Annotated in this window: 181 protein-coding genes, 5 tRNA genes, 3 rRNA genes, 2 other RNA genes and 10 pseudogenes (1 of these 201 running past the window's edge); 107 read left to right on the top strand and 94 right to left on the bottom strand. The window is 56.4% G+C overall.

What is annotated here, in order from left to right; all coding sequences use genetic code 11:
- Window positions 1-357 precede the first annotated feature (357 nt).
- From DBV39_RS11990 to DBV39_RS11980, 3 genes are all read left to right on the top strand, one after another.
- A complete protein-coding gene (locus DBV39_RS11990) occupies window positions 358-645 on the top strand; it encodes a co-chaperone GroES (RefSeq protein ID WP_108621721.1) in 288 nt (95 codons plus the stop codon).
- A gap of 58 nt (window positions 646-703) precedes the next feature.
- Complete coding sequence (gene groL / locus DBV39_RS11985; RefSeq protein WP_108621720.1) at window positions 704-2,359, top strand: chaperonin GroEL; 1,656 nt, start codon at window positions 704-706, stop codon at window positions 2,357-2,359.
- Window positions 2,360-2,468: 109 nt separating this feature from the next.
- On the top strand, window positions 2,469-3,386 hold the full coding sequence (locus DBV39_RS11980) for an EamA family transporter (RefSeq protein WP_108621719.1): 918 nt from the start codon (window positions 2,469-2,471) through the stop codon (window positions 3,384-3,386).
- 70 nt (window positions 3,387-3,456) lie between these two features.
- Here the strand turns inward: DBV39_RS11980 and ybgF are convergent, their stop codons facing one another.
- The 8 genes from ybgF to DBV39_RS11940 form a co-directional block, all read right to left on the bottom strand.
- The gene (ybgF, locus tag DBV39_RS11975; RefSeq protein WP_108621718.1) at window positions 3,457-4,116 is read right to left on the bottom strand and encodes a tol-pal system protein YbgF; all 660 of its coding nucleotides are present in this window, start codon (window positions 4,114-4,116) and stop codon (window positions 3,457-3,459) included.
- Between the two features lie 38 nt (window positions 4,117-4,154).
- Window positions 4,155-4,646: a peptidoglycan-associated lipoprotein Pal gene (gene pal, locus DBV39_RS11970; protein WP_108621717.1), complete on the bottom strand. Its 492-nt coding sequence runs from the start codon at window positions 4,644-4,646 to the stop codon at window positions 4,155-4,157.
- Between the two features lie 17 nt (window positions 4,647-4,663).
- The gene (tolB, locus tag DBV39_RS11965; RefSeq protein WP_227870609.1) at window positions 4,664-5,947 is read right to left on the bottom strand and encodes a Tol-Pal system beta propeller repeat protein TolB; all 1,284 of its coding nucleotides are present in this window, start codon (window positions 5,945-5,947) and stop codon (window positions 4,664-4,666) included.
- A gap of 87 nt (window positions 5,948-6,034) precedes the next feature.
- Window positions 6,035-7,360, bottom strand: a complete 1,326-nt coding sequence (tolA, locus tag DBV39_RS11960) for a cell envelope integrity protein TolA (RefSeq protein WP_108621715.1) — start codon at window positions 7,358-7,360, stop codon at window positions 6,035-6,037.
- 137 nt (window positions 7,361-7,497) lie between these two features.
- Complete coding sequence (locus tag DBV39_RS11955) at window positions 7,498-7,950, bottom strand: ExbD/TolR family protein (protein ID WP_108621714.1); 453 nt, start codon at window positions 7,948-7,950, stop codon at window positions 7,498-7,500.
- Window positions 7,950-8,615: a protein TolQ gene (gene tolQ / locus DBV39_RS11950; RefSeq protein ID WP_108621713.1), complete on the bottom strand. Its 666-nt coding sequence runs from the start codon at window positions 8,613-8,615 to the stop codon at window positions 7,950-7,952. Before tolQ ends, DBV39_RS11955 begins: the two co-directional genes overlap by 1 nt.
- 3 nt (window positions 8,616-8,618) lie before the next feature.
- Window positions 8,619-9,074 (bottom strand): tol-pal system-associated acyl-CoA thioesterase, encoded by a 456-nt coding sequence (ybgC, locus tag DBV39_RS11945; RefSeq protein ID WP_108621712.1) that lies wholly within the window; start codon window positions 9,072-9,074, stop codon window positions 8,619-8,621.
- Window positions 9,075-10,811, bottom strand: a complete 1,737-nt coding sequence (locus DBV39_RS11940; RefSeq protein WP_108621711.1) for a proline--tRNA ligase — start codon at window positions 10,809-10,811, stop codon at window positions 9,075-9,077.
- 81 nt (window positions 10,812-10,892) lie between these two features.
- Here DBV39_RS11940 and DBV39_RS11935 point away from each other — a divergent pair, with 81 nt between their 5' ends.
- Entirely contained in the window at window positions 10,893-11,444 is a 552-nt protein-coding gene (locus tag DBV39_RS11935; RefSeq protein ID WP_108621710.1) for an RNA pyrophosphohydrolase, read from the top strand.
- Here DBV39_RS11935 and DBV39_RS11930 read toward each other — a convergent pair.
- Window positions 11,418-12,326, bottom strand: coding sequence for an NAD(P)-dependent oxidoreductase (locus DBV39_RS11930; RefSeq protein WP_108621709.1), 909 nt, complete (start codon window positions 12,324-12,326; stop codon window positions 11,418-11,420). The genes DBV39_RS11935 and DBV39_RS11930 overlap by 27 nt on opposite strands.
- A gap of 92 nt (window positions 12,327-12,418) precedes the next feature.
- Between DBV39_RS11930 and DBV39_RS11925 the strand changes: the two genes are divergently transcribed.
- The 4 genes from DBV39_RS11925 to DBV39_RS11910 all read left to right on the top strand — a co-directional run bounded on the left by DBV39_RS11925 (window position 12,419) and on the right by DBV39_RS11910 (window position 14,061).
- Entirely contained in the window at window positions 12,419-12,832 is a 414-nt protein-coding gene (locus tag DBV39_RS11925; protein WP_108621708.1) for a hypothetical protein, read from the top strand.
- Complete coding sequence (locus tag DBV39_RS11920) at window positions 12,832-13,122, top strand: cell division protein ZapA (protein ID WP_108621707.1); 291 nt, start codon at window positions 12,832-12,834, stop codon at window positions 13,120-13,122. The genes DBV39_RS11925 and DBV39_RS11920 overlap by 1 nt, the downstream gene beginning before the upstream one ends.
- 21 nt (window positions 13,123-13,143) lie before the next feature.
- A non-coding RNA gene (gene ssrS, locus DBV39_RS11915) (6S RNA) lies at window positions 13,144-13,329 on the top strand.
- A 21-nt stretch (window positions 13,330-13,350) separates the two neighbouring features.
- Window positions 13,351-14,061 (top strand): SIMPL domain-containing protein, encoded by a 711-nt coding sequence (locus DBV39_RS11910; RefSeq protein ID WP_108623250.1) that lies wholly within the window; start codon window positions 13,351-13,353, stop codon window positions 14,059-14,061.
- Here the strand turns inward: DBV39_RS11910 and lgt are convergent.
- A pseudogene (lgt, locus tag DBV39_RS11905) lies at window positions 14,030-14,820 on the bottom strand (prolipoprotein diacylglyceryl transferase). The gene DBV39_RS11910 and the pseudogene lgt sit on opposite strands and share 32 nt — an antisense overlap.
- A 92-nt stretch (window positions 14,821-14,912) precedes the next feature.
- On the opposite strand from lgt, the gene ilvD reads away from it, so the two are divergent.
- From ilvD to DBV39_RS11860, 9 genes are all read left to right on the top strand, one after another.
- Complete coding sequence (gene ilvD, locus DBV39_RS11900; protein ID WP_108621706.1) at window positions 14,913-16,601, top strand: dihydroxy-acid dehydratase; 1,689 nt, start codon at window positions 14,913-14,915, stop codon at window positions 16,599-16,601.
- Entirely contained in the window at window positions 16,585-16,947 is a 363-nt protein-coding gene (locus DBV39_RS11895; protein WP_108621705.1) for a c-type cytochrome, read from the top strand. The genes ilvD and DBV39_RS11895 overlap by 17 nt, the downstream gene beginning before the upstream one ends.
- A 27-nt stretch (window positions 16,948-16,974) precedes the next feature.
- Window positions 16,975-17,502, top strand: coding sequence for a peptide-methionine (S)-S-oxide reductase MsrA (msrA, locus tag DBV39_RS11890; RefSeq protein WP_108621704.1), 528 nt, complete (start codon window positions 16,975-16,977; stop codon window positions 17,500-17,502).
- A gap of 646 nt (window positions 17,503-18,148) precedes the next feature.
- A 16S ribosomal RNA gene (locus DBV39_RS11885) occupies window positions 18,149-19,679 on the top strand.
- A 128-nt stretch (window positions 19,680-19,807) separates the two neighbouring features.
- Window positions 19,808-19,884: transfer RNA gene (locus DBV39_RS11880), tRNA-Ile, on the top strand.
- A gap of 12 nt (window positions 19,885-19,896) precedes the next feature.
- Window positions 19,897-19,972: transfer RNA gene (locus tag DBV39_RS11875), tRNA-Ala, on the top strand.
- A 455-nt stretch (window positions 19,973-20,427) separates the two neighbouring features.
- Window positions 20,428-23,312: ribosomal RNA gene (locus tag DBV39_RS11870) — 23S ribosomal RNA — on the top strand.
- 174 nt (window positions 23,313-23,486) lie between these two features.
- Window positions 23,487-23,599, top strand: a 5S ribosomal RNA gene (gene rrf, locus DBV39_RS11865).
- The 16S, 23S and 5S rRNA genes sit together here with 2 tRNA genes alongside, the layout of an rRNA operon.
- A gap of 636 nt (window positions 23,600-24,235) precedes the next feature.
- Entirely contained in the window at window positions 24,236-24,598 is a 363-nt protein-coding gene (locus tag DBV39_RS11860; RefSeq protein WP_108621703.1) for a DUF4870 family protein, read from the top strand.
- Window positions 24,599-24,672: 74 nt separating this feature from the next.
- Here DBV39_RS11860 and DBV39_RS11855 read toward each other — a convergent pair whose 3' ends face one another.
- Window positions 24,673-24,945: an SWIB/MDM2 domain-containing protein gene (locus tag DBV39_RS11855; RefSeq protein WP_108621702.1), complete on the bottom strand. Its 273-nt coding sequence runs from the start codon at window positions 24,943-24,945 to the stop codon at window positions 24,673-24,675.
- A 156-nt stretch (window positions 24,946-25,101) separates the two neighbouring features.
- Between DBV39_RS11855 and DBV39_RS11850 the strand changes: the two genes are divergently transcribed.
- The gene (locus tag DBV39_RS11850) at window positions 25,102-26,289 is read left to right on the top strand and encodes a M20 aminoacylase family protein (protein WP_108621701.1); all 1,188 of its coding nucleotides are present in this window, start codon (window positions 25,102-25,104) and stop codon (window positions 26,287-26,289) included.
- Window positions 26,290-26,493: 204 nt separating this feature from the next.
- Entirely contained in the window at window positions 26,494-27,570 is a 1,077-nt protein-coding gene (pyrC, locus tag DBV39_RS11845; protein ID WP_108621700.1) for a dihydroorotase, read from the top strand.
- A gap of 7 nt (window positions 27,571-27,577) precedes the next feature.
- Here the strand turns inward: pyrC and DBV39_RS11840 are convergent, their stop codons facing one another.
- Window positions 27,578-29,404: an ATP-binding cassette domain-containing protein gene (locus tag DBV39_RS11840; protein WP_108621699.1), complete on the bottom strand. Its 1,827-nt coding sequence runs from the start codon at window positions 29,402-29,404 to the stop codon at window positions 27,578-27,580.
- 271 nt (window positions 29,405-29,675) lie between these two features.
- Here DBV39_RS11840 and rnpB point away from each other — a divergent pair.
- The 16 genes and pseudogenes from rnpB to lpxC all read left to right on the top strand — a co-directional run bounded on the left by rnpB (window position 29,676) and on the right by lpxC (window position 48,434).
- Window positions 29,676-30,087, top strand: an RNA gene (rnpB, locus tag DBV39_RS11835) — RNase P RNA component class A.
- A gap of 241 nt (window positions 30,088-30,328) precedes the next feature.
- A complete protein-coding gene (gene mraZ / locus DBV39_RS11830) occupies window positions 30,329-30,757 on the top strand; it encodes a division/cell wall cluster transcriptional repressor MraZ (RefSeq protein ID WP_108623249.1) in 429 nt (142 codons plus the stop codon).
- 33 nt (window positions 30,758-30,790) lie between these two features.
- Window positions 30,791-31,777 (top strand): 16S rRNA (cytosine(1402)-N(4))-methyltransferase RsmH, encoded by a 987-nt coding sequence (gene rsmH / locus DBV39_RS11825; protein WP_407669289.1) that lies wholly within the window; start codon window positions 30,791-30,793, stop codon window positions 31,775-31,777.
- Window positions 31,777-32,079, top strand: a complete 303-nt coding sequence (gene ftsL, locus DBV39_RS11820) for a cell division protein FtsL (RefSeq protein ID WP_108621697.1) — start codon at window positions 31,777-31,779, stop codon at window positions 32,077-32,079. The genes rsmH and ftsL overlap by 1 nt, the downstream gene beginning before the upstream one ends.
- Window positions 32,076-33,806 carry a peptidoglycan D,D-transpeptidase FtsI family protein gene (locus DBV39_RS11815; protein WP_108621696.1) on the top strand — a complete coding sequence of 577 codons (1,731 nt, stop codon included), beginning with the start codon at window positions 32,076-32,078 and terminating at the stop codon, window positions 33,804-33,806. Before ftsL ends, DBV39_RS11815 begins: the two co-directional genes overlap by 4 nt.
- Window positions 33,803-36,670 (top strand): bifunctional UDP-N-acetylmuramoyl-L-alanyl-D-glutamate--2,6-diaminopimelate ligase MurE/UDP-N-acetylmuramoyl-tripeptide--D-alanyl-D-alanine ligase MurF, encoded by a 2,868-nt coding sequence (murF, locus tag DBV39_RS11810; protein ID WP_108621695.1) that lies wholly within the window; start codon window positions 33,803-33,805, stop codon window positions 36,668-36,670. Before DBV39_RS11815 ends, murF begins: the two co-directional genes overlap by 4 nt.
- Entirely contained in the window at window positions 36,660-37,832 is a 1,173-nt protein-coding gene (gene mraY / locus DBV39_RS11805; RefSeq protein ID WP_108621694.1) for a phospho-N-acetylmuramoyl-pentapeptide-transferase, read from the top strand. The genes murF and mraY overlap by 11 nt, the downstream gene beginning before the upstream one ends.
- Entirely contained in the window at window positions 37,829-39,352 is a 1,524-nt protein-coding gene (murD, locus tag DBV39_RS11800) for a UDP-N-acetylmuramoyl-L-alanine--D-glutamate ligase (RefSeq protein WP_108621693.1), read from the top strand. Before mraY ends, murD begins: the two co-directional genes overlap by 4 nt.
- A pseudogene (gene ftsW, locus DBV39_RS11795) lies at window positions 39,349-40,533 on the top strand (putative lipid II flippase FtsW); the annotation flags it as partial. The gene murD and the pseudogene ftsW, both read left to right, overlap by 4 nt.
- A gap of 4 nt (window positions 40,534-40,537) precedes the next feature.
- Window positions 40,538-41,614, top strand: a complete 1,077-nt coding sequence (gene murG / locus DBV39_RS11790; RefSeq protein ID WP_108621692.1) for an undecaprenyldiphospho-muramoylpentapeptide beta-N-acetylglucosaminyltransferase — start codon at window positions 40,538-40,540, stop codon at window positions 41,612-41,614.
- Window positions 41,611-43,023, top strand: coding sequence for a UDP-N-acetylmuramate--L-alanine ligase (gene murC / locus DBV39_RS11785; RefSeq protein WP_108621691.1), 1,413 nt, complete (start codon window positions 41,611-41,613; stop codon window positions 43,021-43,023). The genes murG and murC overlap by 4 nt, the downstream gene beginning before the upstream one ends.
- A 5-nt stretch (window positions 43,024-43,028) precedes the next feature.
- Entirely contained in the window at window positions 43,029-43,997 is a 969-nt protein-coding gene (locus tag DBV39_RS11780; protein ID WP_108623248.1) for a D-alanine--D-alanine ligase, read from the top strand.
- 3 nt (window positions 43,998-44,000) lie between these two features.
- A complete protein-coding gene (locus DBV39_RS11775; protein ID WP_108621690.1) occupies window positions 44,001-44,807 on the top strand; it encodes a cell division protein FtsQ/DivIB in 807 nt (268 codons plus the stop codon).
- A gap of 4 nt (window positions 44,808-44,811) precedes the next feature.
- Entirely contained in the window at window positions 44,812-46,038 is a 1,227-nt protein-coding gene (ftsA, locus tag DBV39_RS11770) for a cell division protein FtsA (RefSeq protein ID WP_108621689.1), read from the top strand.
- 109 nt (window positions 46,039-46,147) lie between these two features.
- On the top strand, window positions 46,148-47,308 hold the full coding sequence (gene ftsZ, locus DBV39_RS11765; protein WP_108621688.1) for a cell division protein FtsZ: 1,161 nt from the start codon (window positions 46,148-46,150) through the stop codon (window positions 47,306-47,308).
- Between the two features lie 202 nt (window positions 47,309-47,510).
- Window positions 47,511-48,434, top strand: a complete 924-nt coding sequence (gene lpxC / locus DBV39_RS11760) for a UDP-3-O-acyl-N-acetylglucosamine deacetylase (protein WP_108621687.1) — start codon at window positions 47,511-47,513, stop codon at window positions 48,432-48,434.
- A 361-nt stretch (window positions 48,435-48,795) separates the two neighbouring features.
- Here the strand turns inward: lpxC and DBV39_RS11750 are convergent, their stop codons facing one another.
- A complete protein-coding gene (locus DBV39_RS11750) occupies window positions 48,796-49,257 on the bottom strand; it encodes a DciA family protein (RefSeq protein WP_108621685.1) in 462 nt (153 codons plus the stop codon).
- A 188-nt stretch (window positions 49,258-49,445) separates the two neighbouring features.
- Between DBV39_RS11750 and DBV39_RS11745 the strand changes: the two genes are divergently transcribed.
- The 4 genes from DBV39_RS11745 to DBV39_RS11730 all read left to right on the top strand — a co-directional run bounded on the left by DBV39_RS11745 (window position 49,446) and on the right by DBV39_RS11730 (window position 54,967).
- Window positions 49,446-49,952, top strand: a complete 507-nt coding sequence (locus DBV39_RS11745; RefSeq protein WP_227870608.1) for a M23 family metallopeptidase — start codon at window positions 49,446-49,448, stop codon at window positions 49,950-49,952.
- 71 nt (window positions 49,953-50,023) lie between these two features.
- Complete coding sequence (secA, locus tag DBV39_RS11740; protein ID WP_108621683.1) at window positions 50,024-52,789, top strand: preprotein translocase subunit SecA; 2,766 nt, start codon at window positions 50,024-50,026, stop codon at window positions 52,787-52,789.
- Between the two features lie 445 nt (window positions 52,790-53,234).
- The gene (locus DBV39_RS11735) at window positions 53,235-54,518 is read left to right on the top strand and encodes an ABC transporter substrate-binding protein (protein WP_108621682.1); all 1,284 of its coding nucleotides are present in this window, start codon (window positions 53,235-53,237) and stop codon (window positions 54,516-54,518) included.
- Window positions 54,512-54,967 (top strand): GGDEF domain-containing protein, encoded by a 456-nt coding sequence (locus DBV39_RS11730; RefSeq protein WP_108621681.1) that lies wholly within the window; start codon window positions 54,512-54,514, stop codon window positions 54,965-54,967. The genes DBV39_RS11735 and DBV39_RS11730 overlap by 7 nt, the downstream gene beginning before the upstream one ends.
- Window positions 54,968-55,128: 161 nt before the next feature.
- Here DBV39_RS11730 and DBV39_RS11725 read toward each other — a convergent pair whose 3' ends face one another.
- Window positions 55,129-55,860, bottom strand: coding sequence for an IclR family transcriptional regulator (locus DBV39_RS11725; protein ID WP_159078922.1), 732 nt, complete (start codon window positions 55,858-55,860; stop codon window positions 55,129-55,131).
- 217 nt (window positions 55,861-56,077) lie between these two features.
- Between DBV39_RS11725 and DBV39_RS11720 the strand changes: the two genes are divergently transcribed.
- The gene (locus tag DBV39_RS11720) at window positions 56,078-57,046 is read left to right on the top strand and encodes a Bug family tripartite tricarboxylate transporter substrate binding protein (protein WP_159078921.1); all 969 of its coding nucleotides are present in this window, start codon (window positions 56,078-56,080) and stop codon (window positions 57,044-57,046) included.
- Between the two features lie 119 nt (window positions 57,047-57,165).
- Here the strand turns inward: DBV39_RS11720 and DBV39_RS11715 are convergent, their stop codons facing one another.
- From DBV39_RS11715 to DBV39_RS11660, 12 genes and pseudogenes are all read right to left on the bottom strand, one after another.
- A complete protein-coding gene (locus DBV39_RS11715) occupies window positions 57,166-58,005 on the bottom strand; it encodes a carbohydrate ABC transporter permease (RefSeq protein ID WP_108621678.1) in 840 nt (279 codons plus the stop codon).
- Window positions 58,002-58,877, bottom strand: a complete 876-nt coding sequence (locus tag DBV39_RS11710) for a carbohydrate ABC transporter permease (RefSeq protein WP_108621677.1) — start codon at window positions 58,875-58,877, stop codon at window positions 58,002-58,004. Before DBV39_RS11710 ends, DBV39_RS11715 begins: the two co-directional genes overlap by 4 nt.
- 50 nt (window positions 58,878-58,927) lie before the next feature.
- On the bottom strand, window positions 58,928-60,208 hold the full coding sequence (locus DBV39_RS11705; RefSeq protein WP_108621676.1) for an ABC transporter substrate-binding protein: 1,281 nt from the start codon (window positions 60,206-60,208) through the stop codon (window positions 58,928-58,930).
- Complete coding sequence (locus tag DBV39_RS11700) at window positions 60,208-61,263, bottom strand: ABC transporter ATP-binding protein (protein WP_108621675.1); 1,056 nt, start codon at window positions 61,261-61,263, stop codon at window positions 60,208-60,210. Before DBV39_RS11700 ends, DBV39_RS11705 begins: the two co-directional genes overlap by 1 nt.
- Window positions 61,264-61,492: 229 nt before the next feature.
- Window positions 61,493-62,425 carry a branched-chain amino acid ABC transporter permease gene (locus DBV39_RS11695; RefSeq protein WP_108621674.1) on the bottom strand — a complete coding sequence of 311 codons (933 nt, stop codon included), beginning with the start codon at window positions 62,423-62,425 and terminating at the stop codon, window positions 61,493-61,495.
- 10 nt (window positions 62,426-62,435) lie between these two features.
- Entirely contained in the window at window positions 62,436-63,350 is a 915-nt protein-coding gene (locus tag DBV39_RS11690; RefSeq protein WP_108621673.1) for a branched-chain amino acid ABC transporter permease, read from the bottom strand.
- Between the two features lie 67 nt (window positions 63,351-63,417).
- Entirely contained in the window at window positions 63,418-64,632 is a 1,215-nt protein-coding gene (locus DBV39_RS11685) for an ABC transporter substrate-binding protein (RefSeq protein WP_193853025.1), read from the bottom strand.
- Between the two features lie 54 nt (window positions 64,633-64,686).
- Window positions 64,687-65,397: an ABC transporter ATP-binding protein gene (locus DBV39_RS11680; protein ID WP_108621672.1), complete on the bottom strand. Its 711-nt coding sequence runs from the start codon at window positions 65,395-65,397 to the stop codon at window positions 64,687-64,689.
- A 60-nt stretch (window positions 65,398-65,457) separates the two neighbouring features.
- Window positions 65,458-66,234, bottom strand: a complete 777-nt coding sequence (locus DBV39_RS11675) for an ABC transporter ATP-binding protein (protein ID WP_108621671.1) — start codon at window positions 66,232-66,234, stop codon at window positions 65,458-65,460.
- Window positions 66,235-66,373: 139 nt separating this feature from the next.
- Entirely contained in the window at window positions 66,374-67,150 is a 777-nt protein-coding gene (locus DBV39_RS11670) for an enoyl-CoA hydratase (protein ID WP_108621670.1), read from the bottom strand.
- Between the two features lie 31 nt (window positions 67,151-67,181).
- A pseudogene (locus tag DBV39_RS11665) lies at window positions 67,182-68,806 on the bottom strand (acyl-CoA synthetase).
- A 138-nt stretch (window positions 68,807-68,944) separates the two neighbouring features.
- The gene (locus DBV39_RS11660) at window positions 68,945-69,424 is read right to left on the bottom strand and encodes an acyl-CoA thioesterase (protein ID WP_108621669.1); all 480 of its coding nucleotides are present in this window, start codon (window positions 69,422-69,424) and stop codon (window positions 68,945-68,947) included.
- A 147-nt stretch (window positions 69,425-69,571) separates the two neighbouring features.
- Here DBV39_RS11660 and DBV39_RS11655 point away from each other — a divergent pair, with 147 nt between their 5' ends.
- Window positions 69,572-70,828 carry a PrpF domain-containing protein gene (locus tag DBV39_RS11655; RefSeq protein WP_227870607.1) on the top strand — a complete coding sequence of 419 codons (1,257 nt, stop codon included), beginning with the start codon at window positions 69,572-69,574 and terminating at the stop codon, window positions 70,826-70,828.
- A gap of 10 nt (window positions 70,829-70,838) precedes the next feature.
- Here DBV39_RS11655 and DBV39_RS11650 read toward each other — a convergent pair whose 3' ends face one another.
- The 3 genes from DBV39_RS11650 to DBV39_RS11640 all read right to left on the bottom strand — a co-directional run bounded on the left by DBV39_RS11650 (window position 70,839) and on the right by DBV39_RS11640 (window position 73,291).
- Complete coding sequence (locus DBV39_RS11650) at window positions 70,839-71,705, bottom strand: endonuclease/exonuclease/phosphatase family protein (RefSeq protein ID WP_108621668.1); 867 nt, start codon at window positions 71,703-71,705, stop codon at window positions 70,839-70,841.
- A 120-nt stretch (window positions 71,706-71,825) separates the two neighbouring features.
- A complete protein-coding gene (locus DBV39_RS11645; RefSeq protein ID WP_159078920.1) occupies window positions 71,826-72,479 on the bottom strand; it encodes a LysE family translocator in 654 nt (217 codons plus the stop codon).
- Entirely contained in the window at window positions 72,476-73,291 is an 816-nt protein-coding gene (locus tag DBV39_RS11640; RefSeq protein WP_227870606.1) for an HAD-IIB family hydrolase, read from the bottom strand. Before DBV39_RS11640 ends, DBV39_RS11645 begins: the two co-directional genes overlap by 4 nt.
- A gap of 193 nt (window positions 73,292-73,484) precedes the next feature.
- Between DBV39_RS11640 and DBV39_RS11635 the strand changes: the two genes are divergently transcribed.
- Window positions 73,485-74,258: an enoyl-ACP reductase FabI gene (locus DBV39_RS11635; protein ID WP_108621665.1), complete on the top strand. Its 774-nt coding sequence runs from the start codon at window positions 73,485-73,487 to the stop codon at window positions 74,256-74,258.
- Between the two features lie 96 nt (window positions 74,259-74,354).
- Here the strand turns inward: DBV39_RS11635 and DBV39_RS20645 are convergent.
- A pseudogene (locus DBV39_RS20645) lies at window positions 74,355-76,132 on the bottom strand (acyl-CoA dehydrogenase).
- Between DBV39_RS20645 and DBV39_RS19520 the strand changes: the two are divergent.
- Complete coding sequence (locus DBV39_RS19520) at window positions 76,131-76,274, top strand: hypothetical protein (protein ID WP_159078918.1); 144 nt, start codon at window positions 76,131-76,133, stop codon at window positions 76,272-76,274. The pseudogene DBV39_RS20645 and the gene DBV39_RS19520 sit on opposite strands and share 2 nt — an antisense overlap.
- 6 nt (window positions 76,275-76,280) lie before the next feature.
- Here DBV39_RS19520 and ppk2 read toward each other — a convergent pair whose 3' ends face one another.
- The 3 genes from ppk2 to DBV39_RS11610 form a co-directional block, all read right to left on the bottom strand.
- Complete coding sequence (ppk2, locus tag DBV39_RS11620) at window positions 76,281-77,195, bottom strand: polyphosphate kinase 2 (protein WP_108623245.1); 915 nt, start codon at window positions 77,193-77,195, stop codon at window positions 76,281-76,283.
- Window positions 77,196-77,341: 146 nt separating this feature from the next.
- Window positions 77,342-78,808 (bottom strand): magnesium transporter, encoded by a 1,467-nt coding sequence (gene mgtE, locus DBV39_RS11615; RefSeq protein WP_108621662.1) that lies wholly within the window; start codon window positions 78,806-78,808, stop codon window positions 77,342-77,344.
- 17 nt (window positions 78,809-78,825) lie between these two features.
- Entirely contained in the window at window positions 78,826-80,022 is a 1,197-nt protein-coding gene (locus tag DBV39_RS11610) for a M20 aminoacylase family protein (RefSeq protein ID WP_108621661.1), read from the bottom strand.
- 331 nt (window positions 80,023-80,353) lie between these two features.
- Here DBV39_RS11610 and DBV39_RS11605 point away from each other — a divergent pair, with 331 nt between their 5' ends.
- Window positions 80,354-82,024 (top strand): AMP-binding protein, encoded by a 1,671-nt coding sequence (locus DBV39_RS11605; protein WP_108621660.1) that lies wholly within the window; start codon window positions 80,354-80,356, stop codon window positions 82,022-82,024.
- Between the two features lie 6 nt (window positions 82,025-82,030).
- On the opposite strand, the gene DBV39_RS11600 is transcribed toward DBV39_RS11605, so the two are convergent.
- A complete protein-coding gene (locus tag DBV39_RS11600; RefSeq protein ID WP_108621659.1) occupies window positions 82,031-82,873 on the bottom strand; it encodes an inositol monophosphatase family protein in 843 nt (280 codons plus the stop codon).
- Window positions 82,874-83,019: 146 nt separating this feature from the next.
- On the opposite strand from DBV39_RS11600, the gene mnmC reads away from it, so the two are divergent.
- Complete coding sequence (gene mnmC, locus DBV39_RS11595; RefSeq protein ID WP_159078917.1) at window positions 83,020-84,675, top strand: FAD-dependent 5-carboxymethylaminomethyl-2-thiouridine(34) oxidoreductase MnmC; 1,656 nt, start codon at window positions 83,020-83,022, stop codon at window positions 84,673-84,675.
- Between the two features lie 108 nt (window positions 84,676-84,783).
- Entirely contained in the window at window positions 84,784-86,967 is a 2,184-nt protein-coding gene (locus DBV39_RS11590) for a glycoside hydrolase family 31 protein (RefSeq protein WP_108621657.1), read from the top strand.
- Between the two features lie 222 nt (window positions 86,968-87,189).
- Here DBV39_RS11590 and DBV39_RS11585 read toward each other — a convergent pair whose 3' ends face one another.
- The 7 genes from DBV39_RS11585 to ugpB all read right to left on the bottom strand — a co-directional run bounded on the left by DBV39_RS11585 (window position 87,190) and on the right by ugpB (window position 93,856).
- Entirely contained in the window at window positions 87,190-87,978 is a 789-nt protein-coding gene (locus tag DBV39_RS11585) for a class II aldolase/adducin family protein (RefSeq protein ID WP_108621656.1), read from the bottom strand.
- Window positions 87,979-88,114: 136 nt separating this feature from the next.
- Window positions 88,115-88,639, bottom strand: coding sequence for a class I SAM-dependent methyltransferase (locus tag DBV39_RS11580; protein WP_159078916.1), 525 nt, complete (start codon window positions 88,637-88,639; stop codon window positions 88,115-88,117).
- Window positions 88,640-88,898: 259 nt separating this feature from the next.
- Window positions 88,899-89,657, bottom strand: coding sequence for a glycerophosphodiester phosphodiesterase (gene ugpQ, locus DBV39_RS11575; protein ID WP_108623244.1), 759 nt, complete (start codon window positions 89,655-89,657; stop codon window positions 88,899-88,901).
- 19 nt (window positions 89,658-89,676) lie between these two features.
- The gene (locus DBV39_RS11570; RefSeq protein ID WP_108621654.1) at window positions 89,677-90,720 is read right to left on the bottom strand and encodes an ABC transporter ATP-binding protein; all 1,044 of its coding nucleotides are present in this window, start codon (window positions 90,718-90,720) and stop codon (window positions 89,677-89,679) included.
- Window positions 90,721-90,742: 22 nt separating this feature from the next.
- The gene (ugpE, locus tag DBV39_RS11565; protein ID WP_108621653.1) at window positions 90,743-91,585 is read right to left on the bottom strand and encodes a sn-glycerol-3-phosphate ABC transporter permease UgpE; all 843 of its coding nucleotides are present in this window, start codon (window positions 91,583-91,585) and stop codon (window positions 90,743-90,745) included.
- Window positions 91,586-91,593: 8 nt separating this feature from the next.
- Entirely contained in the window at window positions 91,594-92,481 is an 888-nt protein-coding gene (gene ugpA / locus DBV39_RS11560) for a sn-glycerol-3-phosphate ABC transporter permease UgpA (protein WP_108621652.1), read from the bottom strand.
- A 70-nt stretch (window positions 92,482-92,551) separates the two neighbouring features.
- A complete protein-coding gene (gene ugpB, locus DBV39_RS11555) occupies window positions 92,552-93,856 on the bottom strand; it encodes a sn-glycerol-3-phosphate ABC transporter substrate-binding protein UgpB (protein WP_407669189.1) in 1,305 nt (434 codons plus the stop codon).
- 285 nt (window positions 93,857-94,141) lie between these two features.
- On the opposite strand from ugpB, the gene DBV39_RS11550 reads away from it, so the two are divergent.
- From DBV39_RS11550 to DBV39_RS11520, 7 genes are read left to right on the top strand one after another with little or no spacing between them, the layout of a single operon-like run.
- Window positions 94,142-95,812, top strand: coding sequence for an ABC transporter substrate-binding protein (locus tag DBV39_RS11550; RefSeq protein WP_108621650.1), 1,671 nt, complete (start codon window positions 94,142-94,144; stop codon window positions 95,810-95,812).
- Window positions 95,809-96,900 carry an ABC transporter ATP-binding protein gene (locus tag DBV39_RS11545; protein WP_108621649.1) on the top strand — a complete coding sequence of 364 codons (1,092 nt, stop codon included), beginning with the start codon at window positions 95,809-95,811 and terminating at the stop codon, window positions 96,898-96,900. The genes DBV39_RS11550 and DBV39_RS11545 overlap by 4 nt, the downstream gene beginning before the upstream one ends.
- Window positions 96,897-97,862 (top strand): ABC transporter ATP-binding protein, encoded by a 966-nt coding sequence (locus tag DBV39_RS11540; RefSeq protein WP_108621648.1) that lies wholly within the window; start codon window positions 96,897-96,899, stop codon window positions 97,860-97,862. Before DBV39_RS11545 ends, DBV39_RS11540 begins: the two co-directional genes overlap by 4 nt.
- 14 nt (window positions 97,863-97,876) lie before the next feature.
- Window positions 97,877-98,809: an ABC transporter permease gene (locus DBV39_RS11535; RefSeq protein ID WP_108621647.1), complete on the top strand. Its 933-nt coding sequence runs from the start codon at window positions 97,877-97,879 to the stop codon at window positions 98,807-98,809.
- Window positions 98,806-99,723: an ABC transporter permease gene (locus DBV39_RS11530; RefSeq protein WP_227870605.1), complete on the top strand. Its 918-nt coding sequence runs from the start codon at window positions 98,806-98,808 to the stop codon at window positions 99,721-99,723. The genes DBV39_RS11535 and DBV39_RS11530 overlap by 4 nt, the downstream gene beginning before the upstream one ends.
- Window positions 99,724-99,732: 9 nt before the next feature.
- Window positions 99,733-101,271, top strand: a complete 1,539-nt coding sequence (pehA, locus tag DBV39_RS11525; protein ID WP_108621646.1) for a phosphoric/sulfuric ester hydrolase PehA — start codon at window positions 99,733-99,735, stop codon at window positions 101,269-101,271.
- Window positions 101,268-101,975, top strand: coding sequence for an HAD family hydrolase (locus DBV39_RS11520; RefSeq protein ID WP_227870604.1), 708 nt, complete (start codon window positions 101,268-101,270; stop codon window positions 101,973-101,975). Before pehA ends, DBV39_RS11520 begins: the two co-directional genes overlap by 4 nt.
- Before the next feature lie 126 nt (window positions 101,976-102,101).
- Here DBV39_RS11520 and DBV39_RS11515 read toward each other — a convergent pair whose 3' ends face one another.
- Complete coding sequence (locus DBV39_RS11515) at window positions 102,102-102,524, bottom strand: DUF3617 domain-containing protein (RefSeq protein ID WP_159078915.1); 423 nt, start codon at window positions 102,522-102,524, stop codon at window positions 102,102-102,104.
- A gap of 235 nt (window positions 102,525-102,759) precedes the next feature.
- Between DBV39_RS11515 and DBV39_RS11510 the strand changes: the two genes are divergently transcribed.
- Both DBV39_RS11510 and DBV39_RS11505 read left to right on the top strand, forming a co-directional pair.
- On the top strand, window positions 102,760-103,923 hold the full coding sequence (locus DBV39_RS11510; protein ID WP_108621643.1) for an NADH:flavin oxidoreductase/NADH oxidase: 1,164 nt from the start codon (window positions 102,760-102,762) through the stop codon (window positions 103,921-103,923).
- Window positions 103,924-104,092: 169 nt separating this feature from the next.
- Window positions 104,093-106,405, top strand: coding sequence for a molybdopterin-dependent oxidoreductase (locus DBV39_RS11505; protein ID WP_108621642.1), 2,313 nt, complete (start codon window positions 104,093-104,095; stop codon window positions 106,403-106,405).
- A 103-nt stretch (window positions 106,406-106,508) separates the two neighbouring features.
- Here DBV39_RS11505 and DBV39_RS11500 read toward each other — a convergent pair whose 3' ends face one another.
- The 12 genes from DBV39_RS11500 to DBV39_RS11445 all read right to left on the bottom strand — a co-directional run bounded on the left by DBV39_RS11500 (window position 106,509) and on the right by DBV39_RS11445 (window position 118,825).
- On the bottom strand, window positions 106,509-107,765 hold the full coding sequence (locus DBV39_RS11500; protein ID WP_108621641.1) for a hydantoinase/carbamoylase family amidase: 1,257 nt from the start codon (window positions 107,763-107,765) through the stop codon (window positions 106,509-106,511).
- Window positions 107,753-108,424, bottom strand: coding sequence for an orotate phosphoribosyltransferase (locus tag DBV39_RS11495; RefSeq protein WP_108621640.1), 672 nt, complete (start codon window positions 108,422-108,424; stop codon window positions 107,753-107,755). The genes DBV39_RS11500 and DBV39_RS11495 overlap by 13 nt, the downstream gene beginning before the upstream one ends.
- A 79-nt stretch (window positions 108,425-108,503) precedes the next feature.
- Entirely contained in the window at window positions 108,504-109,478 is a 975-nt protein-coding gene (locus DBV39_RS11490) for a M14 family metallopeptidase (protein WP_108621639.1), read from the bottom strand.
- Between the two features lie 41 nt (window positions 109,479-109,519).
- Window positions 109,520-110,527, bottom strand: a complete 1,008-nt coding sequence (locus DBV39_RS11485; protein ID WP_108621638.1) for an ABC transporter ATP-binding protein — start codon at window positions 110,525-110,527, stop codon at window positions 109,520-109,522.
- A gap of 6 nt (window positions 110,528-110,533) precedes the next feature.
- The gene (locus DBV39_RS11480; protein ID WP_108623242.1) at window positions 110,534-111,490 is read right to left on the bottom strand and encodes an ABC transporter ATP-binding protein; all 957 of its coding nucleotides are present in this window, start codon (window positions 111,488-111,490) and stop codon (window positions 110,534-110,536) included.
- A 44-nt stretch (window positions 111,491-111,534) separates the two neighbouring features.
- The gene (locus DBV39_RS11475) at window positions 111,535-112,455 is read right to left on the bottom strand and encodes an ABC transporter permease (protein WP_108621637.1); all 921 of its coding nucleotides are present in this window, start codon (window positions 112,453-112,455) and stop codon (window positions 111,535-111,537) included.
- Window positions 112,456-112,465: 10 nt separating this feature from the next.
- On the bottom strand, window positions 112,466-113,443 hold the full coding sequence (locus tag DBV39_RS11470; RefSeq protein WP_108621636.1) for an ABC transporter permease: 978 nt from the start codon (window positions 113,441-113,443) through the stop codon (window positions 112,466-112,468).
- Window positions 113,444-113,567: 124 nt separating this feature from the next.
- Window positions 113,568-115,151: an ABC transporter substrate-binding protein gene (locus DBV39_RS11465; RefSeq protein ID WP_193853024.1), complete on the bottom strand. Its 1,584-nt coding sequence runs from the start codon at window positions 115,149-115,151 to the stop codon at window positions 113,568-113,570.
- Between the two features lie 143 nt (window positions 115,152-115,294).
- Complete coding sequence (locus DBV39_RS11460) at window positions 115,295-116,512, bottom strand: M20 aminoacylase family protein (RefSeq protein ID WP_108621635.1); 1,218 nt, start codon at window positions 116,510-116,512, stop codon at window positions 115,295-115,297.
- A gap of 410 nt (window positions 116,513-116,922) precedes the next feature.
- Window positions 116,923-117,075, bottom strand: a complete 153-nt coding sequence (locus DBV39_RS11455) for a (2Fe-2S)-binding protein (protein ID WP_265416000.1) — start codon at window positions 117,073-117,075, stop codon at window positions 116,923-116,925.
- Window positions 117,076-117,226: 151 nt separating this feature from the next.
- Window positions 117,227-117,703 carry a bacterioferritin gene (gene bfr / locus DBV39_RS11450; RefSeq protein ID WP_108621633.1) on the bottom strand — a complete coding sequence of 159 codons (477 nt, stop codon included), beginning with the start codon at window positions 117,701-117,703 and terminating at the stop codon, window positions 117,227-117,229.
- A 297-nt stretch (window positions 117,704-118,000) separates the two neighbouring features.
- Entirely contained in the window at window positions 118,001-118,825 is an 825-nt protein-coding gene (locus tag DBV39_RS11445; RefSeq protein WP_108621632.1) for an alpha/beta fold hydrolase, read from the bottom strand.
- Between the two features lie 238 nt (window positions 118,826-119,063).
- On the opposite strand from DBV39_RS11445, the gene DBV39_RS11440 reads away from it, so the two are divergent.
- Both DBV39_RS11440 and DBV39_RS11435 read left to right on the top strand, forming a co-directional pair.
- A complete protein-coding gene (locus DBV39_RS11440; protein ID WP_108621631.1) occupies window positions 119,064-122,561 on the top strand; it encodes an indolepyruvate ferredoxin oxidoreductase family protein in 3,498 nt (1,165 codons plus the stop codon).
- A 98-nt stretch (window positions 122,562-122,659) separates the two neighbouring features.
- Window positions 122,660-123,586: an NAD(P)-dependent oxidoreductase gene (locus DBV39_RS11435; RefSeq protein WP_227870603.1), complete on the top strand. Its 927-nt coding sequence runs from the start codon at window positions 122,660-122,662 to the stop codon at window positions 123,584-123,586.
- 86 nt (window positions 123,587-123,672) lie between these two features.
- Here the strand turns inward: DBV39_RS11435 and DBV39_RS11430 are convergent, their stop codons facing one another.
- From DBV39_RS11430 to DBV39_RS11425, 3 genes and pseudogenes are all read right to left on the bottom strand, one after another.
- Complete coding sequence (locus DBV39_RS11430; protein ID WP_227870928.1) at window positions 123,673-125,298, bottom strand: GMC family oxidoreductase; 1,626 nt, start codon at window positions 125,296-125,298, stop codon at window positions 123,673-123,675.
- 573 nt (window positions 125,299-125,871) lie between these two features.
- Window positions 125,872-126,096 (bottom strand): annotated as a pseudogene (locus DBV39_RS20720) (shikimate dehydrogenase); the annotation flags it as partial.
- A gap of 148 nt (window positions 126,097-126,244) precedes the next feature.
- Window positions 126,245-126,829, bottom strand: a complete 585-nt coding sequence (locus tag DBV39_RS11425) for an IMPACT family protein (RefSeq protein ID WP_108621629.1) — start codon at window positions 126,827-126,829, stop codon at window positions 126,245-126,247.
- Window positions 126,830-127,217: 388 nt separating this feature from the next.
- Here DBV39_RS11425 and DBV39_RS11420 point away from each other — a divergent pair, with 388 nt between their 5' ends.
- Window positions 127,218-129,113: a potassium transporter Kup gene (locus DBV39_RS11420; protein WP_108621628.1), complete on the top strand. Its 1,896-nt coding sequence runs from the start codon at window positions 127,218-127,220 to the stop codon at window positions 129,111-129,113.
- A 111-nt stretch (window positions 129,114-129,224) separates the two neighbouring features.
- On the opposite strand, the gene DBV39_RS11415 is transcribed toward DBV39_RS11420, so the two are convergent.
- The 4 genes from DBV39_RS11415 to DBV39_RS11395 all read right to left on the bottom strand — a co-directional run bounded on the left by DBV39_RS11415 (window position 129,225) and on the right by DBV39_RS11395 (window position 135,056).
- A complete protein-coding gene (locus DBV39_RS11415) occupies window positions 129,225-132,398 on the bottom strand; it encodes a tetrathionate reductase subunit A (protein WP_108621627.1) in 3,174 nt (1,057 codons plus the stop codon).
- 25 nt (window positions 132,399-132,423) lie between these two features.
- Window positions 132,424-133,452 (bottom strand): NrfD/PsrC family molybdoenzyme membrane anchor subunit, encoded by a 1,029-nt coding sequence (gene nrfD / locus DBV39_RS11410; protein ID WP_108621626.1) that lies wholly within the window; start codon window positions 133,450-133,452, stop codon window positions 132,424-132,426.
- Window positions 133,453-133,473: 21 nt separating this feature from the next.
- The gene (gene dsrO / locus DBV39_RS11405; protein ID WP_108621625.1) at window positions 133,474-134,238 is read right to left on the bottom strand and encodes a sulfate reduction electron transfer complex DsrMKJOP subunit DsrO; all 765 of its coding nucleotides are present in this window, start codon (window positions 134,236-134,238) and stop codon (window positions 133,474-133,476) included.
- Between the two features lie 742 nt (window positions 134,239-134,980).
- Window positions 134,981-135,056: transfer RNA gene (locus tag DBV39_RS11395), tRNA-Lys, on the bottom strand.
- A gap of 369 nt (window positions 135,057-135,425) precedes the next feature.
- On the opposite strand from DBV39_RS11395, the gene DBV39_RS11390 reads away from it, so the two are divergent.
- The 9 genes and pseudogenes from DBV39_RS11390 (at window position 135,426) to DBV39_RS11355 (ending at window position 143,686) form a co-directional block, all read left to right on the top strand.
- Complete coding sequence (locus tag DBV39_RS11390; protein ID WP_159078914.1) at window positions 135,426-137,672, top strand: TonB-dependent hemoglobin/transferrin/lactoferrin family receptor; 2,247 nt, start codon at window positions 135,426-135,428, stop codon at window positions 137,670-137,672.
- A 21-nt stretch (window positions 137,673-137,693) separates the two neighbouring features.
- Window positions 137,694-138,773, top strand: a complete 1,080-nt coding sequence (locus DBV39_RS11385) for a hemin-degrading factor (protein WP_227870602.1) — start codon at window positions 137,694-137,696, stop codon at window positions 138,771-138,773.
- 8 nt (window positions 138,774-138,781) lie between these two features.
- On the top strand, window positions 138,782-139,051 hold the full coding sequence (locus DBV39_RS20005; protein WP_227870601.1) for a hypothetical protein: 270 nt from the start codon (window positions 138,782-138,784) through the stop codon (window positions 139,049-139,051).
- On the top strand, window positions 138,937-139,635 hold the full coding sequence (locus DBV39_RS11380) for a heme/hemin ABC transporter substrate-binding protein (RefSeq protein WP_227870926.1): 699 nt from the start codon (window positions 138,937-138,939) through the stop codon (window positions 139,633-139,635). Before DBV39_RS20005 ends, DBV39_RS11380 begins: the two co-directional genes overlap by 115 nt.
- Before the next feature lie 67 nt (window positions 139,636-139,702).
- The gene (locus DBV39_RS11375) at window positions 139,703-140,644 is read left to right on the top strand and encodes a FecCD family ABC transporter permease (protein ID WP_108623238.1); all 942 of its coding nucleotides are present in this window, start codon (window positions 139,703-139,705) and stop codon (window positions 140,642-140,644) included.
- Window positions 140,641-141,441, top strand: coding sequence for a heme ABC transporter ATP-binding protein (locus tag DBV39_RS11370; protein WP_227870600.1), 801 nt, complete (start codon window positions 140,641-140,643; stop codon window positions 141,439-141,441). Before DBV39_RS11375 ends, DBV39_RS11370 begins: the two co-directional genes overlap by 4 nt.
- Window positions 141,434-142,516, top strand: coding sequence for an energy transducer TonB (locus DBV39_RS11365; protein ID WP_108621620.1), 1,083 nt, complete (start codon window positions 141,434-141,436; stop codon window positions 142,514-142,516). Before DBV39_RS11370 ends, DBV39_RS11365 begins: the two co-directional genes overlap by 8 nt.
- Before the next feature lie 47 nt (window positions 142,517-142,563).
- Window positions 142,564-143,256 (top strand): annotated as a pseudogene (locus DBV39_RS11360) (MotA/TolQ/ExbB proton channel family protein); the annotation flags it as partial.
- Window position 143,257: 1 nt separating this feature from the next.
- Window positions 143,258-143,686, top strand: coding sequence for an ExbD/TolR family protein (locus DBV39_RS11355; protein WP_108621618.1), 429 nt, complete (start codon window positions 143,258-143,260; stop codon window positions 143,684-143,686).
- Between the two features lie 36 nt (window positions 143,687-143,722).
- Here DBV39_RS11355 and DBV39_RS11350 read toward each other — a convergent pair whose 3' ends face one another.
- Window positions 143,723-144,742 carry a histone deacetylase family protein gene (locus tag DBV39_RS11350; RefSeq protein ID WP_108621617.1) on the bottom strand — a complete coding sequence of 340 codons (1,020 nt, stop codon included), beginning with the start codon at window positions 144,740-144,742 and terminating at the stop codon, window positions 143,723-143,725.
- Between DBV39_RS11350 and DBV39_RS11345 the strand changes: the two genes are divergently transcribed.
- The 6 genes from DBV39_RS11345 to DBV39_RS11320 all read left to right on the top strand — a co-directional run bounded on the left by DBV39_RS11345 (window position 144,707) and on the right by DBV39_RS11320 (window position 149,775).
- Complete coding sequence (locus DBV39_RS11345; RefSeq protein WP_193853090.1) at window positions 144,707-145,003, top strand: hypothetical protein; 297 nt, start codon at window positions 144,707-144,709, stop codon at window positions 145,001-145,003. The genes DBV39_RS11350 and DBV39_RS11345 overlap by 36 nt on opposite strands.
- A gap of 195 nt (window positions 145,004-145,198) precedes the next feature.
- A complete protein-coding gene (locus DBV39_RS11340; protein ID WP_108621615.1) occupies window positions 145,199-146,371 on the top strand; it encodes an ABC transporter substrate-binding protein in 1,173 nt (390 codons plus the stop codon).
- Between the two features lie 11 nt (window positions 146,372-146,382).
- Window positions 146,383-147,312, top strand: coding sequence for a branched-chain amino acid ABC transporter permease (locus DBV39_RS11335; RefSeq protein ID WP_108621614.1), 930 nt, complete (start codon window positions 146,383-146,385; stop codon window positions 147,310-147,312).
- Window positions 147,313-147,323: 11 nt separating this feature from the next.
- The gene (locus DBV39_RS11330) at window positions 147,324-148,298 is read left to right on the top strand and encodes a branched-chain amino acid ABC transporter permease (protein ID WP_159078913.1); all 975 of its coding nucleotides are present in this window, start codon (window positions 147,324-147,326) and stop codon (window positions 148,296-148,298) included.
- Window positions 148,298-149,056 (top strand): ABC transporter ATP-binding protein, encoded by a 759-nt coding sequence (locus tag DBV39_RS11325; RefSeq protein ID WP_108621612.1) that lies wholly within the window; start codon window positions 148,298-148,300, stop codon window positions 149,054-149,056. Before DBV39_RS11330 ends, DBV39_RS11325 begins: the two co-directional genes overlap by 1 nt.
- Window positions 149,056-149,775, top strand: coding sequence for an ABC transporter ATP-binding protein (locus DBV39_RS11320; protein WP_108621611.1), 720 nt, complete (start codon window positions 149,056-149,058; stop codon window positions 149,773-149,775). The genes DBV39_RS11325 and DBV39_RS11320 overlap by 1 nt, the downstream gene beginning before the upstream one ends.
- Window positions 149,776-149,863: 88 nt before the next feature.
- On the opposite strand, the gene DBV39_RS11315 is transcribed toward DBV39_RS11320, so the two are convergent.
- The gene (locus DBV39_RS11315) at window positions 149,864-150,253 is read right to left on the bottom strand and encodes a thioredoxin family protein (RefSeq protein ID WP_108621610.1); all 390 of its coding nucleotides are present in this window, start codon (window positions 150,251-150,253) and stop codon (window positions 149,864-149,866) included.
- A gap of 159 nt (window positions 150,254-150,412) precedes the next feature.
- Between DBV39_RS11315 and DBV39_RS11310 the strand changes: the two genes are divergently transcribed.
- From DBV39_RS11310 to DBV39_RS11295, 4 genes are all read left to right on the top strand, one after another.
- Window positions 150,413-151,129: an EI24 domain-containing protein gene (locus DBV39_RS11310; protein ID WP_265415999.1), complete on the top strand. Its 717-nt coding sequence runs from the start codon at window positions 150,413-150,415 to the stop codon at window positions 151,127-151,129.
- A 3-nt stretch (window positions 151,130-151,132) separates the two neighbouring features.
- Window positions 151,133-151,969: a competence/damage-inducible protein A gene (locus tag DBV39_RS11305; RefSeq protein ID WP_108621608.1), complete on the top strand. Its 837-nt coding sequence runs from the start codon at window positions 151,133-151,135 to the stop codon at window positions 151,967-151,969.
- Between the two features lie 210 nt (window positions 151,970-152,179).
- Window positions 152,180-152,941 carry an IclR family transcriptional regulator gene (locus DBV39_RS11300; protein ID WP_227870925.1) on the top strand — a complete coding sequence of 254 codons (762 nt, stop codon included), beginning with the start codon at window positions 152,180-152,182 and terminating at the stop codon, window positions 152,939-152,941.
- A 100-nt stretch (window positions 152,942-153,041) separates the two neighbouring features.
- Window positions 153,042-153,632 (top strand): phasin family protein, encoded by a 591-nt coding sequence (locus DBV39_RS11295; RefSeq protein ID WP_108621606.1) that lies wholly within the window; start codon window positions 153,042-153,044, stop codon window positions 153,630-153,632.
- A gap of 213 nt (window positions 153,633-153,845) precedes the next feature.
- Here DBV39_RS11295 and DBV39_RS11290 read toward each other — a convergent pair whose 3' ends face one another.
- The 16 genes and pseudogenes from DBV39_RS11290 to DBV39_RS11220 all read right to left on the bottom strand — a co-directional run bounded on the left by DBV39_RS11290 (window position 153,846) and on the right by DBV39_RS11220 (window position 168,485).
- Window positions 153,846-154,895 (bottom strand): quinone-dependent dihydroorotate dehydrogenase, encoded by a 1,050-nt coding sequence (locus DBV39_RS11290; protein WP_108621605.1) that lies wholly within the window; start codon window positions 154,893-154,895, stop codon window positions 153,846-153,848.
- Window positions 154,892-155,629, bottom strand: coding sequence for an arginyltransferase (locus tag DBV39_RS11285; RefSeq protein WP_108621604.1), 738 nt, complete (start codon window positions 155,627-155,629; stop codon window positions 154,892-154,894). The genes DBV39_RS11290 and DBV39_RS11285 overlap by 4 nt, the downstream gene beginning before the upstream one ends.
- 30 nt (window positions 155,630-155,659) lie before the next feature.
- Window positions 155,660-156,459: pseudogene (gene aat / locus DBV39_RS11280) on the bottom strand (leucyl/phenylalanyl-tRNA--protein transferase).
- Window positions 156,460-156,485: 26 nt separating this feature from the next.
- Window positions 156,486-157,064 carry an NUDIX hydrolase gene (locus tag DBV39_RS11275; RefSeq protein ID WP_108621603.1) on the bottom strand — a complete coding sequence of 193 codons (579 nt, stop codon included), beginning with the start codon at window positions 157,062-157,064 and terminating at the stop codon, window positions 156,486-156,488.
- A gap of 117 nt (window positions 157,065-157,181) precedes the next feature.
- The gene (locus DBV39_RS11270) at window positions 157,182-157,796 is read right to left on the bottom strand and encodes a DUF2946 family protein (protein WP_108621602.1); all 615 of its coding nucleotides are present in this window, start codon (window positions 157,794-157,796) and stop codon (window positions 157,182-157,184) included.
- 1 nt (window position 157,797) lies between these two features.
- Complete coding sequence (locus tag DBV39_RS11265) at window positions 157,798-159,060, bottom strand: MFS transporter (protein ID WP_108621601.1); 1,263 nt, start codon at window positions 159,058-159,060, stop codon at window positions 157,798-157,800.
- 413 nt (window positions 159,061-159,473) lie between these two features.
- Window positions 159,474-159,547 (bottom strand) — tRNA-Cys (locus DBV39_RS11260).
- A gap of 267 nt (window positions 159,548-159,814) precedes the next feature.
- Window positions 159,815-160,105, bottom strand: a pseudogene (locus DBV39_RS11255) (IS110 family transposase); the annotation flags it as partial.
- The gene (locus tag DBV39_RS11250) at window positions 160,059-160,382 is read right to left on the bottom strand and encodes an MFS transporter (RefSeq protein WP_265415998.1); all 324 of its coding nucleotides are present in this window, start codon (window positions 160,380-160,382) and stop codon (window positions 160,059-160,061) included. The pseudogene DBV39_RS11255 and the gene DBV39_RS11250, both read right to left, overlap by 47 nt.
- Window positions 160,348-160,563, bottom strand: coding sequence for a hypothetical protein (locus tag DBV39_RS20000; RefSeq protein ID WP_227870956.1), 216 nt, complete (start codon window positions 160,561-160,563; stop codon window positions 160,348-160,350). The genes DBV39_RS11250 and DBV39_RS20000 overlap by 35 nt, the downstream gene beginning before the upstream one ends.
- Window positions 160,564-160,611: 48 nt before the next feature.
- Window positions 160,612-160,812 (bottom strand): hypothetical protein, encoded by a 201-nt coding sequence (locus tag DBV39_RS11245; protein ID WP_108621600.1) that lies wholly within the window; start codon window positions 160,810-160,812, stop codon window positions 160,612-160,614.
- Between the two features lie 44 nt (window positions 160,813-160,856).
- Entirely contained in the window at window positions 160,857-162,962 is a 2,106-nt protein-coding gene (locus DBV39_RS20450) for a TonB-dependent receptor (protein ID WP_322348713.1), read from the bottom strand.
- A 91-nt stretch (window positions 162,963-163,053) separates the two neighbouring features.
- Window positions 163,054-163,674, bottom strand: a complete 621-nt coding sequence (locus tag DBV39_RS11235) for a cation diffusion facilitator family transporter (protein ID WP_108621599.1) — start codon at window positions 163,672-163,674, stop codon at window positions 163,054-163,056.
- Window positions 163,671-165,452 (bottom strand): ABC transporter ATP-binding protein, encoded by a 1,782-nt coding sequence (locus DBV39_RS11230; RefSeq protein WP_108621598.1) that lies wholly within the window; start codon window positions 165,450-165,452, stop codon window positions 163,671-163,673. The genes DBV39_RS11235 and DBV39_RS11230 overlap by 4 nt, the downstream gene beginning before the upstream one ends.
- Window positions 165,449-167,218, bottom strand: a complete 1,770-nt coding sequence (locus DBV39_RS11225) for an ABC transporter ATP-binding protein (RefSeq protein ID WP_108621597.1) — start codon at window positions 167,216-167,218, stop codon at window positions 165,449-165,451. Before DBV39_RS11225 ends, DBV39_RS11230 begins: the two co-directional genes overlap by 4 nt.
- Window positions 167,208-168,485, bottom strand: a complete 1,278-nt coding sequence (locus DBV39_RS11220) for an MFS transporter (RefSeq protein ID WP_108621596.1) — start codon at window positions 168,483-168,485, stop codon at window positions 167,208-167,210. Before DBV39_RS11220 ends, DBV39_RS11225 begins: the two co-directional genes overlap by 11 nt.
- 191 nt (window positions 168,486-168,676) lie before the next feature.
- Here DBV39_RS11220 and DBV39_RS11215 point away from each other — a divergent pair, with 191 nt between their 5' ends.
- The 11 genes from DBV39_RS11215 (at window position 168,677) to DBV39_RS11175 (ending at window position 193,290) form a co-directional block, all read left to right on the top strand.
- Window positions 168,677-169,690 (top strand): helix-turn-helix transcriptional regulator, encoded by a 1,014-nt coding sequence (locus tag DBV39_RS11215; RefSeq protein ID WP_108621595.1) that lies wholly within the window; start codon window positions 168,677-168,679, stop codon window positions 169,688-169,690.
- Between the two features lie 492 nt (window positions 169,691-170,182).
- Window positions 170,183-170,638 carry a TolC family protein gene (locus tag DBV39_RS11210; RefSeq protein WP_159078912.1) on the top strand — a complete coding sequence of 152 codons (456 nt, stop codon included), beginning with the start codon at window positions 170,183-170,185 and terminating at the stop codon, window positions 170,636-170,638.
- Window positions 170,639-170,709: 71 nt separating this feature from the next.
- A complete protein-coding gene (locus tag DBV39_RS11205; RefSeq protein ID WP_108621593.1) occupies window positions 170,710-176,958 on the top strand; it encodes a non-ribosomal peptide synthetase in 6,249 nt (2,082 codons plus the stop codon).
- Window positions 176,955-182,213: a type I polyketide synthase gene (locus tag DBV39_RS19990; RefSeq protein ID WP_227870597.1), complete on the top strand. Its 5,259-nt coding sequence runs from the start codon at window positions 176,955-176,957 to the stop codon at window positions 182,211-182,213. Before DBV39_RS11205 ends, DBV39_RS19990 begins: the two co-directional genes overlap by 4 nt.
- Window positions 182,210-183,547: a condensation domain-containing protein gene (locus DBV39_RS20310; RefSeq protein ID WP_265415997.1), complete on the top strand. Its 1,338-nt coding sequence runs from the start codon at window positions 182,210-182,212 to the stop codon at window positions 183,545-183,547. Before DBV39_RS19990 ends, DBV39_RS20310 begins: the two co-directional genes overlap by 4 nt.
- Window positions 183,529-186,672 carry an alpha/beta fold hydrolase gene (locus DBV39_RS20305; protein WP_265415996.1) on the top strand — a complete coding sequence of 1,048 codons (3,144 nt, stop codon included), beginning with the start codon at window positions 183,529-183,531 and terminating at the stop codon, window positions 186,670-186,672. Before DBV39_RS20310 ends, DBV39_RS20305 begins: the two co-directional genes overlap by 19 nt.
- Window positions 186,669-187,802, top strand: a complete 1,134-nt coding sequence (locus DBV39_RS11195; RefSeq protein WP_108621592.1) for a Gfo/Idh/MocA family oxidoreductase — start codon at window positions 186,669-186,671, stop codon at window positions 187,800-187,802. The genes DBV39_RS20305 and DBV39_RS11195 overlap by 4 nt, the downstream gene beginning before the upstream one ends.
- Entirely contained in the window at window positions 187,795-188,580 is a 786-nt protein-coding gene (locus DBV39_RS11190; protein ID WP_227870596.1) for a thioesterase II family protein, read from the top strand. Before DBV39_RS11195 ends, DBV39_RS11190 begins: the two co-directional genes overlap by 8 nt.
- Window positions 188,581-188,591: 11 nt before the next feature.
- Window positions 188,592-191,531, top strand: coding sequence for a salicylate synthase (locus DBV39_RS11185; protein ID WP_108621591.1), 2,940 nt, complete (start codon window positions 188,592-188,594; stop codon window positions 191,529-191,531).
- 36 nt (window positions 191,532-191,567) lie between these two features.
- The gene (locus DBV39_RS11180; protein ID WP_108621590.1) at window positions 191,568-192,320 is read left to right on the top strand and encodes a 4'-phosphopantetheinyl transferase family protein; all 753 of its coding nucleotides are present in this window, start codon (window positions 191,568-191,570) and stop codon (window positions 192,318-192,320) included.
- A gap of 31 nt (window positions 192,321-192,351) precedes the next feature.
- Window positions 192,352-193,290: a LysR family transcriptional regulator gene (locus DBV39_RS11175; RefSeq protein WP_456093825.1), complete on the top strand. Its 939-nt coding sequence runs from the start codon at window positions 192,352-192,354 to the stop codon at window positions 193,288-193,290.
- Between the two features lie 30 nt (window positions 193,291-193,320).
- Here DBV39_RS11175 and DBV39_RS11170 read toward each other — a convergent pair.
- Window positions 193,321-194,418: pseudogene (locus tag DBV39_RS11170) on the bottom strand (tyrosine-type recombinase/integrase); the annotation flags it as partial.
- A 214-nt stretch (window positions 194,419-194,632) separates the two neighbouring features.
- A tRNA-Gly gene (locus DBV39_RS11165) sits at window positions 194,633-194,708 on the bottom strand.
- 134 nt (window positions 194,709-194,842) lie between these two features.
- On the opposite strand from DBV39_RS11165, the gene murB reads away from it, so the two are divergent.
- A complete protein-coding gene (gene murB / locus DBV39_RS11160; RefSeq protein ID WP_108621589.1) occupies window positions 194,843-195,874 on the top strand; it encodes a UDP-N-acetylmuramate dehydrogenase in 1,032 nt (343 codons plus the stop codon).
- A gap of 140 nt (window positions 195,875-196,014) precedes the next feature.
- Here murB and dapB read toward each other — a convergent pair whose 3' ends face one another.
- Both dapB and DBV39_RS11150 read right to left on the bottom strand, forming a co-directional pair.
- The gene (dapB, locus tag DBV39_RS11155) at window positions 196,015-196,809 is read right to left on the bottom strand and encodes a 4-hydroxy-tetrahydrodipicolinate reductase (RefSeq protein ID WP_108621588.1); all 795 of its coding nucleotides are present in this window, start codon (window positions 196,807-196,809) and stop codon (window positions 196,015-196,017) included.
- A gap of 28 nt (window positions 196,810-196,837) precedes the next feature.
- The gene (locus DBV39_RS11150) at window positions 196,838-197,404 is read right to left on the bottom strand and encodes an outer membrane protein assembly factor BamE (protein WP_227870595.1); all 567 of its coding nucleotides are present in this window, start codon (window positions 197,402-197,404) and stop codon (window positions 196,838-196,840) included.
- Between the two features lie 83 nt (window positions 197,405-197,487).
- On the opposite strand from DBV39_RS11150, the gene fur reads away from it, so the two are divergent.
- Window positions 197,488-197,919, top strand: coding sequence for a ferric iron uptake transcriptional regulator (gene fur / locus DBV39_RS11145; RefSeq protein ID WP_108621586.1), 432 nt, complete (start codon window positions 197,488-197,490; stop codon window positions 197,917-197,919).
- Window positions 197,920-197,994: 75 nt separating this feature from the next.
- Here fur and recN read toward each other — a convergent pair whose 3' ends face one another.
- Complete coding sequence (gene recN, locus DBV39_RS11140; RefSeq protein WP_108621585.1) at window positions 197,995-199,653, bottom strand: DNA repair protein RecN; 1,659 nt, start codon at window positions 199,651-199,653, stop codon at window positions 197,995-197,997.
- Window positions 199,654-199,655: 2 nt separating this feature from the next.
- Entirely contained in the window at window positions 199,656-200,555 is a 900-nt protein-coding gene (locus DBV39_RS11135) for an NAD kinase (protein ID WP_108621584.1), read from the bottom strand.
- A gap of 67 nt (window positions 200,556-200,622) precedes the next feature.
- Here DBV39_RS11135 and hrcA point away from each other — a divergent pair, with 67 nt between their 5' ends.
- The 5 genes from hrcA to dnaJ all read left to right on the top strand — a co-directional run bounded on the left by hrcA (window position 200,623) and on the right by dnaJ (window position 206,766).
- Window positions 200,623-201,639, top strand: coding sequence for a heat-inducible transcriptional repressor HrcA (gene hrcA / locus DBV39_RS11130; protein WP_108623235.1), 1,017 nt, complete (start codon window positions 200,623-200,625; stop codon window positions 201,637-201,639).
- A gap of 152 nt (window positions 201,640-201,791) precedes the next feature.
- Complete coding sequence (hemH, locus tag DBV39_RS11125; RefSeq protein WP_108623234.1) at window positions 201,792-202,811, top strand: ferrochelatase; 1,020 nt, start codon at window positions 201,792-201,794, stop codon at window positions 202,809-202,811.
- Between the two features lie 110 nt (window positions 202,812-202,921).
- Complete coding sequence (grpE, locus tag DBV39_RS11120; protein ID WP_108621583.1) at window positions 202,922-203,491, top strand: nucleotide exchange factor GrpE; 570 nt, start codon at window positions 202,922-202,924, stop codon at window positions 203,489-203,491.
- 146 nt (window positions 203,492-203,637) lie between these two features.
- Entirely contained in the window at window positions 203,638-205,560 is a 1,923-nt protein-coding gene (dnaK, locus tag DBV39_RS11115) for a molecular chaperone DnaK (protein ID WP_108621582.1), read from the top strand.
- 84 nt (window positions 205,561-205,644) lie between these two features.
- Window positions 205,645-206,766 (top strand): molecular chaperone DnaJ, encoded by a 1,122-nt coding sequence (gene dnaJ / locus DBV39_RS11110; RefSeq protein ID WP_108621581.1) that lies wholly within the window; start codon window positions 205,645-205,647, stop codon window positions 206,764-206,766.
- 535 nt (window positions 206,767-207,301) lie between these two features.
- Here the strand turns inward: dnaJ and DBV39_RS11105 are convergent.
- The 4 genes and pseudogenes from DBV39_RS11105 to DBV39_RS11090 form a co-directional block, all read right to left on the bottom strand.
- The gene (locus DBV39_RS11105) at window positions 207,302-210,070 is read right to left on the bottom strand and encodes a M16 family metallopeptidase (RefSeq protein WP_108621580.1); all 2,769 of its coding nucleotides are present in this window, start codon (window positions 210,068-210,070) and stop codon (window positions 207,302-207,304) included.
- 205 nt (window positions 210,071-210,275) lie between these two features.
- Window positions 210,276-211,444, bottom strand: a pseudogene (locus DBV39_RS11100) (vWA domain-containing protein).
- Window positions 211,434-212,042, bottom strand: a complete 609-nt coding sequence (locus DBV39_RS11095; protein ID WP_108621579.1) for a GNAT family N-acetyltransferase — start codon at window positions 212,040-212,042, stop codon at window positions 211,434-211,436. The pseudogene DBV39_RS11100 and the gene DBV39_RS11095 overlap by 11 nt, the downstream one beginning before the upstream one ends.
- On the bottom strand, window positions 212,039-212,920 hold the full coding sequence (locus DBV39_RS11090) for an AAA family ATPase (RefSeq protein ID WP_108621578.1): 882 nt from the start codon (window positions 212,918-212,920) through the stop codon (window positions 212,039-212,041). The genes DBV39_RS11095 and DBV39_RS11090 overlap by 4 nt, the downstream gene beginning before the upstream one ends.
- A gap of 148 nt (window positions 212,921-213,068) precedes the next feature.
- On the opposite strand from DBV39_RS11090, the gene DBV39_RS11085 reads away from it, so the two are divergent.
- Together DBV39_RS11085 and DBV39_RS11080 are read left to right on the top strand one after the other, a co-directional pair.
- Entirely contained in the window at window positions 213,069-213,437 is a 369-nt protein-coding gene (locus DBV39_RS11085; protein WP_227870594.1) for a c-type cytochrome, read from the top strand.
- 12 nt (window positions 213,438-213,449) lie between these two features.
- A complete protein-coding gene (locus DBV39_RS11080) occupies window positions 213,450-213,812 on the top strand; it encodes a c-type cytochrome (RefSeq protein WP_108621577.1) in 363 nt (120 codons plus the stop codon).
- Between the two features lie 129 nt (window positions 213,813-213,941).
- On the opposite strand, the gene DBV39_RS11075 is transcribed toward DBV39_RS11080, so the two are convergent.
- Window positions 213,942-214,364, bottom strand: a complete 423-nt coding sequence (locus DBV39_RS11075) for a DUF1841 family protein (protein ID WP_108621576.1) — start codon at window positions 214,362-214,364, stop codon at window positions 213,942-213,944.
- Between the two features lie 69 nt (window positions 214,365-214,433).
- Here DBV39_RS11075 and icd point away from each other — a divergent pair, with 69 nt between their 5' ends.
- The 3 genes from icd (at window position 214,434) to DBV39_RS11060 (ending at window position 218,652) form a co-directional block, all read left to right on the top strand.
- Window positions 214,434-215,690: an NADP-dependent isocitrate dehydrogenase gene (gene icd / locus DBV39_RS11070; protein WP_108621575.1), complete on the top strand. Its 1,257-nt coding sequence runs from the start codon at window positions 214,434-214,436 to the stop codon at window positions 215,688-215,690.
- 671 nt (window positions 215,691-216,361) lie between these two features.
- Window positions 216,362-216,598, top strand: a complete 237-nt coding sequence (locus DBV39_RS11065) for a sodium/substrate symporter small subunit (RefSeq protein ID WP_159078911.1) — start codon at window positions 216,362-216,364, stop codon at window positions 216,596-216,598.
- The gene (locus DBV39_RS11060; RefSeq protein ID WP_108621573.1) at window positions 216,595-218,652 is read left to right on the top strand and encodes a sodium:solute symporter family protein; all 2,058 of its coding nucleotides are present in this window, start codon (window positions 216,595-216,597) and stop codon (window positions 218,650-218,652) included. Before DBV39_RS11065 ends, DBV39_RS11060 begins: the two co-directional genes overlap by 4 nt.
- Here the strand turns inward: DBV39_RS11060 and DBV39_RS11055 are convergent.
- The gene (locus DBV39_RS11055) at window positions 218,617-219,150 is read right to left on the bottom strand and encodes a Smr/MutS family protein (RefSeq protein WP_159078910.1); all 534 of its coding nucleotides are present in this window, start codon (window positions 219,148-219,150) and stop codon (window positions 218,617-218,619) included. The two genes, DBV39_RS11060 and DBV39_RS11055, sit on opposite strands and share 36 nt — an antisense overlap.
- Window positions 219,151-219,193: 43 nt before the next feature.
- Window positions 219,194-220,153: a thioredoxin-disulfide reductase gene (gene trxB / locus DBV39_RS11050; protein WP_108621571.1), complete on the bottom strand. Its 960-nt coding sequence runs from the start codon at window positions 220,151-220,153 to the stop codon at window positions 219,194-219,196.
- 44 nt (window positions 220,154-220,197) lie between these two features.
- Here trxB and DBV39_RS11045 point away from each other — a divergent pair, with 44 nt between their 5' ends.
- The 7 genes from DBV39_RS11045 (at window position 220,198) to serS (ending at window position 228,834) form a co-directional block, all read left to right on the top strand.
- A complete protein-coding gene (locus DBV39_RS11045; RefSeq protein ID WP_407669185.1) occupies window positions 220,198-222,570 on the top strand; it encodes a DNA translocase FtsK in 2,373 nt (790 codons plus the stop codon).
- 16 nt (window positions 222,571-222,586) lie between these two features.
- Entirely contained in the window at window positions 222,587-223,207 is a 621-nt protein-coding gene (gene lolA, locus DBV39_RS11040; RefSeq protein ID WP_227870593.1) for an outer membrane lipoprotein chaperone LolA, read from the top strand.
- 64 nt (window positions 223,208-223,271) lie between these two features.
- Window positions 223,272-224,609 (top strand): replication-associated recombination protein A, encoded by a 1,338-nt coding sequence (locus tag DBV39_RS11035; protein WP_108621568.1) that lies wholly within the window; start codon window positions 223,272-223,274, stop codon window positions 224,607-224,609.
- Window positions 224,610-224,832: 223 nt separating this feature from the next.
- On the top strand, window positions 224,833-226,272 hold the full coding sequence (locus DBV39_RS11030; RefSeq protein ID WP_108621567.1) for a cytochrome ubiquinol oxidase subunit I: 1,440 nt from the start codon (window positions 224,833-224,835) through the stop codon (window positions 226,270-226,272).
- A complete protein-coding gene (cydB, locus tag DBV39_RS11025) occupies window positions 226,269-227,273 on the top strand; it encodes a cytochrome d ubiquinol oxidase subunit II (RefSeq protein WP_108621566.1) in 1,005 nt (334 codons plus the stop codon). Before DBV39_RS11030 ends, cydB begins: the two co-directional genes overlap by 4 nt.
- Window positions 227,257-227,448, top strand: a complete 192-nt coding sequence (locus DBV39_RS11020; RefSeq protein ID WP_227870592.1) for a DUF2474 family protein — start codon at window positions 227,257-227,259, stop codon at window positions 227,446-227,448. Before cydB ends, DBV39_RS11020 begins: the two co-directional genes overlap by 17 nt.
- Before the next feature lie 72 nt (window positions 227,449-227,520).
- Complete coding sequence (gene serS / locus DBV39_RS11015) at window positions 227,521-228,834, top strand: serine--tRNA ligase (protein WP_108621565.1); 1,314 nt, start codon at window positions 227,521-227,523, stop codon at window positions 228,832-228,834.
- Window positions 228,835-228,981: 147 nt separating this feature from the next.
- Here the strand turns inward: serS and DBV39_RS11010 are convergent, their stop codons facing one another.
- Together DBV39_RS11010 and glpK are read right to left on the bottom strand one after the other, a co-directional pair.
- Complete coding sequence (locus DBV39_RS11010; protein WP_108621564.1) at window positions 228,982-230,589, bottom strand: glycerol-3-phosphate dehydrogenase/oxidase; 1,608 nt, start codon at window positions 230,587-230,589, stop codon at window positions 228,982-228,984.
- Window positions 230,586-230,686 carry the final stretch of a glycerol kinase GlpK gene (gene glpK / locus DBV39_RS11005; RefSeq protein WP_108621563.1) on the bottom strand. It continues 1,417 nt past the right edge of the window, so only the last 101 of its 1,518 coding nucleotides appear in the window; its start codon lies off the right edge, out of view — the gene reads right to left on this strand; the stop codon is at window positions 230,586-230,588. The genes DBV39_RS11010 and glpK overlap by 4 nt, the downstream gene beginning before the upstream one ends.

Raw genomic sequence — 230,686 nt, 5'->3', positions numbered from 1 at the left:
CTTGCGCCTTGAACTCATTCCCGTGTCTTGCTGTGGGGGGGGTGAGTGCCGAGTAGGTAATGGGAGATTGCTGAATGAATCGTCCGATGCCAAGCGATTGTGACATGCTACGGAAACAGTAAGTTACGCTTCTCTGCGCAATTTCATGATGCCGATCGGATTTCAAGCTGCGATGAACGTGGGGTCAGATCTCACAATATAGGGTTAACCCTGATGATTTTTTTTTGCCCTTCATAAAAAACAGGCCTTGAAACCCGAGTATTCGCCCATATAATTAGCACTCGAAGCAGGTGAGTGCTAACAATCGCATTCCCTGAATGGTTTTTTCTATAACTTTCAATGTAACGGGAGTATTTCATGGCCCTGCGTCCTCTGCACGATCGTGTGATCGTCAAACGTCTGGACAACGAGCGTAAAACCGCCTCGGGTATCGTCATTCCTGAAAGCGCCGCTGAAAAGCCTGATCAAGGCGAAGTCATCGCTGTCGGTCCTGGCAAGCGCGGCGACGACGGCAACCCACAGGCTTTGGACGTCAAAGTTGGCGACAAAGTCCTGTTCGGAAAATATGCCGGTCAGTCAGTGAAAGTCGACGGTGAAGAAGTGCTCGTCATCCGCGAAGAAGAAATCCTGGCAGTGATCAGCTGATTTTCATCTGATCTGTCTGTAGAAATCTGATTTGAACTGAATACAAGAGGTATATCTCATGGCTGCAAAGCAAGTCTATTTTGGTGACGACGCACGCTCGCGTATCGTTCGCGGTGTCAACGTACTCGCCAATGCAGTGAAGGCCACCCTCGGCCCCAAAGGTCGTAACGTGGTGCTCGAGCGTTCTTTTGGTGCTCCTACTGTCACCAAGGATGGTGTATCGGTTGCCAAAGAAATCGAACTGAAGGACAAGTTCGAGAACATTGGTGCCCAGCTCGTCAAGGAAGTCGCTTCCAAGACATCCGACACGGCCGGTGACGGTACCACCACTGCAACCGTACTGGCTCAGTCCATCGTTGTAGAAGGTCTGAAGTACGTTGCCGCTGGCATCAATCCGATGGATCTCAAGCGTGGTATCGACAAAGCGGTTGCTGCAGCTGTTGGCGAACTGGCCAAGCTGTCCAAGCCTTGCACCACCACCAAGGAGATCGCTCAGGTTGGGTCTATCTCTGCCAACAGCGATCACTCGATCGGCAAGATCATCGCTGACGCGATGGACAAAGTCGGTAAAGAGGGCGTCATCACGGTCGAGGACGGCAAGTCGCTCGACAACGAACTTGATGTTGTTGAAGGTATGCAGTTTGACCGCGGCTACCTTTCCCCATACTTCATCAACAATGCAGAGAAGCAGGTTTCCGCTCTGGAAGATCCCTATGTTCTTATCTTTGACAAGAAGATCAGTAACATCCGTGATCTGCTGCCTATCCTTGAGCAGGTTGCCAAGTCCAGCCGTCCGCTGCTGATTATTGCGGAAGATGTTGAAGGCGAAGCCCTTGCAACGCTGGTTGTGAACAACATCCGTGGCATTCTGAAGACAACGGCTGTCAAAGCACCTGGTTTCGGCGATCGTCGCAAGGCCATGCTCGAAGACATCGCTATCCTGACTGGCGGTACCGTGATTTCCGAGGAAACCGGTCTGTCGCTTGAGAAAGCAACGCTCGAAGAGCTTGGTCAGGCCAAGCGCATTGAAGTCGGTAAAGAAAACACCACCATCATTGACGGTGCTGGTGACGCCAAGTCGATTGAAGCTCGTGTCAAACAGATTCGTGCTCAGATCGAGGAAGCAAGCTCCGACTACGACCGCGAGAAGCTGCAGGAGCGCGTTGCCAAGCTGGCAGGTGGTGTTGCTGTCATTCGCGTTGGTGCTGCAACTGAAGTCGAAATGAAAGAGAAGAAAGCTCGCGTTGAAGATGCCCTGCACGCAACTCGTGCTGCCGTGGAAGAAGGGATTGTTCCTGGCGGCGGCGTTGCACTGATCCGTGCTCGCTCAGCTGTTGAGAAAGTCAAGGGCGATAATGCTGATCAGGAAGCAGGTGTCCGTCTGGTTCTGCGTGCAGTTGAAGAGCCTCTGCGTACGATCGTATCGAACGCTGGTGATGAGCCGAGCGTTGTTGTGAACGCAGTTGCTGCCGGTAGCGGTAATTTTGGTTACAACGCAGCAACCGGTGAGTACGGTGATCTGGTTGATCAGGGCGTTCTTGATCCAACCAAAGTGACTCGTACCGCGCTGCAGAACGCTGCATCGGTTGCGAGCCTGTTGCTGACAACTGAAGTTGCAGTTTGCGAGATCGCTGAAGACAAGCCTGCCGCAATGCCTGGTGGCGATATGGGCGGTATGGGTGGTATGGGTGGTATGGGCGGTATGGGCTTCTAAGCTTTACCTCACATTTCTACCACTAAACAACCTCCGGCTGGCAACAGTCGGAGGTTGTTTTTTTTAATACACTTTTGCGCACGACAACTGACTTGGATGGAGCGTTTCTGTGGATGCTGATTGGACCTGGTTCTGGGTGCCTGCGACGATATTTGCTGCAGCGGCACAAGCGGGCAGGAATGCGATCCAGAAGAGTCTGACAGCGGAGCTTGGTACGCTGGGTGCGACTCAGGTTAGATTTCTTTTTGGGTTTCCATTTGCATGTCTGTTTTTTTTGGTGGCCTGGTCGTTCACTGATTTGAGTGCACCAAGTGTCAGTTGGACATTTGTACTCTTTACCGCTCTAGGTGCCCTGGCACAGATTGCTGCGACGGCTCTCATGCTTGCTGCCATGAAGTCCAGGGATTTTGTAGTTGTGACCGTCTGGACAAAAACCGAGCCTGTTCAGGTGGCCCTGTTCGGCGTGGTTGTTTTAAGCGATCCACTTGGTTTGGGAACAGCTATGTCGATCTTGCTTGCCACTCTCGGAGTCATCTGGATGGGCTACAAGCCGATGTCTCGATCCGCTGGCCAGCCTGTTGATATCAAGCCTGTCGCTTTTGGCTTGCTTGCTGCTGCCGCGTTTGCCGTTGCAGCGGTGGGTTTTCGGGGGGCCATTCTTTCATTACCAGAGGGTAATTTCTTCTTCAGAGCTTCCTGGACATTAGTGTGTGGACTGTTCATTCAGGCGACAGTCCTTGCAATATGGATGCGTGTAACGGATCCCGCCGCCTGGCGTAAATGTATTGGGGCGTGGAAGATATCGCTTGGGGGAGGGTTCCTCGGTGCGGCTGCATCCCAGGGGTGGTTTATTGGTTTCGCACTGACGACTGCAGCGAATGTACGGACACTTGGTTTGGTTGAGGTCTTTTTTGCCCAAATGCTCTCACGACGCTTGTTTGATGGGAGTACAAGCAGGCAGGAGAAAATTGGCATGGCCCTGATTATCCTGGGGGTTGCCGGATTGCTGTGGTTACAGCGTGGTTAGCGATGAAGAAAGAAGGCCGCACATCGTGCGGCCTTCTTGACGAACTAAAGAGGGACCTGACCAAGGGAACTTAAAACAATTCAAGTCGCTGTTTGGCGGTTTGGGCTGCTGCTGAGGAGCCATATTTGCTTACGATTTGTTGAAGCGTAGTCTTTGTTCCTGCGCGATCATTGAGTTCGAACTGGCTGCCAGCGACGACAAGGAGTGCGTCCGGAGCCCGTGCATGTTCCGGGTATTTAGCAACCATGTCTTGAAGTGTCTTGATTGAATTGCGAAAGTCCTTGCTGGCGTACTGGCTACTACCCAGGTAAAACATAGCAGTCGGTGCCAGCGTACTATTCGGATAAAGTGTCAAGAATGCCCGGAGAGATTCCGCTGCGTCTTTCACTCGACCTTGTCGGTATAAGTCAACCGCACCGTCAAATGCGTCCTGCTCTTCTACGCTGTTTGCGCGCTCCACAGGAGCGCCACCCTGAGTACTGGAGTAACCCGGTGGCTTGCCTCCAAGTTCTTCGACCATTGCGCGAAGACGGGAGATTTCGAGTTCAAGCAGATCAATACGCTCGGACATCTGGATATTGACCTGTTGCGTCGTCTCGGTAACAACACGCAATTGCTGTCGCAACTGGTTGATCGCTTGACGGGCTTCGTTGTCGGTAAAGGCCCAGACCGCTTGTGATGAAACAGCCGTCACCACAAACACTGCACCGCACGCCAGAAACCGCTTCATTCGAAATCTCCTGTTTTCATTTCAACTACGACAGATGCTTACTGACGCTCGTAAACAATATCAGCACGACGGTTTTCGGCGTGAGCCGCCTCAGTATTTGCCAGGTTCCTGGGCTTTTCTTTACCGAAGCTAATTGTCTCGATCTGGACGTCGTTTGCACCCATTAGCGTCATCATTCTGCGAACAGCCTCTGCTCTGCGATGACCTAATGCAAGGTTGTATTCCGAACCACCACGGATGTCAGTATTGCCCTCAATCAGAATGTTTTGCTTGGGGTTGCTGCTGAGATAACGAGCGTGATTTTCCACAGTAGGGCGGTACTGTTCTTCAACAGTGAAACTGTTGAATTCGAAATAGACTGATCGATCTTTTGCGAGCGGACTGCTCGGGTTGAAAGGATCCATCGTACCGCCACTTGACCCAGATGGCCCGGACCCTGCTCCAGGATCATCCAGTGAAACGGTACTACATGCCGCTAATCCCAAGCTGAGAGCAGCGGCAGTTAGGGAGAAAGCGAAGCGAGAGTTCATAATTAAGTCCTTTTGATTCAGGGCGTTTGGGTTGGGGGATCAGACTGTGAGACACCAAATGGGCCCCAAGTTGGTTCGCGAATCTCCCCATTGAGTACGGACAACGTCTGCCGCATACGGCCATCGCTGGATACCCCAGCTAACATGTTACGTCCTCCCTGCTTGGATGCATAGATAACCTGCTTGCCATTTGGGGCAAAGCTTGGTGATTGGTCATCAGGACCTAGCGTGAGCAGGGTTTCTGCTCCAGTTGCCAGGTCGATCGAGGCAATTCTGAAAGCGTTGCCTCGCTTGGTCACGACCAGAAGGTTTTTGCCATCTGGTGAAATCCTTGGTGAGATGTTGTAGTCACCGTTAAAGGTAACTCTGCGAGCCTCGCCGCCTGTCACAGGAATTTGATAGATCTGCGGGTTGCCCGAACGATCGCTGGTGAAGAAGATGCTTTGTCCATCTGGTGCGAAGACTGGCTCCGTGTCTATCAAGGGTGATCGGGTGAGGCGACGAAGGTTTGAGCCGTCATTGGCGTTAATGAGGTATATCTGGGACAGTCCGTCTCTGGTCAGAACGACCGCAAGCGTCTGGCCATCCGGAGACCAGGCTGGCGCTGAGTTGTTGCCTTTGAAGTTTGCAACAGGTACACGTCGGCCAGCAGCGAGATCATGAACGTAGACTACTGGCTTTCCAGACTCGAAACTTACGTAGGCGAGTTTGGACCCATCCGGCGACCATGAAGGGGAGATGATCGGATCACGCGAGCGCAGGGCGATTTGCGGATTCTGCCCGTCTGCGTCGGCAATCTGCAGTTCGTAAGTATTTCCTTGCTTGAACACATAAGCAATTCTGGTTGAAAAAACGCCGGGAACGCCGGTGATTTGCTCATAGATACGGTCTGCTATCTGATGGGCGATTCGTCTGAGCTCGCGATCTGACCCTGTGTATGCAGCACCGTCAAGATTGGTCTGGCTGGTCGTGTCTGCCAGACGGTACCGGACTTCGAAACGATCATCTGCGGTTTTACTTACGGAGCCATAGGCCACGTAGTCAGCACCTCGTGTGCGCCACTCGTCAAATGCAATTGTCGAGTCTGCGTTCAATTCCGTGCCTGTGGCATTGATGAGCCGGAACTGGCCTGACCGGGTGAGATCTGCCCGAATCACCTCGGCAATCAGGCGTCCCGACGGGTCCCCAGTAAAGTCCGCAACAGCGATGGGGTATTGCTGGGCTCCTGTACCGGAAATGTCGACACGTAACTGTGCGTGGACCGTTGAAACCAATGCCGCTGTGCTTATAAACAGAAACATCAGAAAATGAAAGAAACGCCTCATTAAAGGTGAAAGCCCTAAGTGATGCGAAGTGTGCTGGACCGCTAGCATGGAATGTCTCTCCGTTCAGTCGTACATCTGGTAATTGACGTCAATGTACGTCGGGTACCGACCGTTGGGTGGCTCAGGGAATGGTGAGCAACGGCGTATGCCGATCTCAACCGCTCTATCAAAACTGTTGTTGCCGGAACTACGGCGCAGGCTGACGCTCATTACATTGCCGTCGTTTCTTAACTGTACCCGATACTGCGCAACTGGGTTGCTTGAACCCGAGCGAGGAGGGGCAGGAAACGAAACATTCGGTCTAATGCACGCTCGGATCTGGCCAGCATAGGCCGCATCCGCTCCACCGCCGTCACGATTTTGGGCTGCAGTGCCTCCCGCAATACCAGTCGCACCCATTACGTCGCTGCGGAAAGCGTCACGCAACGCTTTCTCTTGCGCCGCCTTTTTGCGAGCCGCTTCCTGCCGAGCCTTTTCGGCTTGTTCCTTGGCAAGGCGCTCCTTCTCAAGTTTTGCCTTACGCTCTTTCTCCAGGCGCTCCTGCTCCAGCTTGGCCTGACGCTCTTTCTCGAGACGCTCCTGCTCCAGCTTGGCCTGACGTTCTTTCTCGAGTCGTTCCTGCTCCAGCTTGGCCTGACGCTCTTTCTCCAGGCGCTCCTGCTCCAGCTTGGCCTGACGTTCTTTCTCCAGGCGCTCCTGCTCAAGCTTGGCCTGACGCTCTTTCTCCAGGCGCTCTTGCTCCAGCTTGGCCTGACGTTCTTTCTCGAGTCGCTCCTGCTCTAGCTTGGCGAGACGCTCTTTCTCTAGGCGTTCCTGTTCCAGCTTGGCGAGACGCTCTTTCTCTAGGCGTTCCTGTTCCAGCTTGGCCTGACGCTCCTTCTCTAGGCGCTCCTGCTCCAGCTTGGCCTGACGCTCCTTCTCGAGGCGCTCTTGCTCTAGCTTGGCGAGACGCTCTTTCTCGAGTCGCTCCTGCTCAAGCTTGGCCTGACGCTCTTTCTCGAGTCGATCCTGTTCCAGCTTGGCGAGACGCTCTTTCTCCAGACGCTCCTCTTCTCGCTTACGCTCCTGTTCAAGTGCGATTTCAGCGTCGGAAGGTCCTGATTGTGCTGGCACTGCCGGCTCAGGCACAGGGGGCGGTTCAGGAGGGGGTGTCGGCTCTGGCTCTGGCTCTGGCTCCGGGGGCTCAGGCTCAGGAGCTGGCTCCTGTTGTTCGTCAACAGCGGTGGGCGGCTCTTGTTCAGGCTCAGATTGCTGCTCTGGTTCCTGTTGTTCACTGACTTCTTCAACCGGTGCTTCTTGTGGTTCGTCATCTCCATCCGGAGAGCGGGCGATCTGTTGCGTGTTCCCTTCAGTCCATAGCTCGACCGTGACTGGACCAGGCTTCTCCATTTGCCAGCTCCAACCTAGAATCAGGCCGGCTAACAAGGCTGCATGTAACCCTACTGCGAGTCCGAGCGCCTTCCCTATTGGCTCGTTTGGCCGATTTGACGATGATCTTGAGAAGATTCTTTGCAACTTGCGGGCCATTACTGTACGGGAGCCTGTGTGCTTTCGCTTTGACGCTGTTCGACAAGTAATCCAAGTCTTTCCACGCCGTTTGCCCGGAGACTGTCCATGAGGTTTACCACAGACTCGTATGGTACTTTGCCGTGAGCGGCGATGACGACAGGCTGGTCAGGGGCTCCGGCGTTCAGAATGGTCTGGGCCAGGCTGTCTCTGGCAACTGGCTGGAACTCCGAACCAGCTTCTCTTACACGCCATGCGACCTGACCGTCTTGACCAATCTGGACCTCTATGGGGGTCGCCGGCACAGATGCCGCCCTACCAACGCTTGGAAGATCGATTACCCCGGGGGTGATCATCGGCGCGGTGACCATGAAGATCACGAGCAGGACCAGCATCACGTCGATATAAGGCACGACATTGATCTCATTCTTTAGTCGCCTTGCGCCACGTCTATTGGAGCGAAGAGAACTCATCAGCGCGACTGCCTTTGCAGAATGTTCAGAAATTCTTCAACAAACGTCTCGAAACGTGTCGCCAGTCGATCAACCTCATCTGTGTAGCGGTTGTACGCTACAACTGCCGGAATTGCCGCAAATAGGCCGATTGCGGTTGCAATCAGCGCTTCAGCAATGCCTGGCGCGACCGCAGCGAGGGTTGCCTGTTCGACATTGCTCAAGCCAAGAAACGCATGCATGATGCCCCAGACAGTGCCAAGCAGGCCAATGTAGGGGCTGACGGATCCTGCAGAAGCCAGGAATCCAAGATGTGTTTCCATCTCGTCAAGCTCCCGCTGGAATGCGGCTTTCATCGCTCGTTTCGATCCGTCCAGAGCGCCTGGGGATCGATGCGACTTGAGGTACTCTGTCATCCCGGCGTCAAAAATCCTTGCTAGAGCTCCCTGTTCGCTGCGACGCTTTGCAATGGTCTGGTGCAAGTCTGCAAGGTCACCACCGGACCAGAAGTCGTCTTCGAAATCCTGTGTCTGTACACGTGCGCGCCGCAGTGCCATGCGCTTGGAAAAAATGAATGTCCAGGATACGATCGATATGGCCAGCAGCAGCAGCATGATGAGCTGGACGGGCAAACTGGCATTAAGTATCAGAGACATGATCGACATGTCTGCAGAAGCTACGGGCATCTTTTATCTCTGGCTGGTTGAAGAAATTCGTTTATAAAGATCCGGCGGAATCGCAGCAGGACGCATTGTGTTGATATCCACGCAGCCTACACGAATCTGGCCTCTGGCCAGTACTTTGTCCTGCAGGGTGATCCGCTGGGTAAAGTTCAGCGACGCGCGTCGGATATCGGAGATCACACTCTGTATCGTCAGCAAATCATCCAGCCGGGCTGGAGCCTTGTATTCCATTGACAGACTGGATACAACGAATACGAGACCTTTCTGCTTAGAAAGTTCCTGTTGTGAAACTCCCAGGCTTCGTAACCACTCCGTTCGCGCACGCTCCATGAATTTAAGGTAGTTCGCGTAGAAAACAACCCCCCCTGCATCCGTATCCTCATAGTAGACGCGAACGCTCCAGCCATGGAAGTCATCCCATGGGCTGTCTACCAGGGCTGTGCGATTGGATTTGTCGTGCATTCAGGCTAACTTCGCCAACGTTGTCAGAATTGTCTGAGGCGCACGTTCCACGTCTACCATCACGGCTTCTGTGTTCTGACGCTCAAGTATTTCGATTCGACCTTCTTTCAGGCCCCGGTCACCGATGGTGATGCGTAAAGGTACTCCAATCAGTTCCCATTCAGCAAACATGACGCCCGGGCGCGCATCTCTGTCATCAAGAATGACCTCCACGCCAGCATTCATCAGGTCTTCATACAAGGCTGTCGCCTTCTCTCTGACGATCTCGCTCTTTCCCCAGCCCACTGCGCAGATTACCACTTCGAACGGTGCCATGGCGCGGGGCCAGATGATTCCTCTGTCATCATGGTTCTGCTCGATTGCAGCACCTACGATACGAGTGACGCCAATCCCGTAACATCCCATCTCCATCAGGGCGGGTTTACCGGTTTCGTCAAGAAAGGTCGCCTTCATTGCTTCGGAATACTTGGTTCCCAGGTAAAAGACATGGCCAACTTCAATACCGCGCTGGATGCTGAGCGTGCCTTGACCAGACGGGCTGGGGTCACCTTCGACTACGTTGCGGATGTCGGCAATCAACGTTGGTTCAGGAAGGTCTCGTCCCCAGTTCACGCCGCGCAGGTGATAAGGCGCCTCGTTCGCGCCACAGATAAAGTCATGCATGTTGGCAACTGTCAGATCGGCGATGACCTGAATATTGCTATCGAGGCCAACAGGTCCCAGATATCCGGGTGGGCAGCCAAAATGGCTGCGGATTTCCTGCTCGGTAGCAAACCGGAACGTTTGCTCAAACCCAGGTAATTTACCAACCTTGATCTCGTTCACGTCATGGTCACCGCGGACCAGCAACAGCCAGATAGTGACAATTCTCTGCTCGTCCTCGGTTGCCAGAACAATGGACTTGACGGTTCTTTCCAGGTTTTCTCCCAGCAGCTCCTTGACTTGTTCGCACGTTGCTGCCCCCGGCGTGTGCACTTTCTGCATACTTTCCCGTGGCTCGCCGCGTTGAGGGATCAGGCATGGGGCCTGTGCAAGCTCGATATTGGCCGCGTAGTCGGAGTTGCGGTCGTAGACGATCAGGTCTTCTCCAATGTCTGCAATGACCTGAAACTCATGGCTGGATGAGCCGCCAATTGAACCGGTATCTGCCGCAACCGCCCTGTAAGTCAGACCGAGACGACTGAAGATGCGCTGGTAGGCATCAAACATTTTCTGGTAACTGACCAGCGCGGACTCCTGGTCACGGTCAAACGAGTAGGCGTCCTTCATCGTGAACTCGCGCCCGCGCATGACGCCAAACCTGGGTCTGCGTTCGTCCCTGAACTTGGTCTGGATGTGGTAGAAGTTAACGGGCAAGTGGCGCCAGCTTCTGATTTCGTTGCGTGCAATATCCGTAATGACTTCTTCGGAAGTCGGTTGCAGAATGAAATCCCGACCATGACGGTCCTTGACCCGCAGCAGCTCTGGCCCATATTTTTCCCATCGTCCCGACTCCATCCAGAGCTCGGCTGGCTGAACGACTGGCATGAGTAACTCAAGCGCTCCTGCCGCGTTCATTTCCTGGCGAACGATGTTCTCGACTTTACGGATCACGCGCAAGCCGAGTGGCATGTAGTTGTAAATGCCTCCCGCAAGCTTGCGGATCATGCCCGATCTCATCATGAGTTGGTGACTGGCGATCTCCGCGTCGTTAGGCGCTTCTTTGATCGTGTTGATATGAAAAGCACTGGCTCGCATGGGTTCGGGTTATCTCGCAGGTTGGAGGTTTAAGGAGTACGTATAATCAACCTAATTGTATTGAATTCCGTGGGTGTGGCTATGCTTGACCGTGATGGCTATCGCCCCAATGTCGGTATTATCCTCGTCAACCACAGAAATCAGGTTTTCTGGGCGAAACGTGTTAGGGAGCATGCGTGGCAGTTTCCTCAAGGTGGCATCAAGTACGGAGAGCGACCCGTACAGGCGATGTATCGCGAGTTGCGCGAGGAGGTTGGACTGCGGCCTGAACACGTAAAGATATTGGGACGAACCAAAGACTGGCTCCGTTATGACGTGCCTGATCGTTTTATACGCAGGGATTCCCGAGGCGTATACCGCGGACAGAAGCAGATATGGTTCCTGCTCAGAATGGTAGGTAGAGATTCTGATGTTTGCCTCAGGGCGACGAACCATCCCGAGTTCGATGCCTGGCGCTGGAGCCATTATTGGGTATCGATGGATACGGTGATTGAATTCAAGCGAGATGTATACACTCAAGCGTTGAGTGAATTGTCCTCGCTGATTTTCAAGCCGCCTTGCTCGCTGTCTGCCGGGAGGCGGCATCGAGCAAGGCAGGTGCTCGCCTTACCGGAGCCGCTTAATCAGGCTTGAAGTGTCCCAGCGTCCGCCGCCGATTTTCTGCACATCGGCATAGAACTGGTCTACCAGGGCGGTAATCGGGACGCGCGCCCCATTTTTGCGGGCTTCGTCCATCACCAGGTTGAGATCTTTTCTCATCCAGTCAACGGCGAAGCCGAAGTCGAATTTGTCATCAACCATGGTGTCGCCCCGATTTTCCATCTGCCAGCTCTGGGCGGCACCTTTGTTGATGACATCCAGTACCAGTTTCATGTCCAGTCCGGCTGTCTGGCCGAACGCAATGCCCTCGGATAGGGCTTGAACCAGTCCGGCAATACATATCTGATTGACCATCTTTGCGAGTTGTCCGGAGCCGATGGATCCGACAAGCGTGACTGCACGTGAATAGTGCATGGCGATCGGTCGAATCGCTTCAAACACTGCCGCGTCACCGCCACACATCACGGTTAGCTGGCCATTCACCGCACCAGCCTGACCGCCAGACACAGGTGCGTCAATGAAGCCGACTCCTTGTTCTTTTGCAATCTGCGCAAGCTCACGTGCAACGGTCGCCGACGCGGTTGTATGGTCGACAAACACCGCTCCGCCCTTCATTCCGGCTAATGCACCTTGTGGACCAAGAACGACGCTTCGAAGATCGTCATCGTTACCCACGCAGCAGAATACAATGTCCGCATCTTGAGCCGCTTCCTTGGGCGTGGGCGCACTGGCGCCGCCAAACTCATCGCACCAAGCCTTGGCTTTTGTCGTAGTCCTGTTATAAACAGTAACGTTGTGTCCGGCCGAGGCGAGGTGACCGGCCATGGGCAGTCCCATCACTCCAAGCCCTATGAATGCGACTTTTTTCGATGGAATCTGCTCGTACTGGCGGGGTTGAATGCTGGCATTGCTCATGCGTAGCTCCTTGTTGCGAGTCGGTTGTAGTTGCAACGAGTGTACAAAACAAACACTGACGGTTCCCCTCATTTTGATTTACGATTGCGATCATGTTTGAAGAACTCGACCACCTAGAAAATAGAATCCGCACTGTCGTGGAGCGGACCCAGACACTCGATCAGGCGTGTGAAGAGTTTCGCCGTCAGGTCGAATCATTGAAAGCGGAGAGGGATTCCTTGCTTGCCCAGGTTAACGAGAACGAAGTTGAACTGGTGCGACTCCGAGCGAATGCTGGTCACGCAGAGTCAACAGTTCAGGCTGAGAAGCGTCGAGCACAGGAGCAGGTGTCCCAGTTGCAGGGCACGCTTGATCTGTTCGTCGCCGAGAAAGACGCTATCAAGGCAGATCTCAAGTCTCGGGAGCAAGACGTTGTCCGTCTCAAAGCCGTCACCCGTGAGGCGCAGGCCAGGATTGATGGCGTTCTTGAGCGTCTGCCAGGCGCATTGGTACAGGGGCAGGAATGATGGAGCGTGTGGAAGCAAAGATTCTCGGTAGAGATTATTCGTTACTTTGTCCTCCGGAGGAAAAGGAAGCTTTGCAGGCAGCAGTTACTCATGTCAGTCAGCTTGCGGGAAAGGTGCAGGGCTCTGGCAAGGTTGCCGGCAACGAACGGATTGCAATCATGGTGGCGATTCAGATTGCGGCCGAGTTGCTTACGTTGAAATCCCCCCAGGGGCCGCTTGGTGATTTGTCGGTTGGCGAATTCAAGCGTAAGATTGATGACATAAACGCTTTGCTTGATTCTGCGGTTTGAGAAATCAGGCAAAACAACGGTTTGTCCCTGCGTTGTACGTGACTTGACCATAAATTCTCTGAACCGATATTTATGGCTAACCAGGTGGTCGGGACGATTGGCGGGAATGCGGGTCTCTAGTCAGATGCGCTCGAAACCAGTCGCGAGACTGCCGACTTGAACCGAGGGTTCGAGATGCCGGTCTTTGACGGCAATCGCGGGGCATTTTTTTGTAGTGAGGTCAGACTGATGGTGTGCGTCCTTCGCTCCCGGCTTGCAGATGTGATGGTTTTGGGTCTGGTGGTCTTTGGGGTGTGCAGCGGCTCATCAGTCGCAGCACCGAGCGCTCCGGTTGCAGAGATTTCTGCAACCGTCAGTGCAGAAGTCCAGCAGGACCAGGTCCAGATCGTTTTGTCAGCCCAGGTTCAGGACGATTCCGCTGCTGCTGTTAATCAGCGTCTGACCGAAATGATCGATCAGGCCAAATCTCGTATTGGCAACCCGTCAGGTTTGCGAGTGAGCACTGGAAACGTGCAGACTTATCCCCGATATGACGACAATGGCAAGATCAGTGGCTGGCAAGGCCGGGCTGATCTCGTTTTGCGTTCGAATGATGTGTCGCTTTCTGCGTCCAGTGCAGACAAAGTGGCAGATCTTCTGGCGTTGTCTGGGGTGAGTTTTTCGTTGTCGGACCAGGCTCGCAGGGCGGAGCAGTCCCGTCTGATGGATTCGGTTGCACATGCCTTCAGAGAAAAAGCAACGACAACCGCACGAGTTTTTGGATACTCAAGTTTCTCGATCCAGAGTCTGAACATCTCTGACAGTGGTGAAATGTCGATGCCTAGGCCATTTGTGATGGCTGCTGTTGCGTCAGACCGGGCAGAAAAGGCCGGCCTGACACTGGTTCCTGATGTTCAGACGGTTTCGGTCACGGTTTCAGGTTTGATCGAGTTGCGCTGAAGCGATACAGGATGATGCCAGCCAGAATCATCGGTAGACTCAGCCATTGGCCCATACTGAGGCCACCGGCGAGCAAACCCAGAAATGCATCAGGTTCGCGTGCCCATTCAGCAACGAATCGCGCGACACCGTAGCCGGTTATGAAGACTGCGCTCACTTGACCAGTTGCACGTTTCTTGAGTGAAAATACCCACACAACCGTAAAAAGCAATAGTCCTTCAAGCGCAAATTGATACAGTTGTGATGGATGGCGGGCCAGACCGTCCTGCGCTGCCGGGAAAATCATTCCCCATGGCAGGCTGGTCGTGCGGCCCCACAATTCGCCGTTGATAAAGTTGCCTACTCGTCCTGCGGCAAGCCCAAGCGGAACGAGAGGTGCTAGGAGGTCGCCTAGTTCGAGATACTTGTAACCTCTTCTGCGCGCAAAGATCCAGAGTGCACCGAGAACACCTAGCAGTCCCCGTGAAAAGACATGCCGCCTTCCCAGAGATAGAAAACATGTATGGGGTTCTCAATAAAATAGTCGGGTTTGTAGAACAGAGCGTAGCCGAGTCTACCGCCCAGTATGACGCCAATCATGCAGAGAAACAGCATATCTTCAAAGTCACTCTGTTTGACTCGGGTCAGCCCTTTTTTTACTCTCCATCGCCCGAGAAGCCAGGCACTTGCGAAGCCTATGAGATACATCAGTCCGTACCAGTGAACGGCCAGGGGGCCAATCTGGATTGCGATGGGGTCTATCTGCGGGTGCTGCAACATAGTGTTAAACCGGTTTATGCTGGAGATGTTTCATAATAACCTTGAGTACTTTGCCTCTTTAGTACTTTGCCTTTTTACCGTCGGAAGGACCTATGTCGAAATATGAAAGATCAAGCCACATCACCGAAGGTGTGGCAAGAGCCCCTAACCGTGCCATGTACTACGGCATGGGTTACAAGGAAACTGATTTCGAGAACCCGATGATTGGCGTGGCCAATGGGCACTCCACGATCACTCCCTGTAATAGTGGTCTGCAACCTTTGACTGATGCCGCTGTCACTGCTATTCGCGCTGCGAAGGCCAATCCTCAGGTGTTTGGCGTTCCTACCATTTCTGACGGGATGTCGATGGGGACCGAGGGGATGAAGTACTCCCTGGTTTCCAGAGAAGTGATCGCTGACTGCATCGAAACGGCGGTTCAGGGTCAGTGGATGGACGGTGTTGTTGTAGTCGGTGGGTGTGACAAGAACATGCCGGGTGGAATGATGGCACTGGCAAGAATGAACGTACCGGGCATCTATGTCTACGGCGGCACCATCAAGCCGGGCCAGCACAAAGGCAAAGACCTGAATATTGTGTCTGTGTTCGAAGCGGTGGGCGAGTTCACCATGAGCCGCATGAGCCAGGAGGACTTCAAGTCAATTGAACAAAAGGCAATTCCCGGCTCTGGCTCATGTGGGGGGATGTATACGGCGAACACCATGAGCTCCTCGTTCGAAGCCATGGGTATGAGCCTGCCTTACTCAAGCACGGCAGCTAACGAAGATGGTGAGGCGATTACGAATGCCGAGAAGGCCGCGGCCGTTCTGGTGGAAGCCGTCAAAGCAGGTGATCGCAAGCCACGCGACATCATCACGCGCGAGTCGCTGGAAAATGCAGTCTCGGTGATCATGGCGATCGGAGGGTCCACCAATGCTGTGCTGCATTTCCTTGCAATTGCTCACGCGGCAGAGGTGCCTTGGACCATTGATGACTTTGAGCGGATCCGCAAGCGGGTCCCTGTGTTGTGCGACCTGAAGCCGTCAGGAAAGTATCTGACCGTTGACCTGCATCGCGCAGGAGGTATTCCCCAGGTCATGAAACTGTTGTTGAACGCCGGTTTGTTGCATGGTGACTGCAAGACCATCACCGGCAAGACTATTGCAGAAGTGCTGGCCGACGTGCCTGATCAGCCACCTTCAGGTCAGGACGTGATTCGCTCCATCGACAATGCACTTTACAACCACGGGCACCTTGCGATCCTGAAAGGTAATCTGGCATCTGAAGGCGCGGTTGCCAAAATCACGGGTCTCAAGAATCCGGTCATCACCGGCCCTGCGCGCGTTTTTGATTCAGAAGACCTCGCAATGCAGGCCATCATGGATAAGAAGATCAAGGCAGGTGATGTCGTGGTCATTCGTTATGAAGGACCGAAAGGAGGTCCAGGCATGCGTGAAATGCTGGCACCTACCTCTGCACTGATTGGTCAAGGACTGGGCGAGAGTGTCGGTCTGATCACGGACGGACGGTTCTCAGGAGGCACGTGGGGCATGGTTGTCGGTCACGTTGCTCCAGAGGCCTTTGTCGGGGGCAATATCGGGCTGATCAGGGAAGGCGACTCGATTACGATCGATGCCCATCAGTTGCTCCTTCAGGTCAATATCTCGGATGAGGAGATTGAAGAGCGAAGAAAATCCTGGAGGCAGCCTGTTCCTCGTTACACGAGGGGAGTGCTTGCTAAATTCGGACGTCTCGCCAGCACCGCAAGTAAAGGTGCCGTGACTGATGCATTTGATGAGTGAGCGTAGAGTGAAGAGTGTTGTCCTGGCAGTTGTTGGCATCGTAGGTGTGGTTCTTTCCGTCCCCGTCGCTCTGGCGGAAGCCCTTTCGATGGAGGAAGGGACTGCGCTGGCAAAAAGCAGCGCTTGCCTGGCCTGTCATCAAATTGACAGTCGGCGGGTTGGTCCGAGTTTCAAGCAGATCTCTGAGCGCTATGCAGGGCAATCGGATGCTGTTGAAATCCTCGTCGATTCGGTTCGCAAAGGTGGGCGGGGAAAATGGGGGGCTATACCCATGCCTGCCCAGGCTCAAGTCTCGCCAGAGAACGCCAGGAATTTGGCTGAATGGATTCTGGCAATCGAGCCATAACTCTACCGTTTGAAAAAAGGGCTCAACATGGAAACAGCGGTATTTGGTGGTGGTTGCTTCTGGTGTACCGAAGCGATCTTCTCTGCAATGAAAGGTGTGCACTCCGTACGACCTGGTTATTGTGGCGGCCATGTTGAGGCCCCTTCGTACGACGCAGTTTGTGCAGGGACCACAGGGCATATCGAAGTGGTGGCTGTTGAGTATGACGAAAAGGTTGTTTCATTTGAAACGATGTTGGATGTTTTCTTTGGTACCCATGACCCGACAACCCCTGGACGTCAGGGGCATGATGTCGGGCCCCAATATCAGTCTGCCGTATTTGCACAGAATGATATGCAGCATACGATGACGGAACAGAAAATTCGTGAACTTGACCAACAGGGAGTCTTTCCTGCAAAGATCTGTACATTGATTTTGCCTCCACAGAAGTTTTGGGTTGCTGAGGACTATCACCACGATTTCTTTGAAAGAAATCCCGGGCAGGGCTATTGCCAGGTTGTTGTCTCTCCCAAGGTTATGAAATTCAGGAAAAATTTCTATGATTATCTGAAATGAACAGAGCAGAGCAAGGGCGGTGTGTCAGGAAAAGATGACCATATTCAGGTTCAACCATCTTGTAAATGTGAAACTAGTTTGACAGCCGTGAAAAATATCTTCATAATCTCGCTTCTTCGCTGAACGAACAAACGAACGAACGGCGAAAATGCAGTCAGGTTTGAGGTTGCTCGAAAAAATTTAAAGATTTTTGAAGCGCAACTTGACAGCAAGAAAAAAGAGGTTCATAATCTCGCTTCTTTGCTGAACGAACAAACGAACGGACAGCGGGAAGTGCGAGGCGGCGGTGCTGTAAAAGCGCCGAACGCGGTCAGAAAAAGCAGTAACTTCTGGCAAATCGCAGTAAGTTGCAGGATCTTCCGGAGTGTGTTATAATTCTGGAATCGACAGGAAGTCGAGACGCTCTTTAACAATTGAACAACCGATAAGTGTGGGCAGCTGATATCGCTGACGACCTTTGAAGTGTTGGCTGGTGCTGCGCAAGTGGTGCCGGGCGATGCTGGAGTCATCAAGCAATAGAAGTGTGCTCACATTGAAGCAAGGTAAGGAAGTCTGGAGCTTTAGGGCTTTAGGCACCTTGTCAAGCTTTTGAGTACAAGCGCCGTACGGGCAGAGCGATCTGTCAGTATGGAGTAATACAGAGATTAAACTGAAGAGTTTGATCCTGGCTCAGATTGAACGCTAGCGGGATGCTTTACACATGCAAGTCGAACGGCAGCGCGGACTTCGGTCTGGCGGCGAGTGGCGAACGGGTGAGTAATGTATCGGAACGTACCCAGTAGCGGGGGATAACTACTCGAAAGAGTGGCTAATACCGCATACGCCCTACGGGGGAAAGGGGGGGATCGCAAGACCTCTCACTATTGGAGCGGCCGATATCGGATTAGCTAGTTGGTGGGGTAAAGGCCTACCAAGGCAACGATCCGTAGCTGGTTTGAGAGGACGACCAGCCACACTGGGACTGAGACACGGCCCAGACTCCTACGGGAGGCAGCAGTGGGGAATTTTGGACAATGGGGGCAACCCTGATCCAGCCATCCCGCGTGTGCGACGAAGGCCTTCGGGTTGTAAAGCACTTTTGGCAGGAAAGAAATCGCCCGGGCTAACACTCCGGGTGGATGACGGTACCTGCAGAATAAGCACCGGCTAACTACGTGCCAGCAGCCGCGGTAATACGTAGGGTGCAAGCGTTAATCGGAATTACTGGGCGTAAAGCGTGCGCAGGCGGTTCGGAAAGAAAGATGTGAAATCCCAGGGCTTAACCTTGGAACTGCATTTTTAACTACCGGGCTAGAGTGCGTCAGAGGGGGGTGGAATTCCGCGTGTAGCAGTGAAATGCGTAGATATGCGGAGGAACACCGATGGCGAAGGCAGCCCCCTGGGATGACACTGACGCTCATGCACGAAAGCGTGGGGAGCAAACAGGATTAGATACCCTGGTAGTCCACGCCCTAAACGATGTCAACTAGCTGTTGGGGCCTTCGGGCCTTGGTAGCGCAGCTAACGCGTGAAGTTGACCGCCTGGGGAGTACGGTCGCAAGATTAAAACTCAAAGGAATTGACGGGGACCCGCACAAGCGGTGGATGATGTGGATTAATTCGATGCAACGCGAAAAACCTTACCTACCCTTGACATGTCTGGAATCCCGAAGAGATTTGGGAGTGCTCGCAAGAGAACCGGAACACAGGTGCTGCATGGCTGTCGTCAGCTCGTGTCGTGAGATGTTGGGTTAAGTCCCGCAACGAGCGCAACCCTTGTCATTAGTTGCTACGAAAGGGCACTCTAATGAGACTGCCGGTGACAAACCGGAGGAAGGTGGGGATGACGTCAAGTCCTCATGGCCCTTATGGGTAGGGCTTCACACGTCATACAATGGTCGGGACAGAGGGTTGCCAACCCGCGAGGGGGAGCTAATCCCAGAAACCCGATCGTAGTCCGGATTGCAGTCTGCAACTCGACTGCATGAAGTCGGAATCGCTAGTAATCGCGGATCAGAATGTCGCGGTGAATACGTTCCCGGGTCTTGTACACACCGCCCGTCACACCATGGGAGTGGGTTTCACCAGAAGTAGTTAGCCTAACCGCAAGGAGGGCGATTACCACGGTGGGATTCATGACTGGGGTGAAGTCGTAACAAGGTAGCCGTATCGGAAGGTGCGGCTGGATCACCTCCTTTAAGAGAAAGGCTCTGGTGTTGGACTGGATGTAGGTTCAGTGCAGTGCGCCAGGGGGAGTTGGCAAGTTAGCTGTTCACACTTATCGGTTGTTCGGATGTTCAAAGGGTTAAGAGATGCTGGGTCGGTTGGGTCTGTAGCTCAGTCGGTTAGAGCACCGTCTTGATAAGGCGGGGGTCGTTGGTTCGAATCCAACCAGACCCACCAAGATCGGGTACTGGGGGATTAGCTCAGCTGGGAGAGCACCTGCTTTGCAAGCAGGGGGTCGTCGGTTCGATCCCGTCATCCTCCACCAACACCAGTGTGTAGAGCTGAGGTGTTTTAGGCAAGTGTGCTATAGTGGCGGGCTTGGCTAGAGATTTCATCTCTGCGTACTGTGCAGAGGGCTGTTGTAGTGCGGCAAGTCAGGCGAGAGTCGGGTTTGCGGTGAAGCGGCAGCACTTTGCGTAGTCGAGAGACTTAACACTTTGTTCTTTAACAATCAGGAAGAAGCACAACGAGAAAATAGTATTTGCGTGGTGCATTGTCAAGCGGGCCGGCCTTACAGGAGGCGGGCGAGTTTGAGGGTGTGCGCAGTGACGTGAATACGGGTTGTGATTGCATTAGTAGTAATTTGTTCTTACTCGAGACCGATCGGGTCGTGTGTGTTGCAAGACGCAGATGACAGGATTGGAGCCTTGAAAGGAAGAACGGCACACAAACGCGAAAACTCAGCAAAGCAAGTAAAGCCTATAGCCTGCAAGGTTATAGGATCAAGTGACTAAGTGCATGTGGTGGATGCCTTGGCGATCACAGGCGAAGAAGGACGTGGCAGCCTGCGAAAAGCTGCGGGGAGCTGGCAAACAAGCTTTGATCCGCAGATATCCGAATGGGGAAACCCACCTTCTGTAAGGGAGGTACTCCTGGCTGAATACATAGGCCAGCGAGGGCGAACCGGGTGAACTGAAACATCTAAGTAACCCGAGGAAAAGAAATCAACCGAGATTCCGAAAGTAGTGGCGAACGAAATCGGATCAGCCTGTACGATTTAGCAGTTGTGATAGTTGAATACGCTGGAAAGCGTGGCCATAGCAGGTGATAGCCCTGTAGACGAAATCACGATTGTGGAACTAGGCGTACGACAAGTAGGGCGGGACACGTGAAATCCTGTCTGAAGATGGGGGGACCATCCTCCAAGGCTAAATACTCGTGATCGACCGATAGTGAACCAGTACCGCGAGGGAAAGGCGAAAAGAACCCCGGAAGGGGAGTGAAATAGATCCTGAAACCGCATGCATACAAACAGTAGGAGCCTCCTTGAGGGGTGACTGCGTACCTTTTGTATAATGGGTCAGCGACTTACATTCAGTGGCAAGCTTAACCGAATAGGGCAGGCGTAGCGAAAGCGAGTCCGAACAGGGCGATTCAGTCGCTGGGTGTAGACCCGAAACCAGGTGATCTATCCATGGCCAGGTTGAAGGCACGGTAACACGTGCTGAAGGACCGAACCCACTAATGTTGAAAAATTAGGGGATGAGCTGTGGATAGGGGTGAAAGGCTAAACAAACCTGGAAATAGCTGGTTCTCTCCGAAAACTATTTAGGTAGTGCCTCACGTATTACTGCCGGGGGTAGAGCACTGTTATGGCTAGGGGGTCATGGCGACTTACCAAACCATGGCAAACTCCGAATACCGGCAAGTACAGCGTGGGAGACAGAGCACCGGGTGCTAACGTCCGGACTCAAGAGGGAAACAACCCAGACCGCCAGCTAAGGTCCCCAACTATCGCTCAGTGGGAAACGAAGTGGGAAGGCATAGACAGTCAGGAGGTTGGCTTAGAAGCAGCCATCCTTTAAAGAAAGCGTAATAGCTCACTGATCGAGTCGTCCTGCGCGGAAGATGTAACGGGGCTTAAGCGATAGACCGAAGCTGCGGGTGTGTACTTTGTACACGCGGTAGGAGAGCGTTCTGTAAGCCTGCGAAGGTGGCTTGTAAAGGCTGCTGGAGGTATCAGAAGTGCGAATGCTGACATGAGTAGCGATAAAGGGGGTGAAAAGCCCCCTCGCCGTAAGTCCAAGGTTTCCTGCGCAACGTTCATCGGCGCAGGGTGAGTCGGCCCTAAGGCGAGGCAGAGATGCGTAGCTGATGGGAAACTGGTTAATATTCCAGTACCGTCGTATGGTGCGATGGGGGGACGGATCGCGGAAGGTCATCAGGGTGTTGGAAGTCCCTGTTGCTGCACTGTAGAAGGCGCTTAGGCAAATCCGGGCGCGTGATTCAAGGGTGTGGCACGAGCGACCAAGTGTCGCGAAGTGATTGGAAGTGGTTCCAGGAAAAGCCTCTAAGCTTCAGCCATACGAGACCGTACCGCAAACCGACACAGGTGGACGGGATGAATATTCCAAGGCGCTTGAGAGAACTCAGGAGAAGGAACTCGGCAAATTGATACCGTAACTTCGGGAGAAGGTATGCCCCGGTAGTGTGAAGAGCCTGCGCTCGGAGCATGAAGGGGCCGCAGAGAATCGGTGGCTGCGACTGTTTATTAAAAACACAGCACTCTGCCAAGACGAAAGTCGACGTATAGGGTGTGACGCCTGCCCGGTGCCGGAAGGTTAAGTGATGGGGTGCAAGCTCTTGATCGAAGCCCCGGTAAACGGCGGCCGTAACTATAACGGTCCTAAGGTAGCGAAATTCCTTGTCGGGTAAGTTCCGACCTGCACGAATGGCGTAACGATGGCCACACTGTCTCCTCCTGAGACTCAGCGAAGTTGAAGTGTTTGTGATGATGCAATCTACCCGCGGCTAGACGGAAAGACCCCATGAACCTTTACTGTAGCTTTGCATTGGATTGTGAACCGGCTTGTGTAGGATAGGTGGGAGGCGCAGAAACGTGGTCGCCAGATCGCGTGGAGCCATCCTTGAAATACCACCCTGGTTTGTTTGCGATTCTAACCTTGGCCCGTGATCCGGGTTGGGGACAGTGCATGGTGGGCAGTTTGACTGGGGCGGTCTCCTCCTAAAGTGTAACGGAGGAGTTCGAAGGTACGCTAGGTACGGTCGGAAATCGTGCTGATAGTGCAATGGCATAAGCGTGCTTGACTGTGAGACTGACAAGTCGAACAGGTGCGAAAGCAGGACATAGTGATCCGGTGGTTCTGAATGGAAGGGCCATCGCTCAACGGATAAAAGGTACTCTGGGGATAACAGGCTGATACCGCCCAAGAGTTCATATCGACGGCGGTGTTTGGCACCTCGATGTCGGCTCATCTCATCCTGGGGCTGTAGCCGGTCCCAAGGGTATGGCTGTTCGCCATTTAAAGAGGTACGTGAGCTGGGTTTAAAACGTCGTGAGACAGTTTGGTCCCTATCTGCCGTGGGCGTTGGATACTTGACGGAGCCTGCTCCTAGTACGAGAGGACCGGAGTGGACGTACCTCTGGTGTACCGGTTGTCATGCCAATGGCATTGCCGGGTAGCTAAGTACGGAAGAGATAACCGCTGAAGGCATCTAAGCGGGAAACTCGTCTGAAGATTAGGTATCCCGGGGCCTCGAGCCCCCTGAAGGGTCGTTCAAGACCAGAACGTTGATAGGTCGGGTGTGTACGTGCAGTAATGCACTTAGCTAACCGATACTAATTGCCCGTGCGGCTTGATCCTATAACTTTGCTGGTTATAGCCAAGTGTGCCGAAACAAAATAGTCAATAGTGCGCCTCAAAACGCAACCAACACCATACATCCAACCCCGCTGCCACTTGCGCAGCGACTCGTTGAACACGCTTCTTCCCGATCCGGCGGAACTGGACTCAACCCCAGTACCGCCAACCCCTTCGCCTGACGACCATAGCAAGGTGGCACCACTCCTTCCCATCCCGAACAGGACAGTGAAACGCCTTTGCGCCGATGATAGTGGATGGACATCTGTGAAAGTAGGTCATCGTCAGGCTCCTCATTACAAAAAACCCTCGCCCTCAAAAGCGAGGGTTTTTTACTTGGTGCGCCCTGCATGGGCGCACCCCTGCGGGTGCAAGTCCCGCTGCGAGCTGGTCACAGTGAGCAAAGTGAAGAGCAACTGCGCGAAGTCCCTCAATGGTGTACTGACGTTTGCGTACTTTGACCGGCTGGGTCTACCCCGACTCTCATGACCCCAACTTCTCGAACCGCCCGGTGCGGACCCGCATGCCGGGTGGTGTGGCAGGGATGTAGCCTATGGGCTACCCCCCTTTGCCGATTCAGAACCAGAATCGTCGCGTCGGGAGCGGGACTCTGTTCTCTGGCCTATGAGTGTGTGTACTTTCCTCTCACCCTCTATTCATGGTTGAAATGACGCTCTGCTGGTAGTGTGTTTCGTGTGTCCACTTCCACACAGCTAACCGGGGACGGATAAACTCCGGCCATGGCTGCGTTCCTGGTAAGTAAATTCACTATCGGTGATGCTCATCCGACTAATATCGCTGCACCCGTACAGTTTTATCGCTCGGGCGATCATCTTTTGGTGATTGTCTGTCCATGATGGTTTGAGTTTTTCTCAGACCATGTATAAAGTTCAGGTAGAACTTTTTCGCTTTTATGGAGATTACAGATGCCAGATCTGAAGGACGATCCTGTTACACCCACCGCGTCCCTTCGCATAGTTACACTGGTTGCATATGCGCTTTTTGGTCTGGGTTTCATCACATCAGGGCTTTTTGCATTTGCACCAATCGCTGCTGTGATGATGATCTATATAAAACGACCTGACGCAGCCGGAACTTATTACGCTGCTCACTTTGACTGGCTGATCGCGACGTTCTTATGGGGTTTGCTGTGGATGGCCGTAAGCTATCTGTTAGTGTTTATCGTGATCGGTTGGGCAGGCATACTGGCTACTATTCTTTGGGTGCTGTACAGGCTGATACGAGGGGTTCTTGCACTACTGGATAACAAGACTCCCCAGGAAGGCTGAGAGACTGATTGGGCTCGAAGCCGGATTTGACTTGGCGGCTGTGATAAAAAAAGGACCCGTAGGTCCTTTTTTTATCAGGAGAGGTGACCACTCACGATTTTGGTCAACTCGAACATCGAAACCTGATCCTTACCGAACAGAGGCTTGAGTTTGTCGTCTGCGTTGATATTGCGACGGTTGCTGGGATCCTGCAGGTCATGCTTTTTGATGTATTCCCAGATCTTTTTCGTCACTTCGGTGCGAGGAACGGCTTCAGGTCCAATGACGGCTGCGAGCGTTGGGCTTGGGGTAAGCGGTTTCATGAATGCAGCGTTGGGCTTGCGGGCCGTTTTGGTGGCTGTGGCCATTAGGACTCTCCTTTATGCCTATTTCAAAAAAATGTATGGATGCAACAAAGTCTGCGATTACACAGATTGAGACAAGCCTGAAATCAGTTGCTGACTTTACCAAACTTATCCGATGAGTAAACTATTACACTGGGCATGTTTACACCTAGGACCGCCATGCTAGCACGTACTCCCCTAGAAGCAATTAGCCAGTTTCATGACGAGATGGTAACAATTCGGCGTGACTTGCATACTCACCCCGAATTGGGATTTCAGGAGTTTCGTACAGCAGGACTGGTCGCAGGGTCTCTCGAAGCGCTGGGGCTGGAAGTATACAGAGGTATTGGCAAGACGGGTGTGGTTGGGGTGCTTCGAGGGTTGAGAAGCGATAGCGAGAGGATGATTGGATTGCGTGCTGATATGGACGCCTTGCCGATGCAGGAGATTGGCTCAGGCGAGCACCGGTCGCGTAACCCCGGCGTAATGCATGGATGTGGGCACGACGGGCACACCACCATTCTTCTTGCGGCTGCTAGATACCTTGTCGCGTCACCACAATTCAATGGCTCGGTCGCGTTTATCTTTCAGCCGGCGGAAGAAGGGCTTGGCGGTGCGCAAGCAATGATTGATGATGGTCTTTTTGAGCGATTTCCTTGTGATGCTGTGTACGCCCTGCACAACTGGCCGGGATTGGCCCCTAGTTATATCGGGCTCAACTCTGGGCCCATGATGGCGGCAGCAGACCGTTTCGAGATTCAGGTCAAGGGTAAGGGAGGGCACGGAGCGCATCCATACCAGGCAATTGACCCCATCCTTGTCTGTGCCCAGATCATCACGGCACTTCAAAGTATCGTGTCGCGCAATGTCAATCCGATGGATTCAGCTGTGGTTTCAGTTGGTTCGGTTCAAGCTGGGCAATTCGGCGCGATGAGTGTCATCCCGGAAATGGCAACGATCGTGGGTACCGTCCGGACATTCAGGCCCTCGGTGCAACACATGATTGAAGATCGTATGCGTTCTCTTGTCACGAGCATTGCCCAGGGCTTTGGGGCCTCCGCGCAGCTACGGTACGAGAAGTTGTTTCCGGCCACAATCAATACGCCCCATGAGGCAGACATAGTGGCCCGTGCCGCTAAGCGGGTGGTCGGTGATGAGAGGGTCGTTCGAGATCTCGTGCCATCCATGGGCTCTGAAGACTTTTCTTTCATGTTGCAGCATAAGCCTGGTGCTTATTTCAGGCTCGGACAAGGCGGTGAGCCAGGCTCGTGCCAGTTACACAATCCAAGTTATGATTTCAATGACGCAGTTATTCCAACTGGTGCTGCGGTCTTCGTTGAGATCGTGCGGCAGTCGCTGCCGTTATAGGGTGGGGAACTTAGGGAATTCCGTAACTGTCTTCGGTTATTGCCTGTGACCGCGTCATTCAATATGCTCAGAACGGAGCAAGCACAACGACTTTCAGCTTTAGGCTGGCAGGTTTTTGCAACTTCAATCACTGGCGTTTGGACTTCGGCTCGCAATGTAGTTCGTGCCTCTGCGTCCGAATAGGCGTCCATAAGAGAATTTACCGTGAATCCAACCTCGCAGACTCCTTCTACTCTGACTATCCGTCGTCCAGATGACTGGCATCTGCACCTGCGTGATGGTGATGCGCTACGGGCTGTTGTTGCGGATACGGCCAGGCAGTTTTCAAGGGCAATCATCATGCCCAATTTGCGTCCTCCAGTCACTACCGTTGAGCAGGCAGTTGCCTATCGGAATCAGATTCTGAAAGCCCTGCAGCAGCGTGATGAAGAGTTGTCGTACAAGTTTGAGCCATTGATGACGCTTTATTTGACAGACAACACCTCGGTCGATGATGTGCAGGCCGCTGCATCGTGTGAACACGTCTATGCATTCAAACTGTATCCCGCTGGTGCCACGACAAATTCTGATAGTGGCGTCACAGATCTGCTTGGGAAATGCCGCGCGGTTCTTGATGCAATGCAAAGGCTTCGCATTCCGTTGCTTGTACACGGAGAGGTGACCGACCCGAATGTTGATGTGTTCGACAGGGAGGCTGTGTTCGTCGATCGTGTCATGATTCCCTTGCGTAAAGACTTCCCCGAACTCAAAGTTGTGTTTGAGCACATCACTACCCGTGACGGTGCACATTATGTAAGGGATGCACAAGGCCCGATTGCGGCAACCATCACGCCGCAGCACCTGATGTATAACCGGAATGCAATATTCCAGGGTGGACTACGGCCTCACTGGTACTGCCTTCCGATTCTGAAGCGCGAGCTTCACAGGCAGGCCCTCCTGGAGGTTGCCACTGGCGACAGTCCGAGATTTTTTCTGGGGACAGATAGCGCACCACACGCCCGAGGTTTGAAGGAGCAGGATTGTGGGTGCGCGGGTTGTTACAACGCATTGCATGCGATGGCGCTTTATGCACAGGCATTTGAGTCTGTCGGCCGGCTAGACCGGCTCGAGGCATTTGCTTCGCTCAGAGGTCCAGCTTTTTATGATCTGCCGGTCAATGACGGTTCGATTACCTTGATCAGGCAATCGTATGTGGTGCCAGAAGAGTTGCCTTACATCGACGGGGACACGCTGGTTCCACTCGCTGCAGGCCAGGCGCTCACCTGGCGTCTGCAGCCCTAGCAGCTATTTACCCTTCAGTTTGTCTGGATTCCAGCAATTCCCATCGCTGATAATGCAAATCAAGCTCAGCCTGGAGGTCGTCAATCCTTGTTTGCAGGGTCTGTAGCGCTGAAGGATCGGATTGATAAAGCTCGGGCGAGCCTAGCTGCGCGACCAGTGACTCATGGTCGGACTCCAGGGCTTGAATCTTTTCCGGGATGGTTTCAAGCTCGCGCAACTCCCAAGGTGCCAGTCGAGTGGGCTTCCTGGCGGAAGATTTGCCAGAAGGGGCGTCCCGTGGATCTGAAGCCATAGTTTTGTCTGGCTTGTCTGCCCTGCCTGGCTTCTCGGCCACTGCCGCCGGCCTTTGTGCCAGCCAGTCAGAATATCCTCCCACGTAGGCACGCCAGTTCGCATTACCTTCGTAAGCAATTGTCTGCGTGACCACGTTATCCAGAAACACCCGATCATGGCTGACCAGTAGAACCGTTGCTGTGTACTCTTGCAGCAGGGACTCAAGTAGCTCCAGCGTTTCAATATCGAGGTCGTTGGTGGGTTCATCAAGCACGAGTACGTTGGCTGGCCTTGCAAACAGCCGTGCCAGTAATAGTCTGGCCCGTTCACCGCCGGACAGTGTGCTGACGGGAGACTGGATTCTTGCTGGTTCAAAGAGAAAGTCGCCGAGGTAACTGACCACGTGTTTGCGCTGATCTCCAATCTCCACCCACTCACTGCCCGGGCTGATGGCGTCAGCCAGCGTTGCGGTTTCATCAAGTTGGGCGCGCATCTGGTCAAAGTACGCAACCTTCAGGTTGCTGCCGAGTTTGACCGTTCCGCTGTCGGGTTCCATTTCGCCAAGCAGGAGGCGCAGCAGCGTTGATTTGCCCGCACCGTTCGGTCCAATCAGACCAATTTTGTCGCCCCGCATGACCGTGATGGTCAAGTCTGTGATGATGTTCTTGTTGCCGAACGCCTTGCTGACGTGTTCGAGTTCTGCAACCAGTTTGCCTGAGCGCACCCCTTGATCGATCGCCAGATTGACCTTGCCAAGCTGATCGCGTCGTTGTGCCCTTTCGCGCCTGAGTTGTTCCAGTCGTCGCACCCGGCCTTCGTTACGAGTACGTCGCGCTTCAATGCCTTTTCGTATCCAGACTTCCTCCTGAGCGAGAAGCTTGTCAAATCTTGCATTCTCAAGTGCCTCTGCATGCAGCCACTGAGCCTTTCGTTCTTGCCACTGGGTGAAGTTTCCAGGGAAACTGAGCAACTTGCCGCGATCGAGTTCAACGATGCGTGTCACGACACGGTCGAGAAACGCCCGGTCGTGTGTGATCAGGACGACGCTTCCACGCCAGCCCAGCAGGATGGATTCCAGCCATTCAATTCCGTCAAGGTCAAGGTGGTTGGTTGGCTCATCGAGCAATAACAGGGTGGGCTCCTGTATCAGGGCGCCTGCAAGAGCAATACGCTTGCGCATTCCTCCAGACAGGCTACTGACAGGGGTGTTCAGGTCGATCCCCAGCCTGTCGGCCCACTGCGCTGCTGCGGTATCCAGCTCCCACGCTTCTCGCACGACGCCTCGCTCTGCGCAATGGACTAGCGCGTCTTTAACGCAGTCTCCCGGCAGTTCAGGCTCCTGCTCGACAGTTGCAACACGTAACCCGTCAATTGACTGAACCAGTCCGTCATCGGGCTGTTGCCTGCTGTCCAGTAGTTTTAGCAACGAAGATTTGCCAGCTCCGTTGCGACCAATGAGGCCAATACGCTCACCCTCCAGAATGCTCATACTGGCATGGTCCAGCAGCGGGTAGTGGCCAAAGGCCAGGTCGACGTCCTGCAAGTTGATCAGTGCGGTCATACAGACTGGTGTGATAGAGAGAAGAAAATAAACGAGATATCAGAAACAGTGTTCACATGAACGCCAATCTTGTTAGAGCATTGATAGCGGAAACTGCCAGGTAACCCTTGAGTCGCGTTCATATTTGTCTGCGTCGGGTGGGTTATTTCCGTACTTTCATGCCTTTACAGAACATGTCTGAGATCACCAGGCCTCCATTGTCGCAGTTCAGAGGACGTCTTGCCTGAATAGTCGAGGGTGTGGCAGCAAAAGCCGCATACAATCTGTCTGCGGGGCAGGCCGGGCAATCGCGGGACGTGCAGACGTTTCGAGGAAGGTCCGGACTCCACAGGGTGCGATAGCGGCTAACGGCCGTCCGGCAAGGTGACACGTCTGTGTCATCAAGCTGAGGAACAGGGCCACAGAGACGAGTCTGGCGCGAGGGTATGCATCACTTGCATACACCGCCATGGTGCAACCATGGCGCATGACCTTAACGGGTCAACGCGGCAGGGTGAAACGCGGCAACCTCTATCGGGAGCAACACCAAATAGGCATGTGTTCGCTTCATTGAAGCGTGTAGGACGACCCGTCCGAGCATGCGGGTAGGTGGCTAGAGTGATGCAGTAATGTATCGCCAAGATGAATGATTGCCAGCAGACACTGTTTGCTTACAGAATCCGGCCTACAGGCCTGTTCCGCACACCCTCCATAGCACATCCCCCTTTCAATTGGTTCAAATCAGGCGCTTTTTATTAAAGTGCCACATTCAAATCGCCATGCAATCACATGATTTAAAAAAGAAAATATCTATGTGAGACTTTTAAATGGTGCGCTAAGTCATTGTGATCATTGAAAAAATTCTCATTTTTCGCTTGACCATTCAATCCGAATTGTCTTAGAGTGGGGAAAAGTGTAGTTTTGTGTGAATTTGTGGGGAATTTTGTGTTCCAAGGTAGCAGTGCTCTCACGCTCGACGCGAAGGGGCGGATTAATATTCCGACCCGGCATCGTGACGCGCTGCTTGCTCAGGCTGAAGGTCGCCTGACGATCACAAGACATCCTGATGGTTGTCTGCTGGTCTATCCGCGGCCGCAATGGGAAAAAAAGCGTGAGCAGATCGCCGCTTTCCCGATGCAGGCCCGGGCACTGCAGCGACTGCTTCTTGGTAATGCCCAGGATGTTGAGTTTGACAGCGCAGGCAGGGTGCTGATTGCACCGGAGCTGCGCAACGCCGCAAACCTGACCCGAGACGTGATGCTCCTGGGAATGGGTGGGCACTTTGAACTTTGGGATGCAGCAGAGCTGGCCAAGCGTGAAGCAGAGGACCTGGCTGGAGGAATGCCCGAAGCACTCGATCAATTTTCATTCTGAACCGTGACTGATTTCGCCCACCGTACCGTGCTTCTGCACGAGACCGTTGATGCACTGGTTCCCGCTGGCCGGGTACCAGCTCAAGGGGTCTATATAGATGCCACGTTTGGTCGTGGTGGGCACTCACGCGCTCTGCTTGAACGTCTGGCGGACTCGGCAAGATTGATCGTGATCGACCGTGATCCCCAGGCGATCGAACAGGCAGAGGCACTTGCCAGGACAGATGGTCGAGTGACATGTCTGCATGGTGGTTTTGGTGATCTGGAGAGACTGCTCCAGGAACAGTCCATTGATCAGGTCAATGGACTGATGTTTGATCTCGGGGTTTCATCACCCCAGATCGATCAGGCCCAGCGCGGTTTTTCATTCATGAAAGACGGACCGCTGGATATGCGGATGGATACGTCGCAAGGTCACACTGCGGCGCAATGGCTTGCTGAGGCAAGCATGGAAGAAATGCGGGAGGTCTTTAAAGATTATGGCGAAGAACGGTTTGCTCTTCAGATTGCAAAAGCGATTGTTGCTCGCCGCACAGAGCGGCCCCTCGAGCGCACGCTTGACCTTGCCAGTCTCGTCGCTGGCGCAGTCAGGTCGCGGGAGAAGGGCCAGCACCCGGCGACACGCACATTTCAAGCTATACGGATTTACGTCAATCGGGAACTCGAGGAGCTTGGCAGCGCCCTCCAGGCAGCTCTAGGACGTCTGGCGTGTTCAGGGGTACTTGCGGTGATCAGTTTTCATTCGCTCGAAGACCGTAAGGTCAAGCAGTTCATGCAGCGTGCGGCGCGTCCGCATGCGGACTACGCACGTCTGCCTTTCAGGGAGGCGGAGATGCCGCAGCCCGTCCTGACCGGCCTCAAGCGGATCCTGCCAAGTGCGAAAGAGGTGCAGGAGAATTCGCGCTCACGTTCTGCCGTGTTGCGTATTGCCCGTCGCACAGATGCTCCTTTGACCGATGAACTGATCCGCGCGCTTGGTGAAGCGCCCGACAAACGGTCCTTTTCCAGGCGGAGGCGCTAATGGGCAGAGCTGTTTTTATCATGGCGATGTTAGTGATGCTCTCCGCCATTTCTTTAGTGACGGCGCGCTACCAGTCGCGCCATTTGTATATTCAGAACGAGCAGTTGCTCTCGCAGGCGCGTGAATTGACGGTTCAGTGGCGACACCTGCAACTCGAGCGCGCGGAGCTCGCACGCAATGCCAGGGTTGACCAGATCGCAAGGGAAACGCTGAGCATGGTTCCCATCCTGCCGGGTAACACGCTTTACATGAGTGAACCTCAGGTTCCGGTCATGTCGTCGCATTCGGGAGTGAGCCGGTGAAACGCATGCCGTTCTTCGACAACCCGATGACACGCGTACAGTTTCCGATGTGGAGAGGCCGTCTCGTCCTTTTGATGATCGGCATCGGATTTCTGGTTTTGCTTGGCCGTGCTGTTTATTTGCAAGGGATTAATCGAGATTTTTTGCAAGAGCAGGGTGGCAAGCGATATGAGCGCACACTCACCCTTCAGGCCAGTCGCGGCAAGATCATGGACCGTAATGACGTGGTGCTCGCAGCGAGCGTGCCTGCTGCCGGTATCTGGGCCAACCCTGAGCTGGCCAGGCACGCGAAGCCAGAGCAGGTCACGGCGCTGGCTGCACTATTGGAGATGCCGGCAGAAGTACTGGCTGATCGACTCAAGGATGATGAGAGGACGTTTGTCTATTTGCGCCGGCAGGTTTCGATGGAGCGTGCGCGAGAGATTGCGACTCTGAAGATTCCGGGAATTCACCAGCTCGGTGAGACTCGCCGCTTCTATCCGGAAGGTGGGACCATGGGCCATGTGGTCGGCTTCACAGATCTGGATGGTCGCGGCCAGGAAGGCATCGAACTAGCCTACGACGATATCCTTTCAGGCACACCAGGAAGCCGGCAGGTCATCAAGGATCGACTGGGACGGATTGTCGAGGATGTTCGTGATGTTCATCTGCCAATGGATGGAAGAGACCTTCATCTGTCGATAGACACGCGGATCCAGTTTCTGGTCTATCAGGCCATTGCCAACGCTGTTCAGGAGAATAAGGCGCAGAGCGCTTCAGCTGTGGTGGTGGACGTCAGGACAGGTGAGATTCTCGCGCTGGCCAATTACCCGACATTCGATCCGAATGATCGATCGACGCTGACAGGACCGCGTCTGCGAAATCGCATCCTGACCGATACATTTGAGCCTGGTTCGATTCTCAAGCCGTTCACGGTTGCGCTGGCGCTTGAAATGGGTCGTATCGATGCCAACACCCAGATCAACACCGAGAACGGGGAGTACACCTACCAAGGACACCGGATCCGCGATGTGAGCCGACAGTCATCACTGGATCCGTTAGGTGTGTTGACCAAATCGAGCAATATCGGAATGGTCAAGATTTCCGAGCGCCTCAAGGCGCAGGAGATGTGGGCGCAATTTACCGAACTCGGATTCGGTCAGCCACCGGCTATCGGCATGCCAGGTGCCGTCGCCGGACGTCTGCGCCCTTGGGAACGCTGGCGTCCTATTGAGAAGGCGACCATGGCCTACGGATATGGACTGTCAACGTCGTTGTTGCAGATTGCTCGCGCTTACACGGCATTCGCACGTGATGGCGACATGGTGAATCTGACCATGGTCCGGCGCGAGAACACCGCGGCGACGGTGCCGGTGTTCTCCCCTGAACTGGCTCGACAGGTTCGCTCGATGCTGGAGTCTGCGGCCGGGCCAGATGGTGCAAAACTTGCGAGTGTTCAGGGCTTTAGAGTAGCCGGAAAAAGTGGCACTGCCAGAAAGATCGTCAACGGAAGCTACAGTCAGTCCCTCTACCGTGGTTCGTTTATCGGTTTTGCCCCTGCCTCAGATCCGAGAATAGTGGTGGCCGTCACAATCGATGAGCCAACAGCGGGTCACTATTATGGTGGGCGGATCGCTGCACCGGTTTTTTCCGAGATTACCGGAAGGACGTTGCGCTTGTTTGGCGTTGAGCCTGATGCACTGTATGAGTCAGAAGTCATGGCCCGCACCCAGGGAGGTGCTCAATGACGTTGTCTCCCAGTGTCGTTCGGAATGTGAGTGATCTGATTGAGCGCGTAAGGCTGTTCACACCGGCCCACGCCAGCCTTTCAATGGACTCCAGGATGCTTGGTCAGGGGGACGTTTTTGTGGCTTGCCCTGGGCAGAGTTCGGACGGCCGCAACTATATTGCTGATGCGGTGAGCCATGGTGCAGCCGCAGTCATCGCCGAATCAGGACTGACTCCGGCTCAACTGGAGGCACTCGGGCAGATCCCGGTAGTTGAGGTGCCTGGGTTGACGTCCATGCTGGGGGAACTGGCTCACCATTGGTGGGGTCAACCGTCGGCGGATGTGCAAGTGATTGCAGTGACTGGCACCAACGGCAAGACAACCACGTCCCAACTGATTGGTGCTGCTTTGCGTGGCGCAGGGCAACCGTGCGCTGTGCTTGGCACACTTGGACTGTTTGATGGCAGGGGTGAGCAAGTCGAGGACGCCACACTGACGACACCCGATGTGGTCAGTGTGCACAAGCTGATCGCGAAGGTCCGGCAAGCTGGAGCCAGATATCTCGTCCTGGAAGCATCGTCGATTGGTCTTGATCAGGGCAGGCTAGATGGCGTCCTGATTCATACTGCGATCTTCACCAATCTAACCCAGGACCATCTCGACTATCACTCGGACATGCAGACCTACGGACAGGCCAAGGCCCGACTGTTTGCAAGACCTGGTCTGGTGAAAGCCGTGATCAATGCGGATGACGCAGCCAGCCAGATTATGGTGCAGGAGAGTGCCGCTGAGATAACCACATTCGGATTCCATGCCCAAGCGATTTGGCGCGCGAGCTCGGTCTGTGAACGTGGTGGCGGGATCGAGTTTGATTTATGCCATGCTGCGGATCAGACCGCCCGGATCGTGTCCTGCTTTACGGGTCAGTACAACGTCAGCAACCTTCTTGCCGTGGCTGCGACGCTGGACGGGTTGGGTTGGTCTTTTAAAGAGATTGCGTCCTCGCTCGGGTCGCTTCCCCCTGTATCTGGTCGCATGGAGCCGGTGACCTGGTCCGGGCAGGCAGCCAATGTGCCGCTGGTTCTGGTCGATTATGCCCACACGCCAGATGCGCTCGAGAATGCATTGCAGTCATTGCGCGGGGTAGCACAGGCAAGACAGGGAAAAGTCTGGTGCGTGGCGGGGTGTGGTGGAGATCGCGATCGCAGCAAGCGCAAGCCGATGGGTGCAGTTCTTTGTCGTAATGCGGACAGGTTCATCGTCACGAGCGATAACCCCCGAAATGAGGCGCCTGAGTCAATTCTTGCTGAGATCTGGTCTGGTGTGAGTGATGCTGTGGATGTGTCTGGTACATCGCATGGGTCAGTCGAGATCGATCGGGAAGTCGCTATTCTTTCTGCGATCTGGCAGGCGGATCCACAAGATGTGGTTCTCATCGCAGGTAAAGGGCACGAGACGTATCAGATTACAGGCGACTGCCGGCGTGACTTTGATGATCGTCAGTGGGCACGACTGGCGTTGCTTTTTTACGCACGGGACGCAGTCGCACCCATTCCGGCAATCGTGATCGACTCGCGTCAGGTCTCGCCGGGAAGCCTGTTTGTCGCGATTGCGGGTGAGCGTTTTGATGGGCACCAGTTTCTCGCGGACGTGACCGTAGCTGGTGCGTGCGCTGCGCTGGTCAGTCGCGTCATGCCAGAGCAGCTGATTCCCCAGATCGTTGTCGATGACACCCGGTCGGCCTTGCAGGCGATGGCCCGGGCATGGCGCGAACAGTTCCATCTGCCAGTCGTAGGAGTGACGGGCAGTAACGGCAAGACAACAACCAAGGAAATGATTGCCACCGTCCTGGGCGCATGGGTTGGCCAGGCCAGCGTGCTGGCCACTCAGGGCAACCTGAACAATGACCTGGGTGTGCCACTGACGTTGCTACGCCTGCGATCCTGGCACAAGGCGGCCGTCGTGGAACTGGGCATGAACCACCCGGGTGAAATTGCGCAGCTGAGCAGACTCGCTCAGCCGACGGTTGGTCTGGTCCTGAATGCGCAGCGCGAGCACCAGGAGTTCATGGGTTCAGTCGAGGCTGTTGCCCAGGAAAACGGTCAGGTGCTGGCACGATTGCCAGCAAGTGGGGTGGCAGTGTACATGGATCAGCCTCCATACACTCGAGTGTGGGCTGGCCTGGGTGCTCATGTGTCGAGTCACTGGACGTTTGGGTCTGATATCACTTGCACGTTTCATGCGAGCGGGGTTCAGCTCAAGCCAGACGGCAGCGAGTTTTGTCTGTGTTCACCTGCAGGCGAACGAGAAGTCAGCCTTCGTGTGCCTGGCTGGCACAACGTGATCAATGCGTTGGCGAGTGCAGCATGTGCGCTGGCAGCCGGCGCATCGCTCGACCACGTGGTGACCGGGCTTGAGTCGTTTCAGGCAGTTAAAGGTCGTATGCAGGTGCACCGGCTTCCAGGCGCCAGGGTGTTGATCGACGATACGTACAATGCGAACCCGGATTCGGTGCGCGCAGCCATTGATGTTCTGCGCTCACTTGATGCGCCACGTGTGCTGGTGTTAGGCGATATGGGGGAAGTTGGTGATGAAGGCCCTCTGATGCATGAGGAAATTGGTCACTATGCACGTACACACCAGGTCGATCACCTGCTCGCACTAGGTGCGGCTTCGCGTCTGGCAGCACAGGCGTTTGGCGTCAGGGGCTGCTGGTTTGAGGGCATAGATGAGCTCGTCACACACCTGCGTGAACTCAATGTGCAAAGCGTCCTGGTCAAAGGGTCAAGGTTCATGGCGCTTGAGCGGGTTGTGAAGGCCGTATTGGCCCAGGAAAATTTCACCAATAACAATAAAACCGGGGAGCACGGCCATGCTGGTTGAGCTTTTTGGCTGGTTAGCCGAACACCATTTTCGCGGGTTTTCCGTTTTCGAGTACATCACGCTCAGAGCGGTGCTTGCATGTGCAACCGCTTTGCTGATTGGCCTGGTAGCCGGGCCCTTCGTGATTCGCCGGCTTGCCGAACTCAAGATCGGGCAAGCGGTTCGTCAGTATGGACCGCAAACACACCTGGCCAAGACCGGTACGCCGACGATGGGCGGCGCCCTGATCCTCATCAGTATTGGTATCAGTACGCTCCTGTGGGCGGACTGGACTAACCGCTTCGTCTGGGTTGTATTGATTGTCACGCTCGGCTTTGGATGGATTGGCTGGCTCGATGACTACCGCAAGGTGGTCTACCGGGATCCTGAGGGCATGTCCGCACGAAAGAAATTTTTCTGGCAGGCGCTGATCGGCCTGCTGGCTTCCGTGTATCTTGCATTCGCCATTTCAGCGCCTGCCAATGCCGAGCTCTGGCCTCTGTTTCGGGACTGGATCGCGAGCGGAATGACCATGCCACTGCCGAATCGGGCAGATCTGATCGTGCCGTTTTTCAAGTCGGTCAGCTATCCCCTGGGTGTGTTCGGATTTGTAGCGCTGTCATGGTTTGTCATTGTTGGCACCAGCAATGCAGTCAACCTGACGGATGGTCTGGATGGTCTTGCGATCATGCCTACCGTCATGGTCGGTGCCGCATTGGGCATCTTTGCCTACGTAGTTGGGCGCGTCGATTACTCAAAGTATCTGCTGTTTCCGTATATCCCCGGCGCATCCGAATTGATGGTTCTGTGTGCAGCCCTCGCAGGTGCAGGACTTGCGTTTCTCTGGTTTAACGCCTATCCCGCGCAGGTTTTTATGGGTGATGTTGGTGCGCTTGCCCTGGGCGGCATGCTTGGGACGATTGCCATCATTGTCCGGCAGGAGATCGTGCTGTTCATCATGGGCGGCGTCTTTGTAGCCGAAACGTTGTCCGTGATGATTCAAGTCACTTACTTCAAATACACCAAGAAGCGATACGGAGAGGGAAGACGAATATTGCGCATGGCACCTTTGCACCACCATTTCGAAGTGGGTGGCTGGAAGGAAACCCAGGTTGTCGTGCGATTCTGGATCATCAGCATGATGCTGGTGCTGGTTGGACTTTCTTCCCTGAAAATAAGATGAGTACGCAACTGAACCCCTCCCGCGAAGACAGGATTGCGCTGGTAATTGGCCTGGGCCAGACCGGTGCGGCCAGTGCTCGCTGGCTAAAACGCCAGGGGTTCGACGTCCGGTTACTCGATACCCGTGAGAATCCGCCCGGCAGCGAGGCACTTTTCTCAGAGATCGGGTCTGACATGGTTGTCCATTTTGGGAGGCAGGAGCCGCCTGAGACTTTGTTCGAGGCTGTAACGCTGGCTGTGATCAGTCCGGGCCTCTCTCCCGATGAACACCCCGTCAAGGCCTGGTTGGAACACCTGAAGCACGCGGGTGCGCAGATTGTTGGCGAAATGGAACTGTTTGCGCGTGCCTTGCAAGATTTGCAGGCAGATCGTCAGTACACCCCAAAGGTTCTGGGCGTGACAGGTACCAATGGCAAGACAACAGTGACCGCCCTGACGAGACGCATGGTCGAGACATCGGGCTGGAGTACTGTCGCAGCGGGCAACATCAGCCCGGCCGCACTGGATGCCTTGATGATGGTGCTCGACACAGATGCGCTTCCGGAAGTGTGGGTGCTTGAGCTTTCGAGCTTTCAGTTAATGACGACCCAGTCTTTACGCATGACTGCTGCGACTGTTCTGAACGTTAGTCAGGACCATCTGGACTGGCATGGAACAATGCAGGCTTATTGTGACGCCAAATCACGAATTCTGGACATGGCGCAAATCAAGATTGTCAACCGTGATGATCCGGCAGTGATGGCAATGGTGCCCGCATCAGACAGTCTTCACGTGCGCAGCTTCGGCGGTGGTGTACCCGCACTGACTGGGGATCTCGGGTTGCAGTCGCAACAAGGGATGGTCTGGCTGGTCGAGGTTCAGGCAACCGAATTTGACGATGCTCCGCGTCCGAGGCGCCGTAAAAGTGATCCTGAGCCTGTTCGGGAGAGTGGGCGTCAGGTGCGGCTCATGCCGGCCGAGGCACTTGCTCTGGTGGGTCATCACAACGCGCTCAATGTGCTGGCTGCTGCATGTCTGGCTCGCGCAGCGGGGGTGGCATGGACACCAATCCTGAAAGCCGCTTCAGACTACGACGGTGAGCCTCACCGTATGCGGTTTGTAAGAACGGTCAGGGAAGTTGACTTCTATAACGACAGCAAAGGCACCAACGTTGGTGCCACATTGGCAGGAATCGAGGGTCTGGGCAAGCAGGTTGTTCTGATTGCGGGCGGACTAGCCAAAGGCCAGGATTTCGAGCCCCTCGCAAAAGCTCTTGCCCGTCATGGAGGCCAGGCCGTTTTGATGGGTACCGATGCGCAGCTGCTATGTGACACGTTTGAGGCGCGTGGCGTTCGTTGCGCAAGAGCAGACTCCATGGATAGTGCTGTGCAGACAGCATTTGCGCTGGCCGACCCGGGGCAGGTCGTGCTCTTGTCGCCTGCTTGCGCGAGCTTTGACATGTTCAAGGGTTACGGGCATCGCGGTGACATGTTCGTGGACGCTGTGCATGAACTGGCGCTGGCTCAAGGGGAGGTGGCATGACACTTTTTGCCGATCTCACTCAGGGAGTCAATGCGGTCAGACCTGGCCGTACAACCATGCGCCAGTACGATATGTTGTTGCTGGCATCGGCTGCGGCTTTGCTGGCGTTTGGCATCCTGATGGTTTACTCAGCCTCGATCGCATTGGCAGATGGACCGAGATTCGGGAGCGTGGGACGCTACTTTTTTGCTGGTAGACACTCCCTGTTCATGATCGTAGGTCTGGCGTTTGGTTTTCTGGTCTGGATGACTCCGCTCACTGCTGTGCAGAAGCTGACTTTGCCCCTGTTTGGCCTCGCTGTCTTGTTGCTGTTGCTCGTTCTGACTCCGGTGATCGGCCACGAAGTAAACGGAGCGAGCCGGTGGATTCGTCTCGGTCCTTTTAATTTTCAACCGTCTGAACTGATGAAAGTCGTCGCAGTGCTGTATGCCGCGGACTATGTCGTGCGCAAGCAGCACCAGATGCACAGCTTCATTAACGGATTTCTGCCCATGGCTCTTGCGATGGGCGTGGTGGGTACCTTGTTGTTGCTTGAACCGGATCTGGGCGCCCTGATTGTGATCATGGCCATCGCGATGGGCATCCTGTTCCTTGGAGGGATTAATGGCAAGGTCTTCTCTGGTCTGGTCTTTATGCTGGTGTCGCTGTTTTTTGCCTTGATCTGGCTCTCGCCATGGCGCCGCGCCCGCCTGTTTGCCTACCTCGATCCCTGGAACCCGGAGAACATGTATGGAAGTGCGTATCAGCTGTCACAATCGCTGATTGCGGTCGGACGAGGAGAGTGGTTCGGAGTCGGTCTGGGTTCGAGTATAGAGAAGCTCCATTACCTGCCCGAGGCCCATACGGATTTCATCATTTCAGTGGTCGGCGAGGAGCTTGGATTTATCGGTATAGCCCTGGTGGTCGGACTGTTCGCGATTCTGATTTCGCGTGCGTTCGAGATTGGTCGACAGGCAATCGCAATGGACAGAGTGTTCAGCGGCCTGGTCGCACAAGGCGTCGGAATCTGGTTCGGTGTCCAGACCTTCATCAATATTGGGGTTTGTCTCGGTTTATTGCCAACCAAGGGATTGACTATGCCCCTGATCAGTTACGGTGGGTCGGGCCTGGTCATGAACATTGTTGCGATTGCCCTGGTGGCAAGGGTCGACTTTGAGAACCGGGTTCTGATGCGAGGGGGCGAGTATGAAGCGCACTCCGACGATCTGGGTGATGGCGGGTGGTACAGGGGGGCACATCGTGCCTGGGCTGGCTGTGGCCGAAGCCCTGCGAGGCCAAGGCTACAACGTTCGCTGGCTGGGCAATCCGGACCGTATGGAAGGTCGTCTTGTTCCACCTGCCGGATTCGAGATGGTTGCAACGCGATTTGCAGGTGTACGCGGCAAGGGTCTGTTCCAGCAGATTAAAGCCCCGTTCTCGCTTGGGGCGTCGGTATTGCGCCTGTTCTTCATTATGCTGAAGGACCGGCCTGCGGTTGTACTGGGCATGGGCGGGTATGTTTCTGCCCCTGGCGGTGTGGCTGCATGGCTGGCCCGCGTTCCGATCGTGCTGCATGAGCAGAACGCGATCGCAGGAATGAGCAATCGCTGGCTAGCCAGGATAGCAAGACGGGTTCTGACTGGATTTCCTGATGCCCTCCCCAACGGGGTCTGGGTGGGTAATCCTGTGCGCGAGTCAATGACACGGGTTGAGTCGCCTGACGTCAGGTATGCACAGCGCCAGGGTCCTCTGCGACTGCTGATCGTGGGCGGAAGCCTGGGTGCGCTTGCCTTGAACGAGGTTGTTCCTGATGCGCTTGGACGCATGCCAGAATCGTCGCGTCCCACAGTCATGCACCAATCGGGTCAAGTGCATATTGAAGCCTTGAGGCAGCGATATGCGCAATTAGGTGTCAAGGCGCAGTGCGTGGCGTTTATAGATGACATGGCCAGTGCAATGGCACAGGCCGATCTGATGATATGCAGAGCCGGCGCCATGACCGTATCGGAAGTGGCAGCCGCCGGTGTAGCCGCCTTGTTTGTGCCGTTCCCGTTTGCCGTGGATGACCACCAGACAGCGAATGCAAATTACCTGGTCGAGCAGGACGCCGCAGTCTTGCGGCAGCAAACAGAACTGGCGGTCGACTGGCTAGCCAGATGGATAGAAGTGCAGGATCGCAAGGACCTGGCGGCCTATGCCATCAGAGCCCGGCAGTTCGCAAAAAACGATGCAGCAATCGAGATCGCGCAGCATTGCGTGGACTGCATGAGGAGATCATCATGAAACACCGCATTCAGCTCATCCATTTCGTGGGAATTGGCGGTTCTGGTATGAGCGGCATCGCGGAGGTGCTGCTGAACCTCGGATACGACGTGTCAGGTTCGGATCTGCAGGCAAGTGCGGTCACGCAGAGGTTGGCTTCACTAGGCGCAAAGGTTTTTATTGGTCACGATGCCGCTCATGTGGATGGAGCACATGTCGTTGTGACCTCCACAGCTGTGGCCGGCAATAACCCTGAAGTTCTGGCCGCTCGCCGCCGAGGCACTCCGGTCGTTCCCAGGGTTGTCATGCTGGCAGAGCTGATGCGCCTGAAACGGGGTATCGCGGTGGCAGGTACGCATGGCAAGACCACCACAACCAGTCTGGTGGCCAGTGTACTGGCGTCAGGCGGTCTCGATCCGACCTTTGTGATCGGCGGGCGTCTGAACTCGGCAGGTTCCAACGCGGGGCTTGGTCAGGGTGAGTATCTGGTCGCAGAGGCGGACGAGTCAGACGCATCGTTTCTGAAGCTCTCGCCCGTGATGGCAATCATCACCAACATTGACGCTGACCACATGGACACTTACGGCCATGATGTGGCAAAGCTCAAGCAGGCGTTTGTCGAGTTTGTCCAGTGCCTGCCGTTCTACGGAAGTGCAGTTGTCTGCGTTGATGACGCCAACGTCCGTGAAATCATGCCTTTTGTTTCCCGGCCGATGGTGACTTACGGGCTTTCGGAACAAGCACATGTTCGGGCCATGGACGTGGCCGCTGATCAGACAAGCATGCGATTCAAAGTCGTTCGTAATCTTCATGGCACGACATATGAGCCGCTTGACATCGTGCTGAATCTCCCGGGAGAGCATAACGTACGCAATGCGCTGGCGGCCATCTCGATAGCGACCGAACTCGGTGTCGAGGATCAGGCAATCCAGGGTGCGCTCAGGGATTTTGATGGTGTCGGGCGACGATTCACTGTGAGCGGTCCGTATGTTGCTGAGCAGGGCGGCGGTGAGTTTCTCGTGGTTGACGACTACGGACACCATCCCGCGGAGATGCTTGCAACGATCAGCGCAGCGCGCGGTGCCTGGCCTGGAAGACGGGTCGTACTGGTGTTCCAGCCGCACCGTTACACGCGTACTCGCGACTGTTTTGAGGATTTTGTGAAGGTGATGGGTATGGCGGATGCGGTTCTGCTCACTGAGGTCTATGCGGCTGGCGAGCCCCCACTTGTGGCGGCTGATGGCCGTGCGCTTGCCAGAGGGTTGCGGGTTAGCGGAAAGGTGGAACCACTTTTTGTCGAGACGATTGATGAAATGCCAGAGGCGATCAGGTCATTTGCCAGGGATGGAGATGTGTTTCTGGTGATGGGAGCCGGCTCGATCAGCCGCGTACCCGGGATGCTTGCAGTGCAGCTGAAGGAGGCAGCATGAAGACCATGGTCAAACAGTTGGGTAAGGTTGCGGTTCTGTACGGGGGACGTTCGGCTGAACGGGAGGTGTCATTGATGTCTGGCCAAGGGGTCCATGCGGCCTTGCTGAGTCGGGGCGTGGATGCACACCTGTTCGACACGGCCAGCAAGCCTTTGAGTGATTTGGTGAGCGAGGGGTTTGATCGGGTTTTTATTACCCTGCATGGACGCTTCGGTGAGGACGGCACGATGCAGGGCGCGCTTGAGCTCCTGCAGATACCTTACACAGGTAGCGGGCATCAGGCGTGTGCAATCGCCATGGACAAGATCACCACCAAGCGACTCTGGCAGCAAGATGGCTTGCCCACCCCGCATTGCCGGGTTCTGGCTGATGAAGCTGATCTGGATGGGCTCGTTCAGGAGCTCGGTCTGCCAATGATTCTGAAGGCGCCCAATGAAGGCTCGACGCTGGGCCTGTATCAGGTGCAGTCGGCGCCCGATCTGGCGCAGGCTTATGCGAATGCGAGACAGTTTGACAGGCTGGTGCTGGCCGAGCAGTTTATCCGTGGAAGAGAGCTGACAGTTGCAATTCTGGGCGAAGGTCAGGACGCCCAGGCCTTGCCAGTCATCGAGATTGTCGCTCCAGGTGGCCAGTATGACTACGAGCACAAGTATTTCTCGGATGACACGCAATACCTTTGCCCCGCACCACTGAGTGATGTGGTGGCTCGCAAAGTCATGGATCTGGCCAGAGATGCGTACCTCTCCATTGGTTGCAGCGGATGGGGGCGCGTGGACATCATGCTCGACGGCAACGAACAGCCCTGGCTTCTGGAGGTTAACACCTCGCCAGGGATGACCAGCCATTCGCTGGTGCCTATGGCCGCGAAAGCCGTAGGTGTTTCTTACGCGGAGTTGTGCGAGCGCATCCTTGCCCAGGCAAGTTGCAAGGTCAGTCCCACGCCGTCGTCAGTATCGACGGGTGTCAAGGAGTAATGCGTGTGGAACGAAGCTCGCCTGATCAACGCTTTAGCCAATTCCCTGATGGTATTGGCTACGCTCGCGTTGCTGGCGGCAGGCGTGGCATGGCTGGTTCGAATGCCCGTCTTCGAAATCGAACGCATCGAGATCGAGCCGGCACCAGACACGCCATTTGTGCATGTCTCGCCAGAGCTGATTCGGAGTGCCATTGCCGGTCGACTGGAGGGGAGTTTCTTCACACTCAACCTGGATGCGGCACGCGAAGTGTTCGAGTCAGCAGGATGGGTTCGCCGGGCCGGGGTCAGACGGGTCTGGCCAGACAAATTGCGTGTCACGATCGAGGAGCAGCAGCCGCTGGCTTTGTGGAACGAGAGTCAGATGATCAACACCTGGGGAGAAGTGTTTACTGCGAACCGGGCAGCACTCGAGGACGAGGCGAGTCTTGCGCAGCTCAATGGACCAGATGGTACGGAATCTCTGATGGTGCAGCGGTATGCAGAACTGGGACGCTGGTTCGAGAGTCTGGGCCTCACGGTTCGCTCGCTCTCGCTATCAGATCGCTATGCTCTGCAAGCCAGCCTGTCGAACGGTATGACGCTGGAGATTGGGCGAGATCCCGGTGCAGAAGCACCCGATCCCCAGGCCGGTGTGCCAGGTGCGCTGCCATTTGGCGAACGAATCGAACGTTTTGTGAAAGTGTGGCCGGTGGCACAGGAACGGCTCAAAGGCCGCACCGTGACCCACGCCGACTTGCGATACCCGAATGGGTTCGCACTTACCCTGGCCGAGTTGCCGGAATCTGTTCAACCCGAGAAGAAGCGTTAAGGCCATGACCCGTGACATCAAAGATCTGATCGTCGCTCTAGATATTGGTACCAGCAAGGTGGTTGCCGTGGTTGCCCAGGTGTTGCCTGAGGGGCGGTTTGAAGTGCTCGGCCTGGGACAGCATGAGTCCAAGGGCATGCGCAAAGGCGTCGTCGTCAACATTGAGAGTACGGTTAACTCAATCCAGCGTGCACTGGAAGAGGCCGAACTGATGGCAGACTGCAAGATTCGAGAGGTCTATACAGGGATTGCAGGCAATCACATCCGCAGCTTTAACTCGAGTGGCATGGTTGCCGTCAAGGACAAGGAAGTGACAGTAACCGACGTTGCGCGCGTGATTGAAACCGCGAAGGCAGTCAGCATTCCGACCGATCAGCAAGTCCTTCATGTCCTGACCCAGGAATTCATCGTTGACGGTCAGGAAGACATTCGCGAACCCATTGGCATGAGCGCTTTGCGGCTTGAAGTCAAGGTGCATATTGTGACGGGGGCGGTCAGCGCAGCACAGAACATTGTGAAATGCGTCAGGCGTTGCGGACTCGAGGTGCAGGATCTGATCCTGCAACCACTTGCTTCAAGCCTGTCTTGCCTGACGCCCGATGAGCGTGAGCTCGGGGTGGTCCTGGTTGATATCGGTGGTGGAACCACGGATGTGGCGATCTATACATCGGGCGCCATTCGACATACGGCCGTTCTGCCAATCGCAGGAGACCAGATTACAAGTGACATCGCGGCCATGCTGCGTACGCCCACACCTGATGCAGAGGATATCAAGCTCAGGTTCGGTGTTGCCAAGCAGGTGCTTGCAAGTCCGGATGACATGGTCGAGGTGCCAGGGCTAGGCGACCGCGGTCCGCGACTGGTCAATCGTCAGGCCCTCGGTGCAGTCATCGAACCGAGGGTCGAGGAGCTGTTCGGACTGGTTCAACAGGTGATCCGCGATTCCGGGTATGACGATCTGCTCGCATCTGGTGTTGTGCTGACCGGCGGGACTTCCATGATGCCGGGCATTGTCGAGCTGGCCGAAGATGTGTTTTTGAAGCCGGTTCGAGTGGCAGTTCCCGAGTATGAAGGTGGGCTGGCTGATGTGATGCGTAGCCCGCGATTTTCGACGGTGATGGGACTGCTCGGGGAGGCTCGCGTTCAGAGGTTGCGAGGTAGGAAGGTCGCGCAGCAGAGCGGAAGCTTTCAGCGACTTCTCGCAAGAATGAAGGAATGGTTCATGCACTGAGTACTGGTCCAGGCAGTGCGTGACAAAGCGGTTTGTTCTTGACTGCAACGTCAGGACAAAGCGGTGGTAACGGGGGACTAATTGATTAAACGACTTGAGGGAGTCAAACATGAAATTTGAAATGCTGGAAAATACCGATAAAGGGACAGTAATCAAGGTTGTGGGTGTTGGTGGAGCCGGCGGAAACGCAGTTGCTCACATGATCCGCAACGGTGTGCAGGGAGTTGATTTCATTTGCTGCAATACCGATGCACAGGCGCTCGCAGCGACCATGGCGCCAGTCCAGATCCGTCTGGGCCGTACGGGTCTTGGCGCAGGTGCCAAGCCGGATCAGGGGCGATCGGCTGCAGAAACCGCTCGTGAAGAGATACGTGCGGCTCTCAACGGCGCCAACATGGTGTTCATCACGGCAGGCATGGGCGGCGGAACGGGTACTGGTGCCAGCCCGATCGTTGCTGAAGTGGCCAAGGAGCTAGGCATTCTGACAGTGGGAGTGGTGACCAAACCTTTCCTCTTCGAAGGCAACCGTCGCCTTAGTATGTCAGAAGACGGGATTGACGAGCTGTCCAAGCACGTTCATTCGCTAATCGTAGTGCTTAACGAGAATTTGTATGACCTGATGGACGAGGATGCGACGCAGGAAGACTGCTTCAAGTCCGCAGATGACGTGCTGTATAACGCTTGCGCCGGTATTGCAGAGATCATCAATGTTGAAGGCAACATCAACGTTGACTTCGAGGACGTCAAGACCATTATGGGCGAGCAGGGTAAAGCCATGATGGGCACTGCCGTATCGAGCGGAGAGGACCGTGCCATCAAGGCAGCACAGCAGGCGGTTTCATGCCCGCTGCTCGAGGGCATCGATTTGCACGGTGCACGTGGCGTGCTGGTCAATATCACCGCGAGCAAGTCTCTCAAGATGCGCGAAACCAGGGAGATCATGGATCATATTCGCAGCTTTGCAGCCGAGGATGCAACCGTGATTTTTGGTACGGCCTACGATGAGGCAATGGGTGACAGCTTGCGGGTGACAGTGGTCGCGACCGGGCTCGGGCGCAGCCGTCCGCAACTTGTCCAGAATCAGGATTCGCAGCAGTATGTTCGTACGGGAACCGATGACGCGCCCATGGCGAATGGGCAGCAGGATATGAGAACACCGTCAGTCATGCGCAATCCGCGTGGGCAGGCATCTGCACAGGTTCGTGCTTTGGAAACCGCTGGCATGGATCATTACGATATTCCAGCATTCCTGCGCCGTCAGGCCGACTGAGTCTGTCACCTGGTCAGGTAGTACCACATGACCTGACTGCTACTCCCTCAGCACGCATGCTTCGAATGAGGCATGCGTGATCCCACACGCTCATTCCCGGTGAGCTGGTGGTGCGGTCAGGTGTGTCTGGGTGATTTAATTGGGTGGCACGCAGATGAAACGCGTTACAATACTCAACCCTCTGATTATTAGGTAGTTGCGAATGTTCCGGCAACGAACCATTAAAAACATCGTTCGAACGACAGGCGTCGGCCTGCACTCTGGAAGGCGCGTAGAGCTCACATTGCGTCCGGCTGAAGCGAATACGGGTATCGTGTTCCATCGTGTCGATCTGGACCCAGTGGTTGATCTGCCAGCGTCTGCAGATGGAGTGCGTGACACCCGTCTGGCGTCTGTGCTGCAGGTCGGGAGTGCCCGTGTCTCGACAGTTGAACACCTGATGTCGGCCCTTGCTGGCATGGGAATTGACAATCTCCATGTGGATCTCAGTGCCGAAGAAGTGCCAATCATGGATGGCAGTGCTGCAACGTTTGTTTACCTGCTCAGATCTGCAGGGCTGCAGGAACTTAATGCGCCCAAGCAGTTCCTGCGCGTTCTGAAACCTGTCGAGGTATGTGAAGGAGAAGGACCTTCCCGGAAATGGGCCCGTCTCGAGCCGTACGAGGGTTTCGCACTGTCATTTGCAATTGATTTCAAACACCCTGCAATCGATTCAACGGCGGATTTCGCGGAAATCGATTTTGCGAAGCACTCCTACGCCAAAGAAATCGCAAGAGCGAGAACGTTTGGATTCGTCAACGAGGTTGAAGCGCTGCGTGCAATGGGACTTGCCCGCGGTGGAAGTCTCGAGAATGCGATCGTTCTGGATGAGTACCGTGTTCTCAACCAGGACGGTTTGCGTTATGACGATGAGTTTGTCAAGCACAAGATCCTGGATGCAATTGGCGACCTCTACCTGATTGGTAAACCCCTGATTGCCAGGTATAGTGCCAGCAAGTCCGGACACGCCATCAATAATCAGCTTGCGCGCGCATTGCTCAGTCAGCAGGATTGCTGGGAGCTCGTGACATTTGAATCAGCTGAGAAAGCGCCAGTTGCCTTCAGGCGCGAATGGCAACTTGCCTGACTTCAGTCTGGCAAGGCGCGCTCTGATTTCTTGGGTGCTCCCGGCATATCCGGTTTCAAGATATCTGGTACAGGCGCACTGTTTACGTGTGCTGGCGCAGGCAGATTTGCTCGCACGGATCGCGTCACCCATCATACGAAACTGGACCGGTCATCATCCTCGTTGGCGCTGGACCGGCTCCGCCTCAGATCTCGCATCTGAGGCCCTGACTAACGGCAGAACAAGCATTGTTTGCATCAATGTTGCCGGAGGCTTTTTTGGTCGGTAACCCCGGTTACGCTCTCGTGAAATTGGGCGATGTAGCAATTTTTGACAAATTCATGCCGTTTTGTCGTTTACACTGAGACGCTGGCACCGTGCTTCAAGGCTTGTGTCGTTTTAAAAGTGCCTCGACAGCATCGGCTAATTGCCCAGGTTTGAGTGTGCTTGCGAGCACCTCAAAATGACCAAGATCTTCCGATTGAAGTGGCCTTAACTGCCTTGGTAGTTCTGGCGCCTTGGTTCCGGGGGCCGCAGCGGCACTGATGCGAAGCTTGACGTCCTTCACGTTCCAGCCATCACGCATCATCCGGTCGCAGATTGTCTTTTTTAACTGTCGCAGCTTTGCGGTTTGCGCTGAGTTGTAGGTGGTTATCTCCAGAACGCCCTGTTCGAAACCTGTCACAGAAATCTGACGAGTCAGCGTGCTCGGCAGGGATTTTTTGACTGATGACTCGAGTTGAATCAGGCGGTGTGCAGCCAGCAGAACGCTTGAAGCGCCCTGGTCTGAGTCGAGCCAGCGCATGGGGTGCTTGTCTGGATGCTGCGAGATATTGGTAGCCATGCGAATCTATTTTTTTGAACGAATTCTGATAGGGTAGCGAAGATTTTGTGTTTTTGCGAAATACATCGATGAAATTAATTCAGAACGTCGTTTCAGTATGTGCAGTGCTTGCTTTTATAGGCATCTCTGGTCCGCACGTACATGCTTCTCCAGCTTTGACTGAAGGTCCATCTACAGATGCAGTCCCGTTGTTTGATAATCTAGAGTCGCTTGATCGACAACAGATAGACCACGCCCGCAGTCACCAGTTGGACCCGCTCGATGGAGCGGAGGATCTGATTGCCATCTGGCCGGTTCTGGGGCAGTCACGACTGAGTTCGGAGTTCGGCAAACGCAGACACCCCATCCGCAAAGCTTTCATCATGCACAAGGGAATTGACCTCGCTGCGCCAAGGGGAACGCCAATTCTTGCCGTTTCGGCTGGGGTCGTGACGTTTTCCGGGTGGCGTAACGGATATGGCCGGATAGTCGAGATCCGTCATCCGAATGGCTGGACTTCGGTCTATGCCCATGCACAGCGTCTGATGGTCAAGAAAGGTGAGCGTGTTTTGCAGGGCCAGTCGATTGCCCAGGTTGGTTCAACGGGGGATGTGACGGGTCCGCATCTGCACTTCGAAATTCGTAAGAACAATAAGCCGGTCAATCCGTTGACTTTGTACCCGGACGGCTATGCGTACGTGATGCAAAGTCTCTGACACACTCGTATCGTGCGTTACACTGAAAGGCTCAATGGCGGCCATCTTTTTTCGCCTCGGATCTAAACAGAATGCTATCGATCATCAAGAAAATCGTCGGAACTCGTAACGACCGCATCCTTAAGCAGTTGCGGCGTGAGGTCAAGCGGATCAATGCGCTCGAACCGTCCATGCAGGCACTGTCCGAGCAGGAACTACAGGAACTTTCAGGCAAACTCAAGGAGCGGGCCGTCGGTGGAGAGTCCCTCGATGCCCTTTTACCGGAGGCTTTTGCGCTGGTGCGAGAAGCCAGCAAGCGTGTGTTTAACATGCGACACTTTGATGTGCAGTTGATCGGCGGTATGGTCCTGCACTCAGGGAAAATCGCTGAAATGCGCACCGGTGAAGGCAAGACGCTGATGGCAACACTGCCGGTCTACCTGAATGCACTGACCGGTCGTGGTGTTCACGTTGTGACGGTCAATGATTACCTTGCACGTCGTGACGCCGAGTGGATGGGCCGTCTGTACAACTTTCTGGGAATGAGTGTTGGTGTTGTCGTACCAATGCAGAGCAACGAAGAGAAGCGTGCTGCGTACCAGGCTGACATCACATACGGAACAAACAACGAATTCGGATTTGACTACCTCCGCGACAATATGGAGTATCGAGCCGAAGACAGGCGCCAGAAACGTCTTGTCTTCGCGATTGTTGATGAGGTGGACTCGATCCTGATCGATGAGGCTCGTACGCCTTTGATCATTTCAGGTCAGGCCGAAGACCACACTGCGCTGTATCTGGCGATGAATGATGTTCCTCCCCAGCTTGTGCGCATGGAGCACGAGCCCAAGCCGGGTGAGCCTGAGGCCGAGGGTGACTATTGGGTGGACGAAAAGAATCACCAAGTCTATCTGTCTGAGGCAGGACACGAGAATGCAGAGACGATTCTGAGCCAGAAGGGGCTGCTTCCCGATGGTGAGTCGCTCTACGATCCGCGTCACATTGGATTGATGCACCATCTGATGGCAGCTTTGCGTGCCCACAGCCTGTTCCATCGGGATCAGCACTATGTTGTCCAGAATGGTGAGGTCGTGATCGTTGACGAGTTCACGGGGCGTCTGATGGTGGGGCGTCGGTGGTCCGATGGACTGCACCAGGCAGTGGAAGCCAAAGAGGGTGCCAAGATTCAGCTTGAGAACCAGACGCTCGCCTCGATCACGTTCCAGAACTATTTCCGGATGTACGAGAAGCTCGCTGGCATGACAGGTACTGCGGATACCGAAGCTTACGAGTTTCAGGAAATTTATGGACTCGAAACCGTTATCGTGCCGACCAACAAGCCGATGGTGCGAAAGGACACACATGATCAGATCTACAAGACTGATCAGGAGAAGTACAACGCTATCATCAATGACATCAAGGCTTGCCAGGAACGTGGGCAGCCGGTTCTGGTCGGAACGACGAGTGTCGAGAATTCCGAACTCATCTCAAATGCGTTGACGCAGGCCGGACTCCAGCATGAGGTGCTTAACGCCAAGCAGCACGCACGAGAGGCAGACATTATCGCGCAGGCGGGCAAGCCTGGCGCGATCACAATTGCGACCAATATGGCCGGTCGCGGTACTGACATCGTGCTAGGGGGAAATGTCCAGAAGCAGATCGAGATGCTTGAGCGTGACACCTCGCTTGACGATGTGCAAAGAGAGCAGGCAGTCGAGAAACTGAATTCCGAGTGGGAAGGTCTGCATCAGAAGGTTCTGGATGCAGGCGGTTTGCATATTATCGGCACCGAGCGACACGAGTCACGCCGCATCGATAACCAGTTGCGTGGTCGAGCAGGTCGTCAGGGCGATCCCGGATCAACGCGATTCTATCTGTCGCTTGAAGATTCCCTGATGCGGATATTTGCGGGTGATCGCGTTCGCGCCATCATGGAAAGACTCAAATTGCCAGAAGGCGAACCGATCGAGGCGGGGATGGTCAACCGGTCGATCGAATCGGCGCAACGTAAGGTTGAAGCGAGAAACTTCGATATTCGAAAGCAGTTGCTTGAGTATGATGATGTCGCCAATGACCAGCGTAAGGTGATCTACTCGCAGCGTAATGAAGTGCTCGAAGCCGACAGCATCGTTGAGCGTATCGTAGATCTGCGTGATGGTGCCTTGACAGATCTGGTGCGTCATTACGTCCCGGCCGGGTCCGTTGAAGAGCAGTGGGATCTTCCTGGATTGCAAGCTGTGCTGGAAGCTGACTGGCAAATTCAGTTGCCGATCGTAGAGACTGTAGAGAAAGCCAAGGAGTTCGATGACGATGATCTGGTCAAGATGGTCGTTGAGGCTGGCAAAGCAGCCTATGACAGCAAGATCGAGCAGGTTGGAGAGGAAACCTGGCGCCCGTTCGAGCGTTCGGTCTTTCTGCAGGTAATTGACAATCACTGGCGCGAGCACTTGGCAGCGCTTGATCACTTGCGTCAGGGTATTCATCTGCGCGGATATGCCCAGAAGAATCCCAAGCAGGAGTACAAGCGCGAGGCGATAGAGTTGTTCTCGCACATGTTGCAGCGTATCCGGGACGATGTCACAAAGCTGATGTTGACCGTTCGAGTCAAGAGCCCTGAGCAAGTGCAGGAGGCTGAGCAGCAAGCTGAACAGTCTCACGTGCAAAATGTTCAATATCATCACTCGGATTACGATGATGCGCTTGCCGAGCCGGCATCAGCGCAGCGTGCAAGCACCGCCCAGGCGGAACACAGCGCGAATCAGGCAGCCAGTGCAGTTGGACAGAAGGTTGGACGAAATGAGCCTTGCCCATGTGGCAGTGGCAAAAAATTCAAGCACTGCCACGGAAAGTTGGCGTAGGTAGAACGCAACGCCTGCGGTATCAGAAAACCGGGTCCAGAGTGGCCTGGTTTTTTTTGGTGGTGCGCCCAGCATGAGCGCACACCTGCGGGTGCAAGTCCCGCTGCGAGCTGGTCACAGTGAGCAAAGTGAAGCGCAACTGCGAAAGGGCGACCGGTCGTGGAGAGGAAGTTCGGAGCGTAAGTCGCGAGCCGATGGGCAAGAATCGCCTGGTGCGCACCTGCACGCCGGGTGGTGTGACAGCGTAGCAGTCTGTGAGGATTGCCCCCCATCCCGATTGGTAAGAGGTCGCGGTGGAACCTGGATAATACTCTGACTGAATCAGCTTGGTTTGTGAGGGGGCGTGAGGTTTTCAGGGTTTATTTTGCCACACCACCTCAGGACTGGTCTATGCTGATTCTTCCGCTTTGTAAGCGCGCCTCGTGCAGGGAGAAGACAGCATGCAGTGCAGCAGATCCTTGGTGATGTGACCGGAACCAGGATGACTGACATGGTTCGGTTTCTGGTCCTTTTGGTGGTGATGGTTAGCCTGTCCCTGTCACAAGACGCAACTGCCCAGCGTTCTGTCGATGGATTGACTCACATCACAGTTCAACTGAACTGGATGCATCAGTTTCAGTTTGCTGCGTTCTACGCCGCACGTGCTCAAGGGTTTTACCGCGAGTACGGGCTGGACGTTACACTAATTGAAGGTGGGCCTGAGATCAATCCGGTCGATATGGTGGTCTCAAATCAGGCCCAGTTCGGTGTGGCCAACACCGGGCTCGTCGTCGATCGCTATCAGGGTAAGCCAGTGGTGGTGCTCGGTGCCTTGCTCCAACACTCCCCGATCGCCTTGCTTGCCCGGCGGGATAGAGCCATTGAGTCTGTTGCGGATCTCAAGGGTAGGACAGTCCAATGTTTTGTGCATGCATGTGATGAGGTGTCGGCCTACCTTCGTGCGTACGGCCTGGATGGTGACGCCATGCTTGATTCCCGATCAATCTCTGCAAACACTTTGCAGCGGCTTGATCGCGTTGATGCAACTGCAGTCTATCTCACCAATGAGGGGTTTTCGCTCCAGGGACAAGAGGACAAGTTTCTGCTTCTCTTGCCGCGCTCAGCCGGTATTGATCTGTACGGCGAGTTGCTGTTCACGTCTGAAGACTATTTGCAGCAATTTCCCGAGGTTGTGGCGAATTTCCGGCAGGCAACCTTCAAGGGTTTGCGTTATGCGGTGGAGCACCAGCAGGAGATGATCAACGAGATCGTTGCCAATTACAACTCGCAGGGGAAGTCGCCTGCTCATCTGGAGTACGAGGCGCAACGTCTGAAGGATCTGGTGAGAGTGAATCTGATCGAACCGGGCTACATGAGTGAGGGCAGGTGGCGATATGTGCGTGATATCTATGCGGATCTTGGCCGAGTGTCGATGGACTTCAGCATGGACGGCATGTTCTACGACTTCCATCTTGAGCAGAAAAATGCCGCACGCCTTGTCCGCTTCACAGCCTTGACGTTGGCGGTAGTCCTGGTTATCGGGGCGGTGGCCGGGTATATTTTTTACCTCAATCGTCGCCTGAGAAAAAGTATCCGCGATCTGGATCGGCTCAACGCAGAGCTAACCCGAACGGCCCATTACGATCCCCTGACAGATGTACCGAATCGTATTTTACTGACCGAGCGGATTAATCAGGTTTTCGAGATGGCGCGCAGACGTGACTTTCGTTTTGCGATCCTGATGTGGTAGATCTGGATCGGTTCAAGCCAATCAACGACCGCCATGGACACACCGTTGGGGACGAAGTGCTGCGCGAAGTGGCTAAGCGCATACGGGCGACCATCCGCAGGTCAGACACGATTGGACGGTTTGGTGGAGATGAGTTTGTCATCCTTCTCTCGGAGGTAGACAGCCCGGAAGGTGCATTGACGGTAGCCAGCAAGATTCGAGATATGCTTGACTCGCCTGTGGTCGTGACCAAAGACCTGCAGGTGTCGGTCGGTGCTTGCGTAGGGGTTGCTGTGTATCCGGAGCATGGCACCACGATTACCGAGCTCATCGGAAACGCCGATGTCGCCATGTATCATGCAAAGGAGACTGGGGGTGGTCGGGTCCAGGTTTTTAGTGAGGAAATCCTCGCGGCGCAGTTAAAAAAACACGCTGTCATTGACTTGTCGAATGCGGTTGGCGCGCATTGAGTACTGAAATCCGCGCATTCTCCCAGCCAGCCAGCCAGGCTGGCCACGAAGCGGCATTCAGGCATAACCGAATCGCAAGCAGCGGTTTTAGCTCAGGCTGTTAGTCTTTGGTCCCACCAGAAGCCCCGCAATCAAACCCCAGGGTTATTTATGCCGGGGGTTTATATTTCCCAGACGCCGCCCAGATCCTCACTGAGTCGCTTTGCTGTCTCCTGGACGGCAGGAATCAGCTGATTGAACAGTTCGTCCGTGCAGCGATATAGCGGAATAACCAGGGAAACTGCGCCTAGGAGATGTTGTTCTGACTGAAAAACCGGGCACGCAATGGCAGCACTTTCTGGGTCCCGTTCAGCTTTTGTTACGCAATAGCCAGATTCGCGAATGTGCTGAAACCGCTCGCCCTCGGCCTGATCTTCAAACGCCCTGATCACGTGTCCGGCAGCGCCAATATCCAGCGGGAATGCTTTCCCTTCTACGACATGCATCCGGACCGAGCGTCTGGGCTGAATCTGGTGAAGGCACACACGGGCATCGCCTTCACGAACGTACAGTCCGGCACTCTCACCAGATGTTTCGACGAGTGCGCGAAGGTGTGGAAGAACGTAGTCTGACAGTTTGAAAGATCGCCGGTACATCTCGCTAAGAATCAGGACTTTGGGGCCAACAACATACCGGCCATTAGGAAGTCGCTTTGCGTATCGTGCGGCAATCAGTGACTCCAGTAGGCGCAGAATTGTGCTTTCGTACAGTCCTGTTTCCTCCGAAATCATGGAAAGTGTCAAACCGTTCTCGCTGGATTCAAACGCTGAAAGTACCTGAAGGGCACGGTTAACCGCCCCGACGCCGACTTTCCCTCCAGAACCATCATCGTTCGACCTGCTACGGGTTTTCACGAGTACTCCCATGTTGTTCTAACTATAAAAATAGAATTAAATTCTAAAAAATTAATATCCTATCAGAAAATCAAATCCGCAAAAATGCTCTTAGAGCAAGTATCTGGCAAGACAGACATTTAGCTCGCCGCATGGTCATGTGTTCTCAGACAAATCGACTTGCAGAATGACAGCCGTGGTGGATGTTTTTTCAATGTGCAAACAAGGAGGATAGTACGTGACACTCAGGACAATTTTTGGCGCAGCCGCAGTAGCGGCTAGTCTATTAACATCAACTTACGCTGCGGCTGCTTATCCAGAGAAGCCGATCACATTCATAGTCGGCTTTTCTCCCGGAGGAACTGCAGATGGCACAGCAAGGATGCTTGCTGATCTGATGTCAAAGGATCTTGGACAGCCCATCGTGGTTGAAAACAGGGCAGGTGCGAATGGAAACATCGCAACATCCCACGTAGCGAGACAGGCTCCCGATGGCTATACATTGTTCATTACTTCAATTGGCCATACTGTCAATCCATGGCTCAGTGAGAATGTTAACTACGATCCGGTGAAAGATTTCACTGCTGTTGGCAGAATCCTGACCGCGCCAAACCTGATGGTGGTTCCAGCGTCTTCCCCGTTCAACAATGTTCAGGAGGTGATTGCTTTCGCCAAGGAAAATCCTGGCAAGTTGAACATGGCGTCATCGGGTACAGGCACCTCAGTGCACTTGTCAGGTGAGCTTTTTCAAAAACTCGCGGGCGTGGAGTTCACCCACATCCCCTACAAGGGAACCGGCTCGGCAATGCCAGACTTGCTGTCAGGTGTGACACAGGTCATGTTCCCCAACCTTCCAAGCGCTTTGCCGCAGGTCAGGGGAGGCAATCTCAAGGCAATGGGGGTGACGTCTGCCGATCGCTTCCAGGGGGCGTCAGATATTCCGACAATCGAGGAAGGTGGCGTGCCTGGATATGATCTTTCCACCTGGTACGGCATGATCGGACCTGCAGGAATGGATGCTGCAGTCGTCGAACAGTTGAACGCCTCGCTCCAGAAGGCACTATCAGACCCAGCTGTTCAGGAATCGATGCTCAAGCGAGGCTCAACAGCTGCTCCTGGTTCTTCAGGTGAATTCGAGGCATTTCTCGAAGCTGAGAGCAAAAAGTGGTCTCAATTAATCAAAGACGCCAATATAAAGGCGAACTGAGATTAGATCTGCTGCGTCAGAGATGGGTCAGTGAGTTAACGCAATAGCCGGTTTCCGGCATTTCTGGATCCCGGCTATTGAACTGGCGAGCTGACCTGCTTCTTACAGCGGTCAACGTTCTACTTGATTCCCGCCCGCATGAAGGACTGTACAAACTGTCTTTGAAATATCAAAAAACCGATCAGTAATGGAGCAGCTGTCAGCAAAGTGGCAGCTGTGATGATTGACCAGTCGATTCCCTGGTCACTGGATGAGAACACTTGGAGGCCAACAGTCAGCGGGCGTGACTCTACGGAGTTGCTGACAACCAGCGGCCAGAGAAAGTTGTTCCAGTGATGGCTGATGGACACCAGAGAGAATGCGAGATAAGTCGGTTTAGCCAGTGGAATGTAGACATGGCGAAGAATCTGGAGCGTTGAAGCTCCTTCCATCTGCGCTGCTTCAACGAGTTCCTGTGGAATGGTTTTGAATGTCTGGCGCAGGAGAAAGATGGCGAATGCTGAAGCGAAGTAGGGCAGACCAATCCCGAAGAGTGTATCGACAAATCCGAGCGTTGATAAGGTCTGATAGTTCCGGATGATCAGGATTTCAGGCATCACCATGAGCTGAACCAGTACCAGAGAAAACAGAATGTTTTTTCCGGCAAACTCGTAGCGTGCAAATGCGTAGGCAGCCAGCGTGCACAGTACCAGTTGAATGCTGAGAATAATCAAAACCAGCAGGACGGTGTTGATGTAATAGATAGGGAACGGTGCTGCGTTCCAGGCTGCATAGAAATTGTCGAGCGTTAGTGGTGCGGTCAGTACAAACTGCGTGGCAAACTCAGATGGATGAAATGCGGCCCACAGCGCATAGAGCAAGGGCATGATCCATACCAGTCCCAGTACCCAGGCACCAAGTGTTTCTAGCCAGTTACGTTCATCCAGTCTATTGTATCGGGTGGTTGTGATCGAGCTCATCTGTAATGGGTTCTCTTGTCGAGCAGGAAAAACTGCATCAGGCCGATGACGGCAAGAATGGCCAGCAATACGATCGTGAGGGCGGATGCGTAGCCTTGGTCCCAGTATTTGAAGCCCACCTCGTACAAATAGAAAAGTAGCAGTGATGATGCGTTGTTTGGTCCGCCATTAGTCATCACAAAGATGTGATCGACCATTCTGAAAGCGTTGATCAACGCATTGACCAGAACAAAAACGGTGGTGGGCATCAGCAATGGCCACTGCACCTTCCAGAAGAAGTACCACTTGCTTGCGCCCTCGATCTGGGCTGCCTCGCGATAGCTCGGACTGATTGTCTGAAGCGCGGCGAGATAGAAAATCATGAAGAAACCCGCTTCCTTCCAGATGGCAACCACTGTGATGGAAACAAGTGCCAGAGAAGGGTTGCCCAGAAAGTTCTGGCTAGGAAAGCCAAAAGCCTGCAATACCTGGTTGATCAGCCCATAGTCAGGGGTGTAAAAAAAGATCCAGATGTTGGCCACTGCGATCATCGGCATGACGGTCGGCAGGAAGTATGACATCCTGAGAAACTGCCTACCCATAATCTTGTCATTGACCCAGATTGCCATGGCGATGGAAATCCCCATGGAAGCTGGAATCGTCATGACAGCAAACCAGAAATTGTTGCGCATGGCCTGCCAGAATACCGGGTCCTCGATCATGACCTGATAGTTCTCCAGTCCCACAAATACCGAAGGACGTGAACCTCGTGGCGTGGACATGAAACTGTCAATCAGGCTGGCGACCGCCGGAAAATGCGTAAAACCCACCAGCAGAATGAAGGCGGGCAGTAAAAGAAGATAGGCCTGAATCTGGCGATTGGTTGCGTTCATGTAAGTTCAGTATGCCCACCCTTTCGGGTGGGCATGATGTGCTGCATAGATCAGCGATAGGTGCGCAAGATGCGGTTCGCTTCAGCCTGGGCGTCTTGCATTGCCTGCTGAGCGGTTTTGCTACCAGTCAGCGCAGCTTGAAGTCCATCGTTGAGCGCTTTCGTGACGCGTTGATTATCGTGAGTCGAGAATTCAGCAACGGAGTATTCGAGTTGATCACGAGCAACGAGTGCCGGCGGGAACTCGGCTGCGTATGTCTTGAGCGCTTCCGTTTCATAGGCAGCAGGCGAAACAGCAACGTATCCAGTATCGATACTCCATTGTGCTGCGCGTTCCGGTTGCGTCAACCACTTGGAGAACTCGAACGCAGCCTTCTGCTCCGCTTCAGATGCTTGCTTGAAAATATAGAAGTTACCACCACCAGTTGGGGAGCCGTTGCGTAGATTGGCAGGAATCATGGCCACTCCAAAATCGAACGGCGCGTTGTTGCGGATGTTGGTGAGGTTGCCAGTGGTCGTCCAGATCATGGCAGCCTTGCCTTCCATGAAGTCCCTGGGTGTAGTTCCCCATTGCACCACGCCGGGCGGGTGAATCTTGTACTTCTGCGACAGGTCCATCCAATACTGGAGTGACTCGATTACCTTGACGTCGTCAAACGTCACCTGGTTGCCTTCCGAATTGGCCAGCAGCACATCGTTTGGTGTTGTGAAACACTGAAAAAGCCAGTACGGGAAGCCACTTGAAGGTACCTGGATACCCCACTGGGTCACATTACCGTTGGCATCACGCCTGGTCAGCTTCTTTCCCATGCTGACCATCTCATCCCAGTTTGCCGGTGCCTTCTCCGGATCAAGTCCAGCTTGCTTGAACGCTTCCTTGTTCCAGTACATGACCACAGTCGAACGCTGGAAAGGGACACCCCATGTTTTACCCCCAATCTGGCCATTGGCCATGAATGCGGGGAAGAATCCATCAAGCCATTTCCTGTCGGCGTCAGATGTTGCGAAATTGTCGATCGGTACGACTGCATCTTCGTCAATCAGGGTGAAGGTGTCTGTGGACAGGAGAATGGCAGCGGTCGGAGGTGTGCCTGACTTGTGTGCAGTCAGTGCCTTGACGATGGTTTCCTGGTACGTGCCTGCGTAAACTGGCGTGACCTTGATGTCAGGATTCTCTTTGTTGAAGTCAGCAGCATAACCGTCGATGGTCTTGGTGATCGGGCCGCCGACAGCAACAGGAAAGTAGAAGGTCACTTCTGTCTGCGCTGACGCGGGTGTGGTCAGGCACAGTCCAGTAGCGGCAACTGATAAAGCTCCAAGCAGTTTCTTCATTACACGTTCTCCGTAGAAGTAAGTATGCGCATGCCATCGTGATCAAACCAGTGCTGATCAGATGGCTGCCATCCGAGGGTGAGTGCAGAATCCAGTTGCACCACGGATTTTCCGGGGGCACGGACCGTCAGGTTCTGGTCCCCGATCTGGGAGTGAATCAGAAGGTCCGCCCCGGTGAACTCTGTATGTCTGATACGGGTGGGAACCGTTCCTTCAAAATGAATGTCTTCCGGCCTGATCCCCAGAAACGCAGCACCAGTCGGCGCATTCAGACTGAAGTCTGACCCGGAGATCCGGCCTTGTTCGACTTTCAGGACATTCATTTTTGTGCTGCCAATAAACTGTGCAACAAACAGCGAAGCCGGCTTCTGGTAGATTTTGCTGGGACTTGCCTGTTGTTCTATGCGTCCCTCTTTGAGCAGAACAACGTGGTCAGCCATCGTCATCGCTTCGGTTTGGTCGTGTGTCACGTATACGACTGAGAGTCCGAGTTTTTGCTGGATGGCACGAAGCTCCTCGCGCATGGATTGACGCAGTTTGGCATCGAGGTTTGAGAGCGGCTCATCCATCAGGCACAACTTCGCGTCCGCAACAAGGGCACGCGCAAGGGCGACCCGTTGTTGCTGTCCACCAGAGAGCTGGGACGGTTTGCGGTCTCTCAGGTGGTCCAGACCGAGCAGCACGAGTGTCTGCTTGAGCCGGGATTCGATTTCTGCGCTGGATATCTTGCGGATCTTCAACCCGAACGCCACATTCTCCGCGACTGACAGGTGCGGAAACAAGGCGTAGTTCTGAAACACCATGGACACACCGCGACCCGATGATGGTACCTCGGTGACATCCCTGCCGAATATCTTGATCCTGCCCGCACTGGGTGTCTCCAGACCAGCGACAAGACGTAGTGTGGTGGTCTTTCCACAGCCGGACGGGCCAAGTAAAACCGAGAACTCTCCCTCGGCCAGTTTCAAGTCGGTGGTGTGCAAGGCAGTTGCCGAGCCCCAGACTTTACTGACGCCGGAAAACTCCACTGCAGGATTAGGTGTAACTGGATTCATCGGACCGTATTATTCTTCGTTTTCGTTACAGGTTTATGACGTCATAGCGAGTCGACATCACTTTAAAGTATCTGGCGTCAGTGACAAAGACAAGTCACATAAGCGATAGTCCGGATTGTTGCTAGTGATGCCGTATGTTAGGAAAAGAAAGCGTGCATGGGGAGGAAGATGAAATGTGTCGAAAGCAGAACGCCGACCTTTGAGGCCGGCGTTCTTTCTCGCCGCTTTCTTAAATCCTGATCTTGAGGCGGTGCGCGATCTCTCCAACCACCCCTTTGCGGAATGCGAGCACGCAGATTACAAAGATCGCACCGGTAGTGATGGTGCTCCAGCCGCCAAGGTTGGCGAGATAGTTCTGCAGATTGATGATAATCGCCGCACCTGCAATCGGCCCCCAGAGTGTGCCGATCCCACCAAGAATTGTCATGAGAACCGCTTCACCGGACATGTGCCAGAAGACGTCCGACAGCGATGCAAGCTGCAGGACCAGACTCTTGAGCCCGCCACCGAGACCAGCAAGTCCGGCTGAAATTGTAAAGGCCATCAGCTTATAGCGGTCAACGTTGTAGCCAAGTGAGATCGCTCGAGGTTCGTTTTCCCGGATGGATTTCAGCACCTGACCAAACGGAGAGTTCACGACTCGCAGGATCAGCAGGAATGCGAGACCGAAGACGCCAAGCGAGAACCAGTACATGTTGGTCGAAGGCATCAAGTCGATGAAGCCGAGGAATTGTCCGCGTGGCACGCCCTGGATGCCGTCTTCACCGTTGGTGAACGGAACCTGAGTGGCGATGAAGTAAACAACCTGAGCCAGGGCCAGCGTGATCATGGCGAAGTAGATTCCCTGACGGCGGATGGCGAGTGACCCAAAAACATATCCAAGCGCAGTGGAGCAGATCACCCCGATCAGCAAGCCGATCTCGGGGGTGACACCCCATTCCTTCATGACGTGTGCGGTCACATAGGATGCTGATCCAAAGAATGCAGCATGGCCGAATGAAAGCAGGCCGGCATATCCCAGCAGCAGGTTGACTGAGGCCGCAAAGATTGCGAAACAGAAAACCTTCATCAGAAACAGGTCATAGACGAAGTCCTGAAAAGGGACTAGTGCCAGCAGGACAAAGATGATGATCGAGATTTTGTTCAGCGCAGTTGTGTTCATGGCGGGCCCTTTAGCGAACTTTTCCAAAAAGCCCGGCGGGCTTGAGCAGCAGAACAATGATCATGATGACAAAAATCGACACCGATGATGCCTCTGGATAAAAAACTTTGGTCAGTCCCTCCACAACACCAAGTCCCAATCCTGTCAGAATGGATCCGGCAATCGATCCCATACCTCCGATTACGACGACTGCAAATACGACAATGATGAGATCGGAGCCCATGACCGCAGTGACCTGATAGATCGGTGCTGCGAGCACCCCTGCGAAAGCGGCCAGGGCACAGCCTGCACCGTAGGTCAGCGTGACAATGAGTGGCACGTTAACGCCCAGGGCCTGCAGTAGCCGGGGGTTCTCTGTGCCAGCGCGCAACAGACTACCTAGTTTGGTTTTTTCTATGAAGTACCAGGTTGCAAAGCACGCGAGTAACGCGACCACGACAACCCAAAGGCGGTACCAAGGTATGTAAAGTTGATTGACTCGGAGGCCACCGCGGAACATGTCCGGTACTTGATAGCTGTTACCCAGTACGCCGAACCAGTGCCGGAAAAGACCTTCAATGACTAGCGCCATCCCGAACGTGAGCAGCAAACCATAAAGGTGATCTAGATGATAGAGGCGCTTGAGCATGGTTTTCTCCACCACCATACTCAAGGCCCCGACAATCAGTGGAGCCAGAACCAGGGCGACCAGATACGGCACTTCAAACTCCGGCATGCCGATCCAGCTGCCTACTTGGGTCATTCCGATCCAGGCGAGCATCGCGCCCAGCATGTACAGTGCGCCATGCGTGAAATTGATCACATTGAGCAGTCCGAAGATAACGGCTAGCCCCAGACTCAACAGCGCGTAAAACGAACCGTTGATAAGCCCGATCAGTAACTGGGCAGTAAATGCCTGGGGCGATACACCCAGCAACTCAAACATGACCTTTCTCCACCCTACGTGCCAACATAGATGAAATCACCTGAATCAATCACTCAGACCGCCTGATTCAGCCTTTGACGAGCTTGCACTGAGACTGAGACAAGGGAAGTGTGGCCTGGTCAGCAGGGATCACGCGAACAACGGATGCGATATCGTTGCGGCTCTTGGACTCTTTCGGTGCTTTGACCTGCAACAGGTACATATCGTGCTCGAACTTGCCGTCCGGACGGATCACACCCTTGAACAGACCATCGTCAATCGGCGTTGACTTCAGGTACTTCATGACTGCATCGGAGTCATCAGTTTTGGTGGATTCGATGGCCTTCAGATAGTTCAGGGTTGCGGAGTAGACGCCAGCCTGGACTGATGTTGGTGCGGTTCCCTTGAACTTCTCCATGAAACGCTCGGCAAACTTGCGATTGCTTTCATTAAAATCCCAGTACCAACCCACAGTGAAGTTCATACCCTGGGTCTCGCGAAGGCCAAGTGCCTGAATATCACTGATGAACATCAGCAATGGCACGACGGTCTGGTCCGATCCCATGATGCCGAGTTCGGCCGCCTGTTTGATGGATCCGATTGTGTCACCACCAGCGTTTGCAAGTGCGATAACCTGGGAGCCCGAGCTTTGAGCCTGGAACAGGTATGACGCAAAGTCAGTGGTGCGAATCGGGTGTGCAACGCTTCCGAGAACCTCGCCGCCCGATGCCAGCACGACCTCTGATGTGTCGCGTTGCAAGGTGTGCCCGAAAGCGTAGTCTGCTGTCACGAAGAACCAGGTTTTCTTGCCGGTCTCTACCACGGCTTTACCGGTTCCGTGAGCCAGAGCATACGTGTCATATACCCAGTGCACGGTGTACGGGTTGCAACGTTCATTGGTGATAGGCAGTGATGCAGCGCCCGTCACAAGTGCCACTTTTTTCATCTGGTCTGCCACTTCCATAGCCGCCAGTGCCGACGCGGTCGAGACGTTACCGACAATCATGTCTACCTTGTCACGCTCGAACATCTCCCGGGCCTTGGAGCTTGCCAGATCCGCTTTGGATTGCGTGTCGGCCGTCGTGATGATGATATCCTTGCCCAGTACTTTGCCCCCAAAGTCGGCGACAGCCATTTCTGCAGCGACAACTGCTCCAGGTCCCTCCACTGCTGAATAGATACCGGACAGGTCGGTCAGAACGCCGATCCGGACTGCATCATCCGAAATGGTTTGTGCCAGCACCTGTCCGCTCGCTGCAAGCGTGGCTGCAGCTACAACTTGTGAAATCACTGTCTTTTTCATATTGATGTCTCCTCGACTGCATTGATTGAATGCCGCATTGAGTTGCAATGAAACTCACACCCCTAATAGTGTTTCTAGCTCTTTCTGTTTCTGTGAGAGCTCTTCTTTCTTGACCATCAGAACGACTTTTCCGTGCTCGATCACGTAATTTCTATCAGCCAGTTGGGATGCGAACCGGAAGTTCTGCTCAACCAGCACGATGGTGAAGGAACGCTGCTTGAGCGTGCGAACCACTTCTCCCAGTTTCTGGACTATCACTGGTGCAAGACCTTCCGTGATCTCGTCAAGCAGCAGCAGGTTTGCTCCGGTACGCAATATTCTCGCAATGGCCAGCATCTGCTGCTCGCCGCCAGATAGCCGGCCACCGGGACTATTGCGCCGCTCTTTGAGGTTCGGAAACATGTCATAGATCTCGTCGATTGTCAGGGCCTGGCCCTGTCCGACGACGGGTGGGAGCAACAAGTTCTGTTCGCATGTCAGACTGGCGAAGATACCTCTTTCCTCAGGGCAGTAGCCAATACCTAACCGTGCTATGTCGTGGGTGTTCTTGTCGCCAAGGTCTATGCCATTGACTCTGACCGTACCGGTGGTGCGGCTAGTCAGTCCCAGAATCGCCCGCAATGTGCTTGTTCGTCCTGCACCATTGCGTCCCAGAAGGCAGACCACTTCACCGGGCTCAACTGTGAGATCAACTCCGTGAAGAACATGGGATTCGCCGTACCAGGCGTTCAGGCCAGAAATTTCTAATGCAGGCGTTGTTGTCATAATTCTTTATGCTTTCCTGTTCCTGTGTGAACGGCGTGTTTGTGGCCGCAGCTTGCGGGCTTAATGACCTTGCAACTCGGCGTCTGCCGAGCCCATGTAAGCCTCCATGACCTGTGGGTTACTTGACACGGTTTGATAGTTGCCTTCTGCAATCATCTGACCGCGTTGCAATACAGAAATAGTGTCGGCAATGTTGGACACGACGTTCATGTTGTGTTCAACCATGATGACCGTACGACCGGCAGACACTTTCTTGATGAGCTCGGTGACACGTTCGACATCTTCATGTCCCATGCCTTGAGTTGGTTCATCAAGGAGCATGACTTCAGGGTTGATCGCCAGCGTTGTCGCGATCTCGAGTGCACGTTTTCTTCCATAGGGCAGGTTGACCGCTTCTTCTTGCGCAAACTCGGCAAGCCCCACCTGCTCCAGTGCGTCAAGTACTCGGTCGTTGAGAATGTCGAGTGTGGAGTCACTCTTCCAGAAGTGGAACGACGTTCCAAGTCGCCGCTGAAGTCCGATCCGAACATTCTCCAGAACAGTCATGTGCGGAAACACTGCCGAGATCTGGAACGATCTCACCACCCCTTCGCGAGCGATCTGCGAGGGTGAATGGCGGGTGATGTCGTTGCCGTTAAAGAGGATCTCTCCGTGGGTTGGCGTCAGAAACTTGGTGATGAGGTTGAAACAAGTGCTTTTGCCAGCACCATTTGGGCCAATAATGGCGTGAATGGTGTGTCGTCTCACCTTCAGGTTGACGTCATTGACGGCTATAAAACCGAGGAACTCCTTGGTCAGGCCGCGAGTTTCGATCACAAAGTCTGTTTTATGTTCCATAAGTCTTTTATAGCGCCAACTGTTGCAAAGTGATACAGAGTCGGCTTGAGGATTTTCCCTATTCTGGTTTGTCCCCATAGCCATTCTTAATAAAAAAACCGCCTGTGAAACAGGCGGTTTGTCTTCTATCCCCAGTCTGCTATTTCCAGTCTGGTTTGCGCTTCTCTATGAAGGCCTGAACACCTTCGAGCGCTGATTCGTCCATCATGTTGCAGGCCATGGTTTTGCCAGCGAGTTCGTACGCATGCTGGATACTGGTTTCAACTTGCTCGTAAAACAACCGCTTTCCAAGCGCAAGGGCCACGCCAGGCTTCGGGGTGATCTTTCTGGCCAGATCCAGCGTGATGTCCTCTAGCTCTTCAGGTCCGCAAACCTCGTTGATCAGGCCCCAGTCACGAGCTTGTTCGGCGCTGATAAACTCGCCGGTCACAAGCATGTACATAGCCTGTTTGCGAGACAGGTTGCGCGAGAGGGCAACCGATGGTGTGGAACAGAAAAGACCCAGATTGACCCCTGATACAGCAAACCTCGCCTGATTGCTGGAAACCGCCAGATCACACATGGCAACCAGTTGACATCCTGCGGCCGTAGCGATGCCCTGAACCTGGGCAATCACAATCTGCGGAATGCGTTGAATGGCCAGCATCACTTCACTGCACTGTCCAAATAGTCCTTCGTAATACTCAAGGGAAGGCTGCGCACGCATCTGTTTGAGGTCGTGACCGGCACAGAAAGCTTTTCCCGCAGCGGCGAGTATGACAACCTTGATATCTGGCGACTCGGCGAGCCTCGCGAGTTCGTTCAGCAGCGCTGCAAGCATTTCTTCGGATAGTGAATTGAACGCATCCGGGCGGTTCAGTGTGAGGCGTATAACGCCTGGAACCGGCTCGTCGCGCAAGATCAGTTGATCAGTCATCAAATACTCCCGTTGAGTCTTTGGCCTCGCGTTAGTCGGCAGCGTTCTTGCGAAGTTCGAACTTTTGAATCTTCCCGGTAGACGTCTTGGGCAGCTCTCCGAATACGATTTTCCTGGGTACTTTGAAATGGGCCAGGTGCTCCTTGCAGAACTCGATCATCTCCTCTTGGGTGACGGTCGCACCGGGTTTGAGCTCGACAAACGCGCACGGGGTTTCACCCCATTTGGGATCTGGCTTGGCGACTACACCAACCGCCAGTACTGCAGGGTGGCGATACAGTGCGTCTTCAACTTCGATCGACGAAATGTTCTCGCCACCCGAAATAATGATGTCTTTGCTTCGGTCCTTGATCTTGCAGTAGCCATCGTCGTATTGAACGGCAAGATCACCGGTATGGAACCAGCCACCTGCAAACGCTTTCTCGGTTGCGGCCGGGTTCTTCAGATAGCCTTTCATGGTGATGTTGCCGCGAAACATGATTTCGCCCATAGACTCGCCATCCCAGGGCGCGGGTTCCATAGTCTCAGGGTCTAGCACTTGCATGGCAGCTTGAAGGTGGTAGCGCACCCCTTGCCTTGAGTTAAGCCTGGCCCGCTCGGAAATGCCCAGATCATTCCATTCGGCATGTTTCACGCACACTGAGGCAGGTCCGTAAATTTCTGTCAGTCCGTAGGTGTGGGTCAGATCAAATCCCATTGACTCCATACCTTCGATCATGGACGCAGGAGGGGATGCGCCCGCCACCATCGCTTTGACTCCTTTCTGAATGCCTTGCTTCATGTCTGCGGGAGCATTGATCAGCAGGTTGTGCACAATGGGTGCGGCGCAGTAGTGAGTCACGCCGTGTTCGTGTATCAGGTCGAAGATGGCCTTGGCATCAATCTTTCGCAGGCAGACGTTGGTGCCGGCTCTGGCCGCGATCGTCCATGGAAAGCACCAACCGTTGCAGTGGAACATGGGTAGTGTCCACAGGTAAACAGGATGGTGGGGCATGTCCCATTCAAGTATGTTCGAAATGGCATTGATCGCCGCTCCGCGATGGCTGTAAACCACCCCTTTGGGATCACCGGTCGTGCCGGATGTGTAATTCAGGCACATCGACTGCCATTCGTCTTCTGGCAGACAGATCTCGAATCCCGGGTCACCTTCTGCGAGCAGTTCTTCGTAGGTGAGGCTACCAATACGAGGAAGGTCACTTCCCGCCAGTTCATCGATGGCATCGATGACGACCGGTGTGCGCCCATGGTCGCGTTCCAGTATCTCCAGTGCCTGTTGCATGGTGTGTGCAAATTCGCCGTCTACGATGACTGCCTGGGCTTCGCCGTGATTGAGCATGAATGCCAGAGTCGTTGCGTCCAGACGGGTATTCAGGGTGTTGAGTATGGCGCCCGCCATGGGGATTCCGAAGTGTGCTTCCACCATTGGGGGGTGTTGGGTAGCATGACAGCAACAGTTTCACCCACCTTGATCCCACGTTTTTGCAGCGCATCAGCCAGCTTGCAGCATCGCTGTCGGGTTTCTAGCCAAGTCTGGCGCAAACTGCCATGAACGATTGCGACTTTATCAGGATGCACGTCGGCTGCGCGTTCAAGAAAGGAAATCGGCGACAGTGCAACATGGTTGGCCGGATTCTTCTCGAGCCCCTGCACATACATGTGATCAGCAGGAAGGCAGGCAATCGTGCGTTGCTTGTTCATGGTGTCTCCAGATATTTTATGGTTAAGATGAATTTACCGCTGATTCATGAATTTGACACGCCTTCCTGACCAGTTGCCGGCAACCAACGGAGGGGGTTATTCCTGATTTTCTTGCTGCAGGTGATCCCTGAAAGCTTGCGGAACAGGTACCGGGCGGCCAGTTTCCTTTGAGGCGCACACAATGGTGAACGTCCCTTGCGCGGCCGCTTGCGCACTGTCATCGTCTCTGAAGATGGCGATGTCATAGTGGATGCTGGAGTTACCGATGCGCGCGACTCTCACGGCAATATCGATATTGCCCGGAAACGAGACTTCGCTGTAGTAGCGGCAGCTCGATGCAACCACCAGGGTGCGGACGTTTGCGCTCAGCGGCTCGCGCAGATTGTGCTGACGTAGATATCCCTCTACGCCCGTATCAAAGAAAGAGTAGTAGTGCGCATTATTGACATGGCCATTGGCATCATTATCGGCATAACGTAGCGTTATGCGCTCGAAAAACGTGTAATCGTTTCGTTGTGGCGCACCGCCAGACTTTTCTGCAGCGTTGATTGAACTGTTCTGGTGGCTTGGTTGCATGGGCTGTCTCTACTGTGAAATGATTGTTAACGGATGTGGTCAGACGAAGGGCATTCTGGCTTTGAGCCGAGAGTACACCGGGGCGCTGGTCATTCAAAGGGTGTGCTGGTCTCAGACTGATCGATTATGAAATGAAAAGGCATTGCAATGAGAGGACTTCCGCTGTTTCCGGACATGTACCCGCAGATTCTGCATGGGTTGCCCGCCATGCCGGTGTTTCATATGCGGGGAGGCACGTCGACGGGGATCGTTCTCTGGGATGCCCACCTTCCACAAGAGGTCTCGTTGCGCGAGGAACTTGTACGCCATCTGATGGGCGTTCCCCAAGAAGGCACGACACCGCGGAACCGACAGACGACGGGTCTTGGCAGAGGGGCTCCGACCAGCAATAAAGTATTTTTGATGAAACATCACCAAGGCGCAGATGCGGACTTTGACAGTACGTTGGCCCAACTGGCAGCCGATCACGCGCGAATCGACTGGGGAGTTAACTGCGGCAACATGTCGGCCGCCCTGCCTCTTTATCTGCTACAGACTGGACTGGCCGAGCCTGCAACACCAGAAACCCAGTTGCGGATCTGGAATACTAATACACGCAAACTGACCGACATGCGTATGCCGACTCCATTCGAGATGGCTACCATTCCTGGCGTTCCAGGTCGGTTCCCGAGCGTTGAGCTCGTTTTGCGGGATCCGGTCGGGGCTCGCACCGGGTCTTTGTTCCCCACTGGCAATCGTCAGGACTGTTTTGATGATGTGCCTGTGAGTTGTGTGGACGTGGCTGTGCCCATGGTGATCGTGCGCGCGACTGATCTTGGGTACACAGCCAGGGAGAGTGTTGCCAGCTTGCAGGCGGATCCCGGATTGATGGCACGATTGAGATCAATCTGGGTGCAGGCAGGTCTTAGAATGGGGCTCAAGACCGCAGCAGGCGCGCCCATGACTGAGGCCGAACTGGCGCAAAGTGAAACCGTCCCTAAAATCTGTATGGTGGGTCCCGGTGACGGCGATAGCGATATTCACGTTCGCTATTTCACGCCACAGGCGCCGCATTCGTCCATGGCAGTGACCGGTGGATGCTGTTTGGCGGTGGCGGCACTGCTTGGTGGTACGGTTGCCTTTGAAACCGTCTCTCAAAGTCAGCGATCAAGAACGGGCGCATCGTCCATGACCGCCCAGATCGGGTACGAACCCGTCGTCGTGAGAATCGGAAATCCAGCCGGGGTCTTGCAAGCGACCGTATCGGGTTACGAATCAGGCTCCGAGGTGACCATTCCGTGGGTTTCGTACCAGCGTAGCGCACAGGTTCTGTTGCAGGGACTAGCGCCAATTTATCAGGCATCTGACGCACTGATGTTGTTCTTTGAGTCTCGCCATGCGCAAGCGCTATCAGGGCGTCACTGACGAGTGGACCTCAAGTTGCCGAACTGAGTTCAATGCTCACGGGCTGATGGTCTGACACCTGCGTGAGTGTGTCGACCCTGGTGTTTCTGACTCTGTTGGCAATCGACTCGTTGACAAAAAAGAAATCACAACTGACCGGTTCTGGACCGTAGGTTTCGTCGTACAGCCTGAACGTGGGCGGATGAGGCTGGTCGGGATGATTGTGAGCCCATGCGTCACGCAGCGGGTTGCTTCGTGCGGGGTCTGTGATGATCTGATACTCCGGGCTGTCTGGCTCAAAATTGAAATCACCACAAAGTATCGTGTCGAGCGTGTGAGGCTTTGACTGATACGGGGTGTCCAGGTCGGCGGGCTGTCCAGGGGCTGGATGCAAGGCCTGCAGGCTGGCCATCTCATGCCAGTTGGCGATGGCACTAATCTGCGCCTGACGCTGCGGCTGACTGTGATACTCCAGGTGCGTCGTCATAATCCGCACAGGGCCCCATGTGGCCTGGAGGGTGCAAACCAGGCAGATTCTCGACATGCCGGGTTTGGGGTCTTCAAGGTCAACCGGAGACGGCAGGCAAACCTTCTGAATTTGAAGGATTGGCAGCCGGCTGGCGATCAGGTTGCCGAACTGCTGACGTTCATCTTTTCCCAGCGGCTGCTCATCAACAGCCGCACCAAATACGACTTGGTAGCCTGGCAGCAGTGCCTCGATTTCCAGTGCCTGATTCGGTGCGGCATCACCGGTCAGGCCTTGATAGTTGATTGCGATCTCTTGCAGGCAGATCACATCAAAGTCCAGTAGCGAGCGTGCACCAGCGATAATCCGTTCAGGGCTCACTATCCCGTCAAGACCTTTGCACCACTGTGTATTCCAGGTCACGATGTTCATGATTGGTCCAGTCTCTTGCGCATTACTCAATCCTGAAATCTACCGCAGTTGACGCGTTTGTACCACTGCAGATACTGACAAGGCTGGCGCGCTCATCCTTTCGAAGATGGTGCCTCAGACTCAGAAGTTGTCGGTCAGCACGGTTATCAGCAGGTAGCCACTCGTAGCCATGAGTGCCACACCTGCCACGGGCGAGATATATCGGCGAAGTCGTGAGAGGTGTCCGGAGTGTGAGACTGTCTGGCCGAGATGCACATACACGCATTTGGTTGCTCCGACCGCAAGGATGGTCACGCTCAAAAGCGTCAGGACGTCATTGCCGGAGAGTGTCCGGAGGTTGACCAAGGTCGGGAGCAGGCTGGCGTAGAACATGAGTGCCTTGATGTCACCGAATGTGAGTGCGAGTGCTCCCAGAAAGGCTGCAGGACCGGATGGATGAATGAGGCCCCTGTGGTCAGGCGAGCTGGCTGGTGGCAGCCTCAAAGGCTCACGAGCGCCCCGAACGAGCTGCCAGCCAATCCAGAGTAAGTAAAAAGCACCAATTGTCCGTAATAGCGAGAAAGCAGCCTCAAACCGGATGGATACCTCACTCATCCCAAGGATGGCGATTGCCAGAAGCAACAGATCACCCGTCACAATGCCGGCGACGGCCCAGTAGCCATGACGCGTCCCGTGCCTGACGGTCTGGCTCACCACCAGGAGAACACTTGCACTGGGCAACGCGGCCAGTGTGGCCATGATGACAAACAGCGCCAATGCATCGAACAGGCTCATTCTGCCTGGCGGACCCATCCTCTGGCATTCAGAAGGTAGCGGGCCATTTCCACAAAGCCATCTCCGGAGTGACCCTGGCAGACAAACCGGGGCGGGGTCTGGATGCGGTGAATCTGTGAGTTGACATTAGCCACCCCGACAGACAGAGCGAAGTGTCCGAACATGGGTGCATCGTTGGCCGAATCTCCGATGAAAAGCACATTTTGTTGCAAAGAGGGCAGCATCGCAGGCAGTTCCCGTTCAAACAACGTTTCGGTCATGGTGAGTTTGTCGTAATTGCCAAACCAGCCATTGACATGGATCGAGCTGACTTTAGCCTGGGCACCGGCTTGTACGAACAGGTCCACAATCTGATCGATGGCCTTCTCGTTCAGTGGGGACACATCCTCGCAGAAATCCACCGCCAGGTCTGCAATCCGGTAAGGCTGGTCACTGGCCAGCGCACATCCTGGAACGGCCTGCAGGATTTTGTCTGCCAGTTCGTCCAGCTTCTGGCGGTTTGTCCGCCGAACATCGGCAGGGGCCCAGAAGTGCTGGAACATCTTGTTCAGGTGCCGGTCATAGCGCATGTAGAAAGCACCATTTTCCCCCACGACTGCAAACACAGGCCACATCCTGGCAATATGGTCGCACCAGCCAGCAGGCCTTCCTGTAATCGGTATGACGCGAACGCCGGCCGCGCCCAGATCCTCCAGAGCCTGATAAGCACGCGCTGTGAGCATGCCTTCGGTGGTGACGGTGTCGTCAATATCGCACAAGACCGTGCTGATCGCAGCGGCTTTTGACGGATCAAGTTGATTCAGTGGTTGCAATTCAATACTCCGGTGGGAAACGATGCTGTAAAGGCGGAATGTTCGCATGATCGAGGTGTTTTGGCATCAGTTCAGTGGTGACGGTCTGGGCTGTTCGTGCAACGGGCGAGTGAGTTGACTGATTGCACCGGACGCGGGAAATGACACCCGATTGGGTCTATGATCGGCGATTGATTGGCCAATAAGGAGTGACATGCAAAACGGGTTTTGTAGTCTGGATGGGCGCAAGGGACTGGTTCTCGGGCTTGCCAATGAATCGAGTATTGCCGCTGCGGTGGTGCGAAGACTGCACGCGCTAGGCTCACAGATGCAGGTCAGTTGCGTGGGTGACAAGGCAAGGTCTTTCGCTGCAAAAGTGACTGAGCCTCTGGGTGTCCAGCTCATGACTTGCGATGTTGGCGTGCCGGGCGACCTCGAGCGGTTTGTGCAACAGGCCGTGCAGGACATGGGGCAGCTGGATTTTGTGGTGCATTCGATCGCGTGGGCGCCTGCCCAGGACCTGCATGGTCGGGTCGTGGACAGTTCGCGCGACGGTTTTGCCAAGGCCATGTCACTATCCTGCCACTCCTTCGCAGAGACCGCCCGTCTGGTGTTGCCCCATCTCAACCCGGGGGCCAGCCTTGTCACCATGAGCTATCACGGTGCAGAGGAAGTGGTGCCAAGCTACGGCATCATGGGGCCCGTCAAGGCAGCCCTGGAATCGACCGTCCGATATCTCGCGGCCGAGCTAGGTCCTCTGGGGTATCGTGTACACGCTGTGTCTCCAGGACCTATTCTGACCCGGGCTGCGTCGGGAATACGGGATTTTGATGGTCTGATGACCATGGCTCAGGAACGCAGTCCTTTGCGTCGTCTGGTCACGATCGAAGAGGTGGCAAACCTGACGGCGTTTCTCTGCGCCAGCGAGTCGGCTGGGATGACCGGTCAGACCATTTATGTGGACGGTGGCTTCCATTTCATGGCGTAACGTGGACGGGCTTTCGGGTGAGCGAACAGCCAAAGGCGTGCACGGTACACGATCCTTTCCGTTGCGGGAATTGACTTGCACACTACCCTTTGCCGATCACTCACGGGTGGCCAGCACATCACATGCGCTGGTGATGGCGTGGGACAGCCCCAGTGACGGAACCAGGGCAAGATCACCGTAAACCAGCGCGAGGCGGGTCTGTGTTCTGCCCAATTGCGGGTCAATCGTGTGGTGTGATTCCTGACAAGCCAGTGCACTTCGGCCCATCATCCATCCCCCGAGCACATATCCGGCAAGCATTAACATTGGCACCGAACCAAAGTACACGGCAGCTGTGTCCTTGTTTGCCGTTTCGAGGCACCATCTGACGCTGGCTTGCAGCGTGGCTGCGCCCTGTTCGATTTGTTGCCCAAGTCTTGCGAGGTGCTTGTCCTGACTGGTGGCGAGCGTGGTGGCCGTGTCGCGGATTTCGTTCACCAGTTCGGACATGGCTGCGCCCTGGTCACGCAAAATCTTTCTACCAATCAGATCGTTAGCCTGAATCGCCGTTGTGCCCTCATAAATGGGGGTGATTCTGGCGTCGCGCCAGAGCTGTCCTATTCCGGTTTCTTCTATGTATCCCATGCCGCCATGAATCTGGACCCCCAGAGACGATATCTCCACCGACTGCTCTGTGCACCAGCCTTTGACGATAGGGATCAGCAGATCAACCCGCGTTTGCGCCTTGAGGGCGGCAGTCTTGTCAGACTGGCTGCTCAGGTCAAGCTCGGTCGCTGCTTCGAGCGCCAGAGCACGCATGGCCTGGGTTCTGGCTTGCATTGATAGCAACATGCGCTGAACGTCGGGATGCAACGCGATCGGGCTGGGTCCTCCTGATGTGCCGGCCAGGAGGGTCCGACCTTGTATCCGTTCGTGAGCGTAGTCGCTGGCTTGTTGCAAGCTGCGCTGGGAAACGGCAACGCCTTGCAGGCCAACCTGCAAACGGGCGTGGTTCATCATGGTGAACATGTACGCGAGTCCCTGGTGTGGCTCGCCAATCAGATAACCGGTCGCTCCCTGATGATCGCCATAGCGCATGACCGCAGTCGGACTGCCATGAATTCCGACTTTGTGTTCCAGTGATACGCACGTCAGATCGTTGCGTGCCCCAGACTGCCATTTTCGGTGACGAGATACTTGGGAACGATGAATAACGAGATGCCTTTGACTCCGGCGGGCGCATCAGGCAGTCTGGCCAGGACCAGATGGATGATGTTCTGCGCCATGTCATGTTCGCCGTATGTGATGTAGATTTTTGAACCTTTGATCAGATAGTGATCTCCGCTTGGTATCGCCTTGGTGGTGATGGCTGCGAGATCAGAACCGGCCTGTGGTTCCGTCAGGTTCATCGTGCCCGTCCACTCGCCGCTGACCAGGCGCTCGAGAAACAGGCGCTGCAGATCTTCGCTCGCGTGATGCTCGATGGCATGGATTGCGCCTGCCGTGAGCATCGGACACAGGCCAAATGACATGCTTGCTGACTGCCACATTTCAGAGACGGCTGTCGAAATGGCCTGGCCGAGTGCCTGCCCACCATGTTCCGCAGGGCTCGACAGTCCGTTCCAGCCAGCTGCGACAAACTGCTGGTACGCGTCACGGTAACCCGGCGATGTGGTGACTACGCCGTTGGAGACACGAGGCGGTTGCTGTTCGCCAGTCTCGTTCAAGGGAGAAATGATCTCCTGCGCAAAACGGGCCGCCTCCCGCAAAACAGCTTGTGCAACATCGGATGAGCATTCGCTGAACTCTGGTAAATCCCGGGTTCGATTCAGGCCAGTAACGTGATTTAGCAGGAATGCCATCTCGGCAATGGGTGCTTGATATGGCGCGGGCATGCAAACCTCCAGACTTGTCGACAGGGGATTGAGGGTCAGGCATTTGCCCGGACAAGGAACCATCATATCGCAGGCTGGCTTGCAAGCGCATTGGGATTTGCCGTGCGCGAGCGCCAAGGTCTACGACCACTACCTTGAGTAGTCCTTGTCAGTCCTGGTAGTGGTCTGGAACGACCATGTCACGAGGTACGGGATGGCGAGTGTAGTCAGGGTGGTGAACGCGGGCCGGCAAGATGACCTCCGGATGCCCGATCTCCTGGTAGGGTACCTGCGACAGCAGGTGGTGAATACAGTTCAGGCGTGCGCGTTTCTTGTCGTTGCCCTCGACGATCCACCATGGTGCTTCAGGGATGTGGCTGCGATCAAGCATGGTTTCCTTGGCTTTGGTGTAGTCCTCCCACCGGCGCCTTGACTCCAGGTCCATCGGGCTCAGCTTCCATTGTTTGAGCGGGTCACGGATACGCATCTGGAACCGGGTGTGCTGTTCGTCATCAGTGATGGAAAACCAGTACTTGATCAACAGGATGCCTGAGCGCACCAGCATCGTCTCGAACGCAGGCACCGAACGGAAGAACTCCTCGTACTCTTCGTCTGAGCAGAAACCCATGACTCGCTCGACACCCGCGCGGTTATACCAACTTCGGTCAAACAGTACGATTTCTCCACCAGCCGGCAAGTGGCTGATGTACCTCTGGAAGTACCACTGCGACTTTTCCCGTTCGCTCGGAGCCGGCAGTGCGGCAACCCGACAGACCCTGGGGTTGAGTCGCTGGGTGATGCGTTTGATTGCACCGCCCTTGCCGGCAGCATCCCTTCCTTCAAAAATGACGACAACTTTCAGTTTCTGGGCAACGACCCAGTCTTGCAGCTTGACGAGCTCACCCTGGAGCCTGAAGAGATCTTTGAAGTACAGGCGACGGTCCATGCCGTTGCCTCTGGTGGCAGGGGCATCGAGCAGCAGTTCGTCAATACGATCGTCGTCAAGCTCCATCTCGAGTTCTTCGTCGTAACTGTCAATGAGGTCTGCTTGTGCACGTTGCAGAAAGTTCTCTGGATTGGTCATAATTCTCAGGGTCGGTTCGAGTCTGGACTGCCGGATCGTGAGGGTAGATCCGGCAGTCCGCCAGCCAAGCATAAAGCTGAGTTATGACAGGTTTGTGTCAGCAATTCATGCTTGCAAGTCCTTGCCGTTGAATCATGGTAGTCGATTCAAACCAGAAACAGCGTGGCGAGCCCGAGGAACAGAAAAAAGCCGAGCGAGTCTGTGGCAAAAGTCAACAAGACAGATGAGCCAATGGCGGGATCCTTTCCAAACCGCGCCCGGACCATGGGCACCATGACTCCAACAAGCGCGCCGATCAGCATGTTCCCTATCATGGCTGCGATCATGACCAGAGCGATAGGGATCGAGCTTGAAATCCACCATGCAAACAACCCGGCGACAAAGCTTCCGGCCAGGCCCACGAGCAGTGTGACCAGAAATTCGCGTTTGACCAGTTGCCAGGCATTCTGGTTCGTTACCCGGCCGACAGCCAGGGCGCGGATGATCAGCGTCATTGTCTGGTTGCCAGAGTTGCCGCCGATGCCTGCGACGATGGACATCAGAAACGCAAGCACCACGATATGACTGACCGTGTCTTCAAATCGTGACGCAACGAATGCCGCAGTGCTAGCCGTACAGAGGTTCAGTAACAGCCATGGGGCGCGATTGCGAAGCGCACGCAGGACCGGTGCAAAAATATCTTCTTCCTGCATACCCGCTCGAGACAGGGCCTGCTCGTCGCTGTCTTCCCGGATGACGTCCACCACATCGGCGATGGTGACCCGTCCGATCAGTCTGCCTCGATCATCCACAACCGGCGCTGAAACCAGGTCGTAACGTTCGAATGCGCCAGCTGCCTCAGCGTCAGTATCATGGGGATTCAGTGTCAGGTAGTCAGTGCTCATCACGTCACGCACCATGGAGTCCGGATCGTTGACCAGCAGGGTGGACAGCGACAGTACACCAAGCAGGCGATCAGTGCGGTCGACCACAAATATCTGGTCTGTGTGATCGGGCAGCTCCGGCTGACGCCTCAGATATCGTAGAACGACTTCGAGGGAGACGTCGTCGCGTACGCGCACCATCTCGAAGTCCATGATGCCGCCGACACTGTCTTCCGGATAACCCATGGCTTCGATCAGCTGGGCTCTTTCCTTGACCGTCAGTCCTTTCTGGACTTCGGCAATCACGTCCGGAGGGAGATTCGCGACCAGGTCGGCAATCTCGTCGGCCTCCATGTTCTCGGTCGCTGCCACCAGATCGGCCCGATCCATTGTCTCGATCAGAGACTGCCTGACCCAGTCGGCAACCTCCAGCAGCACGTCTGCATCAAACTCGGATTGCACCATTTGCCAGATCAGCTGGCGCTCTTCTTTGGGCAGCGATTCCAGGATGAATGCAATGTCTGCAGGATGGAGGTCGTTGACGAGGGAGCGCAGTTCCTGCTCGTGCTGCCGGTGCATCAGTCCTTCGACCAATGGCCCACGCTCGTCGCCTTCTTCCTGCTGATGAACAAGGTACTCGACTAGTGCGTGTCTGCGTAGTTGCTCCTGAACGCGTGCCAGAGCCAGTTGTGCGTCTTCCGGATCCAGCCGTCTGTTGGGTTTTTCAGGGGAGGAAACTGTTTCAGCCATTTCTGTCACCACCTGAGTCAGTCTTTGGAGAACCAGTGCTCGACCAGCTTGACCCAGTAAGTCGCACCAAGCGGCAGCAGTTCATCGTTAAAATCGTAAGAGCCGTTATGTAGCGTGCACGGGCCAAGGCCATGTCCGGCCTCCCGATGTTCACCCACACCGTTACCGATCCAGCAATAGCAACCGGGCACTTGTTCGAGCATGAAAGAAAAGTCTTCAGCTCCCATGGTTGGAACGACACGGGGATCGACATGATCGTCGCCCACGATACTGCGCATGACCTCCACGCAGAGCGCGGTTTCAGCTTCAGTGTTGATCGTGGGCGGGTAGTTACGTTCAAAGCGCATGGTTGCCTTGCAGTTCATGGCCTCACAGCAGTTATGCAGAATCTCGCCCATCCGGGATTCGATCATGTCCAGCGTGTCGTAGGTGAATGTGCGAACCGTGCCGACCATCTGCGCCTGGGTCGGAATGACGTTGGTTGCGCTGCCGGCATGGACCTGGGTGATGCTCACCACCGCTGCTTCCATCGGGTGGCGATTACGGCTGACGATGGTCTGCAGCGCCTGGGCCACCTGAATTGTGGCCATGATGGGGTCTGCGCCCAGGTGAGGCATACCAGCGTGTGTGCCTTTGCCTTCAATGTCAATGAAGAACTCGCTGCTTGATGCCATGATCGGTCCTGGCGTGACACCAAACTGGCCAGCGGGCATTCCTGGCCAGTTGTGCATGCCAAAGACCGCCTGCATCGGAAACTTTTTGAACAGTCCATCCTCGATCATCTTGCGCGCGCCCCCAGCCCCTTCCTCGGCAGGCTGGAAAATCAGATAGACAGTGCCGTCGAACTCGCGGTGTTGCGCCAGGTAGCGCGCTGCGCCGAGCAGCATGGCAGTGTGACCATCATGGCCACAGCCGTGCATGATGCCTTCGTGCCGGCTGACATGTTCAAAAGAGTTGGCTTCTGACATAGGCAGGGCATCCATGTCTGCGCGCAGGCCGATGGCTGGACCGTCAGTGGATCGGCCTTCGATGATGCCGACCACACCTGTCTGGCCTAGTCCGCGGTCGATCGGAATGTTCCATTCGGTTAACAGGCGCGCGACGACGTCAGCGGTGCGGTGTTCTTCGAAGGCCAGCTCCGGATGAGCATGGATGTCCCGGCGAATCGTTCGGAACTCGTCGTGCCACTGCAAAATCGGTTCGATCAGTTTCATACGTCGCTCGCTGGAGGGGGTGATTTATCAGTTGAAGTTCAAGGGCTGTTGTCGACCACTGGGTGGATCAACGAGGGCCCGGGACTTAATTGTTGAAGTCGGGTAGTCGCGATGGGTGGTGACCGGACGGGGCACACCCTGCATGACTGGCCCGGCCAAAAAGCCGCAGGTAGGCAGCGGGCACTCGCCCGAAGGTCGCAAATCAATGGTTTCAAGGGTCAGACGCGTGTGTAAAAACCTGCAAGGGTCACCCGCGACCTGACCTGTAAAAAACCTTATTATCGTTCCAAAATACGTTTCATTGTTATGAAAACTTGGGGAGTCGGGGGCAATGAAGGATCTGCGCAGCTACGCGTCACTGGTTGATTTGCTGGACCAGGCCATGGCCAGGCACCGGGACCGTACTGCGTGTTTGAGTTTCGGGCACGCCACTACTTATGGGCAACTCGATGCGCTAGCCAGCCAGTGGGCACACTGGCTGGTTTCGCTCGGATTGCCTGCCCAGAGTCGGGTCGCCATCATGTTGCCGAATGTGACGGCAAGCCTGGTGGCCTTGCTAGGAACTCTGCGGGCAGGACTTGTTGTCGTAAACGTCAACCCACTCTACACGGCAAGAGAGCTGGCAACCCAGTTGCGAGACAGCGAAAGCCAGGTCATCGTTGTGTTTGAGGCGTTTGCGCACACGCTTGCGCAACTGCCGTTGCGTGATCAGCCTCGTCATCAGGTTGTCGTCCGGGCTGGCGATTTGCTTCCCAGATTCAAGTCCGGTCTGATCAACTTCGTCGCACACTACGTCAAGCGCGGGATCAAACCCTGGCGCTTGCCCAAATCCTGTCTGTTTACACAGGTGCTGGAGAACGGACGCGTGTATGAGCGAAGCGGGCAAGGGCGTCAAATACAGCAAGAGCAGGGCGCACCGCGCTTGCCGCGGTTACAAGCTAGCGATCTGGCATTCATTCAGTACACAGGTGGTACGACCGGCGAGCCACGCGGGGCCATGCTCACCCATGCCAATCTGGTCGCCAATATTCTGCAGGTGGGCGAGGTGGCACATCCGGCGATTGGCCATTTGCTGGACCGTCCGCTGACGATGTTTACTGCGTTGCCTCTGTATCACGTCTTTGCAATGACGGTCTGTGCGCTGTATTCCCTGCATGCCGGTATGCGGATTGTCCTGGTGACCAATGCCCGTGACCTTGATACCCTGGTCAAGACGTGGAAGGCCAATCCCCCGGAGATCTTCCCGGGTGTGAACACGCTGTTCAATGCGCTTTTGCGGCACGACGGATTCAGGAAGCTGGATTTTTCGAGTTTGCGGTTGACGCTTGGAGGTGGCATGGCAGTGCATCAATCGGTCGCCGAACAATGGCAGGAACTGACGGGTCGACCTGTCATACAGGGATATGGCATGTCTGAAACGTCCCCGGTTATCAGCGCCTGTCAGACCGATTCAACCCGGTTCACAGGTTCGGTTGGAAGGCCTTTGCCAGGTACAGGGATACAAGTGCTTGACGGTGACCGTCATCCTGTTGCGATGGGGGAGGTCGGCGAGATTGCTGTTCGCGGTCCTCAGGTCATGGCCGGTTACTGGCGGGCATCGCAGGCGACGCTGGAGTGCATGACGGCGGACGGTTTTTTTCTCACGGGCGACCTCGGGTTTGTGGATCAGCAGGGCTGTATCACGCTGGTCGACAGGAAGAAAGACATGGTGCTTGTGTCTGGCTTCAATGTCTATCCTGCCGAAATCGACGCGGTGTTCGCAGAGCATCCCGATGTGCTCGAGTGTGCTGCGGTTGGTTTTCCTGATGCTCAGTCAGGCGAGGCGATCAAACTGTTCGTCGTTCCTCGTGTCGCCGAGGTCGACAAAGCGTCGCTTGCTCGCTGGAGTGAGCACCGGCTGACACCCTACAAACGCCCCCGGGAGTTCGTGTTGGTGGACAGTCTTCCAAAAAATGCAGTTGGCAAGACTTTGCGCAGGATCTTGCGTCAGATGTACGACTGAGTCCGGTCAGGTGGCAGACTGCATGTGCGCCCGAAAAACCGAAACCAGAGCGTCGTGTATCCCCGGGCCGGCCGCCACCAGGCGACCTGCCGCAGGCCACGCGGCCTCAGAGTCAAGTGGGTCAGATACCCGGGCACCGGCTTCGCTGGCAATCACCACACCAGCTGCAATATCCCAGGTGCTAAGTTTCTCTTCAAAATAGCCATCAACACGTCCGCATGCAACCCAGGCGAGATCGAGAGCTGCAGCGCCGTTGCGACGGATGCCTCGGGTGCAAAGCACGACATCCTTGATGACATTCATGTAAGCATCGATCTGATCCAGTTCCCGAACCGGGATGCCCGCTGCAATCAGCGCGTTCTCCATCTGCGTGACGCCAGAATGCTGGATACGGTGACCGTTGCACCAGGCGCCGACACCACGCAGACCGGTAAAGATTTCTTCCCTGCTTGGGTCGTAGATCACGCCAAGAACGGGTGTATCCGCCTCCAGAACCTGACCGGTCGGATCTTTAGTGCCCGCGTGCGCTACAAGTCCGATCGAGACTGCAAAGTGGCCAATTCCGTGCAAGTAGTTGGTCGTCCCATCCAGTGGGTCAATATGCCAGGTGGCCGCACCTTCTGACTGTCCCCCAGATTCCTCGGCGATAATTCCGAGTTCCGGCGTGCCGGCACGCAAGATTTCGATGACAGCCTGCTCTGATTCCCTGTCAGCCTGGGAAACCAGGTCGTTTCTGCCCTTGAAGTCGATCACCAGACTGTTGGGGGCGCTACGGTAACTGTTGAGAATAGCGGCGCCGGCGTGGGCAGCCTGCACGGCGGTTTCGAGGTAGTCAGTCAAAGGCAGCATCGGGCTAGGTATCCGGCAAGTATGAGACAACAGAATCAGTACGACGAGAAAGGATAACTGTGACAGATTATCGCGCCTTTGTTTCATCGTTGCGACACAGGGGATCTGGAACTTTAACAAAGCCGTTCCAGATTACGATTGTGGACTTGTCGGGCAACGCACCTGACGCGATGCTTTCCTGGGCAAGGGTGTTTCGTCGCGGGCTGATTCAGGCGCTCGGGCCTGCGAATGCGGGTGATCTGGTTCTCAACCTTTATGGGGCAACAGACGCTTGTGGGTGGGGGGCGTCGGAGCTTGCGCGCAAACTTGCACCAGAGTACGGATTGCCAGGTATGCACCGGCTGGATGCCCTGGAATTCGGCCTGGTACTCACATTGATGGTTCGCCGCACTGGAAGTGATCCGGGCGAACTGGCTGCGCAGCTTTGTGTGCAGGCCGATGCCATCCTGACCGAGTCGCTCGGGTGTGAACAGGAGCCTGATGAGCCATTTGCCGGGCTTTCACCGGGGCAGTTGTCTACGCTCTTGCGAGCTGATGGAGTGGTGATCGAGCGGGCGAGCGGGCGAATTGTTCCGGGTCTGGCGGTTACGAAAATGAAACCTATGCGTTCACCTTGCATCTGGTTGCGTGATGATTGCGCTGTCAGTCCGGGTGCCAGTGTGGCGGTGGTAGGCGCAGGCATCGCCGGGCTGACCGTCGCCCATGCGTTGAGTCATCGCGGGTTCGCCGTCACGGTTCTTGATGAGCACGATCCGTTGGGTCCTCAGGGTGTGCATCACGGTCATCTGGCCGCTGCACTCACGCCCGTCATCTCGGCAGATGACAACGTCAGAAGCAGGCTCTCGAGAGCCGGCGCACTGATGGCTGACCGTCTCTGGCGTGAACTGCCTGAGAGTGTTGGACGTCGCTGCGGGGCGTTGCAACTGCAAAAGCCGCGGGGAGCTCGTCGTCAGGTCGATCTGGCAAAGGTTGCAGCCGGATTTGATCTGCCGCAGTGGGCTCGTTCCGTGGATGTACGCGAGGCGTCTGATCTGGCGGGCTGTCAGCTGGATCGAGGTGGTTTGTGGATGCCAGGCGGCTGGCTGATTCGCGTGCCATCGCTGCTACAGACGCTGGTACAACAGGCCAGCGTGACCGTGCAGGTTGCCAAGGTGTGTCGCGTTGAGCGCCGTGCTGGACAATGGGTGGTGTTTGGTGCTCACGGTGAAGCTCTGGCACACGCCGGTGCCGTGGTGCTGGCCACCGCGGGTGATGCGCCATCTTTGCTGGCGCGTAGTCCGGTTGACCTGTCTGGTCAGGCAGATGATGCGGGCATCAGGCGTATGCAGGTCATGCACCGGCTGGCAGGGGAAGTGACATGGATTCCGGAACAAGTGATTGCGAGCGGGCCACGCTGTATCCTCGGGGGCGACGGTTACGTGCTGCCGGCAGTTGATGGCTGGTGTGTGGCCGGTGGAACTTATGTACGGGATGCCAGCCAGGCGCAGGTGACAGACCAGGGGCGGGCGGAGAATCTTCAGCGAGTCGCGAGCCTGTTGAACCTGCCGGATCTGCCGGGGCAGGTCGGAGACGGGGTGAGTAGCTGGCCTGGGTGGGCTGGCTGGCGGGCCGTAGTGCCCGGTCGGCTACCTGTTGTCGGACCCGTTGGGGCTGATCCGGGTCTGTTTGTCTGTACGGCGGGTGCGTCTCGAGGTCTGACATGGTCCAGCCTTCAGGCCCACCTGATTGCAGACTTGCTTCAGGCGAGAGCGCCTGCACTCGAGCGTGTTCTTCTGGCCAATATTGCGTCCGGATTTCTGTGAGTTAGTGTGAAGTTTTGCCTTTTTGTCAGGTTTTTGATGAACCAAGTTTATAAAATGCGCTAAATCCGTCAAAATAGGGGTTTAGCCGTTTCTCCATTCCCATTGCACATGAACCTAGACACACTCAAACTACTTGAGAGTAGCGCATCTAAACATCTCTTTGATGCAGGTTCTGGATCCAGGCTCGTTGTCGAACCGCATGCTCCAGGCATGTATCGTCTTCGCATTGGTGAGTCCGATGCGGTGGCGAGCGACCTGCCCGCCAGACCCCGCGCCCGAGCCCAGGCAGAAATGCTTCTGGCCCGGGCTGAAGTGATTGGTGAGGCCGAGCTCACAGTAGTCCAGGAACCCGCAAGCTGGCTGATTCGACACGGACAGACCGGGGTCATCCTCGGACAAAGTCCATTTCGTATTTCGCTGGTCCGGTTTGATGAAGAAGACCGGATGCATCCTGTTGCAAGCAGTACGTCTGACGGGATTTGCCATCAGGACGGGCACTGGAGTGTCGCAATGGAATTGCGACCCGATGAAGCCGTTCATGGTCTCGGACAGACTTCGACTGACTTGAACCGGCGAGGAGAGTACATTGTCTCGGACGATCCCGCTCATCGCGCGCTTCCACTTGCGTGGAGCCCGACAGGTTGGGGACTTTACGTCAATGCGCCCGGACGGACCGACCATGATGTTGGTGTCGATGACCCCAACGCTTACAGGGTCTACTTTCAGAGTCCGGTGTTTGACATATTCCTGTTTGCCGGTGATCCCGGGGATATTCTGAACCAGTACACAGCCTTGACGGGGCGAGCCGGACAACCCTCTCTGTGGGCGCTGGGTGCCTGGCTCCGGCAGCCCAGGGACTGTTCTGCGAGTCAGTTGCTCGAACTTGTGCGCAAACTGCGCGAACAGGGAGTTTGCCTTGACGCAGTCATGATGCGAGAGCCGATGGCCTGGAGTTTCAACGAGGCCAAGTTGTCGCTTGAGTGGGATGCCGAACGGTTCCCGGATCCGAAACGAGCACTTGATCTGTTTGCGAGCGAATCAGTTCACGTCTGTCTGCCCACACTGCCTGCTATCAAGGCAAGTTCGTCTACCTTTGCCGAGCTAGAGGATCGAGGCTGGTTGCTGGCAAATGAAGATACGGCGGATGCTTGTGTCTTTACAGGTAATGATGTCACCGGCGGGGATGATTTTGCGCTGCTTGATCTGACTCATAAGGACGTCTACCAGGTCTGGACCGAACGGCATCGTCAGTTGGCCGAGGACGGAGTCGCGGCCGTTTCTTGTAGCACCCAGTTCGATATTCCCGACGACATCACCGCGCGTTCTGGTGAGTCTGGTGCGGTTTTGCGTACGCTGTATCCTGTACTGACACGAACAGCGCTGTTCGAAGCCTGGGCCGGGAACAAGGTGCCGCCAGAAGGTGTTGTGCTGACCAGTGATCTGATGCCTGCGGCGCAGCGCTTCCCGTGGCAGGCACCCACCGTGGTAGAGCAGTCATGGGGAGGAATGTGCGAAGCCATTCGACTTGCGCTCTCGACGGGTTCCAGCGGTGTGCCTTTACAGATGCTTGCCATCGGAGACGAGAGCCAGGACCCCGCAACAGTTGATACGCAACTGACCTTGCGCTGGCTTGCCATGGCTGTTTTTTCCGGGAACTTCCAGTTCGAGAACCCGGCTGCCTTGATGTCTGATAAATGGGATGATACTTCTCGAGAAGCCATGGCGCACTGGATGCAATGGCGCTATCGTCTGATCCCTTATGTCCTGGGCGCGATCGAAGATGCGGCCAGGACCGGTTTGCCAGTCCAGCGATCCATGGCAATGAGCTTCCCGGCTGATCTAGTGGCGCATGAGTGGGATACGCAGTATCTCCTTGGTCCGGCTGTGCTGGTTGCACCTGTTACCCATCCCGGTAAGCAGACCGAGATCTACCTGCCTGAAGGAGATGCCTGGTGGGATCTGGCGACCGGGTGGCGTTATGAGGGAGGTACGACTTTGACACTGGAAGTCGGTCTGGACAGTATCCCGCTCTTTGGCCGTGAAGGTCACATGCTTTGCCTTGGGCCAGCTGCCAGTCACACGGGAGAGTTCAACTCGGCGCGCATACTCGAAGAGGTCTGGATGTTCGGTATGCCGGTTCACAACCCGGTTGTGATGCGTAACAAGATACGGGTCATGCAGATGCAAGGTTCGAGTTACATCAAGGGTCTGGAAGGTCTCAAGATCATGCCGTCAGAAGGGCTTGAGGTCAAGCGAAGAGGGGCGGAGGTCAGAATCTCCCGAGCCCGGTAACCGGTTATCTCGGTTGGAGGGCGATCAGGTTTTTCCTGTATCGCCGTCTTCTTTGTCATCCCGTCCAGCGGAAAGGCCTGAAAGACATTGCTGTCCTTCAGGCCTTTCCGTTCTGGCACACTTTACCGGCGACCATGGCGCCTCATCCTGCAGCACAGTATCCACCGACTCTCATTCAGGCCGGGGTTGCAGAACCTGCTGTACGTGAATCAGTATGCTTGATCAGGTTTTGTAGGACGGGTCGGTGCGGTCAAGCTTTCGCAGCAGCGCTGGCCATTCCATGAGACCGTATGGACGGCGGGTGCCGGGCTGGTAATTGTTCCAGGTCTCCTCCAGCACTGCTGATGGCACCTTGGCCATGGGCGTGTTGCAGGCCATCGCGGCAAGCTGGGAAAAGCAAGAAAGCTCCAGACGGTGCATCCAGTTAAAGGCTTCCCCGACAGATCGTCCAACGGTCAGTGCACCGTGGTTACGCAGAATCAGTGCTTCACCTGTTCCAAGGTCTGCAACAAGCGATTCCTTTTCCTCATCGTTGAGTACCACTCCCTGATAGTCATGGTAGCTGATTTTGAGAAACCGCATAGCAGTCTGTGTCAGTGGCAACAAACCACATTCCAGCGAAGACACGGCCATGGATGCCCAGCTATGGGTGTGAATCACGCAGGCGACATCGTGGCGCGCTTCGTGAATGGCACTATGAATAACGATCCCCGCCCGGTTGACGCCGTAGTTCAGTTCGCCGAAATCCGGTTTGTAGATCACATTGCCCTGCATGTCGACTTTAATCAGGCAGGATGCTGTGATCTCGTCGTACATCAGACCATAAGGGTTGATCAGATAGGTTCCTTCCTCACCCGGTATTCGTGCCGAAATGTGGTTAGCCATCATATCGGACATGCCATACATGTCAACGAGCCGGTAACAGGCAGCCAGGTCGATACGGGCCTGCCATTCCTCGGGTGAAACCTTGTCTTTGATACTCGGGATGACGAGTCGTCCATTCTCTACCATTCTGTTCCTCACTGTGACGGTGTGTTCACGAAATTCTTCTGCGCTTTTTATACCGCACGGCGGGACTCCAGTGCGGTCGCAGGAAACAGGAATTCTCAAAAACCGAGTGCTGATGCAGGACGTCTGGGGGGATTGACTAGTAGTAGACCCAGACATGAGCTGGCGGCACGTTTGCCACGACCCATTTACGTCGACGCGAACAGGCAAACCCGGTGCCTTCCAGCGGATTGGAAAGGCCATAAGTGAAGATGACACACCATTTGATATGTCCAGATTCGTGACCTTGCCGAATTGACTCGATAAATCTGTCGCGTAACGGATTGTTGATCAGTGGAACTGAAATGACCAAGCCAATTGACTGTTCGAGCGACTGCAAAAATTGCAATCCACAGCCATGGCGAATGTCGAGTTGCGGAAAGCGCTGCCTGAGCAGGAGGGCGAATGCCTCTTCAATTTCAACGACAACGGGGTTGAATGGCTGCAGATGCCGGGTAATCGAACCAGTCCCTGCTCCGATTTCGACAACGGACTCAACCGCAGGCAGCTCAGTGACGGCTTTGGCCATCTGTCTGCCGAGATGACGCGACGAAGGCAGCAAGGCTCCAACTGATTTGGGTTTGGCAAGAAAGCGATTGAGGAAGACGCCGTGCAAATGAGTCACTATTCGTTATTCAGTAATCTATCATTAAAGCATGACAGATGGGCCTCAGAAAAGTTGCACCTCATATATGGTGCACACGCGTACATTCGGCGGGTCGCTTTCTGAAAATATGGCTTTCTTGAGCGCATGCCAATCCGTCTGACATGGAGGAAACACCGCGAATCATAGTGTGTGAAACGTCCACGTTCAAGTGATTCTGGATGGCAGTCTGCCAGGGACCCGAGTATCAGTCCCGAATCTGACAGTGAATGACAATCGTTCAGATCGATTTGAAGCCATTTCGTGGATCAAAACGCTCCACTTCGTCGGTGATCAGTCCGTCGATACCCAGATTAATCAGACGTCGAGCCGTCAGTTCATCGTTGACGGTGTAGGACAGACAGCGCATGCCCATTTCATGCACGCTACCCACGATATCAGCCGACACGATTTCGTGGTTGCAGATCAGCGCATGACATTGCAGTTCATTCACAGTCGATTGCCACTGCGGACGAAGTGTGTGCATCAACTGCGCGCGAGCGAGCTCGGGTGCAGCTTCCATTGCCGCACGCAATGCATCGACGCTAAACGAACTCAGCAGCGGCTTGATTTCGCATTCTTGCCAAGCGGCGCAGGCAGCTTGTGCAATCAATGTGCCGGTGATCAGCTCGTGACCGGGAACTGGTTTGATTTCGATGTTCAGCATACAGTCATTGGCCTGACAGAATGCGTTCAGTCTGTCCAGCGTTGCAACCGGTTCCCCAGCGTACAGGGTGCTGTGCCACTGACCGGCATCGAGTCGTTGGGCCTGATCCCAGCTGACTTCGCTGGCCAGCCCGGTGCCATTGGTGGTGCGGTCCAGCGTGGCGTCGTGCAGCAGGATGATCTGGTGATCTGCTGTGAGCTTGGCGTCGCACTCGAACATCCTGTAGCCCGCTTGATATCCATAACGAAACGCCGCCAATGTGTTTTCGGGGGCGTGCAGTCCTGCACCGCGGTGCGCAATCCATTGAGGGTACGGCCAGTCTTTCTGTTTCATTCTGATTTTTGCCAGGTTTTCAAGGTTCGATCCGGAGGCCGCTTGCAGCATCGAACCAGTGTATGAGATGTGTGGCGATCTGGATCCGGACCGAGTCACCGATGACAGGAGGGGGAGCAGCCGCATCCAGTCGAATGACGAGTGGCTCGTCTCCCAGTCGCGCGTGAACAAGGCGTTCTGCACCCAGCAATTCGATGGTTTCGACCATGGCGCGCAGGCCTGAGAACCTTTGCACGTCCGGATCGAAATCAGAGGGCTGCAGCGTCACGTGCTCGGGTCTTATTCCCAGTACCTTGCCTTGCGGTATGCCCGGAACATGGTGAAGCAGGTTCATGGCGGGTGACCCGATGAATCCCGCTACAAACATGGTTGCCGGTCGGTTATAGACGACTTCAGGCGTGTCAAATTGCTCGATCCTGCCGCCATTCATGACGATCATGCGGTCAGCCAGCGTCATGGCCTCGATCTGGTCATGCGTGACAAACAGCATGGTGACCGCCAGGCGCCGGTGCAGTTTCTGGATCTCCAGCCGGGTATGGACTCGGAGTTTTGCATCAAGGTTCGACAGCGGCTCATCAAACAGAAAGGCGGCAGGCTGTCTGACGATTGCCCTTCCCATTGCGACCCGCTGTCGCTGGCCACCCGATAGTTCGCGCGGCTTGCGCTCGAGCATTTCATTCAATCCCAGAATGCTGGCTGCTTCCTGTACACGCAGGTCAATCTCGGACTGCTTCATCCCGGCAATCTTCAGCGCGTATGCCATGTTGGCCTTGACACTCATGTGTGGATAGAGCGCATAGTTCTGGAACACCATCGCAATGTTGCGTCTGGATGGATCGAGGTCGTTGACGACATGTCCATTGATGATGACCTGGCCTTCACTGATGCTTTCCAGCCCTGCGACCATCCTGAGCAGTGTCGATTTTCCACAACCAGAGGGGCCCACAATCACGACCAGTTCAGATGGCTTGATCGTGGCGTTGAAATCATGAATGGCCTGAAAAGCAGGTCTGGCCCGGTCACCATAAATCTTGTTGACATGAACGAATTCGATCGCTGACATATGAGTTGTGAATGTGTGAGTGTTATTTATCGGACTCGACCAGGCCTTTGACAAACCATTTCTGCATGAACATCACGACTAGAAGAGGAGGTGTCATCGCGAGGATCGCAGTGGCCATGATGATGTTCCATTCCGTCTGGGCATCACCAGCGGGAATCATGCGTTTGATTCCGACGACCACTGGATACATGTCTTCATTGGTGCTGATCAGTAGTGGCCACAGATACTGGTTCCACCCGTAGATGAACTGGATGACGAACAGAGCGGCAATGCTGGTGGCCGATAGCGGGATCAGGATGTGGATCAGAAAGCGGATTGGTCCGGCTCCGTCCATTTTCGCGGCCTCCACGATCTCGTTGGGGATCGTCTTGAAGAACTGACGAAACAGGAATGTTGCCGTGGCTGAAGCAATCAGTGGAATGGTCAGGCCGGCATAGGAGTTGAGCATTCCCAGGTTCGCAACCACTTCAAAGGTTGGCACGATGCGTACCTCGACCGGCAGCATGAGGGTGACGAAAATCCCCCAGAAAACCAGAGTCTTGAAGCGGAAGTTGAAGTACACCAGAGCAAACGCCGACATCAGGGAAATGATGATCTTGCCTATGGCGATGCCAAGCGCTGTCACCAGGCTCACCCACATCATTCGACCCACAGCCATGCTCTGTCCAGATCCAGATCCGTTGAGTGCATCCGCGTAGTTTTGCAGAAGGTGACTACCCGGTGTGAGCGGTATCGGCCACTGTGCCATCGCCTGTGCCGTGTGTGTGGAGGCAATCAGGGCCATGTAGATCGGAGATGCCACGATCAGAATGCCGACACACAGCACGATATGGCTCAGTACATCAATCCAGGGCTTCTTTTCCATGGGGAGACTCAGTAGTTGACCCGTTTTTCGACATACTTGAACTGGATTGCAGTCAATCCAATTACAAGCACCATCAGGATGACGGACTGTGCGGCTGAACTGCCGAGATCCATCGCCTTGAAGCCGTCGAAGTAAACCTTGTAGACCAGAATGGCCGTGTCCTTTCCGGGTCCACCTTGTGTGGTGGCGTCAATGATTCCAAATGTGTCAAAGAATGCGTAGACGATGTTGATCACCAGCAAAAAGAACGTGACAGGCGACAGAAGCGGGAACTGGATCGACCAGAAGCGTCTCCACGGACCTGCTCCATCAAGAATGGCGGCTTCGGTCAATGATTTTGGGATGCTTTGCAGTCCGGCCAGAAAGAACAGGAAGTTGTACGAAATCTGCTTCCAGACGGATGCCACGACAATCAGCGTCATCGCGTGTGCGCTGTTCAGAAGCGAATTCCATTCAATACCGATCGAAGAGAGCAGTCTTGCGACGACACCGACGGTGGGCGAGAACAGGAATAGCCAGAGCACGCCGGCAACGGCTGGTGCAACTGCGTAAGGCCAGATCAGCAGTGTCCGGTAAACCATGGCTGCACGTACGATCCGGTCGGCAAAAACCGCAAGCAGCAGAGACAGGCCGAGTCCCAGTCCCGCAACCAGAAGAGAAAAAATGGCAGTGACACGAAATGAGTGCCAGTAAGACGGGTCCGAGAGCAGAATTCTGAAGTTCTCTAGTCCCACCCACTCGGTCGTAATGCCGAACGCATCAGTTTGCTGGAATGATTGCATCAGGGCCTGGCCGGCAGGCCAGAAAAAGAATACCAGGACCACTAGTCCCTGCGGAGCGATCAATGCCCATGGCAACCATCGCGACTGAAACGTGATTTGGGTTTTTAGTGTCATGACTGTACAGCCCGACACGAAGGTCGGGCTGTGTTCTCAGAGTCGTTACGAAATGCCGGGAATGGCTGGATCAGCGATTGGCTGCCGCGTCGAAACGCTCGAGCAGGACGTTGCCGCGCTCGGTGATGGCGTCTAGTGCTTGCTTGGCGGTTTTCTTGCCAGCCCAGACCTGTTCAAGTTCTTCGTCCTCGATGGCACGGATCTGAACATAGTTACCCAGACGGATGCCGCGTGACTTGTCGGTTGTCTTTCGAATCATCTGGTTGACGGAGACGTCCGTACCAGGGTTGTCCTTGTAGAAGCCAGAGTCTTCAGTCAGTTTGAACGATTCGAGCGTTACAGGCAGATAGCCGGTGCGCTTGTGGTTGTTCGACTGGACTTGTGGATCTGACAGATAGTTGAAGAAGGTACCCACGCCTTTGTAGTCCTGATCATCCTTGCCGCTCATGACCCACAGACTGGCGCCACCGATCACTGTGTTTTGCGGTGCGCCCTCGACGTCAGGGTAGTAAGGCAGCGGTGAAACTGCAAACTTGAACTTGGCGTTCTTGGCGATACCGGCATAGGCAGCCGAGGAGTTGAACGAAATTGCACACTCACCCGACTCGAACGAAGCCGATGGCGCACTGCCGCGGCCTTTGTAGACGAACAGTCCGTTCTTTGACATGTCTGCCAGATTGTCGATGTGACGCACGTGCAATGGTGAGTTGACGACCAGTCGGGCATTGGGGCCGTTCATGCCGTTGCCCTGTGTGGCGAGTTCTGTGTTGTGCCAGGTGGAGAAGCTCTCGAGCTGGGTCCAGCCCTGCCAGGCCGTTGTCATCGGGCAGGCGTGACCGCTGTCCTTGAGTTTCTGGGCTGCCGCACGAATCTGCGGCCAGGTGGTCGGTAGATTGTCTGTCGGAACGCCAGCCTTCTCAAGTGCATCCAGGTTAAACCAGGTAACGGTTGTGGAACTGTTGAACGGGAAGGACATCATCTCACCGCTCGGAGCGGTGTAATAGCCTGACACAGCCGGAATATACGCGCCGGGATCAAAGGTGTAACCAGCTTCGGTCATGACTTGCGAGACCGGAACAGCAACGCCCTTGGAAGCCATCATGGTCGCCGTACCGACTTCGAACACCTGGAGGATGTGTGGTGCCTGGCCTGCGCGGAATGCCGCAATGGCAGAAGTCATGGCTTCATCGTAGGTCCCCTTGAAAACAGGGCGCACGACGTACTCGTTCTGCGATTTGTTGAAGTCTTCAGCGATGTCGTTGACCCAGTCACCCAGTGCACCCTGCATCGAATGCCACCACACGATCTCGGTTGAGGCATGCGCGGTGAGTGGGGCTGACAGGGACAGTACTGCGGCGGCGGCCAGAGTGGGCATGTGCCTTAGCATCATTTCTCCTTTGGTGAATCAGAATCTGCGTCGATGCAGATTGACGGCTAAGCGCAACCCTAACCGGTGCATGTGACGGATAAATGACATTGTTGTTTAGTCAGTTTTTTGTCGAACTCATGACAGAAAGCAAATTTTCGTTTCGGTGGTTCTCACTTTGACGCCCGGTTCTTCGGGTCATCAAACTTTCATCTGTTCGTCACGCCGGTGTCATCTGGACTGCCCACACTTCACCCTTTTCTGATGTCTCGAATCAAGAAGGAAATCAATCAAATGAAAGTTACTCGTCGCCAATGGTTGACCTGGTCCGCCAGTGCACTGGCCACCGCAGCCGTTTCTCCCGCATGGGCCCAGGCACTGGGCAAGTCTGTTGCTCAGCAACAGGGCAGCCGGATCCTGCGCATTGCTGTTCCCGGTCTCAGCACGGGCGGTACGCTGGCCACTCTGCGTGAGCAAAGCAACGTTGGCAAGCGAGTACTACCCTCGATTCTGGAGCCGGTCATTGCCATGGATGTCCTGGGGGACATGAGTCTGCAACCCGGCATCGCACAGTCCTGGCGTCGTATTAACGATCGCGTGCTCGAGGTGACGTTGCGCAAAGGGGTGAAGTTTCACAACGGTGACGAAATGACAGCTGAAGATGTAGTTTTCAGCTTCGGCCCTCAGGCAATGTTCGGCGACACGCAGCCGCATCGCGGTGAGGCTGCCAAGACGATCCGCACAGACAGTGCCGAGGCGCGCCGTTCAGAAGGGACCCAGTGTCCACCTGAAGTGGCAGCAGTCGGACGTCGACTCTGGCCATCTCTTGAAAGAGTTGAACTCGTTGACGACTATACCGTGAGGTTTGTCAATGCAGTCCCGGATATGACGCTTGAGGGGCGGTTGGCCAGAATGGGTTGTGATGTGATCAGCAAGCGTAACTACCTGGAGGCAGGCGACTGGCAGGTATGGGCGGCTGCACCTGTCGGAACGGGGCCTTTCAAGGTCAAGGATTACAAGAAGGACCAGCATCTGCTTCTGGACAAGCATGTTGAGTACTGGGGCGGCACGCCGGAGGTGGACGAAGTTCATTTCATCGTGGTGCCCGAAGTGGCTTCACGCCTGAACGGAATGCTTGCCGGTGAATACGACTTCGCTACGGACATCCCGACCGACCAGGCGAGCATCATCGAGCGCTCGGGCAAGCTGGAGTTTGTCGGTGGACCGATCCTGAACCATCAGATCACGTGTTTTGACAAGCAACACCCGGTCCTGAAGGATCCCCGGGTCCGACTGGCACTCTCGCATGCGATTGATCGTCAACTCATCGTGGACATGATGTGGGATGGCCGTACGCAGGTCCCGCAGGGCTTGCAGTTCGAGTTCTACGGGGACATGTTTGCGCAGGACCATTTTGCGCCGGCCTACAACCCGGATGAGTCGCGCCGCCTTCTGAAGGAAGCTGGCTACAAAGGTGAAGTCATTCCTTACCGCGTTTTGAACAACTACTACACAGGCCAGTTGCAGAAAGCCCAGATCATGACCGAGATGTGGCGCGAAGTCGGATTGAATGTCGAAATTCAGATGGTGGAGAACTGGTCGCAGATCTACGACGGATCGACTCAGCGTGGTATCCGGGACTGGTCAAACTCGGCAGGCTACAACGATCCGGTCAGCTCTCTGGTGAACCAGCACGGTCCGAATGGGCAGCAGCAACAGAAGGGTGAATGGAGCAACGAGGAGTTCAACCGCCTGTCAGCCGAACTGGAAACGTCAACGGACCCAGTGCATCGCAAGCGTGTCTACGAGCGGATGCTGCGTATTGCCGAGTATGAGGACCCGGCATTCATGGTCGTGCACCAGACAGCGGCCTTCTACGCCAAACGCAAGGATATTGACTGGAAGTGGTCGCCAAGCTTCTACATGGATTTCCGCAAGGGCAACACCACAGAGGTCTCTTCATGACGACGGCGGTCATCAGCCATTTTGTGGGTCATCGAAAGTCGTGGGAAGAACAGTCCCGACCGGTCGGACTCACCAGAGCGGTTGCGCCTGAGAAGACAGAATCCAGCCAGGAGGCGCTTCTCTCCATTCGTGACCTCAGAGTATCGTTTGATACGGGATCCCACCTGGTTCCTGTGCTGCATGGCGTGGATCTTGATCTGCTTCGGGGTGAAACGCTCGGGGTGGTCGGTGAGTCAGGGTGTGGCAAGAGCGTGACCTGGATGGCAGTCATGCGACTGCTGGGCAACAGGGCAAGAATATCGGGGCAGATACGGCTGGAGGGCGAGGACATTTCCCGGTTCGACGAGAGGGCGATGACGCGTGTGCGCGGCAATCGAATCGCCATGATCTTTCAGGACCCTTCTTCCTCGCTCAACCCTGTGCAAACGATCGGTCGCCAGTTGACCGAGGCGATCCGACTGCATCAGGGGTTGCGTGGCGACGCTGCCCGGGCCGAGGCGGTTCGTCTGCTTGAGCGAGTCAACATTCCGAGTGCGCGGACACGACTCTCGGCCTGGCCTCATGAACTGTCAGGTGGTATGAATCAGCGGGTGATGATTGCTATGGCGCTGGCTGGGCAGCCAGAGTTGCTGGTGGCTGACGAGCCCACAACTGCGCTGGATGTCACCATCCAGGCCCAGATTCTGGATCTTCTGCAAGACCTTCAGAAAGAAACCGGAATGGGGTTGGTCCTCATTTCCCATGACCTGGGCGTGATTGCCCAGGTTTGTGACCGCGTGATGGTCATGTATGCGGGAAGGGTTGTAGAACAGGCTCCTGCGACAGCGCTATTTACGCAGCCTCGGCACCCTTACACCCGCGGACTGATGGCTGCTTTGCCTGATCTGGACGGGCCAGTTTCGCGGCTGCGGGCAATCGCCGGAACGGTTCCCTCGCCAACCGCACTGCCCAAGGGATGCAGTTTTGCGCCACGATGTCAGGCTCGCACCACATTGTGTGAAGAGTCCCGTCCGGGACTGTTGTTGGCACTGCCTGAGGGTCACGTCAATGATGAGCACACCGTGGCTTGCTGGGAGGCTCGGCCATGAGTGCGCCATTACTCGACATGCGCTCGCTCGCACGTCATTATCGGGTGCGATCCGGTGGTCTGTTCGCCACGGCGCAGACGTTGCGTGCGGTCTCCGATGTGTCCTTGCAGGTACAACCCGGACAGACGCTTGGTCTGGTCGGGGAGTCTGGCTGTGGCAAATCAACCACCGCCCGCATGAGTCTCGGATTAACTTCTCCCACGTCAGGTGAAGTGGTGTTCGACGGTGAGCGCATTCCGATGCAACGCGACCGGCGCTGGAAGGCGCTGCGCCAGCAGATGCAGATGGTCTATCAGGACCCTCTCAGCGTACTGGATCGCCGTATCAGTGCCGTGCAACAGGTGATCGAACCGCTGGCGGTTTTTTCTCGTGGTGATGCAGTAGAGCGGCGCGATAGAGCCTGCGCGGTCTTGCAGGAAGTCGGGTTGTCGGAGTCACTCTGGCAGCGATATCCCCATGAACTGTCGGGCGGTCAGCGTCAGCGGGTCGTGCTGGCCCGTGCTCTGGTGCTTGAGCCAAGGTTGCTGGTCTGTGACGAGCCCATTTCGGCGCTGGATGTCTCGATCCAGGCGCAAGTGATCAACCTGCTGCTCGACAGTCGGGCACGACACGGCTTGACGATGCTTTTTATCAGTCATGACCTCAAGGTTGTGCGTCAGATCTGCGACGAGGTGGCTGTCATGTATCTGGGTCGCATCGTTGAACAGGGCCCCCCCCAGCAACTGTTTGCGTCGCCTGCTCATCCCTACACTGAAGCGCTGGTGTCGGCCATTCCGACCATTCGGCGGGGCAAGCAGCACCAGCGGATTCTTTTGCAGGGCGACCCCCCAAATCCCGTCAACATCCCGTCCGGATGCGCATTTCACCCCCGGTGTCCGGTAGCGCAGCAGCAATGCCGTGAGTCTGCGCCGGCGCTGCGTGAAAGGCCTGACGGTCGCAAGTTCGCCTGCCTGCTTCGCTGATTTCTGGAATTTGTATGTCTTATCTATTGGAACGTAGTTTCAGGTTACTCATCACGCTGTTTCTGGTGTTGAGCTTCGCCTTTGTAATCTTGCGTCTTTCAGGTGATCCCGCACAGATACTGCTGTCGCCCGATGCGCCTGCGCAAGCTGTCGAAGCCTTTCGCAAGGCCTGGGGGCTGGATGTTCCAGTCTGGCAGCAGTACATCGGGTATTTCGTCAACCTGTTTCAGGGCAACTTTGGCGTGTCTATGAAGGACGAGATGCCGGCCATGCAAATGGCACTTGAGCGGGTGCCTGCGACATTGATGATCACGATTCCAGCGCTGATCCTGCAGTTGCTGATCGGGATTCCGACGGGGGTGTATGCAGCGTTGCATCACAACTCGCGCATTGACCGGATGCTCATGGGGCTGTCGATTGCCGGACACACTTGTCCGAGTTTCGTGCTGGCATTGTTACTGGTCCTCATGTTCTCGGTTGACCTGGGTTGGCTTCCGACTGGTGGCTATGGCACCTGGCAACATGCCTTGCTGCCCATCTTCACGCTGGCATTGGGGGGCGCCGCCATTCTGGCTCGCTTTACCCGTTCGGCGATGGTCGAGGTGCTTGGGCAACCGTACGTCAGGACTGCCCTGGCCAAAGGGTTGTCATGGCGTCAAGTAGTGTTTCTACACGCCTTGCCTAACGCGGCTATCCCGACAGTCACGCTGGTTGGCATGATGGTGGGCGGCCTGATCGCCGGAGCAGTGGTCGTTGAAAGCGTGTTCTCCTGGCCCGGGGAAGGGCGCCTTCTCGTCGATGCTGTGGTGAGCAGGGATCTGTCAGTGGTTCAGGCCATCTTGTTGATCGTGGCTGCCAGCATGGTCGTGGCCAACCTGATCGTGGATGCGTTGTACGTCATTCTCGATCCCCGTCTGCGTACTCGTCACCATGGAGCAAAAGCATGAGTGCATCGTCCACTTCCGTCCGGGAAGCGGCGGATATGTCTGGTCCAGTCCGGCGTTTTGAGCGATCCCGTAGCAGGCTCGGTGCATTCTTCAAACGTTGGCCACCGCTGGTGCTACTTTGCCTTGGCTGGCTAGCGCTCATGTTATTTGTCGCACTTGCCGCTGACTGGCTCATGCCCTATGGGTTCACCCAGATTGATCTGCGGTCCCGTTTGCAGCCGCCGGTGCTGTTCGGCGGACAATGGAGTCACCCGCTGGGCACCGACGAGCTCGGCCGTGATGTTCTGTCCAGAGGGATTTCCGCAATCCAGATCAGTCTGCTGATCGCATTTGCCTCCACCCTGATCTCGACCGTGCTGGGCGTGTTTCTGGGGGTTCTGGCTGCGCACTTCAGGGGCTGGGTCGAGAACCTGGTTCTGGTGTTGATTGACTTTCAGGCATCAATGCCGTTCATGATCATCGCACTGGCGGTGCTGGCGTTCTTTGGAAACTCGCTTCTACTGTTTATCGTACTCATGGGGTTCTACGGGTGGGAGCGGGCAGCCCGAATCGCACGCAGCATGACAATTGCGGCCAACGAACAGGGCTACGCGGCAGCTGCTCATGATCTGGGTGCGACCGCCTGGCGTGTCTATGGAAAGCATGTTTTGCCGAACATTGCCAGTACGATCATTGTCAACATCACCATTACTTTTCCAGGCGTGATTCTCCTGGAGTCGGGCCTGTCATTTCTGGGACTAGGCGTGCAGCCGCCCATGGCCAGTCTGGGAAACATGGTTGGTTATGGCCGTGAATATTTGCAGTCAGCACCCTGGATTCTGCTCTGTCCGAGTCTGATCATCGTGTTGACGACCTTTTCCATGAGTTTTGTGGGTGACTGGCTTCGTGACAAGCTCGACCCGGTTTTACGTTAAGGAAGTTTGATGCAACAAAAGAAAAATGTGCTGCTGATCGTGGTGGATCAATGGCGGGGTGACACGCTCCCGATGCTGGGCCATCCAATCCGTACACCCAACATTGCTCGCCTTGCAGAGCGTGGCGTGACATTTGCCAATCACTACACCCAGGCAGTGCCATGTGCACCAGGCAGAGCCAGTCTGCTCACGGGTATGTACATGATGAATCACCGGGCCGTGCAAAACACGATCCCACTGGATGCCAGACACACCAATGTGGCGTGGGAGGCACGCAAAGGGGGGTACGAGCCTGCTCTGGTTGGTTACACCACGACTACACCGGATCCGCGTGAAACCGATGAGAACGATCCGCGCTTTCGTGTGCTTGGTGCCGAAATGGATGGCTGGAAGCTCGTCGGGTCCTGGGGGCTGAACAGAGACGCCTATTTTGCGTGGGTTGCCAGTAGATGGCCTGCCATGCCGTCCAATCCAGATGATATCTGGATGCCGAAGGACCCTGACACGGCCGGTCCGGGCGCGACATCACAACCGTCTGTTCTGCCGGCTGAGCTCTCTGATACGGCATTCTTTGCGGAACGCGCACTGGAATACCTGCATGGTGCCCGTGACAAACCCTGGTTCCTGCACCTGGGCTTCTACAGGCCTCACCCGCCGTTCATTGCACCGGAACCCTGGAACAGTCTTTACGATCCGGAGGACAGTCCGGAGCCTGTTCGCGCCGACACGGCCGAGCAAGAGGCTGCGCAGCATCCTTTGCTGGACTTCTACCTGAAGGATATCGGTCGTTCAAAATTTTTCCGCCATGGCAAAGGACTTGCCTGCGACATGTCGATTCAGGAGGTCAAGCAGATGCGCGCGACCTACTACGGATTGATGAGCGAGGTTGACGAGCAGCTCGGGCGGGTATTTGATTACCTGGAGCGGACCGGTCAATGGGACGAGACCCTGATCATCTTCACCAGTGATCACGCGGAGCAACTGGGTGATCATCATTTGCTAGGCAAGCTCGGATTCTTCGACGAAAGCTACCACATTCCGATGATCGTATGTGATCCGAGGCCGGAGGCAGACTCGACACGTGGCACGATTGTGCGTGATTTCACCGAAACTATCGATACCATGCCGACGATCCTGGAGTGGGCAGGACTTCCGGTTCCCCGTACATGCGATGGCTATTCCTTGCTGCCGTTTGTCGAGCAAGGTCGCGCGCCTGAGGGCTGGCGCACGGAGGTGCATTATGAGTACGATTTCCGGAACATCTTCTACTCCAAACCCGAGTCCCATCTGGGAACGGGTATGGATGATAGCTCGCTTGCCGTGATTCGGGACAACCATTACAAGTACGTGCACTTTGCCAACGCCGAGCCACTTTTCTTTGACCTGACGGCAGATCCGAACCAGTTCAACAACGTTTCCAGGGATCCTGCTTATCAGCGCGTCATGCTGACCTATGCACAAAAGATGCTGTCCTGGCGCATGCGTTACATGGACCGGACGCTGACGGGTTATGCTGCAAGTCCTGATGGATTGGTGAAGCGGGCATGAGTACGATAGAGATGAGAAGCGAGATTGGGCTGAGTCCCCTGTTCCTCAGAGAGGATGTCGAGGGCGTCGTGTTTGATCTGGATGGTACGCTGATCGATAGCGCGGCCGATATTCTAGGCGGCATACGCGAAGCGTTCCTCACAGCAGGCTTCGGCCAGGTTCCTGACGATTACTTCCCTGACAATCTGCACGGTACCAGTGATGGCATCATGCGCGATATCATGCGCGACATGGGGTGGCCCGTGCCAGATGATCTGAGCGAAATCAAGGCGGTGTACTACGACGTCTATGCGCGCAGAGGGCATGCCAGCACCCGGCTATACCCGGATGTGCAGACGCTTTTGCAGGTCTGCCGCGACACCTTGCCTGAGGTGCCTATGGCGATCTGTACCAACAAGGTGCACCGCAATGCAATGGCAGTCACTCAGATTCTTGGGATCACACCGTATTTCTCCGTGATCAGTGGCGCCGATTCTTGGGGGCAGGCCAAGCCTTCACCTGTGCCTCTGCTTGAGACCATAAGGGAAATGGGTGTTTCACCTGAGAAGTGTCTGTACTTTGGAGATACGTCGGTGGACGCCGAGTGCGCCGAGCGTGCCGGCGTCAGATTCGTCCTGCACGAGTCTGGCTATGGTGATCCTGCGCTGGAGGGAATGAGCCGATTCCATGCGTTCCGGCAATGGCGTGAATTGCTCTCAACCTGATCGACCATGACTGGCAAGGCGGACCATACTGGCGTCAAACCTGGTTTGCGGATCGTCAAGTGATGGTTGTCAGACTGATTTCCCTGATTTCCGTTCGATGTCGTGTGGTCCACTGCCGTTTTACTTTTAACAGTCTCCGACCCGTTTGCCTGTGAGCGTGGTTTTCATGTTCATGACCTGACCATCCTGGGTCATACTCATCTCCATCACGCCGCTATAACTCTCTGCGCTGAAGGTGAAGGTGCCGGTCCCGGTCATCTTCTGGCCATTCTCGGTACAGGCAAGCTTCCATTTGTGGGTGTTGGCAGTTTTCTCGATTTCTTCTAGCGTACACCCGGCATCCATCTCGCCCATGAACGGCTTGTTGATTTCCTCTGCTGTGATGCAACTCATGTCTTTGGTAGCGGGAATCTGCATTGGCACCCCCACCATTTCTGTCTGGGTTGTGACCTCCCATTGACCTGGGCGCATACTCGATTCGCTGGCTGTTGCTGTTGTTCCGATAGAGATCGATGTGATCAGCATGGAGAGTGCGACGATGTGCTTCATGATTGTCCCTCGAGTTGGCTGGATAATTCCGGCAACTGCCATGAGTATGGCGCTACCTCGCGCTTGACGCGGTGTAGTCTCAGCGTAGCTTATTCGCGCAACACCAGCCAAGCCCTTGCGCCATACGCACAGAACCTTCCACAGACCGCGCCACTCTGCTAACTTGATTTCATCAAGCCTGCAGGGATCTGCCTGTGAGCAGATCTGGCTTCACAACGAATGATGAGGGAAAGGGATGTCTGCAATCAAGCTGTTTGAACCGTGCACGATCGGTTCTGTCACGCTCAAAAACAGAATCGTGGTGGCACCTATGTGTCAGTACTCGGCTCATGAGGGTTTTGCGAACGACTGGCACCTGGTCCATCTGGGCAGGATGGCGCTGGGAGGTGCCGGGATGGTGATGGTCGAAGCAACTGCCGTCGTGCCTGAGGGACGCATCAGCCACGGAGATCTTGGTCTGTGGTCTGACGAACAGGTTGACGGGCTGGCCCGGGTAGCCAGGTTCATCAAGGAACAAGGATCCGTCGCTGCGATCCAGCTGGCTCACGCAGGTCGCAAGGCGAGCATGCAGCGACCCTGGAAGGGGCATGGTCCTCTAACTGACTCCGACCTGGCGCAGGGTGATCTGCCTTGGGAAGTCATGGGTCCGAGCCCGATACCCGTTGCAGAGGGATGGCTGATGCCCAGAGAAATGTCTCTCGACGACATGGACCGGATTCGCCAGGCTTGGTGTGCAGCAGCTGTTCGTTCTCTGAGCGCCGGATTTGATGTCATTGAGGTACATGCGGCACACGGATATCTGTTGCATTCGTTTCTTTCTCCTGTCAGCAATCAGCGAACGGATGACTATGGAGGGGACCTGACAGGGCGTAGCCGCTTCCCCTTGGAAGTGATCAAGGCCGTGCGGGCAGTCTGGCCTGCTGACAAGCCTTTTTTTGTGCGGGTTTCAAGTGTTGATGGCGTGCAGGGTGGACTGCAGATTGAGGATGTTATCGAATTTGCCCGGGAGCTCAAGAAGCTTGGTGTCGATGTCGTCGACTGCTCTTCGGGCGGACTATCCGAGTCTGCAACGGCAACCTCGACGCCGCGTGGTCTGGGATTTCAGGTCCCTTATTCCGAGCGCATCCGGCATGAGGCAGATGTGATGACGATGGCCGTGGGTCTCATACTCTACCCGGAGCAGGCTGAATCGGTACTGGAGAATGGGCAGGCAGATTTCATTGCAATCGGCCGTGAGCTCATGTTCAACCCGAACTGGCCTGTTCATGCCCAGCTCGCGCTGAGTCGGGAACAGGCATACGACGACTGGCCGACACAGGCAGGCTGGTGGCTGGAACGACGAGCACGGACCTTGTCAAAGCTGAAGGCCTCGAGCCAGGTGCCGCATGTTGGCACCTGAGAGATGATCAGCGCTGTCATGGAATACCCCAGTGACTTCTGTCTTGTCTGACGAGAGGATTTCATGCATTCTCGTACCATGCGGGGGACACCGATAGCATGGATTGATGCAGAACCTGACCCGGTTGTCAGCGTCCTGAGTCTTTGACAGAACTGATCTGGAGATCGATTTGGCTCGCTTCACATCCACACACTGGGGCGTCTATGAAGTTCTGGGCGATGCTGATGATCCGGTTCTGGGGCCTTTCAGGCGTGATCCGGACCCTTCCCCGATCGGGCTTTCCATGCTGGAAGCCAGTACCCGTCTCAGGGTGGAGCAACCCTGTGTGCGCAAGAGCTGGATCGAGCAGGGGATAGGGGCCAGTCCCCATTTGCGTGGTGTTGACCCTTTTGTTCAGGTGGACTGGGACTATGCTCTGGATCTGGCTGCCCAGGCACTTTCCCGGACAATCAGCCAGCACGGCAAACAGGCGATCTTTGGTGGCTCTTACGGTTGGTCCAGCGCTGGGCGCTTTCACCATGCCCAGAGCCAGATTCACCGGTTTCTGAATGCAGCCGGTGGATATGTCCGGCACGTTGATTCCTACAGTCTCGGGGCTGCGCGAGTGCTGATGCCTCATATCGTTGCACCGATGGATGATCTGATGGCGCGTCACACCAGTTGGGATGTGATGAGCGAGCATACCGAACTGTTTGTTGCCTTCGGGGGTGTGCCAGCCAAGAATGCGCAAGTCAACCCCGGCGGGGCAAGTGAGCATCTGGTGAGTGGCGGGCTTGCCAACATGGCTCGAGCAGGAGTGAGGTTCGTCAATATCAGTCCGATGCGTGCGAACCTGGAAACCGGCAAAGCATTCGAGTGGATCAAAATTCGTCCCAACACAGACACTGCGATGATGCTCGGACTGGCTTTCTGTATTCACGCTGCCGGCCGGCATGACAAGGATTTTTTGCAACGGTACTGCACGGGGTTCGAGCGATTCGAAACGTATCTGCTTGGCAATCAGGATGGGCAGCCCAAGGATCCTCGCTGGGCAAGTGCGATCTGTGGCGTGCCGGCGACAGTGATTGAGGATCTGGCGACCCGGATGGCCAACTCACGCACTATGATCAATGTTTCCTGGGCGATTCAGCGGGCGCATCGAGGCGAGCAACCTTACTGGATGGTGGTCACGCTTGCTGCCATGCTGGGCCAGATCGGACTGCCCGGCGGCGGATTCGGAGTCGGGTATGGCGCGATGAACATGATGGGGATGGCCAACCCGAAGTTCGGAGGTCCAACACTGCCACAAGGGCAGTCCAACGTGCGCGAGTTTATCCCTGTTGCCAGAATCACGGACTTGCTGGAAAAGCCCGGAGAATCCTTTCAGTACAACGGTTCGACTCACACCTATCCGAAAATTGAACTGATTTACTGGGCGGGGGGCAATCCGTTTCACCATCACCAGGATCTGCGACGTTTGATCGGTGCCTGGAAAAAAGTCCCCAGTGTGCTGGTCAATGAGCAGTTCTGGACCCCTAACGCAAAGCTGGCCGACATTGTGTTTCCCGCGACGACGACGCTGGAACGTGATGACATCGGATTTTCTTCTGTCGACCGTTACATGATCGCAATGCGCAAAGTCATCGAGCCCTGCGGTCAGGCGAGAGATGATTTCGACATATTCCGGGCGCTTGCCCGGAGACTGGGCTGTGAGCAGATTTTCACTGAGGGTAGAGATGCTTCGCAGTGGATCAGGTTCCTCTACGAGGACAGTATCGTACGAGCCAAGGCTGCCAATGTGACTCTGCCATCGTTCGAAACCTTCTGGGAACAGGGACTAGTCGACCTGGCTAAACCTGGGCAATACAACATCATGCTGGAGGATTTCAGAAAAGACCCGGATGTCAACCGGCTCAACACTCCGTCCGGAAAACTAGAGATCTTCAGCGAGCGAATTGCCAGCTTTGGCTATGAAGATTGTCCGGGTCATGCGGTCTGGCTTGAACCTGTTGAATGGCTCGGCTCAGAAACAGCCAGACGCTGGCCACTGCACCTGGTGTCAGATCAGCCAAAGGCCAAATTGCACAGCCAGCTTGATCACAGCAAACTGAGTCAGGCAACCAAGCTTAACGGACGTGAGCGACTGGAGATCAATCCGGTAGATGCCATCGCCCGTGGGCTGGAGACGGGCGATACGGTCTGGGTCATGAACGAGCGAGGCAAGTGTCTGGCGACTGCTGTGGTGACTGACGAGCTTGCCGAGAGCGTGGTGAAGTTATCTACAGGCGCCTGGTTTGATCCAGACAACTGGATGTCGGTTGAATATGACAAGCATGGCAATCCCAATATCCTGACACCGGACATTGGCAGTTCTCAGCTTTCTCAGGGTTGCAGTGCACATACCTGCCTTGTGGATGTGCAGAAGTTTGAAGGTGAACCACCAGACGTAACGGCTTACAGGCTTCCTGACATTATCAGGCAGGCTATGGTAGCGCCAGGCTAGAAAGTCCGGTTTTGGGGCTACTTCGTGACCAGCCGTGGAGATCTGCAACAGACAAAAGACAACAGACCCGATGTCGGATGGCTGGTCACGCAGGCAAGTGGTCTCAGGTGCTGGATTGCAGAATTGCCTGAGTCAAAACCCGGGTTCCAAGAAGAAAATCCTGCAAATCCATTTCCTCATACGGATTATGTGATCCGTTGGCATTGCGGATGAATACCATGGCTGACGCCACACCTTCATTCGCAAAGACAGCTGCATCATGCCCTGCACCGCTAGGAATGGTTTCCATAGGGGCCCCCAGTACAAGCGAGCCGGCCTGACACAGCCTTTGCAGCCACTCATCGTCCGATCTGGCAGGTGCAGTTTCGATTTTTCGATCAAATTCGAAACGCACTCCACGTGCGGCTTCGATCCTTTCGCATTCATCATGCATCAGCTGGTAAAACTGCTTGAGCGTCTGTGCATCCTGGCTGCGCACTTCAAAACTGAAGCTGACTTCTCCGGGGATCACAGAAACCGCGTGCGACTCAGGCCGGGTTGAGCAGATTCCAACCGTCATGACCAGATCCATACCCATTTGCAGCAGGACGCGCCAGTGTTCGTCGAGTCGGGACAGAAGCTCAGCCATGGCTAGCACGCTGTCTTTGCGTAACCATCTTGGTACAGCGCCAGAGTGGCCTGTCTCTCCCAGACAGAGAACCCGGTTATGTCTGATGTTGCCCCGTATGCCAGTCACGGCGGCGACAGGCCATTCGCGGGCAACCATGACCGGGCCTTGTTCGATATGCAGTTCAAGATATGCCGCAATCTCGTCGGGCCTGATCACTGCCTTTCCCTGCTCAATCAGGCTGACATCACTGCCGCATGCCTGCATGGCTTGCCTGAGTGTCTTCGGTTCTGTTCGGTGGCGATTCTCCAGTTCGCTGACGGGTAGCTTCCCAAACAGGGCCAGTGAGCCCATATAGGCCTTTCCGTACCAGGCGCTTTCTTCGCCACGAAGCGCAAGAACGCGAACCGGTGTGGCAAGGATCTGGCCACTCTCACGAAGTTGCAGTAAAGCAAGAATGCCCGCAACAATCCCGGCAAGACCGTCATAATTGCCTCCCTGAGGAACCGAGTCGGCATGAGAGCCTATCACGATGGAAGCGTCCGTAAGCGGGTCTGACTTCAGATGAATCCAGAGATTCTGAAGCGGGTCCCGATAGGATCCGAGCTCCAGCTTCCGAGCCCAGCTCTGCAGGATATCCAGGGCTTTGTTCTCACCATCACCAAAGCTCTCGCGACTGACACCCAGCGTGTCACGGGTTGCGTTTCGAACCTCTTCCAGGATGTCCTGCGCGATGATGCCTAGTTGGTCCATTGGCCGATTCCTCCATGCCTGACAGACCATTTCGCCGGGTCGCGTGTAAAGGCTTCAATTGATGCAATTTTCTTGGGGGGCAGGGTGTCGCGGGCAGATAGCGCTTCAAACAACGTCGGCCAGTTCAGCAGTGAACTCAATTCCAGTTCGTGCTCCTTGAGCATGGGACCGGTGTACGGATAGATGCCAAACTGGATCAGCACGAAGGCGTGATGCATGACCAGTCCGCTCTTGCGCAAAGCCAGGCAGGCATCGACCTTGGACTTTCCGTCGGTGGTGACATCGTCGACTAGCAACACCTTGTCTGCGAGGTTGAACTGCCCCTCGATCTGCGCCTTCATGCCCCAGCCAACCGGCTTCTTGCGCAGGAACAGAAGCGGTAACTCAAACGTCTGCGCCATCCATGCCGCGTAGGCAACGCCTGAACTCTCGACACCCACAATGGCCGAGATCGACTGCTGTTCGATGGTCAGGGAAAGCAGGTCCCGAGTGCGAGCCATGATTTGCTTGCGGGCAGCGACATTGCTCAGTAATGCCTGAGTGTCTAGATAAATCGGACTGGCCCAGCCTGACGTGTAAAAAAATGGTTGATCATCGGCGACTTTGATGACATCGAGATCAATCAACAGATTGGCCAGGTCCATAGGTGAGGGTTCCATCACTTTGAAGTCTCCAGCGCTTCTCAAAATAGAACAAGGCGCAGTCTGGTCAACTGCGCCTTGGCAAGGGGGCGTGTGATCAGCCTTCGATCAGCTTGCCCAGCCTCACCATCGTGGTGCCCAGTGTCCATTGCTTGGACACCGCTGGCATGACCAGTACGGTCTTGTCGTAGGGCGCAGTGACCGCTTCCTCACCATTCATGGCAATCGGCGAGCCTTGCTTCTCGATGACTTCAAGGCCCGTGAAGTCTTCCACAAACTTGAAGTCGAGCGACTTGGCGACTACAGCCTGGGTGACTTCAATGACACGCTGGCGCCCGGAGTAGTCGAGTTCTGATTTGAAGTGCGGTTCAGCAACCTCTCGGGACAGCGTGCCAGTGTCTACGAGAAATTTCATCAGTGTGTCGAGTGCGACGTCCGCTGCCAGCTTTTCCCAGTGCTGACCACATTCGACGAGAATGGCTGTTCTGGGGCTGTCGGGGTCTGCAAATTCGCCACGCTCGATCATGCGCAGTCCAGCAGGGTGGCCCGTGTCATACATGAGGTATTGAGGCACGCCGATGCGCTTGGACATCTGCACCGCCTTGTCGGCGCCACGTCCTGTGGTTCCGCACACCATGAGTGGAGCACAGGGCTCATGCATGGAATGAATGTCCAGCACGAAGTCCGCCTCATCTACGAACCGGACCAGTTCACGCGCGCGTTCGATCTCGACCGAGGTCTTGTCGCTCTTGAGCACGTCGTCACCCCAGACCCGGTTCAAATCCTGGTCGACATAACGGTTGGTCGAGGGCTTCTCAGGGTCCCAGCGAGCGTAGGCAGCAATATTCCCGAAAGAGATGGTCAGTTTGCCCTTCTCCGGCTTGAATCCCTGCTCGAGAAACCAGTCGACTGCAATGGCTCCACAGATTTCGTTGCCGTGCGTGACCGCCTGGACCATGACGTTTGGGCCGGGTTTGCCAGAATCAAACTGCCAGACATATGGAACCCCTGTGTTTCCTGCCGCCCAGCGACTTATGTCAGGTGCCTGCAGTTCGACTTTCTTTTGTTTCATGTTGTTCTGATCCTGCAAATAGAAGGTTTCTGTATATGGGACTACTGGACGCCACCGTCATTGAGGTGGCACGCGCTGAGATGTTGTGGTGCCAGCTCCTTCAGAACGGGCGCCTCGGCTTTGCAGCGTGGGCCGGCCTTGGGACAACGGGGGTGAAAGTGGCAACCACTGGGAGGGTTCAATGGGGAGGGAATCTCACCCTTGATCGTCGAGAATCGCTTGTTACGGTTTGCCAGGCTTGGCACGTTGTCCAGTAGCGCTTGAGCGTAAGGGTGGTTCGGTCCCTCAAAAAGTTGCTGTGAAGGTGCGGACTCCACAACCCGACCGAGATACATGATCACGACCCGGTCAGACAGATAGCGCACCACGCTCAGGTCGTGGCTGATGAAGAGATAAGTCAGATTCAGGTCGTGGCGCAGCTTCAGGAACAGGTTCAGGACCTGGGCCTGAATTGACACGTCTAGTGCTGCCACGCTTTCATCGCAGACCAGGAATCGCGGGTTGACCGCGAGCGCACGGGCAATGCCGATTCTGGCGCGTTGTCCACCTGAAAACTGGTGGGGATACCGTCTCATGTAGACAGGATCCAGGCCGACGCGCTCGAGTACTTGCGCCACGTGATCCTGCATTTCACCGCGTTTGATGATGCCGTGATATACGGGTGCCTCGCCGACAATGTCCAGTACCCGCATGCGAGGGTTCAGAGATGCCATCGGATCCTGAAAGATCATCTGAACTGCCAATGTCTCTTTCTTGAGTTCAGATGCCGCCATCTTGTGCAGATCCTGGCCCTCGAAATAGATGGCGCCTTCAGATGGTTGATGGATTCCCGCCACAACGCGACCAAGGGTCGACTTGCCGCAGCCCGACTCGCCAACAAGGCCGACCACTTCACCATGGTGGACATCCAGGTCAACCTGATTGACTGCGTGCACGATTTCGGGCACGTTGTTCGCCCCCATCAGGTTGGCGATCCGGCCGGCGGTATCCACAGGCTTGACGAACCTTTTGGATATGCCTTGCATCGAAATGATAGGTGTGGTGCTCATAACTGTTTATGCATCCTGGGTAGAAGGCGGGTTGATCCGATGAATGATCGGGTGATGGCACCGGGCCTGTCTGCCCCCTTCGAAAGTTTCGTTTTCCGGAACAACCTGACGACAGATGTCGGTCGCATCGCGGCACCGCGGCGAGAACGCACAGCCAGGCGGCAGTCGTCCCAGTGATGGTGTCGATCCCGGGATCTGCTCGAGTGGATCACCGTGTTTGACTGCAGAGGGAAGTGATCCAAGCAGCCCCTTCGTGTATGGGTGAATCGGATTGTCCAGCACATCATCGACCTTGCCTAACTCAACCACGCGTCCCGCGTACATGACTGCGATGCGCTGGGCCAAGCCCGCCACGACCGTCAGATCATGTGTGATCCAGACCAGTGCTGTACCGGTTTCGGCACATAACTGCTGGATCTCTGCCAGAATCTGGCTCTGTATCGTGACGTCCAGCGCTGTCGTTGGTTCGTCTGCGATGATCAGTTTCGGGCTGTTGAGCAATGCGGTGGCGATGGCAACGCGCTGGCGCATACCTCCTGAAAACTGATGTGGATAGGCTTTCAGGCGCTCCGCCGCAGCCGGGATGCCAACCCGCTCGAGCGCGGCTTGTGCACGTGCAAGTGCAGCTTTCTTTGAGACCTTTTCGTGGGCAAGAATGGCTTCGATCATCTGGGTGTCAATGCGCAGAACCGGGTTCAGCGTCATCATCGGATCCTGGAAGATCATGGCAACTTCCTTGCCACGCAGCCGCCTGAGCTCCGCCTCGCTCAGCCCGACAACTTCACGGCCGGCGATCTTGATCGAACCACTGACGATCTCGCCGGGCGGATCGACAAGCCCCATGATCGAGTATCCGGTAACTGATTTGCCTGACCCCGACTCGCCGACCAGTCCCAGAACTTCTCCTTCTGAAACAGAAAACGACACGCCATCGACCGCCTTGATGACACCAGCACGGGTCATGAAGTGGGTGGCCAGATTGTCTACAGATAGAACTTCTTTCACTGCTATTTCTCCAGCCGTGGGTTCAGGATGTCACGAATCCGGTCGCCAACCAGGTTGATGGAAACGATGGTCAGCAACAGTGCCAGGCCCGGATAAAAACTGATCCAGTAGCGTCCGCTGAGCATGTACTGGAATCCGTTGGAAATCAGCACGCCAAGTGAAGGCTCGGTCTGAGGAAGGCCGACACCGAGAAACGACAGTGTTGCTTCCAGAGAGATCGCGTGCGCAGTCTGGACGGTCAGCACCACGATCACCGGTGCCAGGCAGTTCGGCAGAATGTGTCTGAAGACAATACGAGTCTTTGACAGACCAAGCGACTGAGCAGCTTCGACATACTCCTTGTTGCGTTCGACCAGGGCGGTTCCACGTACCGTACGGGCGTAATACGCCCATTGCACGACAATCAGGGCAATGATGATCTTGTCGACCCCTTTGCCGAGTGCTGCAACCAGAATCAGCGCAATCAGAATGGCAGGCAACGACAACTGCAGGTCGACGATACGCATGATGATGCTTTCGACGCGACCACCTGCATAGGCCGCGATCAGACCGACAGACATCCCGAATGTTGCAGCGATGACCCCGGACAATACGCCAACCGACAGTGAAATACGAAGGCCGTAAAGAATCGCTGAATACAGATCGCGACCGACCCCGTCAGTGCCGATCCAGGCTGTGTAGCCTTCCATGGTTTGCTCGCCAGGCTCAAGGCGAGAGTCCATGAGGTCGACACTAGCCAGGTCATACGGGTTCTGGGGCGTGATGAAGGGGGCCAGAATAGCCAGGACGATGATTGTTACCAGCATCAATAGCCCGGCAACGGCGACGCGATCTTCGAAAAATGCGCGTACAAACCGCTTGACCGGGGTCTCGGCGGGTGGAGTGGCGGCCGGAGCGGCCGCGGTAGTGACTTGTGTGTTCATGATGCTTCTTTCAACCTTTGGCGTCGCCTAACCGCACTCGTGGGTCAAGGATCGAGTACAGGATGTCGACAATCAGATTGATGACGACAAAGAGTATGACCACGACCATGATGTAGGCCACGATCACAGGGCGATCCAGTCTCTGGATTGCTTCTAGCAACAGCTTGCCCATCCCTGGCCAGGAGAAGATTGTTTCGGTGACGACCGAGAACGCCACAAGTGATCCGAATTCCAGGCCAATCACCGTAATGATGGGGATCATGATGTTCTTCAGGACGTGGACGCGAACGATCAGGCTTTGGGATAGCCCCTTTGCTCTGGCAAACTTCACGTAATCCATCAACATGGCTTCTCGTGTCCCGGCGCGTGCCAGACGGATGATCAGACTGATCTTGAGAAGCGCGAGGTTGAATGCTGGCAAGGCCAGGTGCTGCCAGCCGTTAAGCGTCAGCAGGCTGGTCTGGAATCCCAGGAACTCGACGGTTTCTCCTCGTCCGGAGGCAGGTAGCCAGCCAAGTGTCACAGAGAACAGAAGGATCAGCATCAGACCGACCCAGAAAGTCGGGAGTGAAAATCCGAGGATTGATCCAGCCATGATGGCACGTGACGATTTACGCTCAGGGAAAAGTCCGGCATACATGCCCAGAGGCAGACCAAGCACGATTGAAAGAAACAGTGCGGCGAACGCAAGTTCCATGGTCGCACCCATGCGACTCAGAATGAGCTGGATGGCGGGCTCTCCATGGACGAAACTGCGGCCGAAGTCACCCTGGAAGATGCCGGCCACGAAATGCACGAATTGTTCAGTGATGGGTTTGTCAAGGCCGAGGGCAGCGGCAGTTTTTGCGATGGCTTCCTGATCCATTTCGGGAGAGATCAGCATCCAGATCGGATCGCCAACAACATTGACCCCGAAAAAGACCAGCACAATCATCACAGCGATGACCAGTAGCGCCTGGCCGAGGCGCCGAATAAGAAAAGACAGCATTGTCTGGTGTTACCTAAGTTGGGACCGGTCGAAAAAGCCAGCCGCCCGAATGGATCCGGGCGGCTTGGCTGGCAAGCCGCAATAAGGCAATGTCACAGCGCGGCTTGCGTGACATTGATGCGGTTTACTTGGACTTCATGCCAGCAGCGACGGAGTACTCATCAGCACGAGCCTGTACGTCGATGTTGTTCTTGGATGCCCAGACGTTGGTCTGATAGTGGATCGGGATGATGCCCAGATCTGTAAAGCCGATTTCAGATGCTTCAGCCAGGAGTGCTGCACGCTTCTCATCGTCTACAGCCTTGAGTGCCTCGTTCAGTTTGGCATCAAGGTCGGGGTTGGAATATCGACCACGGTTGGCTGCTCCTGACCCCTTCGACTTGTCGAAGGTGCCCATCAACGAACGCAGGGAGCCGGAAGTTTCTCCCGTACCAGCACCCCATCCAGCCAGAATCAGAGAGAATTCGGGCTGGCCGTTGTCGCCCGTCGATGCGCGAGTGAAGAAATTCGACGGCGGCATGGTTTCGATCTCGACATCCAGACCCAGGCGGGTGAACATCTGTGCCACAGCTTCGAGGATTTGTGTGTCATTGGTGTAGCGACCGGCCGGACCGTGCATCTTGAGCTTGAAGCCGTCTTTGTAGCCGGCGTCTGCCAGCAGTTTGCGGGCGGCGTTCAGATCATACGGCGTGGGCTCGAGTTTCTTGGATGTTCCGAAGAAGTTTTTGGCCAGTACCTGCTCAGCTGGAACGGCTGCTCCATCCATGATGCGCTCGGCAATGGCTGGACGGTTGATGGCCATCGAGAGTGCCTGGCGAACACGCTGGTCAGTCAGAGGGTTCTTGATTGGCGAACCGTCTTTGGCCGTGATGAAGGGCGAGTTCTCACGGAACTGGTCCATGTGCAGATAGATCACGCGGTTGGATAGTGTGTCCGAAATGGCGATGTCGTCGTTGGCCTTGAGGGTGGCAATGTCGGTTGGGGGAACGTTCTCGATGACATCGACGTCACCCGACAGCAATGCAGCAACCCTGGTCGGTCCATTGGTCAGGTAGCGGTAGGTCACGGTGTCCCACTCGGGCGCTGGGCCCCAGTAGTTCGGGTTCTTCTTCATTACCGTACGGTCACCGGGTTTGAATTCGGTGAACTGATAGGGGCCACTTCCACCATCGCACTTGACGGCGTTGAAGTCCTCGGTGCTCATGTTCTTGGCGCATTCTTCAGACACGATGGCAATCACGGACACCATGTTAGGGACCAGCGGGGCGGGCGTCTGAGTCTTGACGTGCAGTGTCCGGTCGTCAACCTTCTCAAAGCTCATTCCAGTCAGAAATTGCGCAAAACTAGCTGGCGAGCGCGGGACGTTTGGTACGCGCTCCATGGTCGCAATGACGTCATCAACTGTCACCTGGTCGCCGTTCGCAAACTTGGCGTTTTCGCGAATTTTGAATTCCCAGGTGGTGTCATTGATCGGTTTCCAGCTTTCTGCCAGACCTGGCAGCAGCTCCTGGCTGGGACCTTGTGCAATGAGGGGCTCGTAGACCTGCCTTACCAGCGCATTGTTTGGGGCCAGGTTGTGGTAGTGCGGATCAATCGAGCTGGGCTCTGAACCAAGACCGATTGACAAGTCCTTGGCGTTGGCTGCCGAAGCGCCCAGTGCCATGGCACAGGCCATCGCGACTGGAAGAGCACGTAAAGGAATGGACATATTCATTACTCCTGAAGAGACGTACTTGCACTAGAACTTGCGCAAGTACCGGATTTCTGGAAAACCAGGCAACAAGCATGGCACTAAGCAAATACAGTGCCAAAAGCAAAAGTTTGGAAGATTACAACGAGTTCAACAAGCCTTTATATTGGGGATTTACCCTTGTTCGGGGTAAACCATGACTCCACCAGTCGGACCCAGTACGTCGCACCCAGAGGTAGCAGTTCATCGTTGAAATCATAGGATCCATTGTGGAGCATGCACGGTCCAAGACCGTGCCCGGTATCCCTGTGATCGCCCATGCCATTGCCGATCCACACGTAGCATCCCGGCACTTCCTGCAACATGAAAGAAAAGTCTTCCGCACCCATAGTCGGCACGACTTTGGGGTCGACGTTCTCCGGCCCGACGATGCTTTTCATGACATCGATGCACAAAGCGGCTTCGGCTTCAGTATTGATCGTAGGAGGGTACTTGCGTTCGAACACCAGTGTTCCTTCGCATCCCAGCGCTCTGGCCGTTGACGAGATGATCTCGTTCATGCGAGTTTCGATCATGTCCAGCGTCTCGGTGGTGAATGTGCGGACAGTGCCCTTGAGTTCTGCCACGTTAGGGATCACATTGGTTGCGCTACCGGCATGGATCTGAGTGATGCTGACCACTGCCGCTTCCATGGGGTGACGATTGCGACTCACGATGGTCTGAATCGCCTGGGCGGTCTGAACCGCTGCCATGATCGGGTCATTGCCAAGGTGTGGCATACCTGCGTGTGTGCCTTTGCCTTCGATCGTGATTGAGAACAGGTTGCTCGATGCCATGATTGGACCCGGTGTCACACCAAACTGTCCGGCTTTCATGCCGGGCCAGTTATGCATGCCAAAGACAGCATCCATGGGAAATTTCTTGAACAACCCGTCTTCGATCATCTTGCGTGCGCCAGCGTTACCACCTTCTTCAGCTGGTTGAAAGATCAGGTAGACCGTACCCCCAAAGTTACGGTGAGTGGACAGATACCTGGCAGCATTGAGCAGCATCGCGGTGTGACCGTCGTGACCACAGCCATGCATCTTGCCTTCATGTTGACTGGCATGATCAAAGCTGTTGATTTCCTGCATGGGTAGCGCATCCATGTCGGCTCTCAGGCCAATCGCGCGTTCGCCCGCGAGGTCTCCCTTGATGATGCCAACCACCCCTGTGCCGCCAAGGCCACGATCGATCGGGATGTTCCAGGAGCTCAGCAGTTCCGCGACCTTGTCTGCGGTGCGTACTTCCTGAAATGCGAGTTCGGGGTGGGCGTGCAAATCTCGTCGAATAGTCTTGATGTCTTCTTGCCATTCAAGAAATGGTTCTAGCAACTTCATGAAATCTCTCCAGCGATACGCTTGAAAAAACTGAGGACATATGATGTCCCATGGTGAATGTTATTACGATGTGACTGTTCCGTAAAACCGCACAGAATGCGGGGTGGAGCCGGCAAAGTGGCTTCAAGGTTGCGCTTGTCAGTACGAAAATTGAAAGTTGGGCTGGCGTGCACGATGCGACTGGCGCGAGCATGGTCAAGCGAAAAGTGTGCCAGACAAGATTACTTTGGGGAATCGGGGTTTAAGCGGGGGTAGTGAGATGCCACACCAGGACCGGCCGACTGATCTGTGTCGTCCATGCGTGAAGTCCTTGGGTTTTTATGGCATTGTTTTAAGAGGACGCCATCTCATCATGAAACACAGAGTTCAGGGGCTCGCCGCACCGGTGTTTCAGGGAAGAGCTTTTTGTGTCAGGCAGCGATCTTGCTCGCGGGTTCTTCGTAGTGAACGTGAGCAACCGACGATCCAGAGCAGCATTCGCTCCACATGCTCCTGGCGCAGTCCTCGCACTTGCCGCATTGCGTAGCCACGCCATATTCCATCTGGATGTCTTCAAACATCATGCCTGAACGAGCGCACTGGGCGATAGTCTTGTCACTGACGCGGCGGCATACACAAACAATCATGATGAAAATAGATGAGAATGAGTAACTAAATTAGTAGATAACCAATAGTACTCATTCTCATTTGCATCTGCAAGTGCTTTTTCAGAGATTAGTCGATCGATCCCATCTGGCTTTGCAGATAGTTCTGAATTCCGACTTTGCCGATCAACTCAATCTGTGTTTCCAGAAAGTCGATGTGCTCTTCTGTATCGTCCAGGATGTGCTGAAGCAGGTCGCGAGAGACGTAATCCCTCACGGTCTCACAGTATGCAATGCCATCTTTGATGGTTGATTGCGCGCCTGTTTCGAGCGTCAGATCCGAGTTGAGGATTTCCGGAACGTCTTCACCGACATTGATTTTTCCGAGGTCCTGGAGATTAGGCAGGCCGTCCAGCATAAAGATGCGGTCCATCAGCGCGTCAGCGTGTTTCATTTCGCCAATCGATTCGCTGTACTCCTTGCTGGCGAGCTTGTCCAGGCCCCAGTGCTTGAGCATTCTGTAGTGCACAAAGTACTGATTGATAGCCGTCAGTTCGTTCTTGAGCTGGGCCTGGAGGTGAGCGATAACCTGTGGGTCGCCTTTCATACTGGACTCCTGTGATGATAAGAGTGAGAAGTTCCTGGTGGATGTGCCGGTTTGAGTACGGCATCCCGCCAGCACCTCCTCACGATTGAGGGGGCGAGCTTAACTGAAATTGTCATCTCAAGCGCGAGTGTCCAAGCTGCGGTTACTGTCAGATCGTTTGTCAGTTGACTGCACTGCGCCGCACAAGGCACCTTACGAATTCAATCTATCGTAGCCCGACACTTTGTATGCGTCTATCCGGGCTTGTACTCGAGCACCCCGCCTTGGGCGGGTTTCATCGCTTGTGCGCAGTGAGTGTCAGTCTGACCGCGGGGCCAAAGGTTCTGACGAGTCAACCCAGCTTGATATCAGTCGGGCGAACTGTTCGTACTTTGACACAGGGTAGAAATGCCCGGCTCTTTCGAACCAGTAGCTCTCGGCATGTGGTAACTGTCTGAGGAGGGATCGTTGCAGGAATTCAGGTACCACCATGTCATCGCGTGTGCCCATGACCAGTGTCGGACAGCGGATCTGGCCCAGGTCTGCAGTGCGGTCAAAAGCCAGTAATGCATCGATACGCTCACTGACAATCCTGACCCGCTCTTGCGACCAGTCCCGGGCCGGCATGTTCATCAACTCGGGATGCTGGTCCAGCCATTCGCTCGGATAAGAGAGGAATGGGCCAAATCGGGCGTAAATCGAGGGCTGAGCGTGTAGCAGGTCTTTCCTGAGGTTGAAAAAAGCCCTCATGTAATTGTTAGGACCGGCCCAGGTTGCACTCAACACCAGCGATCGTACGCGCTGCGGGACGGTCAGTGCCAGTTCCATTGCAATACAGCCACCTGTCGAATGGCCAACGAGGTGTGCGCTGTCGAGTCCAACAGAGTCCAGAATCGCCAGGCAGTCCTGTGCCAGCCTCGAGATGGAAACGGGGTCAGTGCCTCGGCTTGAGGCGCCGATTCCGCGCTGATCAAAGGTGATGCAGTGCTGGTGGCGCAGCAGGTTGGTAGAAGCTTGCCAGAATCTGGCTGTTCCAGCCAGACCGCTGATAAAAAGAACCGGCTGTCCGCTTGCTGACCGTTCTCCTATCAGTCTGGCGCCATCTGGCAGGTTAACCTCAATCGGCTTGACAAAATCATTCATCGTGGAATCCTGGGTCGCTATCCGTCCGGTAAACAAGCTGGGACATAAACCCTTGTTGTGGTTTGTGATTCGGGCGATCACAATAAACGTAAAACCCGATCCGAGTCACGTTGTTTGGTCAGTGAATGCGAATATGGTGCTCCATCGCAGATACAGGCTACACCAGATGCAGCTTGTCGCGAGAGTCTCGGGGGGCGTGAGTGTCGTGCAAGTCTTGGATTAGAACAGGAACAGGGAAATGGATGCTGTAGACCAAAAGCTGCTGGATTTCAGGAGCATGAATCTGTCACTGGATGACAAGTATCTTCTTGATGAGGGTGATGCTTATATGACAGGTATCCAGGCATTGGTACGCCTGGCCCTTTCGCAGCACCGGCGTGACCGGCAGGCTGATCTGAACACTGCTGGATTTGTTGCTGGATACCGAGGCTCGCCACTGGGTAATTTTGATACGTCGCTGTGGCAGGCTGGCAAGCACCTTTCTTCTCACGAGGTGGTGTTTCGTCCGGCAGTGAACGAAGATCTTGCAGCGACTGCGGTCTGGGGCAGCCAGCAGGCAGGACTGGCGGGCCAGGGCAAGTTTGATGGAGTGGTCGGCTGGTGGTACGGAAAAGGCCCCGGGGCGGACCGCTCGGGAGATGCTTTGCGGCACGCCAACCTCGCTGGCACGTCCCGGCACGGGGGCGTGGTCGCCCTTTATGGCGATGACCATTCCTGCAAGTCGTCCAGTATTCCCCACCAGTCTGAACATGTGATGATCGGCACCGGGATTCCGATCTTTTATCCCACATCCGTTCAGGAGATTCTGGATTTCGGTGCGCATGCTGTCGCCATGTCCAGGGCAGCGGGCATCTGGACCTCCATGAAGCTCGTTAGCGAGATCGTCGAAACATCCAGTTCGGTGGACGTCAGTCTGGCTCGCGTCAGTCCAGATCTGGCGCACGACCTGGTGTTGCCGGCTGGAGGGCTGAACATTCGCTGGCCTGATCAGGCGCTCGAGCAGGAAGCGAGACTCTATCAGTACAAACTCCCCCGAGCGCTGGTCTACGCCAGGGCTAACGGCTTTAACCAGACTGTATGGAGTGGGCCTGACTCCAGGATAGGCATCGTAGCGAGCGGTAAAGGTTATCTCGATACCATCGAAGCCTTGCGGATCTTGGGGGTCAGTCAGTCGGTCGCACGCGAAATCGGACTGCAGGTGTACCGGGTCGGCATGATCTGGCCGCTCGAGCCACATGGCATACGCGAGTTTGCCAAAGGACTGCGTGAGCTCATTGTGGTTGAAGAAAAGCGCCCTGTTCTGGAGTCACAAATCAAGGACGAGCTCTATGGGCTGCCTGATTCGTTACGCCCCGTTGTGGTGGGAAAGAGTGCACAAGGAAAGGGGGAGTGGAGCACGACTACTGAGGAGGCGCCACTGATCAGTCATTTCGAACTGCAGCCTGAGCCGATCGCTCTGATGCTTGCCGGGCGTTTGCTCCTTCTCGATCTTCCCGAACAGGTGAAGACGGGAATTCAGTCTGCTGTTCAGAAGATGACCGCGCGTCGAGAGGCGCTCAGGGTGGAGGATCTGGCGGACCGCAAGGCTTACTTCTGTAGCGGCTGTCCTCACAATACGTCGACCCGCGTGCCTGAAGGTAGCCGGGCTCTGGGCGGTATTGGTTGCCACTTTCTGGCACTGATGATGGACAGGGGAACTGAAACCTTTACCCAGATGGGCGGTGAGGGAGCGAGCTGGGTCGGTGCAGCACCGTTTACCAAAGAGCCCCACGTGTTTGTCAATATTGGTGACGGGACATATTTCCATTCGGGATTGCTGGCGATCCGTCAGGCCGTGGCCGCAAATGTCAATGTGACATACAAGATTCTCTACAACGACGCAGTAGGCATGACGGGCGGGCAGCCTGTCGACGGTGTGTTGAGTGTGGCACGTCTGACCAGGCAGCTTCATGCAGAAGGCGTCGGCAAGACGGTGATCGTCAGCGATGAGCCCGGGTTGATTGATACGACTGGTGAAGGGCTTGCGCCGGGCGTGACCGTGCGCCATCGTGACGAACTCGATGCTGTTCAGCGGGAGTTGCGCGAGGTCAAGGGCGCGACCGCGTTGATCTTTGCCCAGACTTGCGCAAGCGAGAAGCGCCGTCGCCGCAAGCGTGACGCATATCCCGATCCTGCCATCAGGGCTTACATCAATCCGGAGGTCTGTGAGGGCTGTGGTGACTGCTCCACACAGTCCAATTGTCTTTCAGTCGAACCGGTCCAGACAGAACTGGGCATCAAGCGAAAGATCAATCAAAGTAGCTGCAACAAAGACTTCTCATGTGTGAAGGGGTTCTGTCCGAGCTTTGTGACAGTTGATGCCAGAAGTGTCACCGTTCGCGCCAACCGAAAACAGATTCCTGAAGGGTGGCCGCAGGCTCCGCAGTTACCAGAACTGCAGCAACCAATCAGAATCGTGCTGGGCGGTGTGGGCGGAATGGGCGTCATCACCATTGGCGCCTTGGTTGGCATGGCCGCCCACATCGAGAAAAAAGCGGTGCGGGTCATGGATATGGGGGGTATGGCCCAAAAGGGTGGAACGGTTTATTCGTACGTTCAGCTTGCCACCCATGATGGAGAAATTTCGGCCACCAAGGTTGCGGAGGAAATGTGCGATCTGTTAATCAGCGCAGATCCTGTGGTGGCGGGGCATTCTGCAACCCTTTCGCGTCTGAAGCCAGACGGTATCGCCATCGTTAATCAGGATGGTACGCCAACAGCCCAGTTCATTCGCTCGCGCGACTGGCTGACACCCGTGCGCACGCTTCTGACTCGGGTCAAAGGGCAGCTGTCCCAAGGGCAGCTGCTGACCGTCCCTGCAGCGCAACTGGCTGTGCATTTGCTTGGGGATGCCATTTACGCGAATCAGTTGCTGCTGGGTATGGCCTGGCAGAAAGGGCTGATACCACTGCACCGTGAAAGTATCGCCCGGGCGATCGAGATGAATGGCGCCTCGGTAGACAAGAACCAGGAAGCATTCCGTCTGGGGTGTCATCTCGCAAGCTCTCCTGACATGATCCACGAGCTTCTGGGCGATGTGCGCGAGCCGTCTCGACTTGAGACTGTTCCGGAAATCGTGCAGGACCGTGCCCGCCGTCTGAAACAGTACTGGAATGGCACTTACGCGCGTCGCTATCAGAACCTGATCGAGTCGGTCCAGGCTGTGTTGCCAGAGAAAATGACTGTCACAGCCGCGAGAGAGCTTTACCGGGTGATGGCGTACAAGGACGAGTTCGAAGTTGCCCGTTTGCTGACTGATGCGAAGTTTCGCTCTACGCTGGCACGTGAGTTCGGTGAGAACGTGAAGGTGACGTACCACCTGGCTGCGCCGACCCTGTCCAGATCCGAACCGACAAAGAAACGTGAGTATGGTGTCTGGATGGAGAGACTTATGAAAGGGCTGGCCAAAGCGCAGTTCCTGCGGGAAACGCCGCTTGACCCCTTCTCTCGTACAGAGGAGCGCAAGCTTGAGCGACAGTGGCGAGATCAGTACATCGCACTGCTCGAAGAATTGTCCAGAAATCCGGCCCTGCTTGAAACAGTCGATGTTGGCGCACTTCTTGCTCTGCCTGAACAGGTTCGTGGTTACGGCCATATCAAGCTGGCGGCGCTTGATATGGCGATGCAGCAATGGGATGCGATTCGTTCCGGGACCGTTCGTCCCGGTGTCGCTCGCGCCGAGTCGCTGGCGGCGTAGCTGCGATCGATCCGGCCAGAAGAGACACTCAGTGGGCAGGAGAACTGCTGTAACAGGCCTATGCGAGCAGGTGGAAGAATCAGAACAGGAGACAGGACGTGACAGACAGCGAGGACAAGAACAAACCAGTGGTGGCACTGTATGGACTGGGAAACATGGGGTTTGCTGTGGCTGAGCAGCTTGCCCGTGCGTTTGCGCTCAAGGTGCATGATCCGAATCGTGATCAAGTGGTGCGCGCAATGGATTCATTGGGTGCCCAGGCAATTGACGACATTTCCGAGCTTCGCACCGCTCACGCCATTGTGCTCTGTCTGCCTCGGCCGTCTATCTCGTTAGAGGTGATTCGGCAAGTCGCTCCAGTATTAAATCCGGATACTGTCATCATCGAATCCAGTACCGTCAATCCAGAAGATATTCAGGTGTGCGTTGATCAGGCTCGACCCTTTGGAATCGAGGTTGTGGACGCATCGATCCTGGCGGGGGTTCCCCAGATGCGATCAGGCGAGGCGATGCTGGCAGTCGGTGGCTCTGATGGTGCAATTGATCGTATCGACGATGTCTTGCAGGCGATGTCGGCGCGTCAGATCCGGTTCGGTCCGTCCGGAGCCGGAGCCGCGGCCAAGGTGGTCAACAACGCGGTGGCGCATGCCGTCATGGTCGTAGTGGCGGAGGCCGGTGCAATGGCAACTGCAGCCGGCGTGAATACCCAGAAGATGATCGATCTGCTGTCAGACAGCAAGATGGGCCTGCACCGGCCATTGACCTATCGCTATGCTGAACGGGTTGTCAAAGGTGATTATGAGGGCGGGATGTCGCTGGATGCCGCGCGCAAGGATTCCGAGCTTGCGTTACGGCTGGCTCAGACCCTGGGAGTTCCGCTCTTTGCCATTCAAAGCACCCATTCAGTTTATGAGATGGCGGCTTGTGCAGGACTGGGAAGGCAGGACTATGCCTCGCTGGTGCAACTGTGGGAAGGATGGGGCAAACCGGTGACAGATGAGAGCGGGACCGATACTGCCAGCTAGGTAGGGGCAGGCAAGGTATTTGTTGGTGCTTGCCAGCAATCTACTGGTCGAAAGACGCGGAGCTGGCTAAGTGTAGAGACTGGAAGTCAGGTTGGGATTGGCAGGTCATGATTTTCATGATGGTCCTCAAGAATTAAATCACTGGCGCGTTCAGCGACTGCCATGACTGCTGCTTGAGTGTTGCCTGACACTATGGCGGGGAATACGGATGCATCGACTACCCGAAGGCCGCGCATTCCAATTACCCGCAATCTTGGATCAACCACTGCATGAGTATCTGTACCCATTCGGCAAGTTCCGACCGGGTGGTAGATGGTTTGTCCGTTCATCCGTGCGAAGTGCAACCATTCGTCATCACTTTGAACTTCGGCACCAGGGTTCATTTCATAGTCAATATAGGGGGACAAGGCGGGCTTTCCCACAATCGCCCGAGCTATTTTCATCCCTTCGACAAGTGTTCGCTGGTCCTCATCGGTAGCCAGAAAATTCGGACGAATCGCAGGTGGATTCCGTGGGTCGGGTGAGTCAATGTGTATCGATCCCGTGGAGGTTGGCCGCAGCCCGGCCACTCCAAGCGTCATTCCTGGTTCTCGATCGAGCTCTCTGACAGCAGCATTGGCATAGCTGGCGTGCATGAAAAAATACTGAACGTCCGGGCTCGACAAGTTTGCGCGCGTGCGCACAAATCCGTGTACGAGTCCAGTACCAAGGCTGAGGATCCCTCGTCGTCGAAAGATGTACTGCAGAATCGGTCTTGCCAGACCTGCGCCCCTTGCGGTCTCGTTGAGTGTTCTCAGGCCACGAATGCGCCAGTTCATGCGTGTTGCGAAGTGGTCGATGTAGTTCTCGCCTACGCCCGGACGGGCCAGCACAACCGGGATCCCCAAGTTCTCCAGCCGGGCCGGATCCCCAATGCCCGATACTTCCAGCAACTGGGGGGACTGCACAGCACCTGCGCAGAGAATGACTGAGTGACGCGCCTTGACTGTAAAAGTCAATCCTTTGCTCGTGTATGAGACGCCCTTGCAAGCCCCGTCCTCGCAGATCAGCTTTGTGACCAATGCGTGAGTTCTGACTTCAAGATTTGAGCGTTTGAGTGCTGGTTTCAAATAGCCGTCGTAAACACTCCATCGTTCGGACCGGTGCTGCGTTACTTGGTAATAGCCAAAACCATCTTGCTGCTCACCGTTGTAGTCGTCATTGTATGGGTAGCCTGCTTGTCTGGCGGCTTCCAGAAATCGGCTGGCTATCGGGAACCGTTCACGGACCTGATCGACACGCATCGGACCTTGCTTGCCGCGTGAAACATTCTCCAGTGCGTAGTTTTCAAGTTTCCTGAAATATGGCATTAGCGATTGCGCGCACCATCCGGTCGCTCCGAGTTCATGCCAGTTGTCGTAGTCCCCGGGTTGACCATGGACATAGATCATCCCGTTGATGAGCGTCGACCCTCCAAGTCCTCGCCCGCGCGGAATGGCGATTGTTCTGCCAAGCACGTTGTCTTCTGGTCTGGTTTCAAAGCGCCAGTTGTAGACGGGATTGACCAGAAGCCTCGGAAACCCGGCCGGAATCTTGATCCAGGGACTTCTAGGCCTGGAGCCAGCTTCAAGTATCAACACCCGGATACTGCTGTTGGCGCTCAGTCTGTTTGCAAGCACGCAGGCAGCGGTGCCCCCGCCAACAATCACGTAGTCATACTCGGTTTCAACCATGATTATGTCCGTGTGCCCCATGAAACTGATCATGAGGTCAATCTGGGCGTTCAGCATTGGACGTCCTGGCTGGATTCTGCAACCGCGCTGTTTTGCCGTCTGAAGTAGTGCCGTGATTTCCGGTTGCATAATGACTTCGGCAACGATCTGTGACTCATCTAACTGGTCGGCGTTCAAGGGGAGTGGGTCTGCTTCATTCATGCCAAGTGAGGTCGCATTCACGATCAGGTCATATCCTTCAGGGCTGCTTCCGGCCATCGCAACGTGCAAGTCGGGAAATGCTTTGTTCAGCCTTGACTGAAGGTCGCGCGCCCTGCTCACGGTTCTGTTGTACAGACCGAGAGCAGACACGCCTGAGTGTGCCAATGCGAATGCGATCGCACTGGCTGCGCCGCCCGCGCCAGCAAGAAACACCTTCTTGTCGGCAGGGCGTATATCATTGAGGAGAAGACCATCCACGAATCCTTTTCCATCCAGAATGTCACCGACCAGTCGGCCACTTTCTTCCTTGCGAACGACGTTGACCGCGCCTGTCATCTGCGCCGCGACGGAGATTTCGTCGCATAGAAGTGCGGCCGCCTGCTTGTGGGGAACAGTAACGATGAGACCATCAAAATTATTGATCGTCTTCACTCCCTGAAAGAATATGCGAAGATTCTCTGGCGAAACATGCGCTGGAACCAGCACGCCATTGAATCCGCGCGCCCGGAAAGCGGCATTGATAGACTGGGGCGTTTTGACCTGCTCAATCGGGTCCGCCACGATTGCATACACGCGTGTGGTTCCGTCGATATACATTGCCTTCGGTTCCTGTTCTGCGAATTGAAAATTGCGCGTCGTTAACGCCCTTGCCGTACAGCACTTTCAGTATAGGGTTTGGTCGCTCATGAAAGGCAGAGTTTGCTCTGGACTGTGTCTGACGGAGAATCTCTTGCTCCGAGGTGAATCAATCGTCCCAGATTGTGCGACCGTGACTCAGGTTGTCAATGGCGCTTTTTAGGCGTCCTACATACTGACGCGGCACTCTGATAACGAGCAGAACGTCTTCTGTATGGCCGGCATGTTCGATCTCAGCGTCATGGATCGTGATCTCTTGGCGAACCGTTCCTTCGTGGGCGTAAGGCACTCGGCACCGTATCCGACTCCATTGAATTCGTTCAACCGGTGTGGTGCTTGCAAGCGCCTGGACCACTGCATCAGTGTACGCACGGACCAGGCCGCCCGCTCCCAGTTTTACGCCACCGTAATACCTCACCACGGTTGCCAACACCCCCTCAAGATTCTGGTGCCGGAGCACTTCCAGCATGGGCCTGCCTGCCGTGCCGGATGGTTCACCATCATCGACTGCGGCGGAGTCGCCTCCAGCCATCAGCGCCCAGCAGATGTGGGCAGCACTCGGATGTTCTGCCTTGAGCTCAGATATGACCTGGACCGCCTGCTTCCGGCTGTCGACGGGGCAGACCATTCCGATGAATCGACTCTTCTTGATGATGAGTTCACTACGCCCTGTTTCGGAAATGCTCATTGACATTGATGGTGGTTCCTGATGCTGATGTCTCAAGCGGTTGTCCGGTTGGCGAACAATCCTTGCGTCTCGCACTTGTTAGACGAGCGTTTGATGACGACATGCCTTGCATGGCGAGAATTATGGTGGACCCCGCTGCTCGGTGTGGCTGAATTCTGACAGTTCAGAGTAACGAATGATCGTTACCTCAGAAAACGATTGTGATTCGAGTTTCAGGCCCTATGCTACCAAGCGTGATCAAATGACTGATGCGGTGATGCACTCTGGTAGTGCGGGCATGTCGTGCGTACCTCACTTCAGGACATGAGTTTTGTGGCTGTGAAGCTATCGTGGAGATTATCTGACAGGCTGTTCGCACCAATCGGGCTAAACCAAACTAATCAAGTCAAACGCAATGAACGTAAAAAGTAGTGACTCATCAGAGGTTGCAACGAGCGGGAAGTTGCTCGCGCTTGTAATTGGAGCGCTTGGCGTTGTCTTTGGTGATATCGGAACCAGTCCGCTTTACGCTTTCGAGGTGGTGTTTGCCAACCCAACCCATCCGGTTGCACCCACTCCAGAGAATGTCCTTGGTGTTTTGTCGCTCTTTGTGTGGGCACTGATCCTGGTCGTCACGATCAAATATGTGATCTTCATCATGCGTTTTGATAACGAGGGCGAGGGAGGCATTGTGGCACTGATGACCTTGCTGGTGAACAAGGCAGTCCGTGGCGGACGTCTGCGGCGCTGGTTTGTACCACTCGGTCTGGTTGGTGCCGCGCTTTTTTACGGAGACGGTGTGATTACGCCAGCGATATCCGTGGTGTCTGCAGTCGAGGGGCTCGAGACGATCTCACCTGCGTTGTCCCTGTATGTGGTTCCGGTTTCACTCGTCATTCTGGTGGCCCTCTTTCTTGTCCAGAAACAGGGGACAGAGCGGCTTTCTCGAGCATTCGGTCCCATCATGCTGCTCTGGTTTCTGGTGCTGGCATTGCTTGGGATCTACTCGATTGCTCAGGATGCTCGCGTGCTCGCCGCCATCAATCCGCTGCATGCCTTGATCTTCATCCAAACGGATGCCGTGTTGAGCTTCTTTCTTCTGGGTGCGGTGGTGCTCTGTATGACAGGTGCCGAAGCCCTTTATGCGGACATGGGGCACTTTGGTGCCAAGCCTATTCAGAGGGCGTGGATCCTGATTGCATTTCCTGCGCTGGTTCTGAACTATCTCGGTCAGGGCGCGCTGGTCTTGCAGTCCCCGGAGAATATTCACAACCCGTTTTTCAGGATGGCACCTGACTGGGCTCTTCACGGGTTGATATTGCTTGCGACAGTCGCGACGGTGGTTGCGTCGCAGGCGGTCATTTCAGGCGTATTTTCGATGACGCAACAGCTGATCCAGTTGCGTGCAATTCCACGAATGACGGTCCTGCATACATCCTTGTCGAATGCTGGACAGATCTATATTCCTGCGACCAACTGGATCATGCTGGCACTCGTTGTCATGCTGGTATTGTACTTTCAGTCATCCAATGCGATGGGTGGCGCCTATGGCATTGCCGTCACGGGCACCATGGTGATCACCGATCTGTTTGCCATAGCGGTGGTGATCCGTGTGCGCAAATGGCATTGGTCACGGGCGATTCTGGGTGCACTGCCATTTCTGATGATCGATAGTTTGTTTTTTTCTGCGAACGCGTTCAAGATTCTTGACGGTGGCTGGTTTCCCGTATCGCTGTCGGTCGTCATCATGATGGTGATGATGATCTGGTCTCGTGGCGTCGAAAGAATCGTTGCGCACGAGAGTGCGAATAGTCTGCTGCTCAAGGACTTTGTCGGCGGCATCGAGGACATGAATCTCTTTCGCGGCAAAGGGACGGCGGTGTTTCTGACCAGTGACGAACATTACACGCCGCCGGCCATGATCCTGCTGGCCCAGCGAATGCATGCTTTGCCACAGAAGGTGATCTGTCTGACTGTTCATGTGGAGGAAGTGCCGTTTGTTGCAGCGTCTCGTCGGTTTGAACTGACGCCGGTCGACCATGGTCTTTACTCTCTGATTCTTCGATACGGCTATCGAGACTCGATCGAGATTCCGGCGGTCCTGTCACAGCTGTTTCCGGCCGATGATCCTGAGGAACGCTACGGCTATCTCATCAACCGCTGGTCCTTGGTCGCTCAGAAAGGAGATGGATGGAGTGTCTGGCGCAAGAACCTTTTCATCTTCATGTTTCGCAATGTACCTGCGCAGTGGCGACTGTTTCAGATGCCGCCCGCCAGAGTTGTCGAAATAGGTGAGAGACTGATCATCTAACGAAAGCGGCTGCCCGATCGATTCTAGAGGAGGCCGTCAGCTGCACGGTCTTCGTTTAAATAGATGGTGCTGCGACCGAACAGGTCACTGCCCCATCAAACTGATCTCGACTCAGGCTAGCTTGCTCACACGAACTGGCAGCCCCTGGCGTACGGCTGCGCCAGAGACCCAGTCAATCCAGATGTTGCCATCTGGTCCTCTGGTTGGATCCCGGAAACCAAGGTCGTTCAGGTTCACCCCGGCCGACAGCGCTGAGCTGGAGGCGGTCTGATTCCCGTCGATTTTGTGCGATCGTGCACCGAGTTCGCGGTGACCGTAGCCATGCTCAACGGCAATCGCTCCTTCTGCGATACCATCTCGCACAACGGCAACTCCCTCAATGCGGCTGCCAGGCGATGACACCTGTATACGATCCCCATTGCGAATACCGAGTCTGGCAGCATCGTTACGGTTGACAGACACCGGGTTGTGGGGGTGGACCTGGCGCAGGCGCTCTACGCCAATCGACATGGAACTCATGAGGTTGGATTTGTAGGACGTCATGAGCATTGGCCATGTGTCCGGGTCGAACTGGTCGCGCATGTTCTGACCGTCTGCCAGTCGGGTGGGGTACCAGGTTGGACAGCCGTTCAGTCGCTCGCCAGTCATCGAATGGCGCATGTTTGCGATCTCTTCGTTCCAGATTTGTAGCGCAGGTGTATGCGCCTTGCGAATGTGGTCACCCTTCCATGCTGATTCCAGCGAGTCAAATCGCCCACCACGAGTCATCAGCATTGCTACCTTTCGCCATTCCTCCGGTTTAAGGCTCGCTTGCATGCTATCGCGGAAACGGTCGACGCCCGTTACTTCCATGTCGTCGTCAGACGCATCCCCAACCACATCCCCACCGGCATACGCCATATTGGCCATGGCGCGCAGATAGAAGTCTTCCGGTGTGTTCAGATCGTGCAGTCCACCCTGATTGTCTGCGAGGGCTTGGTCGCCAAATCCAGGCATGCCCAGGCTGCGGGCAACGGCAATCAGGAACACTTCCAGCGAGATGGTCTGTCCATCGGCTGTTTTCTCAACGGCTGGCTCTACGGTTGGCCAGCGTACTGTCGAGGATTTGGCAATGACGTCAGCCCATGGGGCGGAAATGCCCCAGCTCTCGTAGGTCACTGTATCAGGGACAATGTAGTCGGCGAACGCGTTGGTTTCGTTGATGAACGGGTTTACCGACACAAAAAGCGGGAGCACTTTCGGGTCTTTCAACTTGTCGAGTGCCACGTTGCGAAATCCGGGAATGGCGTACACTGGATTGCTTATGTGGTTGAGCCAGATCTTGGCCTTGTAAGGGTAGCCAGCCAGACCAGATGCAATCATTTCGCTGCTCAACGCCCCCACAGCAGGATACCAGGGTGCTTTCGCCGGATAGGGTGATAGTCCTTGGGCTTGCTTGCGGCGGAACTCGCTGGTTTTCTCATAGGGGAAGCGGTGTCGGGAGAGGGCGACACCTTTGCCTGCTATACGACCCTCGAACTTCGCAAAGTTGTATCGAGGACCTGGTCCAAATGGTCCAAAGGGACCTGCATCCAGTACCAGGCCGCCCGCCACATTCAGGTTGCCCACCAGTGTGTTGAGCATGCCAATGGCATAGGCCGTATAAAAGCCTGAACCATTCATGCTGCCGCCGTGTGTGTCAGCCACCGCTTGCTTGCCGTAGCTCGTGAACTCACTTGCCAGAGCTTCTATATCCTTTTGTGGCACGCCACACAATACTGCGTACTCCTGCAGTGTCTTGCGCTGCGCGTGTTGGCGCAACATGGCAAGAGACGATGCAACCTTCACAGGTGTCTCTTTGCCATCAGGGTCACGCAAGATGAGCGTGTCTTCCACAAAAAGGGTGGCCGCGGTGGGATGCGTATGCGGCACCAGACTATTATCAGCCAGTTTCACAACATACACATCGGCTGCTTTTTCGTCGGCAGGTGCTGCCCAGCCCAAGTCGGTTCCACGGATAAATGTTCCGAAACGTGGGTGGTCAGGGTCTGCAACCAGCAGGTGGGTTGCATTGGTCCACGATGCTTCGCCAGCGGCTTGCATGGCAGCAGGGCCAGGCTGCGACAACGATTTGGCATCGTAGCGTTCGTTCTCAAGGATCCAGCGGATCATTCCCATGACCAGCGCCAGGTCCGTACCCGGCAACACAGGCTGCCAGCGGTTGCCCGAGCCTGATGCCAGGCTCGACGATGTCGGCAAAATGGGGGATACCACGACGTAGCGGAAGGTGTTCACCTTGCGTGAGCGGGCTTCGGCCAGTTCACGACCCTGGCGTTGGAACGGATTGCCAGATTGCGCCGGTGCGGCACCGATGAAAAGTCCAAAACGAGCGCGTTGCCAGTCTGGCTTGCCGTGCGGCAGGCCGCGCAGGTCTCCCAGCATGGCACCCATACCCACCCGGCGAGACTGGCCGCAGTATGAACCGTGATTGCTCCAGTTGACTGTTCCGAACGACTGCTCAGCAAACCGTCGCAGGATTCCGGTACGCCCCTCGTTGGCGGAATCGTTCACAACGAGCTGGTTGGCAATGGGACCGTACTCGGGGTTCTCTGGATCGATCAGGGTTTTATGGTCGTACAGGGCGCGAAATCCGTCAACATGGCCTTCCCCAAACAGATCGCCGCCTTCGCATACCTCGCGCACCAGTTGTTCAAAGGAGATCGTTTCCCACTGACCGGAACCGCGCGGTCCCACACGTTTGAGTGGCTGGGTTACCCGGTAAGGGCTTTTCTGTTGCTCGAGCATGGAAGAACCGCGTGCGCACGCAGTGGCCCGGCCTTCGTATCCTGCATCTCCCCCGAGCGTTGCATAAACCTCGCGTACAGGTTTTTCCATGGGGGCTGGGCGGGTGGTGGCCAACGGATGGTATGGGTTGCCAGCCGTTCGGATGATGCTGTTGGTGGTCGTGTCAACCCGTACACGCACCCCGCATTGCGTCCAGCAGCCCAGACAACTGGACGGACTGACGACCTGGCCAGGCTGGGTGCTGAGCAAGCCGCTGACAGGGTCGATGCGAAACTCAGGAGTGAGTGAATTCCCGCGTACCGCGTGAGCAGTCGGCCCACCGGCGGTGCCCGATATGAGTCCTTTTGCTGCTTTTGCCACGGTTTCCCCGTAGCCGGCAGCAAAGGCAGCCAGGCCGCCAGCAGCCACGCCTCCCCGCAGCATCAGCGAGCGACGTTCTGTGTCGACCGGAGATGAAGGGGATTTGCTCGAATCGTTGTTGGGGTCTTTACTGTTGCTCATGGATACGTCCGGTTATCTTGGTTCGTCAGCGCAGCGACACGGGCGCGCGAAGGATTTGATAGGCCATGCTCACCATGGCAATCAAGGCGATGCACAGGCCCAGCACACCGATCATTCCAAGCAGGCCATCGCTTCCCAGTGGCATGCTGTACAGGTAAAGGCCTGCACCGTACTTGGGTACACCCTGAACTGCCATGAACAGAATCCAGCGGAACGTCCATGCTGTTGCCAGCATGGCGCCGGCAATGAGTAGTGAGTAGCCAGGGGCGGTATGGCGTTGAGCTGGCGCGAACAACAAGAGCAGAATGATCAGGCCAGCGGCGGCGGATCCGAACATGCTGAAACGCCACACGTCGTAGGTCCTGAACAGCTCGAACGCAGCACCAAAGGACGAGTCGTATCCCGTCAGGCCGGATGCTACCCACAGGCCAGCACTGATGATCAGGGCGCCAACAGCCGAGAGGCTCAGTTTGCGTACAGTGTCCTGTGGCAGCGCTTTGAGGCCGCCCGGTAGCCAGCGTGCAACCAGCAGTAGTGCTCCGATGGAGGCTAGCCATCCCGTCAGTGCCAGGTTCACGGGCAGAAACGGTGTGCTCCACAAAGGGCGTGAGCGCACGGCCATGATCTCTGCACCGGTGTATACCAGTATGGAGGCAGCGGACATGGCCAGCAACACGCCTGTCACCTTAAGTAATGTCGTGCGCTGTAACCACCACGCAAGTACGAAGGCCAGAGAGAGGATAATAAAAACCGGTAACAGAACGGCGCCGATTGACATCCAGGACCACGGCGTGAAGTGCGCGTAAAAATGCCAGAAGCGTCCGGGCTGATGCAGGTCTGCCAGAAGTGACACTGGTGCAGATAACGCGCTGACAAGTAAAACAGCAATCAGAGCGGGTAGGAGAGCATTCATTCCCGAACCACGAGGTGCCAGCGCTGCAGCGGTGGCCATGATTGCTGTCGTTGCGCAAATACCGATTAGAAAGAAATACTGCACAGCCCAGGGGAGCCAGGCTGCCTCATAGGAGGGTGTGAGCAATTCAATGATCTGCATGATTCAGTTTCTCCCGCCCTTTCAGTGATCTGATACCAGCCGTACGCTTGCCTGACCGTCGATTCCGTCGACAAACGCGTCGGGCATACCGATGTAGTAGACGTGCGGGGCAGTGCCCATGCCAGGCTTCAGTACTTTGATGTCACCTTGGTTCTCGGAAATGGTTTGCGAGATCAGGCTCTGCGGATCGTTCAGGTCACCGATCAGGCGTGCGCCACCTACGCAACTTTCAACACAGGCAGGCAGCAGACCCACTTCCAGGCGATGCTCACAGAAGGTGCACTTGTCAGCAGTCTGTGTTTCGTGATTGATGAAACGGGCATCGTAGGGACAGGCCTGAACGCAGTAGCCACAACCCACGCATCGCTCGTTGTCTACCAGCACGATGCCGTCTTCACGCTGAAAAGTCGCTTGGACCGGGCAGACAGGAACACAAGGTGGGTTATCGCAATGGTTGCACAAACGCGGCAAGCTGACCATGGCCGGTGCGCTTTCATCAGGCATGTCAACCTCGTACTGCAAGACGGTGGTGCGAAACTGACCAATGGGTGGAAGATTCTCCATTGAGCAGCTGACAGTACATGCCTGACAGCCAATGCACTTGCGTAAATCGACAAGCATGCCGAAACGCTTGCCGGGCATACCTGGCCGCCTGGGCGGCTGAGTACTGGCGTTGGCCGGATGAATAGGAATGACTGTGGCGCTTGCCGTCAGGCCAAGCAATCCCTTCAGGAAACCACGCTTGCCTTGCTGAGGGACGCGGCGCAGCTCTTTGTTTTGCATCATGTCGATTCTTTGAATTGGAATCCGCTGGTGTGAAGGCGAATTGTCGTCGTGGATTTGTCTTAATAACTGTTAGATATAACGTTATGCCAAAAAGGGTAAACCCTGATTGAGATATATCAAGTTGCCGTCAGTTTGGCAGGAGGCACGACAGGGTCCGCTCGTTCTGATGAGCCGCATAGTGGTGCTCAGGTGACGTCGGCTGATTTCGGCAAGGGGGCATCCAGTCAGGGAAAATCCGCTGTTATCTCGGCAGGTCTTCAATTGGCTGCGGCTTGGCTTGTGTGTATTTTGCCGGGCAAATGGCGAACGGCAAACGGCCTGGTCTGTGTGTCGAATCACAGACCATCAGATGCAAGTTGTCGTTGACGGGATAGCTTGTCCGTTGAATCAGACTGTTCTGGGTCTGAGGGCAGCTCGATATGCTCTCGATATGCTGCCTCTGGGCTTGTGCTGGCTCAAGAACCAATGAGAGGGCAATGAGGCCGTGCTGAGTGGGTTGTTGGTAAGGCGTGGCGACCACGACTGGTGGGGGGCGTTCAGGACGCGCGACGGTAAACGACTTCTCATTCGTCGCAGGTGATGGTCGTCTCGCGGCGGTCATGGTGTGCTGCTTACAAAGTGCTTACATGAACTGACGGCGTGAAACTGATCCGACAACAACCTGAACTCAAGAACTTGGCCTGAGAAACTTGAATTTCAAAACAAAAAGCCCGACTGCAAGAGCCGGGCCAAGTGTTTGATTTGGTGGGTCGGGTGGGACTCGAACCCACGACCAACGGATTAAAAGTCCGCTGCTCTACCGACTGAGCTACCGACCCATCAAGCCATAAATTATCACCCGTTTTTTTTCTCATGTCAAATCGCTCTGACGACTGAACCGGCCGAATCGTCTTGTGACTATTGACAGGCGGGTGAGAAATTTTGGAAACCGAATTATGACATTAGTTGGGATTGTTTGCTTGCAGACAAGTTTGGTCAGGTAATCATTTTATTTTGCAAGCTGCAAGTAACTGAAAAATTATATTTTTTTTGAGATCAATCAAGTCATATCGATACTACTGAGCCTGAGTAGCAAGGATTAGTTAGTTTTTTAGTTGCAAAAACAAATGAGAATTCGTATCATTCGCATCACTATTTACAAAATCTTGCATTTTCCTTACGATCTCACTAATTCAAATTCGATAACCATGAACATTTCAGGAATAAAAATACGGGGAGCTGGATTCAGTCTGGCCGCATTGCCGCTCGCTTTGTCTGCTGCGGGTGTCATGGCGCAAGGGGTCACGGTTCAGCAGGAGAGTGCTCAGGGTGCATCAGCGGCGCAGGCGTTTGACGCGATTACAGTGATGGGCGAATCATCGAGCCAGGAAACCCCGTGGGCAACTCAGACTGGCCGCTCGGAGCTTGATTCGCTCCAGATACTGAACTGGTCTCAGTTCGGCTCTCGCGCCGAGCCAGGTGTTAACTACAACACCACCACGAAAAGCATCAACATCCGGGGACTGGAGGGAACGCGAGTTCTCACGCGTATCGATGGAATTCGTCAGTCTTATCTGACTGATGTTCGTGGTGATCAGGGTGGAGTGGCCGGTGGACTGAATACGCTGGATTTCAACTCGTTGAATCAGATAGATGTCATCCGGGGTTCGGATTCTAGTTCGGTTGGCTCTGGTGCTCTTGGTGGTGTCGTTGACGTGCGCACCCTGAATCCAGGTGATCTGCTGCGCGATGGCAAGCCTTTTGGTGCGCTGCTCAAGACTGGCTATTACTCGGTGGACAACAGCTGGCTGCTCAATGGTGCGTTCGCGGCTCGCAATGACAAGGGGTTCAGCTGGTTGCTGCAGGCTGGTGTTCAGCAAGGCCACGAGACCATCAATCAAGGCAATGTCGGTGGCTACGGAACAAGTCGTACGGAGCCCAACCCCGACAACTACGTTCAACAGAACTATCTGTTGAAGTTGCAGCAGGCAATTGACGGTGGGCATAAACTTGGTCTGACGGCAAGCTACTTCAACCGTAATGACGACATCACGGACCTGACAGCCAATCCCGCCACATACTTTCCCGGCCAGAGCTACCTGACAGAGGAAACCACGCGCCAGAGTATTGCACTGGACTATGCCTGGGCGGCAGCCGATTCAAGCGCCATCATCGACACATTTGCGGCGCAGGCCTACTGGCAGGATGTCAAACTGTCGAGTGATCTGAATGCCAACCGCAGAACGACTCCTCAGGGTCCGTACTTTCGGGGTAATTCGATCGAAGAGACGACCTATGGCCTGAGTCTTGACATGACCAAGTCGATTAGCGGTTCGGTGAGCCAGTTTTGGGAGGGAGGAGCCGAGCTCTATACGACACGCCTGACACAGTATGTTGGTGGTCGGGACTCATGCCCGCCAGTAGTGCGTCCTTTCTCGTCATGCTACTTCTTTCACATCAATCAGTCTGATATTCCAAATACTGACGGAAATCAATACGGACTCTGGCTACAGAACACTATCGGGTTTGCAGATGACACTTTTCTTGTAACCCCCGCCATACGCTACGACGACTACAGTTTTTCGCCGGACAACTCTGGTAGCTTCTCGTCCAACCCGAACGCAACAAACCTGCCCAACTCAAGTGGGCAGGCATGGTCGCCCAAGCTGATGGTTACGTGGAAGCCAATCAAGGACCTCAGTGTCTATGCGCAGTACGCCACAGGCTTTAATGCTCCCACTGCCACACAACTCTACAGCCGCTTTGGATCACCCGGAACCTACCTGGTGCAGGGAAATCCCAACCTTGACCCGGAAAAGAGCCGTGGCTGGGAGTTTGGTGCGAAGTATGACAATCAGGCTGTCAAAGGATCGCTGACCTATTTCGATAATACCTACACAAATTTCATCGAATCTGTCACGGGTCCGGGGACTCGCCAGTATCCGTTTTTCATCCAGAGCTATGAAAACCTTGCGGATGTCCGTATTTATGGTGTCGAAGCTCGGGGTGAGTGGAATTTTCACAGCAACTGGAGCGTATTCGGATCGCTGGCATGGACGGTTGGAAAGGACCGGGCAACAGATACTTACCTGAACTCGGTTGCACCGCTGACCGCAATTTTTGGTGTTGCCTACTCCGCACAGGAGTGGGGGGCAAGGGCACAAGTTACTGCGGCCGCAGAGCGCAGCAATGTCGCCTATCCGAACGCAACGGCAACCCACCCCAATCCTGACTTCAAGGCACCCGGTTATGGCCTCGTGGACCTGACCGCATACTGGAGACCATCTGAAGTCAAAGGATTGACTGTGCAGGCGGGTGTGTTCAACCTGTTTGACAAGACGTACTGGAATGCACTTGACGTGCCCACAGCCGGTGTCAATCCGATCGCTCGCCCTCTGGATGCCTACACACAACCGGGCCGCAACTTCGCAGTTTCATTCACATACCAATACTGAACTTGAATTTAAAGGCTAACTATGCTTGACATGATTGACACCCCCTTGAGTCCGCAAATGGATGAAACCTACAAACAGAAGTCCCAGGAAGTGCACGAGCGGTATGAGTCGCTTGACGAGCAGCAACGGGCAAAGCGTGCACGTGAAGTCGCAAAGATTCTAGGTATCAGCGAGGCGCAGTGGGTGGCCTCAGCCTGCGGCCCTGTTCGCAGCGTCAAACTCGAAGGTAACGGGCAGGAGATCTTCAGGAAGTTAGGCTCGCTTGGTCGTGTCATGGCTCTCACTCGCAATGACATCTGCGTGCACGAACGTCATGGAGCCTACGAGGACATAAAAGGAACCGGGCATGTCGGTCTGGTTCTTGGACCTGATATTGATCTGCGGGTGTTTTTCAGTTGCTGGGATTCGGCGTGGGCAGTGGAGGAGGGAGGGCGTCACAGCCTGCAGTTCTTTGACACTGAAGGCGTTGCCATTCATAAGGTCTATTGCACCGATGAGACCGATACAGCTCAGTATCTGAAACTGGTGCAGGAGCATGCCGTCGCATCCGTGTGGCCAGCTTTCCAGGCAATCGAACCGGATGTTCGCCAGGACAGGGTTGACGATGCTCAGGCATTTCGGGATGCGTGGCTGAACCTGAAAGATACACACGACTTTTTTCCGATGCTGCGCAAGTTCAATGTGAATCGCCAGGGTGCGTTGCTGGATGTTGGTGCTGATCTGGCACAGCAGGTTCCGGTTGATACTATCGACAAGATGTTGCGCAATGCTGCAGCAGAAGGCCAGTCAATCATGTGCTTTGTCGGGAACCGCGGCATGATACAGATTCATACAGGACCGGTTGAGCGCATCGTCGAACGTGGCCCATGGCTCAACGTTCTCGATCCCACATTCAATCTCCATCTGGATGTCAGTCGGGTCAGTCAGGTTTGGGTAGTGAACAAGCCGACAGTGGATGGATGGGTGACCTCACTTGAGGTTTATGATGCACAAGGCGAGCTGATCGTTCAGTTCTTCGGTGCGCGCAAGCCTGGCAAGCCTGAGCTTGTCGAGTGGCGTCATCTGATGACCTCTTTCTGCAAAGAGGCCCTGGCATCATGAGGACAGGGGTGTTTGCAGTACGCTGGCTGTCATCCATGACGGCCAGTCTGGCGGTACTCTTGAGTCCGGCTGCTTTAGCGCAGCCGGACCAGGATGCTTCCCGACTGGTGACGCTTGGTGGCAGCGTGACCGAGATCGTCTATGCTCTCGGAGAGGGGGGCGAATTATCGGCACAGATCAATCCAGTATTTACCCTCCCGAAGCAACCGAACTGCCCAGCGTCGGCTACTACAGGAAGCTGCCTTCAGAGGGTGTGGTCTCCTTACGCCCATCACTGATTGTTGCGTCTGAGAATGCGGGTCCTCCGGAAGTGATTGAGCAACTCAAGCAACTGGGGATTTCCGTCGTTATGGTGTCAGATAAGCCAGATCTGGAATCTTTGCGTTCCAGGGTCGAAACCGTCGCACGGGCTCTCGGCAAACCTGAGCAGGGCAAATTGTTGCTCGAAGAAATGGAGTCGGCGCTTGCGTCCGTGGAGGAAACGACAATACCAGCGCTTGGAGCCATGACAATAGTCATGCGAGGTGGCAAACTGCTGGGAGCGGGAGCCGATACGGCTGCGAATGTTGTTCTCGAGACTGCTGGACTGAAGAACGTCCTGGCAGAGCAGAACGCCTACCGACCTCTGTCTGCAGAGGTGGTGAGTGCGCTGGCACCTGATGTCATCATCGTGACTTCAAGCACAGTGGAGTCGATGGGAGGCGTTGAGAAGGTCAAGCAAAGTCCAGTGATTGCCATGACACCTGCCGTTCAAAACTCGCGTGTAATCGTGCTCGATGACATGCTGGCGCAAGGCTTCGGTTTGCGGTTTCCGCAGGCCATTGCAAAGGTTCAGGATGGAGTGCTAGGTGCCGCCAACTAGAACACTTCCGCTACTGCGTCTGCAAGGAGTGACGCCGGTCGCAGCAGGACTGGCGTTGCTCGGACTGCTGCTGGTGGTTTCTGTGTTGTTCGCGTCCGTAAATGGTGCTTACCATATCGATCCGACCCGATTGCTGATGTGGCTCGTCGGTGCTGAGTCAATGGATGAGGTATCCAGGAACGTCTGGGTCAACATCCGGATGCCCCGTATTGTTCTGGGTGTGATTGCCGGGGCATCTCTGGGCATCGCTGGAGCGGTCATGCAGGCGCTGTTTCGAAACCCGCTGGCTGAACCCGGCCTGGTGGGGTTGTCAGCAGGTGCAAGTCTCGGGGCTGTCATAGCGATTGTGTTGACGTCTGGAGGCTTGGTTCTGATTGCGGGAGCAGCATTCATTGGAAGCCTTGGCGCGACCTACTTAGCCTATTTCCTGGGGAGGCGTTCCCACAGTGTGTCAGGTTTGCTGCTCGCGGGAATCGCCATCAACACGATTGTAGGCAGTTTGATGGGCTTACTGATCATCAACGCAAACGATGCCCAGCTTCGTGATCTGACTTTCTGGAATATGGGCAGTCTGGCAGGTGCAAACTGGTCAATGATCAACTTTCTGGCACCGTGGACGTTGCTGATGGTTGCGCTTTTGTTAATTCGCTGGAAAGCTTTGAATGCATTGCTTCTGGGTGAGCGCGAGGCTTTTCATCTTGGTTACTCGCTGTCCTCACTGCGTTGGCAACTTATTACTTTGGTGGCGTTGACTGTCGGTCCGATTGTCGCGGTTACGGGCGGTATCGGGTTTGTCGGTCTGGTCGTTCCCCATCTGGTTCGTCTGTGGATGGGCTCGGACCATCGCTGGGTCTTGCCCGCATCGGCATTGGGAGGAGCTCTCGCGCTCACCCTTGGTGACTGGTTGGCCCGAGTCCTGATCGCACCGTCTGAGTTGCCGATCGGATTGGTAACAAGTCTTATCGGTGGGCCCTTCTTTATCTGGCTGTTGATAAGGGGCAAGCGATGACTCAGAAAAGGATGACTGTAGAAGGTCTTTGTGTGCGGCGGGGTACCAGGGAGGTGCTTCACAATGTCAGCATGCACCTCGAAGTAGGAGAGGTGCTTGGCATTCTAGGACCAAACGGAGCAGGCAAATCCTCTTTTCTGGGGGCTTGTTGTGCTGAGCTACCAGTCACAGAAGGGGAGGTCAGTTTTGGTGGGTTGGCCACACATCGGACCAAACCGCTCACACTCGCCCGTACAAGGGCAGTGTTACCACAGCAAAGTGTCATGACATTTGATCTGCCTGTGTCCGAGGTGGTTGCCATGGGTGCCTACCCATTTCCGGAAGTACCGCCCGCCACGGTTCAGTCCTGGATCGATGATGCGGTTTCGCATGCTGATCTCGGACATAAAGCGCAACAGTCATATCGGGCATTGTCGGGGGGCGAGCAGCAAAGGGTTCAGTTCGCGCGCGTGTTGGTTCAGACCAGAGCAATCGTCAATTTGCATGGGCATGCCTATCTGTTTCTGGATGAGCCCACGGCGAGCCTGGATCCCAGACATCAGGTGCTTTTGATGCAGGGTGTTCATGATCTCGCGAGGAATCACTCGGCCGCGGTTGTGATCGTGCTGCATGACCTGAATATGGCAGCACGGTGGTGCGATCGCCTCATGCTGATTGCAGATGGACGGGTCGCTGCAATTGACCGGCCATCAGTCGTACTCGATGAAGTACTACTTGAACAGGTGTACGGTCTTCCGATGAGAGTGCGTCCTCATCCTGTGCATTCTGAAAGATTTATCGTAATTGCGGATGGCTGAGTTGTTGATACCTAACAAAGTTCGCTGGGCGACCCGCCTGTTGATTTTGCTTGTTGTTGTTGGCATGCACGCGATGGCCGGTTGGTTGTTGATGCGGCCGAGTCGGGTGGGGGCTCCAGAAGGGGGGGCGCACACGGAGGTCGTGCTCGATTTTTCTGTTGATAGTCCGAATGGGAACGTGAGCGAAGAGGTCGTTTCTGAGGCAGTGTCCCAACAGGTATCTGAGGACGCTTTGCTTGAGCCGGAACCGGAGCCAGAACCGGAACCAGAACCAGAACCAGAACCGGAACCAGAACCAGAACCAGAACCAGAGCCAGAGCCAGAGCCAGAGCCAGAGCCAGAGCCAGAGCCAGAGCCAGAACCGGAACCGGAACCGGAACCGGAGCCAGAACCGGAACCAGAACCGGAGCCGGAACCAGAACCGGAGCCGGAGCCAGAGCCAGAGCCAGAGCCAGAGCCGGAACCGGAACCAGAGCCAGAGCCAGAGCCAGAACCGGAACCGGAACCAGAGCCAGAGCCAGAGCCAGAGCCAGAGCCAGAGCCAGAGCCAGAACCGAAACCAGAACCGAAACCGAAACCAGAACCGAAATCAGAACCCAAGCCAGAACCCAAGCCAGAACCCAAGCCAGAACCCAAGCCAGAACCCAAGCCAGAACCCAAGCCAGAACCCAAGCCTAGGCCCAAACCGGCACGAGTGGCGTCGAATAAGGACCAGGGAGGAATTCCGGCGCAGACCGCTCAGCCGACGGTCACGCCGAGCGAGAGCAATCTTCCAGATGTGGAGAAGGCTCCCGTCCAGGTCTCGCGACTGGAGTACCGCGGACGTCCACCCATGCCGAGTTATCCCCGGCAGGCCAGAAGTCTCGGTCTTGAAGGGCTGGTTGTCGTGAGAGTCACGATTGACCGTTCAGGCGAGGTTGAGTCGGTTTTGCTCAAACAATCGTCTGGCGTCGCTTCTTTGGACGAGGCTGCGCTCAGTGCCGCGAGGCGCGCAACATTCAAGCCATATCAGCGTAATGGCGTGCCGTTTAGAGCTTTTGCAGATATTCCTTTCAATTTTGTACTAAGGAAGTAGGTAGGATGGAAACCCATAGTGAAGTCTGGTCGATACTCTGGTATCACACAGACATGGTGAGCAAGTCTTTGTTTGTAGTTCTTGCGATCATGTCATGCACGACCTGGTATCTAATCGTTGCGAAGAGTGTTTTTCTGTGGCGTGTCAAGCGGTTCTCCAGGGACTTTCTGGTGAAATTCTGGAATGCGACATCGCTGGAGCAGGTGGAGAATGAGCTGATTGCACATGGAGTCAGAGACCCGTTTGCGCATCTCACCATTCATGCGATTCATGCGCGGAACCACCATATCCAGTATGGAGCAACCCGGCTTGAAGAGGTCGGTTCAACCGGAGAGTTTGTAACGCGAAGCATGCGCAAGGTGCTTGACGAAGAAACCTCCAAGTTCGAAAACGGGTTGACGGTACTCGCTACAATCGGAGCGACTGCACCGTTCGTCGGGCTGTTCGGGACGGTTTGGGGCGTTTATCACGCACTCATGACAATTGCGGCCGAGGATGGTGCTAACTTCACACAACTGGCTGGTCCTGTCGGTGAAGCGCTCATCATGACCGGATTGGGGCTTGCGGTCGCCATTCCCGCGGTGCTGGCCTACAACACGCTTGTCCGAATCAATCGTGTCATTCTTGGTCAGCTTGATGCTTTTGCTCATGAGCTGTTTGTGTTTCTGACGACTGGTCAGACGGTCGGCGTCAGCCCCAAAGCCAAGCAGATTGATCTGGTTGCCAAAGGAGACCATTGATATGGCGTTTGGATCGTTCCAATCCTCGGTCAGAGGGCGTGATCAGGCGATGTCCGAAATCAACATGGTTCCGCTCATTGATATTGTCCTGGTGTTGCTGGTGCTCTTCATTCTTGCTGCGCCTATGGCCGCCCAGTCTGTGCTGGTGAGTTTGCCCAAGACCCAGGCAATGGCACCGCAAGAGCCTGTCGACGCTATCAATCTGAGTTTGCGCGATGATGGTGTTTTGCTGACTGAAGATGGGAATGTCCTGGACGATGATGCGCTGTCACTGATGTTAAAGCAGACGGCGGGCCTGGAGATTTCTCCAGTTATCCGAATCTGGAGTGATGAGGACGTTCGCTATGCTTTCCTTGCGGATGTCATCGTCAAAGTCAAGAATGCCGGCTTGACCAAGATTTCCCTGATGACCAAGACCGGCGGAAGTTGAAATTCCAGAGCGGATACGCCAGCCTCTCAAGGCCAGTCAAAGGGCAAGCAGACCCTTGCAGTAAGCTTGAAGGTTAGTGGCGAGCGTGTCGTAGTGGTACCCGCCTTCCTGGACGACAACTGTTGGCAAGGCAAATCGGCGGATTCTGTCGCCTAACTGCTTGAACCCGGACTGCGTGACAGCAACCTTTGACTGAGGGTCCTGCTCATAGATATCAAAACCGAGCGAATGAACCAACATGTCAGGCTTGAAATCCTTGATTGCCTCTGTGGCAATGTCCAGCCTCTCAAAAAAATCGCTTTCACTTGAACCATGCGGCATCGGGAGGTTGATGTTGTAACCATAGCCAGCACCGGAACCTTTCTCTTGCTCAAAACCGGCGACAACAGGGTAGAAATTGGTCGGGTCGGCATGAATGGAGATGTAAAGAATATCGTCCCGATTGTAAAAGATCTCCTGAATGCCTTGCCCATGATGCACGTCAGTATCCAGAATGACGACCCTTCTGGATGTTCTGGCAATCATTTCTGCCGCAATTGCTGCATTGTTCAGATAGCAGAATCCACCTGCCGCGTCCCGCCGTGCGTGATGGCCAGGGGGCCTGCAAAGAGCGTAGGCTCTCGAGTCTCCATCCAGCACGGCCTGTGCGGCGTTAATGGCGCACTGCGCGGCCCAGTAACAAGTCGTCCATGTATGCTCACCAACCGGACAACTGCCGTCGGCCAGGTGCATGGCTGCAAGTGCCAGTATGCCTCTCTGGGCGTTCGGATGTCGCACGTAGATGTTGGAGATCACCTCGTCACCCCAGTCTGGCCCGAGTTTCTGCCACTGCGAGTGTGCTGTTCTCAGAAATATCAGATAGGCCGGATCGTGCACATCCAGTAATGGATTCATCCCGTAGTCTTGTGGAGGGAGCATCTCCAGTCCTGCTGCTATGGCACCTTCCAGAAGCTTCTCAGATCTGACTGGCAGTTCCTGCGGTGTACGCATCTTGCCTCGAGACAGATAGGTTTGAGGGGTATGGAGTTGCAGTCTTTTGTCGTAGAACGCTTTCAAGATGGATTCCAGTTGCTTCAGAACTTCGGGTTTGAAATGTGGGCCGTGACTGTGGGCGGTGACATGGGAGCACAAATGTTCATTGTGATCAGTCCCGTTTCAAGTCCGAGTTTAGATCAGCGTTGCTCCGTTGCAAATGCCAGACTTGTCTGCCTGTTGCCCATTGAAGTTGATCCATCAGAATGGATAAGCAGCTTTTTCCTGGCGATTCCATCCGGAGATACCGATATCGCCCCGGGGCGCATACAGGACAAAAATTGACATGGCAAAATGTATAACAAGAGGCCTGACAAGAGACGTAACTGACTTATAGGCGTGTTTTCCTATATATTCTGGTAAACAAGTCGTTACATATTTTCTGGCGAGGCCTGTTTCGCGTTGATTCGCGGTCGGCGACGCGCTGATTCAAGGACGGGGTTTGCCCGGCAGTTCTTAACTCGAATGGAACCATACAAGATGACATCACAGTTCAGACGATCGATTGGAGCAATGTTGCTGGCGGCTGCGCCAGCGTGGGCGTTTGCTCAGGGTGAACCTGTCAAGATTGGATTCATGGCGACTTTGTCCGGGCCCGCCGCCGCATTGGGCCAGGATATGTACGATGGGTTCATGCTAGGGATCGAGAATGCTGGTGGCAAGCTCGGCGGGGCGACTGTGGAAGTGATCAAGGAAGACGATCAGCTCAAGCCCGACCTGGCAGTCCAGACTGTGAACCGATTCATTGAGCGGGATCAGGTCGACATCGTGGGTGGTATCACGTTTTCCAATGTCATGATGGCCATTGCAAAGCCCCTGGCCGATTCGGAAACAATCTTTGTCGGGATGAACGCAGGTCCAGCACCGCTGGCCGGTGAGCGGTGTGACCCGAATTTCTTCTTTGCCTCCTATCAGAACGACCAGCAGGCAGAAGGTGTCGGCAAATATGCCACCGACAAGGGATACAAGAATGTTTACGTGATGGCACCTAACTATCAAGCCGGGCGAGATGCTGTGGGTGGTTTCAAGCGATTTTTCAAGGGCAACATCGTGGGCGAGGTGTATACCCGCGTCAACCAGCCTGATTACTCGGCTGAAATTGCGCAGTTGCAAGCCGCTGCACCCGATGCCGTCTATGTTTTCTATCCGGGTGGTATGGGAATTAACTTCATCAAACAGTTCCGTCAGGCGGGGTTGCTTGGCCAGATTCCTCTGATGTCTGTCTCAAGCTTTGACGGCTCGACCCTTCCCGCTTTGCAGGAGACCGCTATTGGCGCGATTTCGGGTTCGTTCTGGGGGCCGGACTTTGATAATGCAGCCAACAAGAAGTTCGTGGCTGATTTTGAGGCCAAGTACGGACGTATCCCTTCGCAATACGCTGCGCAGGCCTACGATGCAGCCATGCTGCTTGACAGTGCGCTTGCCAAGACGGATGGGAACGCAAAGGACAAGGCTGCGTTGAAGGCAGCATTGCGCGAAGCTGATTTCGAATCAGTTCGTGGCAATTTCAAATTCAACAAAAATGGGTTCCCAGTCCTTGACATGTATGTATTCGAGGTGGCAAAGGACGACAAGGGACGGGTCTCACACAAGACGCTCCAGGAAACCTTGCCAGGTCACTCCGACTCGTACCTCAAAGAATGTCCGCTCTGACCTGAACGTTTGTGACTTTCAATCTGTTTGTTGGGCAGGCGCTTAATGGCCTTCAGTTCGGTCTGCTGTTGTTTTTGATGGCAGCCGGGCTGACACTTGTCTTTGGGATCATGAGTTTTGTGAACCTGGCACACGGTTCACTTTACATGTTCGGGGCTTATTTCGCGGCCAGCCTTTCTGTGCACACTGGTTCGTTTGCGCTCGCCATCCTTTTGTCAGTTGTACTGATGTTCCTGGTTGGACTGGCTGGCGATATGCTGGGGCTGTACCGTCTTCATCGGCGATCACACCTCGAGCAGGTGCTGGCGACCTTTGGAATCGTTCTCTTCTGCAATGAGCTTGTCAGCGTCATCTGGGGTAGCTCGCCTGTGTATATGGAAACACCGGAAGCCTTGTCCGGGGCGGTGAACTTGGGTGGATTCATGTATCCATCGTATCGTCTTCTGATCATTGTCTCCGGATTGCTGGTTGCGCTAGGTCTCTATCTTCTGATTGAGCGAACCCGTATCGGGATGTTGATCAGGGCTGGGGCCAGCAACAGGGAGATGGTGTCGGCGCTGGGTGTCAATATCGGGTGGCTGAACAGGTTCGTGTTTGCCCTTGGCGCGGCACTGGCCGGGCTGGCGGGTGCTCTGGTTGGGCCGATTCTTTCGATCGAGTCCGGCATGGGCGAGCCTACGCTGATCCTGACGCTGGTTGTGATCGTCATCGGCGGAATCGGATCGATCCGGGGAGCATTCCTGGGAGCCATCATCGTCGGACTTGTTGATACTTTGGGACGAGTCTTCATTCCGGTCTGGTTGCGAGCTACATTCGATCCAGCGATTGCGACCGCAGTTGGGCCCGCTCTTGCATCCATGCTGGTCTATCTGCTGATGGCGATTGTTCTCGCGTTTCGCCCGCAAGGCCTGTTTCCGATGCGTGCTAGAGGGCAGTCATGAGTCAGAGTCTGATGGAGACTTCGAAAGATCGGGTGTGGCTGCGCAAATTGATCGCAGGTCTGATCATGCTGTGCTTTTGTCTGGTACCGGTGTACTCGTTTGTTTCCGGAGACACTTATGTCCTGACGTACTTCGGTCGGATTCTGGTTTTTGCGTTATGCGCTCTGGGCTTGAATCTGGTGCTTGGTTTTGGGGCGATGGCCAGCCTCGGGCACGCAATGTATGTGGGTTTGGGCGCCTATTCAGTTGGAATATTGACCGAGTTCGATGTCTTTAATGGATGGGTTCACCTGTTAACCGCATTGTCAGTTTCTGCTGTGGTGGCGTTGATTGTCGGGTGGATTTCGTTGCGAACACAGGGCATGGCTTTCATCATGATTACCTTGGCGTTTGCCCAGCTCTTCTTTTATGTCTTTGTCAGTCTCCGGAATTTTGGGGGAGATGAGGGTATCAGTCTGTCAAGGGTCAGCGACTTCGGGTCGGTGACCGGGCAACCCGTTGCTGTCTATCTTTCTATTCTGGCGAGTGTGTTGCTGGTGTTGTGGGCAACCAGCTTGATCGTTCAGTCGCGGTTTGGTCTGGTGTTGCGGGCGACGCGATACGATACAAGGCGGGTGCAAGCCGTTGGAACAAGTGCGCAGCCCTATCGGCTGGTGGCTTACATTATCTCCGCTCAAGTGTGTGCGCTGGGCGGATTCTTCATGGCCAACCTGACCGGATTCGTTTCCCCTTCTTTGATGAGCTGGATGGTCTCGGCGGAGTTGATGGTGATGGTGTTGTTGGGCGGGGCGGCAACAGTATTCGGTCCCGTGGCCGGTGCGGCAGCACTGTTGCTTGTTGAGGACGCTGTAAAACTGGTCACCCCTCATTGGCCACTGGTGATCGGTCCGCTTATCTTGCTGATGGTGCTAGGTTTGCGAGGTGGTCTCTGGGGGATATTCTTTCCCAAGGGTGCTGCCCGTGCGCATGCCCAGGAGCATGATTGATGTCTGCCCAGCCAGTTCTGAAAGTCAACCAGTTGTGCAAGCGTTTCGGTGCGATTCAGGTGACTGATCGAGTCGATCTGGTCGTAAACAGCCAGGAGATACATGCACTCATCGGACCCAACGGAGCGGGTAAAACAACGCTGATCAGTCAGATAGCAGGTGAGGTCCGTCCGGACAGCGGATCGATCGAGTTGCATGGCCGCAGTATCGGGGGCTGGTCCATGGCCAGACGGGCCCGCGCTGGAATCAGCAGGTCCTATCAGATCAACTCTTCGATCACAGCGTTCACAGCACTTGAGAATGTGCTGTTGGCCGTGCAGGCGCACGCGGGGCACAATTTCCATTTTTTCAGGCCGGTGCTGCGTGATCGGAATCTGGTGGAGCGAGCCTGTATGTTTCTTGATCGGGTGGGTATGCTTGGCCTGCAGAATGCGATGGTTGGCACGCTCGCCTACGGACAACAACGCCTGATCGAAGTCGCAATGGCGCTGGCCACCGAGCCAGGGCTCATGTTGCTTGACGAGCCGATGGCAGGGTTAGGTCCCGCGGAATCCGAGCGGATGGTGGAGTTGTTCGATAATCTACGTGGCCAGTGCGCCATGTTGCTAGTCGAGCATGACATGGATGCCGTGTTCGCGCTGGCAGACCGGATCAGTGTGCTGGTCTACGGTCAAGTGCTGGTTTGCGACACGCCCGCTCATGTCAAGTCCAATCCGAAGGTTCGCGAAGCGTACCTGGGTGATGAGGAGATCGACTGATGGAAAGCGCTGAATCATTGCTCAGCGTACGCAGCGTTCAGGCTGGATACGGTCCGAGTCAAGTGCTGTTTGATGTCAATCTGACTGTACTGCCTGGTCAGTGTGTGAGTTTGCAAGGTCGCAACGGTATGGGAAAGACCACTACGATCAGAACGATTTTTGGGATGTTGCCCTGCCTGAAAGGTCAGGTTCAATTCAGGGGAACGCGAATTGATGAATGGCCCGCTTATCAGATCGCACGCGCTGGGCTCGGGCTGGTTCCCGAAGGCAGACAGATATTTCCCAATCTGACAGTCTGGGAGAATCTCGTTGCCACCGCACGTGACTCGAATACCGGACTCAAAAACTGGAACCTTGACCGGGTTATGTCATTATTTCCAAAACTCGCGGGGCGTCGCAACAATTTTGGAAACCAGCTTTCAGGTGGGGAGCAGCAGATGCTGGCAATTGGCCGTGCATTGATGACCAATCCGGTCCTGCTGGTTCTCGATGAAGCAACTGAGGGACTGGCGCCCGTCATTCGGCAGGAGATCTGGACGGCACTGGATGCGTTGCGTACCGAAGGCATGTCGATTCTGATTACAGACAAGAATCTCAAACATCTGCTGCACCTATGTGACAGGCACTACATCCTGGAGAAAGGCGTGACGGTCTGGGAAGGCGACACGCCACAGTTTCAGGCTGACACCTCTTTGCGGCAGCGTTACCTTGCAACATAGTCAGAAACAGATTGATTGCATTTCTGAAGTTCGATGCAACGTGATTGCAACCTTGTGTCGCCTGCTGCACGCGATTGCGTGTCAATGCTCAGGCAGATCTCTCCAGCAGCAAATTGCGCACCCCTCCCGGGGCTGGCCCGGAAAATGATTCGCCATCCGATTCTTCGACGGCCTGTATCAGTCGTTCAAGCTGGCCGATGTGTGGCAGGACGGTCCCGAAGAATAGCGTCTTGCCAGATTTTTCGAGCAGGATGGTCGGAAAGTTTTCCACATCCTCATCATCTAGCAGTTCGGGTTCTTCCTCTATGTCGACCCATACAAACACCGTATCAGGGCGTTTCTCTGATAGCTCGACGAGTTTGGGGTGGTATTCATTACAGGTGTCGCACCAGGCTGCGCAGTAGCATACGACAAGCAGTTTGTCGCTTCGGGCCAGCAGTGTTGCCAGACCGGAATCGTTGGGTAAATAAACACTCATATGTGCACCGGGTATCGGGTTTGCCCTATCATAACGGTGTTAAACGGTTTGAACTGAATGTACACTAATCCGCAATCCAAATCTTCGCAGTCTGATGGACCTTTTAACGGGGTCGGTCAGGCTTTTCTGCGCGCGTTGCGCTCTCAGTTGCATCCGCGAATGATATTCGCGCTCTTCCTGCCAGTTATTGTGACGCTGGTGTTAGGTTCGATTTTGATCTGGCTGGGGTGGTCACCCCTTACCGAGTGGCTTTCGGACTCACTGACAGAGTCATCGGTGCCTGGCATGGTAGATCCTGTGATCGGGACCGCCGGATTTCTGGTGCTCAAGGCGTGGATGATCCCGATCATTGCAGTCATCATTTTGCTTCCACTGGCGGGAATTGTTGGACTGGCCGTCGCCGCGGTGTGGATCATGCCGATGGTGCTGGCTCACTTGAGTCGTCATAACTACCCTGATGTGAAGCCTCGAGGGCGGCATGCATTTCTCATCAGTGTCTGGAATGCCGTCTGGGTGAGTATCGTTTTCATGACGGGCTGGCTCGTTACGCTGCCTCTTTGGCTCATTCCTCCGCTCGGGATGATTCTTTCTGTGTTCTGGTGGACGTTTGCGTTCTCCAGGATGATGCGCATCGATGCTGTCGCTGATCATGCTTCTTCTGAGGAGCGAAAGTCGCTGTTGCAGGACCGGAATATTGGTTTCTGGAGCATAGGGTTGATATGTGCTCTGCTTAATCTTTTACCTCCCGCATGGGTTTTCCTGCCGGTCTTTTCCGGTTTGGTGTTTGCGCACTTTGGGCTGGAAGCGTTGCGTCAGAAGCGTGACCTTTCAGTCACGACAGAGCCTGCGTTGATAGAGTCTTATACAAAGGAATGAATCATGAGTGAGTCACCTCAAGCGTCACGACGGATTGGCGTCATTATTGTCGGTGATGAGATTCTGTCGGGGCGGCGTCAGGATAAACATCTGGGCAAGGTGATCGAGATGCTCTCGAGTAGAGGATTGTCTCTGGCCTGGGCGCGAATTTTGTCAGATGATCGTGCCCTGCTGACCAAGGCTTACCAAGAATCCTTTGAGTCGGGCGATATTGTGTTCTCTTGCGGCGGTATCGGTGCAACAACCGATGATCACACGCGACAGGCGGTTGCAGCAGCACTAGGTGTCGACCTGGTCCTGCATCCAGAGGCCGAGTTCGAAATCGCGCAACGTTGTGCCGAGATGGCGAGCAAGGGTCAGGGAACTGCAGACATGTCTGCGCCAGAGAATCAGCGTCGGTTGCAGATGGGTACCTTTCCCGCTGGTTCGCAGATCGTGCCGAATCCGTACAACCGGATTCCAGGATTTTTTATTCATGATCATACGTTTGTACCTGGCTTTCCGGTCATGGCCTGGCCGATGCTGGAGTGGACGCTGGACCATCGCTACGCGCACCTGCATCAGACTGTCAGGACAGAAGAGCTTTCATTTGTCGCCTACAACATTCCTGAGTCCAGAATCGCGCCTTCGCTTGAGGAGATCGAGCAACGCTGGCAGGATGTCAAGGCGTTCAGTCTGCCTTCAGTCGGCGAGGGGGCGAGAGCGGCACACATTGAACTCGGTGTTAAAGGACCGCTTGATTCGGCCAAGCCAGCGATCGCTTTTTTGCGAGAAGAGGCATTGAATCTCGGGGCGACACTTGAGCCAACGCTCGCGAGATCGAGTACCCGTATCGAATGATATTGGCGCGACTTCGCGCTACCCAAAATGGGAGTTCTAGCTTAGAATGCGCATGTTGCAGTGCCGCATTTTTTGTGCCTTGTCGTTGTGTCGGCAGAGTTCACTGCAGATTGAGAATAAATAATGACAAGTAGATTGAGAGATCATGCGGGTTTGAAGACCGGCCAGAGCGAAAGTGGCTTTCTGCAAGAGAGTGGCACTTCACCAGGGATGGCGATACAGGTAATCGAGCGCGCTACCAGATTGCTTGACGCACTGGCAAACGAGGCGGAACCGATTTCTCTGAAGGGGCTTTCCGCCAACACAGGGCTACATCCTTCTACTGCACATCGGATTCTGAATGATCTTGTGGTAGCCCGTTATGTGGAGCGGGTCGACAGCGGAATGTATCAGTTGGGCATGCGTCTGCTGGAGCTTGGCTCGCTGGTTAGAGGACGCCTGAATGTGCGCGAAGCTGCCGTAGAAGCGATGCAGAGTCTGCACAAACTGACCGGACAGACGGTCAATCTTTCCATTCAGCAGGGTGACGAGATCGTTTATGTCGATCGCGCCTGGAGCGAACGATCCGGAATGCAGGTCGTCAGGGCAATTGGTGGGCGTGCTCCTTTGCATCTGACGTCGACGGGCAAACTCTTTCTTTGTGTTTCAGATCCTCGCCAGGTCCGCGCCTACGCGACCCGTACGGGGTTGGCTGGTAACACCAAGAACAGCATCACCGCGTATGACCAGCTTGAGAAAGAGCTGGCGTTCGTGCGCCGGCACGGGTATGCGCGAGACAATGAAGAACTTGAGATGGGGGTTCGCTGTATCGCTGCAGGCATTCATGACGATACCGGGCGCCTGGTTGCAGGCTTGTCCATTTCGGCTCCATCCGAGCGTCTGCAGGACGGATGGATACAACAACTCGTCGAAACAGCGAGAACAATTTCTGAGGCTCTGGGGTATGAGCCAGGACGTCGAAATACTGATTGATGAAATTTTTGTTGCAACGCACAAAAAGTAGTTGACAACGTAAAACCAAATACATTACATTGTAATTGTGCAGCGCAACAATATCCATCAGGAGATAGTTATGACCAAGATGCCAAAAGAAATAATTGATTCACAAAAAGCAACCGTTGACGCCTTCATGGCTGTTCAGGGTACCCTGTTTAGCGGCTTCGAGAAGCTGGTTGATCTGAACCTCAAGGTTATCAAGGCAACCATGGACGAAGTCAACGAGAAAGCCCATGAAGCAATGGACGTCAAAGACGCCCAGGAAGCTGTTGCAATGAGCTCCTCCATGGTTCAGCCCTCAGCAGAAAAAGCAATGGCTTACAGCAAGCACGTTTATGACATCGTGTCAGGTGTTCAGGCTGAGCTGTCCAAGGTTGTCGAAGGTAAGATTGCCGAGAATCAGAAGCAGGTTTCGGAGACCATCGACCAGATGACTCGCAATGCACCAAGTGGCTCCGAGAGCGCCGTTGCAATGCTGAAGTCCTCAATGGCTCAGGCAAACGCAGCTTACGAAAGCATGACCAAAGCTGCCAAACAAGCTGCTGACGTGACCGAGAAGAACCTTCATGCCGCTACCGCAGCGACTATGAAGGCTGCTTCTGACGCTGCTACCGGTGCCGCCAAGACAGCTGCCCGTGCAACTACCACTCGTCGCAACGACGCCTGAGAAGCGATTGCAGGTTCTCACCGCATCGCAGAAATGCCATGCCAGATAGCCTGACAAACGCTTAGAAGGTAAAGAAACAGGGTTCCATTTGGAACCCTGTTTCTTTTGATATGCGAGTTCGCTACCAGGCGATCAGCACGCAATTTCAAAATCAGCGCCGACCCCAGAGCAGGATTGCCACGCAAGCCTGAGGTAGATGTCTGACTTGCCAGGCTAGCGAAGTCGCTTCGTTATTGCGTTGACAGAATCCGCGATCAGGGCTGGACCCTTGTAAATCAGTCCTGTGTACAGCTGTACTGCATTTGCTCCTGCCTGGATTTTTTCAGCAGCGTGCGCGCCGGACATAATTCCACCAACGCCAATGATCGGAAACTCCGGGCCAAGACGACTGCGGAATTTTTCAATCACCCAGAGTGATTTGCGATGGACGGGTGCTCCGGAGAGACCACCAGCTTCATCTGCGTACTGCATTCCAGTTATGGATTGTCGGTCGATGGTGGTGTTTGTCGCAATCAGCCCATCCATCTGATGACGAACCAGGCTTTGCGTGATTGCCTCGATCTGATGCTCGTCTAGATCTGGTGCAACCTTGAGGGCTAGAGGAACGTTTCTGCGGTGCAGTTGTGCCAATGCAAGCCGCTTCTCATGCAAAGCGCTCAACAGACCATTAAGGCTGTCTCCAGATTGCAGGTCACGTAGGTTTTTTGTGTTTGGAGACGAGATGTTGATCGTAATGTAATCTGCATGAGGGTAGACCCCTTCGAGTCCGAGCAGGTAGTCATCGTTTGCGTTTTCGATGGGTGTCGACGCATTCTTTCCGATGTTCAATCCTAAAATGCCACCACGATCTCTGTATTGGCTACGTTTGACATTTGTTAGAAAGGTATCCAGACCCTGGTTGTTGAAACCCATTCTGTTGATTAGCGCTTGCGCTTTTGGGAGTCGGAACATGCGAGGTTTCGGATTGCCGGGCTGAGCTTTGGGTGTGACAGTACCCACTTCGACAAACCCGAATCCCAGATTACCCAAAGCGTCGATGTGTTCACCGTTCTTGTCCAGGCCGGCTGCCAGACCGACAGGATTCTTCAGAGAGAGCCCCATGAGCAAGATGGGGGCGATGGGTAGATCATGCATCATCCCACGAGTCAGCTTGCAATCATATGCTCGTTGAATGGAACGAAGCGTTGCCTCGTGAGCGGCTTCGGGGTCCATGGAAAATAATGGAGCTCGAGCAAGCGTGTAGGCGTTAAAGAGGGGATTCATAAATTTGATTGTTCGGGAAATTCTTCCCAATTTCCATTAACAAAGTACTGGGCTGGCCGGAAACGCGACTTGTAGGCCATCTTACGGCTCTGGGCAATCCAGTAACCAAGATAAAGCCAAGGTAGACCCAGCTTCCGGCATTGTTCAACTTGCCAGATGATGCCATATGTTCCGAGGCTTCCACTGCTCTCTGGGTCATAGAATGTGTAGACGGACGAAAGCCCCTGGTCAAGGATGTCGATGATGGACACCATGCGCAGCACACGGTCCGGGTCCCGAAACTCAATCAGTCGGGAATTGACTCGACTGGCCAGCAGAAACTGGCTGTACTGGGAGCGGCTGTCTTCATCCATGCCGCCACCAGGATGGCGCGTTTGCTGGTAGCGCCAGTAGAGGTCATAGTGTTCTGGAGACCAGGCCAGTTCCATCACTCTGGACTCAAGTGAACCGTGGGACTTCCAGGCGCGTCTCTGGCTGCGTGTAGGCACGAACCGCTCGCAGTCGATCCGGATGGGCAAGCAAGCTTTGCATTGATCGCAATGGGGACGGTAGGTGAACAGGCCGCTGCGTCGAAAGCCTTTATCTACCAGTTCGGAGAATGTCCCGGCGTGAATCATGTGTCCGGGTGCCGCCACCTGAGAGCGTGCCATCTGATCAGGAAGATAGCTACACTGATAGGGGGCAGTGGCATAGAACTGAATTGCCGAGAAGGGAAGTTCCTGAACTTGGCTCATGACAAAAAATGTACAACAAGATGTCCCTGATCAGGAAAGTTTTCCAGATTCTTTAAGGCAATCAGGGACGCCAGCGTTAATGGATCCGTCCGCCCCAATCCATCCCGGATGCCAGTTAAGATCTGGCTGGCGGGTTGAAAAGTGGACGTGATCAAGGAAATGGCGTCTTTCGATCTCGCGGGCACCGAGACTGACCAGGTGGCTGGTTGTCATCTGGCAATCAATCATCTGCACATGATGTCTTTGCAGAAATCTGACCAGGTGAACCAGCGCGATTTTAGATGCATCGGTACGATGTGTGAACATCGACTCTCCAAAGAACATTCTGCCTATACTGACGCCGTAGAGACCACCGGAGAGCTCTCCATCCATCCAGGTCTCGACACTGTGGGCACGCCCTGTCGCGTGCCACTGCTGATAGACGTGCTTCATCTCCGGTGTGATCCACGTGCCTGTCACGGGGGCGTGACCTGGCGGTGCGCCTCGCGTAGCACAGGCCTCCATGACTGTGGGGAAAGCGCAGTCAACGGTCACTACGCAAGGAAAGAAGCTTCCTGATGCTTGATCCCTTTCTATCTTGCGCATCCGCTTGTTCATTGAGCGGGACAGGTGCAATTCTTCACAGTAGAGAACTGCACGGGGATTCGGGCTCCACCAGAGGACAGGCTCCCCGGATTGAACCAGGGAAACATGCCTTCAGAATATGCTTGCTCTAGCCGCCAGATGCTCAGGTCAAGGCCGGCCGCAACAAGTCCTGGTGGATCTTCTAGCGCTGTGTGAGCGGGTGGCAAAGGCTTATCTGGATCGACCCATTGAATGGCTGTTTCCATTCGCTTCATCCCTCCAGAAATGAAAACTATCGGGCAGGTGGCAGACTATAGTACCGAGTCTCGAAATGACCCTTTTCAACGTCACTGATGTAGTGGCGTAGTGTCGAGGATACGGACCTGAACGAGAGGTTGTCCCAAGGAATTTCGCTGATATCGTAGTAACGCGCATCCAGACTTTCTGGGCCAGGATCAACGTCACCCGTGTTCGCATGCGCCAGAAAATAGACGTGAATCTGATCAACGTGCGGAACGTCTATGACTGTGTAGAGGGAACCAAGTTCCACTTCGACGCCAGCCTCTTCGCGTGTTTCTCGCAAAGCGCCTTCCCCGGTGGTTTCTGCCAGTTCCATAAACCCGGCAGGCAATGTCCATGTACGGGCCCGAGGTTCAATTGCTCGCAGACATAAAAGAATCTTGTTGTTCCAGACAGGAAGAGTTCCAACTACCGTACGTGGATTCTGATAATGTACAGCGCCGCAAGACTCACATAAGTCTCTGACCCGGTTGTCCCCAGGCGGGATGCGACGGGTGATAGGTGCCGCGCATTGACTGCAGTACTGACTCAGTCTTGGGGCAGGAAAGAAGAATTCAGGGCTTTTATCCATTGCTTGCTATTCTAGACCAATACAACCTGTTAAAGCCCTTGTTGAGGCTCTGTGGTGCATCTGCCTGACTTGTCAGGCATCGCATAGGGAGTCCATCTTGCCAGGGCGTGCGGCATGCTAATTCTCGCTTGATTGCCGCACAAAGCCAAGCTCGTTTTCAACGCGATCAGTCACACCCAGTAAGTTCATTGGAGCGCTTCCTGTCAGTTGAAATGGTGCGTCTGTTGTGAATGTCACGGTGGTCTGCGCACCGCCCTGTTCGTGTTGTTCGCACCAATCGAGTAGAGGCACACCGTCGCTGGTCTGGAGGGCGTCGACAATCAGTTCCAGATCCTGATCATTCACGCAAGCAGGTCCATGCTCGCATTCGAAGAAAAGGGTGCCATTGTGGTCGATCAGCCACCGCTTGATCTGCTTGATCGGAAGTCCGTTGTGCGTGCTAAGCGAGCCGGGCTGCCCGGTGATCGAAGCGACCAAGGGAGCTGCGTCCAGTCTGACGTAGACACGTTGGGGGCCGTTTTGAAAGAACCAGCGTCCCGTATTCTCAGCTTCATAGTTGCGGTTTATGAAGGCAATGATCTGCTGGTTCTGGATGGATTCACCAAACCCGCCCTGACTGGCTGTACCGCCTGGATGCAGCCTCCACTGGCCTCTTCTGGATAGCGATAGCCATCCATGGACGGCAGGTACGTCTGGCCATCGTTCAATTGCCTCAAGAACAGTCTGATCCATTTCAGCTCCCTGCTGACAGAGGCTTGCCACGGGTCACGTAAAACCAGAGGCTCAACACTTGTGCCAGCAAAAGTAGAGCGAAGGCCGACCATATTGCATCGGCCCGGATCAGGCCAATCCAGATGAAACCATCGACAATCAGGCCGATTCCCCACTGTACCGCAAAAGCGCCGGTGAACATCACCAGGTTGAATGTTGTCAACACGCGTCCTGCAACTTCTCTGGGGAACATTAGAGCGGTCTGTGTCTGCATCAGAATCACGGCTGGGATGCCTGGTGCAAGCGCAAGCCAGAGCCACCATGCAGAGGGTGATCGCCATGCGAGAATGATCGCCATGCAGATGATGAACCAGTAGAAGCCAAACAAGGTCTGTCGCGCCAGTCCGAAGCCCTTCTTCTCAAGCCGCGGACTCACAATGCTCATGAGGAGGTAGGCAACCAACAGCGCAAGGTTGAAGTACAGCAAGACTTGTCCAGCCTGATTGGTGGAAAGTCCTAGCGTGTCTGTCATCCAGGGGCCTACCCATAGCGACTGCAACGCCACAAATCCACCTGAGAAGAAGATCGTTGTCGGAATGATGCGAAGCAGGGTGGGGTGCGCAAGCAGTTCGAGCAGTTTGATGGGCTTGTCTCCAGGCTTGCTCTGGCTTGTCTGTGTGTGCTGACGATCCGAGTCTGGAACAAATATTGCAATTGCCAATGCCGATACTGCAAGCAGTCCTCCGCAGACCAGGAAGATCTCTCTCCATCCATAGGCTTGAGCGAGCAGCAAGGCCGGCTGGGTGGCGGTCAGTGATCCGAGCGTTCCACCGATCAACATCCACATGGCAAGCTGAGCCTGCTTCTCCGGGGCGAAGCAGCGTCTGAAGTAGGAGTAAGGAGCCATCAGGCAGGATGCGACGCCAAATCCGATCAGGATGCGTCCAATCGAGAGTGTGAATAATGAGTCGCTGACGGCAAGAATGACTGACCCAACTGCAGCGATAGTGAGCAGGATTGATTCAGTACGGCGCGCACCATACCGATCAAGCCAGGTGCCAAGATGCCACTGAACAGATGCAAATGACAGAAAATAGGCGGACGATAGCCATCCCAGTGCGCCGGCGCTCAGGTTCAGGTCCTCGGCAAGTAGGGGGGCGATCGTTGCGTTGACTGATCGAAGCGCATAAGAGAGAAAGTAGCCCCCAACAAAGCTTAGAAACAGTGAGAGCGTAAATCGTTCTGCGCGCCAGGTGTCCTGGTTTGGCTTTTCTGTATGGGCCATGGGCTTGAATCATGATGCAGGTCTGAGGGCATGTTGCTGTGCCTGAGCTCGGGCCTGTTGTTGGGTTGATGGAACGATACTAAACCCAGGCAGCTTGATAATCTGCCAGTGCAGGGTGCGTTCTGGAGTCGGGCGCAAACTCGCCAGATCAGGTCCGTCGAATTCTAGCGCAGATGATGGGTCTGCTTCGAAATGGTGCAGGTTTCTTCGGTAAATCCAATTATGACATGTCGTGTTACTGCGAAGTGGTGAGCGATAGCGTTAGCAGCACTCAATAAAAACCAGCAGAAATGGCTGGCTGGCGAACTTTAAGGTTGTTCGGCCGAAGTGCCTGGGATGGGTTGCTGACGGTATACATTACCCTGGCTGTTGATAACCAGAACCGGTCAGTCGGACCAATAGGGTGGGGGATCTGGAGGCGCAAGCCGGAATCGAACCGACGTACACGGATTTGCAATCCGCTGCATAACCACTCTGCCATTGCGCCAGTGCAAACTGAAAGGGTAGGCAAAAGCCTTCTCTCGAATTTGAAATTGGAAACGCTAGGTCAACGACTTATAGTTATATAAGTCGTTGTTTCCCCTAACGTTGTCTTTGCTGCTGCAGTCAGCAAAGACAACTATTGTAGCCTTGTTTTCCCTTCGCAGCAACAAACCAGTACAAAGAGGCATATGTAGCACACCAGTCTCACACTCAGCTCTGGTATCTGATCACTCGCGTTCGCTCGACAGACTTCGATCTAGATTAATGATGTGGGTCGGCTGACCGCCTCACAGATAGCGTCAGCATCGGCGACGTCATGTTTGTTCGTCTTTACAAAGGGTTTGACAAACTGCGGCGAGATCAGCTTGACCTCGTGCCCCAGGCTCTGCAATTGACGGGCCCAGTGATGTGCACTGCCACAGGCTTCCATACCAATCACGCAAGGCTCCATGTTGGCAAAGAAAGTCATCACCTTGTCGCGTTTGATCTGTTTGCGGACCACAGGTTTGCCCCGCTCATTGCGCGGCAGCAAGTGCCGACCCCACGACCAGTCCAACGCCATTGGCCGCGCCAAGCGAAGCCATGGCACCGGCACGCTCACCGGCAGCGACGTGATCGGTCACCAGCACCTCGCCCGCCGCGAAGAACGCACCGACCGCCCCGCGGCTGACGAGCAGCCCGGCAAACACCAGACCCGCCGCAGGCAGCACCAGCAACGATACGATCAGCAGGATACACATGGCCCAGTAGGCGAGCTTGAAGCCGCCCGCTCCGGCCAGGAGAACCGTTCGCCGCTCACGCCGATCACTCAACGCTCCCCAGGGCCGCGAAAGCAGCATCCACAACACGCCTCCCACGGTCACCACCGCGCCGGCTTGCCAGGGGGCCAAATGCAGCGATCGCCATCATGGTCATTGTGCAGGTCATGTAGGCCGCCATCAGCGGCTTGATGTTGAAACGGGCCGCGCTAACCAGGGGATCGCCGCCGACTGTCATCGAGTTCGCATTGTCTTGAGTCATGTCGTTTCGCCTCCACGGCGGCAAGCTGGATGAAGGAGGGCTACATAGTCAGCAGATGGGTTCCGTTATTGCCAATAGCAACAACATAAGCGTCAGTGCCCCGAAGACGACGACTACCTGAGCACCAGCCAGGATGGTCTGCGCCCGCGCAAAGCGCGCCTTCCACTTCGAGGGAACCATGCCATGTGGCATCGGCAAGGTCTCCCGAGCGTCACCGCTGTGATGGTCGAGGGTTTGGGTGCGATCCATGGGGTGTCCAGTGTCTCGTCGTCAGGTTGTTTCTCATGGGGCATTCAGTACAGGTAGGTCGCTGTTACGCCTACTGTTCTGCCAGGCGCAATCTGCGCGAAGTTGCCTGTCGCACCGTACGAGAAGCCATAGGTTCGATAGCCCTGATTCGTCAGGTTCCGGGCGTAGAACATCAATTCCAGATTGCGGGTCGGCTGCCAGCCCAAGCCCGCATCCACCACGGTGTACGCACCCTGGCACAGGGTATTGGCGCTGTCGAAATAATGCGCCCCCGTGCGGCGCACGGTCAACTGCGGCCGCAAGACGGTGTTGCCCAAAGGTACATTGCCCTTGACGCTCAGCGTCAGGCCATACTTGGGCGCCATCGGCACAGCGTTGTGCGTGCAGCCGGTGCAGGCGCTGGAATCCTCGAAGCGGCGGAAGGTCGCGTCATTGATGAAGCCTCCCGCGCTGAGTGTCCATTGGCGGGTGACATCCCACTCGGTGTTGAACTCCACGCCCACCGAGCGGGTATCGCCCACGTTTCTCAGCGTCTGGTTGCCCATGTCGCCGTCGCCGTAGAGCTGCACGTCGTTGCTGTCCACCCGGTAGAGGGCGATGCTGGCGCGCACGTCGCTTCCGGCGTAGCGCATGCCCGCCTCGTAGCTGATCGAGCGTTCGCGGCCATACCCGGCAGCATCGTCCATGCTCGATGGCGCCAGGTTGTAGCCCAGCGGCTTGTAACCCTGCGCCACATTGACGTAGCCGCGCCAATTGGGGCTGAACTGGTAGCCTGCGGCCAAGTGGCCGAGCCACGTCGTCTGGTCGCTGGATGCTTGCCCCTGGAAGGTACTGCCCATCATGTTGCCCTGGAAGCGGGTTCTGGCCTCGTCCCGGGCGACGCGCAGACCCGTGGTGATGTCGGCCTTGGGGCTCAGGTGCCAAGTCACGTCGCCATAGGCAGCCAGCGACTCGGTGCGGTTGCTGGAAGAAGAATCCGTCACCCGATAGAAACTGGGAAGCACCATGTCGAACTGGTAGCCGCGCGACAGGTCCACCTCTTGCCGGTAGAGGCCGAACACCGCGCCCCAGGCGCGGGAAGGTGCCTCGCCCTGTTGCGGCGAACGTGTCGACAGGCGCAATTCCTGGGTATTCTGTTTCCAGTGCTCGGAGAACTGCGGGAAATACGCGTCCAGCGGCCATTGGCGTTCTGTTTGCACCCGCTGGCTGCTGGCAATGGCGCTCAAGCGCCAGATGCCGAAGTCATACTGACCATTGACGGCGACGCTGTTGGCGCAGCGCTGCTGATGAAAATCACGGTAGGCTTCCGGCAGGTTGGGCAGCACATAGGCCCTGCGGGACTTGTAGTCGTCGAACAGCGTATAGGCTTCCTGATCGCCCGTGGCGCAATCGCGGCCGGCGCTCAGCCCCACCTCCCATGGATTGCCGGCCGGGGCCAGGCGCAGCTTGACATTGCCGGCGCGCGAACGCACGCCTCCCAATTGATCGCTGCCGATGACATCGCTGCGCAAGTCGCCATTGACATCATTGCCCAGCAGAGAGACCGAGCCATACAGCAGATCCTCGACCAGTGGGCCGGAACCCTCGACCTGCAACTGGTAGCCGTCTCGGCTCGACACCCCGGCGCTGGCAGCGAATTCGGGGGTGTCGCCCGGCTTGCGAGAGACGATATTGAGCACGCCGCCCTGGGCACTCTTCCCATACAGCGTGCCTTGCGGCCCCTTGAGCAACTCCACCTGCTCGACGCCCAGCAGAGACTGGGCGGCAAAGATCGGTAACTGAGGCACGCCATCCACATACACCGTCAGTGCCGGGTTGTAGAAATCCTGCGCCGACGTCACGCCGCGTAGCGTGATGATAGGGAACAGGAACGTCGCGCTGTGCGACGAGTACAGCTCAGGGAAAACGCGATCCAGTTCCAGAGTCGAAGTCACCTGGGCGTCATCCAGCGCCGGACGGTCGGCCACGCTGGCAGAGCCATTGAGCTGTTCCAGGGTTTCACCGCGCTTGCTGGCCGAAACGACCACAGTGGCGAGAACGGCCGGTTCATCGTCGGCAAGCGGCGCGCTTTGTGCGAAGGCGTCATGCACCCATGACGTGGCGTGGATGGAAAGCAGCGCAATGCTGAGAGCACGGAATTGAAAACGCATGATGAAAGATTTCTCCTAGTTCCTTGGAACGACAGGTGGTACTGCAAACAATCATTGATGACGCGATGGTCCTGCCCCATCAGGGCGTTCGCTAAACCTCCACCGACAGATGCGCCAGCCATTCCAGATGGCCAGGCCACGCCTTGTAGTAGGACGGGGGCTGTGGCTCGGTCGCGCCCAGCGCAACGATGGCGGCGTACCGGCCGGGGGCGATTTGCCAGATGTGCAGGTCGAACAGCTCGACGCCATCGTCTTCGAGCTGGGCGCGTATCCGGGCAGTCTTGTCGTCATGCGCTGGCTGCGCATCCAGCAACACCAGGCTGACCTCGCGTATCAGCGACCACGACCAGCGCAGGATGACCAGGGCGTCCACGACGCCCATCAAAGGATCCGCCCAGACCCAGCCAAACACGCTGCCCAACAGCAGAGCGGCAATGGCCAGCGCCGACGTGAGCGCGTCGGCCACCACATGCAGATAGGCGGCCTGCAGGTTGTTGTCATGCCCATGCGCGTGATCATGGTCATGGCCGTGGATGGCGTGATGATGTTCATCGCGCAACGACCGGGCGCTGAGCAGATTGACCGCCAGCCCGATGACCCACCAGATCCGGCGCTCATTGCGCCGCTGGCCGGCCCCGATGAACACATGCTCGTGCACCGGCGAGAACGTCATCGGGTTTGCCAGTTGGCCTGCGTGCCCGCTATTCATCATGACTCCCCCACACGCCAGTGCTTGACGCTCTGCTGGGCTTGCCACATCCGCGCATAGCGGCCATTAGCGGCCAGCAGCTCGGCATGCTGGCCGGACTCGACCACGCGGCCCTCGTCGATCACCAGAATCTGGTCGGCGGCGGCAATGGTGGACAGCCGGTGCGCAATTACGATCACCGTGCGCTCGCGCACCAGGGCGTCTATGGCACGCTGCACAGCCACTTCGCTTTCGGTGTCCAGCGCCGCGGTCAGCTCGTCCAGGACGACGATGGGCGCGTTCTTGAGCATGGCGCGGGCGATGCTGATGCGCTGGCGCTCGCCGCCCGAGAGCCGGCCGCCGATGTCGCCCACCCTCGTCTGGTAGCCCTCGGGCAGCCGGGTGATGAACTCGTGGCAGTAGGCGGCACGGGCAGCCGCTTCCACTTCCTCGTCGCTGGCGTCCGGCCGGGCCATGCGGATATTGGCCAGGATGGTGTCGTCGAACAGGTACACGTCCTGGAACACCACCGAGATCAAGCCATTGAGCTGCTCCGGCGACAGGCTGCGGATGTCCACGCCGCCGATTGGTACCCACCCCGCCTGGGGGTCGGCGTGCCGCATCAGCAGCCGCGTCACCGTGGTCTTGCCCGAACCCGACGGCCCCACCAGCGCGCTCATCCGGCGGGCGGGCAATTGTGCGCTGAAGCCCCTCAAGATGCTCTGCGGCTGTCCGGCGTAGGCAAACTCCACGCCGATGAAGTCGATCGAGAACTCGCCCGGCATGCCGGGCGACGCCTGCTGCGGCAGAGGCTCGATGGCCAGCAAGGCATCGATCTTGCCCAACGCCGCCTCGATCAGGTCGATCACCTTGGCATACAGCACGAAGGTCGCCAACGGCTCGCCGAAACGCACGACGATCACCATCAGCGCCGCCAGCACGGCGATATCCAGCGAGCCCTGCGCAACGAAAAGCGTGCCCAGCAACACCACCAACAAGGTCGCCAGCTCCATCACCGTGGCCAGGATCAGGTTCGGCTTGGCGCCTTTCTTCTGGCCGATGGTCTGGATTTTCTCCAGGTGTACGAGGCTGGCCTGCAGGCGCTGCGCCTTTTCGCCCGTGCGGCAGGTCGCGCGCAGCACTGGCAGGCCCTGGGCGTATTCGAGGATGTCTGCACTGGTGCGCTCGTGGGCGTCGGCCAGCATGCGCATGCCGCGTCCGTAGGCCGGGCGCCGCCAGCGGTAAAGGGGGATCAGCAGCGGGAACACCAGTAGCAGGACGAGCCCCATGCGCCAGTCGAACCACAGCGCCGCCAATGCCACCGTCAGCGGCGTCAGCAGGGCGGTGGCCATCATGTTGGCGATCGTCAGGATGTAGCTGAGCGTCTCGTCCACGTTCCCCAGCAAGGTCGCATTGACCCCACCGGCGCGCTTGTCCTGCAACACCTCCAGCGGAATGCGGCGCAGTTGCGCACCGAGTTCGGAACGCAGTTCATGCGTGTTGCGCACCATATCGCCGCGATAGTCGAAGCCCTGCGCCCACCAGCGGATGACCGTGCTGGCCAGCATCAGCCCCGTCATCGCCAGCAGCCAGGGCAGCGCCGCCCGCCAATTGGCGCTCGGTATCAGGGCCTGGAAGAGCGGCATCAGGCAGGCCAGCGCCAGCCCCTGCGCGATGGCGGCTAGGGCCAGGCCGATCAGGCTGGCGCGCAGCCTGGGCGCTCGGCTGCGGGCGCTGGTCATCAACTGTCGCCAGGTCTCGCGCAAGGGCGTGATGCGTTGGCCGGGATCTGGAGTGCTCATGCCCGTGCTCCCCTCAAGGCCCAGTCCTGCGCCTGCTCATAGCTGTTCCAAAGCCGCGCATACACACCGCCTTGCGCCACCAGGGCATCGTGCGTGCCGCGCTCGGCCAGCCGTCCCTGGTCGAACACCAGGATCTGATCCGCATCGCGGATGGTGGAGAGCCGATGCGCCACCATCAGCACCGTCTTGCCCCGCATCAGGTTGGAAAGTGCCGCCACCAGCGCGGCCTCGCTCTCCGGGTCGGCAAACGCCGTGGCCTCGTCCAGCACCAGGATCGGACGGTCCTGCAGGATGGCGCGGGCGATGGTGATGCGCTGGCGCTGCCCGCCGGAGAGGAACATCCCCCGTTCGCCGACCGGCGTGTCGTAACCCCGCGGTAGACTTTCTATGAACGCGTGCGCTTGGGCGGCGCGCGCGGCGGCCTTCACCTCATCCATCGTCGCGCCTTCGAGCCCCAGGCTGATGTTGTTGGCGATGGTGTCGGCAAACAGAAAGGTGTCCTGGAACACGAACGCGACGTGCTGCATCAGCACGTCGGCCTGCATCTGGCGCACATCCACGCCACCGACCTTGACGCAACCCGCGCTGACATCCCAGAAGCGCGGTATCAGCCTGGCCACCGTGGTTTTGCCCGCGCCGGAAGGCCCCACCAGCGCCGCCACCGTCCCTTGCGGCACGTCGAAGCTCACGCCTTGCAGCACCAGCGGCCCGTCGCTGGTGTACCGGAAGTCCACCTGCTCGAAACGCACCGAGCCATCCAGCGGCGTCCTGGCCAGCCCCTCCGGCATGGGCAGCTCCGGCTCGTCCATCACCTCCTGGATGCGATGAATGCTCATCTGCGTCTTGGCCACCAGATGCTTGAGCGACATCACCGGCAGCAGCGATTCGGCCATGCCGGTGCCCACCAACAGCACGGCCAGCCAGGTGGCCGCGTCCAGCGCATCACGGCTGATCAGCCAGCCGCCCAGCCATACCAGCACCGCCAGCGTTGGCAGCGGATTGAGGATCGCCACCGACAGGCGCGAGGAAAACCCGGTCATGCGGTACCACGCCAGCACCACCGCCATGAATTCATCGAGCGCACGCTGGTAGCGCTGGAACGTGACCGTGCCGGTATCGAAGGTGCGCACCACCGGCATCGCCTGCACATACTCGACGACCGCCTTGCTCACGTTCTCGCCAGCGGCGTGGTAACGCTGCATCATCTGGCCGCTGCCGCGCATGGCCAGCGACACCACCGCCATGCCGAGCGCCAGCACCGCCGTGGCCGCCAGCGCCAGGCGCCAGTCCAGCCACCACAGCAGCACGAAGGTGAGCACCGGCGACACATACGCCCGCGCGTACAAAGGCATGCTGTCGGCCACGAACACGTGCAGCGCCTTCACGTCGTCCATCATCACCTTGGTCAGCGCGCCGGAGCCGGTCTGCTGCACATAGCCCAGCGGCACGCGCGCCAGATGCCTGGCCAGATCGGTGCGCAGCCGGGTTTCCAGGCGGAAGGCGGCGTAGTGCGACTGATTGAAGGCCGACAGGCGCAAGACAAAGGCCAGAATGGTGAGCAGCACAGCCAGCCCCAGCGGCAGCCAGGGCCACCGGCCGGGCTCGGCCAGCAGGGCGTGCACCGCCCAGGCCAGCACGGCCAACGCTCCCAGGGCATAGGCAGCGGCCAGGCTGGCCAGCACCATGGCAAAGCGGATCTGCCCCTGTACGGGCCGCATGATGCCCCAGACACTGGCATCTGCCCCGGCATGTTGCTTATCCGACATGCACGACTCCTTGCGTGGCTACTGAGGTGTTCTTCTCCATACACGCCTGGCGCCACACGGCCCCGGTGGCGATGACCGTCAGCACGCTGGCCAGCCCGAAGCAGAAGGAGTAACCCAGGTGGCCGGCCAGCCAGCCGCTGGCCACGCCGCCCGCCATGGCCAGCAGCGCGTCAGCGCTCTGGAACACCGTGAAGTCCACGCCCGCCTGCAGCGGCGAGGTCAGGTTCATCAGCGCCGAATACAGCGCGACCCAGAGGCAACCCAATATCGAGAAGGTCAGGCCGACCAGAATCGTCAGCACCATCAGCGAGGCCGCCGGCGCTGCCAGACTCAAGGCCAGCAGCACGCCGGCCTTCAGTCCAACGGCGATCCACACCGCCTGCCAGCCCGGCGCGGCCCGCACCAGCAGCCCGCCCAGCACCGCGCCAGTCAGCCCCGTGCCGATATGCAGCGACCCGAACAGCCAGCCCACCTGCTCCAGGCTCATGCCGCGATCCAGCATGAACGGGCCGAACATGCCTAGCGTCAGCCGCACCCCCACGCTCGACAGCAGCATCAGCAGCAGCCCCGTGCGCACCTGCGGGCGGCGCAAGGCATGCAGCAGCCCGGGCCGATGACCGAGAGCCAGCGCCTGGTCGCGCGGCGGTTCGCGCAACAGCAGCATCGGCAGCCCCAGCAGCACGATGGCCAGGCCCGCGGCCACCAGCGCCGCAGGCCAGCCCGCCTTGCCCGCCACCAGAAGAAAGCCCCCGGCACCGAGCATTGCGCCGACATGGCTGCCGCCCACCTGCGCCACGTTGCCCCAGCCGCGCCGCTGCCCGGCAAGCTGCTCCACCGTGAAGCCATCGCAGGCCACGTCGGCGCTGGCCGAAACCACCGCCGCCAGCATCAGGCCGGCCAGCAGCCACACGGCAAAGCTGTCCAGCGAAACATGGCCCGCCCAGCTTGCCATCCCCGTTCCCATCAGGATGGCCGCCATGATCCATTGCCCCGTCAGCACCAGCGTGCGCGAGCGGCGCTCCAGTCGCCCCGTCGGCAGGCGCATGCGTTCCACCCAGGGCGCCCAGAGAAAGCGGACGCCCCACGGCACCCACAGCAGAGCGGTCAACCCTGCCACCGTCAGCGAAGCGCCCTCGCTGCGCAGCAACGACGGCAACGCCTGTGTGGTCAATGCCGTGACGATGGTCTGGCTGATATAAATGCCGCCAATGGCCAGCAGCAAGCGAGCCGCTGTCAGGCGGCGTGTGGCAGAAGAAGTCGTTGACATGCGATGCGGAATCCACGGCTCGAATAGCCGTCGTGGCGAATGGTTAGTTGACGGTCCGCTGCAATTCACACGATCACTTCAGGTGATCAGCAGCCCATCCCCGGTGTAAAATGAGAATCGTTATGATTTGGCAATCAGGCAAATTGCGCTAACGGTTTACGGAAAAAATTTGATTTTTTCAGGATAAATTTATGGGTGAGATCAGTGAACCGGCTTCGGATCAAGCACTTGATCCGAGCAAACTGCAGGAAGATGGCCTTGACTGCGTGCCTGAAGATTGGCGGCACGCCGTGCACATGTATCAGCCCAGCGAAGGGCTCTACATCAGTTGCATCAGCGGCCGCCCCGGCGGCAAATGGTCCTTCCAGGCCTCCGGTCCCGCCGCCTTCAGTGTCAACATCCTGCTCGAAGGGCACATGCAAACCGCCTTCGACGATGGCGCGGTCGTCGATGTCAGTGCCGGCTCCACCATCCTGATGGCCTCGGGCGAGCCCACCTCCGGCTGGGACGTGCTCGATGGGCAGACCGACGGCGCTTTCCGCCTGGTCAGCATCTACATGCCGGCGGACGCCATGGCCAGCCTGACTGGGCTGAGCATGGACGAACTGCGCCGCCGCACCCGCACGCTGTCGGGCGACCGGTCGCACATCGACGCCTTACTCGGCGTGGTGCCATCCTCCAGCACGTTGCAACGCGTGGCCTGCGACCTGCTCGGCTTCGGCTGCAGCCATGTCGGCCCCTGCCTGTCCCGCGACCTCTACCTGCGCGCCAAGGCCATGGAAGCCATCGCCTGCTTCGTGCAGGACAACCTGGAACAGGCCGACATGCCCCTGCCCATACCGGGCGACCGGCGGCGGCTGATCGAAGCGCGGGCGCTGCTGGAGCAGAACTACGGTCAGGAATGGACTGTTCAGTCACTGGCACGCGCCGTGGGGCTGAACGAGAAGCGCCTGCAGCAAGGCTTCCAGGCGCTCTACGGCTGCCCGGTGCATGCCTGCCTGACGCGCATCCGGCTCAACGCCGCCGTCGCCATGCTCAAGCGCGGCACCAGCGTCACCGAAACCGCCGCCTGCTGCGGCTTCGCCAACCTCAGCCACTTCAGCCGCATGTTCCGCGGCCACACCGGCATCACGCCCAAGCAATGCGCCCTGGGCATCAGCCCGCGCATCTCGCACCAGGGCACCGCGGTGGTGCGCGTGGTCTGAACTTGCCGGCCATGGCGGGCGTTGCGCCGCCATGCAGGGCCTGCCTTTGATGGTGGCCGTGGCGACCACCATGACGCGCCGCAACAAAAATCCTCGATAAGTCAAATTTTTTCCCGAAACCGTTAGCACGGATTTGGGAATTTTCGGATCATTGATCTAGACAAGTGGGATTACAGCGACTGTAAGCTCCCCGCGCACGAGCATATCCAACGTGAATGTTTTGACCGCACCCGGTTCCTGACGGAATTGTGGTTTGGGGAAGGGCCGGCCCGGTCGGCTGATTGGGACTCATTATCCTATCGATGTAATTTCGTCTCATTTGCACTTTCATTCGCATCACGAGACTGGAGAAACGTACATGTTACCGAGGATGGATGGGGGCGCAGTCAGCCCCTTGATGGTTCCGCTGGAGCGCTCACCTAGAGGCGCATTCCACCTGCAACCCAAACGCCTGTGCCTAGCGATGGCCCTGGCACTGGGAAGCCAGGCTGTGTGCGCGCAGTCGACGCCTCCTTCGTCATCCGGGTCACCATCCCGCTGTTCAGCGGCGGCTCCAGCTACTACAGCACGCGCCAGGCCAACAACCGGCGGGAACAGGCGAGCTATGAACTCGAACACACCGCCAACACCACCATCACCACCATCACCACGCTGGAGCAGTACTACCGCGTGTTCAGCACCAGCGCCGAGCGCATACGCACCTTGCGCCAGAACGTGAGCGACGCCACGGCGCTGGTGGACGCAATGCGCAAGAGCGTGAACGGCGGGGAACGCACCAACACCGACGCCTTGCAGGCGGAACGCCAGTCCTACCAGGCCCGGCTGGCCTTGCTGCGGACCTACGTGGAGTGGTTCCAGGCCTACGCCAAGTTGCAGTTCTATGCCGGCAGGTTCTCGGAAGAAGACGTGCTGGTGCTCAACCGGCATTTCTTGGCGGAGGTTCGATAAGGCCCCTGGGTGATGCGCCCAGGCGCGGTACCGGGGAATCCCAAGGAAAACGGAGAGGAAGAGGGTTTCTCATGACGGACGCGAGACGAAACGACACACCATCGAGGGGGCATATCGAAGCGACGCTTCGTGAGGAAATCGCCGCCAGCCTCGGGATGTCCAGCGGGCAACTGGATGCCGATGTCAGCCTCCTGAAGCTGGGCATGGATTCGATGCGCCTGATGGCCTGGATGCATCGACTGCGCGAGCGCGGCCACAAGATCAAATTGCGCGATCTATACCAGAAGCCCACGGTGCGCGGGTGGAGCCAACTTCTGCAGGACTGCCCGGCCACGGCACCGACTGCCCAGGCGGCATCCCCGGAGCCAAGCGGTTCCATCTCCTTCACGTCCGCAGCCGGTGTCGTCTGGCCGACCATGGCCGATGGACACCCCTTCGAACTGACACCCGTGCAGCACGCCTACCTGGTGGGTCGTGCGCCACACCAGACGCTGGGAGGTGTCGGCTGCCATCTGTACCAGGAGTTCGACGGCCAGGGTCTGGATGCCGATGCCTTGGAGCAGGCCATCAGTGCGCTGGTCGAAAGGCATCCCATGCTGACGGTGACGTTCCTGGACGATGGCCGCCAGCAGCGCCGTCCAGGCACCCGATGGCGCGGCCTGACGCTGCACGACCTGCGCAATGCATCGCCCGCCCAGTGCGAGGCCCACTTGCTGGCCATGCGTGCGCGACATGGCCACCGGGTTCTGGCCGTCGGGCAAGGCGAGAACTTCGACTTTCAGCTAAGCTTGTTGCCCGATGGGCTTCACCGCCTGCACGCGGACATCGACCTGCTGGTGCTGGATGCCGCGAGCTTCAGCCTGGTGTTCGATGAACTGGCGGCGCTGGTTCGCGGCGAATGCCTGCCGGCGATCCCCGACGACTACGATTTCCGCAGCTACCTGGCCCAAGCGGCGCAGGAGAACGAGGCGGCCCGCCAGCAGGCCAAGGCGTTCTGGCTGGATCACTCGGGCAGTTTGCCGCATGTACCGCAGTTGCCGCTGGCTTGCGAACCGACGCAGATCAAGCAGGTTCGCATCTCGCGCCAGCGGGCGGAGATCACCGCCGGGGACTGGGCGCGGTTCCAGGCCCTGGCGGGCGAATGCGGCGTGACGCCGACGATGGCGCTGGCTACCTGCTTCGGCGCGGTGCTGGCACGTTGGTGCAGCCAGCCCCGGCTACTGCTGAACCTGACGCTGTTCGACCGCCAGCCGCTGCATCCCGCCGTGAACGGGATGATCGCCGACTTCACCAATATCCTGCTGCTAGACATCGCTGGCGAGGGATCGAGTTTCGATACGTTGGCACGGGGCAACCAGCAGACCTTCACCGAGGCCTACGAGCATCGGCATTGGTCGGGCGTGGAACTGCTGCGCGAACTGCGCAAGACAGCGGGTGCCCATCCCCACGGCGCCCCAGTGGTGTTCACCAGCAACCTGGGCCGTCCGCTGTTCGGCCAGGACGTCAAGCGCACGCTGGGCGTTCCCGGCTGGGGGATTACGCAAACGCCACAGGTCTGGATCGACCATCTGGCCTACGAACATGCCGGCTCGGTGTTCCTGCAATGGGACAGCAACGAGGCTCTGTTCCCGCCTGGCCTGCTTGAAGCGATGTTCCAGTCCTATGTGGGCCTGGTGCGGCACCTGCTGGCGCATCCGCAGGCCTGGCGGGAGCCCTTGCCCGATCCCATGCCGCAGGCGCAACGGGCGGTGCGTGAGCGGGTCAATTCCCATAGCGACGTACCGGCGCCCGATGGATTGCTGCACGAGGGTTTCTGGCAGCAGGCGCGGACGCGACCGGATGCCCTGGCGCTGGTGCATGGTGAGCGCCGATTGACCTACGCCGAGCTGGCCTCCCTGGCACGTCGTTGTGCCGGCGCATTGGCCGCGCAAGGTGTGCAGCCGGGCGACCGGGTGGCGATCAGCATGTCCAAGGGCGTCGGCCAGATCGTGGCCGCGCTGGGCATTCTCCATGTGGGCGCTGTGTATGTGCCGGTGTCGCCGGATCAGCCGTTGGAGCGACTGCGCACCATCTACCTGGGCGCGGGGGCAAAGCGCGTACTGGTATGCCGGGACGACGGCCTGAACGACGCCGTGGCCGGCGTCACCTTCCTGGCCTGGCAGGAGGCCACGGACTATCCCCCGCTGGGCGAACCCGTGCAGGTCGATGTGCGCGAGCCGGCCTACATCATCTACACGTCGGGCTCCACCGGCATGCCCAAGGGTGTGATTATTTCTCACCGGGGGGCGCTCAATACCTGCGCGGAGCTGAACCGGCGCTACAGCGTTTCGGCAAATGACCGGGTACTAGCATTGTCGGCGCTGCATTTCGACCTGTCGGCGTACGACATCTTCGGGCTGCTCTCGGCCGGCGGTGCGCTGGTGCTGGTCGACGAGGGCCAGCGGCGCGACCCGGCCTGCTGGTGCGAGGTCATCGAGCGGCATGGCGTGACGGTCTGGAACACGGTTCCGGCGCTGCTGGACATGCTACTGACCTATGCCGAGGGTTTCGAGCTGCAGGTTCCCGCCTGCCTGCGCATGGTGATGCTCTCCGGCGACTGGATCGGCCTGGACTTGCCCGGCCGCTACCGCGCGTTTCGCCAGGATGGGCAGTTCGTGGCCATGGGCGGCGCGACCGAGGCGTCCATCTGGTCCAACGTCTTCGACGTGGACACCGTGCCGCCGCAATGGCGCTCTATTCCCTATGGCTATCCGTTGGCGCGGCAGAAGTACCGCGTGGTCGATGCACAAGGCCGCGATTGTCCGGACTGGGTTCCGGGCGAGCTGTGGATTGGCGGCGAAGGCGTGGCGCTGGGCTATTTCAACGACCCGGAGCGCACTGCGCAGCAATTCGTGAGCTGGCAAGGCGAGCGCTGGTATCGCACCGGCGACATGGGCTGCTACTGGCCGGACGGCCGGTTGGAATTCCTTGGCCGTCGTGACAGGCAAGTCAAGGTGGGCGGCTACCGCATAGAGCTTGGCGAGATCGAAGCGGCCCTGTTGCGGGTCGAGGGCGTCAAGAGCGCGGTGGCGCTGGCCGTGGGAGAGCGCGAGAAATCCCTGGTGGGATTCGTAGTGCTGCAAGGAACTGCGCTGTCCAGTCCACTGCCCGACGACCCGTCGCTGCCCGCGGACTACGCCTCGCTGCTGCCAGGCGAGGCCTGGCATGCGGGGCCGGCCGAAGCGGATCACGAAGCGGATATGGCACGCCTCGTGGCCGGCTTCCTGTACGAGCATCTGATGCGGCAAGGGGTGAGTCTGACCGGCCGCGTCACCGCACAGAGCGTGATCGCTGATTACGGCGCGCAGCCGCAGTGGGCCGGCCTGGTGGCGCGTTGGCTGGAGCATCTACATCGACACGGATACCTGCAGCGCCTGGACGATGGCGTTTATGCGCCGGTGGAGAGCATGCCGCAGGCCTGGCAACCGAGCGGCGAACATCCGCTGCGGGAAGCGGCCAACATGTTGTTGACGCATCATGCGCCGCTGGCCCAGATCATCCGCGGCGAACGACCTGCGCGAACGCTGCTGAGCCATCCATTCTGGGCGCCGGAACAGTTGCTGCTGCGGGCCCCCGGCATGCACGCGGCCATCGCGCTGCTGGCCAACCTGATTCGGACGCTGGCGAAGACGCTGGGCCGTCCGGTACGAATGCATGAGGTCGGCGCACGCAGCGGCCTGGCTGCAGAGCAGCTTCTCCGGCACTTGGATACGGGCGAAGTGGCCTATACAGCGTGGGAGGATTCGCCGGAGCTGGTGCTTCGCGCCACGGAACGGTTGCAGCGGCATGCGCATGCCGAGGTTCGGCGCTGGCATGCCGGCGTGGCGCAGGAGGATCTGCATCAGGCCGATCTGGTATGGGCCAACAATGCCTTGCACCGCGTGGGCGACGCCGGGGTGCGGGCTGTGCTGGCCCTGGCGGCACCTTCGGCCATGGTGTTTGTCCAGGAACTGAATCGGGTTTCGTGCCTGGCGCTGGTTTCCACCGAGCTGCTGGCGGACGGCCACGAGGAAGGCCTGGCCCGCCGGTTGCACGAGACGCCCTGGTGGCAGGACCTGCTGGCAAGACAGGGAATGCGCAACGAAGCCCAGACGGTGCTGGGGCATATGCAGTGCCTGGTGTCCCGTGCACCGCAGCAAGTGCTCAGGCCGGATGCCGACCGGCTGGCCTGGGCGCTGCGTGGGTTGCTCCCAGGCTACATGGTGCCGCAACGGCTGTACTTCCTGGATGCCTTGCCATTGACCGCCAACGGTAAAGTGGATCAGCGCGGCCTGCTGGAGCACTGCACTCATGGCGCCCCCGAGACCGGCGTCGAGCGGCAACTGCCCCAGGGTGTCACGGAACAGGCTGTGTTCAGTCTGTGGCGCGATCTCTTGAAGGTGGAATACCTTTACCGGGACAGTCATTTCTTCAGTCTGGGCGGGGACAGTTTGCTGGCGACGCGCCTGATCGGCGAACTGAACCGGCGCGGATTTTCGGCGGCGCTCGGCGACCTGTTCGACTTCCCGACCCTGGCGGCATTCGCCGAGACCGTGCGCTGCGGCGACACCATCAGTACGCCTGGCCTGCGGCACGACCCCACACGGCGCTACGCGCCTTTCCCGCTGACCGATGTGCAGCAGGCCTATTTGGTGGGGCGGCAGCCAGGGTTCGCACTGGGCGGGATCGGCTCGCATTTCTTCGTCGAATTCGAGGTGGCCGATCTGGATGTCGCGCGCTTCGAGCGGGCCATGAATCGGTTGGTCAGCCGGCACGACACCCTGCGGGCAGTGGTTCGCGATGGCATGCAGCAGGTTTTGCCGCAGGTGCCGGACTTCAGGCTGCCCTGCCATCCGGTGACCGACCTGGACGCCCCAGAAGCCGTGGCGTTGCGCGAGCGTCTGGCCCGGCAGGTACTCGATCCATCGCGCTGGCCCGTCTTCGACATTCAGGCCGCCCTGGTCGATGGCGGCGCCAAGGCCAGCCTGTTCGTGTGCCTGGACAACCTGATGCTCGACGGCCTGAGCATGCAGATCCTGCTTGCCGAACTGGAACAGATCTACACCGAACCCGGGCAGTCGCTGCCAGAGTTGGAGATTGGCTTGCGCGATTATCTGGAGTATGTGCAGCAGCGGCCGGTCGACGACGTCTCGTTGGCGTACTGGGCGCGTCGCCTGGATCATCTGCCGCCGGCCCCGCGCCTGCCATTGCGCTGCGACCCGGGCGACGTGGGCCTGCCGCGCTTCGCACGAATGTCCGCCACGCTTGCCGCCCCGCAGTGGGAGGCGCTCAAGGCGCGTGCGCGTGCCGAAGGTTTGACCCCGTCGGCATTGCTGCTCTCGGCGTATGCCGCCACCTTGTCGGCCTGGGCCGGCCACGACGAGCTGAGCCTGAACCTCACCCTGTTCGACCGCGAGCCGCTTCATCCGCAGATCGAGCAGGTATTGGGCGACTTCACGACGTTGCTGCTGCTGGCCTGGCAGCCGGCCGCGGACTGGCGCAGCAGCGCCCAGGGCTTGCAGCAACGCCTGCGCCAGGACCTGTTGCATCGCGATGTCTCGGCCATTCAAGTTATGCGCCAACTGGCCCGGTGCGCTGGACAGGCGGCTGCCTCCATGCCCGTGGTGTTCACCAGCGCCCTGGGCTTTGAACAGGACCGATTCCTCGCCCATGCGTCCTGGATGAAGCCACGCTGGGGCTTGTCACACACCCCCCAGGTCTGGCTCGACCATCAGGTGTACGAGTCCGAGGGCGAGTTGCGCTTCAACTGGGATTACGTGCAGGAGCTGTTCGAACCGCAGCAGATCCAGGCCGCCTTCGACCGCTACGTCTCCTTGTTGCAGCGGCTGGCGCGCGAAGACTCGGCCTGGGATCAGCCGTTGCAGGCATTGGTACCCCGCCTGGAGGGGATGTCGCATTGCGCAGATCACGCACCTGCGCAACGCGCTGCCAAACCGTCAGCCGCGGCCACGCCGCTGCGGGCCGATGACGCCTTGGTACAAGCACTGTGCCGGCATTTCGAGCAGGTGGTCGGGAGGCCGATCCTGCCTCGCCAGTCCTTTTTCGATGCAGGCGCCACGTCCTTGAAATTGGTTCAGTTGCATGTGCACCTGACCCAGACGGGCCACACCGGCCTGCTGGTCACTGATCTGTTTGCCCAGTCCACGCCGCTGGCCCTGGCAGCGCACCTGCACGGCAGATCGAACACGACAGATGACACCGCAGCGCCCGGAGACGAGCGCCGCGAACTGCTGGCGCAGCGCAGGGCACGTGCGCAACGTCGCCGCGGGGAGACACCATGACTATCGAAGAACGCTTGAAGCAGCACTATCCGGACTGCGAGCCGATCGCGGTGATCGGTCATGCCAGCCGGTTCCCGGAAGCGGCCGACAGCGACGCCTATTGGGCCAGCCTGCTGGCCGGGCGTGAATGCAGTCGGCAGTTTTCGCGACAGGAACTGCTGGATGCTGGGATTCCGGCATCGGTCATCGACGATCCGGCCTTTGTGCCGCGCGGAACCGTGGTGCCCGACGCCGAGGCTTTCGACGCCGAGCTGTTCGGCTACTCCCGCCAGGAAGCCGAACTGCTCGACCCACAGCAGCGCCTGTTCCTGCAGATGGCTTGGCACGCGCTGGAGCACGCTGGCTATGCACCCCGAGCTGTGCCACACAAGACCGGCGTGTTCGGCTCTGCCCGGATCAGCACCTATCCAGGGCGCGAGGCGATCAACATCGCCGAAGTGGCGCACGTGCGCAGCCTGCAGTCCCTGATGGGCAATGACAAGGACTACGTGGCGACACGCGCCGCCTACAAGCTGGATCTTCGCGGCCCGGCCCTGTCCGTGCAGACGGCCTGCTCCAGTTCATTGGTGGCTACCCACCTGGCATGCGAGAGCCTGCGATCCGGCGAATGCGACATGGCCATTGCCGGTGGTGTGGCCGTCTCCTTCCCGCAGGTGAGCGGCTACTTGTACCAACAGGGCATGATCTTCTCGCCCGACGGGCATTGCCGCCCGTTCGATGCACAGGCCCAGGGCACCTATGGCGGCAATGGCGTGGCAGCCGTGGTGCTGCGGCGCCTGTCAGATGCGCTGCGCGACGGCGATCCGGTCGTGGCGGTCGTACTGGGTAGCGCCATCAACAACGACGGTAGCCAGAAAGTCGGCTATACAGCGCCCTCTGTGCTAGGGCAGCGGGAGGTGATTGCCGATGCGTGGGCGCTTGCCGGAGTGCGCAGTGAGCAGATCGGCATGATCGAGGCGCACGGGACGGCCACTCCGCTGGGCGATTCGATCGAGGTGCAGGCGCTGCAGGGTGTATTCCATCCCGTCGGCAAGGGGCCGGCCTGCGCGCTGGGATCGGTCAAGAGCAACATGGGGCACCTGGATACGGCTGCCGGTATCGCCAGCTTCCTCAAGGCGGTGCTGGCGGTCGAGCGCGGTGCGATCCCGCCGTGCGTGAGCTTCCAGCGGGCCAATCCGGCATTGCACCTGGAAGACAGTCCTTTCTACGTGCCGCGCGAGGCCCAGCCCTGGGAGGCGCCGGTTCGCATCGCAGGCGTCTCGTCCTTCGGGATCGGCGGCACCAACTGCCATATGGTTGTGGCGTCCTTGCCGCAGGCCCTGCGTTCGATGCATCAGCCCAAGGATGGGCAAACCCATGGCGTTGATGAGGACGTGCTGCTGCTGAGTGCCAACAACGAAGGCGCGTTGCGGCGCCTGGCCGGCGCCTATGCACAGGCATTGAAAACCCAGCCTGTCTCTGACGTGGCCCATACGGCGCTGACGGGCCGCTTGCTCGATATGCCCTGGCGGCTGGCCGTGCCCGTATGCGGTGAGACGGTGGATGCCTTGAACGCCTTCGCCCAGGGCGAGGACGACATTCTGATCCAGGCCGGATGCGGCGAAGCAGGCAAACGGGCATGGCTTTTCACCGGCCAGGGGTCGCAGTGGCCGGGCATGGCACGCAGCTGGTATGAAGCCTCTCCCGCCTTTGCCCAAGGCCTGGATCGCTGCCTGGCGGTGTTCCAGACCCTGGATAGTGCTTTCGCCGAGCAATTGCGAACGGCGCTGGTGGAGCCGAACAGCGATTTGCTCCAGCGCATGGAGTACGCACAGCCCGCCATCGTCGCCTTCGAACTGGCGATGGCTGCGCATTGGCAGGCCTTGGGGATGGCGCCGGACATGGTGCTGAGTCATTCGGTCGGTGAATTCGCAGCGGCGGTCGTGGCCGGCCACTACAGCCACGAGCAGGTCATGCCGCTGGTGCGGCGGCGTGGCGCACTGATGGATCGCTGCCGCGGCGGTGCGATGCTTTCGGTCTTTGCCGACGAGGCACGAGTCATGCCGGTTGCCGTGCGGCTGGGCCTCGACCTTGCGGCCTGCAACGGTGAGCGTCACCTGGTCTTCTCCGGCGAACGCGAGCTGATCGCCAAACTGGCCACCGAACTCGAAGGCATGGGCGTGCGCAGCAATCCGCTGGCGGTTACGGGCGCGGCACATTCGCGGATGCTCGACCCGATTCTGCCGGAGTTCCGGCATGCAGCGGGCGCGCTGCAGGCGAGACAGAGCGATATCGCGCTGATCTCCGGCCTGACCGGCGAGGTAGTGGATGCCGCGCGACTGAATCAAGCGGACTTCTGGCCGCGGCACATGCGCAACCCGGTGCGCTTCGTCCAGTGCCTGCGCAAGGCCATCGACGACGGTGCGAGCCTGTTCCTGGAAATGGGGCCGGACGCTACCTTGGTCGGTATCGGGCAACGGGAGATGGGCGCTGGCGCCCACTGGATCGCCAGCGCCCGACGCAACCAGTCCGCAAGGCAATCGCTGCGCCAGCCCCTGATGCAACTGTTCGTCGCGGGCGTCGATCTGGCCTGGCCGCAACTGCTGCGAGGCTCGGGGGGTAAATGTCATGCCCCGCTGTATCCCTTTGAACGCCAACGCTACTGGCGTGAAGCCGCCGTCGCTGCATCGAGCGCGGCGCCGCAATTCTCGCGCGGCACGCAACTGCCGACTGCGCGCAATGTCGTGACACGCGAAGCACGCGAGCTGGATTTGCCCCGCCTGGAGGCCCTGTATCGGTGCGTGGTCAAGCTGCATGCCATCTGTATCGACCGATTGCTGCGCCGCTGCGCGGGAGATCGTATTGACCTGGGCGTGACTGCAGTGGATATCCTGCGCGATGGACGGCTCCTGCCCCGGCATCGCCAATTGCTGGTGCGGATGCTCAATGCCTGCACCGAAGATGGCTACCTGCAACAACAGGACGGCCGCTACCGCACACGGGTTGCCGCACCTCACGCAGAATATGAACAACTGCTCGCCGAGCTTAAAAGTTACTGCGAGGGCCTGGACGTCATCGCGGAAACCGTGCAGCGCGCGGGCGACAGCTTGTACGAAATGATGAGCGGCGCGATCGAACCCGTCGCCGTGATCTTCCCGGAGGGCGCCTCCAGCGGCGTGGAAGTCCTGTATCAGGATTTCAGCTTCGGGCGCTATTTCAATCAGATAGCCGCGGGTGTGGTCGCCGACCTGGTGCGCAGCCGCGGTGAACCCGGAAAACCGCTGCCGCCATACCGGGTGCTGGAGGTGGGCGGCGGCACGGGCGGCACCACTGCTTGGGTACTGCCGGCACTGTCCAGCCAGCCGGACGTGCACTACGTGTTCACGGACATCTCGCCGATCTTCACGCGCCGCGCCGAGCAGAAGTTCGCCGACTACGGCTTCGTTGAGTACCGGGAGTTCGATCTTCAGCAACGTGCCGAGGTCCAAGGATTCACGGCTGGCGATTTTGACCTGATCGTGGCCGCCAACGTCATTCACGCCACGCAGCATGTGGGGGATGCACTGGCGAACCTGCTGCTCTTGCTCAAGCCGGGTGGCCGTTTGCTGATGCGCGAGATCACCCGGCCCATGCGCCTGTTCGATTTTGTGTTCGGGCCGCTGGTTCTGCCGTTGCATGATGAGCAGGCCCGTGGCGGCGAACTGTTCCTGAGCACGGCGCACTGGCGCGGTCAATGTCTTGCCGCCGGCTTCGCCACCGTCGAATGGCTCCCGGACGACGGTACTGCCACGTCCGGCATGAGCGAGCACATTGTGCTCGCGACGGCGCCCGGTACGTCCGCTGAACAGTCCACACCGGTGCGGCTAGGCTCTGGCGTATTGGGCCAGGCGCTCGCCAATGACGGCAGCTATCTGGCGGATTGGTCCGACTGCGCTGGGCAGGACAGTCAATTGCTTGACCGAGTTGGCAAGGCCAGTCGTGAAATGGCCCGCCGCCACGGCGATGGCAGACACGTTCCCACGATCGATGTTCCACCACAGGCACCTGACTGGTTGGGTCTGGTTCGCCTGCAATGGCAGGCCCGTCTGCACCAGCAGCCGAGCATCGACCTGACGTTGCTTGGGCCCAATGGCCTCTGGCAGAGTCCACTGGCGTCCTTCGGTGATGACGGTGAAGGATTGCCGAAGCTCTCCGCAACGCCAGGCACTCACTACGACTGGTGCTGGGATCAACTTGGCCGGGCAACGGATGCCGTTGCCGGCAGGCGGCTGCGGCTGTTCGGGGAAAAGGCCCCCGGTCTGGCGTCCGAACTGGCTCAGGCGGGCGTCACCCTGGATGAGGACGCCGGGGACATGCTGGTGCTGCTTCCGGAACACGCTGGCCTGGATGGCGTTGCCGAAGCCGTGCTCGGTGCGATTCAAGAAGCCTCGGGTCTGGACGGCAGCCGCATTGTGATGGTCACGCGGGCGGCCTGGCCGATGGTTGGCGACGAGAACGTCAGTGCGGCTCATCACGCTGTCTGGGGTCTGGCACGCACCGCGTCGATCGAGTTTGCCGCCCCAGCAGCTGCCACGCGTTCCATCCTGATGGTCGATCTCGCGGCGGACGCGCCCTGGCAGGATCTGGTCGTTGGCCTGCATGCGGCGGCGAAATCCGGGCAGTGGGTTGCCGTGCGAGAAGGCCACGCATGGGTGCCGCGACTACAGCCACACCGCTATGCCGCTCCCGCGCTGAATGGACACAGCTTGCGGGGCGACGGCTGGCACGTGGTGACGGGCGGGCTAGGCGGCCTGGGTCGCTTGACCGCTGAATGGCTGGCCAGTCGCGGCGCAGGTCGAATCGCATTGCTTGCGCATCGGAAGCAGGAGGACGCCGCTGACTTCATCGCCAGGCTGCAACAGCACCATTCGATCTTGGCGAGGTGCGTGGTCTGCGACGTTGCTGATCCGGCCGATCTCGATCGTGCGCTGGATCGCCTGTCGGCTGACGGCGGGCTGGCCGGTGTCGTGCATGCCGCTGGCGTGCTCGACGATGGACCGATCTTGTCCTGGGATGCCCGTCGGCTTGCGCCTGTGCTGGCGGTCAAGGCTCGCGCGGCGCGGCATCTGTACGATAGACTGAGCCGGGCCGGTGGCAGGCCCTACCTGCTACTGTACTCATCGGCCGCCGCCGCCCTGGGCAGTGCGGGACAGGCCGGCCATGCCTTGGCGAGCGCCTATCTGGATGGTCTGGCGTATGAAGCCGCCGCCTGGGGGACGAAAGTCCGGTCAAGGTGATTTCCATCGGCTGGGGCGCCTGGGGCGAAACCGGACGTGCAGCTGACGAAGCATTGCAGGCAGCTCTCGCGCAGGACGGCATGGGGGTACTGAGTGATGCCGAAGGCCTTTGGCATCTGGAGCAGGCACTGTCGCGCGGGACTCCCTATCGCCTGGCGATGAGGGTGTTGACCGAGCATCTGGATGATGGCCGCAAGCAGTTGCTGGGCCTCCAGCGTGAGACGGCGCGGCAGCCTGCGGTGCCGGTGGCAGGCAAGCCCGCCAAGGCCGTGCAAGCGCAGGCCCCGGACCTGTCGGCGGACAAGCTGGCAGATGCCGGCACGGTGGAGCAGTGGTTGGCAGCGCAGATCGCGGCTCAACTGAGGCTGGATGACTCATCTCGGCTCTCGGCCAAACGCGATCTGGTGCAATTGGGGCTGGATTCGCTGTTGTTCCTGGAACTGAGCAGCACCATCCAGCGCCGCCTCGGGGTACGCCTCGACGCCGAACAAGCCTATCGGGAGATGACTATCGCAGGCCTGAGCCGATTGATCTCCAGGCAAGCGGCGCAAGCTACCGAGGGGCCGTCGCAACCGACGCGGCTGCTTCACGATGCAGCCGGTCGCTTCCAGCCATTCCCGCTGACGCCGATCCAGCATGCGTACTGGTTGGGACGCACCAGCCTGATCGACTACGGCGGCGTGGCCTGCCATGTGTTGTTCGAGTGGGACCTGCGCCATGACCAGTTCGACCTGAAGCGTTTTGAGCAGGCCTGGAATGCCCTGATACAGCGTCACGACATGCTTCGCATGGTGATTGGCGACGATGGTCAGCAGCGGATTCTGGAACATGTCCCCGAGTACCGTATCGAGCGCAGCAGCCTGTCCGCACTTTCCGCCGACGAACAGGAACGGGCGCTGGCGCAAACCCGGCAAGAGCTGTCCTATCGTGTGCTGCCGGCAGAGCGTTGGCCGCTGTTCGAGCTGATCGCTTCGGAGCTGGATGGCGAACGCTACCGGCTGCACATGAATCTGGATCTACTACTGTTCGACGTGCAGAGCTTCAAGGTAATGATGGACGACTTGGCGGCGTTCTACCGTGGTGGCAGTCCGGATCCGTTGCAGATCACCTTCCGCGACTACGTGCTCGGTGAACAGGCACGTCGCCAGACCGAGGATTGGCTCAGGTCCTGGTGCTACTGGCAGGACTTGCTGGCTGAGCTTCCGCCTGCGCCGAGTTTGCCGCAGTCCAATGGCGATCCGGACGGCTATCAGCCCAGTTTCACGACCTATCAGGCGACCCTGGATCGCCAGAGCTGGACGACCTTGAAGGAGGAATGGCGATCCTGGGGGTGACCCCTTCGGCTGCGTTGATGACGCTGTTCGCCGTGACGCTGGAGCGCTGGGCGCGCTGGCCTAACTTCACCTTGAACCTCACCTTCTTCAATCGGCGTCCCGTGCATCCGCAGATGAGCCAGTTGATTGGCGACTTTACCTCTGTACTGCTGGTCGATTTCGATCTGGGCGATGAATCCCGCACCCTGCGCAAGCGCATCGAGCGAACCCAGCGGCGCTTGCGCCAGCACCTGGCACACAGCCAGGTGAATGGCGTCGAACTGCTGCGGGAGCTTGGCCGCATTCGTGGGCAATCGCATCAGCCGCTGATGCCGGTGGTATTCACCAGCATGCTGGGCATGACGCTGGATGGGCTAGACATCGATCAGGCCATGACCAGCCTGCTGGGCGACCCCGTGCATGTGTTCACGCAGACCCCACAGGTGTGGCTGGATCACCAGGTCATGGAGATCGGCGGTGAGCTGGTGTTCAGCTGGTATTGCATGGACGAGGTGTTGGCCGAAGGCGCCGCACAGGCCATGTTCAGGGATTTTCATGCCATATTGAAAGCGGTGGCGAGCGCTCCCCAGCGTATGCAAGAGCCCGGAATATGGAAACACCCCGAGGGGCAAGGTGAGCCTCTGCCTTTCGCGCGTTACGCGTGGTTCGCGGCCGCAAGCCAAGTCGATCCGAGAGAAATCGAGGCCGTCGCACTCCGGCAGCAGGGCGTCTTTCAGGCCGATGCCCAGCACGATGGCGTTGGCGGAAATCTGCTGGTCAAGGTGGTGGCGAAACCTCGCAGCTACGACCCGGCCGGTTTCACGGAGCCTGACCTGGGGGTTCTGCCGGAATTGGCTGGCCTGGAGCCAGCCGAGCAGAGCCACTTCGATGCGGTGTGGCAGGCGTTGGAAACCCGTGCGCTGCACGGCATTGCCAGCACCCTGGCGAACCATGGCCTGTTCGTGCAGGAACGCCAGGCGGTGGCACTGGATGCCATCTACCGATGCCTGCAAGTGCTGCCGCAGTTCGAGCGCATCGTGCGCCAATGGCTTCGGGCGCTGACGACGGTGGGCTGGCTGAGCCAGGACGATGGGAACTTCATGTGCCTGCGGCCCTTGAATGACATGCCGGCCCCGCCAGCCATGCCGCCCAGCGCCTGGGGCGACACGCTGGCTCACTACCTGGACCGCAACGTGGAGCGGCATGAGCAATTGCTGCAAGGCACTTGCTCGGCCCTGGAACTGTTCTTTGTCGATGACTACGCGATCACGCGAGCACTTTATGCGGAGAACCCGGCTGCGCAATGCGTGATTCGCAACGTGGCGCATATTATGCAGAGGCTGGGTCAGTCGGCCCGGCCGGAGCGCCGCCTGCGCGTCATGGAGGTTGGTGCCGGCACCGGAGCCACCACGGGCACCGTGCTGGAAGCACTTGGCGACCACCTGGAAACCTATCACTTCACCGATGTCTCGACGCTCTTCCTGGATGAAGCCCGCAAGCGATTCGCTGGGCACGACGAACTGACCTACAGCATTTTCGACATCAATCAGCCGATTGACTATGCGACGTACCCGGCCGAAAGCCACGACCTCGTGGTTGCCGCACAGGTCATGCACGACGCCAGCCACGTCGTACGGTCGCTGCGCCGTATCGGCAGCCTGATGAAGCCAGGCGCACGTCTGGTGCTGATCGAGGCCACTCACCGGGACAGCCTGTTGCAGATGGCCAGCGTGGGCTTCATCGAAGGGCTGGGCAACTACCAGGATCACCGGATCATCGACGACCGGGCCATGCTGAATCTGGCCCAGTGGTGCGAGGCGTTGCAAGGTAGCGGCTTCTCGCTCGAACTGGCCTGGCCGGAAACCGCGGACTCTCCCATCCATCAGCATGTGATCGTGGCCCGCCTGGTACGCGCCGCCCACGTCGATTGCCAGGCGATCAGGCAGTCGCTGGTGCGGCATTTTGGTAAGACGTTGCCGGATGTCGAAGTGCGACAAAGCGAGCCTCAGCACATGTTCGCCGTCGATGCCTCTGCAGGCGCGCGGGCCTTGGCCGCGGCCGTACCCGCGACGAGCACGCAGCCAGTGGTCGATGGCGCGGCCATATCGTCCAACGCCCGCGAAGCATCGGACGATGCGCTGATCAATAGCGTCGCGCAGGTATGGCAGGCCTTCCTCGGCAGGCCGGTCAGCCCGGAAAGTGACTTCTTCCATAGCGGCGCCGACAGCCTGATCGCTACGCGGGTCATTGCCCAGCTCAACCGCATGGGCGTTGCGGGCGCCAGCCTGCAGGCGCTGTTCGCCCATCGCACCTTGGCGGCGTTCTGCGGCACGCTCGAAGGAATCAGGAGCCCGGATATGAAAAATGTTCTCGTACCCTTGACGCAAGGGCATACGCACGAACGCGTGTTCGTCTTTCACGCTTCAGACGGCGGCGTGGCTTCGTACATGTCGTTTGCCGAAGCATTGGATGCCCAGGTGTGGGGCTTGCAGGCTCCGGAACAGATCGAAGTCGACAGCCTTCAGGCTCTGGCCTCTGGCTACCTGCACGCGATGAGGACGAAACTCGGCCGGGAGCCACACATCCTGGTGGGATGGTCCTACGGCGCCGCAGTCGCTGCCGAGGTCGCACGCATGCTGCATGGTCGCGGCAAGGCCGTTCGCCTGGTGTTGATAGACCCGGTGTACGGGGCTGACTTCGCGGTCGAGGATCTGTCCGCATTGATGGTGATGCTAGCCGGCGAACACCAGATCGTTCTGCCAGAAAACTGGGAAGCACTGGACGAATCGGCCCGCATCGAAGCGTTCGTTGTCGGTGCAGTTCAGGCGGGCGTCATCGCTCAGGCAATGCCCACGGAAAATGCGCGTCAGTGGCTGACGCGCATTTTCCGGCTGCTGAACCTGCTGGCGGAGCACCATATCGGGCGATCCATTCCGGATCCCGTCTTGTGGATCGAGGCAGACCGTCATCCCGCTCACTGGACGACGGCGGTGCGCGAATGGTCGGCTTGGAAGGCACACGCGCAGACCCTGACCGTGACGGCCACGCACTGGCAACTCATGGCTGATGCGGATATTGCCATTGCGCTGGCAGGCGATGTTCAGCGGTGGTTCTCCAGCACGAATTCCACGGAGTCTACGAAATGATCCGGTTCAAATCCAGCAAGAGCCGGCGCGTATTGGTCGTCGGCGCGAAGTTCGGCGAGGTGTATCTCAATGCCTTCCTTCAGTCCCGGCCAGGCCTCCAGTTGGCAGGCCTGCTGGCCCGAGGCAGCCGAAGATCGCAGCAACTGGTGCACGACTTTGGCGTCCCGCTCTACACCCATCTGGAGCAGCTTCCCGAAGACATCGACATTGCCTGCGTGGTGGTTCGATCCACGGTAGCCCAGGGCGAAGGCAGTCAACTGGCTGCTGAACTGTTGAACCGTGGCATTCATGTGGTGCAGGAACACCCCTTGCATCCCGATGATGTCGAACGGCTCCAGAAACTCGCCGAACAGCGTGGGCTGCGGTACTGGGTCAACAGCTTCTATCCGCACCTGCCGGCGGGCCGTTGCTGGATAGACCGGGCAACCCATGTCATGCAGCTCCTTGGCGACGAGATGCCATGCGCGGCGCATCTGACGACCAGTCGCCAGTTGTTGTACTCCACGCTGGATCTGCTGCTGCAAGCCTGCGGTATCCCTGATGGCAGTCAAGTACAGGTTCAGACGCTGGAGGGCGCCGACTCGCACTTCGTGCCCGTGAGCCTGGCGCTGCCGGATGGATGCCGGGCGGTACTGCGCTTGCAAGCCTTTCTCGATCCGTCCGATCCCGACATGCACAGCCTGGTGATGCACCAGGCCAGTCTGATGTGGCCTGCGGGCTATCTCACGCTGGAAGCAAGCTACGGGCCGGTGCTGTGGACAGGTCATTTCCACGACGCGCAACACGACAGCCAGGAGCGCACGATGTATCGCTATGCCCCGGACGAGGCCGTCTATGCGCGTCCGACCTGCGAGGTGCTGCACGATGCGCCCGCCACCTGGCGGGATGCCTTTGAGGTCGATGGCGCCGTTGGCGTTGCCGGCGTTCTGCAGAACTTCTGCCGGGTTCTGGACGGCGAGCGCGTACCGACGGGATTCGATCCCGCATACCAGTTGGCTCTGGCGCGTCTTTGGCTCGACGTCCTGCGCGTTGTTCCGCCTGCAGCCGAGCGACGCCTGTCGCCACCCCAAGTCGTGACCTGGGACGGGGCGCAGACGGATCACGGAAGCGCAGGAGGCACGGATGGCTGACCTGATGCCGTTGTGCGCAACAAGCGAACCCTGCGCAGAGGATATCCATCTCGTGCTGTGCCCCTTCGCGGGAGGGAGTGCGAGCGCGTTCCGCAGCTGGCGCGATCTGCGACCTTGTGGCTGGCAGGTCTGGTTGGCAGTCTATCCCGGACGCGATCAACGAATGAGCGAGGCCTGCGCGGCAGGTATTGCCGAACTGGCCGATCAGGTTCTGATGGCCATCGACGCACATCAGATCGCCCAACAGCAACTCGTGGTCGCCGGTCATAGCATGGGCGCCCAGGTGGCCTACGAGGTTTGCGTTCGGCTGGAACAGCGCGGCGCGGCGCCGCTCGGCCTGGTTCTGTCCGGTTGCCATGCGCCGCACCTGCATGGCCGGCGCCTCATCAGCCACCTTGAAGATCGCGCATTCCTTGAGCAATTGGTCGCCATTGGTGGAAACGCACAGGAACTGTTGAACGAGCCGGACTTGTGGTCTGTGTTCATGCCAATGCTGCGGGCGGATTTCAAGGCAACCGAAAGCTATTGGCATCCCCAGAAACTGGGGGAACGCCGACGACTGCAAACGCCGGCGTTGCTGATCTACGGCAGCGCAGACCAGGAGGCATGGCGATCGGAAGTCGAAGCATGGAGATGCTTGCTATCCGACGTCGATGGGCCGGTAGCCATCGCTGGCGAACACTTTTATGTCACTCGTCGCCCGAGAGCCTTTATGGAGCACATCAGACGGCGTTTTGAACCGCATTCCGCGCACTTAGCGACGTGCGCTTTCAAATAAAGGAGATTGTGATGAAAGCCGACATTTCCGAATTGCCCATGAGCACATGCGATAAACCCATGCCTCTTGGGCATTGTCTTGCGCAGTGGGCACGCAACTACGGCGACCGAATTGCGCTGATCAATGAGACGGGTCAATGCTTGTCCTATGCGCAGTTGCACGACCGTGTCGAGCACATTGCCAGCGGCTTGCATGCCGCTGGCCTGCGTGCTGGCGACCATGCCATGGTGCATATGCCAAACACCTTCGGCTTCTTCTATTCGTTCTTCGCGCTCCTGCGTGTGGGGGTCATCCCCGTGATGGCGATGCCCAATCAACGGGAGCAGGACATCGATGCATTGATGGCCCTGGCGCAACCGACGGCCTACTTCATTCCCGATGATGTTGGCGAACATGACTATCTGACGCTGGCACAACGCATGCAGGCCAGGCATGAGAGCCTCCGGTTGGTTGTAATGGATGGAGACGTCGAGCACGAAACACGCAACGTCCAGATCCTGACTGCACTCAAGGGTTCCGCATGCCCCTGGCCCGAGCAGGATGGGCGCGACACCGCTGTACTGCTGCTTTCGGGCGGCACAACGGGAATGCCAAAGCTGATTCCCCGCACCCATGGGGACTATTTCTACAACTTCACCGCTTCCGCCAGACTTTGTGGATTCGATCGGGAAATGGTGTTCCTGGCGGTGCTTCCGGCCGCGCACAACTTTACGCTCGCATCTCCGGGTGTGCTCGGAACCTTTCAGTGCGGCGGCACCGTCGTGACATCGGTCTCTGCCAGTTGCGATGAAGCCATGCCGCTGATCGAGAAGTACAAGGTGACGCATGTAGCGTTGGTGCCGCCGCTGGCCAAGCTGTGGGTGGAGGGCCGCGAATGGGAGGATAGTGACCTATCCAGCCTGAAGCTGATACAGGTGGGCGGTGCCCGTCTGGAGGCGGGATTGGCCCGGCAACTGGTCGATGTCATCGGCTGCAAATTGCAGCAGGTCTTTGGCATGGCCGAGGGGCTGCTGTGCTACACGCGCCTGGACGATCCGCTGAACACGATCATCCAGACCCAGGGGCGCCCCTTGTCCCCCAAAGATGAGGTTCGAATCGTCGATGAGGACGACCATGACGTTCCTGAAGGTCAAGCCGGGCAGTTGCTTACCCGAGGTCCGTACACGATTCGTGGCTACTTCCGGGCACCAGTACAGAACGCGTCCAGTTTCACCGAGGATGGCTTTTACCGTTCCGGCGACCTGGTACGTCGCGACGCGAATGGCAATCTGATTGTGGAAGGTCGCATCAAGGAACAGATCAACCGCTGCGGCGAAAAAATCTCTACGGCCGAGATCGAAGAAGCGATCAGTTTGCTTCACGGCGTCCATGTCGCCGCCGCGGTCGGTGTCCCAGACGAACTGCTGGGCGAACGCATCTGCGTTTTCATCAAGCCGGAAGGTAGTCAGACGATTGACCCTCTACACATCAAGACGGCGCTGCGCGAAGGTGGTTTGAGCGACTACAAGGTGCCGGATCAGATCGAAACCATCTTCGAATGGCCCCTGACCGCGGCCAAGAAGGTCGACAAGCGCCGCCTGGTCGCGGTCGCCCTCCAACGCGCCTCAGTTTCTCCGGATGCCAAGTCTTCGAGTTACCTGCATGAGTCGATGACAACGAATGCGCCGCCGTTCGAGTTGGCGGTCAAAGTGGCCGAAGTTATTCGGCACGAAACCATCAACTACGTCTTGTACGAACGTCACGGCGAATGGACATTGGGTCTGGAATGCGCCATGAGGATCACAGTAGATTCGGATGGAACGGTTTGCCGCAGTGATGGGAATTCGTGGCGATCAACGTCTGTCAGCGAGAGCATCGAACAGGCCCTGGCCGACATCCCGTTCGATAACTGGCGTGCTTATGGCCGTGCCGAATTCGAGTTCGCCTATCTGACGTATGGCCTGGAAAATCCGCACAGCGCAGGCCCCTTGCTCACCATCGTCATACCGAAAAGCGAAATCCGCATTCGACTTGGAACTGTGCAACTGCGTACGCTGGACAGCGCAGAAATGCCTCAGCTGGTAGCGATCGTTGAAGCGGCCGAAAAGAACGGGCTTCCACGAGTCGATTCGCCTATCGCTCTGGACGTGCGCTCTACGGGGAGTGTGCAGTACCGCGATATCGTGGCTTCGGCGGTACAGGACATGAGACAGGGTCGGTATCAGAAAGTCATCCTCTCCCGCGCTGTCGAAATTCCGTCCGGGGTGGATATGGTGGCCAGTTACTACGCCGGGCGCAAATCCAATACGCCGGTCCGATCATTCCTTTTGAAAGATGGCGAGTTCCAGGCCTATGGCTTTAGTCCTGAGATCGTCGTGACCGTTGATGCTGAGGGCAACGTAGCGACTCAGCCTTTGGCTGGAACCCGCGCATTGACAGGTGCGCCGGAGAAAGATCAGCAGTTGCGCAAAGAACTGGAATCGGATGTGAAGGAGATCGCGGAGCATGCGGTTTCGGTGAAGCTCGCCGTCCAGGAGATGCTGCAGGCATGCCAGGCCGAATCTGTCGTCGTGGACGAGTTCATGACCGTCCAGGAGCGCGGCAGCGTGCAGCATCTGGCGTCGCATGTGAAGGGCGTTCTAACCCCTGGCGCCAGCGCTTGGACTGCATTCGAGAAGCTGTTTCCCGCTGTCACGGCATCCGGTATCCCGAAGAGGGAAGCACTGGAAAGCATCAACAGGCATGAGGGCCGAGCGCGGGGGCTTTACAGTGGCTGCGTGCTGATCGCTGAGAGCGACGGTTCGCTGGATGCGGCCCTGGTGCTTCGTTCTGCGTATCGAGATGCAGGCCGTGCGTCGCTACAGGCCGGTGCGGGACTGGTGCCGCATTCGACGCCAGAGCGCGAGTGGGAGGAAACCTGCGAAAAGCTGACATCAGTCGGCCCCTACCTGATTTCCTCGAAGGAGCATTGAAACATTGCTCCCGCATTCCCTTATCCCGACAGCCGCATGACGGCGTGGATTCTCGGACTGGCCGATCTTCTGGAATTGTCGCCTGACATCAGACTGTCCGGGCTGGCACTGCCAACCAGCCGGACGTCGATGGATGTCCTCGTGCATGCCCCGACGAGTTGGCTGGGGCAGTCCATGGTGACGGGCATGAGTCACAAGCGGCGAACAGAATTCCTTGCAGGGCGGCTTTGTGCCTTCCATTCGTTATCGGAGATGGGGGTCGATGCCGAGTTTCCATTGCCCGTGCAAGATCGACTTCCCATCTGGCCCCCTGGGATCCTCGGCAGCATCAGTCATTGCGCGTCGGTGGCCGTCGCCATGGCGGCGCCGGCCACCAGATTCCATGCCGTGGGCATTGATGTGGAGATGTTGATCGATGCCGAGATCGCGCAGGATATACGGCACAGCGTCGGCCGTGATCGCGAACTGGAGTGCCTGGAGCGAAACATTCCCTGCCGCGCTCGCTCTTTGACACTTCTGTTTTCCGCCAAGGAGGCTCTTTACAAGGCGCTTTATCCATTCTCGCGCCAATACAAAGACTTCCATGCCGCCGAAATCGTTTCCTGCCAAGCCAATGCACTCGTACTGCGATTGACTGAGGACTGGTGTGGATCGTGGCGAGGTGGAGCCTGCGTGGAGGTTCGATACGCATGGATGGACCGTGAGGTACTGACGGCAGTCTGCATACCGCGCGTATCGTCCATTCATTCACGCATCACTCTTGCGGCAATCACGCAGCCTGAAGTTTGAAGATGCAACGATCAATCGGAACATTGCCCACATGGAGCTACGACACCTCAAGTGCTTTCTTGCATTGGCCGAAGAACTACATTTCACCCGCGCAGCCGAATGTTTGCATATCGAGCAACCGCCGCTGTCGAGAACAATCAAGGAGCTGGAAGATGATCTGGGCGTTACCCTTTTTGATCGTGATCGTCGTGGAACTCAGCTGACACCAGCCAGTGCGGCTTTTTTGCAGGATGTCCGCCGGTTGTTTACCGTTCTGGAGCATGCGCAGGAGAACGCCAGGACTATCGCGGCGGACCTGAAGGCGTGTCTGCGAATCGCGGTTTCCGACGGTTCGGTCGATCGCCGGCTGTCTACTTTTCTGGCTTGTTGCCGAGAGGAAGAGCCCGAAATCAAGGTGCGTCTGTCCGAAGTTCCCCTGGCAGGGCAAATTCGCGGCCAGCTTTCCGGCGACTTCACAGCCGGATTTGCGCACACGGCTGATGTGGGAGAAGGCATCGTCGCCGAGCCGATCTGGCACGATCCCTTGCTGGTTGCCGTCCCTGCCCGCCACGAGCTACTGGAACACAAGGCAATTCCGCTGCACAAGCTCGCGGTCCACCCACTGATCCTGTGCGATCCCCTTGTATGTGCGGGATACTGGCGAGAACTGATGCGTTTGCTGCGGCCGCTGCAACGTGAGCCTTGCGTCCAGTCAGCATCGGGATGTCATTGCCCGGCCCTTGGCCGTGGCGTCAGCCGTCATTACCACTTGTTTGCTTCGCCCGAGCGACGTCGCCATGGCGCCACCACTGGAACGGTTCATTGCTCGATTGCATGCCAGGGCGCAAGGATGAGGTGGGTGGCTCGGATGCATCCATCTAGAGCGGATGCATCCATACCGAATCGACAAGCGGTTCACCCCCGCAACGACCAAGGCATCATCCATCATCCGCCGAATGCTCTGTCGCACCTGTTCGGGAACGGATTGTGATTCGGCGGCTTCGTGCGCACCCGCATGGGGCTGATGAGTGCCCAGGATTGCGCGGACAATGGCCGGCACATTGGTGGCGGTGATCACATCGATAGTCGCGCGATTCCCCAGATCCGGGTGGGGCCGGGTCGGCATGCGGTACAGCTCCCATGAGTCTGCATATGGGCACTGGTTCATGAGCACCTGCGCCAGCTTGTGCTTGAGCGGCACCAACTGCCAGTCGGGCACATGCTGTCCGCGGTTGCCTAGACTGATGGGCAGCAGCTTTCCTGACTTCATCTCGCGGTTGATCTGATCCTTGGACTTCCTAGCCAATTTCTCGAACAAGGGAACCGGTAGATTGCTCGGCGATTCGTACATAGCCAACATTTCCTCGCGCTCGAGTTGAATTGCGGAGACTACGGGCTCGGGTGCATACGCAGGGGGCAGTGGTACCTGCGACAGCCGCTGGAATGTGATGCTCACGTTATTCGGGGTTACGACAATGGGCTTGGCCAGCGCTGGCGGGATGCAAGGGGAGGTGGGTTTGGCCACGACGTCCAGATCTGTCGCTGGATTGGATTCCATGCCCTTGACCACGACTAGGGCATAGCGGAACAACTGTCGCAGCCAGGTGCGAACCTTCTCGGCGGTGGTGAAGGCCTTGCGCTTCTCGATCCTTGCCAGAACCCCGAGAAGTTGATGCCGACGAATGTCGTAGATCGACATCTTCTCCTGGGTGGGCAGCACATCCTTGCCGAAGATGCGTTTGATCTGCGACAGCGTGCCGTTCCGGCCTGTCTTGAGTTCCTTCGAGCGGTGTTCAACCCAGGCGTAGTAGACGGCCTTGAAGGTGCAGTCCGATGCCAGCTTCACGGCATGGCGCTTTTGCTTACGGTCGGTATGGGGATTGTTGCCCTTGGCCAGAAGCGCTCTGGCTTCGTCGCGCAAGGCACGGGCCTCGCGCAGGCCGATCTCGGGGTGGTTACCCTGGGATATGCGTTTTTGTTTGCCGAGCCAGTAGTAGCGCAGGTGCCACGACTTGTCCCCGGTAGGGGCAACCACCAGGCTAGGGCCGTCGGTGTCGGGGAGGTTGTAGGTTTTTTCAGCGGCCCAAGCTTGCCGCACCACCAGATCAGAGAGTGCCATCATCAGCTCCTAAGTCATGGACTTAGTCCTGATGCAGCCCATCCTCCCGATCCAACCCCAGCAACGACCCGGAACGGACGTCGCGCGCATTCTTTGGCTTCAAAAACGCTGGTTGTAGGTGGGTTTCTGTGGCTTTCGCTGGAACTAAAAAAGGGGCTTTCGCCCCTTTTTTCAACGACCTATAGACCTCAGTGGAAATCTATAGAGCATAAATTGGAGCGGGAAACGAGTCTCGAACTCGCGACCTCAACCTTGGCAAGGTTGCGCTCTACCAACTGAGCTATTCCCGCAATACTTTCGCTTGAAAACAGAATGATAACTGATTTTTTGAAAATGGTTTTAAGCTGTTTTTGCTCGAACCCTTTTGCTAAAACCGGTTAACATCACCAGCGAAGAACAAAACTTTAACACAGAATTTTCGTTGATGTCCAATCCAGAATACTTTGTAGAGCAGTTGTGTCATATTTCCAACACAATGTCCTTGCCTTGCCGGGGGGAGAGGGTTTTTGTGCTGCGATCGGAGGCAGATCTACCTGCCTTGTCAGAGGCAGTGGCCTCTCGTGAGCGGGTGCATCTGATCGGATCGGCGAGCAATCTGGTTTTGCCGCCTGTTCTGGAGGGATTTACTGTTCTGGTGAGAAACCGCGGTGTGTCGCTTGTGCAAGAGAGTGGGGGTGTCAGGTACGTGGATGTGTCAGCGGGCGAGGTCTGGCATGACTGGGTCGTTCATGCACTTGGCAAGGGATGGAACGGGCTGGAGAATCTTGCCTTGATTCCTGGTACGGTCGGGGCTGCTCCAGTACAGAATATTGGTGCCTACGGAGTGGAGGTCGAGCGATTCATCGATTCCATCAGAGTGTGGGACTTGCAGCGCGCGCAGATGAAGACGCTGGCACGACAGTCGTGTGGATTTCAGTATCGGGACAGCATATTCAAACGCGATGAAAACAGTCACCTGTTGATCGTATCAGTTCGCTTCGCGCTTCCTGTCGATTGGCAGCCGGTTCTGAAATATCCGGACCTTGTTCATTTCGAGCACGCCCGGACGCAGGGAGAGGCCATCTCTGCACAAGAGGTGTTTGATGCAGTGGTGGATATTCGCCGTAGAAAGCTGCCTGACCCGTCCGTTATTCCCAATTCCGGGAGTTTTTTCAAGAACCCGGTTGTATCGGAGCACCGATATGAGGATCTCAGGCGGTCCCACCCTGATCTGGTCTCGTTTCGGCTGGATAGCGGTGACTACAAGCTTGCAGCGGGATGGATGATCGATCAGTGTGGCTGGAAAGGTCACGCAGTGGGTCCAGTGATGGTGCATGAACGGCAGGCACTGGTTCTAACTAATACTGGCGGCGCTACGCAAGCTGATGTTCTGGATGTTGCCAGACTGATCTCGGGTGATGTCAAGGCCAGATTCGGCGTTTCGCTGGAGATTGAACCCGTCTGCTGGGATTGCTGACCAGTAAGTCATTGGTCTGCGCTTGTCAGGCGCAGCGCTGGCCTGCGTGACAACCTGTGAGGCGCTTGGTGTGCGAAATGCTCTCAGGTTTGTCACAGGTGTGCTTCAGATTGTCGGGCACTGAGGCGATGGATGGCCAGTTAAAGGCCAAGTACAGCCTGCATGTCATAGACTCCTTTGGGCTTGTCTTCAAGGAACCGGGCCGCACGAAGACTGCCTTGTGCGTATGTGGCGCGACTGGTCGACCGGTGCGTGATCTCGATGCGCTCCCCAACCCCGCAAAAGTAGACCGTGTGGTCACCCACAATATCGCCTCCGCGGACAACAGAAAACCCGATCGACCCATCCTCCCGGGCTCCGGTATGCCCGTGGCGGGTCCAGGTCGCCAATTCGTCTAGTGGTTTGTCCCAGGCATTGGCAATGACCTCACCCATCTTGAGGGCCGTACCTGATGGTGCATCGACCTTGTGTTTATGGTGTGCTTCAAACACTTCTACGTCATATCCGGAGGCCAGAATCTTGGCGGCCACTTCGAGCAGTTTGAGTGTCGCATTCACGCCAACGCTCATGTTGGGGGCGAACACGATGGCCACCGATTCACCTGCCTTCTGAATCGCCTGTTTGCCGGCATCATCAAAACCGGTCGTGCCAATGATCACCTTGACGCCGTGCTCAACACATACTTTCAGGTGTTCCAGTGTGCCTTCTGGGCGAGTGAAGTCAATCAGGCAGTCGGCACTAGCCAGCGCCTGAAGATCGTCCGTAATCATCACGCCGGTCCTGGCGCCAAGAAATGCGCCTGCGTCCTGTCCGATTGACTGACTGGTCGAGTGGTCGAGTGCCACGACCAGTTCAAAAGCATCCGGCTGGGCAAGCGCTGATTCAATCAGCATCCGCCCCATTCTTCCGCTGGCGCCAGCAATTGCAAGTTTCATAGTTAAGTCTCTGGTCGGTCGTTTCAGATTATTCCAATGGGATCGGTACCTGGTCTGGTGCATCAGGCAGCGCGTACGGATCGCTGGATGGTAGGGCGGGATTGCTCAGGCTAATGTCAAAGCCTGGGGCAATCTGAACTTCGCTGCCCTCGCTCTTGAGTCGCTCCTCTTCGAGATCGACCTCGGCTTGTTCGGCCTGTGACTTCCTGACCTCTTCCTGGGCAATCTGGAATGGCTCCAGAGCAGGCTGTTCGTCTCCGTGCCAGCTCACGAGCAGGTCGCCACTAAAAAGCACAGTGAAATTGCGGACTTCGACGCTGCGGTTGGGGGCCCTGTAAAAATACGGATAGTCCCAACGATCTGCGTGCAGGACATTGGTGAGTGTCGGAGAGCCTAGTGCAAAGCGAACCTGTTCTCGAGTCATGCCCTGATAAAGCAGACCGACTTGCTGTTCGGTTACCCAGTTTCCTTGCTGTAACCCCACCCGATAGGGGAATCCCCAGCGGTTTGAGGAGCACCCGGAGACGAGTACGGTTGCAGTCAGGACGAAACCGACTGCGTAGCGAAGCATGGCGTTGTGCGGGGAAGACTGCACGGGCAACCTCTTCTGTTTATGCATTGTCTAAAGACGCTATCATAGGGCAAAAGGCCGCTTGACTAAATTCACAAGGAGATCACGTGGAGAATGACAACGATCAGAGCGACCTCAAGACCGTTGGTTTGAAGGCGACATTTCCTCGACTGAAAATTCTGGACGTATTCAGACGCTCCGAACAAAGGCATCTGAGCGCAGAAGACGTATATCGGCTGCTGCTTGCCGAGAATGTCGAGATCGGGTTGGCAACGGTATACCGGGTGCTGACGCAATTTGAGCAGGCGGGTATTCTGAGTCGTAGCCAGTTTGACGGCATCAAGGCCATCTTTGAACTTAATGATGGAGATCATCACGATCACTTGATCTGCACACATTGTGGGCTGGTTGAGGAGTTTTCTGACGAGCAGATCGAATCTTTACAGCACAAAATAGCTGATACACATGGTTTTGATCTGGAAAGCCACGCACTGGTTCTTTATGGCAAGTGCCCGAACTGCATTAAGGCTGGCAAGTAGAAGGTAAGTGTGGAGGGCTTGGTGATATGAGGGGAGGGAAAGGACCTCAAATCACCAATCTTTGATTCGCTGATTTCAGACTGTCCCGACGCGTTCCAGCATTTCCCTTGCATGCTGACGTGTGGTTTGCGTCAACTTCACCCCGCCGAGTAACTTGGCAATGGCTTCAACACGGTCAGATGCCTCAGAAAGCGACTGAACGTTCGAATAGACCCCTTGTGCATCCTTTTCTTTTGTGACTACGCAATGATGGTGTGCGCAAGATGCGACCTGTGCCAGGTGCGTGACGCATAGGACCTGAAATGTCTGGCCAAGTTGACGTAGCAGCTCACCAATTTTTTCTGCGACTGCACCGCTCACGCCTGTGTCGATTTCATCGAAGATCAAGGTGGGTACACGGGTGGCTTCGCTTGCAAGTACGGATAGTGCCAGGCTGATACGGGAGAGCTCACCACCCGATGCCACCTTTGATAACGGTGCCAGGGCTGCTCCGTCATGGCCGGCCACTGTTAGTGTGATCCTGTCAGAGCCACCAGGCCCGGGTTGTGCCTGTTCTACTTGAATCGCGAATCGCCCATCGGGCATGCCCAGAAGGCGAATCATTGCGGTGACCGATTCGCCAAGTTTTCTGGCTGCCTTGGTGCGCGCGGTATGCAGTCTGGAAGCGACCTTTTTGTACGCTGCTTCGAGTTCAGCCTGTCTGGCGCGGATTGCCTCGAGGTCCTGCCCTTGCACGAGTTCTTCAAGTGCTTGCTGGCAGCGAATGCGAACAGCAGGGAGGTCGGCTGGCTCGCAGTGATGCTTTCTGGCTGCGTCAAATAGCGCACGCATCCGGTCTTCAACCTGACTCAGCCGGTCTGGGTCCAGGTCAACGTGATCGAGGTAGCGGTTCAGATCCGACTTGGCTTCACGAACAGAAATGCTGGCGGATTCGAGCGCTTGCGCAACATCCTGCAGTCGCGAGTCATGTGCCACCAGCGGGTTGATGGCATGCAAGGCCAGATCAATGATGCGCTGGGCACCGCTTTCGTCGTCGTCCAGTGTTTGCAAGGCGGTCTGAGCCCCTTCAAGCAGTGCCTGGCCATTCGACAGGCGCGCGTGCTCCTCGCTGATAGTGACCCATTCGCCTTCTTGTGCAGCCAGCTTGTCAAGCTGGTCGAGTTGCCATTCGAGTTCTTCCTGTCTGGTCAGAACAACCCGCTGGTCTTGCTGGGCGCGCTCGAGTTGCTCGTTTGTCTGTTGCCAGTCTTGCCAGATCTGGGCAATCTCACGTCGTTCTCCGGACAACCCTGCAAACTCGTCAAGCAGATCGCGCTGACTTTCGGGTTTGAGCAGGCTCTGGTGAGCATGCTGGCCGTGAATGTCAACCAGTCGTTCACCCAGTTCCTTGAGCTGAGTGACTGTTGTAGGTGCGCCGTTAATGTAGGCGCGCCCCTTGCCTTGCGCATCAATCACTCGCCGCAGAACGAGCTCGTCTTCTTGGTCCAGGTCGTACTCGGCAAGCCACGCTTGTGCGGCGGAGGTGGGTTCAAATACGGCGGTAATTTGTGCACGCCTGGCTTGCGGTCGAACGACCGAGGTGTTGACCCTGCCTCCAAGTACCAGTCCGAGAGCGTCGACCAGAATTGACTTTCCTGCACCCGTTTCACCAGTCAGAACAGTCAGTCCCGCACTGAAATCCAGATTCAGCTCCCTGACAATGACAAAGTCCTGAATTGAAAGCTCCCGAAGCACGATTACTCTCCGTTGTGACCCGTAGCAGGCAGGCGGTTCCAGTCTAGCTTCTTTCTGAGTGTCGAAAAAAAACTGTAACCGCGAGGATGCAGGAAGTTGACGGTATTCTGTGCCCTGCGGACGTTGACCTGGTCACCGGGCTGGACGTCGGACCAGGTCTGCATGTCAAAGTGAACGCTGGCGCCCGCTTCGATTCTGCTCATCGACAGAACGGTCAGATTCAGCTGGCTGGAGTCGGGCAGAACAATCGGGCGGTTTGACAGAGTCTGAGGGGCGACCGGAACCAGCAGGATCGCCCGTATGGTCGGGTGCAGGATGGGTCCGAGGGCGGACAGGGCGTATGCCGTTGAGCCTGTGGGCGTCGCGGCAATGAGGCCGTCTGCGCGAACGGTGAACATGAACTGCCCGTTGATGTCGGCGCGTACCTCGATCATTCCGCCGCGGCCTGCCCGATTCAGAACAACGTCATTGAGTGCTGTGGCGCTGTAAAGGCATTTTCCGTCGCGCATGACCTCGCCTTCGAGCAGGATGCGAGACTCGATCTCGAAGTTGCCTTGCAGAAGGTCTTCCAGTGCAGAATGCGTGTCTTGAAGAGGAATGTCGGTGATGAACCCAAGTCTTCCATGGTTGATTCCTGCGACTGGAACGCCAGCTGGTGCAAGGCTGCGTGCCGCGCCGAGCATGGTTCCGTCGCCTCCCATCACGATGGCAAGCTGAGCGCGACGGCCAATCTCCTCGAAGGATGCAACCGGAAACTCTGTCAGCCCGGTATTTTTTGCTGTTTCTGCCTCGATCAGCACCTCTCTGCCAGCTGCATTAACCATGCGCGCGAGGCTGCGCAGGTGATCCGCGAGTTGAGAGTCTTGATAGCGCCCCACAAGCGCGATGGTCGAAAATTGCATGCGGCCCTTGATCAGACGGTCATTTATTCGGAAGATTATAGGGTTGGACGGTACAATCTACAGCAACATGGATGATCGCGCCCACGCTTTACTGAAAGCTCTAATCGAGAAATACATCACCGACGGTCAGCCGGTGGGGTCTCGTGCGCTCTCAAAAGTCTTTGATCTGTCCCCTGCGACGATCCGCAACGTGATGGCAGACCTCGAAGAGGCTGGTCTCATACAGAGTCCGCATACTTCCGCTGGACGGGTTCCCACGCCAAAAGGGTACAGGCTTTTTGTGGACAGCATGCTGGCGTCACAGCCGTTCGAGTTGTTGCATGTTGACAACCTGCGCGACATGCTGCCATCTGCAGATCCCACCAAAGCGGTCAATGCAGCTGCCTCACTGCTTTCGAATCTGACCCAGTTCGCAGGTGTTGTGCTGGCGCCACGTCGTTCCCAGGTGTTCAAGCATATCGAGTTCATTCGACTGTCGGAACGCAGGATCCTGTTGATCATCGTGACGCCGGAAGGGGATGTTCAGAACAGGATCCTGTCCTTGACAAGGGATTATTCTCATGCCGAACTGGTGGAGGCCAGCAACTTCTTCAACCAGCATTTCAGCGGTATGGGGTTTGCGCAAGTGCGACAGTCCCTGGCAGTCGAGTTGCAGCGTCTTCGCGAGGACCTGTCGAGACTGATGCAGGCTGCGGTCGATGCCGGATCCGAGGAGCCTGACCAGGCTGACTCGGTTGTAATTTCTGGTGAGATGCGGTTGCTCGATATTTCGGACTTGTCCTCCGATCTTGAGCGATTGAGGCGTACGTTCTCGCTGTTCGAGCAGAAGACCGAGTTGTTACAACTGCTCGACGCTAGCAGTCGTGCTCAGGGCGTTCAAATTTACATCGGTGGGGAGTCTCGTCTCATGCCGATGGAAGATCTGACCGTTGTGGCTGCGCCATACGGTGTCAACGGTAAGGTGGTCGGCACACTCGGTGTGATTGGTCCGACGCGCATGGCATACGAACGTGTCATTCCGATCGTTGATATCACATCCAGACTGCTGTCCAATGCGTTGAGTCAATATGCATCCGAACGTTGATCTTGCTTCGTATCAAGGCAGTATGTGACCGGACTCATCGGCCGGTTTCGGCCCGTCAATCAGTAGCATGAGGTGTTTCTTTGTCCGAACAAGCAGATGTGAATCCCAGCCGCGGTCGGGACTGGAAAGAGCCTGCACCGAGCAAATTGGTGATGTGGCCTGCAGACATGTCAGTTCCCAAGGTGGGTGTGCTGGTGGTCAATCTGGGTACACCCGATGAACCTACTGCGCCTGCGATACGCCGCTATCTGCGGCAGTTTCTCTCCGATCCGCGAGTGATTGAAATCCCGAGGCTCGTGTGGTGGCCGATTTTGAACGGGCCAATCCTTCTAAGTCGTCCGCGCAAGCTGGTTGAGCGCTATGCCGGTATCTGGATGGAAGGAGGCTCGCCTTTACTCGTCTATAGCCAGCGACAGGCGTTTGGCCTCGAGAAAACGCTTCGTGCGCGTGGCCATGAAGTGGAAGTGGAAATTGGCATGCGCTATGGCAACCCGAGCCTGGAGTCTGCGCTGCAGAAGCTCCGTGACAAGGGCTGTGAACGGATTTTGACCTTATCTCTGTATCCCCAGTACGCAGCCAGCACCACGGCTACGGTAGTCGACGAGGTCTGTCGCATCGCCAGTCGAATGCGTAACCAGCCTGAAATGCGCTTTATCAAGCGCTTTCATGACTTCGAACCTTACATCGATGCTGTTGCCTCAAAAATCGAGCATGCGTGGTCGGAGGGTTCGCGACCAGAAAAGCTGGTCATGAGCTTTCATGGGTTGCCCAGGCGTTGTGCTGATCTAGGGGATCCCTATTGCAAGGACAGCTACGGCACAGCAAGGGCGCTTGCGAAACGACTGGATCTGACCGATGATCAGTATCTTGTCACGTTTCAGAGCCGGTTCGGGCCTGCAGAGTGGCTGCAGCCTTATACGGAACCGACGCTGATCAAACTGGCAGAGTCTGGTGTCAGGCACGTCGATGTCGTCTGTCCGGGCTTTCTGGCGGACTGTCTGGAAACGCTGGAAGAAATCAGCATTGAGTGTCGGGATGCGTTCATGAATGCAGGTGGGCAGCAGTTTCGGTACATTCCCTGTCTGAATGATGACCAGCAATGGGTAGAGGGTCTGACCAGTCTGGTTCTTGATCACTTGCAGGGCTGGCCGACCCGGGCGCACGGCGACTGATTGCATCAGGGCAGCGCAAGTATTTCCATGGGCGTGTGGTGCAGCTCTTGAAAACGGGGCTGACGTCCCCATATTCCCGAAATCGACCGTATTTTTTTGGAGATAGTTGCATGACTTCGCATCCAGATGCCAATCGACCGTCTGATCAGGCGGATGTTCCAGGCCAGAATGATCAAGCCCAAGCTAGTCAGTGCGAACCGAACCCGGAGCAGCAGGCTGATGTGAATCAGGATCCCGTTCAGGAGATCGAGCGCCTGAAGGCTGAGCTCTCGGACAAGCACGACATGATGTTGCGTGCTCACGCGGAATCCGAAAACATCCGCAGACGTTCTCAGGAGGAAGTTACAAAGGCGCGGAAGTTTGCAATCGAATCGTTTGCAGAGAGTCTTGTTCCTGTGCGTGACAGCCTGGAAGCCGCACTGGCGGTCGAGCAGCAGACCCTTGAGGCCATGCGCGAAGGTGTTGAGACCACCCTCAAGCAGTTGAACTCGGCATTCGAGCGTAACCATTTGAAAGAAATTATGCCAGCAGTCGGCGACAAGTTTGATCCGCACCATCATCAGGCTATTGCGACTGTTCCTGCCGAACAGCCCTCGAACACAATCGTGACAGTTCTGCAAAAGGGCTATCTGATCACGGATCGCGTACTGCGCCCGGCACTCGTGACCGTGGCGAGTTGACGGTCCGAGCGCGTCGGGAACCGGACTCTGCCAGGACTGCTTTTAGCTGATCAGCTTCAAACTGTCTTGAATTTTCCAGCGACGCCCCCATCTATCTGTCATCGAGTTTGAATCGCACCCAATTTACGAGTTAAGGAATCCATAAAATGAGCAAAATCATCGGTATCGACCTTGGCACAACCAACAGTTGCGTTGCAATTGTTGACGGCGGACAAGTCAAGATCATCGAAAACGCAGAAGGTGCCCGTACCACACCATCGATTGTCGCCTATCTGGAAGAGGGTGAAACGCTGGTTGGCGCTCCGGCCAAGCGTCAGGCCGTTACCAATCCAACGAACACGCTGTACGCAGTCAAGCGCCTGATTGGACGCCGGTTCAACGAGAAGGCTGTCCAGAAAGACATCGACCTCATGCCTTACAAAATCATCGAAGCAGACAACGGTGACGCCTGGGTGGAAGCTCTGGACAAGAAAATGGCGCCTGCACAGGTGTCGGCTGACGTGCTGCGCAAGATGAAGAAGACCGCTGAGGACTACCTGGGCGAGCCTGTTACAGAGGCAGTGATCACCGTGCCGGCTTACTTCAATGATAGCCAGCGTCAGGCCACCAAAGATGCAGGCCGGATTGCAGGCCTTGAGGTCAAGCGCATCATCAACGAACCGACCGCCGCGGCATTGGCGTTTGGTCTGGATAAAACCGAGAAAGGTGATCGCAAAATTGCCGTTTATGACCTGGGTGGTGGTACGTTTGACGTGTCAATCATCGAGATTGCAGATGTGGATGGTGAGAAACAGTTTGAAGTGCTTTCCACCAATGGTGACACTTTCCTCGGTGGTGAAGACTTTGACCAGCGCATCATTGACTACGTTATTGCCGAGTTCAAGAAAGAGCAAGGAACGGACCTGTCCAAGGATGTTCTGGCCTTGCAACGCCTGAAAGAGGCTGCCGAGAAAGCCAAGATCGAGTTGTCTTCCAGCCAGCAGACGGAATTCAACCTGCCTTACATCACAGCAGACGCGTCCGGTCCCAAGCACCTGAGCCTGAAGATCACTCGCGCCAAGCTTGAGTCGCTGGTGGAAGACTTGATCGAGCGCACCATTGACCCCTGCCGCGTGGCCATCAAGGATGCCGGTGTGAAGGTTAGTGACATTGATGATGTGATTCTGGTGGGCGGTATGACTCGCATGCCCAAGGTCCAGGAGAAAGTCAAGGAGTTCTTTGGTAAGGATCCTCGCAAGGACGTCAACCCGGATGAGGCAGTTGCCGCCGGTGCCGCAGTTCAGGGTTCTGTGCTTTCGGGTGACCGCAAGGATGTGCTGCTGCTGGACGTGACGCCATTGTCGCTGGGTATCGAGACCCTGGGTGGCGTGATGACCAAGATGATCACGAAGAACACCACGATCCCGACCCGGCACTCACAGACCTTCTCAACTGCTGATGACAACCAGCCAGCCGTGACGATCAAGGTGTTTCAGGGTGAGCGTGAAATTGCTTCGGGTAACAAACTCCTGGGCGAATTCAACCTTGAGGGTATTCCGCCATCACCGCGTGGCGTTCCTCAGATCGAGGTGACGTTCGATATCGACTCGAACGGTATTGTTCACGTGTCGGCCAAGGACAAGGGTACCGGCAAGGAGAACAAGATCACGATCAAGGCGAACTCTGGCTTGACGGAAGAAGAGATCCAGCGCATGGTCAAGGATGCTGAAGCTAACGCAGCTGAGGATCATCGAATGGCTGAACTGGCTCAGACCCGCAACGCGGCTGATGCGCTGGTGCATGCGACCCGCAAGTCTCTGGAAGAACACGGCGAAAAGCTTGAAGCATCCGAAAAGGAAACTATCGAAGCGGCCATTCAGGATGTTGAGCAAGCTCTCAAGGACAACGCTGACAAGGAGGCTATTGACGGCAAGGTCGAAACGCTTTCGACTGCGGCACAGAAGCTTGGCGAAAAGATGTATGCCGACATGCAGGCTCAGGCGCAGGCTGACGGCGCTCAGGGTGCCAAGCCGGCTGATGATGATGTCGTCGATGCAGACTTCAAGGAAGTCAAGCGCGACGGTTCGTAATCACCCGCCTAGCTGAAAGTGGCGCCCGGTATCCTGTCAAAAGGGTAACCGGGCGTTACCGTTGAACCCATCAGAAATGCAATTATGTCAAAACGAGATTTTTACGAAGTACTGGGCGTCACCAGGAACGCTTCCGACGACGAAATCAAGAAGGCTTATCGCAAACTTGCGATGAAGTGGCACCCTGACCGCAATCCTGATGACAAGAACGCCGAGGAGCAGTTCAAGTCTGTCCAGCACGCGTACGAGATTCTCTCCGACCCTGACAAGCGCGCTGCCTACGACAGGTTTGGCCATGCGGGGGTTGATCCGAACGCCGCAGGTATGGGTGGCGGTCGAGCCGATTTTTCGGATGCATTTGGTGACATCTTTGGAGAGATCTTTGGTGCGGGTCGACGAGGAGGCGGCGGTGGACCTCAGGTGTACAAGGGCGCCGATCTCAAGTATGCGCTGGAGATTACTCTGGAGCAGGCGGCGGCCGGTTTCGAAACCGAGATTCGCGTCCCGAGTTGGGAGACTTGTGACACATGCAAAGGTTCCGGAGCCAAGCCTGGTACTTCTCCAGTCACCTGCCGTACTTGTAATGGCGCAGGTGCTGTACGGATGCAGCAGGGGTTTTTCAGTGTTCAGCAGACGTGCCCGACTTGTCATGGGTCAGGTCAGGAAGTCAAAGATCCATGTGTCAAGTGTGACGGCGTTGGACGCATCCGCAAAAACAAGACGTTGCAAGTCAAGATTCCCGCTGGTATCGATGAAGGCATGCGGATCCGTTCAACAGGCAATGGCGAACCTGGTGTAAACGGTGGCCCTGCGGGTGATCTGTTCGTTGAAATCCATATCAAGCAGCACAACATTTTCCAGCGTGACAATGATGATCTGCATTGCGAGTTGACAATTCCTTTCACTACGGCGGCACTCGGTGGGGATGTTCAGGTACCTACTCTCACAGGTAAGGCTGAAATCACGATTCCGGAAGGAACGCAATCCGGAAAGACATTTCGATTACGCGGTAAGGGCATTAAAGGTGTCAGGGCGGGTTATCCTGGTGATCTGTACTGTCACGTCGTTGTCGAGACGCCTGTGCGTCTGACTGAAGACCAGAAGGAAATTCTGCGACAGTTCGAGAGTTCTCTGGGTGAGGGCGGTGACAGGCACTCGCCTCAGAGTAAATCCTGGACAGATCGTGTCAAGGAATTCTTCTCTTGATATGCAGGGATGGCCTGACTGGTTGCGTCGCGATATGTGCAGTAGCAGGTCAGACCATCCCATCTTCGGCGCACTCTCCTCTGCTGGTGGCTGGCTTTTGTCGTAACTCCGGCGTGAGTGCTAAGCAACGAAACTCATTCTATTTTTCTGATGATCCAGGTATCCGCCTGCTCTGGCTGAGTATGGGAGCCAGGCAAGTCAGTTCTGCTCAGCCTTGGTAGTAAGGTCGAGTCGTACATCTGGTACGTTAGTTTACCGACCTGAAAATTCACTAAAGTTCGTTCTCGCACCAAGGCGGGACTTCGCGTGCCCTCTGTCTGGCGCGTTGAACTCTGCGCTACAACAGGACGTCTGCGATTGAGCCAACGCAAGCTCAGGATCCATCAGACAGTTCACGGTCGGTAACCCCGCGCGAACGAAAATGCAGGGGATTCAGTCCTGTAGCACGATCGTACAAGCGTGGTGAACTAATAAAAAACCCTCCGCAAACAGGTGAGTGTCCGCGAAGGGTGCTGATTTCAATCAAGAATGTTTCTCAGTCTGTTTTTCTTGCGTCTTTCGCAAAGTCACCAGCGAACACTTCTACCAGTTGCTCCGGTTTGATGTACTTGCGAAGCGCTGTATTGACGTCATCCAGTGTAAGTGCCTTGATCTTGTCATCAAATGCCTGGGACCATTCGAAGGTCCGGTTGGTGGTGAGGTAGCTCATCCATGTGTTGGTGAGAACACTATCTCTGGATCGTGCCAGCGCTCTCTGGTTGAGCATTGCCTGGACAGCGGTCTTGAGCTCCTCCTCAGTAAATCCATCCCGGATTGCGCCTTCCAGAACCTCCTGGAAGGCCTTTGTCAGACGAGCGCGATTCTCCGGGGCGTAGATCGCATAGACTTGCCAGTCGGCGTTTGACTCAAAAGCCGATGCGCTAAAGGATGATCCTACGCCGTACGAGAGCCCATCTGTTTCGCGGATACGCATCCAGAGTCTGGAGCTTCCCTGATCACCGATCAGGTAGTTGACCAGAACCATGGCCGGATAGTCTGGATCGGTATCCTGCATCGGAATCGGAAGCTTTGCAAGGAAAATGGCATTGGCCTTGTCCGGCGTTTCCAGGACGATCTGATCGGGCTTGAGTTCGACGAACGGGTCACCCACACGAGTGTATTCCGGTGCCTTTTTCCAGTCAGAAAGTTCTTCTTTGATGACTCGCTCGATCGTTTCCGGATCGAATGATCCGACAACGGCCATGGTGATCGCGCCATTGCCATAAAAGCTTTCATGGAAGTCGACCAAATCCTGACGCTTGAGGCTTCTGTATAGATCAATCGATTCCTCAAACGTGGGCACATATCTCAAATCATCGCTTGGCCATGGATTGCCGTAGCGTGCGAGAGTGTTACCGGCAATCGCGTTGGGCTCGGTCATGGCTGCCTGGGTCTGTGTAATGGCCCGATTGATAAATTCTTCAAACTGATCTTCCGGAAAGGACGGTTTTTTGAGCACATGCAAGGCAAGCCTGATCGCCTCTGGCAGCGTCCCCTTCCGACCTGAGAGATCAATCCGAACTCCGGTTCCTCCTCCGTCAAAGGAGACTTCGGTTTCAAGTTCGTTGAAGCGGTCTCGTATCTGCTCCCGATTCAGCTGTTGTGTTCCGTAGTCGAGCAGAGCGGCGGTTACTGACGAGATGGTTGCCTTGCCTTTGAGGGCTTCAGCGTTGCCAAACCGCACCTCGATCGATGCATCGACCCGGTCACCGCGACTTTCTTTGGGCAGCAGTGCAACTTTGATCGCGCCGCTAGGCAGATTGAGAACCTTGCGTTGCGTCATCGCATCGATATTCGCAGGAGATGGGTCAAATGAGCCAACCAGGCTGTCCACTCGTTCTGTTTCGTATCCTTCGAGCAGGGCCTGCAAGTCAACTGGCTCAAATGCAGGCGCGCGAACGGGTTTGTCGGTCGGTATATAAATGCCCTCAGTCCTGTTGGCTTGCAGGAAATAGGTTTCGGCTGCCTTTTGCACCTCTTCGAGAGTGGTTTGCTGAATCTGATCGCGGTGCTTGAAAAACATGCGCCAGTCACCCTGGGCAATGGGATCCGAAAGCACAATACCCACGCGTGTCATGTCGCTATAAGTCTGGTTCCAGTTATTGAGCCATGAGGCCTTGGCGCGTTTGAGCTCCTCTTCGGTGAAGGGGTTTCCCCGGATGTTCTCAACAGTTGAGTTCATCACCGAAAGTGCCTTTTCAGTATCCTGATCGACTCCGATGGAAGCGAGGAACAATGCGGTGCTCGGATCGGCAGCATCCCATGCGCCAGAGCCGACACTGACGGCCAGTTCTGTGGTCACCAGTGCCTTGTACAGACGTCCCGACGGGGTGTCGCCTAGAATGTTTGTGGCCAGTTCCACGGCCGCGAAGTCGGGGTGGGTGGCGGCAGGGATATGGTAGACGGACAGTGCGACCGGTGTTCCACCATTGCGTCTCAGGGTTATCCGTCGCTCACCGTCCTGAACAGGTTCGACAGTGTACTGTCTCGGTAGAGTCCGGTCGGGCCTGGGTATGCCACTGAATGCATCCGCGATCGTCACCAGGGTTCGCTGCGGGTCGAATTTGCCAGCAACGGTCAGGACAGCATTGTCCGGCTGATAGTAAAGCCGGTAGAAGTCCCTGAGTTGTTCGATGTCAACTTCTTCCACATCAGACCGGGCACCGATTGTGGTTTTACCGTAGTTGTGCCACTGGTATGCTGCGCTGCGAGTCTTGTCGATGAGCGTACGAACAGGATTGTTCTCACTGCGCTCCATTTCGTTTCTCACCACCGTCATCTCGGAATCCAGATCTTCACGCAGGATCAGCGAATTGACCATTGCATCGGCCTGCCAGCGGATGTACCAGTCCAGCACTTCCGGGTTGTAGGCGAATGTCGCGAAGTAGTTAGTCCGGTCGGCACTGGTTGTGCCATTAAATTGCAGGCCGCGTTTTGAGAACTCCGCCATGGCGTTGCGGACGGTCGGGGTGCCCTTGAAGATCATGTGCTCGAGCAGATGAGCCATGCCTGTCTGCCCGTAGTTTTCGTGCCTGGAGCCGACCAGATAGGTTACGTTGACCGACACTGATGGGCTTGATGCATCGGGGGCCAGCAGAATGGTCAGCCCATTGGCGTCCAGCTTGTATTCAGTGATGCCCTCGAGATGGCGAACTTCCCGCACACCTTCGGGGAGCGGGGAGGCAAGGGCGGCGAATGCAGCCAGAAAATACAGAACAGTAAAACTTATCCATCTCAGGCTGTAAGTTCGGTAAGTGTCAGACATGAAACATTCCCAGTACGTAAGACGTGACGGTAAAAAGAGCTGTAAGTCGAGACTGAAGCATAGATTGGAACGCAATGGACCCAGGAAGGTTCCATCATTCGAAGCAGGGTATTCCTGTTTGGTTTAGTTACAACCTGAATCGGGCCCAAGAAAAAAGGAGCGTGACCGCTCCCTGTTGTAACGCACTCCGGACTCGATATAAGGATTATTTTGACAGCAATCGCATCGCTTGTTCAATGCCGGACACGGTGACCGGGTACATTTTGTCCTGCACGATGTTCTTGATCAAGGTGGTGGACTGCCTGTACTGCCAGGACGCCTGGGGTTCAGGGTTGAGCCAGACTGACTTTGGCCAGGCGTGAATCATCCGCTTGAGCCATTCCGCGCCTGGTTCCTTGTTGTAATGTTCGACAGAGCCTCCTGGCTGCAGGATTTCATACGGGCTCATGGCTGCGTCACCTACAAAGATGAGGCGCCAGTCGGCGTTGAATTTTCTCAAGATGTCCCAAGTCTCGAACCGCTCCATCTGGCGTCGGCGATTGGACTTCCAGAGATACTCGTACGGACAGTTATGGAAATAGTAGACTTCCAGGTTCCTGAACTCGCTGCGCGCTGCCGAGAACAGCTCCTCAACCCGGGCGATGTGGTCGTCCATGCTGCCCCAGCGTCAAGCAGCATCAGAACCTTGACATTGTTATGCCTCTCCGGAACCATCTTGATGTCAAGATAACCCGCGTTGCGGGCAGTCCGGCGAATGGTATCGTCCAGGTCCAGTTCCATTTCAGCACCTTCTCTGGCGAAGCGTCTCAGACGTCGCAAGGCAACCTTGAAATTGCGGGTACCGAGTTCGAGCTGGTCATCGTAGTCGCGAAATTGTCGCTCGTCCCAGACTTTGACTCCCGTCCTGTTGCCAGCAGACTTTCCACCAATCCGGATACCTTCCGGATGGTAGCCGCTGTTGCCAAACGGAGAGGATCCACCGGTCCCGATCCATCGGTTACCGCCGGAATGACGCTCCTTTTGCTCGTTCAGACGCTCCTGCAGCAGCTCCATCAGCTTGTCCCAGCCGTGTTTCTCGATTTCTGCCTTCTGTTCGGGTGTGAGTCGTCGTTCAACTTCCTTGACGAGCCAGTCTAGCGGTATCTGCTTTCCGGGTAGTTTTACCTGCATGGAGCGGTAATAAGAGCCGAACGCCTTGTCAAAACGATCAAAGAGTGCCTCATCTTTGACCAGGGTGAGCCTGGCCAGGTAGTAAAACTGCTCAAGCGAAGGCACCATCAAAGGTTCCCGTAGCGCCTCAAGTAGTGCCAGGTACTCTTTGACACTGACTTTTAGCTTTTCGGAACGAAGGTGGTAGAAGAAGTCAACGAGCATAACGAGCCATCAGATAGTTCAGGTGTGCCTTGATCTCAGGCCATTCACCAGCAGTGACGCTGTACATCACCGTGTCCCGGATCGTGCCATCACGACGCAATGCGTGGCCGCGCAACACTCCATCTCGCTTTGCACCCAGTCGCTCGATGGCGCGCTGGGATGCAAAGTTGAAGTTGTCAGTCCGCCAGCCAACGACTCTGGCGCCAAGGGTTTCGAATGCGTGGGTCATCAGCATCAACTTGCAGGATGTGTTCACGGATGAGCGTTGCCAACTGGCACCATACCAGGTGTACCCGATTTCAAGCCTGGCAACGGGTGTGATGATGTCGTGGTACCGCGTGCTGCCGATGACAGTGTTCGTTGGAACATGAATCACAGCAAAAGGCAGCATGTGACCATCTGCCAGACCTTTGAGCGCATCGCGAATGTACTGCTCTGCATTCCTGGGTTCCGGAACTGATGTCACACGCAGATTCCAGAGTTCACCGTCCATCGCTGCTGTCTCGAGACCAGCGGTGTGCAGGGTGTCCAGCGGCTCAAGCCGAATGTCTCCAAGCGTGAGCGTGCAGGGTTGGGGAGGAGTGCGAAATGTCGTCATGGCGCGCGGCGTGTTGAGTTGCGTGTGACGGCTGCAAGACGCTCGAGCAGTTGCACGTCCTGCTCGTTTTTGAGCAGTGCGCCCGCAAGAATGGGTACCGATGTAGCATTATGGGCCTCGACTTCTTCTGCACTGATGTCCTCTGCAATCAGCAACCGCAACCAGTCCAGAAACTCGGAGGTGGAGGGCTTTTTCTTGAGACCGGGCGCCTCGCGCAGGGCAAAAAATGCATCGAGTGCCGCCCTGAGTACGTCCGCGTGCAAGTCCGGAAAGTGGACCGCAACAATATCCTTGAGTGTATCGCGGTCAGGGAAGCGGATATAGTGAAAGAAACAACGGCGCAGGAATGCGTCTGGAAGATCCTTCTCGTTGTTGGACGTAATAATCACGAGCGGACGGTGTATGGCCTTGATGGTCTGGCGCGTCTCGTAGACATGGAACTCCATCTGGTCCAGTTCGCGTAACAGATCGTTCGGGAACTCGATGTCTGCTTTGTCGATCTCGTCGATCAGCAACACGGTCGGGGTCTCGGAGCTGAACGCCTGCCACAGCACGCCCTTGATAATATAGTTGTGTATGTCCTTGACGCGCTCATCGCCGAGCTGGGAGTCCCTCAAGCGGGAGACAGCGTCATACTCATACAAACCCTGGTGTGCCTTGGTGGTCGACTTGATGTGCCACTGCAAAAGAGGCCGTCCCAGCGCGCTCGCGACTTCTTCAGCCAGCATGGTCTTTCCCGTGCCGGGCTCGCCCTTTATCAATAACGGCCTTTGCAGGGCAAGGGCTGCGTTGACGGCGAGTTTCAGATCATCGGTGGTGACGTAACGGTCGGATCCCTCAAATCGGTGAGATTGCTGCGCTGTATTCTGCTCGGTCATATATATGGTGTCCTGTCCTGTAATCTAGTAAATATTGCCGCTTGCATATGTACTCAGCAATTATCGTACAATGCGGCAGACCTGCTGCAGCAAATCCGTGGAGTATCGCTGCAGGTTTTGTTACTAGATAATTGAAGAGCCTACACTCATGACGTCGTTCTCTGCAAAAGCATCTGCGCCGCTCCGTCGGACTCTCTCTAGCGTGTCACTGGCGTTTCTGGCCTGTGCCTTTGGAGGTACTGCCGTCGCTGCCGACGAAATCAAGGGCAGCGCTGAGGCAGCACGTGAAAAAGTCTCCATGTGCATCGGCTGTCATGGTATCCCCGGGTACCGGGCCAGCTTCCCGGAGGTGTACTCCGTTCCGATGATTGCCGGGCAGAATCAGGAATACCTGGTTGTGGCACTCAAGGCGTATGCATCGGGAGAGCGCACTCATCCGACGATGGATGCCATTTCCAAGAGTCTGTCAGAGCAGGACATTGCTGACCTGGCAGCCTATTACTCCAATCTGAAGTAAGCGAAAACGACCATGAAATTCATTGCGACCGGTGTTTTGGTAATCGCAGGCGCGTTTTCTGCGTCTCAGGCAGGAGCTGCTGATCTCGCAGCAGGCAAAGCCGTTTGGGATAAGCTCAACTGTGCTTCCTGTCATGGCGCCGATGCGACCAAGTCGATTGATCCGTCTTATCCAATTCTGGCTGGCCAGCACGCTGATTATCTGGCGCATGCTCTGACAGCCTATCAGCGTGGTGCGAAAGGATTGCCGGCTTCTGCCAATACCCGCAACAACGCGATCATGGCAGCATTTGCCACGCAGTTGACCAAAGAGGACATTCAGAACGTCTCTGCATGGCTCTCTTCTCTGCCAGGCCCGCTGGCTGTTCGCAGATAATCCAGTTCCTGAAAGCGTCAGTCAAGGCCAGTGCTTCTGTTCAAGGTTGAGCACGGCCTTCCGACGAGGCGGTGATATGGTGTGCAGGAACAGTCGCGCTGGTTCTGGTATTGCAGTGTAGGTTTTCTGTCAGGAAGCTCGTCGCAATATCAGGTCAACATATGTGTCGTTATCCAGTGGCTTTCCCAGACGCTGTGATTCCCAGACGACCTGCCCGAGGCATTCCATGATTTCGTGTGCCGCCTCGTGATCATCCAGGCGACTTGCGAGTTTCTGATGTGCCTGACGAATTCCAGGCGGATGATCAATGGAGATCTGCTCTGCGATTGCAAGATGCATGGACAGATGAAGAAACGGATTGGTTCGACCCTGTTCGACCGGAAACTCCCGGTTCAGAGCATCAGGGTCTTCCATGTCTTCATGGTATTCAGGATGCATGGCCACCAGATTGGCTGCCATGCTTTCCAGTGGCGTCATAATCTGGCTGTCTTTACGTTTTTTCCAGGCTTCAATAAAGAATGTTCTGACCTGGTCTCTGCTGGGATCAAACACGTCGGTAACCGTTAGTTGTAATGCAAGCTAAAATACTGGGTTAGGTCAACCCCCATTTCCGGAGGCTTCATGTCATACCAGCACATCAAAGTGCCCGCTGAGGGCAGCAAAATCACCGTCAACGCGGACTATTCGCTCAACGTTCCTGATCAGCCGATCATCCCTTATATCGAGGGTGATGGCACCGGCATGGATATTACCCCGGTCATGCTGAAGGTTGTGGACGCTGCTGTTGCGAAAGCTTACGGTGGCAAGCGCAAGATCCATTGGATGGAAGTCTACGCTGGTGAGAAGTCAACTAAAGTATACGGCCCGGATGTGTGGCTGCCAGAGGAAACCCTTGATGCAGTCAAGGACTACGTTGTGTCGATCAAGGGTCCTCTGACGACTCCGGTTGGTGGTGGCATCCGCTCGCTCAACGTTGCGTTGCGCCAGCAACTCGACCTGTATGTCTGCCTGCGCCCCGTGCGTTACTTCAAAGGTGTTCCCTCACCGTTGCGTGAGCCCGAGAAGACCAACATGGTCATCTTCCGTGAGAACTCGGAAGACATCTACGCCGGTATCGAATTTGAAGCTGAATCAGAGCAGGCCAAGGCCCTGATCGAGTTCCTGCAGACCAAGCTCAACGTTAACAAGATCCGCTTCCCGAACACTTCCGGTATTGGTGTCAAGCCAGTGTCCCGTGAGGGAACCGAGCGCCTGGTTCGCAAGGCGATTCAGTATGCAATCGACAATGATCGTGCATCGGTTACGCTGGTTCACAAGGGCAACATCATGAAGTTCACCGAAGGTGGCTTCCGTGACTGGGGCTACGCGCTTGCGCAAAAGGAGTTTGGTGCACAGCTGATCGACGGCGGACCATGGAGCAAGTTCACGAACCCCAAAACGGGCCGTGAAATCATCGTCAAGGATTCGATCGCCGATGCGTTCCTTCAGCAGATCCTTCTGCGTCCAGCTGAGTACGATGTCATTGCGACGCTGAATCTGAACGGTGACTATGTTTCTGACGCGCTTGCTGCTCAGGTCGGCGGTATCGGTATCGCTCCGGGTGCCAACTTGTCCGACTCTGTTGCAATGTTTGAAGCAACTCACGGTACTGCGCCAAAGTACGCTGGCAAGGATTACGTCAACCCAGGCTCCGAGATTCTGTCAGCTGAAATGATGCTGCGTCACATGGGCTGGATTGAAGCTGCAGATTTGATCATCTCCAGCATGGAGAAGTCGATTTTGTCCAAAAACGTGACATATGACTTTGCACGTTTGCTCGAAGGTGCGAACCAGGTTTCGTGCTCGGGGTTCGGTCAGGTCATGATTGACCACATGTAATCATGTTTCGAACTGATTGACTGTAGTCGGAAATAGAGCCCCGCTTTCTCAGGAACGTGGGGTTTTTTATTTATGCGCCCAGCATGGGCGCATACTTGCGGGTGAAAGTCCCGCTGCGAGCTCGTCACAGTGAGCAAAGTGAAGCGCAACAGCGCAAAGCCGCTCACCGGTGTTCTACTGATTGCGTACTTTGACCGGCTGGGTCTACCCCGACTCTCATGACCTCAGCTTCTCGAACCGCCCGGTTCGGACCCGCATGCCGGGTGGTGTGGCAGGGGTGTAGCCTATGGGCTATCTCCTATGCCGATTGATCACAGTTGGTCATGAGGTCCTCCGTCCGTGTGCCCCGTTTGGGGGCGTGAGCTGCGAACCGGTTCAACTGGCGCCAGGCAGCAAATCAACTTGATAAATGTATGATTTGCACAAACTTAGGGCATTCCCGGATGTGATTCTGACGTTGGTAGTGCATACTGTCGACATGCAGGTGGGGAGACAAATCTGCAAGGTAAGACTGGCGGCATCGGTCAAATCCAAGCTGAATCGATGATAAAAACAATCGATCTGCGAAGCGGCTGGCACAGTGTGTCAGCCGCTTGCGCTTCTGGGGTAGGTCTATGTCTCTAGGTCACTCAAATCAATCGGAGCCGTCAGTTTACTGGCGAAAAATTTCCGTGCTGACGCTAGCATTGGGGTTGGCGTGGCTTTTAGTCTCGCTGCTGCCGCTCTTCCTGGTTGCCATCCCGCATAGCTGGTCCATCCTTGGCTGGCCTTTCGCCTACGCAGTCGTTGCGTTCGCAGTACCACTGGCTTATCTCGCAATCATTGCGGTGTACGCTCTGTGTGCACGGCGAGCGGACCGCGACGCGCGCAAGGTTGAGCCCATCAAGCCGTCGGAGCGACAGGCTTGAGCGACAGTCAACACTATCAGACCTGGCGAGCAGGGCTTATTCGAGCATATGCTTTCTATGCGTTTGGCTTCATTGTTCTGATTGGAGTGCTGGCGGCTTTCGAGACGCTCGGGCTGGCAAGAGAGTGGATAGGCTACATCTTCCTGCTGGTCACTGTTCTCATGTACGCGACGATCGGAATTGTTTGCAGAACATCAGACCCTGTTGAGTATTACGTCGCCGGTCGACGAGTCCCGGCAGTATTCAATGGCATGGCCACTGCAGCTGACTGGATGTCAGTTGCCTCCTTCATCGGTGTTGCAGGTTCGCTTTATTTTGCGGGATATGAGGGGCTTGCCTATATCCTGGGGTGGACAGGAGGCTATGTGTTGCTGGCCTTGTTCATAGCACCGTACCTACGCAAGTTCGGGCATTATACCGTTCCTGATTTTCTTGGTGCGCGTTATGAAGGAGATCTTCCCAGGTTGATTGGCGTGCTTTGCACTCTTGCCTGTTCCTTCACGTATCTGGTCGCGCAGATCTATGGGGTAGGGCTCATTACGACACGTCTGACAGGAATCACCTTCGAGCTCGGTGTTTTCATTGCGTTGGGCAGCATGCTCATTTGTTCCTTTCTGGGCGGTATGCGTGCCGTGACGTGGACACAGGTCGGGCAGTACATCATTCTGGTTCTGGCTTATCTAGTGCCTGTCGTCTGGTTATCGATCAGTGAGACCGGTAAGGTTGTTCCCCACGTAGGCGCCGGACAGCTGATGCCAGAGTTGATCGAGAAGCAGAACCAGATCAACAATGACTCATCGGAAATGTCGCTGCGTGCTTACTGGGGCTCCCAGGAACAGTTGATGCAGATGCGGCTTGATGCGTTGCCAGAGTCATGGCAGGCGGAGCGAGAGAACCTGCGACTTCATCTGGTCAGGGCACGTGCCAGCGACGCGCCTATGCTGGAGATCAGACGGCTTGAGCGATCTCTTGCAAACTACCCGGAAACCTCCAAGGCGGCTCTGGAGCAATGGTCAACACAACGAGACATGTATGCGTCAAGGGCGGCCGCACCAAAGGCTGACCACCTTCCGTTTGATTACGATGATCCAGAAAAGGCAGTACAGGCTAGAAACAACTTCCTGGCGCTACTGGTTTGTCTGATGCTGGGGACTGCGGGTTTGCCGCACATTCTTGCGCGCTCTCTGACAACCCAGTCTGTGTCCGCGACACGTCAATCAGTTTTTTGGTCACTGCTTTTCATTCTCGTCCTGTATCTGACCGCGCCTGCGCTGGCGGTTCTGGTCAAGAATCAGATTTATCAGAACGTGGTTGGACTGTCATATTCAGGTTTGCCGGACTGGATCAGTGCCTGGGGAGCGCTGGATCGCTCACTGATCGATCTGGTGGACTTGAACGGCGACGGGATTGTCCAGTTGGGCGAGATTCATCTGGGTACTGACATGGTTGTGCTAGCTGGCCCTGAAATTGGTGGTATGCCGGTGGTCCTCTCAGGGCTGGTTGCTGCCGGTGCGATGGCAGCCGCACTCTCCACAGCGGATGGTTTGCTACTCACCATCTCCAATGCGTTGTCGCATGACACCAGTTTCCGGATCGTGTCGCCAGCCATGAACAGCACTCGTCAGGTCATCATGTCCAAGGTCTTTCTGCTGGGAGTGGCCTTCGCTGCTGCATGGGTTGCAACGCGCACGCCTGCTGACATCATATTCATGGTGACCGCTGCCTTCTCGTTTGCAGCAGCGAGCTTTTTCCCTGCACTTGTTTTAGGTATTTTCTGGAAGCGAACAAATTACTGGGGAGTTTCGACGGGCATGCTTGCCGGGATCGCCATGACCTTCTACTACATGGCACTGACGCAGCCTTGGTTACGTGAAATTTGCTTCGATGTGCCGCGCAGTGCCCCGGTTGACCTATGGTTCGGGATTCAGCCTAATGCTGCCGGGCTGTTCGGCATTCCCCTGGCTTTCGCGGTGATGTTCGTCATCTCTTTGTTAACGCCAGCACCTGGTCAGCGCGCGTCAGCCATGGTCGACTTTCTGAGGCGGCCTGAGTAGTACCAGGACCGCGCCTTCTCCACCATTAGCTGAGTCTGGCGAGACGTAGCCCAGTACCTCGGGCATCTGACTGAGCCAGTGACGTGTCTGCAATCTCAGGATGGAAACACCCGCCGAAGATCCAAACCCCTGACCGTGAATGATACGAATCCGCCTGTAATTGAGCAAACAACACTGCTTGATGAATTGTGCAAGTTCGTTGCGAGCCTGGTCGACAGTCATGCCGTGCAGGTCAAGTGTGGCGCGGATTGAACGGACATCTTTGCGCAGTCTGCGCAAAACGTCACTTGATACCCCGTTGGCGCGATGAAATGCATTTGAGGGAGACTCGGGGTCATATTGAAAGTCTGAAAGCGGCGCGTCGCGCGGATGCTGATCAGCGCTTGCATTGGTTCTGCGCCTTTGAACACTTTCAGGAACCGGGCGGGCAGCATGGGTAACGCGCTCAGCATTTCTGAGCGGCGTCACATCACGCATCGCCTGCCGGAATAGTTCCATGTCGTCCGGCTCCTGCTTTTTGCTCACCGCTAGCTCTGCCAGCCTAGTCTTGCTGGTTCTCCAGCCAGCGCTGTGCATCGAGCGCGGCCATGCAGCCCGTTCCTGCGCTGGTGATGGCCTGTCGGTAGACGTGATCCTGTACATCACCTGCAGCGAAAACACCCTCGACCGAGGTCATAGTAGCAAGACCCTGGAGTCCGCTGCGCGTCACGATATAACCGTTCTCCATCTTCACCTGCCCTTCAAAAATGCCGGTGTTTGGCTGATGGCCGATTGCAATGAAGACGCCATGGACTGTCAGTTCGAGCGGGTCCTCGCCTTTCGTGCTGCGCAGACGTACGCCAGTCACGCCGGAATCATCACCAATTACCTCTTCAAGTTCGCGGTGTAATGCGAGTTTGACATTGCCTGATTCGGCTTTCTCCAGGAGCTTGTCGATCATGATCGGCTCGGCACGGAACTTGTCACGGCGGTGAACCACAGTTACTGTCTTGCAGATGTTGGACAGGTATAGTGCTTCTTCGACCGCAGTATTGCCGCCTCCGACGACGACGACATCCTGGCCTTTATAGAAAAAGCCATCGCAGGTGGCGCAACCTGAGACTCCTCGCCCCATGAATGCCTCTTCGGAGGGTAGACCAAGGTACTTGGCTGATGCGCCGGTTGCAATCACGAGCGCATCACACGTGTACGATGTGCCACCATCGCCTTGCAGTCGGAATGGCCGCTGGGTCAGATCAACTGAGCTGATGTGATCGAAAATGATTTCGGTCTCGAAGCGTTCTGCGTGCGCCTGAAAGCGCTGCATCAGTTCGGGGCCCTGCACACCCTGGGGGTCAGCGGGCCAGTTGTCGACCTCGGTGGTGGTCATTAGCTGACCGCCCTGGGCCATCCCGGTGATGACCGTTGGCTTCAGGTTTGCTCTCGCGGCGTAAACTGCTGCACTATATCCTGCTGGGCCTGAGCCGAGGATCAGGACTTTGGAGTGATGTGTTTCCGACATTTGATTGATCCTTGAATACTTACGATCTTATTATAATGTTCAGTATGTCAAAAGCGAACATTGCCGAGCCAAAGGCCGGCAGAACAGCAAAAAGCTCGCGCAATGTGCGAAATGGGCCCTCCCCGCTACAGACCAAGCTGCTTGGTTTGGTGCGAGAGGCGAGGTGGGTGCTGTTCGCGCTTCTTGCGGTCTGGCTTGCACTTGTGCTGGCAACCTGGAATCCTATGGATCCAGGTTGGTCACACGCGTCTGGCCAGTCTGTGCAGTACAACCGGGGTGGATTTTTTGGGGCTTATATTGCCGATATCCTGCTCTATCTCTTTGGCTATTCCTCCTGGTTGCTGGTTTTGCTTCTGATACACCGCGTGTTTGCGGGTTATCGGCGTCTGGTGAGGCATTTTTCTGTCGAGAAGTCTCAGGAACTGGAAAGGGTTCGCTGGGAACACGGGATCGGCTTTTTCATGCTGGTAGCGGGCTCCCTGGGCCTTGAAGCATTGAGACTCGGATCCTATGGGTTGGACTTGCCGGGACGTACGGAGTTTTCCAGTGGCGCGGGCGGGGTCCTTGGCTACGCGTGGGCGCAACTGTTGTCCCACACAGTAGGGTTTACTGGCAGCACACTGATTCTGATCGTTCTGATTGCTTTTGGTGCTAGCCTGTTTTTTGGGTTCTCCTGGGGGGCTGTTTGCGAGGCGATCGGCACCTGGCTCGAAAAAATCGTGATGGGTGTGCGTAATGCCTATGTCGCCCGGCAGGACCGGCGAGTGGGTGCGGTTGCCAAGGCGCAGCGCCGTGTTCAGGTGGAAGCCAAGCACGAGCAGATTGTTCATGAGCAGCCAGTTCGTATCGAGCCTGCTGTGTCCACCGTCAAAAAGTCCGAGCGGGTCATCAGGGAGAAGCAGCAGACTCTGTTCACCGAGCCAGGCGATGGCAGTCTGCCGGAGATTGGCCTGCTTGATCCGGCCCAGGACTTGATCGAGACCGTCTCGCCTGAGACCATCGAGTTCACTTCGCGGCTGATCGAAAAGAAGCTCTCGGACTTTGGTGTGCAGGTCACCGTCGTGGCGGCCCAGGCTGGGCCTGTGATCACCCGATATGAGATCGAGCCTGCAACCGGGGTCAAAGGCAGTCAGGTAGTCAATCTGGCCAAGGATCTTGCCCGCGCACTCAGCCTGGTCAGTATCCGTGTGGTCGAGACGATCCCCGGCAAGAACCTGATGGGGCTCGAGTTGCCAAACCCGAAACGCCAGATGGTACGCCTGTCCGAAATTTTGGGGTCCCAGACCTATCATTCCAGCAACTCGGTTCTCACCATGGCTCTGGGCAAGGACATTGCCGGCAACCCGGTGGTGGCCGATCTGGCCAAAATGCCGCACTTGCTGGTGGCAGGGACAACCGGATCGGGCAAGTCGGTCGGAATCAACGCAATGATCTTGTCATTACTGTACAAGGCGGACGCGTCTCACACGCGCTTGATACTGATTGATCCCAAGATGCTGGAGATGAGTGTTTATGAAGGGATACCGCACCTGCTCGCGCCAGTTGTGACTGACATGCGTCACGCGGCAAACGCCCTGAACTGGTGCGTTGCCGAGATGGAAAAGCGTTACCGCCTGATGAGCAAGATGGGGGTGCGTAATCTGGCTGGGTTCAATGCCAAAATCCGTGAAGCCAAGAAACAGGGTGAGTCGATTCCCAATCCCTTCTCACTGACGCCAGACGCGCCAGAGCCACTGGGAGAGTTGCCAATGATCGTTGTGGTGATTGACGAGTTGGCTGATCTGATGATGGTGGTCGGCAAGAAGATCGAGGAGCTGATTGCGCGTCTTGCTCAAAAGGCGCGTGCTGCCGGCATTCATCTGATTCTCGCGACTCAGCGTCCAAGTGTGGATGTGATTACCGGTCTGATCAAGGCAAACATCCCGACGAGGATCGCATTTCAGGTTTCATCGCGCATTGATTCGAGAACCATTCTTGATCAAATGGGAGCAGAAACGCTGCTAGGCCAGGGGGATATGCTGTATATGCCGCCTGGTACGGGGCTCCCGGTTCGTGTTCATGGTGCTTTTGTATCAGATGACGAGGTTCACCGGGTGGTTGAGGCGCTCAAGAAGGATGGTGAGCCCGACTACGTCGAAGGTCTCCTTGAGGGAGCTGTCGAAGGAGATTCAGGTGATGGTGCGAGCAGTGTGACAGGATTTAGCGATTCGGAGTCCGATCCACTTTATGATCAGGCAGTCAGTGTGGTGCTCAAGCATCGCCGTGCTTCGATCTCACTGGTCCAGCGTCACTTGCGAATCGGATACAACCGGGCTGCGAGGCTACTTGAGCAGATGGAACAGTCCGGTCTGGTTTCAGCGATGCAGTCCAATGGGAATCGAGAGATTCTTGCGCCCGCGGGTCCTCAGGATGAATAATATGTTCAGGAAGTACTTGAAAAACCTCGTATATGTTGTCTCGTTCTGGGGAGCGACCGTCTCGATGGCCGTGGCCAATCCGGCTGCCGACCAGTTCCGCCAGTTCGTCGAGGCCTTTTCTGCTGCCACGGGTCAGTTCGAGCAGTACACGGTCACCGGGCAGGGCCAGACAACCAGAGCACAGAGTGGCTCTTTCGCATTTGAGCGGCCGGGCAAGTTTCGCTGGGATGTCGAGCAACCCTATGCGCAACTGGTCGTCTCGGATGGTCGCTCTGTGTTCCAGTATGACCCGGATCTGCGCCAGGCGACAGTGCGGCCAGTTGACCAGTCCATCGGCAGTTCGCCAGCGGCCATTCTGTTCGGTGACGTTGCGCTTGATGACGCGTTCAACATTGAGGCACTACCGGAGCAGGACGGCATGGAGTGGTTGAGAGCGATACCTGAACAACCTGATTCGGGATTGAATCAGGTGGATATCGGAATGTTCGAGGGCAAGCCAGCGCGTTTGTTACTTCGAGATTCTTTTGGGCAGACAACGCGTATCGATCTGTCTCGCATTCGGGCCCAGTCGAGTTTTTCGTCTGACACCTTCGAGTTCTCACCGCCCACTGGCACCGACGTGGTGCGGGTGCAGTAAGGTTGATGCCAGATTTTCCGGTAGATGACGCTCTGCGCGGTTCACTTTATTCCGGGCGCTTGCCATGACAGACTTATTTACCCGCGACCCTACTCCTCCGCTTGCTGAGGCACTACGCCCGACTCACCTGGACGAGGTGATCGGACAGTCCCATCTGTTGGGTCCGGGCAAACCGCTACGGCTCGCGTTTCAGTCCGGTCAACCGCATTCCATGATTTTTTGGGGGCCACCGGGTGTTGGTAAAACTACGCTGGCGCGCCTGACTGCCACAGCTTTCGATGCCGAGTTCATTGCATTGTCGGCGGTTTTTTCAGGGGTCAAGGATATCCGGGCGGCCATGGAGCAGGCCCAGCGGCATCTGGAACGGGATAAACACACCATACTTTTTGTTGACGAAATTCATCGGTTCAACAAATCTCAGCAAGACGCGTTGTTGCCGTATGCCGAGTCCGGCCTGGTCACTTTCATTGGTGCCACGACCGAGAATCCTTCGTTTGAAGTGAATTCTGCTTTGTTGTCGCGCGCTCAGGTTTACGTGCTGAAGTCCTTGACGGATGAGGAACTCAGGCAGCTACTGGATCGGGCGCGCCAGAAATCAATGCCTGACCTTGCGTTTGAAGAACTAGCGATCAGTACGCTTATCGGATACGCAGACGGTGATGCGAGACGCCTGTTGAATCTGCTCGAACAGTGCAAGACCGCTGCAGGTGCGGCGGGCGTCACCAGAGTGGACGCTGACTTTATCCGGAGTGCGATGTCTCTTAGCACCCGTCGATTCGACAAGGGGGGAGACAATTTTTACGACCAGATTTCGGCCTTGCACAAGTCAGTGCGAGGTTCCAGTCCGGATGCGTCACTTTACTGGTTATGTCGCATGCTTGATGGCGGGGCCGATCCTGGATATCTTGCCAGACGAATTGTGCGCATGGCCTGGGAAGATATCGGGCTTGCGGATCCGAGGGCCTTGCAGATTGCCAACGATGCTGCGACTACCTACGAGAGGCTGGGTAGCCCAGAAGGCGAGCTCGCACTTGCTCAGGCTGTTCTGTACCTGGCAATTGCCGCTAAAAGCAATGCCGGTTACATGGCTTACAACCAGGCCAAAGCGTTTGTCCGCTCTGACAAGACGAGAGAAGTCCCTGTTCATTTGCGCAACGCGCCCACAAAACTGATGAAATCTCTCGGCTACGGCAAGGAATATCGATACGCACATGATGAGCCGAACGGGTACGCAGCCGGAGAGACCTACCTTCCTGACGGCATGGACGAGCCTGGCTGGTATCGCCCCGTTGACAGGGGGCTTGAGACTAAAATCGCAGACAAACTCGCCCGATTGCGTGAACTTGATGACGTGACACGACATGCCGGGTCGAAGCCAGTGAGCGACACGAATCGTAAATAAGGGCTCTTGTGCAGACCCCTTGGTTCGAACAGCCTTCAGCTCAGATCCATATTGGCAAATTCTTGTCCAGCCCCCACAATTGACCACATGGTTACATGAGCTCACGATTTGTAACGTTTTGGAACTAACTTACTCAGATCCGTTTCTCATCGACCAAGTGGTTTCAAGTTTTGTGTAGGGCATGCTTTAATTGCCTTAAAATTAACTAAGGATTGGTGCCAATATGGAATGGTTCTTCGAGGCTGTGAACCTGGCCCGGTTGCAATTTGCATTCACGGTTGCATTTCACATCATATTCCCAGTATTCACGATCGGACTGGCAAGTTTCTTGTTTGTGCTCAATCTGCAGCATCTCCGAACACAGAATCCGGTCTATCTGGATATGTTCAATTACTGGAAGAAAATCTTCACGCTCTCCTTCGGGATGGGCGTGGTCTCCGGCATTGTGATGAGTTACCAGTTCGGCACCAACTGGAGTGTCTACGCTGACAAGGTTGGCCCGATTCTAGGGCCCTTGATCGGGTACGAGGTGTTGAGCGCTTTCTTTCTCGAGGCAGGCTTTCTGGGGGTCATGCTCTTCGGGCGCAAACGTGTCGGTGCAAAGTTGCATCTCTTCGCAACCGGGATGGTTGCGCTGGGTACGTTGTCGTCCGGGTTCTGGATTCTGTCGGTTAACAGCTGGATGCAGACGCCAGCCGGGCATACCATTAATGAGCTGGGACAGTTTGTACCTGTTGACTGGTTTGCGGTCATCTTCAACCCGTCTTTTCTGCATCGTCTGGCGCATATGATTCTCGCTGCGTATCTGACAACAGCATTTGTGGTTGGAGGTGTTGCTGCTTACCACTTACTCAAGACTCGCAAGGGCAAGGTGGATCCGTCGGTGAATCAGGAGGCGATTCGCAAGATGTTCTCCATGGCGATGTGGATGGCCGCAATCGTTGCGCCGATTCAGATATTCGCGGGCGATGCACATGGGCTGAACACATTGAAGTATCAGCCCATGAAGATTGCAGCGTTAGAAGGGCACTTTGAGTCCCAAAAACCGGCTGGACTCGTTCTTTTTGGAATTCCCAATGAAGAAGAGGCCCGGATGGATTACAAGGTCGAGATTCCGTTGCTGGGCAGTCTGATATTGCGTCACGATCTGGATGGTGAAGTTCAGGGTCTTGATGCGTTTCCCAGAGAAGACTGGCCACCTATGGCGCCTCCCTTCTACGCGTTTCGCGTAATGGTGGGCATCGGGTTTCTGATGCTGGGTATCGGTATCTGGAGCCTGGTCATGCGCAAGCGGGGCAAGCTTTACGAGGCAACAAAGCTACATAAAGCGGCGATCATCATGGCGCCGTCTGGATTCATTGCGGTGATTTCAGGCTGGATCGTGACAGAAGTGGGCAGACAGCCGTTTACGGTCTATCACTTGCTGAGAACAGCTGACTCGGTGTCGCCAGTTGATGCGCCAGCAGTTGCTGCCAGCCTGATCGCCTTCATCGTGGTGTATTTCGCGCTATTTGGTGCGGGTATCCGGTACATACTGAAGCAGATGCACAAACCGCCAGTCTATTCGGAAGACGTGTTGCACGATGGTTCCCCTGAACGTGCTGCCGGCTTTGTTCCACCTTCCATCACTGACAAGCGCGCAACTTCGAGGAGCCGGGCATGATTGATTACGCATTGATATGGGCTGGACTGATCGCATTTGCCGTGCTGGCATACGTGGTGCTGGACGGGTTCGATCTAGGTGTCGGTATTCTCTTTTCTTGTGTCAAGGGTAAGGACAACCGCGATCAGATGATGAACTCGGTTGCGCCAGTATGGGATGGCAATGAGACCTGGTTGATTCTTGGCGGAGCGGGCCTGTTTGCGGTATTTCCGCTTGCTTACGCCATCATCATGCCTGCCCTGTACATACCGATCTTTACAATGCTGCTGGCGCTGGTGTTCCGCGGGGTCGCGTTTGAGTTTCGCTGGAAGGTCACCAGCGAGAAAAATCCCTGGGACAAGGTGTTTGCCGGAGGCTCCACTGTGGCAGCGTTTGCGCAGGGGATCGTTCTTGGCGGGCTGATCGAAGGCATTCCTGTCGACGGACGCGCGTATGCGGGCGGCTGGTGGGACTGGCTGACGCCCTTTACCATTTTCACTGGTGTTTCTCTGGTGATCGGATATACGCTGCTGGGCGCGACCTGGCTCGTGTCCAAGACAGAAGGGGCCTTGCAGGAAACGGCCAAACGCCATGCCCGTACTGCCGCCATTGGTACGCTGTTTTGTATTGCCGCCGTCAGTCTGTACACGCCGTTCTTGCACGCGCACTTTGCGCAGCGCTGGTTCCAGTGGCCAGAGCTGTTTTATGTGATCCCAGTCCCGCTGCTGGTTGTTGCATGCGCGTGGGCACTGTTCAAGGGAATCAGGCGTCCCCGTGGCGTGAATGCCTATCTGGCCGCTGTCGGAATCTTTACACTGTCCTACATCGGTCTTGCGATCAGTTTCTTCCCATACATGATTCCCAGCAGTGTGACCCTCTGGGAAGCGGCTGCGCCAGATGTATCGCTGAAGTTCCTGCTGATCGGTGCGGCGTTTCTGATTCCTATCATCCTGACATACACCGCATATAGCTACTGGGTCTTTCGCGGTAAAGTGGAGCAAAGCAGTGGTTATCACAACTAACCGCAAGCGACCAATCCCTGACCGCACGCCGGATGATGGCTGCGGTCAGAACAAGAAGGCGGATGCAGAGACGCCGCTGGGTCGTCGGCTCCTGTGGTTTTTGGGGCTGTGGCTGGCCAGCGTGCTTGCACTCACTGTGGTCAGCCAGATCATCCGCTGGGCCATCATGCCCTGACACAGCGTGTAGAGTCGGGTTCGGTCAAGGCTACAATGGCAGTCTAATCAAACTATTCGTAGCAAGGCTGCCATGCTTGATCCTCAACTACTCAGAAAAGATCTCGATTCCGTTGTTAAACGGCTCGCACGTCGCGGTTTTACCTTCGATATCGAGCGTTTCAATTCACTCGAATCCCGTCGCAAGTCTGTTCAAACCGAAACGGAAACGCTGCAAGCAAGCCGCAACACCCTGGCCAAGCAGATTGGTGTTTTGAAATCCAAAGGCGAGGATGCCTCTGAAATTCTGGCCCAGTCGCAGGCGATTCCAGCCAGGCTCAAGGCACTCGAGCAGTCGCTCGGGGAGATTCAGGCAGAACTGAGTCACTTGTTGCTGTCCGTACCTAACCTCCCTCATGAATCAGTGCCCGAAGGCCCAGACAGCAATCATAACGTTGAGGTCAGAAGGTGGGTGCCAGACCCGGGGCCCGATGCAAACCCGAAGCCGCTCTCGTTCGAGGCCATGGATCATGTCGACGTCGGGGCACGGATCGGACTGGATTTTGATACGGGTGCCAAGCTGTCCGGTTCGCGATTCAGCTTTATGCGTGGTCCTGTTGCGAGATTGCATCGCGCGCTGGCGCAGTTCATGCTGGATCTGCAGACATCGCGTCACGGATACACTGAGTGTTACACGCCTTACATTGTGAATGCCGAGACGCTGTATGGGACCGGGCAGCTACCCAAGTTTCGTGATGACATGTTCTGGGTCACTCGAGGCGGCGCATCGGAAGGCGAGGAACCCGTCAAGGAGCAGTATCTCATCTCGACTTCCGAGATTACGCTCACCAGCTCGGTTCGCGACTCGATCGTTGTCCAGTCAGATCTGCCAATCCGCCTGACCGCGCACACGCCTTGTTTCCGATCGGAGGCCGGTAGCGGTGGGCAGGATGTGCGTGGCCTGATCCGTCAGCACCAGTTTGACAAGGTCGAGATGGTGCAGATCACGCATCCAGAGCACTCCTACGACGCGCTCGAGTCGATGGTCTCGCACGCAGAAACCGTTTTACAGGAACTGAAGCTGCCTTATCGAGTGATGCTTCTGTGTGCCGGGGATATGGGGTTTGGTGCCACCAAAACTTATGACCTTGAAGTATGGATCCCAGCCCAGAATACCTGGCGCGAGATTTCATCCGTGTCGAATTGTGAGTCCTTTCAGGCACGTCGTATGCAGGCGAGATATCGTCCAGACGGCGGGAAGCCGGATTTCGTCCATACGCTGAATGGCTCGGGCCTTGCGGTCGGGCGGGCATTGGTCGCTGTGCTGGAGAACTATCAGCAAGCTGACGGTTCCCTGAAAATCCCGGATGTCCTGGTCCCGTATATGGGTGGTGTGACAGTGCTCTGAGTCGCAGAGTCTGGCTCTTGACAGGAGAGGCTTGCCGACGACCAGATATGGCGCTGAGCAACGAGAAGGGGGGCATCGGGCTCCCCCTTCTCGTTCATGTGCCTGCAGACTCATTCGGGTGCAGAATGCTGAACGACAAGATTCTGACTACAGGTACGGGATCGTGCGATAGTGTTCGGCAAGCGATAGAAATGCGTCAAGCTGCGGATCGATGCCGGTTTCGGATTGCAGGATCTGTGCCACTTGCGGTGCACATTGTGTTGCCAGGGCTGCATCCAGAAAAAGCATCCGGCAACGACGCGCAAGGACATCTTCGACGGTTCTGGCATACTCGTAGCGGGCAGCAAAGCGTACCATTGCTTCGGTCAGCCCCTCTGCGAGCTGATTGTGTGCTCCCTCGGTTGCTTCGACCTGATCCCGTTCATCGCCGTAGATCGATAGCCCGGGTGCCTGGCTGATTGGTTGTGTCATCCTGCGACCTGACTGGGCTCCGACCAGACGTAGCGTGTCGGTTGTGCAGACCGTCGCGCGATCAGCCAGCACACCAGCTTTGATGCAGTGATTGACTGTGTCCTTCGCCATCACCCGATAGGTAGTCCACTTTCCACCTGTGACGGTAACCAGGCCGGTTGCGCTCGAGATGATCGTATGTTCACGGCTGATCGACTTGGTGTTGCCCTCGTTGGTGTTCTGAGGTCTTACCAGCGGCCGTAGTCCGACCCAGATGCTGCGGATATCCTGCACTGCGGGTGCTTTCTGCAGGTGCGCAGCAGACTCTTTCAGGATGAAATCAAGTTCTGACTTCAATGCCTGTGGTTCGGTCAGTGGCTGGTCACGTGCCGTGTCAGTTGTACCGAGAATCACCTTCCCGAGCCATGGCACAGCAAACAGGACTCGTCCATCAGCTGTTTTGGGGACGATAAGTGCGTGATCTGATGACATGAACGACCGGTCGACGACAATGTGTACGCCCTGACTGGGTGCGACCATCTTTCTGGGCTCACGACCCGCCGCGTGATCATCCATTTTTCGAAGCGAGTCGACCCACACTCCGGTGGCATTGACGATGCAGGAAGACTTGACCTGCCAGGTCTGTCCCGATTCTGTGTTCTTGACGACGACTCCGCTGACTTTGTCCTGAAAGTGCTCAATGGAGACAACTTCGCAGTAATTCAATAGTGTTGCACCTTCCTGCTGGGCGGTGCGCGCAATTGCCAGTGCAAGGCGTGCGTCATCAAACTGACCATCCCAATACTTGACACTGCCGACCAGACCGGAGGAAAGGACATTGGGCAGGAGGCTGCGGGTCTTGCCAGCGTTCAGTATTTCCGTCTTGCCCAGGCTGTGTCGTCCGGATAGCGTGTCGTACAGTCGAAGTCCGGTCCAGTAAAAGGGAACCTGCCAGGTTTTGTAACAAGGCATCAGAAAGCCGAGCGGCTGGGCCAGGTGGGGCGCACTGTTCAGAACGGTGCTTCGCTCATGCAAGGCTTCTTTGACGAGAGATATGTTGCCCTGAGCCAGATAGCGCACGCCACCATGCACCAGCTTGGTCGAGCGAGATGAGGTGCCTTTTGCAAAGTCAAACTTCTCGAACAAGGCTACCCTGTATCCTCGAGTGACTGCATCCAGTGCCGTACCCAGACCTGTTGCACCACCACCGATGACGACCATGTCGAATGGCACTTCGGACTGAGTCTGCTTGATAAGACTGGCCCTGTCTGTGGCGAGTGCTGGTTTGACTGTCTTGTTGCTCATTTGATGTTCTTTCCGGATTGATCAGTGGTCCATTCCTGGCAGCGTTCGACCGCCTGTTGCCAGCGCTCGATGTGCGATTGTCGTCTGTCTTCAGACC

Origin of the sequence: Orrella marina, from assembly GCF_003058465.1 — a bacterium.
GTDB classification, from domain to species: Bacteria; Pseudomonadota; Gammaproteobacteria; order Burkholderiales; family Burkholderiaceae_B; genus Algicoccus; species Algicoccus marinus.
Note: the sequence above shows the minus strand (reverse complement) of the source record. Positions and strands in the feature narration are given on the sequence as shown.

Bases quoted from the DNA above. Each gene is read 5' to 3' on its own strand.
- DBV39_RS11990 (WP_108621721.1), top strand. From the start codon at position 358: ATGGCCCTGCGTCCTCTGCACGATCGTGTGATCGTCAAACGTCTGGAC.
- groL (WP_108621720.1), top strand. From the start codon at position 704: ATGGCTGCAAAGCAAGTCTATTTTGGTGACGACGCACGCTCGCGTATC.
- ybgF (WP_108621718.1), bottom strand. From the start codon at position 4,116: ATGAAGCGGTTTCTGGCGTGCGGTGCAGTGTTTGTGGTGACGGCTGTT.
- pal (WP_108621717.1), bottom strand. From the start codon at position 4,646: ATGAACTCTCGCTTCGCTTTCTCCCTAACTGCCGCTGCTCTCAGCTTG.
- tolB (WP_227870609.1), bottom strand. From the start codon at position 5,947: ATGTTTCTGTTTATAAGCACAGCGGCATTGGTTTCAACGGTCCACGCA.
- tolA (WP_108621715.1), bottom strand. From the start codon at position 7,360: ATGGAGAAGCCTGGTCCAGTCACGGTCGAGCTATGGACTGAAGGGAAC.
- DBV39_RS11955 (WP_108621714.1), bottom strand. From the start codon at position 7,950: ATGAGTTCTCTTCGCTCCAATAGACGTGGCGCAAGGCGACTAAAGAAT.
- tolQ (WP_108621713.1), bottom strand. From the start codon at position 8,615: ATGCCCGTAGCTTCTGCAGACATGTCGATCATGTCTCTGATACTTAAT.
- ybgC (WP_108621712.1), bottom strand. From the start codon at position 9,074: ATGCACGACAAATCCAATCGCACAGCCCTGGTAGACAGCCCATGGGAT.
- DBV39_RS11940 (WP_108621711.1), bottom strand. From the start codon at position 10,811: ATGCGAGCCAGTGCTTTTCATATCAACACGATCAAAGAAGCGCCTAAC.
- DBV39_RS11935 (WP_108621710.1), top strand. From the start codon at position 10,893: ATGCTTGACCGTGATGGCTATCGCCCCAATGTCGGTATTATCCTCGTC.
- DBV39_RS11930 (WP_108621709.1), bottom strand. From the start codon at position 12,326: ATGAGCAATGCCAGCATTCAACCCCGCCAGTACGAGCAGATTCCATCG.
- DBV39_RS11925 (WP_108621708.1), top strand. From the start codon at position 12,419: ATGTTTGAAGAACTCGACCACCTAGAAAATAGAATCCGCACTGTCGTG.
- DBV39_RS11920 (WP_108621707.1), top strand. From the start codon at position 12,832: ATGGAGCGTGTGGAAGCAAAGATTCTCGGTAGAGATTATTCGTTACTT.
- DBV39_RS11910 (WP_108623250.1), top strand. From the start codon at position 13,351: ATGGTGTGCGTCCTTCGCTCCCGGCTTGCAGATGTGATGGTTTTGGGT.
- ilvD (WP_108621706.1), top strand. From the start codon at position 14,913: ATGTCGAAATATGAAAGATCAAGCCACATCACCGAAGGTGTGGCAAGA.
- DBV39_RS11895 (WP_108621705.1), top strand. From the start codon at position 16,585: ATGCATTTGATGAGTGAGCGTAGAGTGAAGAGTGTTGTCCTGGCAGTT.
- msrA (WP_108621704.1), top strand. From the start codon at position 16,975: ATGGAAACAGCGGTATTTGGTGGTGGTTGCTTCTGGTGTACCGAAGCG.
- DBV39_RS11860 (WP_108621703.1), top strand. From the start codon at position 24,236: ATGCCAGATCTGAAGGACGATCCTGTTACACCCACCGCGTCCCTTCGC.
- DBV39_RS11855 (WP_108621702.1), bottom strand. From the start codon at position 24,945: ATGGCCACAGCCACCAAAACGGCCCGCAAGCCCAACGCTGCATTCATG.
- DBV39_RS11850 (WP_108621701.1), top strand. From the start codon at position 25,102: ATGCTAGCACGTACTCCCCTAGAAGCAATTAGCCAGTTTCATGACGAG.
- DBV39_RS11840 (WP_108621699.1), bottom strand. From the start codon at position 29,404: ATGACCGCACTGATCAACTTGCAGGACGTCGACCTGGCCTTTGGCCAC.
- ftsL (WP_108621697.1), top strand. From the start codon at position 31,777: ATGGGCAGAGCTGTTTTTATCATGGCGATGTTAGTGATGCTCTCCGCC.
- murF (WP_108621695.1), top strand. From the start codon at position 33,803: ATGACGTTGTCTCCCAGTGTCGTTCGGAATGTGAGTGATCTGATTGAG.
- mraY (WP_108621694.1), top strand. From the start codon at position 36,660: ATGCTGGTTGAGCTTTTTGGCTGGTTAGCCGAACACCATTTTCGCGGG.
- murD (WP_108621693.1), top strand. From the start codon at position 37,829: ATGAGTACGCAACTGAACCCCTCCCGCGAAGACAGGATTGCGCTGGTA.
- murG (WP_108621692.1), top strand. From the start codon at position 40,538: ATGAAGCGCACTCCGACGATCTGGGTGATGGCGGGTGGTACAGGGGGG.
- murC (WP_108621691.1), top strand. From the start codon at position 41,611: ATGAAACACCGCATTCAGCTCATCCATTTCGTGGGAATTGGCGGTTCT.
- DBV39_RS11780 (WP_108623248.1), top strand. From the start codon at position 43,029: ATGGTCAAACAGTTGGGTAAGGTTGCGGTTCTGTACGGGGGACGTTCG.
- ftsA (WP_108621689.1), top strand. From the start codon at position 44,812: ATGACCCGTGACATCAAAGATCTGATCGTCGCTCTAGATATTGGTACC.
- ftsZ (WP_108621688.1), top strand. From the start codon at position 46,148: ATGAAATTTGAAATGCTGGAAAATACCGATAAAGGGACAGTAATCAAG.
- lpxC (WP_108621687.1), top strand. From the start codon at position 47,511: ATGTTCCGGCAACGAACCATTAAAAACATCGTTCGAACGACAGGCGTC.
- DBV39_RS11750 (WP_108621685.1), bottom strand. From the start codon at position 49,257: ATGGCTACCAATATCTCGCAGCATCCAGACAAGCACCCCATGCGCTGG.
- secA (WP_108621683.1), top strand. From the start codon at position 50,024: ATGCTATCGATCATCAAGAAAATCGTCGGAACTCGTAACGACCGCATC.
- DBV39_RS11715 (WP_108621678.1), bottom strand. From the start codon at position 58,005: ATGAGCTCGATCACAACCACCCGATACAATAGACTGGATGAACGTAAC.
- DBV39_RS11710 (WP_108621677.1), bottom strand. From the start codon at position 58,877: ATGAACGCAACCAATCGCCAGATTCAGGCCTATCTTCTTTTACTGCCC.
- DBV39_RS11705 (WP_108621676.1), bottom strand. From the start codon at position 60,208: ATGAAGAAACTGCTTGGAGCTTTATCAGTTGCCGCTACTGGACTGTGC.
- DBV39_RS11700 (WP_108621675.1), bottom strand. From the start codon at position 61,263: ATGAATCCAGTTACACCTAATCCTGCAGTGGAGTTTTCCGGCGTCAGT.
- DBV39_RS11695 (WP_108621674.1), bottom strand. From the start codon at position 62,425: ATGAACACAACTGCGCTGAACAAAATCTCGATCATCATCTTTGTCCTG.
- DBV39_RS11690 (WP_108621673.1), bottom strand. From the start codon at position 63,350: ATGTTTGAGTTGCTGGGTGTATCGCCCCAGGCATTTACTGCCCAGTTA.
- DBV39_RS11685 (WP_193853025.1), bottom strand. From the start codon at position 64,632: ATGAAAAAGACAGTGATTTCACAAGTTGTAGCTGCAGCCACGCTTGCA.
- DBV39_RS11680 (WP_108621672.1), bottom strand. From the start codon at position 65,397: ATGACAACAACGCCTGCATTAGAAATTTCTGGCCTGAACGCCTGGTAC.
- DBV39_RS11675 (WP_108621671.1), bottom strand. From the start codon at position 66,234: ATGGAACATAAAACAGACTTTGTGATCGAAACTCGCGGCCTGACCAAG.
- DBV39_RS11670 (WP_108621670.1), bottom strand. From the start codon at position 67,150: ATGACTGATCAACTGATCTTGCGCGACGAGCCGGTTCCAGGCGTTATA.
- DBV39_RS11660 (WP_108621669.1), bottom strand. From the start codon at position 69,424: ATGCAACCAAGCCACCAGAACAGTTCAATCAACGCTGCAGAAAAGTCT.
- DBV39_RS11655 (WP_227870607.1), top strand. From the start codon at position 69,572: ATGAGAGGACTTCCGCTGTTTCCGGACATGTACCCGCAGATTCTGCAT.
- DBV39_RS11650 (WP_108621668.1), bottom strand. From the start codon at position 71,705: ATGAACATCGTGACCTGGAATACACAGTGGTGCAAAGGTCTTGACGGG.
- DBV39_RS11645 (WP_159078920.1), bottom strand. From the start codon at position 72,479: ATGAGCCTGTTCGATGCATTGGCGCTGTTTGTCATCATGGCCACACTG.
- DBV39_RS11635 (WP_108621665.1), top strand. From the start codon at position 73,485: ATGCAAAACGGGTTTTGTAGTCTGGATGGGCGCAAGGGACTGGTTCTC.
- DBV39_RS19520 (WP_159078918.1), top strand. From the start codon at position 76,131: ATGCAAACCTCCAGACTTGTCGACAGGGGATTGAGGGTCAGGCATTTG.
- ppk2 (WP_108623245.1), bottom strand. From the start codon at position 77,195: ATGACCAATCCAGAGAACTTTCTGCAACGTGCACAAGCAGACCTCATT.
- mgtE (WP_108621662.1), bottom strand. From the start codon at position 78,808: ATGGCTGAAACAGTTTCCTCCCCTGAAAAACCCAACAGACGGCTGGAT.
- DBV39_RS11610 (WP_108621661.1), bottom strand. From the start codon at position 80,022: ATGAAACTGATCGAACCGATTTTGCAGTGGCACGACGAGTTCCGAACG.
- DBV39_RS11605 (WP_108621660.1), top strand. From the start codon at position 80,354: ATGAAGGATCTGCGCAGCTACGCGTCACTGGTTGATTTGCTGGACCAG.
- DBV39_RS11600 (WP_108621659.1), bottom strand. From the start codon at position 82,873: ATGCTGCCTTTGACTGACTACCTCGAAACCGCCGTGCAGGCTGCCCAC.
- DBV39_RS11590 (WP_108621657.1), top strand. From the start codon at position 84,784: ATGAACCTAGACACACTCAAACTACTTGAGAGTAGCGCATCTAAACAT.
- DBV39_RS11585 (WP_108621656.1), bottom strand. From the start codon at position 87,978: ATGGTAGAGAATGGACGACTCGTCATCCCGAGTATCAAAGACAAGGTT.
- ugpQ (WP_108623244.1), bottom strand. From the start codon at position 89,657: ATGAAACAGAAAGACTGGCCGTACCCTCAATGGATTGCGCACCGCGGT.
- DBV39_RS11570 (WP_108621654.1), bottom strand. From the start codon at position 90,720: ATGTCAGCGATCGAATTCGTTCATGTCAACAAGATTTATGGTGACCGG.
- ugpE (WP_108621653.1), bottom strand. From the start codon at position 91,585: ATGGAAAAGAAGCCCTGGATTGATGTACTGAGCCATATCGTGCTGTGT.
- ugpA (WP_108621652.1), bottom strand. From the start codon at position 92,481: ATGACACTAAAAACCCAAATCACGTTTCAGTCGCGATGGTTGCCATGG.
- ugpB (WP_407669189.1), bottom strand. From the start codon at position 93,856: ATGCCCACTCTGGCCGCCGCCGCAGTACTGTCCCTGTCAGCCCCACTC.
- DBV39_RS11550 (WP_108621650.1), top strand. From the start codon at position 94,142: ATGAAAGTTACTCGTCGCCAATGGTTGACCTGGTCCGCCAGTGCACTG.
- DBV39_RS11545 (WP_108621649.1), top strand. From the start codon at position 95,809: ATGACGACGGCGGTCATCAGCCATTTTGTGGGTCATCGAAAGTCGTGG.
- DBV39_RS11540 (WP_108621648.1), top strand. From the start codon at position 96,897: ATGAGTGCGCCATTACTCGACATGCGCTCGCTCGCACGTCATTATCGG.
- DBV39_RS11535 (WP_108621647.1), top strand. From the start codon at position 97,877: ATGTCTTATCTATTGGAACGTAGTTTCAGGTTACTCATCACGCTGTTT.
- DBV39_RS11530 (WP_227870605.1), top strand. From the start codon at position 98,806: ATGAGTGCATCGTCCACTTCCGTCCGGGAAGCGGCGGATATGTCTGGT.
- pehA (WP_108621646.1), top strand. From the start codon at position 99,733: ATGCAACAAAAGAAAAATGTGCTGCTGATCGTGGTGGATCAATGGCGG.
- DBV39_RS11520 (WP_227870604.1), top strand. From the start codon at position 101,268: ATGAGTACGATAGAGATGAGAAGCGAGATTGGGCTGAGTCCCCTGTTC.
- DBV39_RS11515 (WP_159078915.1), bottom strand. From the start codon at position 102,524: ATGAAGCACATCGTCGCACTCTCCATGCTGATCACATCGATCTCTATC.
- DBV39_RS11510 (WP_108621643.1), top strand. From the start codon at position 102,760: ATGTCTGCAATCAAGCTGTTTGAACCGTGCACGATCGGTTCTGTCACG.
- DBV39_RS11500 (WP_108621641.1), bottom strand. From the start codon at position 107,765: ATGGACCAACTAGGCATCATCGCGCAGGACATCCTGGAAGAGGTTCGA.
- DBV39_RS11495 (WP_108621640.1), bottom strand. From the start codon at position 108,424: ATGGAACCCTCACCTATGGACCTGGCCAATCTGTTGATTGATCTCGAT.
- DBV39_RS11490 (WP_108621639.1), bottom strand. From the start codon at position 109,478: ATGAAACAAAAGAAAGTCGAACTGCAGGCACCTGACATAAGTCGCTGG.
- DBV39_RS11485 (WP_108621638.1), bottom strand. From the start codon at position 110,527: ATGAGCACCACACCTATCATTTCGATGCAAGGCATATCCAAAAGGTTC.
- DBV39_RS11480 (WP_108623242.1), bottom strand. From the start codon at position 111,490: ATGACCCGTGCTGGTGTCATCAAGGCGGTCGATGGCGTGTCGTTTTCT.
- DBV39_RS11475 (WP_108621637.1), bottom strand. From the start codon at position 112,455: ATGAACACACAAGTCACTACCGCGGCCGCTCCGGCCGCCACTCCACCC.
- DBV39_RS11470 (WP_108621636.1), bottom strand. From the start codon at position 113,443: ATGCTGTCTTTTCTTATTCGGCGCCTCGGCCAGGCGCTACTGGTCATC.
- DBV39_RS11465 (WP_193853024.1), bottom strand. From the start codon at position 115,151: ATGTCCATTCCTTTACGTGCTCTTCCAGTCGCGATGGCCTGTGCCATG.
- DBV39_RS11460 (WP_108621635.1), bottom strand. From the start codon at position 116,512: ATGAAGTTGCTAGAACCATTTCTTGAATGGCAAGAAGACATCAAGACT.
- DBV39_RS11455 (WP_265416000.1), bottom strand. From the start codon at position 117,075: ATGATGTTTGAAGACATCCAGATGGAATATGGCGTGGCTACGCAATGC.
- bfr (WP_108621633.1), bottom strand. From the start codon at position 117,703: ATGAAAGGCGACCCACAGGTTATCGCTCACCTCCAGGCCCAGCTCAAG.
- DBV39_RS11445 (WP_108621632.1), bottom strand. From the start codon at position 118,825: ATGAATGATTTTGTCAAGCCGATTGAGGTTAACCTGCCAGATGGCGCC.
- DBV39_RS11440 (WP_108621631.1), top strand. From the start codon at position 119,064: ATGGATGCTGTAGACCAAAAGCTGCTGGATTTCAGGAGCATGAATCTG.
- DBV39_RS11430 (WP_227870928.1), bottom strand. From the start codon at position 125,298: ATGGTTGAAACCGAGTATGACTACGTGATTGTTGGCGGGGGCACCGCT.
- DBV39_RS11425 (WP_108621629.1), bottom strand. From the start codon at position 126,829: ATGTCAATGAGCATTTCCGAAACAGGGCGTAGTGAACTCATCATCAAG.
- DBV39_RS11420 (WP_108621628.1), top strand. From the start codon at position 127,218: ATGAACGTAAAAAGTAGTGACTCATCAGAGGTTGCAACGAGCGGGAAG.
- DBV39_RS11415 (WP_108621627.1), bottom strand. From the start codon at position 132,398: ATGAGCAACAGTAAAGACCCCAACAACGATTCGAGCAAATCCCCTTCA.
- nrfD (WP_108621626.1), bottom strand. From the start codon at position 133,452: ATGCAGATCATTGAATTGCTCACACCCTCCTATGAGGCAGCCTGGCTC.
- dsrO (WP_108621625.1), bottom strand. From the start codon at position 134,238: ATGATGCAAAACAAAGAGCTGCGCCGCGTCCCTCAGCAAGGCAAGCGT.
- DBV39_RS11390 (WP_159078914.1), top strand. From the start codon at position 135,426: ATGAACATTTCAGGAATAAAAATACGGGGAGCTGGATTCAGTCTGGCC.
- DBV39_RS11385 (WP_227870602.1), top strand. From the start codon at position 137,694: ATGCTTGACATGATTGACACCCCCTTGAGTCCGCAAATGGATGAAACC.
- DBV39_RS11370 (WP_227870600.1), top strand. From the start codon at position 140,641: ATGACTCAGAAAAGGATGACTGTAGAAGGTCTTTGTGTGCGGCGGGGT.
- DBV39_RS11365 (WP_108621620.1), top strand. From the start codon at position 141,434: ATGGCTGAGTTGTTGATACCTAACAAAGTTCGCTGGGCGACCCGCCTG.
- DBV39_RS11355 (WP_108621618.1), top strand. From the start codon at position 143,258: ATGGCGTTTGGATCGTTCCAATCCTCGGTCAGAGGGCGTGATCAGGCG.
- DBV39_RS11345 (WP_193853090.1), top strand. From the start codon at position 144,707: ATGGAGTTGCAGTCTTTTGTCGTAGAACGCTTTCAAGATGGATTCCAG.
- DBV39_RS11340 (WP_108621615.1), top strand. From the start codon at position 145,199: ATGACATCACAGTTCAGACGATCGATTGGAGCAATGTTGCTGGCGGCT.
- DBV39_RS11330 (WP_159078913.1), top strand. From the start codon at position 147,324: ATGGAGACTTCGAAAGATCGGGTGTGGCTGCGCAAATTGATCGCAGGT.
- DBV39_RS11325 (WP_108621612.1), top strand. From the start codon at position 148,298: ATGTCTGCCCAGCCAGTTCTGAAAGTCAACCAGTTGTGCAAGCGTTTC.
- DBV39_RS11320 (WP_108621611.1), top strand. From the start codon at position 149,056: ATGGAAAGCGCTGAATCATTGCTCAGCGTACGCAGCGTTCAGGCTGGA.
- DBV39_RS11315 (WP_108621610.1), bottom strand. From the start codon at position 150,253: ATGAGTGTTTATTTACCCAACGATTCCGGTCTGGCAACACTGCTGGCC.
- DBV39_RS11310 (WP_265415999.1), top strand. From the start codon at position 150,413: ATGATATTCGCGCTCTTCCTGCCAGTTATTGTGACGCTGGTGTTAGGT.
- DBV39_RS11305 (WP_108621608.1), top strand. From the start codon at position 151,133: ATGAGTGAGTCACCTCAAGCGTCACGACGGATTGGCGTCATTATTGTC.
- DBV39_RS11300 (WP_227870925.1), top strand. From the start codon at position 152,180: ATGGCGATACAGGTAATCGAGCGCGCTACCAGATTGCTTGACGCACTG.
- DBV39_RS11295 (WP_108621606.1), top strand. From the start codon at position 153,042: ATGACCAAGATGCCAAAAGAAATAATTGATTCACAAAAAGCAACCGTT.
- DBV39_RS11290 (WP_108621605.1), bottom strand. From the start codon at position 154,895: ATGAATCCCCTCTTTAACGCCTACACGCTTGCTCGAGCTCCATTATTT.
- DBV39_RS11285 (WP_108621604.1), bottom strand. From the start codon at position 155,629: ATGAGCCAAGTTCAGGAACTTCCCTTCTCGGCAATTCAGTTCTATGCC.
- DBV39_RS11275 (WP_108621603.1), bottom strand. From the start codon at position 157,064: ATGGATAAAAGCCCTGAATTCTTCTTTCCTGCCCCAAGACTGAGTCAG.
- DBV39_RS11270 (WP_108621602.1), bottom strand. From the start codon at position 157,796: ATGGATCAGACTGTTCTTGAGGCAATTGAACGATGGCCAGACGTACCT.
- DBV39_RS11265 (WP_108621601.1), bottom strand. From the start codon at position 159,060: ATGGCCCATACAGAAAAGCCAAACCAGGACACCTGGCGCGCAGAACGA.
- DBV39_RS11250 (WP_265415998.1), bottom strand. From the start codon at position 160,382: ATGCTGCTTTCGCGGCCCTGGGGAGCGTTGAGTGATCGGCGTGAGCGG.
- DBV39_RS20000 (WP_227870956.1), bottom strand. From the start codon at position 160,563: ATGACTCAAGACAATGCGAACTCGATGACAGTCGGCGGCGATCCCCTG.
- DBV39_RS11245 (WP_108621600.1), bottom strand. From the start codon at position 160,812: ATGGATCGCACCCAAACCCTCGACCATCACAGCGGTGACGCTCGGGAG.
- DBV39_RS20450 (WP_322348713.1), bottom strand. From the start codon at position 162,962: ATGCGTTTTCAATTCCGTGCTCTCAGCATTGCGCTGCTTTCCATCCAC.
- DBV39_RS11235 (WP_108621599.1), bottom strand. From the start codon at position 163,674: ATGATGAATAGCGGGCACGCAGGCCAACTGGCAAACCCGATGACGTTC.
- DBV39_RS11230 (WP_108621598.1), bottom strand. From the start codon at position 165,452: ATGAGCACTCCAGATCCCGGCCAACGCATCACGCCCTTGCGCGAGACC.
- DBV39_RS11225 (WP_108621597.1), bottom strand. From the start codon at position 167,218: ATGTCGGATAAGCAACATGCCGGGGCAGATGCCAGTGTCTGGGGCATC.
- DBV39_RS11220 (WP_108621596.1), bottom strand. From the start codon at position 168,485: ATGTCAACGACTTCTTCTGCCACACGCCGCCTGACAGCGGCTCGCTTG.
- DBV39_RS11215 (WP_108621595.1), top strand. From the start codon at position 168,677: ATGGGTGAGATCAGTGAACCGGCTTCGGATCAAGCACTTGATCCGAGC.
- DBV39_RS11205 (WP_108621593.1), top strand. From the start codon at position 170,710: ATGACGGACGCGAGACGAAACGACACACCATCGAGGGGGCATATCGAA.
- DBV39_RS19990 (WP_227870597.1), top strand. From the start codon at position 176,955: ATGACTATCGAAGAACGCTTGAAGCAGCACTATCCGGACTGCGAGCCG.
- DBV39_RS20305 (WP_265415996.1), top strand. From the start codon at position 183,529: ATGGCGATCCTGGGGGTGACCCCTTCGGCTGCGTTGATGACGCTGTTC.
- DBV39_RS11195 (WP_108621592.1), top strand. From the start codon at position 186,669: ATGATCCGGTTCAAATCCAGCAAGAGCCGGCGCGTATTGGTCGTCGGC.
- DBV39_RS11190 (WP_227870596.1), top strand. From the start codon at position 187,795: ATGGCTGACCTGATGCCGTTGTGCGCAACAAGCGAACCCTGCGCAGAG.
- DBV39_RS11185 (WP_108621591.1), top strand. From the start codon at position 188,592: ATGAAAGCCGACATTTCCGAATTGCCCATGAGCACATGCGATAAACCC.
- DBV39_RS11180 (WP_108621590.1), top strand. From the start codon at position 191,568: ATGACGGCGTGGATTCTCGGACTGGCCGATCTTCTGGAATTGTCGCCT.
- DBV39_RS11175 (WP_456093825.1), top strand. From the start codon at position 192,352: ATGGAGCTACGACACCTCAAGTGCTTTCTTGCATTGGCCGAAGAACTA.
- murB (WP_108621589.1), top strand. From the start codon at position 194,843: ATGTCCAATCCAGAATACTTTGTAGAGCAGTTGTGTCATATTTCCAAC.
- dapB (WP_108621588.1), bottom strand. From the start codon at position 196,809: ATGAAACTTGCAATTGCTGGCGCCAGCGGAAGAATGGGGCGGATGCTG.
- DBV39_RS11135 (WP_108621584.1), bottom strand. From the start codon at position 200,555: ATGCAATTTTCGACCATCGCGCTTGTGGGGCGCTATCAAGACTCTCAA.
- hrcA (WP_108623235.1), top strand. From the start codon at position 200,623: ATGGATGATCGCGCCCACGCTTTACTGAAAGCTCTAATCGAGAAATAC.
- hemH (WP_108623234.1), top strand. From the start codon at position 201,792: ATGTGGCCTGCAGACATGTCAGTTCCCAAGGTGGGTGTGCTGGTGGTC.
- grpE (WP_108621583.1), top strand. From the start codon at position 202,922: ATGACTTCGCATCCAGATGCCAATCGACCGTCTGATCAGGCGGATGTT.
- dnaK (WP_108621582.1), top strand. From the start codon at position 203,638: ATGAGCAAAATCATCGGTATCGACCTTGGCACAACCAACAGTTGCGTT.
- dnaJ (WP_108621581.1), top strand. From the start codon at position 205,645: ATGTCAAAACGAGATTTTTACGAAGTACTGGGCGTCACCAGGAACGCT.
- DBV39_RS11105 (WP_108621580.1), bottom strand. From the start codon at position 210,070: ATGTCTGACACTTACCGAACTTACAGCCTGAGATGGATAAGTTTTACT.
- DBV39_RS11095 (WP_108621579.1), bottom strand. From the start codon at position 212,042: ATGACGACATTTCGCACTCCTCCCCAACCCTGCACGCTCACGCTTGGA.
- DBV39_RS11090 (WP_108621578.1), bottom strand. From the start codon at position 212,920: ATGACCGAGCAGAATACAGCGCAGCAATCTCACCGATTTGAGGGATCC.
- DBV39_RS11085 (WP_227870594.1), top strand. From the start codon at position 213,069: ATGACGTCGTTCTCTGCAAAAGCATCTGCGCCGCTCCGTCGGACTCTC.
- DBV39_RS11080 (WP_108621577.1), top strand. From the start codon at position 213,450: ATGAAATTCATTGCGACCGGTGTTTTGGTAATCGCAGGCGCGTTTTCT.
- icd (WP_108621575.1), top strand. From the start codon at position 214,434: ATGTCATACCAGCACATCAAAGTGCCCGCTGAGGGCAGCAAAATCACC.
- DBV39_RS11055 (WP_159078910.1), bottom strand. From the start codon at position 219,150: ATGGAACTATTCCGGCAGGCGATGCGTGATGTGACGCCGCTCAGAAAT.
- trxB (WP_108621571.1), bottom strand. From the start codon at position 220,153: ATGTCGGAAACACATCACTCCAAAGTCCTGATCCTCGGCTCAGGCCCA.
- DBV39_RS11045 (WP_407669185.1), top strand. From the start codon at position 220,198: ATGTCAAAAGCGAACATTGCCGAGCCAAAGGCCGGCAGAACAGCAAAA.
- DBV39_RS11035 (WP_108621568.1), top strand. From the start codon at position 223,272: ATGACAGACTTATTTACCCGCGACCCTACTCCTCCGCTTGCTGAGGCA.
- DBV39_RS11030 (WP_108621567.1), top strand. From the start codon at position 224,833: ATGGAATGGTTCTTCGAGGCTGTGAACCTGGCCCGGTTGCAATTTGCA.
- cydB (WP_108621566.1), top strand. From the start codon at position 226,269: ATGATTGATTACGCATTGATATGGGCTGGACTGATCGCATTTGCCGTG.
- serS (WP_108621565.1), top strand. From the start codon at position 227,521: ATGCTTGATCCTCAACTACTCAGAAAAGATCTCGATTCCGTTGTTAAA.
- DBV39_RS11010 (WP_108621564.1), bottom strand. From the start codon at position 230,589: ATGAGCAACAAGACAGTCAAACCAGCACTCGCCACAGACAGGGCCAGT.